A 223,898-nucleotide genomic window follows, 5' to 3' on the forward strand; every position below is an offset into this window, starting at 1 on the left:
GCGCGGACGCGAGCAGGCGAGCCAGCCCACGCGCTTGATCTTCGACGAAGGACATCATCTGTTCGATGCCGCCGATTCGATGTTCGCTGCGGCGCTGACCGGGCAGGAGACGATCGAGCTCAGACGCTGGATCATCGGCCCGGAAGGCAAATCGCGCGGTCGCCGCCGGGGCCTCGCCGCGCGCCTGGCCGATGTGGCGAGCTATGATGACGAAGGCGGCCGCGCGATCGAGGCCGCCCGCACCGCCGCCACCGCGCTTCCGTCCGATGGCTGGCTGCAACGCGTGGCGGAAGGCGATCCGTTCGGTCCGCTGGAACGGCTGCTCTGGGCGGTGCGCGGCTTCGTCTATGCCCGCGACGAAAGCAAATCGGCCGAAGCGGGCTATGGCCTGGAAACGGAGATCGCCGATCTTGACGGGCCGACGGTGGAGGCGATCAACGGCGCGATCGAGGCGCTGGAGATGCTGCAGCGCCCGCTGGTCGTACTCGGGCGGCGGCTGGAGGCGATTCTCGCCGATCCGCCCGACTGGATGGACGCGCAGGCCCGCGCGCGAATCGATGGCGCGATGGCGAGCATGAGCTGGCGCGTGGATCTGCTGGGCGGCTGGATCGCGCTGCTCTCCAACGCGGTCGGCGCGGCGGATCCCGACTTTGTCGACTGGATGGCGGTTGATCGGTTCGAGGGACGCGATTTCGACGTGGGCCTGCACCGCCACTGGCTCGATCCGATGCGGCCCGTGGCCGAGATCGTGCTGAAGCCCGCGCATGGCGTGATTGTCACCTCCGCCACGCTGCGCGGCGGCGGGGATTGGGACAATGCGCAGGCACGCTCTGGCGCTATTCATCTGGACAGGCCCGCCGATCAGTTCACCGCCGTCAGCCCGTTCGACTATGCGAATCAGGCCGAGCTGTTGATCGTCACCGACATTAAGCGCGGCGACACCGCGGCGCTGGCCAACGCCTATGGGCGATTGATCGAGGCGAGCGGGGGCGGGGCGCTAGGCCTGTTCACCGCCATCCGCCGCCTGCGCGCCGTGCATGCGCGAATCGCGGACAGGCTCGCGCGGTCCGGCCTGCCGCTCTACGCGCAGCATGTCGATCCGATCGACACCGGCACGCTGGTAGATATCTTCCGGGACGATCCGCGCGCCTCCCTCCTCGGCACCGATGCACTGCGCGACGGCGTCGACGTCCCAGGCCATTCGTTGCGGCTTGTTATCATGGAGGGCGTGCCCTGGCCCAAGCCCAATATCCTGCACCGGGCGCGCAAGCTGGCGGCGGGCGGCAGCGCCTATGACGACCGGATCATTCGTGCCCGGTTGGCGCAGGCCTTTGGCCGCCTGATTCGCCGGGCCGACGACCGCGGACGCTTCGTGATGCTCTCCGCGGCCATGCCCTCGCGCTTTCTCGACGCCTTCCCTGCGGGCACGCCGGTTCGCCGCGTGACGCTGGCCGAAGCGATTTCCAGCATAAGCGGCCTTTCGGAGCATCGCGAAAGCGGGCAAGAAGGGGCGGAGCTGGAAAAGCTGCTGGGCGAGGACCTGATCGACCGATGAAGAAACTGACGCTGATCCGCCACGCCAAGTCCGATTGGTCGGATGAAGGCCTGCGCGATGTGGACCGCGCGATCAACGAGCGCGGCTGGCGGGCGGCGCGGGTGATCGGCAACTGGATGGCCGAGCAGCGCTTGCTGTTCGATCTTGTGCTGGCGAGCCCTGCCGTGCGCGTCGCCGAGACGCTTGACGGGTTGGTCGAAGGATATGGACGCAAGCTTGAGCCGGAGATCGACAAGCGCATCTATCTGGCGTCCTCGGTCACGCTGATCGAGGTGCTTCGTGACCGCGGCGGCGCGGCGGAGCATGTCATGATGTGCGGCCACAATCCGGGCATGGAAGACCTCGTGCTGGATCTGGTGCCCGATAACGGCGCTGGCGGCCCGCGCGAGGATGTGGAAGAGAAGTTCCCCACCGCATCCGTTGCTGAGATCGCGCTCGATATCGACGATTGGGCCGACTTGGACAATCGCAAGGGGCGCCTGGAACGGTTCACACGGCCGCGCGATCTTGCCCCCGATCTGGGTCCGCAATATCTGCGCTGACTGTCCCGGTTCTGCACGGCCCGGTCGGGCGAGTTGAACCGAAGTCTTTCCAATGCATTAATTCTTCAGCGGCTGTTCAGCAGATAGCCTCTTTATTTGAAGCATGCGCATCTGGAGAGTCGAAATGTCCGTGTTCAAAGTTCGCAATGCCCTCTTGCTCGCTGCCACCAGTCTTGGACTGGGCGCTTGTACCGGTCTCTACGGTGACGGCCTTTATACCGGAGTCTCGGTAGGTACCGGCTATTATGACGGCTACGGCTACAATGATGGCTATTATGGGTATAATAATTACAGCCAGTTCGGTGATCCCTATTGGGGTTGGTATGGCGATTATTACTATCCAGGCTCAGGATATTACGTCTACGATCGCTATCGCCGGCCTTACCGCTGGAACGACTATCAGCGAAATTACTGGATTCAGCGGCGCAATAGCTGGCGCGGGGATTATCGGCGCGATGGCTATTGGGGTGATTTCGACAGGGATCAGCGGCGCCGTCATGACCGGGGCGATTATCGCCGCGGAGATCGTGACGGCGACGGGCGTCGTTGGCGCGGACGGGATGGCGATGGTGATCGGCGCGGCTGGCGCGGTCGTGATCGCGACGGCGATGGTGATCGTGACCGTCGTGGTCGTTATCGCAGGGACGATCGTGCGGGATATCAGGGCGGCGTGGCTGCCGGTGCCAATGTCAGCGTAGAAGAGGCGCGGGCCCAGGCTGTGGCCCAGGCACGCGCAGCACGCCAGGCGCGACGCGCCAACGCGGGGGCCGAGCAGCCCGGTCGCCGAGGAAACGCGGGCGCTGCGGAGGCACGTGCCGCCGCTGTGGCGAGGCGGGCGGAGGCCGTTCGCGAAAGGGGAGAGCGTATGCGCGAGCTTCGCGATCCGCGGCTGCAATCCAGGGTCCGGCCGGACTGAAACAGCCGATAGCCGATATTAACTGGCGTCGAGGGCGCTCTCGAGGCGCTGACGGATAGCTTCCAATTGTTCGACGACCCGGCCCATCTCGGCCGGGTCGTTTTCCGTTGCAGGGTTTTCCGTTGCAGCGGACGCCTCTTCCGAGCCGCGGGCAGCTTCGAGATGGCGGCGCGCGCCCTTGATCGTGAAGCCGCGTTCCTGCAACAGCGCGCGGATCTCGCGCACCAGCGCCGCATCTTCGGCGCGATAATGGCGGCGGCCGCCCGCGCGCTTGAGCGGCGTCAGCATCGGGAACTGCTCTTCCCAGTAACGCAGAATATGCGGTTTCACGCCGATTTCGTCGGCCATCTCTCCGATGGTACGAAACGCGTCTTCGGCTTTGTCGGTCACGTCAGTTGGCCGACGGATTAATCATTCGCGAGCACGCGGCTGCGCATCTGCTGGCTGGGCCGGAACGTCAGCACGCGGCGCGGAGCGATCGGCACTTCGACGCCGGTTTTGGGATTGCGCCCGATCCGCTCACCCTTGTCGCGCAGGACGAAAGTGCCGAAGCCGGAAATCTTGACGTTTTCACCGCCCAGAAGCGCATCGCCAATATGGCCGAGGATCGATTCGATCATCCCCGACGCATCGGCGCGGGAAAGACCGACCTGCCGGTTCAATATATCTGCAAGATCGGCGCGGGTCAGGGTGCCTTCGGATCGCATGGCGGCGTCTCCATCTGATTTTCTGTGCGATAACATAGCGCTTTGCAGCGAATCTGTAAAAGACTTAGAAGCGCACCACCGCCGCGCCCCAGGTGAAGCCGCCGCCCATCGCCTCGAGCACGATCAGATCGCCGCGCTGGATACGGCCGTCGCGCACCGCGACGTCGAGCGCGAGCGGCACTGATGCGGCAGATGTGTTGGCATGCTGGTCCACCGTGACGACGACCTTCTCGGCCGGCAATCCGAGCTTGCGGACCGTGGCATCGATGATCCGTGCATTGGCCTGATGCGGGACGACCCAGTCCACCCGATCAGCGCCGACACCGGCTGCTTCCAGTGTTTCGGTCATCACCTCGGCAAGATTTACGACCGCATGACGGAAGACCTCCCGGCCCTTCATGCGGAGCTTGCCGACCGTGCCGGTGGTCGACGGGCCGCCATCGACATAAAGCATCTCACCATGCTCACCATCGGCATGAAGCCGTGTGGCAAGCACGCCGCGTTCGCTTTCTTCAGCGGCGAGCACGACTGCACCTGCGCCGTCACCGAACAGCACGCAGGTACCGCGATCTTCCCAGTCGAGAATACGGCTGAACGTTTCCGAGCCGATCACCAGAGCCTTGCTGGCCGACCCGGCGCGAATCATGCTTTCAGCGACCGACAGGGCGTAAAGAAAGCCGGAGCAGACCGCCGCGACGTCGAACGCTGCGCAGCCGCGAATACCGAGCAATTTCTGTATTTTGGTAGCGCTGGCGGGGAAGGTATTATCGGGCGTCGCTGTCGCCAGCACGATCAGATCGATATCGTTCGCTTCGATCCCCGCGGCCTCCAGCGCCTTTCGAGCGGCGTCAGCACCGAGGGTGGCAGTGGTTTCGTCCGCCTCGGCGATATGGCGGAATTTGATGCCGGTCCGCTCGGTAATCCATTCGTCCGATGTATCGACGCGCTGCGCCAGCTCTGCATTCGAGACTCGCGTGCGCGGAAGCGCAGAGCCGGTGCCCGCTATCACGGCCCGCCGCTGGTTCATGCAACATCGCCCTTTTTCGGGATGGCGGCCGCGATATCGGAGAGGCTTTCGCCGATTCGGTCGATCAGCGAATCTTCGACCAGCCGCGCCGCGACGGCCACGGCGTTGGCAACGCCCTTGGCATCGGCACTGCCATGGCTCTTCACCACGATGCCGTTGAGGCCCAGGAAAACCGCGCCATTGTGATTGTTGGGATCGAGATGGTGGCGCAGCAATTCGGTCGCAGGACGCGAAATGAGAAAACCGATCTTGGACCGGACCGAGCTGGAAAAGGCGCTGCGGAGCAGATCGGTCACGAACCGTGCTGCGCCCTCGACCGCCTTCAGCGCGACATTTCCGGAAAATCCATCGCTCACCACGACATCGACTTCGCCGCGGCTGAGCTTGTCGGCTTCGGTGAAGCCCTGAAAATGGAGCGGAAGATGATCCGCGCGGCTGAGCGCTGCGGCGGCATCGCGCAGCTCCTCGGTGCCCTTCATGTCTTCGGTGCCGATATTGAGCAGTTTCACCCGCGGGCGATCATAGCCGTAAAGGATGCGGCTATAGGCCGCGCCCATGACCGCGAACTCGACCAGGTTGCGCGCATCCGCCTCGGTATTCGCGCCGAGGTCCAGCATCACCAGATCATTGTCTTCCAGCGTCGGCAGCAGAGCGGCCAAGGCAGGGCGATCGATGCCGGGAATGGTGCGCAGCGCGATCTTGCTCATCGCCATCAACGCGCCGGTGTTACCGGAGCTGACGGCGGCGCTCGCGGCGCCTGATTTCACCGCCTCGATCGCCTGCCCCATGGAAGTGGACTTGGCCTTGCGAATAGCCTGTGTCGGCTTTTCATCACTTCCGACGACGCCATCGACATGCTGAATTTCAGAGGCCGCGCGAAGACCGGGATGGTTTTCCAGCGCGGCTTCGATTCGCGTTTCGTCGCCGACCAGCAGGAAGCTGAAATCGGGATGCCGGTGACGTGCCAGAGCTGCGCCCGCGATCATCACGCGCACGCCCTCGTCACCGCCCATCGCATCGATTGCGATACGCGGCTTCATGGGCACATTACCGTCCTTTCGGAGTCGGGCGGATCAGAACGCCGGCGCGAGGATTTCGCGCCCGTTATAATGATTGCACTCGCCGCACATATGGTGGGGGCGCTTCAGCTCGCCGCAATTGGGGCATTCCTGGAATGCCATCGGCTTCAGCGAATCGTGCGAGCGACGCATGCCGCGCTTGGACGGGGTCGTCTTTCTCTTGGGTACGGCCATCTCGGCACCTGTTCTCTTTATACAATTTGATCTGTTGCCAACGCGATACGCCCGAAGCACCCGGCTGGCAAGCGGCCCGCCGGGCGGCGACTGGGTGTTCCGATCACGGAAGCGAAAGCGCGCACATAACGGGTGCTGCGGATTTTGCAAGGCCGCAGTGGCCCCGATACGCCATTGCTTCGAACCATAGCGCCGCAAAAACGGTGACGGGCCTTTAGGATGGCGCTAGGGCGCGCGCCAGAACGATCAAGCGATCCAGAGCGATCAGAGGAATGGACATGACCGATACCCCAAATGAAGACACCAGCATGCCGGCAGAGACCGCCAGCGGCGCAGACGTGCCACCGGATCATCTGGCGATCTCGCCGCGTTCCAAATTTCATGATGCGGAGAAGCTCTCCCGCGGCATCGGTATTCGCTTCAAGGGCGAGCAGCGCACCAATATCGAGGAATATTGCATCTCCGAAGGCTGGGTGCGCGTCCAGGCCGGCAAGTCGCTCGATCGGCGCGGGCAGCCGCTGACCATCAAGCTCTCCGGACCGGTAGAAGCCTGGTACGAAGATCTGGGTGACAATCCGCCGGTCGCCAAAAAGGAAGGCTGACCGTCCTCAGCTACCCAGCGAGCTGATCAGGTCTCCGATCGGATCGGCCCGCGGGGCGGGCGCGGCAGCAGGTGTCGGAGCCAGCGGCTTGGGTCGACGCGGCGCAGGGGCCGCCGCGGCGACCTGGAAAAGCGGGCGTTCGATCCGCTTCGGCTGTTTCGGGGCCTTGCCCTTGTAGATGAAACCGGCGAGCGGATAATGGGTGGTGCCGAGGCCGCCGATAGGCGTGTACCAGACGCGCACTTCGCTCCAGTCATTGGCCTGCGAAACATCGACGACGGCAACGTCATCCTCGATCTGGCCGCGTCTTCCGTTGATCGTCGACCAATTGCTGTGGCGAATGAGAACGGTGCGCGAATCGACGATTTTGCTAACGGCGGCGACGTGGCCGAGCGTCATGATGCCGTGGGGCCTGAACGCCATGACGGCGCCTACCTGCGGCACGCTGCCGCGCTCGTAGCGGCCAGCTGCCTGTCCCCACCATGTATGGGCATCGCCGTATATCTGGATGCCGGAAACCTGGCGGGCATAGGGCACGCACTGCAGCCCGTCATCATCTTCGGCAATTGCCGGCGCGGTGCAGCAGGCCAGAACGAGCATCAGCAGTAAGCGCGTTAGTTTAAGCATGGCCCCTCGGTCCCTCTTATGGAGCGAGGTTCTGCCGCTTCCGGGGAAACACCGTGCTAAGCCCTATGGTTAGGACTTGAGGTTGGCGAACCGTTAAGCGAGTTCGATGTGCGTTGCGGTCTCCCGAATTGCGGCAAATGGGGCCGGCTCGGTTCCGGTCATCCAGGTCTGGCCACCACGCGCGGCAAGGCGGTCATAAAGCGCTTCGCGGCGCGCCGGGTCGAGATGTGCGGCAACCTCGTCGAGCAACAGGATCGGCCGCATGCCGCGCGCTTCGGCCACCGCGTCCGCATGAGCCAACACGATGGCCAAGAGCATCGCCTTCTGCTCTCCGGTCGAACTGCGCTCGGCCGCAACGCCCTTGCCGGCATGGATGATCGTTAAATCGGTGCGGTGCGGACCGACGAGGCTGCGTCCGGCTGCGCGGTCGGCGGGGCGGCTCGCGCGCATGGCTGCGGCAAGCGCTTCCGGATCCGCATCACTGCTTTTGTCCAGCGAAAGAAGGGGGCGCGCAAACGGCCCTTCCGGCTCCCGCGTCAACCGTGCGGAAAGCTGAGAGATTAGCGCTCTGCGAGCTTGCATGATCGCGGCGCCATGTTCGGCCATCTGGGCTTCCAGCGCATCGAACCAGCTGGGATCGGCAGGGCGATCGGCATTCAGGAGCCGGTTGCGCTCGCGCATTGCGCGCTCATACCGCGTCGTCGCCGCAGCATGCTCGGGTACCAGCGCATAGGTCAGCCGGTCGAGAAAACGTCGCCGCCCGGAAGCGCCTTCGACAAACAGCCGGTCCATTGCGGGTGTCAGCCAGACCAGCGCCAGCCACTCCGACAGGCCGGAGGCGCTGGCGCCCGCACCATTGATCCGCACCTTTTTCCGGTCCGGCGATCCTGGTTCGGTCCCTACGCCCAGATCGGCTTGGTCCAATGCGGCGAAGACGGAAAAATTGCCCGGCCCACCCTCGCGCGCCATGGCGGAGAGCGGCGCGCGGCGGAGACCCCGCCCGGGCGAAAGCATCGATATCGCTTCCAGAACATTGGTTTTGCCTGCGCCATTGGGGCCGGTAAGCAAGACGAACCCGGCGCGCGCGGCGATCTCCAGCCGCGAATGATTGCGGAAATCGGTCAAGCTGAGACGCGTAATCGCCATGGCGATTGCTCCTGCGGGAGCGGCGAGGGCGACGCAAGCGTGCCGAAGATGAAGCGCAAAACCAATACTAGGTGAATTTTGCCTAAAGTTGGTTTTCGTTCATCTTGCGCTCATCTTCGATTTCGAACGGAATGGCGGTTTTCTGCCAAAAATGCGGTTTGGCACGGCTCCTGCAACGGTATTTGTGTGCCCCGGAATGGCCGGGGCTGACATCAAAAACACAGGAGATTATCCAATGACCGAACAGTTCCGCACCCGCATCATGGCGGTCACCGCAGCTTGCCTTTGCGCTGTCGTCACCATCAGCATGAGCGTCGCTCCCGCCATCAGCCCCGCCACCGGCCTGGTTGCCTGAGATGGATGCAATCACCCCAATCCCTCCGATTTCCGCGGCCGGCGAATTTTCGCAGCCGCGGAACACATTCCCAGGAAAGTTATCCCTCGTGCAGAAAACCCTTCGCCTCGATAAATCCAATGCCATGCTTTTCGGCGTGTGTTCCGGCCTCGCGCAATGGTCAGGCGTTGACGCCACATTGATCCGTATCGGCTTCGTGCTCGCCACTCTGTGCGGCTTCGGCCTTCCACTGCTCGCCTATATCGCCATCGCCTTGGTGGCTGACTGATTTTCTCCCGTTTTTGCCAAGGCGTAGAACCGCTTTTATAAGAGCCCAATAAGCGACCAGTAATCCAACTTGGCGGGGCAAATGGAAGATCGCGAAACGAGGCGGGCCCAATCGGCTGACAGCAGGTTCACGCGCAGGGAAGAGGTGCGCATCGCCGCCGAAATTCGTGAGGCTGGCGGCGGGAAAACCAAGATCGATGTGCTCGATTTATCGGTCACGGGTTTCCGGATGCATTCGCTGGCCTTCATCAATCCTGAATCGCGCGTTTATCTCACCATGCCCGGCATGGCACCGCTGGCGGCGCAGGTGGCATGGACGAAGGGCGATTATTATGGATGCCACTTCGATAACCCGCTCTACCCGGCGGTGTTCGATCATATCGTGAGCCGGTTCCCCTCCCTCGGCGAGGATTAAGCGTGTTTCGGCGCGGATGACGCTTCTCTATCGTGTATATCTTTGGCTGCGATTGGGGTGCGACACCTGCCGCTGTGGTTAGAGGCTACCCTTGGTGACGGAACCGCGTCTGGACCACTCCGTTTCTCGAACGAAAGGAATTTGCGATATGGCCAAGAATGATGACGAACTCGTCCCCGAAAAGCGCATGAAAGATATGTCGGTTGCCCCCGGGGAGCCCGACAAGGATGACGGTGAAGCCAAGAATGCGCCGCGTGATGAAGAGAATCTGGAAGAAGGGCTAGAGGACAGCATGGACGGATCGGACCCGGCAAGCAGCACGCAGCCCTAAACCCCCGTTTCAGCTAACCTTGCGAACAAACACGGTGCCGGCGCTGTAGCCGGCGCCGAATGAACAGATCAGGCCTGTATCTCCGACTTCAAGATCATCGGAATGTTCGTGGAACGCGATGATCGATCCTGCGCTGCTGGTGTTGGCATAGCGATCCAGCACAGTGGGGCTCTCATCGCCGCTGGCCTCATGCCCCAAAACCTTGTGCGCAATTAGCCTATTCATATTGGCGTTGGCTTGGTGCAGCCAGAGGCGCCGCATATCGGCACCTTCCAGACCGAGTTCGGCCATTTGATCCGCGATTATGGCACTTACCATCGGCACCACTTCCTTGAAAACCTTACGGCCCTCCTGGACGAACAACTTATCGTCTTCGTCCCGGGTTTCGGGAGCAGTACGGTTTAAAAAGCCGAAATTGTTGCGGATATTGTTCGAGAAGACGGTTTTCAGCCGCGTTCCAAGAATCTGCCAGTGCGGCGATGGGGCTATGTCCGCCGCCTCCACCAGTACTGCGGTGGCAACATCACCGAAAATGAAGTGACTGTCGCGGTCCTTCCAATTCAGGTGCCCGGACGTGATTTCGGGACTGACGACCAGGACGGAACGGGCGTGGCCGGCGCGAATATAATCCGCAGCTGTCTGGATGCCGAAGGTGGCCGAGGAGCAGGCGACATTCATGTCGAACCCGAAGCCATCGCCCATTCCCAGCGCGTCCTGAATCTCCACCGCCATCGCCGGATAGGGGCGTTGCAGGTTGGAGCAGGCGCACAGAACGGCGTCCACATCCTGCGGCGCGCGTCCCGCGCGCTCAAGCGCCTGCCGTGCCGCGTTCACTCCGATTTCGGCCAGGACCGACAGCTCCTCATTGCTGCGCTCGGGCCAACGCGGTGCCATGATCTGCGGGTCGAGAACGCTGTCCTTCTCCATAACGAAGCGCGCCTTTATGCCGCTCGCCTTTTCGATGAATTCGGTGGAACTCGCAACCTTGGGCTCCGCATCGCCCGCTGCGATCGCGTCGGCATGCGCGGCATTCCAGTTCTCGGCGTAGCTGTTGTAGCTTTCGACGAGTTCTTCGTTCGAAATGCTGTGAGGCGGCGTGAACAGCCCCGTTGCGGAAATAACCGGCTCCGCGGTCGACCGTTCGGACATCTCAAAACTCCTGCGCATGGTCCATTACCTTAGGGTCGCACCGCTTGCCGGGCAAGCGAGCGGATAATGCACGGCGAAGAGTCTCATTTTGTTCATGGTCAACACAGAAACGCGTCGATATGGTCTGCCCCCTTGGAGAGTCATGGTCCGCGCACGAGATGGCAGGTTCATAATTGACCTGACCTCAGGAGAGCGGGGGGAGAAATTGTTATGCGTAAACAGATCGGCGCCTTGGCTGGTATCATTACCGTCCTGACATCCTGTGGTGGAGGCGGTAGCGATTCCGGCGGCAACATTGCCACCGTCCCGCCCTCTGCCCCAGCCCCGGCCCCCCCGCCGCCGCCAACCTCGACGGCAGGCTGTTCGGTCACCGAGCGCCAGAACTGGGTCGCAGGCGAGATGGATACCTATTATCTGTTTCCTGACTTGCTCCCTGCAAACCGCAGTCCTGCCGGATATTCGACGGTTCAGGACTATATTGATTACCTGACCGCAACGGCACGTGCGCAAGGAAAAGATCGGTATTTCACTTACATAACCTCGATCGCGGAAGAGAACGCTTACTATCAGAGCGGCTCGAACGCCGGCATCGGGGTGCGTCTCGGCCTCACTTCCGACAACCGCCTTTTCGTAACGGAGGCGTTCGAAAGCGCTCCGGCCTACGCGGTTGGCATCGACCGCGGAACGGAAATTGTGGCAATTGGTACCAGCGAGTCCAACCTCCGCAATGTTGCCGATATCTATGCAGCGGAGGGGGGCAACGGGCTGAACAACGCGCTCGGGTCCGATGAAGCGGGCGTCAGCCGCTATTTCCGTATTCGGAAAGTAAATGGTTCCGAAGCCGTCGTAAAGGTGACGAAGGCGAGTTATAATCTGGATGCTGTTTCGCCGCGCTATGGCTCAAAGATTATCGAAGATGGCGGCCGTAAGGTAGGCTACGTCAATCTGCGAACATTCATCGACAATGCCGAAGCGCCTTTGCGCAACGCCTTTGCCAATTTTCGCAGCCAGGGCGTCACCGAAGTCGTGATCGATCTGCGCTACAATGGCGGAGGTCTCATCTCGATTGCGGACGCATTCGGCAATCTTCTGGGCGGTGGTCGCAGCGCGTCGGACGTTTTCCGGTACACCACGTTCCGTCCAAGCCTGGCGAGCAACAACGAGCAGACCAACTTCAAGCAGCAATCCCAATCGATTTCGCCGATGAAGATCGCGTTCATAGGTCGGGGAGGCACGGCATCGGCAAGCGAGCTTCTGATGAACGCCTTCATCCCCTATCTCGGCGCAAATGCAGCGCTGATCGGCACGAATACGTACGGCAAGCCGGTCGGCCAGATCGCACGGGATCGGCCGCAATGTGACGACCGTCTGCGTGTGGTTGCACTCCGGACGGAAAATGCAAATCGGCAGGGCGATTATTACAACGGGCTTGCCAATGTTATGAAAACGACATGTGTGGCAGCGGATGATATCAGCTTCCAGATGGGCGATCCGCGCGAAGCTTCTACCAAGCAGGCGCTAGATTTCTTGGCCGGAAGGGGAAGCTGCACTCCTATCAGCACGGCTTCCACAGCGCGCGCGGGCACAACCACGCTCGGACGTTCTCAGGAGGTCGCTTTGGGCCAGATGGAGCTGCTTCGGCCGCAAGTGCCCAGCACACCGCAACGCGAGACGCCCGGACTTTACTGACGGTATAAAAAGGCCGCGCAAAAGCGCGGCCTTTTGTTTTCTAATGTGAATTAGAAATCAGGGGCCGACAGGCGGGCTGTCATTGTTACCGTCGAAGGCGCGGTAAATTTCGCCACCGATGATCGCCGCGAACAGGGTCAGGCCAATTGTCGAGCCGGGCGCGCTCAAGGCAGAAGATTCGCTAGTTACAGCGCCAGAACGCTGAACTTGAGAAGCATCAGCGGCGAGGGCCCTAACGGCCACAACCAGCCACAATTAGCCGCCATGACGGCTCTACGCGTCACGATCTCATCAGATGTAGATGGATCCCCCGCGAGAATTCGGACATTTTGGGTAAGCTCCCTAGATAACTTGATTTTTGGTTCTTTTAGACTGGAAAAGGCCCCTGCCGGGCCCCCTATGATGTCAGTATTGTTCGGCTTCTGGATTTGTCTTCCAGCGCTCGATATCGGCCTCTCGCCAAGCCACGCGGCGTCCGCCGAGACACACTGCCTTGGGGAATTCGCCGCGCTCGATTCGACGGTAGATAGTGGCGCGATGGAGCGATGTTTCACGAACCACCTCGCTCATCTTGAGGAAGCGACCGGGGGCAGCGATGGCGTTCAAGCCGCCACCTGGTCGGCTGCGAACTTGTCGGTCTCGTTCCCCCAACAGTCCCAGCCGCATCGGCGAGTGCGGGCGAAGAGTTCTATTCGGCGGGCGGCAGTGGGTACGAGGCGCTCGCGGATCTCATATTGGCAGTCAGGCTTGCGGCTGTGTTCGCGGCGTTCGGCGTCGATGCCGGCGCCGTCGATCGCCTCGACGATCACGTTGCGAACGTTGCGCGCGGTGGCGGGCGAGCCGAGCGTTCCGATCAGGAAGGGCTCGGTTGCCGAGCGCAGGACATAGCCGGTGCCGAATACGGACTTTCCGTGGCGGGTGAGCTTGTGTCCGCTGCCGCCGGTAACATAGCGAAAGCCCCAGGCCTTCATCGTTTCCAACGCCTGCGGCCGCGATGGCCAGCAAGCCCGCATAAAGAGCAGGCAATCGCCCTGGCCCAGACGCGCGACGTCAAGCGCCTGCAGAGCCTCAAACGACATCGTGCTGTAGTGCGCGGCTGGCGACCTCGCCTTGCCTTTCGCGCTGCGCAGCCCAAACGACCAAGGCGGATCAGCAAGGATCATGGAGTAGCTGAGCGGAGTGATTTCGTCGAAACAGGCGAACGATACCATCAGCCGATCCCCAAGGCGGTTTTGTAAGTTTCGATCAGGAGCTCCATTTCCTTGCGCTCTTCCGGTTACAGCTTCCGGAGGCGCACGATCTGGCGCATAATCTTGACGTCGTAGCCTTGGTTCTTGGCCTCGGAGTAGACGTCGCGGATATCGTCGCTGATGCCCTTTTTCTCTTCTTCGAGGCGCTCGACGCGCTCGATAAAGAGACGCAGCTGCTGATCCGTGGTGGTGGCTTCAGCGTCCTCTTCCGACTTGGCGCCGCTATTGTGACCGAGGCCGCTCATGATGCGCCTCCGATCAATGCACGACCATGGCGGCGACGAGCAGTGCGGCCATGAAGATGAGGGAGATAACCAAGCCAATGCCGTATGACGGCTTGCGGCTTGCGGTCTGCGGGACCGCGGGGGCGGCAATTGCCGCAGCTGCAGCTTTCCGAATGATAGTGCGCCATGTCAGCCCAATCCGAAGGCGGTGAGGAGGGCGCGGCCGTGCATGATGAGGATTGCGGCGGAGCCGATTGCGATCGAGGCGCGGCGAACGGCGCGATCGAGGCGCGGGTGCGCCGCCCCCCAATCACTCTGGCGCGGGCGGCGGAGGACGAAGTGGTTTGCCGGTTCATGCCGCATGCTCGATCTCCGGCGTCCGGCCTTCGGCATCGTTCGCGGCCTCGATCGCTTCAGGGGGACCGCAGCTGGTGCACAACGCCGGGTCACCCTGGGCCCAGCTGCAGGCATGGCCATGTTCGTCGACGCAGGCATCGCGCGCGCTGCAGGCACATTCGCGGCAGAGCTGGGGTTCATCGACGAATTTGGCTCCTTAGCGCAGCTCGACCAGCGCGTTGTAGACGTTCGCGTCCATGGGGAAGGCGGCGGCAATGTTCCGGACCACGACGCCGAGGACATGCCCTTCGTCATTCTCCAGCTCGGCCAGATGCGAAACCATCATGTTGATGGCGGCGATCTTCCATTTCGGCCGCAACGCTTGCGCCACATCTTGCATCGAAAGACCCGACGCCTCGCGCCGTTTCCGCAAATAGGTGCCGGGGGACATGGTGGCCGTGACCGGATCTACCGCATCGGGAAGAGCAGTCCATTCGGGCGTCTGCGCTTCAAGCGTACTCATCATGTTCGTCGGTTGCTCCTTTTTCGGGCAAGGGAGTGGCGTTCCCGGAAGCGCGGTGCTTTCGGGCGGTGGGATTGATGGGGAGAAGTGCTTCGGTGGGCGGTGTTAACCGCCGACGGTCACCGCTTCGGCAGTCGCGCAATCATCATTGGCCGCCATGCGCGGCGGCACCCCCGGACCGCGGGCGGCTGTGGCCGTATGGATGTCGTTCGCCACCCGAGCGCGCGGTGTTGCCATGCGGAGTTGGACGTCCGGATCGAGACAGGCGCTGGGCGCGATGCCGTGCGCGATCTCGATCGACACGCCATAGCTGGCACCGCATTCCGGGTTCACGCATTGCACCGTCTGCTGAAGGCAGGTCGGTGCCAGCGACCGGCTGCTGCGCACGCGCAGCGGCCCTTCGCAATGGAGGCAGTTCAGACCGCCAGCCTGTTTCTTGGTCTTCTTCACTTCGCTTCTCCCTCGCCCGAGGTGACGTTCGGCCCGCGCGCAGACGCCGCAACGTATCGTTCTGCGCAGCGATCGATTCCTCGAGCTCGCGTTCCGCAATAATGATGTCCGCCTCGGTCGCTCCCGGGCGGGATGCGTGGATGCTGGCGGCGATCGCTTCGCCGCCTTCTTTGGCCGAAGCTGCGGCCGAGGCGGCCAGCGCATCCGTCGACCACAGCGCTTCGCGCGTATCGACCTGCAGCCGGGTGGCGTAACAATCGAACATCGGCGTGCCGTCTCCACCAGCGGCGAGAAATTCCACGTCAAGCTTGAGCGCGGCATCGAGATTGATGCGAACGCTCGTATCCGGATCGGACCAGTTCCGAACGGTGCGCTCAACTTGGCCAACGATCTCGGCTGCGCGGGCCCATCCGATCCGAGCTGCGATCCGAGTGAGCGCCAGTTCAAAGCTCAGGGGATCACGCAACTTAGTCATCGGGTGGCTTCTCCGGATTGCAAAAAGGCGCTTCGATCGCACGTGCTATTCCCGTCCCGGGGGAGAGAAGACGGGCGTCTTTGACCGAAGCGCTTCCCCCAGTGTCACCGTGCCCCAAGGAGCCAGAGGCGGCGGCGCGGGGGTGCCCGACGGGGAAAAGTGGTTCGCGTGGATAGATATCCGGGCGGAGATTGTGACGAGAGCTGCCGTAAAGCTTCTCAACCGTGAGGACGTAATCGACGGAAAGACGCTGCGCCTTGTTCACCATCTGCCATACGGCTGTAGCAGAACAACCGATCGCGGAAGCGAGAGCGCTGTTCGATCCGGCTTTGCTGACCGCATCCTTGAGCGATTGATGAGCAAGTGTCATAACCGTGGTGAATATCTGTAACTCTGGTGAGCTGAGAGTTAACCACCTTAATTCGATTTTCTTCTGTCACCTTGGTTGTATTCCTTCACCATGAGTTTGGCGGAGCGTCTCGACGAACGGATAAAAGCGGCCGAGATCAGCCAGTCCGAGCTTGCGCGTAGGGTTGGAGTGAGCCCGCAGACGATCGGAAAACTTTTAACGGGCAAGGCTTTAGGCTCTGTCCATCTACACCGAATTGCCCGCGAACTTGGCACGACCCCAGACTATCTCTTGGGTGAGACCGATGACGCCGTGGCCGGTGGTTCGCCGACGCCGCCGGCGCAGGTGCTTGCCGATCAGCTGCAGCTCGTCCCGATCGACGAGATCGATCTTAGCTACGGCATGGGCGGCACCTATCTCGACGACACTCATGTTGCGGCGGAGACGATCCATTTTCCGCTGAAGTGGCTGCGCACGTTCACGAAGGCCGATCCGAAACACCTGTTCTTCTCACGCGGGGACGGCGATTCCATGGTGCCGACGATCTTTCACGAGGACATTGTGCTGGTCGATCGCAGTCAGGCAAGCATCAACCGGCAAGATTCTATCTGGGCGATCGCGTTCGGCAACATCCTGATGCTGAAGCGCCTGCGCGCGATGCCGGACGGCAGCTACAAGATCATGAGCGACAATCCGGCAGTGAGTGACGAGACCGCGGTTGATGACGAGATGAGCGTGATCGGGCGCGTGGTGGCGACGATCAGGCGGAATTGAACGGACAATCGATGGCACTCCCAGTTAAGGCGCTGTTGATTGCTGCGAAGATTGCGCAGGACGAGCGGGCGCAGAAGGCGGCTGCAACGCTTTTCTCTGCTGGAAGCGCTGCCTTTCGCAAGCGTGTCACGAAAAAGGAGACGGTAGATCCGCTGGTTATCGCTCCCGACTCTTTAATGAAGAGCGGCACGATCCCACGCAAACGTAAATTTCGTGGAGGCCAGACGGGAGACCTGATCCGGGTTCGATACGAAGACGAAGATGGTCTCGTGGCAATCCGGACCATTGGAAACTGGACCAGCGACGGGCGCACGATGAGTGGTTACTGCCTCAACCGGAAAGGACCTTGTGAGCTTGCGGTCGCACGGATCGAGGCGTGGGAAGACGTACCGCTGAGGCGGTAACTTGAAAGATCAAGGGGGGGGGTAATATGAAGAAGTGGATTTTCGGAGCGGCGGTCTTGGCCGCAGTGCTATTCGGTGCGTGGTATTTCGCGTCGCCCAGCTACGCCATGATGCAGTTGAAGGACGCCGCCGAAGACGGTGATGCCGACGCTCTAAGGGATCGGATCGATTTCCCTGCGGTTCGCGAATCCATGAAGGCGCAGCTTTCGGCGGCGATGGCCAAGAAAATAGCGGAGGAGCCAAGCGACGGGTTTGGCGCGCTGGGCGGCGCGCTTGCCATGGGAATGGTCGGACCGATGATCGATGGCCTCGTCACGCCCGAGTTCATGGCCGCGATGATCGAGAAGGGCAAGGCAGAGCGGAAGGCGGGGCAAGCCGATCCTGCTGCGAGCACTACGAACGCGAAGCCGGTCGATTGGACGATCGAGCGCAACGGTTTCGATCGCTTCCGGGCGAGGCCGGAAGGAGACGAAAGCGGCGCGGCTCTAGTTTTCACGCGCGACGGTATTGGATGGAAGCTGGTGTCGCTGGATCTGCCGGCGGATGGGTTGTCCAGGGAGAAATAATTCTAAGGTTTCATTCTTCAGTCTATCGAAATAGCGGTTTTCATCTTCTCTCCGGTCGCGTCCATAGACATAAAGACCGTAATAATTACCAAAATTTCGCGGCGCGCAGATATCTTAAAATCTGTCGGGCTGGATCAAGGGATCGTCCGGATAAATTTGCCCGACCTGGATCGGTCGAGTCGCGCAAACCCGGAATCTTCGTTCCGGAAACTGTAAAATAGGACGCCCACCAGAGCGCCTTTTGCTCGTAGTCGGGAAGAGGTTTTGGATCCGCGAGAAAATCCGCAATGTCTTTGGCGCTCATCGCGCTGGGGCAGGCACCGAGGACTGTCGCCTGGTATTGTCCGATCATGAGGCTGGGCTTGCCGCTATAGGCCGCTTCGATGCCAATCGTCGAACCGCAGGTAATTACCGCCTCGGATGCATCCAGAAGGGAGTAACTGTCGACGGGTTGGGTGGGCTCGATGATATGAACATCAAATTTTTGCAGTTGATCGAAATCCCATCCTCGACGCCAGTGATCGCTTTTTATCGCCAAATGGGGATGCAGCCGCAGTGCCATAGGCCGCCTTAAAGAATGGCACTGGCGAGCGACCTCCAGAGCGACATCGAATTGCGAAGGAAATTCCCCGAACGAGGGATCGTCGCGTACCGCAAATATTTCATCCTCAGATGAAGTGAACATTGTGACCAGACCGTCGCGGGAGAGGTTTTCGGGTAGCAAACCGATCGTCTGATCGCCGATGAACGTAAATGCTGTCGAATTTTTGGTTCGTGCCCGATTGCCATCGAAGTAGCTCCGGCCCGCTTCAAAATCCGCTTCATGCTCGATGATATTACGACCGAATACATAAGGATCGAAAAAAGGGCCGTTGGCATGAATATAGCTGTTTTCAGCAGCCCCGGCTTCATAGCGAATCACTTCGCTATCGTGCTCTAGAATATCGCAGAATGGTCTCGTTTCGGCATGGCGGCCATTGAACAGATAAACACGCTCATAACGATGACGGAGACGATCTGCAGCTGCGGCCGCCTTGTGTGCGACGACCCAGCTATCGAGCAATGGCTTTCCATAATCGGCAGTATCGTCACGTGACGCGATCTTCGTATAGCTCGCCGCCGAACTTAATGCAGCCAAGCCGACCATCGAACCGAGAAACCGCGCTTTGCGAAGGTCGGCCATCGACGCTGGCAATCGCGGGATGTCAACCTGGTATCGGTTCATTTCCTTAGACAAATCCTGCCCATTGATAGCAGGACGAATGAAACGCGAATATTTTTGCGATACGCGTTCGTACAGCCTGTCTCTTGATGAATACATTGGCCCGTTCTCAGCAAGATTTGCAAATCCGTTGAGAGCGTCGACTGTCCATCCTTGAGCGGTCAAATCGCGGCCGATTTGAGCAAGCGTCGCGACGCTTAGGGGAAATGGATTCGTGAATATAAGGAGTGCGCGCATTGCAGATCGGATTGCGTGGTTTCTCGTCATGGAAGCAGAAGTCAGTTCTCGCAGGGACACGGTCATCAGGGCCAAAGGGAAAACACTAAAATTGTAAAGACGGTTCTGTCCAATCCAACGCGTTACGTGACAGAAAGGTGCGATTACGCGACAGCCGGATTGAAAGTTTTTTTCAGAACGGAAACCAGTTTTGGAGTTCGGCCCGACAGCGAACCGTCGAGAATTTTGTCGACGATCCGATCATGGAATGTATCGTAAACCAGGTGAAGGTGCTCGGGCCGCCAGTGGCTTGAAAGCCAAAGTCGCCCACTTGACTTTTGTGTGACACCCGTTGGCAGGCAATCGGCATTTAGCGCATCTCTAATCAATGGAGCGAGCTCGTCGCAATAGGCCTTGACGGTCCGGGCTGCGAGATCATGAATGCCATCGCCGCGCTCGAGAACGGCTCCGGATTGATGAATGATAGCCCCCCCATCCAAGGCGCTGGTCGTTTCATGCAAAGTCAAGCCGGTCATCTGCGGTTCGCAATTATAGCTCGGCCAGAAGTGCGTGATTACCCCGCGATAGCTTGGCGAAAGCCCACCATGCGTATTCCAGAATGTTAGATTGGGAAGGTCTAGAAGCGCATTCTCGATCTTGTGGCACCCGTAGGATAGAACGAGGCGCGGGCTGATTCTTTTCAGAAAATCGACGGTTTCGCGATTGTTAAGGTTATCTGGGGTGGTGTCGAGGCGGGAAACATCCGGTGCAATCGGCCTACCAAAAAAGCGTTCTTCCGCAATCTGTCGGTTCTTAAAATGTTTTACAAACAGATCGCGGGTTGCCTTCGGAATGTCCTGAGGCGCATCTGGCACGAATGCTTCACGGCCTTCTCGCACCCATCCGGTTAATATGCCTTCCTGATGTAATTTCTTGACGAAATAGTGATGGCGAGGATGATCGCCGGTAATAGCTACGAGACTCACCTATCAGTGCTCCGTTTTCGATCTAAATCAATCCTGAAAGACGATTTCTATTTGATTAAGGCTTGGCGACCCTGAAGCCCTAATTGATCAATGGTCAGTGCTTGGCCAGACGTTCGTCGAGCGGATCTCTTGACCCTCTACGATTCTTGCCAAGACCTCGGTTATCTCGTGTTACAAATCTTGCCAAGCTTTGAAAATTACACCTAGCCGATAATCGAGGCTCTTTAGGGAAACTCATCTAATCTAAGTGAGCGTTTGAAGTTTCAGTGCGCTGTGCAGGCCGCTGGCATCTAGCGTGTGCATTACCTCGGCGATCAGCCAGCGCTTGGCATCGATCTCCGGTTTGAAGCCGGACAGGGTGGCGGGGCGATCGGGGAAGATGTCGGGGCGGCCCAGGGCAAGGGTGATGCCGAACTCGGCGGCGGCGCGGTTCATGCGGCCTTGCTCGGCCTCGGCAGCGCGGCGGGCGTCGGCTTCGGTAGCGTAGGTTTTCTTCAGGCGCTTCGGCTTACGGCCTTCGACGGCGGTGCCGACCTTCACTGTCTTGCGCTTGCCGGCATCCTGATCGTGCCAGCCCGCCTCGACCCCACCATATTGGCCGCGCTCGGCACGCCTGTAGCTGTAGGCTTCGCCGCTGGCGCGGGTGATGAGGAGCCCGGCGATCGCCTTGCCGGCGGCAGTCCGGCCCCGGCCGATCGGCGCGAGGATGAGCTTGCCATCCTTTACCGTCGCAACGGCATCGTGGCGGCGGCCGAGTTCGCGGATCATGGCCATATCGCTTTGGCCGTCCTGCGCAAGGACGGGCACCGGAATGTTCGCGAGCGCAGGATCGCAATGCGGCTGCAGCCCCTGTTCGCGCGCCACCTTGGCGACGATCGCGCCAACGGTGGTATCGCGGTGCGAGCGTTCCTTCCGGACATTGAAGGAGGCGGCGAAATCGGCGGAGCGGGCACGGATCGTAACGATGTCCGGCGGGCCGCTCCACTCCGCCTCGTCCACCTTGAAGCGGCCCTTGGGCACCAGCCCGAGGGTTACGTCGGCACCGCCCTTCCAGCCCAGCGCCAGCGACAGGACGGCACCGGCCTTCGGGATCTCCATCTGCCCGTCATGATCGTGGATGGTGATGTCCAGCTGATCCGCTTCGCCGCCGCGCTTTTCGGTCAGCTGCAGGCCGATCAGGCGCGGGCCGATGCGGTCCATCAGCAGCTTGCCGAAATCGATGCCGAAGACGCTGATCCCGGTGGGCGCGCCAAGACCGAGATCGCGGCCTTCGAGCGACAGGCGATAGTCCGCGATGTTCGATCCCGCGTTCATGATCAGGAGACCCGGCGTAGTTCGACGGTAAAATCCGCACGGCGGGCGACGCCATTGTCCAGGAAGACGCTCTGTCCTTCGTCGATCGAGGCGATGATGAAATCGCCATGGACGCGGCCGAGGGCATCGACGAGCGGCCAAGCCTCCCCCTGATCGCCAAGATCGCGCAATGTGCGCATCGCCTCATGCCGGCCCGAGACGCCGGGTAGGATCACGCCGGAAAGGGTGATGTCATCCTTGCCCGGTCCGCAGAACTGGACGGCGGGCCGCGCGCCGAAGCGTGGGCTGTCCTCGTGTCGCCAATCGGTCTTGCGAGACAGCTGCTGATAGCCCGCACTGTCGGTGCCGAAGGCGAAGAGGCCGAGCGAGAGCAGCATCAATCGTCATCCCGATAAGAGCTGCGATCGTTCGCGGCCTGCTGGCGTGCGAGGCGGGCGAGGATCTTCTCGATCTCCTTCGCCAGATCCTCCACCGACTGGCCGGGCTGCTGATAGATGTTGAAGGTGGGCGAGACCGGCGCGGCGGCGGAGCGGGCAGCGGCACCGACGCCCGCACCGCCAGCGGACAGAGCAGGCGTGGCGGTGCCGACCGCGAGTGCGGCCGTCATGCCGGCAGCGAGATCGCGGATACGGCCGAGCGGCTTGCCTTCGCCGCGATCGAGACCGCGATCGAGGCCGGACATGACGTGGCCGCCCAGGGCCATGAACACGCGGCTCGGGCTGCGGATGCCGAGCTTGTCTGCGAACCAGTTCTTGATGTTCGCCGCGGTCTGCACGATCCGGTTCTTCAGCTGGCCGACTTTGCCCATGAACCCGTTGATCAGGCCGGTGATGAGATCGCCACCGGCTTGGATAAAGCGGGCGCGCAGGCCGAGGACGAAGGCGAGCGCGGTGAAAAACATCGTCTTGAACTGCACCCATTTCTGTTGGAGCCAAGCGATGCCTGTCCCAAAGGCAGCCTTGATCGCGTCCCAATTCGCATAGATTGCCCAACTAAGGAGGCCGATGACCGCGATGATCGCGAGAACCGGGGAGGCGATTGCGGAGATTACTGCGGATAGTACCCCGAATACGACACCGAACACGGGTGCGAGTACTCCGATGACGGTGATAAGCCCGCCGATGATCGCAATGACCGGGCCGATGACAGCGAGGATGCCGCCAGCGATGAGAATGAACTTCTGCGTTTCCGGCGACAGGTTGCTGAAGCGGTCGGCGAGGCCGCCGATCATCTCGAAGAACGTGGTCAGCGCAGGCGCTGCCTTTTCTCCCATCTCGATCGCAGCCGCCTTCATCCGGTTCATGTCCTGAACCCGCTTTGCCATGTCGGTATTGGACTGCTTTCCGAACGCGGTATCGACGGCGTTCGCGCCGTTGCGCATATCGTTGAGCGTGCTGCCGAAGACAGCGGCCTGCTTGGTAGTAAGGCCAGTCACGGCGTTCAGCGCCTCGGTCGACCCGAAGAGCTTCTGCATGGCCCCGTCATTACCGTTAAGCTGCTGGCGGATGCGACCGAGCGCCGGAACGAGGCCGCCGGACTGCTGGATCAGCCCTTTAAAGTCCTTCGCGCCGAGCGCGCCGAGCACCTTGCGGCTGTCCTCGGTATCGCGTGTCATGCCGGAGATGACCGCGCGCAGGTGCGTATGCGCTTGAGCCGCCGGCATGCCGGTCGTGGTTAGCGCCGCCACGCTGGCGAGATATTCGTCAAGGGGTACGTTCGCGGCCGAGATGGTACCTGCGACGGCGCCGAAGCCCTGCGAGAGCTGTGCGATATTGGTTTTGCCGTTCTTCACGGTCTTGAAGATCAGATCATAAATCCGTTCGGCTTCCTTGCCCTTCAGCCCGAAGGCGTTGATCGAGCTGGTGACCAGGTCCGCCGCTTCCTGCGTCGAGCCCAGGCCGGCCACGCCGAGGCGGGCCGATCGCTCGAGCACTTTCATGGCATCGGCTGCGGGGATGCCGGCGGAGCGAATATCGTAGAGCGCTTCCGGCAACCGTTCGAGTTCGACCGGAATGCGCTTGCCGATCCGCATGACGTCCGCGCCCATGCGGTCCATGCTCTCGCGCGTGGCGTCGACCAGCGTCGAGACGTTCGCCATCGCTGCGTCAAAGTCGTTCGACATGCCGATTGCCGCGCCGCCCATTCCCATGACCGGTGCGGTCACGCCGAGCGTGGCCCGCCCGCCGGCGCTGCGCATGCGGCTACCTCGCTCCTGCAGAGCCGCACCGCGCTTGCGAGCGTCGCGCAGCCGCTCCGCCTTGCGCTTTTGATCGTCCATCTCGCGCCCGGTCTTGCCAAGTTCGGCGCGCAGACGGCGCTCGTCTTCGGACAGATTGCGCGTGGAATAGCCCGCCGTGTCGAGGCCGCGGCGCAGCCCCTCCAGCTTCTGACGCTGCTGCTGGGTCTCGCTCTTCAGCCGCGCACCCTCGCGCGTGGCAGAGGCGAACTCCCGACGCATCTTGGCGGTGGGTTTTTCGACGGCTGCGATCTCACGCTTCAGCTGCGCGATCGTGCGGGTCTGTTCCTCAAATTTCCGCTCGGTCTGTTCGAGGCCGCGCTTCTGCGCGCGAAAGCCGGCGATGTCCTTCTGCGCGTTCTGCAATTCTTTCATGCGCTGACGCGTCGCATCCATCTGCGACCCCAGCTTCTGGCTGGCCTTGTCGATCGCCCGGATCGGTTTCGATGCCTTGTCCAGCCCCTGGAAAATGAGAGAGAGGCGAAGCGCCTTGTCCACTACTCGCCTCCGTGAACCAATTTGAAGCGCGCGAGGGCGCGCTCATGCCATTGCATCAGCTCGTCCACCTCGAGCGCGTCCATGACGGCGGGCGGCCAGTGGAAGACCAGCGCGATATCCGCCATCGCGTCTTCTATTGAACGAGGGAGTCGACCGACGCCCTCTTCGGCAGAAAAAAACCGGCCACCTCGGTCGCGAGCGTGAACAGATCCGCGGCGGACAGGTTCGCCACCTCCTCACGCGTGAGCGAAGGCGAGGTCACGCGCGGCAGCAGCTCGTGCAGGGCCGTCACCTCGAGCTTGCAGATGTCGACCATGGACAGGCCGCGCAATTCGCCGCTCTTCGGCTTGCGCAACTGCACGATGCCGATTTTCTGTTTGCCGCGGACGATCACTTCATCGAGATCGACGGTCACCATGCCGGTGGGCTGGGCCTGTTCCTTGTCCATTCGTTTTCCCTCTTCGGTTTACACTTGCCCTCGATCGGCGGGCGCATTGTTGGGCTTCGGTTTACGCGGATCAGCTGCCGATGATGGCGCGGATGCTGGCCATGCGATCGACGCCGCCGATGCGGTACACATTGTTCAGGACATCGATCGCGACCTCTTCGCGCCCGTCGATCGTCCACTTGAGGTAGGTGAGGGTGGACTTCACCTTCCACTCGGTATCGTCGCCAGCCTTGGCGCTGCCGGGATCGATCTCCATGTGGCGGCCGCGCACGACCAGCTCACCCGCGGTTGGGGCGAGGGCATCGTCCGCCTGATAGGCGCCGACGAAGCGCAACATCGCACCGTCGATCCGGTTCAGGCCGAACTGGCGCAGCACGCCCACGACCATGCCGCCATAGGTCGACTCCATCTCGAGCTTTTCCAGCCCCATGTCGACGTCCACCTCCGCCAGCATGCCGGCACCGCGATAGGATTCGGCCGCCATGGCGAGCTTGGGCAGCTGGATTTCCGACGCTTGGCCAAGATAGGACTGGCCATCGTTGAAGACGTTGAAGTTCTTGAGCTTGCGGGGCAGCATGTGCGGGCTCCTGAAGAGAGGAAAGGGTTGGCGGGCGGCCGCTTAGAGCGCGGCCACCTGATCGGCGAAGCTGGCGTAGAAGCGATCGGAGATGCGCTGGTTGAGCGTCATGTTCTCCGCAGGAGCGCAGGGCGTGTAATCGTAATCGATCACCACGCGACCCGCGGCGAGCGCATCGGCGCTGTTGAGCGCGGGATCGAGTGGCAGCGTCTCAGCACCGATGATCCGCCCTTCGCCCTTCAGGGGGCGGAACTCGGCATCGATCGTCTCGCGCACGTCGCGGATCGGTTGCGGGCTGAGCGGCTTGTCGACGGCCCAGGCGAGCCCTTGCGCGATGGTGTCCTGCAGCACCTGGCTGGTGCGCACCGCGCTTTCGAAAGCAAACTGCGCCTCGTCCGAACAGGTGCGGTTGCCCCAATAGCGATAGCCGTTCATCCGCACGAGCGTGGTGACGGGTGCGGCGTTCAGCACGCCCGCATCGGTCGAGGCGTCCTGCAGATCGAAGAAGACCGGCGCGCTCATGCCCGTCACGCCGGAGACCGGCACATTGGACAGCGTCTTGTGCCAGCCCGTATCCTCGTCGATCTTCGCGCGCAGGCCCATGGCCGCTGCGACGGCATGGCCTGAAAAGCCCGACCAGTCCGGATGGATCAGCATCAGTTCGCGTTCGGAGAATTCGCCGCGATAGGTGACGGCTTCGGCGATCGAGGCGGCTCCGTTGCAGGACGCGTAGACGAACCCGCGCAGCTTCTTGGCGACGATCAGTAGCTCGGCCACCCCGTCGCGGCTATCGAGGCCCGGGATGCCGAGGATGCGCGGGCGCACGCCGAGATGGCTTTCCGCGGCGAGCAGTGCGTGGACACCGGAATAGGCGGCAGCATCGCCGACCAGGTTGGCTTCGGTGCCTGTCACATCGGCACCTTGTTCCACGCGTACGACGACGCAGACGGGCGAGACCTGATCCGCGATCGCGCCGAGCGAGAGGGGCAGCGTTCCTTGTTCCCCTGCCTTGCCGAGCGCAGTGCGGATATCGGTGATCAGCACCGGCTTATCGAGCGGGAACATGGCGGCGTCGGCATCGGGCGCGGTGGCGACCAGGCCGATGACGGCGCTGGCCACGCCGAGCAGCGGGCGAATGCCGATGAGCGGCTCGTTGACCTTGATGCCGTGAAAGAGTGTGTCCATCGGTGCGATGCTCCAGTCAGTTCGGCCGCGCAGCGCGCAGCGGGAGGGTCAGGCGGGTGAAGCTGTTCGGGCCAGGCGTATCGGTACGATAGCCCTCGAGCGCGATCGTGGCCGTGCCCTGCGGCCCGGCATCTATGCCGATGAGGGTGAGCCGCAGGCGCGGCTCGTGACGGCGCAAGGCGACGGCGGTAGCCGCGTAGATCTCTATCCGGGTGCGATCGTTCAGCGGACGATCGATCAGTTCGGGCAGGAGCGAGCCGTAATCGCGGCGCATGATGCGGGTGCCCAAAGGCGTCGACAGGATATCGCCTATCGATTGCGCAAGATGCGCGTCGCCATCGAGGCGCTGTCCGGTGCGGGCATCGATGCCGATCATGCGGGCGGGCCGCTCTTGTCCGTTCCACCGCGCACGAGACCGTGGCGGTGGTCTGCCAGGCTGATATCGCCCTTGGCGACGATGTCTCCGCTGGCCGTCACGGCTCCGTCAATGGTGACGTCCCCGAGGACGGTAACGCCGCCCTGGCGCGCGTCGAGCGTTACGCCACCGCCAGCGACGATCGCGACGCTGCCTCCTTCCGGCAGGGTGACGTCGAGTTTATGCGCCTCCGAATCGTAGGCGATCACCGCACCGTCCGGATATTCGATCAATTCCCGCAGGCTGTTACCCGCCGGCGGAAAGGCGTCTTGCGGGATGCTGCCCAGAGCAACGGCCGCGGCGATATCGCCGCCGGGGCAGAGCAGAACGACCTGTTCGCCGAGGCTTGGGGGCGACCAGCTGCGCGTTGCGCCCGAACGTGCGGTAACCAGCTCCGGCGAGTATTCGACGTCACTGTCCGCCGCGAGCGGCAGTTCAAGCCGGAAGCAATAAGGATCGAGCCGGGGCGAGGCCGCGCTCTCGAACCATTCGACGATCCCGATCATCGGATCGAAGCGATCGACCACCGCCCGCACGCTGGCGAGCGTGCCCTTGCGCCGCTGCATTTCGATCGCCGCGGCGATGGCGCTGCGCTTCTCGGCCTCGGTCCAGTCCGCGTCCCACAGGTCGATCGACAGGCCCCAGGCGAGCCAGGGCAGCAGGAAGGTTGGACAGGCCATCGGATCCCAGAGATCGCGGAGCGGCGTCTCGATATCGCCGATGCGCATGGTGGCGGCCTCGATCGCGCGTTCGGCGGCGGTGGCGGAGGGCGGCAGCAGGCTCGTCATTCGGCGCGGCCCGCGATCTGAATGTCGATGGTATCGACGAAGCCGGTCCCGGTCTCGTCGAATACCAGATCCGCGGTGGGCGAGACGATCTCGACCCGCTGAACGCCGCCGACGAACAGCGCGGCGGTGATGGCGGACAGCGGGATATCGCGGCCGAGGCGGCGGGTGGTGGCCAAATAGTCGTCGAGCGCAGCGCGCGCAGTGGACAGGATCAGGTTGCGGTCCGGGCCGGCGTAGATCCACAGCCGCGCCGCGATATCGAAATGCGTCACCATCGCGCCGGCGACGGTGACCCTGTCGGTGAGCGGTCGCACGTTATCGCCGTTGACCAGGGCCTCCACCTCTTCGATCAGCGCCTGATTTGGGGTGCCGTCGTCATCGCGTCCCAGCACGGTGATCAGCACCTCGCCGGGCGCGGGGCTGGTAGCGGTGGCATGCTGCACCGCGCCGCTAGCGACCGAGCGGGCGTGGAAGACATAGGCCGAGGCGGGCCCGGCGACCGACTAGCTGTCCGGCGCCAGCAGCACCCGCTCCCGCAGATTATCGTCGCTCTCGAGCTGTTGCCCGATCCCTTTTTCGTCATCGGCTTCGACGATCGTGAGGCGCTGGACGCCGAAGAGCGCGGCGAGGTTGTCCAGATCCGCGCCCGCGGCATAGGCGATCATGACGGCGAGCGCGGCATCGTTGCCCTTCTGCCGGTTCACCATCTCCCGGTAAGCGGCGACTTCCAGCACCTTGTAGGCGGGATCGCTTTCGACCAGCGCGGAGAAGTCGGGAAAGCGTGCGCGCAGGTCCGCCAGCATTTCGGTCAGGATCGTCTCGTAATCGATCTCCCGAACGACCTCCGGCTTCGGCAGTCGCGAAAGATCGATTGCCGTCGAGGAGATGATGGAGCCGGTCATGGTGCACGGCTATCGTCTGCGCACGTCGAACTGTGCGAGACTGCGTTGTTGTAGGAGGTGGTGCTACAACAGCGCGGAGAAAAAAGCGGCGGCTTTGCGCCCTAACTTCAGTCATTGAGGGCTTTGCGATCGGCGCCCGAAAGCGGACGGTCGTTCATGTTTCGACGCTGAACGTTTCACGCGCCTCAGCCGCCAATCGTCTCCTACTCGTCCGCGTTCAGGCTTTCGGGGTGGTCCGCGCCATCACGTTTATGCGCTGGCCTTCTGTTTCCCGTGCCGCCCTTCGGCGAACTCCTCAACAATCTTGGCGCAGAAGGCGGGCAGATCGTCCGGATCGCGGCTGGTGACGAGGCCCTGATCGGTCACGACTTCCTCATCGACCCAACTTGCGCCAGCGTTGCGCAGATCGGTCTGGATCGAATGGAAGGAGGTGACCTTGCGGCCTTCCAGCACATCCGCCTCGGCCAGTGTCCACGGCGCGTGGCAAATCGCCGCGACCGGCTTGCCCGCTACGAAGAAATCGCGGACGAAGGCGACGATCTTCTGGTCCGCCCGGAGCTTGTCTGCGCCAACCGACCCGCCGGGGATCATCAGTGCGTCGAAGTCGGACGCGGATACATCGCCAACGGCTTTGTCGATCGAATAATCGCCGCCCGGATCGAGATCGTTATTGACGGTCCGCGCGGTGCCAGTCTCTGTGGAGATCACGGTCAATGTTGCTCCGGCATCCTTCAGCGCATCGCGCGGTTGGACAAATTCGGGCTCTTCTGTGCCGCGCGGTGCGATGAGGATGGCGACGGTTTTGCCTTCGAGTTTCATGAGCTTGTTCCCTTGCTTCTTCGCAATAGGAACGGTCGTTCCGGTTGTTCGATCCGTTGATCGAAACCAGCAGGGAATTCGCTTTCGCGTTCTACCTTTGGCCATGACGGCCATGGAGAACGATAATGGGTTACTCTCGATATGATCCTGCCAAGCAGAATCGGTCAGCCTGGAACGCCGGAAAGACCGTCGGCACGAAGCGTCCGCTCAACCAGAAGCAGATCTGGGCGATCCGCTTCCATCTCGACCGGGAGGGACGATTGCGTGACCGTGCTCTGTTCGATCTGGCGATCGACAGCAAACTGCGCGGATGCGATCTCGTTAAGCTCAAGATCGGTGAGGTCGTAGCCGGTTGCGAAATTCGGTCCCGTGCGATCGTCATGCAGCAGAAGACTGGCAGGCCAGTCCAATTCGAGATCACGGCCGACGTTCGCGCGAGCCTACATGCGTGGCTCGAAAGTCGCGGCGGAACAGTCAGCGATTTCGTCTTTCCGAGCCGGGTCGATCATATGAAGCCGATGAGCACACGCCAGTATGCGAGACTGGTGGACGAATGGGTGACTGCCATCGGTTTGAGCAAGGCAGAATACGGAACACACTCAATGCGCAGGACGAAAGCGGCGATGATCTACCGGGCGACCGGCAATATCCGTGCGATCCAGATCCTGCTCGGCCACACCAAGATCGAGAACACGGTCCGCTATCTCGGGGTAGATGTCGAGGACGCGCTCCTTCTCGCCGAACGAACAGAAATTTGACAACAACGTAGCGGTCGATGCGGGACCCGTTCGACCGCTACTGGGTGGGTTTGCGACTGTCGGGTTCTGGGTTTGAGAAGCTGATGTAAGTCGCTTGCGGAGCCAAGCGGGCGAGGGCAGGAAACGACCCCATTGCGGACCTTGCCGGAGCGAGGCAATCTGGGGTCATGAGCAGAGCTAAGCGAAACGAGCGGCTGATGAATATTGTGAAACTTAAGCTCTCACCGGGGAAGCCGAAAATGTTCCTTCGCTTCTTCCAACGGAAGGCGTCATTCTTCGCGATCCTCGCAGGATTGACGACTGCTAGGCTGCTTCCGCAAGGCTGGTCATGGTGGTTGGAATTTGGGCTGGCGCTTCCCGTTACACTCGGGGTCTACCTGCTCCTACACAAGGACGGTATCACTACGAACCGGCCACCGAAACGCTCAAAGAACTCGCTCTCGCGTTAGAGCTTGTACTTAGGAGAGCTACCGCAGCGGACCAACCGCTGTCGACCGCAATGCCGACAAAACGGCGTGACTGCGAACGACCCCATAGCGGACGTTGCTCACTCTGCTATATCTTCTTGCTGTCACGGCGAAGGCAAAGCTATCATGCCTAAAAAACGCGTAGATTTTGAACGGCTTGGCATTGGCTATGTGCCCTGTTCTTTCGCCGGGTGGGTCTACCTGTTTGCGTTCGCAATAACAACGCTAGCCCTACTGTTTTTAGCGTCTGCAGTTTGGGCCTATGCAGGCTGGCAGGGTACTGAAGTCATACAGGCGGCAATTATGATAGTTTGTATTTTGGCTACGGTTCGCGTCGCACACAAAAGAAGCGAGTAGGCTACTGCTCGGACGGCGGCTACCCACACAATGTCGGACGTCCATGCCTTGCGGCACACCATCCGAATGCGGCCGGTCGGCTTTACAATTTCTCGCGCTAAAAGCGGATCTTCAGCTAACGACCGCCATTGCGGACATTGGTTCCTCGTTGCAATGAGGCTTGATGGTCTACGAACCCTTCCGTTTCCCTGCGAAAGGATGCTTCCCACTGGCAATCCTTGTCTTCGTTTTTCTCATAGCACTGCTCCTCGATACTTGCGTTTCGAAGGAGGTTGTAGCGCGGGCTACTTCTCCAGACGGAAAAGTCGTGGCGAGACTATACGAGATCAATGGCGGAGCTACGACGGACTTTCGATACTCCGTTCAACTCAGCAGAAAATGGCCACGCTGGGACCATGAAGCGGCAAGCCTCTACGGCGCCGTAAGGAGTAATTGCGCGTATGGCTTGAACATGCGCTGGCGCGATGATCGGACGCTCGAACTGGAATACCTAGAAGCCAAGAAAATGACCTTTGATCGTTCGCTATCGGTTGCTGGTAAGGAAATTTCGATAGTTCTACGAGCTGGCGTGAATGATGAGCGTGCAGCATGTGGCGGAATGCTCTACAATCTGCAGGGCGGTTAGCTGGTGCGAGCCGAACTTCCGCTTTCCACTCCAAACTCTGACATCTCGGGGCCGCCCAGGATGCCCATGAAGCTGACGTTGCTGAAGCCTGACGGCTATGCCCGCTTTCGACAGCCGTGGCCGGTTAGGCTAATGACCGAGATTGGGGCGCATTGCGGACCGGCGAGAACTGGGCCGGTTGCTGACCGTCTGGTCCTAACGCAACGAGGGCTAATGCGGACGTTCGGCTTCTGCGCCCAATTGCGGTCGTTCCCGGTCGGCGCTGAACTACCTGAAAGCTGACATTCCGCTCGCCCGTAAGGCTAAGAAAGGAAAGGCAGAAAATAGGTGGGAAGCGGTCTTAGCGGATTAGTTTTTCTGACGTGGACATATGGGGCGGCCGTTGGCGGATAGACCGCCCGATGTCACCGGTTGCAGATGTAAGAGACGTAATCCGCGCTGGTTGTCTGTCTCATTCTCGAAGAACGAGGACTCAACTTCGTGGATTGAGCCCCCGCAATAGCTTAAAAGAACGTCGCTTGGGCCGAGCAAGGAGAGCACTGGCAGCTGACCGCCAGCGCCTCTGAACACCAACTCACGGTTGCTTCCAATTACGTAATAAACCGAGTGTTGGACAGAGGTTAGCGCTGCGGTTCGGTAGTCATCCTCTACAACAAACTTACCGGAAATATTGGGCAGAGATGCGGTTTCGATCACCCCGCCATCTCGCTGGCAGGACGCCATTAGCAGCGCTCCAGCGATCAGGCCTGACACCTGCAACAGCAAGCTAGTCTTTTTGAGCATTGCGAGAGAGTCGCAGATTGCCTGAACGTCCGCAATGGGGTCGCTAGCCGAAGGGCCGCTTTCCGCCCTCTGATGGCCTATACCGGACTGTCAGCAATCGGCCCAAAGGCGGACTACTCTATGGTGCCGCGAAGGTAGGCGATCACTTGGTCGGCGATGGCTTCTTCGTCCTGTTGCGAGAACCCGAGCACGCGCCGCTGCGAATATCGAACGGTCGGCGAATTCGAGAAGGACGTCACCCGATCGGGCAAGCCCTCCTGGTGCACGCGCATGATGCTGGCCATGCGGCCGCGGAATTCGGCGCCGGCCATGTCGGGCGTCCAGCGCTTCTTGAGATAGCCGGCGGTGCGCGCCTTCAGGAACATCTTGCGATCCCGGATCTTACGCTTGCGCTGGCCGAGCCGGTCGCGGCGGGCGTCGACCTTGCGCGGGGCGAAGGCGTTGCCGTCCGGATCGACCTGGGCCGCGATACGGTCCGCGTTCTGCTTTCGCATCAGGATAGCGAGGCGACGGGTGAGCTTCTTGCGCTCAGCGGGTTGCAGCGCGCCGATCAGGCCGCCGAGCCATGTGCGCAATTGTTCGAGGTCTTCGGCCATCAGGGGGCCGGGTAAAGCTGTTCGCCGCCGGCAATGATTTGCTGGATGGCGGCTTCGGCATCGTCGAGCCCGGCCAAAACTGGCTCGGGCGGATGGGTGAACACGAACGCGCCCTGGGCATCGCGGCGAACGGCCACCGCCTCTTCAATATCGATCGTGATTTCGACGTCGGCTTTCTTCGGATCGAGAATCACCGCCTCGAACCCGAACGCCTCGTTACCCTGATCGTGATTTTGCAGCCGCGAAGGCTGGTGGACGCGCAGCCAGGTGAGCACCGTGGCCATGAGCAGATCCACGTCGCCCGCAAAATCGGTGAGGATCACGGCGAGCTTGTAGCGATATTCGAAATCCTCCTCTGCCCCGTGCCGCGCGGCGATGCGGCCCTTGTCCACGAAGACGTGGAGGCGATCCGGGTTGCGGCGGCATTCGACGGGAAAGGCCGCCTCAATCGCAGCGCGCAGGGAATCGCTCTTGTTCATCGTGTGGACGGCTCCGGATCGGGAGGCGTGGACGGCTGCGCCTTAGTACAGGCGAAGGGCAGCACCGCGCCGTTGCGCAACGCCCAGCGACAGATGCGGCCGCCGGCGGCGTTCAGTCGCTCGCCCCAGCTTTCGACGGCCACATCATATTCGGCCGCAGCCTTCGCGCTGGTGACGATGGCGACCGGCGCGATCGGCTTGGCTTCGGTTACCGCTTCAAGGTCCGCAGGGGGCGGGAAGATCGGCTGCAGGCGTTCCCTGGGCGCGCAGCCGCTCACAGCCAAGGCGCACGCGCACAGGATCGGGAACGGTGTCCGGTTCTTCGGCAATGGCATCGATCAATTCCTCTTCGTCCTGGTTAATCCGCAGCGCATCGGCCACGCGCTCCTCTGCGGCCAAGCCGGTGGCCGCCGCGTCGGCCTGCAGCGCCTTCACATTGGCGATGGCGCGGGCGGCGTCGGCCTTTACCGTTCCGTCCTCGCGGCCCTTGCAATAAGCGGTGGGAAGGCAGAGCGCGGCGATCGCGATCAGCGCCGAGCGTGCGCCGGAGAGTTTCGCTCCGATAGCGGCGATGCCGTTCACGCCATCAGACCTGGCAGATAAACCGTGCGCGCGCGCCCGAAGCTGCGACGCTTCACCGCGCTCAATTCCTGATTGCGAAAGGGCTGGCGGAAGCTGACGTGGATCCACCCGGTCGGCCCGAATTCGTAGATTAGCTGATCATAATTCAGGCGAGCCTGCATCCAGCGGGCGACTTCGATGTTCGGCAAGCCGGGAATGGTGAAGTCCGCCGCTTCCCCCTTGCTGTGCTGCGAATCGCCGCTGCCACCAATGGCGTGGTTGAGTTCCGGGGAACGATAACCGGAGGAGATGACCACCGGACGTCCGAAATGGGCGCGGACCGGCTCGAGCACCCGTTCGCACAGGATGCGAAGCGCCTTTCGTTCGGCAGGCCCCGGAGTGTTGTCGATACCGCGGCGCGAGGCAATCTGCGACGCGGTCATCTCGGCGAGAGTGAAATGGTCGGTGAGCTTCATGACGTGATTCCTTCAGTCGTGCGGCGGCGCGTGATGATGGCTGCGCCAGCGACCCTTGTGTTCGCGCAGGATGCCGAGAAGGCGCAGGGCGGCATATGTGATGAGGCCGTAATGGCCGATCGCGAAAATCCAGGCATTGGTTTCCAGGTAGATGGGGCCGAACAGGCGTCCGAGGCCGAAGCTGCCAAGAGCAAGAGCGAAGCACCAGAATTTCAAGATGTGCCAGCGACCCAATGGGATCATGGCCGGCAGCACGAACTGCAGGTAGGCCCAGGCGATCAGCATGTAGGTGACGCCGATCGCCCGGCTCTGGATCGGCTCGATGAATTCAATCATCGTCCTTTTCCTTTCCCGGTCCGAGGCCGAGCCGCGCGAGCAAGCCATCCTTGAGTTCGGCGGGAAGACCGCGCATCTGTTCCTGCAGGGCGTGGCCGAACTCGATCAGACCCATGGCAAAATGGCGTGACAAGCCGCCGGCAAGCGCCATCAGAAGTTGCAGGGACCAGTTCGGCACGAGCTTGGTCCAGAGGATCGCGGTAAGGATCGAGACCCCGAGGCAGCAGCCAAGCGTGAGCCAATAGGCCAGGCGTCGATCGGGGGGCGTGAGCGCCATCACGAGGAAGGCGCAGGCGATCGACAGGAACAGGCCGCCGGTAAGGTCCGGCAGTGGGGCCACGATGCCCAGTGCAGCCAGGATGAGGGCGGCGAGCGCGTTGGTTTCGGTCGGCAACATCACGCCTCAATCCCAGAGTTGCACGAGTTCGATTGTCGGCGCTTCGGCGGGCAGCGTGTCCGGGAGCTCGACGATGGTGCCTTCGGCCAGCAGGGGCCCTGCTGCCGCCAGTTCGCGGTTCAGCGCATAGGCTTGCTCGGTCACTGCGCCGGTGCGGCCGAGTTCACGCCAGCAGATCAGATCGAGCGTGTCGCCCTGCTGTGCCTGAACCTGCATCAAATCAGTTCCACTGCGGTGCGGGTGACGCCGAGCAGATCGCGGATCGCGTGCGTGGCGTTGCGGCGGTGCTCGTCGGCGGACAGGACGCGATCCTCGGCACGGTCCTTGCCGTCGGCGGTGGCGGAAATATCGTGGTGCGTTTCGGCGAGGTCGGCCGCGGCGAACGAGAGTACGGCCCGGCGATAGAGCAGGACGGTGATCGGCTCGCCGTCCACTTTCTCGGCATCGACATCGGCCAGCGTTGCGATGCCGATCGCGCGGAAGGCCAGCGACCAGCTACGCAGATCCTTGCGGGCCGCGATGATGCCCGCGCGCAGAGCGTCGCGAAGGCGGACCTCGCTGACATGGCCGTCGAGGCGGAGGGCATCGCGCGCAGCGGCGATCGAGAGATCGGGCCAAAAGCCATCGCCAGCGACAAAGTCGTTGCCCGGATCGGTTGCGGGGGAGGAAACAAATCCAGCCATGATGTCTGTTCCTCCTTAAAGTTTACGGGGGGTGGGGAAGGCGTCGGTCAGGGCGGCTAGATCGGGCTGCCGCCTGCCTGTCGCTTCCGCCCCCCGAGCGCCACGGGGCGAGATGGGGCCGCCAGCTGTGCCGGCGGCGCTATTCCTGTTCGGCCTCGGCGAGCTTTTTCTGCTCGCGCTCGAGGCGTTCGATTTCCTTTTTCACGCCGGCCTTGTCGTTCAGCTCCAGCGCGCGGCGCTGATGCTTCAGCGCGGCTTCGTTCGCGGCGCGGGCGCCGCCGGCGGGGCCTTCGGTCGATCCTTCTTGCTGCGCCGCGGCAGCGCGGGCGGAGATGGCGAAGCCGATGGCCTTGTGCAGCTTGGCGCGCACTTCGTCGGGCATGTCCTCGTCTTCGGTCAAAGCCTCGACCTGCAGCAGCACATCCAGATCGATCGCCTCGCCGCGGCCGTGGGCGGCCAGCGCGGTCTCGGCAAAGGCTTCGGCGACGAAACAACCGAGGGTGCGTTCGAAACGCGAGGGCATGGGCAGATCGTAGCGCAGCGCATATTCTGCGCGCGGGATGGCGCGGGCATGATCGCCGATGTCGATCGCCCAGATCATGGTGGTGATCAGGATATCGTCGGCGACGCCCTTGCCGCGTTCGAAATTGCCGTCCGGCCCCTTCGCGGCTTCGATCACGCCCTCGACCCAGGGATCGTAGGCGGCGATCAGATCGGCCTTCAGCTCCAGCTTGGCTTCCAGCGACTGGATGTTCTTCAGGCGGCGCAGATCGACGCCGAGCGCGGCGCGCTGATGTTCGTATTCGGTGGCCTGCGGATCGGCGCGCTGGCGCTGAATCGCGGCGGGCACGGGTTCCCGGCCCGCCGCTTTCGCGGCGACCTTGCGCTGGAAATGGCGGCGGGCGGGGCTCGTCATCGGACCTTAGGCCTGCTGAGCGGCTTCGATGTTTTCGACCAACGCGCCGTAATCGTGATCCTCGATCACGTAGGCATCGTTGTCGGACTCGTAATTGACGACGCGGTCCCACTCCGGCTCATCCTTGATCAGGCGGCGATGCTTGCCCTCCTGCGCGTAGATCGAGAGGTTGTCGTAGCGGGTGATGAACACCTTGCCCGCCGGGAAGAACGGCACGCGCACCGCGGGCAGGCCGCCGAGGCGCTTGGACGACATGATGACGTCCCGCGCGAGCTGGTTTTCCGGATCATGATTGGTGTTCATGAGCGGGAAGTACTTGTCGTGCAGCAGATCGCGGCTGACGATGGCAACCAGCTCGGTATCTTCGACCGCCCAGGGAGCGAGGAGGCTGTTGGTGGCATCGTAGACCAGCGCATCCAGGCTGGCGTAATCGCCGCCGTCGCCATAGGTCACCTTGCCGCTGGCGGCGGCAGCTTCGGCCATGACCCGTTCGGGCGCCTCAAGCCGCATCTTCTCCAGCCAACCGATGTTGACGTCCTGCAGTAGCGGGTTCGCCGCCTTGTCGGTGCTCTTGGCGGCGCTGGTGCCGTTGAAGCCGATGCGCAGATGATCGAGCGCGGCGGCGCGCACGATATGATCGCGGATGCGCGTCTGGAAGTCCGGGAACTTCGCCCACATGTCGATCTTGCCGTAAGACAAATAGGTGTCGAAGTTGGTTTGATGCAGCTCGTAGCTGTGGACGTCGAGGCCGGAGGGATCGGTCGGCTCGCGCCGTTCGCCATTGCGGGTGTCGCTGCGGCTTGCGATCGGCGAGGAGACGCCGAGGCCCAGCTTCTCGCCCTTCATCTCCGGCACGGTGAAAAGGTTGATCTTGCTGAGGAATTCGGACGATTCCTGCTTCTTGTCGATCAGCCGCTGCTGGACCGAGGGTTCGACGGCGAACTTCTTGGTGGCGTCGCTGACGCCGTTGAGCTCGGCGATCTGGGACACATAGGCGTCAAAGGCCTGCCGGGTCGAGTTGCGCATGGGAAATTTACTCCGGATGGTTCGGGGACAAGCGCTGCGATCAGCAGTCGGTCTTGGCGAAATTGGCGGTCGATCCACTGGCGAGCGGGCGGGCGGGAGCGCCGTCCGGCGTGCCTTCGATCGAGGCTTCGAGCTTGGCGAAGCGCGCGTCGGCGGCGTCCATGCGGTCGGTCAGTGCCTTGCTCTGGGCTTCCATGCCGCCGGCGAACTTTTCCATGCCTGCAGCGAAGACCTGCGCGAAATTGTCGTTCGCGGGGATCGGCGTGCTGGCGGGCGGCGGCGCGGGCGGGGGCGGGGTATTGTCGCCTTCGCTGTGGTGCGCAGCGCTGAAACCCGGAATGGTTTTGAAGAAGCTGCGCAGGTCCGCGAAGAAGCCCTCCTTCTCCGGCGAGCTGCCATCGACTTCGAACTGCAGCGCATCGATCTCGCGCGCGGCGGAGAAGAAATTGCCCTTTCCACCTTGCGATCGGCGAAGGGACTGGTCTTGCCCGCTTCGACCTGGCCGGCGGCGAAGGTCATGATTTCGGTGCCGAGCGAGGCCGGGCTGTCGGTGACGGCAAGGCCCTGAAGGTACGCCTTGCCGGTGCTGGCGAAGTTGGGGTTCAGCTCGATCGAGCTGTAGAGCTTCTGGCCCTTGGCCTGGACGGCGACGAGGTTGTCCAGCGCGTCTACCTGGGCGAACAGGCCGAGCTTCTTTTCCGTCTTGCCGCCGAGTTGCAGCTCCACCTCTCGTGTTTCGAGGGCAACGACATCGCCATAGGCGTTGAACGGCGGCTCAGCCGAGAAGCCGCGGATATGCTCCATGTTGACGCGGGCGGAGTAGGTCTTCGGATCGTAGCTGTCCGCCATCTCCTGCAGCGCGCCGGCATCCAGCGTGCGGCCGTCGCAGGTGGCACCCTCGACGGCGATGCAGAAGAATTTCGATCTTTTGGCCATGGGTGCGCTCCGGTCCTTCGAAGGGGCGGCGCGAACCGGTGGGGGAAGCCCGATCCGTGCCATAAGTCATCGGCAGGGAAAGGGCCCGATCGGGGGCGGATGCTCAAGCGGGGGCTGTTGTAGGGGGCGGGATTACAACAGGCGAAACCCTTTTTGTGTAGAACATTCAGAGTGTATCGGCGCCTTTTCTTCACTATACTCGAAACTCAAATCCTCGGTTAATCCTGACCGAACCAGCTCTCCGTTCGGGCTGGGTAGAGTAGGGCTCTTAAAATGCGAGTTGTTGTTGGCCAGTTCTAGATATTCTAGTCGATAGGTTGGAACTTTGTCGGTGGGTCTCCGCCGCAGCCCCTTTAAACAGTGCCATTCGGCGGAAGGTTGAAATGAAGAAATTAGATTGGCCGCAAGTTTTTGCCTGCGCTGTCGCCGGGATCGTCGGTGGGCTGATTTTCACACTAGTGATGGCAAAGTCTGCCGTGTGGGCGGGCATTATTGGAATTTCGGCTGGCGAATGGCTTCAGGCTGGAGCGGCAGTTATCGGTGTATTTCTCACAGTCCAAGGGACGCTGTGGCTTGAGAAGCAAAACCGGAAGCGAGAGCGCAAAGAAGAGCAGCGTCTCATGCGCGAGGCGCTCGGTATGTTAAAAGCAGTATTACCAAGCGCTTCACAGCCCGTCGATGCAGAGTGGGATTTATCCAAGCGCATTTTGATGACACAGGTTCACTATGAAATTGTCCGAGTGGGAATGGAGTCGCTCGCCTACGCACGGCAAAATTATCAGGTCCGCAGCTATAATCTTTGGAACTCGCTAAGCTCTATTGACCTACATCATGCCATTCGACGTGAACGATTGATTAGAGAGGAAAACATCGTCAGGAGAAATGGCATCTCCGAGAACGTACTGGCGATCAGCCGAGAGCAGATCGAGGAATATGCAAGCGAACTAATCCAGCCAGTGAACGCAGCTATAAAAGCCTTGTCGGAAGAGCGAGCCTAATCCCTAAAAAAACCGAAGTATGATCATTCCAATTCCTACAGATCTAAATAACGAGTTCGGTTGTGTAGCGAGAGCACTTAATCCCGCGCAGGCGCTGACGATCGAATAGCGAATCTTGGCTATCCCGCCGCCTGAACGACCAGATAGGCCGGAGAGGGTTCGATTGCTGACACAGGCGCTCGCAATCTCTGTTGTAGAGCCGTGGTACACAACATCTAGACTCCCTGAGAGTTATCGTTGCCAGCTAGCCTCCCGGCGCCATGCTGCTCGCGCCGATCGAACGTCCCGAATATGCCGATGTGCGCCGCGAGGCGCGCAGCCTCTATTGGCGCGGGTGGGGCATCACGCACATCGTCGAGGAGCTAAACCGGATCGGCGAAGGACTGCCGGGCTGGAAGCCGCTGAAGCGCGCCACCGTCGAGAGCTGGAAGCAGCGCGGCAAATGGGAGGAGGCCCCGTCGCTGCGCGCGGCTGAGGAGGCGGTGGCCGTCCGCTTCCAGATGCTGATCGCCAAGGACAAGAAGACCGGCGGCGACTTCAAGGAGATCGACCTGCTCGGCCGCCAAATCGAGCGGTTCGAGCGGTGCCGCAAATATCGCGACAGCGGAAACGAGGCGGACCTCAACCCGAACATCGCCGCGCGCAACGCCAAGCCGAAGAAGAAGCCGCGCGTCAACCAGCTGACCGCCGAGCATGTCGAGCAGCTGCGCGCGGCGTTCAAAACGGAATGCTTCGCCTTCCAGCTGAAATGGTGGGAGGAGCGCAACCACCGCACCCGCTTCATTCTGAAGAGCCGCCAGATCGGCGCGACATGGTATTTCGCGCGCGAGGCGCTGATCGATGCGCTGGAGACCGGGCGCAACCAGATCTTTCTTTCGGCCTCACGCCGGCAGGCGGAGATCTTCCGCACCTACATCATCGAGTTCGTGTTCCGCGTCACCGGCGTGCAGCTGCGCGGCGAGCATCTGTTGATCGACCGCGGCGATGACGCGGACGGCAAGCCGCTGGAGCGGCCCACCATATTCTTCCTTGGCGCGAACTATCGCACCGCGCAGGGCGAGCACGGCAATTTCTGTTATGACGAATGCTTCTGGGCGCAGGATTTCGAGCGCACCGACGAGGTGGCGAGCGGCATGGCGAGCCAGAAGCGCTACCGGGAGACCTATTTCTCCACGCCGTCCACCATCGCGCACCAGGCGCACCGCAAGTGGAACGGCGATGCCTTCAACGAGGGCCGCGACAAGCGCGACTGGACCAAGATCGAGACCTATCACGCCGCTCTAAAGGACGGCGCGCTGGGCGGGGACGGGATCTGGCGCCAGATCGTGACGATCGAGGATGCGGCGGCGGGCGGGTGCGACCTGTTCGACATCGAGGAGCTGCGCCGCCGCAAGCCGCCGGACGTGTTCGCCAACCTGTATCTTTGCGAATTCGTGGACGACAGCCAGTCGGCCTTTCCGCTAAAGGACATGCAACGCTGCCGCGTCGATCCGTCCGACAAATGGGCCGATTTCGACGGCTATGCGCTGCGGCCGTTCGGCGAGGGCGAGGTGGCGATCGGTTACGATCCGCAGGAAAGCGCCCAGGGCGACGATGCGGCGCTGGTGGTCATGGCGTTGCCGGGATCCGCGAAGAAGCCGTTTCGCGTGCTGGAGAAGCTGCGCCTGCGCGGCGACTTCGAGGTGCAGGCCGCAGCGATCTTCAAGGCGATGGCGCGCTACAATGTCGTCGACATCGGCATCGACACGACCGGTGCGGGCGCCGCGGTCTATCAGCTGGTGGTGAAGCGTTTCCCGCTGGCGCGCGCGATCGCCTATTCGGCCGAGCGCAAGAGCCTGATGGTGCTGAAGGCGAAGAACGTGATTCGCGCCGGGCGGCTGCAATATGATGCCGGCGACAAGGACATCACGGCCAGCTTCATGTCGATCCGCCCCGAGCTGACCGCCAAGGGCCGGCAGCTGACCTATGTCGCGAGCCGCGCGGACGATACCGGCCATGCCGACGTCGCCTGGGCGATCATGCACGTGCTGTTCAACGAACCGCTCGACGGCGAAGCCGCCGCCAGCCAGTCCACCATGGAGATCTTCTGATGACGAACGCCGTCACCCTGTTCGATGCTGCGGGGCGCGCACTGGAGCGGCCCGCGATAGCCACCGCCGACGAGGGTGGTGCCGGGGGCATGACCGCCTTCAGCTTCGGCGATCCGGAGCCCGTGCTCGATCGCGGATCGTTGCTCGGCTTCGTCGAGAGCTGGCACAACGGGAAGTGGTACGAGCCGCCGGTATCGATGAACGGCCTGGTGCGCGCGTTCGACATGCCGGGGCCGCATGCGAGCTGCATCCGGCTGAAGGTGAACCTGCTGGCGGCGTCCTTCGTCCCTTCGCGCTGGCTGGGGCGCGCGGCGTTCCGAAAGTGGGCGCTGGACTTCCTTTCGATCGGCAACGGCTATCTGGAGCGGCGCGACAATATCGCGCAGCGGCCGATGGCCGTGGATCATGTGCTGGGCCGCTATGCGCGGCGCGGAACCGAGGACGGGCGCTATTTCTTCGTGCCGGGCTGGCAGATCGAGCATGAATTCCGCCCCGGCACGGTGTTCCATCTGGCGCAGGAGCACCCGAGCCAAGAGATTTACGGCATCCCGGAATTCTTCGGCGCGCTGCAGGCCGGGCTGCTGGGGGAGGCGGCCACGCTGTTCCGCCGCCGATACTATCTGAACGGGAGCCATGCCGGCTTCATCTTCTATTCCAGCGGAGCGGCGATGAACGATACCGATGCCAATGCGATGCGCGCGGCACTGCGCCAGAGCAAGGGACCGGGCAATTTCCGCAACCTGTTCATCCACGCGCCGGCGGGCAAGAAGGACGACGTGCAGATCATCCCGATCGGCGAGGTGACGGCGAAAGACGAATTTCTGAACGTGAAGCGAGTGAGCCGCGACGAGATGCTGGCCGCTCATCGCACGCCGCCGCAGCTGATCGCCATCGTGCCGGAGAACAATGGCGGCTTCGGCGATGTATCGAAGGCGCGCGACATCTTCTTCGAGAACGAGATCGTGCCGCTGATGGGCCGGTTCGAGGAGCAGAACGACTGGCTGGGGGTGGAAGCGGTGCGGTTCGCGGAATGCGAACCAACGAGCGCGGCATAACACCCTCGTTTAGGCCCGGCCGCACCAAAAATTATAGGTTTCGGCTTATCGAATGGGCATGAGCGCAAAAACACAAGCAAATCGGCGCGAGAAAGCCCGCGCAGCCAAAGCCGCCGAGATCGCCCATCGCGGCGGTCGCTGCCTCGATTGCGGCAAAACCCCGCAGGAAACAGGCAGACCCCTAGAATTCGACCACCGCCCTGGGACGGTCAAGGTTGGCGAGGTTGCTCGCATGGTTTCGGAGGGACGGTCCGTGCCCAAAATCGAAGCGGAGATGGCGAAATGCGATCTGCGATGTCAGCCCGATCATGCGGATGTCGGAAAGCAGCGCATTATCGATGGCGCCCCTCCAGTTCTCCGGGTCTAGTTTAGCGGTTGACGATCAGAAGCTCTCCCGCCCTTCGCGCATTGCTGCCGCTGGCTAGCGTGTACGTCGTTTCAAGTTCGCACAGCTCGAAGCCTCGAAAGATGCGACGGACCTCCGGGCGGTCGTTGAGCGAGATCATCACTTTGCCTTTCAGACCGGCGGCGACTTCCGCCAGCTGCTCGAACTGCGTGCGATCGAAGAGAGGCGTGCCGGCATCGTCGGCGCCGTAATCGTCCTCGCTCCCGAAATAGGGTGGATCGCAATAGAACAGCATGCCGGGTCGATCCCAGCGGCGCATGAAGTCCGCCCAAGGCAGGCGTTCGATGATGACCGGCGTAAGGCGTTCGTGGATTGCCTCGAGCACCGGGCCGAGCTTCGAGACGTCGAAGCGGGCTGGGCCGTTCCGAACTACTCCGAAGTTGCGGCCCGCCACCTTGCCCCCGAAGGCCGCGCGCTGAAGATCGAGGAAGCGAGCGGCGCGTTCGAGATCCGTCAGTGTGGTGGGATCGGTGCGCTGCAGCTCCTCGAAGCGGGTGCGCGTGGCGAGCTGAAAGCGCAGCATGTCGATGAACGCGACGTAGTGGCGCTGGCAGATGCGGAAGAAGTTGGCGACGTCCTGCGACCAGTCGTTGATGACCTCGGTGCGCGGGCGGCTCAAGCGGCGCAGGAAGATGCCGCCCATGCCGACGAAGGGCTCGGCATAGCCCGTGTGCGGTGTCTGCTCGATAATGGCGGTGATGCGGCGGGCGAGGTTGCGTTTGCCGCCGATATAGCCGGCGGCCGGGCGAACGGGGGCGACCGTTTCGAAAGCGGATGAGGTCGGACTCGACATGTTGGATTTGTTCCTGCTGTGTTCCGCCCGCTCGTGCGTGAGTGGCGGGATGATTCGGCCATGGCCTGGCCGGTCTGACGGAGTCCGATCCGTCGGCTCGAGGCGTTGGCGCGCCTCGGCCCCCGCCTGGGCGCTTCGCCGGCGGGTTGCTTGCCTCACCGATGGCAGGGGGCGGCCAGCTCGGCCAGCGGGCGCTGTTGTAGGAATGGTGCACACAACAGATGGGATATCGGCCGGTGCGATCACTGTTGGGGCTCGAGCGGCACGGCTTGGACCTGGAGATTGGGTGCGGGTGCGGCCATCGGGTGCGGATCGCGCGAGGCGAGGTGCTTGCCCTTTTCATGCACAAGAGCTGGCCGGTTCACATGGACATGGTGGCGCAGCGATTCAGGTGCTCGCGATGTGGGGCGCGGGCCAGCTGGGCAGGGACGGTGCCGGAGAGGTGAGCAGAGGTGGTGCCTTGCCGATCGGATGCCAGTGCCATGCCGAGCTTCGCGCTCATCCCCGCTCCTCGCCTGCAGGCTTTATGTACCAGTTTTGATGCAAACATCAGGTGGGGCGTTCAACGGTCCATTCCGCGGCGCGGTCGCATCGCCGGTCCATTAGAAAGCCGAGATACGATTTGATGCACCTAGACCACTCTTGCGAGCGCTGCACCCATCGTTGTCGGAGGTTCTGGCGGCTCGAGATCGCGCGGCGTCAATTCGCCTAGGTCGAGAGGATCTAGTGCAGCCTCGAAGAGCGTGACGAGACGATCATCCAGATGTGCCGCCGCAGCGAAAAATCCGGTGCCCCGGCAGCTGGTGATCTTACAAACTAGATGGCGGTTGATGAGCGTGAAATTGTCGCCGCGCCGCAACTGCAACGCTGGAAGATCGACATCGAAAAAATTGCCGCAGCAGGTGCACTTTGCGCGGGCCACTGTCTCGCTATCGATCATTGCGCCGATCGTGCGAAACGATGCTGGCCATATCCGCCGTCCACCCATCGTATCGATATAGAACAAAGGTGGAATGTTGGAAAGGCAGACGAGCGCTGAAATTTGCACGCGCGAGACGTTGCCGACTGGCACGAAGCCTGCCCCCTGGCCATCGCCAGGCCCCGGAGCGGCGTATGCCGCTCCGTCCTCCGGTGCGTGGATTCGCCGGGATGGTTGGGGTTTGAAGTTATCCACAGGGTTCAGGATTAGCCACGCGTGCCGAAGGCACTCCTTTTATGTCTATCTCGAAGAGATGGTCAGCGTTCTCTCCGTGTCGAAGATTCGCGCTCAATCGAAGAGCTGAGACGAGCGAGCGCCTGTTCCAGCGGGTTTTTACCCGACAGCCGGGCAGGGCGCGGGGCGGTGTAGACGAGGGTCTTCAGCCAGCCGTACCAGCTAGCATGGGCTTCGCGCTCCATGGTGCCGTCCGTATAAGCCCTGACGATGGGCGCGGCTTCGGCTGGCACTAGCAGCTCATAGGCGTTGGGGATTTGTTCCACCTGCGGGCCATCCCGTGATCCGGTCGGCCGCGTCCGCCGAATCCATCGTATGAAGCCGGCTTCGCGCAGTAGCGTTAGGGCTCGATGCGTAGCTGAATAGGAATAGCCAAGAGCGCCAGCGATCGTCGCCACGGCCGGCTCAAGCTTTCCGCTGCTATACCGAACGGCCTCGAGCAAAAGATATTCCAGCACGTCGAGGCCGATCGCTCCCCCCAGGATGCCATTGCGGGCTCTCGGGCTGACTGCCTGCCGTTCAGCGCGCGTTTTCACCTCCATTTCGCGCGCGCAGCGCAGAAGCTTTCGGCACCACCGCCTAGCGCGGCGCGTGTCGCCGTCCGCTATCGGCTTCCACACCGTATGTTCGCGCTCGCCTTCGTTGTAGCTCTCGCGCCATATCCGGAACGGTTCGCCCGTGTTGGGATCGAGCTCCGAGAGCGCTTGTGCTGCGTGAAGCCCAGCGCTGATCCGATCGAGAGGCCGGTCACGCCGCACCCCCGATCGCGCGGATCAGTCGGGCGTCAGCGCGCCCGGCGGCGGAAGGCCGTCCATCAGCAGATCGGACCACATCTGGGCGAGTATTCGCCGCCGTTGCATGTAGCTGGCGCGATTGTAGGCGCCCTCGGTTCCGCCGCGAACATGCGCGAGCATGAGATCGATAATCTCGTGATCGCCGTCGCGCCCGTCCTCGCTCGCCAGTTCGTTCATTATGGTCGAGAAGGTAGCGCGCCAGCCGTGAGGAACCATTTTGCCGCGCAAACCTGCGGAGCGATAATGTTCGCTGAGCTTGTTCGCATCGATCGGTTGCCGCCACGCCTGAATGCTGGGGAATAGCCACTGCGGGCTGGGGCTGGCGGCCTTCGCGGCTTTCACGGTCTCGACGGCCTGACGCGAGAGCGGCACGCGAAACTCGAACCGCGCATCGTTCTTCTGCGCGAGGCGCTGTTTCATTTTCGCCGCGGGAATGCGCCAGAGCGGGGCTTCGCCGTTCAGCTGCTCGAACTCCGATCGTTCGGCCTGCCGGACGACGCCGGGACGCACTGCCGTCAACGCCGTAAGCCAAGAGGCGAGAAGCGTTGCCCACCAGGCATCCTCGACCCGTTCGATCTTGCGAATGGTCTGCCGCGCTTTCTCGATGGACAGTTCGGCCGGCCGGTTCCTCGTCGTGGAAATGATAAGCGCGCCACGGACCGCTTTGGCCGGGTTCTGTTCCGCGCGTTGTGTTGCGATCGCCAGGGCAAAAATGTCGCTGCAGAATTGCAGAACGCGGTTGGCCATTGTCGGGGCATTTCTGCTCTGGATGGCCGTGATGCAGTTCAGCACCATCACCGGCGTAATGTCGCGCAGGGCCCGCGATCCGAAGGCTTTGCGCGCGTTCTCGGTCTGCTCCGTCATTTTTTTCGCGTAACCGGCGGTCCACCCGGGGGCCTTGCGATTCAGCCACTCGTCGGCCGCCGCGTTGAAGGTGTCCCGAACTGCTGTCGCTGCCTTCGCGCGGCGCTCTTTCTTCGCCTCGCCGGGATCGATTTCCTGGCCAAGCAATTCCCGCGCATCGTCTCGCGCCGCACGTGCCTGCTTTAGCGACATCGCCGGATAGCGGCCGAGCACCAGCTTCTTCTCCTTGCCGCGGAAATAGTATTTCCAACGCCAAGACTTCAAACCGGTCGGCGTGACGAGCAGAAACAGCCCGCCCGAGTCCGAATGTTTTTTCGGCTTTAACTCGGCTTTCGCCGAGCGGCACTGGATTTCGGTCAGCACTGCTCGGCCGCAAGGCCCCTATCGGGGCCCCCATCAGGATTGCGCTGATATGAGAAGCGATGCGACTGCATGCGACAACAAGCGGCGGGAAAGGCGCAGAAATGCAGGCCTTTTGCGACTCTATGCGACATTCTGCGACTGTGTGATGGATCCCCCGCGAGGACTCGAACCTCGATTGACGGAGTCAGAGTCCGCTCTCTTACCATTAGAGGACAGGGGAATAGGGTGGGCCGAATAGAATCGAGCCGGGGGCGAGTCAAGCCTCGTGAGCGTCGAAATCGACATCGTTCTGGGCGGCGGCTTGTTTGTCCGCCCGATTCGGCATAGACTTGGTGCCAGGTTCCGGCGGCATCTGCCGTTCGGCGAGAAAAAAGTAGATACGGCATGGGCGAAGCTATGACGCCCGCGCCGCAAACCGGTCGCGTGGAAAAAAAGGGTCGCAGGGCCAAGCGCGGCGGTGCGGACGCAGGGAAAACCAAAGGCGGTGCAAGACGCGCCGCATCGACATCGCGTTGGCCGGCCCGGCGGGCCTATGCCGCGCTGGATCTGGGCACGAACAATTGTAGGCTGCTGATCGCCAAGCCATCCGCGGATGGCTTCGTGGTGATCGACGCTTTTTCGCGCGTGGTACGCCTCGGCGAGGGGCTGGCCTCCTCCGGCGTGCTGAGCGACGCGGCGATCGAGCGGGCATTGAGCGCGCTGAGCGTGTGCTCCGAAAAACTGCGCCGCCGCAATGTCACACTCGCGCGGTCGGTGGCCACTGAAGCCTGCAGACGTGCCTCCAACGGCCAGAACTTCATCGATCGGGTTCAGGAAGAAACCGGCATCCGGCTCGATATCATCACCGCGCAGGAAGAGGCGCGTCTCGCGGTGCTCGGCTGCCATGTGCTGCTCGAGCCCGGCGAAGGCCCGGCGCTCATTTTCGACATCGGCGGCGGCTCGACTGAACTCGTGTTAGTATCGACCGAAAGCCCGGTGCCGGAAATCATGGATTGGAAAAGCGCGCCCTGGGGTGTCGTCTCGCTTTATGAAAGTGAGATGCCGAACGAGCCGACCCGCGAAGGGCGCCTTGCCGCTTATGAACGGATGAAAGCGCGCGTGAGGGAGAGTTTTGCCGATTTTGCGGCTCGGCTCCCGAAGGGAGGCAATCACCGTCTGCTCGGCACCTCCGGTACGGTGACGACGCTCGCCAGCCTGCATCTCGAGCTGCCGAGCTATGACCGCAACAAGATCGACGGTCTTATCGTCCCGTCCGAATCGCTACAGCAAATTTGTACGCGCCTTTCCGGCATGTCTCCCGAAGAGCGCGCGAAGCTGGCCTGCATCGGCCGTGAGCGCGCCGATCTTGTGGTGGCCGGCTGTGCGATCCTGGAGACTATATTGGAAATCTGGCCCACTGCACGGCTTGGGGTGGCGGATAGGGGCATTCGCGAGGGCATCCTGCGCACATTGATGGCCGGCGAGACGAACCGTCCGTCATGACCAAGGAACGTGTCCGTACCGCCCGCAAGCGCAGCGCCCAATCAACCCGCTGGCTGCAACGCCAGCTCGACGATCCCTATGTGAAGCGCGCAAAGGCCGAGGGCTATCGCAGCCGGGCGGCCTACAAGCTGATCGAGCTGGACGAAAAGTTCGGCCTGCTGAAGGGCGCGCGCCGCGTGGTCGATCTGGGTATCGCGCCGGGCGGCTGGGCACAGGTGATCCGCAAGCATCATCCCAAGGCAGCGATCGTCGGCATCGATCTGTTACCGGTCGATCCGATTGAAGGCGTCACGCTGTTCGAAATGGATTTCATGGATGACGCCGCGCCGGGCCTGCTGATCGACGCCCTGGGCGGTTCGCCCGATCTCGTCATCAGCGACATGGCGGCCAACACCACCGGCCACAAGCAGACCGATCACCTGCGTACGATGGGCCTGGTGGAAGCGGCGGCGGAGTTCGCGATCGAAAATCTGGAGCCGGGCGGCTCGTTTCTATCCAAATCCTTTGCCGGGGGATCGGATCAGACGCTGTTGACCGAGCTGAAGCGGAATTTCATGTCCGTCAAACACGCAAAGCCGCCCGCCAGCCGCAAAGGCTCCGTCGAATGGTATGTTGTCGCGAAAGGCCGAAAGGGCTGAGGCCTTGAACGGCTCGCATCAGGAGGGGTTGGTGATTGCCTCATTCAGCGCATCATAGCCCACAGCGCCTTCCAGCACGTGATCGCCGGTCACCCAGGTCGGCGTACCGTTGAACCCGACGCTCTGGGCGAGCTGGAAGTTCTTCTGCAGTTCCTGCGTCACCGCGTCTGATCCCGCGACCTTTTGCGCCCGCGCCATATCAAGTGCGGCTGCCTGCGCCGCTGCGGCGATGTTCTGATCCGTTGGCTTGCCGGCGGCGAACATCGCGTCGTGGAACGCGCGATATTTGCCCTGTTCGGCAGCTGCCAGCGCCATGCGCGCCGCTTTCTGGCTGCCTTCTCCGAGGATCGGAAACTCCCGGAAGACAACCTTCACGTCGTTATTCTCTGCGATAATTCGGTTGAGGTCCGGCAGGCTGGCCCGGCAGAAACCGCAGGCATAATCGAAGAATTCGACGAGCACCTGGTTGCCGTTCGGATTGCCGGCGACAGCGCCGGGGAAGGGGGTTTCAATGGCTGAGCGGCTCCCGGCGAGGCGTCCCTGCGTATCGCGCTTCTGCAGCACATCGACCGCCTCTGGAATGATTTCCGGATGGGTCAGGATGTATTCGCGCACGATGGCTTCCATCGCCCGGCGCTCGTTCTGGCTGATATTGGCGGTTCGCACGGCGCTGTCCGCCGCAGCCACTGGATCGGAGCTGTCGCTGGCAGAAGCTGACCGCGCATCGGCGGAAAATGTCAGATAAAGCGCCGCTGCCAAGGCCAGAAGGCAGCCGCCCAGCATGACGTAGAGCAGAGGATTACGCGTTGCGGGCTTGGCACTGTTGATCATGCGGACATATCCTATCAGGCGCGGACGGGCTGTCCAGCGCGGCTCAGCGGCGACGCTTCTTGTCGTCTTCCAACTGGGCCTCGGCGATCAGGCGGATGTCCTGCGCGCGAAGCCAGTCCGGCGTGTAATCCGGAAGACCATTCATCGCCCGGTCCGAATGGCGCAGCGCCAGATCGGGTGAGCCGGTCATTAGATCACGCTCCGCGCTGGCGAGAGCAGCCCGCGCTTCGTCACCGCGCTGTTCGTACACCACGCCCAGCTGGTACCAGGCGAAGGGATTGCGATTGTCCCGTACCACGGCGGATTTCAGGACATCCTCCGCTTCGGCGAGGTTCTTTCGATCCTCGGTCGCTACCAGCGCATGACCGAGCAGCGCGGCAATCAGCGGATTGTTGTCCGATCCCGCCACCGCCTTGCGCAGCGGGCCGAGGGCTTCTGCCGGTTTGCCCGATTCGAGCAGGATCTGGCCGTAAAGCTCGTGAAAATAAGGATCGTCCGGATCGCTCGCGATCAGCTGCCGTGCTTCGGTTTCGGCCTTTTGGGGATAGGCGGCTTTATGCCAGGCGTAAGCACGCGCATAATGGGCGGGAACGCTCTGATCGCTTTCCGGATAGTCGCGCTGGGTCTCCTCGGGCCGTGCCATATAGCCTTCGAGCTTGGCCTTCACGCGCTGGAAATCGCGCTCCCATTTCGGATTGAGCGGCGTTTCCCAGGCCGGGTCCTTTTCGTAAATATCCTTCAGAAACTGGATACGATTGCCAGACAGCGGGTGGCTGCGAACGAATTCGGAATCGTCATCCTGCGGCACGCCGATACGGAATTCGTAGCTCTGCAGCTTTTTGAAAAAGTCGATCGATCCGCGCCCGCTGATACCGGCTTTGGACAGATATTCCGCGCCGCTCGAGTCGGCGACGGTTTCCTGAACGCGGGTATAAGCGAGAAACTTGCCCATTGCCGCCCGCTGTCCGGCCATCATGATGCCCATTCCTGCATCGCCCGCTCCGGCAAGCGTGGCTAGCGCGCCGAGCAGGAGTGAGCCGATGGAGATGCCGGTTGCGGTGCTGGCACCGTCGCCGATGCGCATCGCATGGCCGCCGACGACGTGACCCAGCTCATGCGCGATGACGCCTTGAACTTCATTCGCGGTATCGGCTTCGGCAATCAGGCCGGCGTTGATATACACCGTCTGTCCGCCCGCGGTGAACGCATTGATGGATTGGTCGCCGACCAGCAGAATCTCGACATTGGCGGGCTTCAGGCCTGCTCCGCGAATAATCGGTTCGCTGATTTCCCTGAAAAACGCCTCGGTTTCGGCGTCGCGCAGCACGCTTTGCGCCGCCGCGGGGCGGATCGCGATAACCAGGGACAGGAGTAACGCGAGCGCGATGCGAGCCATGACGGAAGTCCTGGCGGTCAGGCCCTGAATGCCAAATGAAGCGCGCGGCGAACCGGTCATGAACCGGATCATCGCCGCGCGCTTCTTATAGGTCAACCGATCAGCCGAAGGTTCGCTGCCACCAGCCGCGCCGTGGCGGGCCGTCATCCGCTTTGCTCTCCGTCTCGGATGAGGGCGCGTCAGTGGCCTCAACTCCAGTTTCGGCATTCGGCTTTTCGCTGCCAGCGTCGTCGGCTTCGGCCGGGGCCTTTTCCTTATGCTCGACGGCTTCGATGGCCGGTTCGGGCGCATCGGTAGCTTCGGCCTTTTTGGCACGCGAGCGACGCTTCGGCTTCGCAGCTTCGGCTTCCTCGGCAGGCGCGTCGTCCGTCTTCTCGCTATCCGCCTTTTTGGCGCGCGAGCGACGCTTGGGCTTCGGCTTTTCCTCGGACTTCCCATCTTTGGTAGCATCCGACTTTTCGGAGCTCCCGTCCTTTTCGGACGCACCGCCTTCGCTCTTGGCTTCCTCGGTCGCTTTGGCCTTGGTGGAGCGGCGACGTGTGCGCTTCTTGGGCGCCTCGTCGTCGGACTTCACATCCTGCGCAACCGCCTCGTCGGACTTATCGTCCTTGGCCTCGCTAGCGTCGCTACTGTCATCGCCCTGCTCGGCAGCCTTGCGACGGCGTCCACGGCGGGCCTTGGGCTTGGCCTCCTCTTCTGCGCCAGCGGCTTCGGCGGCGTTTTCAGAGGCAGCGGCTTCGGGCTCATCCTTCGCGGAGGAACCGTCGTCGGCCTGGCCTTCAGCACCCTGCTCGCCATTTTCGTCCTCGCGCTTGCGACCGCGGCCGCCACGGCGTCCACGACGGCGCCGCTTGCGCTTGGGCTTGCCGTCCTCGTCCTCCTCGGACCGCTCCTCGCGATCGCGATTGCGCTGTTGACGGCGGGGACGCTCTTCGGCCTCCTCCTCGTCGTCATCACGCTCGTCGATCACGTCTTCGGCGATGTCTTCCTCGTCGATAATCGGTTCGAAGGCGACCTGCTTTTCGGGTTTGCCGCCCGAGCTGCTGACGGTCATCTTCGCGCCTTCAGCCTCGCTGTTGGGCAGGATCTCGATCGAGACGCCATAGCGCTCCTCGATCTCGGCGAGCTCGGCGCGCTTGGCGTTGAGCACGTAGATCGTGGCTTCCTGGCTGGCACGCAGCGTGATTTCGCGGCCCTTGCCCTTGGCGGCTTCTTCTTCGATGTGGCGCAGCGCGGTGAGGCCGGCGGACGATGCGGTACGCACCAGCCCGGTTCCTTCGCAATGCGGACATTCGCGGGTCGAAGCCTCTAGCACGCCGGTGCGCAGGCGCTGGCGGCTCATTTCCATCAGGCCGAAGCTGGAAATCCGGCCGACCTGGATGCGGGCACGGTCGTTCTTGAGCGATTCCTTAAGGCACCGCTCCACTTTCCGGCTGTTGCTATGCTTCTCCATGTCGATGAAGTCGATCACGACGAGACCGGCCATGTCGCGCAGGCGCAGCTGGCGTGCGATTTCCTTCGCCGCTTCCATGTTGGTGGACAGCGCGGTCTGCTCGATCCCGTGCTCCTTGGTGGAGCGCCCGGAGTTGATGTCGATCGACACCAACGCCTCGGTCGGGTTGATGACGATATAGCCGCCCGATTTCAGCTGCACGACCGGATTGTACATCGCGGACAGCTGGTCTTCCACGCCGTGGCGCTGGAACAGCGGCACCGGATCGGCATATTGCTTCACCTTGCGCGCATGGCTCGGCATCAGCAGTTTCATGAAGGACTTGGCCGACTTGTAGCCATCCTCGCCCTCGACCATCACTTCGTCGATCTCACGGCTGTAGATGTCGCGGATCGCACGCTTGATGAGTGCGCTGTCGGAATGGATGAGCGCGGGCGCGGAGCCCCTCAGCGTACGCTCGCGGATTTCGTCCCACAGGCGGGCGAGATAATCGAAGTCTCGCTTGATCTCCGGCTTGGTGCGCGAAAGACCCGCGGTGCGCACGATGCAGCCCATGCTGCGCGGCAGGTTTAGCTCATCGACGATAGACTTCAGACGCTTGCGGTCCGAAGCGGACGAGATTTTGCGGCTGATGCCGCCACCGTGGGAGGTGTTGGGCATCAGGACGCAGTAACGCCCGGCAAGCGACAGATAAGTGGTAAGGGCCGCACCCTTGTTGCCGCGTTCCTCCTTTACGACCTGGACAAGCAGCACCTGACGGCGATGGATGACATCCTGGATTTTGTAGCGACGGCGTAGTTCCTGGCGCTTTGCACGCGCGGCGTCGCTAGCCTTGGCAGCTGACGAACGACCACCGCCCTTGCGGCCGCGCCCACGACCCCTGCCGCGCCCGCGACCATTGCCTTTATCGCCATGGTCGTCGTCGCCATCGTCAGAAGCATCTTCGCCATCGAGATCGGGCAATTCCCCTTCATCGACGTCGATCGTGTCGACCGAAGTGTCCTTGTCGACCTCAACCAGCTCCGGCTCATCCAGGCCGTTTTCATCGTCGCCCGAATGCTCGTCGGCTTCGGCGTCCAGATCCTCGGCCTCGCGCGCTGCGGCTTCTTCCTCGGCGGCCTCGGCCTCCTCGGCGAGAAGGCGGTCACGATCCTCCTTCGGGATCTGGTAGTAATCGGGGTGGATCTCGGAAAAGGCCAGGAAGCCGTGGCGATTGCCGCCATAGTCGATAAACGCCGCTTGCAGCGACGGTTCGACCCGGGTGACCTTGGCTAGATAGATATTTCCCTTGAGCTGTTCGTGCTCTGCGGATTCGAAATCAAATTCCTCGATCCGGTTTCCTTTGACGACGGCGACACGGGTCTCTTCCCGGTGGCGCGCGTCGATCAGCATACGCGTCGTCATGTAATGTTCTCCGGGCAGGGCGGGCGCGGTCTGCAACGGGCGCGGCTCTGCCGATAGGCTTGAGGCCGGAGGGGCGGGGCAGAGGCTCCGTCGTCCGGCGCGTTTGTGTAAGAAATGCTTCTGCCGCAGCGGCATTTCCTGCGCGCGTGGCGCAGGCGAAATCCGATCGGGGGGCATAGCCCGCCTGCCATGCGCCGCGCGTCCCTTGGGAGGCGGCGTATGTCCGAATTTGATGCCTCATGCAGCGTCAACCTGATTGGTCGCGGCGGAAAAAGTGCCGCTTGATGCCGGTGGCCGGGAAAATGTCCAGGAGACCGGGTCGCGACGATGGCTAGCATCGCCTTGTGGATATCGCAACTTATTTGGATGCGAGAGCGACCGTTAAGCGCTTGTGAGGCGTTGGAATAAGCTGTGCGAATCCATTAACCTTTACGATTAAGCCTGATCGCTAACCGCGTTCGCCAACTCCGCCGAAGCACCTTGTCCCTTATCCCGTTCCCGTCGCGTGGGACAGAGGCAGTCAAGCCAGCGGGGTCAGCAGGGTGCATCGGAGAAAATTGTGGACGCTACGGCGGCAAAGCCGTCATAGGGGGGCTATGGCCGCGCTGTTCCTCTCGCTGCTGTTTGCCGTCTGGCCCGCTCATGCAAGCCGGGTAACCGACATCCGCGCCGAAGAAGGCTCGCTGGTCGTCCAGTTTGACGATCAGGTGGAAAGCGCCTCCATCTTCGGGCTGGAGGGGCCTGACCGGCTCGCGATCGACATTGAGGGCGCCAGTGCGGACGATCTCGGGGCCCGCGACCTTGCTTTCGGTCACCTGCGCGGCGGACAATTCGATGCCGACACCGCGCGTATCGTGCTGGATCTCGACCGGCCGGTGACCGTGTCGGACCTGCGTTTCGCGGCGGATGGGCGCAGCCTGACCATCGAACTGGCCAAGGCGAACGCGGCGGAGTTTGCGCGGCTGCTCGGCCTTGGTCGGCAATCCATTCTGGCGCCCGCCATGGCGCGCCGGGCGCCTGAGCACCGCGGCTACAGTGTCTCGATGAAACTGGCCCGTCCGCGTTCCAGCGGCAACCTGCCGAAGATCTACGGCCGCGACGATCCGCGCCTGCCGCTGGTGGTGATCGATGCGGGGCATGGCGGCCATGATCCGGGCGCGATCAGCCCCTTTGGCGGCCAGCGCGAAAAAGACGTTACGCTGGCCATCGCAAAGCGGGTGCGCGACGAGCTGGTCAAAAGCGGTCAGGCACGCGTGGCGCTGACGCGGGACGACGACAGCTTCATCGTGCTGCAGAATCGCTATGCCATTGCCCGCAAACTTGGGGCGGACCTGTTCATATCGATCCACGCGGACAGCGCGGAGAACGAGGAGGCCACGGGAGCCACCGTTTATACCCTGTCCGAAGTGGCGTCCGATCGGGAGGCACAGAAGCTGGCAGCGCGCGAGAACAAGGCGGATATCATCAACGGGATCAATCTGGGCGTTGCCGGTGACGATCTTTCTTCGATCCTGATCGACTTGACGCAGCGCGAGACCATGAACGTGTCGAGCGATTTTGCTCAGTTGCTGGCGCGTGAGGCCAAGCAGAATATGAAAGTGAAGCAGCATGCGCACCGCTTTGCCAGCTTCGTCGTGCTGAAAGCGCCGGACACGCCCTCCGTGCTGTTCGAAACCGGCTATCTTACCAATGCGGACGATGTCGCTTTCCTCGCCTCCGCCGAGGGCCAGAGGAAAGTGGCTAGCGGAATTTCATCGGCGGTTCAGGTGCATTTCGCCAAGAAGCTCGCCATGCGCTGAGCCGCTGGGGGCGGACGGTCCGGGTTGCTGATTTCCCCAGAAGTGCGCGCAAGACGCCGCGGCCTGCAATTTGCCGCACAGGGCTAGCACATATGGGGAAAGCTGGTAGACGAACCGCCTGATGGAAGAGGCCGACACACCCAATTTCGCCTATCGCCTGCGCCGTGACGCGGGCGGCATGCTGTCCAGGATCTGGCAGAACCGCTGGCTGCGTTACCTGATCTATCTCGGCCTGCTCGGCATTTTGGGCCTCGTCGCGCTGTGGTTCTTCTTTGCGCGTGGGCTGCCTGACGCCAATGCGCTGCTGGAATATGAGCCGCCGCTGCCCACCATCGTCCGCGATGTGAACGGGGAGCCGTTCCACAGCTACGCCCGCGAAAGGCGGGTGCAGCTGCAATATGCCGATTTCCCGCCGCTCCTCGTGCGCGCCTATCTGGCGGCGGAAGACCGCACTTTTTTCGAACATGGCGGGCTCGATTATCCGGGCATCGCGTCGGCGATGCTGGATAATGTCACCTCGTCTGGCCGCGCGCGCGGTGCTTCCACTATCACGCAGCAGGTCGCCAAGAACATCCTGCTGACCAACGAATACAGCTATACCCGCAAGCTGAAGGAGGCGATCCTCGCCTTCCGGATGGAAGATGTCCTTACCAAGCAGCAGATTCTGGAGCTGTACCTTAACGAGATTTACCTTGGGCGGAACGCCTATGGCGTGCAGGCGGCAGCGCAGGCCTATTTCGGCAAGGATGTGGACCAGCTGGCGCTGAACGAGATCGCCTATCTTGCCATCCTGCCCAAAGGGCCGAGCAACTATCGGCCTGAAAATAACGAACAGCGCGCGATCGAGCGGCGCAATTGGGCGCTGGGCGAGATGCGCAGCAATGGCTGGATCACGGACGCGCAGTACGCCCAAGCCGTTGCCATGCCGCTGGGCACCATTGCGCGGCAGGGTAACCAGTTCGCATCCGAAGGCGGTTATTTCGTGGAGGAAGTGCGCCGCCGCCTGATCGACCGGTTCGGCGAAACCGCCGAGAATGGCCCCTACAGCGTCTATGCCGGTGGCCTGTGGGTGCGCAGTTCGTTCAATCCGCAATATCAGGAGTGGACAACCGAGGCGCTGCGCGATGGACTGCAGCGTTACGACGCGGGCAAGCCGTGGAAGAACAATATCGGCACGATCGATCTTGCCGAGGGCAACTGGGCCTCGCAGCTCTCATCGTCCGGCAAGAGCACAGATTACAAGGATTGGCGCATCGGCGTCTATCTTGGCAGTGATGAGATCGGTTTCAGCGACGGCAGCCGGGCGACGCTAACCGGGGTGCCCGCAGCGATGGAACCGGGCATGCTGACTGCCGCCGCGCCGAACGGAAGCAGCTGGGCCGTGCGCAAGATTCCCGAAGTGGGCGGCGGCATGGTGGTAGAGGAACCCACATCGGGCCGTATCTTTGCCATGCAGGGCGGCTTCGACAATCGCCTGTCGAGCTTCAACCGTGCGACGCAGGCGATGCGCCAGCCCGGTTCCACCATCAAACCGTTCGTTTACGCCTCTGCCATCGATCAGGGGATGACACCGGCGACCATGATCGTCGATGGCACGTTCTGCGTCTATCAGGGCGCGGCGCTGGGCCAGAAATGCTTCCGCAACTTCGGCAATGCGGGCGGATCGGGCGCGCACACCATGCGCTGGGGCCTGGAGCAATCGCGCAACCTGATGACGGTTCGCGCGGCCAACGATACCGGCATGCCCAATGTGGTGAAGACCATCAAGACAATGGGGATCGGCGATTATAAGCCCTATCTTTCTTTTGCCCTGGGCGCAGGCGACACCACGGTTGAGAAGATGGTGAACGCCTTTTCGATGCTCGTGAACCACGGCCGCAAGCTGGATCCTACCGTGATCGACTTCGCGCAGGATCGCAGCGGCAAGGTGATCTGGCCGAAGAACTGGAAAGCGTGCAAGGGCTGCAACGCCGATGACTGGAACGGTCAGCCGATGCCGCGCTTCACTCCGGACGGCAAACAGCTGATGGATCCGGTTACCGCCTATCAAGTGGTCCATATGCTCGAAGGCGTAGTCCAGCGCGGCACTGCTACCGTGCTGCGCGATCTGAACCGCCCGCTGTTTGGCAAGACCGGCACCACGACAGGCCCCACCAATGTCTGGTTCATCGGCGGATCGCCGGACCTTGTCGCAGGCGTCTATATGGGTTTCGATCAGCCGCGTAGCCTTGGCGGCTATGCGCAGGGCGGGCGGCTTGCCGCGCCGATCTTCAAGCAGTTCGCACAGAAGGCGTTCGAAGATATGCCCGCGCGGCCCTTCACGGCGCCGGATGGCGTGCGCATGGTGCGGATCGATCGCCGCTCGGGCCGCCGCGTCTATGGCGCATGGCCCGAAGGCGGGCCGATGGATGCGGTGATCTGGGAGGCGTTCAAGCCGGAGACGGAGCCCAAGCGCACTATCCGTACCGAAGAAATCGCCCAGCGAACCGAGCGCCAGAAGCGCCGGCAGGCCTCCGGATCGAAGACTCGCGCCGCACCTGTCCAGGGTGTCAGTGGCACGCAGCGTGATAATGACTTCATGGCGGCCGAGGGCGGCATTTACTAAGGCGTGCAGCTACTGGGCGTCGGCGCGCGCCCGGTGGGAAATTCCCGTGCCGGGGAGCCGATGACTGTGCCTGAGCATTGAGGGCTCATGTCGCTCGGCTCCAAGATCAAGGAAAACATCGTCCTGTTCGGCGCGCTGGCGGCCAATATCGGTATCGCCATCGCCAAGTTCGTTGCCGCCAGCATCACCGGCTCTTCGTCGATGCTGTCCGAGGGCTTCCATTCGATCGTCGACAGCGTGAACGAGGTATTGCTGCTTTACGGCGAACACCGCTCCGATGCGCCGCCGGACCATGAGCATCCCTTTGGCTATGGCCGTGAGCTTTATTTCTGGGCCTTTGTTGTTGCTATTCTGATTTTCTCCGTCGGCGCGGGGCTTTCGATTTATGAAGGCTATAGTCACTGGACCAACCCTGAAACGCTCACGGACCCGACGGTCAATTACATCGTGCTGGGTGTCGCCTTCCTGATGGAAGGAACCAGCTGGTCAATCGCCGTGCGCGAATTCTCCCAGGCTAAGGGCGATCAGGGTTGGTGGGCGGCGATCAAGCAGTCCAAAGACCCGTCGGTATTCATCGTTCTGTTCGAAGATTCCGCAGCGCTGAGCGGCTTGGCGGTCGCCGCACTCGGTGTGTGGGCGAGCCATTATTTCAACATGCCGAAGCTCGACGGTGCAGCCTCCATCGTGATCGGTTTGATCCTGGGCATCGTGGCGGTGCTTCTGGCGCGCGAAGCCAAGGGTTTGCTGATCGGCGAACGGGCCGATCCGGAGATGATTGAGAATATCCGCGCCATGGTCGGCCGGCAGGATTGGGTCAGCGAGGTGAACCATGTGCGCACCATTCACACCGCGCCTAAACAGGTGTTTGTCGCGATCAGCGCGGATTTCGACGACGAGGTTACCATGGGCGACGGCGAACAGCTGATCGAGGAACTGGAAGATGCCCTGCGGGAGGAAATGCCCGAACTCACCTCGATTTATATCCGGCCCGAAAAGGCGGAAAACGCCGCCATCAAACCGAAGGGCGGCGAAGAGGGCTAACGCCATCGCCGTGAAGGGCATGTCCTGACCCGCGGCGATCCTTATGCAGGTCGTTACGGAACCGATCCGGCGTCGCGGTGTTTCCGAAAGTCACGCCCCGTTTGCCTAGGCAATCCGAAAGCGACGGGCTTTTCAGGATGACCCTGTATGAATGACGGCCTCTCGACTTCCCGCCATGAAAAACGCGCGCCCGAAGACATGACGATGGAAGAGAAGGGGGGCGAGGAAGGGCAGGTCTCTCACGCGCCGGAAGAGGGCGCGGCGGTATCGGATTACTTCGCCTTCACCGAAATCTTCAAGCGTGTGCTCTCCACCGCCGATCACGAACTGGAAGCGAGCAACCTCTATCTGTTCTGGAGCGCGCTGGGCGCGGGCGGAGCGCTCGGCCTCACCTTTCTGGCTCGCGTCATCTTTACCGAAAGTGCGGGCGAGATGGAGCCGGGGATCGTCGGTAACATCCTGTATCCCATCGGCTTTCTTATCATTGTACTCGGCCGCTATCAGCTGTTTACCGAGAATACGCTGACGCCGGTGGTGCTGGTGCTGACGCGGCTCGCCAGTCTTGCCAATCTGCTGCGGTTGTGGGTGGTGGTCTTCGTTGGAAACATGGTGGGCGCGATTCTGGTCGCTGCGGCAATTGCCTATTCCAACGTGCTGACGCCCGAGCGAACGCTGAAAGCCATGGAGATGAGCCATCACGCGGTCGAGACGCCGTGGCTGGAAATCTTCTACCGCGGCATCATCGCAGGCTCGATCGTGGCCGCGATGGTCTGGCTGGTCCATGCGGTGCGCGATTCGATCGGCCGGGCGATGGTGATCTATGTGTTGATGTATTTCATCGGTGTGGGATCGTTCTTCCACGTCATCACCTCCTCGATCGAGGCGTTCTACGCGGCGTTTTCCGATCCTGAGGTGAGCTTCTGGGCGCTGTGGCCCAACTTCGTGGCGCCCGTCCTTCTGGGCAATACGATCGGCGGCATCGTGTTCGTCGCGGTGCTGAACTATGCGCAATTTGCTGAGCACAAGGACGGCAAGATGCTGGAACGCTATGGCGACAAGCTGGGCGTGCGGGCCTGGCTGTTCGGCAACGGAAAAGTCCACGATTGATGGGAATGCCGAGCTAAATTCGGAGGCAGCGCTTGAAAGGAAGCTGCCCCATCGCCATTAGCGTCCGATGCAGTATGATATAGTATTACATCGCAGCTGGTGGATGGGATGAGCCGCGAGCTGCTCCTACTTCTTCTGAGCGCAGTTCTTGTCATCGTGGCGATCGTTGCGGCGCTGTCCGCCTTCCGTCCGTCGGCCGGCTGGCGCTGGGCGGAAGGCAAGCGCGCAGGCCAGCTTTCCGCAGGAATATTCCTGGGCGTTGGTTTGCTCCATATGCTGCCCGATGCGGTGCAAGGTTTCGTGCAGGCAGGGAATGGTTTTGCAGCGCCCTTCCTGATCGCTGGCAGCGTGATGATCCTGCTCGCCTGGCTCGAAGGGCACGGGGGAAATCGAGGGGCAGGTGTGCCGCCGCTGCTGGTGGTGGGCGTGCTGACTGCCCACAGCTTGCTCGCCGGAGCATCGCTCGGCGCGATGGCTGGCCGCTCCGCCATGCTCATCCTGTTCGTCACGCTGATCGCGCACAAAGGCGCGGCGTCCTTTGCCTTGGCGAAATTGCTGACCGACAGCGATCTTGAGCGGCGAAGCGCCGTGGTGCTTCAGGCCATCTTCGTCCTGGCCCTACCGATCGGTGCGATTGCCGGGGCGGAGGCGCTGACGCTCGATCAGGAATGGCCGCTCGTCATCCCCACGATCCTGGCGCTGGGCGGGGGCACCTTCCTGCATTTCGGCACCGTCCACTGGCACTTTTCGGGCGAGCGCCACGCGGAGTCGACCGGATGGCCTACCGCGCTCGGCTTCGCCCTGATGGCCGCGGTCGCGCTTCTGGCCCACGGCTGAGCCGAACCTTATTTCTCCAGCGGCAGTCCCAGCGCGTGCGCCATGAGCGCGTAGATCGCGTTCTGCTCGATCGTACCGCTGACCAGATAGGCATCTGGCCCGCTCGCTTTCAGCGCCACATCCTCGCCAGAATGAGTCTCCGCGCTCGTTGGGACGAGCGACTGCTGAAGATAGTCTTTTTCGGTGGTGTTCACGGCGGCGGGATCGGGCCGCTCGGCCGTGGTCACTGCGCCCGGCCCGTTCGCATAGCCCAGCGTGGTGTAGGCTTTTCCGTCCTTGGTTCCCGGCGCACCGTCCTCGCCGGCGTTGACGGTGCCCAGGATCGGGTTTCCGCGCACCGGATAGCCCGCCATCGTGAAGACATGGCTGTGGTCCGCCGTGACGAGAACCATCGTATCCTTCGGATCGGTCAGCTCCAGCGCGGTCGCCACCGCCTCATCCATCGCCGCGAAATCGCTGAGCGCACGGTAGGCGTTGCCGGCGTGGTGCGCATGGTCGATACGCCCGCCCTCCACCAGCAGCACGAAGCCGTTGGGATTGCCCTTCAGCCGCTCGATCGCCGCCGCGGTCATCTGCGCAATGGACGGCTCCTTGCCCGGATCCTCGACGCGGTCTGCCTCGAACTGCATATGGCTGGGCTCGAACAGCGCCAGCACGGGCTTGCCGTCCGCAGGGAGCGCCGCGAATTGCGCGCCGTTCCAGATGTAATGGCCTTGCGTTTTGGCCATCCAGGCGGCGGCAAGGTCCTGCCCGTCCTTCCGCGCGCCGGTCTTGCCGGGATATTCGGGATCGGCCTGACCCACCTTCAGAAAGTTCGCGCGCCCGCCGCCCATCATGACATCGAAGCCGCCGCCATGGTTCCAGTCGACCAGTTGCTGCGCGATGTCTTTACAGCCCGCCGCCTTCGCCTCGTCCGGCAGCACGGCGTCGTTCTCCCAGTCGCGATTGGCGACATGCGCATAGGTGGCGCCCGGCGTTGCGTGGGTAATCCGTGCGGTCGAGATGATCCCCGTCGCGCGGCCTGCATCGGCGGCCTGCTCGAACAGGCTCTCGACAGGCGCGCCGAGCGAGGCGGCGCAATCATCGGTCACGACGGATGGTGCCATGCCGAGCGTGCCGCTGCGCGTCTTCGTGCCGCTGAAAATTGCCGTGGCGGTGGCCGCACTGTCGGGCACCTGAAAGTCGGTGGAGTAGGTCTTGACGATGGCGCTATAGGGCAGGGTGTCTAGTGCCGCGACATGGCTTTCGCCATCCTCGCCGCGCTGTTCGCCCTCGAAGATGCGGCCGGCGGTAATGGTGCCCACACCCATGCCGTCACCGATGAAGATGATCAGGTTCTTGGCAGGCCCCTCGATCCGCTGCCTTGCAACCTGCCGCTGGATATAGGCTGCAGCCTCTGCGCGATATTGCGCGGCGGTCTTGGCGCGTGCGGCGGCGGGTTCCTGCGGCACTTCGCCGGACAGCACGCTCTCCGCCTGCGGAAGGCTTGCATCGGTCGGCGGCGGCGCTGCCGTGCTGCCGCCCATCTGGGCGTTGGCGGCGCAGCCTGCAAAGAGAAGCGGAAGAAGGGTAAGGGCAGCGCGCATCGATCATGACTCCGAAAGACGGGATTGCCGGCGCTTTCCCACAGGCCCGTTACAGCTGCAAGACGGCACGCGCGTCGCCGCGATCAGCGGGGATAGAGCCCGGCGAACATTTATCAGGCAGGCTAATCCCGGCCATCGCGCGTTGATCGACACAGCCCGGCTATCTCGCCGGCAGGAGACCGATCCGATGTTCACCCAGCTCAATCCGCCGCTGCCTGTTACGGTGATCGATCGCGGGAAGGGCTTGGCCCTCGCGGTCATCGATTACGGGCCGGAGCACAACATCATCTGGGTCACGGCAATCGACAGCACCGGTGAAATCTGGTGCGCACCGAACCCGAAGGTGCGCATGCAGAATAACTGGACCATGGGCCGGATGCAGACCGGTGGTGAACCCGGTGGGGAAGGGGCAAGCGCCGAAAACCGCTGAGACGCCATCGGCAAGGACGGCGGCGCTAGCATTGATTAATCGATCCGGTAATCGATTGGCGTCATCGTCCCGTTATTGCTGGTCGGCGCGCTGCACGCCGTAAGGCCGATTATCAGATCCATTTCGGCGCGAAAGCTGATGCAATCGCCGGCTTTGGACAGCGGCGGTTCCACGCTGAAGCGGCCTGTTTCTCCGTTCACGGGCACGTTCATGAAGATGTTGAACGCACAAGGAATGGCATCTGCGCCGATACCGAACGGCTCCAGCGCCGCGGCCAGATTGCCGAAACAGCCGCGATGCGGATCATCATCGCCGTATAGAATACGAAAGGTATCCTTCGAACAGGGCGTCAGCAAGAAGTCGTGCCGCCCGACATCGTCTCGTTCGATATGCAGCATGATGTTGCTGCGGTTCGAATAGAGCTTGTGGTCCGTCGTCAGGTAAATCGTGTCCTGATAGTCGAAGGTCCGCCCGTTCGAAATCAGCTCACGCGGGTCCGCCTTGTTGTAGGCGACCATATCGCTCACCTGCTCGCCCTCCGGATCGCAGACGGTCAGCCGCTGGCCACGCTTCAGTTCGAAGGCGGTGCCGCTACGGCGGGGAATACGGGTCATCTCGGTCATGCAAATTCCCCTGTCGGTTCCGGGCGGCGGTAGGGCGCGGACCAGCCGGCGGGCACCGCACGTCCGCTATATTGGCGCGCTTCGGACGTCTCGCCATGGCGCGCAAGCATCGGGTTTTCCGAGCCTTGCAGCGACCGGTCGCGCGCCAGAATCGCACCGCGCAGCTTTTCGTAGCGGCCCGTCTCGCGCAGCCGCTCGAACTGACCATGCAGGTTGAAGATCAGCGTAGGATAGCGGAAGCGCCGCGCCTTGCGGCTCGCGCCGGGGTGCAGGCCGACGACGAAGAAGGCCGATCCGCCGAAACTGAGCGAAAAATGCGGATTGTCCGGATCGGTGCTGATGTCTTTGTCCTGCCGCTGACCGAGCCAGACGTCCTTGTCCGTCATCGATTGGATGCGCGCCCACATATGCTGCTCGAACGTCTTCTCGTTCATCACCCGCGGCGCGCCGTAAATTACGGCGAAGGAGCGGAAAAGCTTCGGCTCGGCCTGATCATGGCCAGCGAACGCCATCAGCCGCCGGTGCACCTCCAGATCGTTCCAGCTCGATGCGATCGAGCGGGCGGTCACGATCTCCAGTTGCCGCTTGCCGAGCGCCGATTTGGCGCCGACGCACGGGAAGCGCGTGTCCGAGATAAAGTTTCGCAAGGCGTCGGGCGGGGTAGGGTGGGTCAATCGCTGCGCTTTTCGGGAGAGCCGCCCGCGCTGCCGATCGGCGCGCAAGCGGTTAAGAAAGGGGGATTTAGCAGGCCAACGCCGCCACCATGCTGCCGTTCCTCGCAATCGGCCTAACCTTTACTTCATCGCGCGATCGACTAATTCCACTAGACACATCCAAAAGCGGAGTTTCTTCATGCGCGCAGAAGCGCAAGCCTTGGTCGACCGTATCGACGCCGCCCTCGCCCTCGTCCGGCGCTCGCTCGATTGGGAGCGCGCGCTCCGCCGCCTGGACGAGCTGAATGCCCGCGTCGAGGACCCGACCTTGTGGGACGATCCCAAGCAAGCCGAAAGCGTGATGCGCGAGCGTCAGCGGCTAGACAAGAACATTGGCGCGGCCAAGGACATCGAGGCGGAGAAGGCCGATACGGTCGAGCTGATCGAGATGGCCGACAGCGAAGGCGACAGCGAGATGGCGGACGAGGCGCTGGCTTCGCTCGCCGCGCTCGCCGAACGCGCGGACCGCGACAAGGTGGAGGCGTTGCTTGGCGGCGAAGCGGACGGCAACGACACCTATCTGGAGATCCACGCCGGCGCCGGCGGCACCGAGAGCAACGACTGGGCCGAGATGCTTCTGCGCATGTACCAGCGCTGGGCCGAGGGGCGCGGCTACAAGGTGGAGATGGTCGAGTATCAGGGTGGCGACAGTGCAGGCATCAAGTCCGCCACGCTGCTGATCAAGGGCGAGAACGCCTATGGCTATGCCAAGACGGAGAGCGGCGTGCACCGCCTGGTGCGCATCAGCCCCTATGACAGCTCCGCGCGCCGCCACACCAGCTTCTCCAGCGTCTGGGTCTACCCCGTGATCGACGACGACATCTCGATCGAGATCAACGAGAGCGACCTCAAGATCGACACCTACCGCGCATCCGGCGCAGGTGGGCAGCACGTCAACACCACCGACAGCGCCGTGCGCATCACCCACGTGCCCAGCGGCATCATCGTCGCCAGCCAGAACGACCGCAGCCAGCACAAGAACCGCGCCGAGGCGATGGGCATGCTGAAGGCCCGCCTGTACGAGGCCGAACTGCGCGAGCGCGAGGAGCGCGCCATGGCTGAGCATGCGTCGAAGTCCGACATCGGCTGGGGCAGCCAGATCCGCAGCTACGTCCTGCAGCCATACCAGATGGTGAAGGACCTGCGCACCGGCACCACCAGCACCGCGCCCGGCGACGTGCTGGACGGCGCGCTCGATCCCTTCATGGCTGCCGCGCTCGCCCAGCGCGTGACCGGAGAGGCGGTTGAGGTCGAGGACGTCGACTGATGGAGGCGCGCCGCCCCGCGCCCTTGCTGATGCTGCTCGCGCTCGCGGCCTGCCAGAACGGCAGCGCCGGCGCGCCGGGCGACGCGGCGTTCCCGGAGGCGAACCGGCCTGTCGCAAGTGTCGTCGCCACCCAGTTCAGCAACGAGCCCGCGCGCGAGGCCGCGAACGAGGCGCAGGTGGTGATGGACTGGGCGGGCGTGCGGCCCGGCATGACGGTGGCGGACATCGGCGCGGGCGAGGGCTACTACACCGTGCGCCTGGGCGAGCGGGTGGGCGGCAAGGGCCGCGTTCTGGCGCAGGACATCGACCAGGCGGTGCTGACCCGGCTGGGCGAGCGCGTGGCGCGCGACCGGCTGGACAACGTCTCCATCAAGCTGGGCGCGCCGGACGATCCGCGCCTGCCGGAGGCCAGTTTCGACCGCGTGTTCATGGTCCACATGTACCATGAGATCGCGCAGCCCTACGCCTTCCTGTGGCGCCTGCGGCCCGCGCTGAAGCCGGACGGCGAGGTGATCGTGGTCGATGCGGACCGGCCCACCAACCGCCACGGCACCCCGCCCGCGCTGCTGACCTGCGAGCTGGAGGCCGTGGGCTACACCCGCACCGGGTTCGAGCTGCGGCCGGACATCGGCGCCTATATCGCCCGCTTCCGCCCCAGCGGGGAGCGGCCCGATCCGGGCGCGATCCAGCCATGCCCGGCGCCGGAGCCCGCCGCGGGCTGAGCTGCGCGCGGCGGGATGAACGGCCCGCCGGATACAAGCACGCCCCCGCCCGTTGACCCGGCATCCCACCAACCAAGGAGCGATGCCATGAGCGACCACCCCAAGCAGGACGATGCCTCCAACAGCCCGCCCCCGCGCGAGCCGGACGGCAAGCTGAGCCCGGACGAACGCCGCGGATCGGACAGCAGCCACCCGCAGAAGCAGCGCAACGAGCCCGTGATGCCCGCAGACCGCAACGACTGACCCCGCGCGGCCGGAGACACCCGGCCCGCACCCCCGGCGCGGGGGCGAGCGGCCCCGAAGCAAAGGGCAGCTTCACACAGCTTCACACTGTCCAGAGCCGAAAACCGCCGCCCCCAAAGCGCTCCCGCCCACAGACTCACCCCGCGAACCCCGCGCCCGGACGAAGGCGAGGCGGTATAATCGCCAGCGAATGCAACAACATGAGCCATGCCCGCCTTATCGCATAGCGGCGGGGCTGTAGGACAGCATCATATCGTCCAGACGCCGTTACTCTATACGCCATTGACCTATGCGCCAGTGAAGCATATCATTCCCAAATGACCACCTTGCAGACTGTCGTGGAGCTTCCCGAATTTCTGCGACGCGCCAAGGCGATCATGGACGACACAGAGCGCATCGCGCTGGTCAATTTCGTCGCGGCGCAGCCAGACAGCGGCATTTCGCTAGGTGGCGGCCTGCGCAAGATGCGGTTTGCGCGGCCCGGTGGCGGCAAGAGTGGCGGATATCGGATCGTCTATGTGTTCGGCGGGCGAGGGACGCCGATCTTCCTCCTCACCGTGTTCGCCAAGAACGAAAAGGACAATCTCGGTCGCAAGGAGCAGGCCGAGCTCGTGGAACTGAGCAAGGCCCTGCTGGCCCGTTATGGAGACGATGGATGAGTGCGTTCGAGAGCATCAAACAAGGGCTGATCGAGGCGATCGATTATACCGAGGGCAGCGCTGCGGAAGCGCGCGTCCACCATGTGGAGGTACCGGTCGTGGACGTTGCCGCGATCCGTGCCGAGACCGGTTTGTCCCAAGCCGAATTCGCTCGCAGCATCGGCGTTGCCAAAGGCACGCTCCTCAACTGGGAACATGGCCGGCGCCAGCCGACCGGCCCCGCGCAAGTGCTGTTGGCGATGATCGCCAAGCGCCCGAGCTTGGTGGGCGAGATGTTGCGGTAATTGAGACTTTCGCTCAGTATTTTCAGTGCGACGGCCAAATATCGACTGTTATCAATCCTCCGCGAAGAAATCTTGAGTATGCTGCCGAATTATTTCGATTACGAAGAGAGTCCACAGGTATTCCACTACACCTCAGTTTTAGGTGCATTAGGTATTATTGAATCCCACTCTATCTGGCTGACTGAATATAGCTCTCTTAACGACACTCAAGAGTTTCTGTATGGCAAGGAACTATACTTTGACGCGCTCAAGAAGTTTACCGATCGAGAAGTTCCAAAAACGGTTGAGTATATAGCTGCGTTGGCTTTTGACGATCTTCAAAAGCGAACCAATATGCTAATTAGCAGCTTTAGCCTAATTCCAGACGACCTTAGTCAGTGGAGAAGCTACGCGGATAATGCCCGCGGTTGCGTCATAAGTATAGACTCGGAGTATTTGTCTGAAGATGCAGGTGTTGCAATTAGGAAAGTCGTTTATGATAAAGCCGTAATGCAATCTCTGACTTTTGCTAGCATCGACGTTCTGATTGAACAATATCAGGAAAATCCTACTAACATAGATACTCTTTACGATTACGCGCGACGTGCGGCGGTTGATCTTTTTTCATACAAGCACCCTGCATTTGCGTCTGAGCAAGAAGTTCGTATTTCGCGATTGGTTTTGGAAGACATAGAGTCGGAACACCTTTTTAAGGATGTAGGCGGGAGTTCACGAAATGGGCATGTTCCGTCACTCGATATTCAAAGTCGCAACGGGCCATTCGGGGACGCACGTTTTATCGCATTACCACTACAGAAGCCGAACGAGCTATCTGCAATAAAGGCAGTTGGATTGGGCTCGGCAATTGACCTCGCGGACAAGCAAAAGATTCTCGAAGCCATTGAGAAATTAGATCGTAGTATTCCGACCTGGCAATCGCGCATACCTTACAGAACGTGAAAACTACATCAAAAGGCGGGCAGAATATGAGCGAACCGGAGAGTGATGAGGCTCAGTCTCCTGTAGTATGCAAGAATTGTTTTAAGGACCCTGGTTTACGTTTGATGTTTCCGGAAGATCGCGCAGCAGAGGGGATTTGTCCCAATTGCGGTAAGTATACTAAAAACCTTCTGGGAGAAGACGGCTTAAAAAGGCTTGCATATCAATTCTTTGTGCGCGGAAGTCATGTGTACACTGATTATGGCGGTGCTCCCCGCATTCAATTTAACGCACATCAACGGGGCTCGGTGACGTTCAGAGGAGGGCTACAAGAGGATGCCCAGCTGATAGAGCACATCCTTCATATAGGATTTTTCGAGTACGGCCCCCGTCTTTGGATGATCGGCGAAATAGAGCCCTTAAAAGAGCTCCAAGACAAGAAAACGCGCCGGAAGCAAGTTAAACGTATCATCGAGGAGTTTCCGGAGGCGATCATAACCGATAGAGAGCAATTCTTTCGCGTTCGTAAAAGCCCTAGGCAACCGGGAAGTTCTTTTGAGTACGATGCACCTCCAGCAGCGCTTCGCGGCAAAGGCCGCTTAGAGAGTCGCAATACCTCAGTCTTTTACGCTTCTCAAGATCTAGAAATCTGCGTTCACGAAGCCCGATTTGCGGCTGGTGATGAGTTATACTGCGCGACACTCCAGCCGAGCCGAGATCTTCGAATGCTGGATCTAGCCGCAATACTTAACGAAGACGTATCTGAGTTCGAGAGCTTAGACTTGGCTGTGAACATGGTGTTCCTTGCAGGAAGCCATTCTTACGCTATTTCGAGAGCTATTGCGCGGGAGGCTCGTCAGGCAGGTTTTGACGGAATTATCTATCCGTCCTTTTATAGTTTGCTTCGAACGGGTGGAAGTCCTGTCGAAACTGCTTTCGGCCTCTCGTTGAGACGGTTTGGTGACAAGGAATACGAGCGAGCGAAAATTATAAGAAATTTCGCCCTCTTTGACTACCCGGTTCGCGATGGACTCGTAAAAGTAATCGGAATAAATCGGCTCGAAATAACAACGGCCCGATACGGAATAGTGATCGGGCCGGTATGATAGGGCTTTGTTTCCGTATCACGCCTGTACGTTCGAGCAATAAACGCCTCCTGCGGGATCGACACATTGCCATACTCCCGCATCTTCGCTTTGCCCTTTTTTCTGCTTTTCCAACAGCTTCTTCTCCCGGCTGATGTCGCCGCCATAGCATTTGGCGGTCACGTCCTTGCGCATGGCGCTGATCGTCTCGCGGGCGACCACCTTGGCGCCGATCGCGGCCTCATGCAGCCTTGATCGAGGACAGTGGCAGATCGGTCATTTCGAGGCGGCTCAAGTCCAGCTTGCCCGATGCGCCGTCGATATCCAGGCCGACGACATGGCCCTCCGCGTCGAAATCTACGTTAAGCCCATCGGCGATCTCTCTGCTCTCGGCAGAGGCCATGTCGCGCAGTTCGATATAGAGGCTGTCCGTCTCCGGATAATAATGCAGTTTCATGCGCTTTGGTCCTCGCGAAAGCCCCGGTCCAGAAAGGCGTTGTGGATGGTTTCGCCATCTTCCAGCTTTACCACGCGCAGGATGCGCTGCCGTTCTCCGTCTCGCGAGGTTAACACGGCGCTTCGACAAGCTCAGCGCGAACGGGCGAGGAGTGTGAAATTATCCCGAAGCCTTAACCGGATCAAAGTACCACTTTGATCCGATCCATCACTCCTCCCCCATCCGCAGTGCCGCAATAAACGCTTCCTGCGGAATCGACACATTGCCGTATTCGCGCATTTTCGCCTTGCCCTTTTTCTGCTTTTCCAGCAGCTTTTTCTTCCGGCTGATGTCGCCGCCATAGCATTTGGCGGTGACGTCCTTGCGCATGGCGCTGATCGTCTCGCGGGCGATCACCTTGGCGCCGATCGCGGCCTGGATCGGGATTTTGAACAGGTGGCGGGGGATCAGGTCCTTCAGGCGCTCGCACAGCTGGCGGCCGCGGATTTCGGCCTGCTGGCGGTGGACGACCATGCCGAGTGCGTCGACCGGCTCGTTGTTCACCAGGATGTTCATTTTCACGAGATCGCCTTCGCGGAGGCCAATCTGCTCGTAATCGAAGCTGGCATAGCCGCGCGATATCGACTTCAGACGGTCGTAGAAATCGAACACCACCTCGTTCAGCGGCAGCTCGTACACCACCTGCGCGCGGCCGCCGACATAGGTCAGCTCCGTCTGGATGCCGCGCCGGTCCTGACACAGCTTCAGGATGGAGCCGAGATAGTCGTCCGGCGTGTAAATGGTCGCCTTGATCCAGGGCTCCTCCATATGATCGATATGGACCGGATCGGGATAATCGGCCGGGTTGTGGAGGAACTGCACGCTGCCGTCGGTCATCGTCATGCGGTAGACGACGGACGGGGCGGTGGTGATGAGATCGAGATCATATTCGCGAGTGAGGCGTTCCTGGATGATCTCCAGATGCAGGAGGCCGAGGAAGCCGCAGCGGAAGCCGAAGCCGAGCGCGGCGCTCGTTTCCATCTCGAAGGTGAAGCTGGCGTCGTTGAGGCGCAGGCGGCCGATGCTTTCGCGCAGTTTCTCGAAGTCCGCGGCGTCCACCGGGAAGAGGCCGCAGAACACCACCGACTGCACTTCCTTGAAGCCCGGCAGCGCCTTGTCCGCGCCGCCCTTCACGGTGGTGATGGTGTCGCCCACCGCGGTGTCGGCTACTTCCTTGATCTGCGCAGTGATGAAGCCGATTTCGCCGGGGCCGAGTTCGGGCAGCTGGGTGATCTTGGGCTTCATGCAGCCCACGCGGTCCACCAGGTGCTGCGAACCCTGCTGCATGAAGCGGATGTTCATGCCCTTCTTCAGCACGCCGTCCATCACGCGCACCAGGATGACGACGCCCAGATAGGGATCGTACCAGCTATCGACGAGCATGGCTTTGAGCGGCGCGTCGCGGTCTCCCGTCGGGGCGGGGATGCGCTGGACGACGGCTTCGAGCACGTCCTCGATCCCGATGCCGGACTTGGCGCTGGTGAGCACCGCATCGTCCGCGGGGATGCCGACGATATCCTCGATCTCGGTGCGGACCTTGTCGGGCTCGGCCGCGGGCAGGTCGATCTTGTTGATGACGGGCACGATCTCATGGTCATGCTCGATCGACTGGTATACATTGGCCAGCGTCTGCGCCTCCACGCCCTGCGCGGCGTCGACGACGAGCAGCGCGCCCTCGCACGCGGCGAGCGAACGGCTGACCTCATAGGCGAAATCGACATGGCCGGGCGTGTCCATCAGGTTCAGCTGATAGGTCTCGCCATCGGCGGCGGTGTAATCCAGCCGCACGGTCTGCGCCTTGATGGTGATGCCGCGCTCACGCTCGATATCCATATTGTCGAGCACCTGGCTCGACATCTCGCGCTCGGTCAGCCCGCCGGTCAGCTGGATGAGGCGATCGGCCAGGGTGGACTTGCCATGGTCGATATGCGCGATGATGGAGAAATTACGGATTTTGGAGAGGTCTGTCATGTCGAGCGCGCAAATAGCCTGCGCGGGCGCGGCTGTCATCCGGCATGTGGCGGTGCCATTGGCGCGGGCCGGAACATGGCCGGCCCGCGCGCTGTCTTCGGAAGATGCGCTTCCGGAATGTTTTGTCGATGCTGCCTTACATCGGGGGGGTTAGACCGTCCTTACCGACAGCGACGAACTGCGCCGCGGCTGCACTGGCGGGCTTTTTGATGAAAAGCTTCTGGCCCGCCTTAAGGATGGACCGGTCCGCAGGCTCGAAGCGCACGATCGGTGTACCTTCGGGAACGGCGACCTCGGCGGTGCCGCCTTCGTAGGCGATGGTCAGCGCCTTTCCGGCATTGCCTCCGCTGGTGGCGTCCGTCACCGTGCCGTTGGTCATGGCGCTCTGCTGCTGAACGGTGCCGTTGGTCATGGCGCTCTGCTGCCGGACCGTACCATTCGTCATCGCGCTGGATCCGCCGCTACCACCGCCGTTGGCCGCCATCACGCCGGGGGTATCCCATTCATAATGGCCTTCGCCGCTACCGCGCATGGATTCGGGGAATATCACCACCTCCACGGCGCGCAGCGCGTCCTTCGGCCCCGTCGTCGCGGTGCCGATGAAGTCGCCGTCCTTTACGTCGGCGAGCGTTGCCGGAACCACCCAGGCGTAAGCGGTGTCGTTGCCGGTCGGCACGTCCACGCTCTGGCCATCATAGGTTTGCACGGTGAGCGATGCATCGGTCATCGCGGTCAGCGCGCCGCGCACATGGTCGGCGGCGACGGCGGGTGCCTGCGCTGCACCGGCATCGGCGGCGGCTTCGGTGGACGGCTGTGCTTCGGGCTGTTCGCCGCCGCCGCTGCAGGCGGCAAGCGCGGCCATACCGACGCCGGAGAGGGCGAGTTTGATCAATCGCATGGGGAAGACCTTTCTTCAGGCCCAGACCGATCCAGCGGAAGGCCGGAAGTTTATCGGCGGGCGAGCCCGCATAACGCGGCGATACAAGGCGGAGTTCCGCTCCTGTCCGCTGGCTCGAGGCCGCGCGCAGCCAATGCGGGGGGCGCGCCGATCAGAGCGGTGGGGGCGCTACGCTGAGGTCGCTTGCGCGCTGCAGCACCAGATGGGTTTGATAATAATATTTCTCGGTCGGCCGGCCATTGGCTACGAACACGATGCGCACGCGCCGCGCGGTGCCGCGAACGGCGATGCGTTTGCCGTCCAGAAACTCGGCCGGATCCGCGCCGAAGCGTTCGCGCAAATGCGCCTGCATGGCGGGGGTGAGAACCACGCTCAGATTGCGCGGATCGCGATAATCGGGTTGCGAATTGAGATAGAGCCGTCCGGCATCGGCGATCCCGCTGCCGCGCACTGTCATCTCGAACAGGCCGCTGACGCCTTGCGGAGCCACTTCGGCTGCGTTCATCACCGCCTGCTCAGGCGTTAGGCGCACCAGCGGCGCGGACGAACGGCTGACCCCGTTGGCGGTTGGCGCGCAGGCGGCAAGCCCGAGCAGCGCCGCGCCAGCTATCCCTGGGTTGAGCACCGGCATACGCAGTGGGCCCCGGCGGCGGGCGGTCGCAGATCGGGGCGGGCGGCACGGAGCGATTGCGTTCATCGACCGATGTCTTCGCCGTGCGCAATTCCGATTGCAAGCTTCGAAAATCGGCATAGACATTTCTCCCGGCTGTATGCCGGACGTGGTGGGTGGGCCTTCGCGTTCCAGGGAGAGGTCCAACCTTACATGATATTCGGACGCGTAAAACCGCTCGATGCGATCCTCGCAACGGCGGAAAAGAAGTCGCTCACGCGCACACTCGGGCCGTGGCAGCTGACGCTGCTCGGCGTCGGGGCAATCATCGGCACCGGAATTTTCGTGCTGACGTCGGAGGCCGCACAGAAGGCGGGCCCCGGCATGATGTGGAGTTTCGTCATAGCCGGCCTCGTGTGCGCCGTCGCCGCCCTCTGTTATTCCGAGCTGGCTTCGATGGTGCCGGTGGCCGGTTCCGCTTATACTTATACCTACGCCGTGATGGGCGAGCTTTTGGCCTGGATGGTCGGCTTCGCGCTCATTCTGGAATATGCGGTATCCGCCAGCGCAGTTTCGGTCGGCTGGTCGGGCTATTTCGTCGGCTTGCTGGCGAATGCCGGGATAAACCTGCCACCCGCGCTAACCCAGGGTTTTTACGCGCCGGGCGGGTTCATCAACCTGCCGGCCATGCTGATTGCGCTGGTCATCACCGGCCTCTTGATGATCGGGACGACCGAGAGCGCGCGGGTGAACGCGGTGCTGGTGACCGTGAAGGTCACCGCGCTCGTCATCTTCATCGTCATCACGCTTCCCATGCTGAACGGGCAGAATTTCCAGCCCTTCATGCCCAATGGCTGGACCGGGCCGGGCCTCGGCTCCGGTCTTGGCGCGCTGGGCGCGGCGGCCTCCATCTTCTTCGCCTATGTCGGCTTCGACGCGGTTTCGACCGCGGCGGAGGAAACGGTAAATCCGCAGCGCAATGTGCCGATCGGCCTGATCGGTGCGCTCGGCATCTGCACGGTGTTCTACCTGCTGGTGTCCGCCGGTGCGATCGGCACCGTGGGCGCGCAGCCCATCATGGGGCCGGACGGCGGGCTCTTGCAGCCGGGAAGCACGCCCTTCGCCGAACGCTGCCAGAGCCTGCTCGCCATGGGCCGCGAGCCGCTGGTCTGCTCCAAGGAGGCGCTGGCCTTCGTGCTGCGCGAGGCGGGGCATCCCTGGCTGGGCAATGCCATCGGCATCGCCGCGTTCCTGGGCCTGCCTTCGGTGATCCTGATCATGCTGTTCGGCCAGACGCGTATCTTCTTCGTGATGTCGCGCGACGGCCTGCTGCCCACGGGCCTTGCGAAAATCCATCCCAAGTGGAACACGCCGCACGTCATCACCATGATCACCGGCGTTGCGGTGGCAGCGTTCGCCGCGTTCCTGCCGGTGGGCAAGCTGGCCGATATCTCCAACTCGGGCACGCTGTTCGCCTTCTTCATGGTGGCGCTGTCGGTGCTGATCCTGCGCCGCACCCAGCCGGACCGGGAGCGGCCGTTCAAGACGCCGTTCATCTGGATCGTCGCGCCGCTCGCCATCATCGGCACCGTCGGGCTCTATGTCAGCCTGCCGGTGGAGGCGATGCTGGTGCTGCCGATCTGGGGCGGCATCGGGCTGGTGATCTATTTCCTCTACGGATATCGCAAGAGCAACGTCGCGCGCGGCATCGTGGACGTGCCGGAGCTGGACAGCGACGCGCCGCCGGAACCGGTGCCGCCGCATAATTGATTGCGGGCGGGAAGAGATTGGAGGGGCAGGGGATATTCTCCTGCCCCTTTTTGTTGCCCGTCTCCGAACCAGCTCGCGCGGAGCTTGTTGAAGCACCGGTCTTCTTTTCGGCCCAGCGCCCAACCGTTAGACAGTACGCCCCTTCGACAGGCTCAGGGCGAACGGATGTTTTCAAGTAGGGCCCAACCCCCTTGCCCTCGCGCGTCACGTCGCTAGCCTCGTCCGCGAAGGAGAGTGCCGCCATGCGCCATATCGCGATCGTCGGATCGGGCCCTGCGGGCTATTACACCGCGGAGGCCGCGCAGAAGGCATTCGGGGAGGATGTGCGGATCGATATTCTCGATCGGCTGCCGACGCCCTTCGGCCTCATCCGCTTCGGCGTGGCGCCCGATCACCAGTCGATCAAGAAGGTCGCGCGCCGTTATGAGAAGGTGGCGCTGAGCGACAATGTGCGCTTCGTCGGCCATGTCACGGTGGGCGAGGACATTGCGATATCCGAGCTGATGGAGCTGTATGACGCGGTGGTACTGGCCACCGGCGCGCCGCACGATCGCACGCTCGATCTGCCGGGCAGCGATCTGGCCGGGGTATACGGCAGCGCATCCTTCGTCGGCTGGTATAACGGTCATCCCGATTTCGCCGATATCGATCCGCCGCTGGACGGGCGCGACGTGGTGGTGATCGGCAATGGCAATGTGGCGCTGGACGTGGCGCGCATCCTGTCCAAGACCACGCAAGAGTTCGCGGGCAGCGATATCGCCCGACATGCGCTGGATGCGCTGGAGACGGCGGCCACGCGGACGATCACCATCCTGGGCCGCCGCGGGCCGCACCAGATCGCCATGACGCCCAAGGAACTGGGCGAGCTGGGGGAGCTGGAAAACGCCGCGCCGAGCGTCGATCCGTCGGATTTGCCGCCCGAGGCGCAGGATGAGGGGCTGGAGCCGGGCCAGCGCAAGTCGGTCGCCCTCCTGCGCGACTTCGCCGCGTGCGCGGATGGCGCGGGTAAGGGCAAGACGATTATGTTCGATTTCTTCGCATCACCGGTCGAACTTCTCGGAGAGGAGCGGGTCGAAGGAGTGCGGGTGGAGCGGACCGAGCTGGACGGCGAACATCGCCCGCGCGGCACGGGCGAGACCTACGATCTCCCCGCGCAGCTCGTCGTCACCTGCATCGGCTATCGCAGCCCGCGCATCGAAGGTGTGCCCTATGATGAAGGCGCGGGGCGTTTCGCGAACGAGGACGGCCGCATTCTTCCAGGGCTCTATTGCGTCGGCTGGGCGCGGCGCGGGCCGACGGGGACGATCGGCACCAATCGCCCCGACGGCTATGAACTGGTCGATCGCATCGCGCAGGATATCGGCGCGGGCGCGGGCAAGGCCGGCCGTGCCGGGCTGGACGCGCTGCTGGAAGAGCGCGGGGTCGAGATTGTGACCTTTGCCGACTGGCAGAAGATCGACGAGGCGGAGATGGCGCGCGCCATGAAGGGCGCGCCGCGCGAAAAATTCGTTCGGGTGGAAGACATGATCGCCGCGCATCGGGGCGAATGAGGCACCAAAAACTTGCCGCCGCCGTCCTTGCGGCTGGCTAACGCTTCGAAACCGTTATCGGCCTGTTGAAGGGAGCAGGGTTCGATTTCATAGGGAGAGTGCGCAAGATGGCGGTCCTCTGAATGGCGGACGCCCGAACTTCGGAAGACGCGGTCTTTCTGCTCGCACTGACGATATGGCTGATTTCTTCACGGGCAACCGGCTGGCTGAACAAAAAAACCTGAAGATGGGTGCAGCCAAGGTCTTCCAGCATCTTTTGCTGCTCGGCGGTTTCCACACCCTCGGCGACAACGGCCATGGACAATTGGCGAGCCAGGCCGACTACGGCCGTGACGATCGCCTTGGCCGCCTGCGACCCCTCGATCTCGGAAACGAACGATTTGTCGATCTTGACCGTATCGAAGGTAAATCGCTGGAAGTAGCTGAGCGAGGAATAGCCGATGCCGAAATCGTCGATCGAGATGCGGATGCCGATGTCGCGCAGTTGCTGGAGCTGCGCAAAGGCTTCATGAGCATTCTGGATGACCAGGTTTTCGGTGACTTCCAGCTGAAGCCGTCCGGCGGGCAGGCCGGTCTCCTCAAGGACGGTCAGGATCGTCTCGACCAAGTGGCCCGAATAGAATTGGCGCGGAGACAGGTTAACCGCCACCTTGATGGAGGCCGGCCAGCTGCACGCGTCGCGGCATGCCTTGCGCAGTACCTGCTCGCCCAATTGTTCGATCAGACCGCAATCTTCGGCGAGCGCGATAAACAGATCGGGCGAAACCGGCCCACGATCGATCTGGGTCCAGCGCGCCAGCGCTTCGAAACCGATGATATCACCGGACCTGGCTTCGATGATGGGCTGATAGGCCACGTCGATCTCATCGGTATCGACGGCCGCGCGCAAATGGGTCTCCAGCGTGCGTCGGTCCCGCTCGGCTGCATCCATCTGATCGTCGAAGAAGCATGGCTGGCGCTTTGCTTCCTGCTTGGCGCGGTACATGGCAAGATCGGAATTCTGGCGCAGCGTCTCGATGGTGTCGCCGTCCTTGGGGTGGAGAACGACGCCGATCGACGCCCCGATATGCGCGGTAATACCGCCTACCGAAATGGGCGCGAAGATGCTCTCTATGAGATTGCCGGAAATGCGCAGTGCGCGCGAACGTAGGTTGTCGCCCGTTAGAAGGCAGACGAACTCGTCGCCGCCGATCCGGGCAATTTCCGAATGTTCGTCGGCGATGATGCTCAGCCGCTGGCCGATCAGCTTCAGCACTTCGTCGCCCATGACATGGCCGAACTGATCGTTGACCGACTTGAACCGATCCAGATCGATATTGAGCAGTGCAAACGGCTCCGCATCGTTGATTAGCTGATCGACGCGCTCCAGGAAGCTTGCGCGGTTCAACAGGCCTGTCAGGATATCATAGCGCGATAGCCGCCAGCGGTCCGCCTCTGAACGGCGGATTTCGGTGACATCCTCCGACAGCCCCAGGAGATACTGGCCCGGCCGGTCGGGGCCGTCGATCAGCACGCGGGTCGTGCGAATATTGACCCGTTCGCCATTGTCCCGTTCGAACTCGGTTTCCGTTTGCCTGGGCATGCCGCCGGAAATGGCGTCGCGATCGTTTTGCTTATATCGGTCGCCTTGTTCGGGAAACAGTTCCTCGTCGTCCTTGCCGATCATGTGCATCGCAGGGCGGCCTATCATGTCTGCTGCTTTCTTATTGAGCAGGAGATAGCGCTGCGTTTCGGAGTCCTTCACATAGAGCATCGAGGGCAGGTTCGCGACGACCGCCTTGAGGAACGTGCGACTGCTGTCTCGTTCGGCGCGGAGTTTCTTTCGCGCAGAGATATCGCGGACGACCGAGGCGAAGCCACCATGCGCCTCATCCCCCCAAGGTGCGAGCGCAAGTTCGATAGGGAATGTGGCACCGTCTTGCCGAACACCCGTAAGCTCTTGGGAGGGTGCCGGCGCGCGTGCAGGTTCCTCGTCGGAGCCCGTCTCACAGGGCGGGCTGTAATCCTGATCGAGGCCATCGGGGATGAATTCTGTAACGTCGCGGCCGATCGCGGTTTTTGCGGAATGGCCGAACATGTGCGCAGCGGCCTCGTTCCAGTAAACGATCTTTCCGGCGTGGTTGGCTGCAAAGACTGCGTCAGTCGTGGAAGCCACGACCTGCGCAGCGATATGCGCCTGAGACCGGGCGCGCCGGGCCTCGATCAGTTCGCTGACTACTTGGGCGAGCTCTTCCAGAAACACGATATTCGCGTCCGGAAAGTGGCTGCGCGGCGCGCCATCGAGCGCGCAGAGGCTGCCGATGCAATGGCCGGACCGCAAATAGAGTGGCGCGCCGGCATAGAAGCGGATATGCGGATCGCCGGTGACGAGCGGGTTGGTGCGAAACGTCTCGTCCTCAAGCGTGTCCAGTATGACGAGCGGCGCGCGCCGTTCCACCACCTGATCGCAGAAGGCGACGTCGCGGGGGGTCTCGCGGAAATCGATGCCCTGCCGGGATTTGAACCATTGGCGATCCCGGTCGATCAGGCTCACCGCTGCGCTGGATACGCCCAGCACGGCGGCCACCATCCGGGTGATGGCATCGAATTCGCGTTCGTCCCCGCTGTCCAGAATCGCTAGGTCCGCCAGCGCGGCAAGACGTTCGCTTTCGGTTAGCGCGAAATTGTGATTCCCCATCTGCACAGCGCCGCGATAGGGGAATAACCTTAAACTTTTATGTTCTTACAGGAACATGACGAAGGCGGCCGCGCCTGGAAATCAGATCGCGGCGAATTTCTCGATGTCGCGGATGCGGCCGGAAACGACCAGCTCATCGTCCGGAAAGATGATCGTGTCGGGCACCGCATGGATGAAGTCCTCACCCGCCCGCTTCACGCCGACCACCGTTACGTCGAACTTCTTGCGGCACTCGCTCATCATCAGCGGCAGGCCGACGACGGTTTCGGGCGCTTTCAGCCGGGCGATGGCGAACTCGGCATCGAAAGCGATGAAATCGAGCAGGCGTTCGTTCACGAGATGGGCAACGCGCTCCCCCATTTTGCGTTCTGGAAAGACGACATGATGTGCGCCCGTGCGCTCCAGCAGGCGGCCGTGGCGATCGGTATTGGCCTTTGCCCAGACATTGTTCAGGCCCATATCGACCAGCGCCAGCACAACAAGCAGGCTGGCCTCTACATTCGTGCCGATGGCCACGATGGCGGTGTCGAAGTCGGCGACGCCCAATTGTTTCAGTGTATCGATCTCGGTCGCGTCAGCTTCGACCACCTGTGTCAGCGCATCCTTGTGCTCGCGCACGGAATCACCGTCCACGTCCACGCCGAGGACTTCATGGCCCATGCGCTCCAGCGTGGTGGCGACGGCGCTGCCGAACCGGCCAAGGCCTACGACTAGGACGGGTTTTCTCTTATCAGCCGACAATGGGATTCTCCTCGGGATAGCGATAGCGCCGCTCGCTGCCGCCAAGGGCAAGGGCGGTGGCCGCGGTGATTGTGCCCACTCGCCCGACGAACATCAGCATCACCAGCACAAAAAGCGCCGACGGCGGCAACTGGGCAGTGATGCCGGTGGACAGACCGACGGTGGAAAAGGCGGAAATCGCCTCGAAAAGGATATCTTCGAACGCCAGCGGCGTGACCGAACTGATGAACATCGTCGCGCACAGTACCAGCAGCAGCGCGATCGAGGCGACGGTGAGAGCCTGCCGCTCGATCGCGTGACCGAAACGGCGGCCGAACATGCCCGCATCGCGCCGCGACAATATCTCTGCCAGAACGATGGCGAGCAGCACCATGAAGGTGGTGATCTTGATCCCGCCCGCCGTGCCCGCGCTGCCGCCGCCGATGAACATCAGCACATTGTTCACCACCAGCGTCTCCTCACGCATCGCGCCGAGATCGAGGCTGTTGAAGCCCGCCGTGCGGGGCATGACCGAATGGAACGCGGCGTTCAGCAGTTTCTCGCCCCAGTCCATCGGCCCCAGCGTGCCGGGATTGCTCCATTCCATGCCCAGGATCGCTGCAAAGCCGCCGATCAGAAGCAGGAGCGTTCCGGCCAGGGTCATTTTGGAATGCAGCGTCCATTGCCGCCAGCGCCAGCCATGTTCGCGCCAGTCCTCCATCACCGGGAAGCCCAGCGCGGAAAAGATCACCGACAGACCGATCGGGACCAGGATAAGCCAGTCGCCCTGAAAGCTCATTAGGCTGTCCGAAAAAGTGGAAAAGCCCGCATTGTTGAAGGCGCTGACGGACTGGAACAGGCCGTGCCAGGCCGCCTGGCCCCAAGACATGTTCCAGTGCATGGCGAACCGGAGCGTCAGCATGATCGCCACGGTCAGTTCGACGGTGATCGTGATGCCTAGGATCATGCGGATCACCGACGGCGCGGAGATCAGGTTCAGGCGGCTGCGTTCCACATGCGTCGCCATCCGATCGCGCAGACCGAAGCCGCGCCCTGCGATCAGGCCGAACAGCGTCGCGGCCGTCATGATGCCGAGCCCGCCGATCTGGAACATCGCCATGATCGCCACCTGCCCGAAGCCGGACCAGTAGGTCGGCGTGTCCTCCACGATCAAACCGGTCACCGCCACAGCCGAAGTGGCGGTGAACAGCGCGGTCATCAGCGGCGCGCGCGTCCCGTCTGCGGTGGCGATGGGCAGGCTGAGCAGCACCGTCCCGGTCGCGATCGCGCCGAGAAACAGCAGGGGGATCAGCCGGATCGGATTGCGCAGTGCGTTCATGCGAATCTCGCCATGTACGAATGCGGCGGGGCCGACAAGCGGCAGAAATTGGGTGAGAGAGGCGGCGGCGCCGCGGCGGTGAAACCGCGAGGATCACTGGCCATATCAGCCCACGACGCGCGTATGAATCAAGTGGATTAATCGATATTGCGAATTACTCTCATTGACAACAAACGGGCCAGCTCTATGGACGTTCGCCATCGGATCGATGACTGCCGCGTCCTGCGGCATGCTTTGTTGGAGGATATCCATGCTGCGTATCACGACCTCGCCGGTGGCGATGGCCGTCGCCCTGTTCGCGCCCTTTGCGGCGTCCGCCGAAACTCCTGAAGCGCCTGCGCCAGCCGCGCTGCAGACCGAACAGGAGGCTTTGGTGAATTCTGTCGATTCCATCATTACGGTGGAAGGCCGCATCGATCCGAGTGCGATTGCGGGCTCGGCGACGCTGGTCGATACACAGGAACTGCGCCTGTTCGACTATTCCGATCCCAACCGCGTGCTGCGGCAGGTGCCGGGCGTGAATTTGCAGGAAGAGGACGGCTTCGGGCTGTTTCCCAATATCGGCCTTCGCGGCACACCTGTGGAACGCTCCGGCAATATCACGTTGATGGAAGACGGCGTGCTGATCGCGCCCGCGCCCTATGCCGCGCCCGCCGCTTATTACTTCCCCGCCATCGGACGGATGGAAGCGGTCGAGGTCATCAAGGGCGCGGCGTCCGTACGCTATGGTCCTCGCACTATCGGCGGTGCGATCAACCTGCGCTCCACCTCGATCCCCGAAGACGGCATTACCGCGCGCGCCATGGGGCAATATGGATCGCGCGATTACTATGCCGGACATCTCTATGCCGGGATCGACACCGACTATGTCGGCGCGCTCGTCGAGACCTATCAGTTGGGCAGCGACGGATTCAAGACCATCGACTTCTTCCCCGATGCCGACACCGGCTTCCAGCGCCAGGATTATCGCGGCAAGGTGGCGCTGCATACGGCCCCGGGTCCGCCAGTCGATGGCCGGCTGGAATTCACCTATGGCTATAGCGAGCTGGACGCGAACGAGACCTATCTGGGGCTGTCGGACCATGACTTTGCCGCCGATCCCTATCGCCGCTACGCCGCCAGCCAGCGGGACAACTTTCTGGGCAAGCAGAACCAATATCGCCTCACCGGCACGCTGGCGTTCGTGGACGATACGCTGCTGACCGTCACCGCTTACAAAAATGATTTCGAGCGCAACTGGTCCAAGCTGCAGGATATCGATTTCAACGGCGATGGCCGCTTCGACTCCATCAATGCGGTGTTCGACGATCCCGCCGGAAATCCGGGCGCGCTCGCCATCCTGCGCGGTGCGGACAGCGCGCCGGGCGCGGTGCGGGTGCGCAACAACAACCGCACCTACGACAGCAAGGGCGTGCAGGTCTCCTTCTCGCGACCCTTCCAGACCGGCAAGCTGCGCCATGTGCTCGATTTCTCAGTCCGCTATCATGAGGACGAGGAAGACCGCCTGCAAAACGACGAGTTCTACACCCAGACCGACGGCACGCTGAACTTTGTGACCCAGACCGCCCCGGGCGTGCAGGCCAATCGCGAGGCGAAGGCGAACGCGCTGGCTTTCTACATCGAGGACCGGATCGAGATCGGCGCGCTGACGCTGACGCCGGGCATCCGTTATGAGGGGATCGACCTCACCCGCCTCGATTATGCGGGCAGCGATCCCGCCCGTGCGGCCGGTCCGACGCGCGTGCGCACCAGCAATGTCGATGAATGGTTGCCCGCGCTGGGCGCCACTTACGAAATCGGCGATTTGCTGCTGCTGGCGGGCATCTCGCGCGGTTTTTCCCCGCCGGGGCCGGGCAGCACCGATGCCCGTTCGGAGAAAAGCTGGAATTACGAAGCGGGCTTCCGCTATGCGAACCCGGCTTTCCGTACCGAGGTGATCGGCTTCTGGAACGACTATTCCAACCTTCTGGGTAGCTGTACCGTCTCGGTGGGGTGCCAGGTGGGCGACATCGGCGATCAGTTCAACGGCGGCGCGGTAACGACGCGCGGCGTCGAGTTCACCGCCGCGGCCGCGCCCGCGATCACCGAGCGCCTGTCCGCACCGATTTCGGTGACCTACACCTTCACCGACGCCCGCTTCGATCGCAGCTTCGACAGCGAATTCTTCGGATCGGTTCAGGATGGGGACGATCTGCCCTACATCGCGCGCCACCGCGCCTATGTGGAGGCGGGGCTGCGGTACGATCGCTCGTCACTGACGCTGGGCGCGAGCTATGTGTCGCCGATGCGGACCGAGGCGGGCAGCGGGCCGATCCCGCAGCAGGAACGGATCGACGATCACTTCCTGCTCGATCTGGCGGGCCGTTTCGCCTTTACCGACACGATCTCGCTGTTTGGACGGGTCGATAATCTGCTCGACAACCAGTATCCGGTTGCGCGGCGGCCTTATGGGCTTCGGCCCGGAAGTCCGCGCCGCTTCGTGATCGGCGCGTCGCTCGATCTGTGATGTGACCGGGGCTGGTGGCTTATTCCGCGGCCCCGTTCGCACCGCTGCCGCCGGGCATGCCGGCAAAGGTGACGACGCTTTCCGCGCCACTGTCCGACAGCGCGGACACGCCGAAGAAGTTGTTGTCGATGATGACGCCCTTCAGCACCGTTTCGGTCTGCCCGGCGGGCAGGTCGATCGCTTCGGCCCAGGCCATCTCGTTCGCGGGGCGCCAGTGGACGCGATATCCCGCGGCACCTTTCACGGGCGTCCAATTGACCGTCGTATCCGCGCTCACCGCGCCTTCGATCTCTACCTTGGCGGGGGCGGCAGGCGCGCTCGCCAGCTCGCGGATCACGTCCACATTCAACGCGGTGACGCGCGCGAGATAGTCAAAGTCCATCTTGTCGATAGTGTCGCCATATTCCCGGCCATTTTCGGTGCGCAAATCCTGATGCTGATAGTCGTAATGTTCGGCCACTTCGGAAAAGCGCACGGCGGGATAGCCGCGCTTCAGGAAAGGAATGTGGTCCCCGCCGCGGCGAAAGCGGTCCGGACGGCGGATCGCGAGCACTTCGAGGCGGCCCGGCGCAGCGGTGGAAATGCGGTCGATCGCCTTGGCCAGCGACCGGGAGGGGCTGTCGTCCTCTCCGCCGATCGCGCGCTGCACGGCGATGCCCTGTTCGTCCGCGGCGGCGCGGATGCCCTCGGAGAACACACGCACCTTATCCGCCACATGCTGTCCCCCGATGCCGGTGCTATTGCCCACGACATCATTGTTGAGGACGGCGGAGACGGTCCAATCGCGCTCTTCGGCGGTCTTCGCCAGGATCTCAGCGCCGTAGAGGCCCTGTTCTTCGCCGGACAGCGCGGCGTAGACGATGGTGCCGTCGAACTTCTCCTTCGAAAGAAGGCGCGCGGCCTCCAGCACCAAAGCGACGCCCGAGGCATCGTCATTGGCGCCGGGCGCGTCGTCCGTGATGTTCATCACATCGCTGACGCGGCTGTCGATATGTCCCTGCACGATGACGACGCGGTTCGGATCGCCCGTGCCACGCTGAATGCCGAGCACGTCTTCCACGCGCACGCCATCCGGCGCGCGATCGCCGGTCACGCTTTCACCGATGGTTTCCACCGTGATACAGCCGCCGCAATCCTTCGAGATGGTGCGCAGCCGCTGCGCCGCCCAAGCGCGCGCGGCGCCGATGCCGCGCTTCGGGTCGGTGGCAGAGGACAGCGTGTGGCGGGTGCCGAAATCGACGAGAGTCTGCACGCTCCGGCGCAGCTCCTGCGGATCCGGCGCGGTGGATTCTACCGAGGCAGAGGATTGGGCCGAGGCGGCTCCAGCAAGGATGGTGGTTGAGAGGAAAAGGGCGGGCGCAAGGAGGGCTTTGTTCATGGCGCCCGGCCTAGCGCAGATCGCCTGCGCCGCCAAATGCGCTATTCGCTCTCTTCGCTCCAATCGGTCGGCAGCTGCGCGGACCATGCGGCCAGTTCGTTGAAGGCGAGCGGAGCGTGGAAATGGAGGCCCGCAAAACCCTGCCGCCACCAGCGCACATCGGCGCGCTTGCGCCCGATGCCGTCGATCGCGATACGCAGCGGTGCAGACGCCCGCAGTCGCTTGTCGATGCCGATCTTGGCACCGGCCAACGAAATGTCGTGCAGCCGCACCTGAAAAACCTCTCCATCCACTTCGATCGCGGCGGGAAAGTTCATGCGCAGCCGCTGTGCGCGACGCTCGCGTTCGCCATGTGGCAGCGCGATCACGCTGGCGATGTCGATGGGCGCTTCGAATTGAAAGCCGCAGAAGCCGTCCCGCTCCCACCTTTTATGCATGCGCAGCGTGCGACCACCGAGAAATTCGATGTCGATCACATCGATGCCGTCCATCGGCCCAAAGGTTTGCAGCTTCATGCCAGCGCTGGAAATATCGCGCATGATGCAGAAGCAGTCATGATCTTCCAGCAGCAGCTTGGCCGTGCGAAACACCACCCGGTGCCGTTCATTCGAACGCCGCTCTTCGGTCTCCGAATGTTCGGCGCCTTCCTCGACCAATATGCCGCGTATGGCCTGCGTCATCCGCCTTTACTCTGCAAAAATCCCATTCCCTTGGCATCCATTTACCAAGCGCCCGGTTAATTCTTCGTTGCAGCGTTCGCCCTGTTTGCGCGCCGCTAGATCATCACGCCAGCGCAGCGTCGCCGACAAAGGGGTTGCTCTGACGCTCGCGGCCAAACTGGCTGGGGCGTCCATGGCCGGGGATGAAGGTGGTGTCGTCGCCCAGCGGCCAGAGCTTGCCGGTAATCGCGTCGATCAGATCCTGATGGTTGCCCATCGGGAAGTCGGTGCGGCCGATCGACCCTTCAAAAATCACGTCGCCGACGATGGCGAGCTTGGATTCGGGGTGGTGAAAGACGACATGGCCGGGCGTGTGGCCGGGGCAATGGTAGACGTCCAGCGTCAGATCGCCGACGGTGACCTTGTCGCCGTCGACCAGCCAGCGGTCGGGCTCAAACGGGGCGCTGTCCAAGCCGAAACGCGGGCCGTCATCGTCCAGCCGGCTGATCCAGAACCGGTCCGCTTCATGCGGCCCCTCGATCGGCAGGCCCAGTTCCTTGGCAAGCTTGCCCGCCTCGCCGCAATGATCGGCATGGCCGTGGGTGATGAGAATTTTCTCCAACTCCACACCGGCCTGCTTCACCGCTGCCTTCAGCTTGTCGAGGTCGCCGCCCGGATCGACCAGCGCGGCCTTGTTGGTGGCGGTGCACCAGATCAGCGAACAGTTCTGCTGCAGCGGCGTGACCGGGATCATCGCGGCCTTGAGCGGGGGCGTGGGGGCGGGGTTCGAAGTGACGTTGGCCATGGCCCTAGATGTGGCCGGAGCCCGCGCGCGATGCAAGGGCACGTCAGTGCACGGGATCGAATGCGATTGTGCATTCGCAGCGCTATAGCTTGCGGCCCACCCATAGCACGCGGCCGACAACGTCGACCGTATCGAGCGGGCGTTCGCCCAGGCTCGGCACCGCCTTGTTGTCCGAGGAGATCAGCACGCCGCCCCCCGGCACGCGGGAGAGGCGCTTCACCATCAGGTCTCCGTCCACGCGGATGACGTGGATGCCGTCGCGCCAGGCACGCGGCGTGCGGTCCACCAGGATCTCGTCGCCGTCCATCAGCGTGGGCTCCATGCTGTCGCCGCGCACCCTGATCATGGAGGCGTCTTCGGCGCGCACGCCCAGCCCGCGCAGCATTTTGGGATCGAAGCTTACCGCGCCCTTGGGGCTTTCATGATCGACCGCCGCGCCCGGGCCCGCCGAGGCACCGATATCGAGCCGGTCGACGGCAAGAAACGCGGGCGCCGTAGCAGGCGGTCCGCCGAGCCGCGCGGCATCCACGCCGAAAAACTCGGCGATCGTTCGGCGGTCGTCCTCGGCCAGCCGCCGGGGACTGCCGCGCTTGATGAACTGCTGGATATAAGCCGGATTTTTGCCAATCAGGCGCGAGAGGCCAGCATAATCGCCGCCCTTTTCCTCGATCAGCCGCGCCAGCGCGCGGCGTTGTTCGCTGCCGTCCATGCCCCACAATATAACGATAGGAAAAATCCTAGACAAGTAGGATTTCGAAAGGAACAAGCTGGAACATATAAAGAACATCGATTCTAGCAAAGGAGGATTGCGCGATGCATATCGGACGGCTGGTGGAGCGCTTTTTGCGGGAAATGGATATGCCGCCGACCAAATTCGGCCGTCTGGCGGTGCGCGATCCGCGGTTCGTGCAGGATCTGCGCAATGGCCGCGAAGTGCGGGAGCGCACCGCAGCGCGCGTAGTCGCTTTCATCGAGGCCGAGCGGGAGAAGCATAGTGCGGCATGAAGCGCTTCTCAGCCGCGGCGCAGGGCGGTTCGTTCGCCAGCTGCTCGATCTGGCAGGGCCGGGCTGGACGATCGTGCGAGCGGGCGAGCGCCCTTGGGCCAGCGCCACCTTCGATGGCCTGCGCCTGCGTATCACCATGCGGCCCGGTGGGGGTGGCGGGCACGACAATGCGGAGCTGTGCGCGCGGATCGAGCAGGCCGATTTTGGCGTGATCCGTTATCTGGTGGCGGAGATTGCCGCGCGAACGGAGCGGGATGCGATTTTGGTGGAAGCCTTGCTGATCGCTCAGGCCTAAGCGCTGCGGCGGTTCATCCGCTCAAGCGTTTCCAGCGCAGCGCGCAGGGCCTCGTCCATCTCGTCCTGCGGTTCGTTTGCCTTGGGCACGGCCTGGACCGGACGCGGCGCGAGCGGCGGCAAACTGTCCTCTCCCTGCTGGACGGTCGGTTCCGCCGGCGCAGGTTCCGGCACGGCTCGTTCTTCGGTCACTTCCGGTTCGGCAGGAGGCGCTGCGGCCGTTTCGGTCTCGGCCGGCTGCTTGCGCTCTTCCTGCTCCGGTTCGATGGCTGGCTCTTCGGCGACCGGCGTTTTCTCCGATGCGCGCTCTGCACGGGTGCGTAGCCGCGCTTCCAGCCGGTCGATCAGGTCGTCCAGATCGAGATCGGCATACGGTACACCGCTGTCGGACATGGCCTTGTCCTCGGCAGCGGCAGGGCTGCTTTGCTCATCGCGCGCATCGGCCATGAAGGCAGCGCCGAGCGGGCGGCCGCCTTCGGGCAGGCGCGGGGCGGCGGGGACGGGGCGGGGAAGGTCTTCCTGTACCGGCGCAGCGCTTGCCGCGACCTGTGCCGGCTGCTCCCAGGCCGGGACCGCCCGTTCGTCTGCATCGAAATGCTCGCCAAGATCGGTGTTCGCCCGGATCGGAGGGCGCGGCGGTGCGTCGGGGTGCCGGTCCGCCCGCTTGAGCTTGGGAAGATCGTCAAACTCGCGAATTGCCGGAACACCGCTTTCGCGTCCGGCCAGCGCATCCAATTTGGACTTCAGGCGGGCAAACCAGCCTTGCGAATTTCCGCCTGCCGGGGTGTCGATGGTCGAGCGGCGAATCCCGGTAAACCGGGGGAAACGCCGGAAAGATATGCTGGCCATGGACTTGGGTTCCTTCGTTCCGCGATGCGCGGGCGCGCCGTTGCCGATCAGGGCGAGCACGATGCCGGCAACGACGACCGCGGCCACAAAGGCAATGCCGATGCGCGCGGTGGTCCCCAGCGGCGGGGCGGTTTGCGGGATAATCTCGGAAAGACCGCTCGATGCGGTAAAGTTCTCGATCACTGCAATGGGGATCAGTACGGTGACGGCAGCGGCGGCGCAGCCCGCGGCAAGCGCCGCAGGGATCGTCCAGTGATGTCGTTTGAGTGTCATACCGCCCCCGAATCGCGCGCTTTCCTCAGGCTGCGCAGCCTATGTCCGGTCGCTTTAACAGCGAATGGTAAACGGGATCGTAACGATGAACATTGGCCGCCCAGTCGCGCTCGGCCCTTACAAAAGCCTGCGCGGTGTCGCGCCGCGCTTCCCAGCTTTCCCTATCGCGGAGGAGCTTCGCAACCGCGCCGGCCAGCGCGTTTGGATCATCCGCTGCAAACAGGGTGCCGGTGCGTCCATGGTCGATGAGTTCGCGGTGCCCGCCAACATCGGACGCGGCGACGAGACGGCGCTGCGCCATGGCCTCCAGCGGCTTCAGCGGGGTGACGAGCTCGGTCAGGCGCATGCGCTTGCGCGGATAGACCAGCACGTCGATCAGGCTGTAATAGCGCTCCACTTCCTCATGCGGCACGCGGCCGACGAAGCGGATCGCCCTGGACGCGTTCGATCCCAGCGCCCGGGCGCGCAGCACCTGTTCGCACGGGCCGCCGCCCACCAGCAGCAGCTGCGTGCCAGGCACCCGCTCTCGCAGAGGGCCTAGCGCGTCGATCAGCGTATCGATGCCTTCATAATCGTAAAAACTGCCGATAAATCCGATCACCGGCCCGTCGTCCAGCAGCAGGCGGCTCGCCAGTGCGGCATCGCGGCGCGGCGGCGTGCCGAACAGGTCGAGATCGACACCATTGGGGGAAACGGTGATTTTTTGCGGATCGATACCGCGCGCGATCAGATCGCTGCGCAGGCCCTCGCAGATGACCGCGACCGCATCGGCGTGGCGCACGACGCGCGTCTCCAGCGCCTTGATAAGGCGGTACCGCGCATTGCCCTCGGTGCCCGTGCCATTGCCGACGGCGGCGTCTTCCCAAAAAGCGCGGAGTTCGTAGACGAACGGCAGCCCAAGGCGCTGTGCCGCGCGCTGTACGGCCAGACCGTCGAGGACGGGTGAATGCGCGTGGATGATATCGAATGGCCATCGGCGATGCAGTTGCACGATGCGGTCCGCCAGCATCGCAACCTCGCGAAATTCGCGCATGGGCGAGGGCAGGGAAGTATGGCCGGGTGTGCGGTAAAAGCGCAGGCCTTCATGAATTTCAGCCTCTTCGCCCGCACCGCCGCCATTGGCCCCATGTCGCAGGCCGGTGAGCCCGGCCACCTGCCATCCGGCCCGCTCTTGCGCCTTCATGATCGCACGGGTGCGGAAAGTGTAGCCGCTGTGGAGCGGCAGGCTGTGATCGAGGACGTGAAGAATGCGCGCCATAGAGCCCGCTGATGGCGCAAAAGCCTTAACGGGCCGTCAACCCAAAGCGGCTAGGCGCTGAAGGCATAGTCCAGGGAGCCTGCGCGCACCGCCGCCGATGATCGACCATTTCTCCATTCTGCTGAGCCACGGCTTGCTGCTGCTCGCCTTCTGGCGGCTGCTGCATCGGCCGGACCTCGATGATGAGTCGGCAGCGCAGGAGACGGCGGAGGGCGCCGCTCCGCCCAGTCGCTGGCACTGACGGGCGGTGCGCGATCTCTATCTTCTGGGCTTCCTCGGGCTGTTCCTGCTGTTCGGGCTGCGCAAGCCGTTCCTGTTCACTCTGATCTACGCCTATATCGATATCGTCGCGCCGCAGCGGCTCAGCTATTTTCTTTTGAACTCGATTCCGGTCTCGCTGATCGTCTTTGCCTTCGCGCTGTTCGGTTTTCTGATGGACGGCGGAAAGAAGGACGCGCGCTTTTCCGTCCGGCAGATGTGCATGCTCGTGCTGCTGGCTTATTCGGGATACACCACACTCACCGCCGATGTGCCGCAGGCCGCGCTCGAAAAATGGGACTGGGTGTGGAAGGCGATGGTGTTCGCGATCTTCCTGCCGCTCACCTTGCGCACCCGTCTCAGGATCGAGGCGCTGGCGCTCACCATGACGCTGTCGCTGGCCGCGCTGGTGGTGAACGGGGGTATCAAGACGGTGCTGTCCGGCGGCGGCTACGGCGCGCTCGTCATCCTGGTGGAAGACAATAGCGGCCTCTATGAAGGATCGATCATCAGCTGTGTGTCCATAGCGGTGATCCCGCTGGTCTGGTGGATTGCGCAGCACGGCACGATCTTTCCGTCCGACGACAAGCGCTGGCGGCTGGCGATGCGCCTGTTTGCCATCGCGCTGACCTTTGCCTGCATCCTGATCCCCATCGGCACGCAGGCGCGCACGGGCCTGGTTTGCCTGGGCGTGCTGTACATCCTCTCGCTGCGCTTCTCGCGCTACAAGTTCCTGTATCTCGGCGGTGCTGCCCTGCTCGGGCTGGCGGCTATTCCCTTCTTGCCGTCCAGTTTCAGCGAGCGGATGGAGACCATCCAGAATTACGATCAGGACGAATCCGCTTCCACGCGTCTCGCCGTGTGGGCGTGGACGCTTGAATATGTGAAGGCGCACCCCGGCGGCGGCGGCTTCGATGCCTATCGCCAGAACAAGCTGCGTTACGAATTGCCGATGATGGACGCCAACGGCTTCGACACTGGCAATGTCGAGGTGAAGGAGGTGGTGGACGAAGGCCGCGCCTATCATTCCAGCTATTTCGAGATGTTGGGCGAACAGGGTTGGTTCGGCTTGGCGCTCTGGCTGATCATCCATGTCGGCGGGGTCTGGCGCATGGAGATGGTGCGGCGGCGATACCGGCATAGCGAGAAAGAGGGCGAGCGCTGGATCGCCCCGCTCGCCCAAGCGCTGCAGAACGGGCAGATGGTCTATCTGACCGGATCGCTGTTCGTCGGCATCGCCTATCAGCCCTTCATCTACATGCTCATCGCCATGCAGATCGGCCTCGACACCTATCTGGCGCGCCGCCGCAGGGAACAGGGGTTCCGGCCGATGATGGCACCCGCCGCCCGGCCGAAGGCCGCCCCCGCGCCCGCCTGAAGTAAACTTAGGCTAAGTTGGACAAGGCCGAGCCTCGTTCCTATCTCCGCGCCCGAACCGGCCCGCGAGGGCCAAGAAGGAGCGTTTGTAGATGACGGCGAAGATCGATGTGAAGTCACCCAAACCGATCGCGGACAAGGCCGACTTGTCCAAAGCGTGGAACCAGGTGACCGATTATTTCGAATCGACGCTGCAATGGTTCCAGCTCCATTGGGTTGAGGTGCTGATCGGCTTGGCCGTGGCCGTGCTGCTCTATGTCATCCTGTCCGCGATCAAGCGCTTCGGCGCGCGCTATGTGCGCAGCAATGACGATCTGACCGGCTATCGCGTGATCCTGGGCCGCACGATTTCGAAGACCACGCGTACCTTCCGCTTCATGATCGCCGCCGAACTGGTGGTGAATTATGCCAATGCGCCTGCCTGGCTGGAGAAGACGGTAGGCTTCATCTTCACCATCGCGGTGGTGCTGCAGATCGCGATCTGGGTGCGCGAGTTGATCATCGGCTTCATCGAACGGCGCAGCCATACCAATGACGATACGCATGAGACGCTCGACAGCGCGATGAAGCTGATCCACATCTTCGTCACCTTCATCATTTTTGCCATCGCGCTGGTCGTGATCCTGGGTAATCTGGGCGTGGACGTCACCGGTCTGATCGCGGGTCTGGGCGTCGGCGGCATCGCCATCGGTCTGGCCGCGCAGGGCATCTTTTCCGATCTGTTCGCGGCCATCGCGATCATCTTCGACAAGCCCTTTTCCAAGGGCGATACCATCGCGTTCGACAATGTGACCGGCGCGGTGGAGGAAATCGGCCTCAAGACCACGCGTATCCGCGCCTTTACCGGCGAAGAGATGATTATCTCCAACGCCAATCTGCTCGACAAGAAGATCGACAATGTCACCCGCCGCCCACACCGGCGCGCGAAATTCGGGATTACGCTGATCTACCAGACCCCGCCGGATCAGGCGCGCGCGGTGCCCGATCTGCTGCAGGAAATCGTCGAGGCCGAGGGCGGCACTTTCGTGCGCGCAGGCTTCGTCGGCTTCGGCGACAGCTCGATCGATTACGAGGTGGAGTTCGACGGCGCGGCCGATTACGCCGCCTTCTACGACATGCGCCACCGCATCGGCATGACGATCTACAAGCGTTTCGGAGAGCAAGGGCTGGAGTTCGCCTATCCCACGCAGACCACCTTCACCGCTGCGCCCGACGGCGAAATGATCATGCCCTATCCGAAGGTTCAGCCGGTGCAGCAGATCGAAGGATCGAGCGGGGCCTGAGCGCTGGCCCCGCCTCCGGCTGGCGGCTCTCTCGGCTTGGCTCACCCCCGCGCTCGCTTGCCGTAACGGCACCCCGTTTTGCTTGAGAAACGGGCGGAAACGCGCCATGGTTCGCCATACCCGTTGAAGGAGAGAGCATGACCCAGGCGATGGCAGCCGACAAGATGAAGGAACTGATCGGCCAGGAACTGGGCGTATCGCCCTGGATCACGGTCGATCAGGACATGATCGATAAGTTCGCAGAGGCGACGGGCGATCATCAGTTCATCCATGTCGATCCCGAGCGCGCTAAGATGACGCCCTTTGGCGGCACCATTGCCCATGGCTTCCTGACGCTTTCGCTGTTCCCGCGGCTCGTCGCCGAAACCGACATGCCGCGGCCCGAGGGCGTGAAAATGGGCATCAACTACGGCGGCAACAAAGTTCGTTTCCTCACCCCTGTGCGCTCCGGATCGAAGGTGCGCGGGCGCTTCAAGCTCGTCGATCTGGAAGAAAAGCGCCCCGGCCAGTGGCAGCAGGTGCTCGATTTCACGGTAGAGATCGAAGGGCAGGACAAGCCCGCGCTCATCGCCGAATGGATCAGCCAGTTTTTCGTTTGAACGCTCCCCTCCCGCTTGTGGGAGGGTCCAGGGGTAGGTCTGCCTAAGACGCTTCCCCCACATTCCCACCCTAACCCTTCCCGCCGGCGGGAAGGGGAACCTAAAAAAAGGATCATTTCATGCGTGACGCCGTCATCGTTTCCACCGCCCGCACCGCCATCGGGCGCGCCTATAAGGGCGGGTTCAACGACACCAAGGGGCCGACGCTCGGTTCCTACTCGCTGGCCCCCGCGATCGAGCGTGCCGGGATCGAAGCCGGAGAGCTGCAGGATGTGGTCTGGGGCAGCGCGCTGCAGCAGGGCACGCAGGCCGGCAACCTTGCCCGCCAGGTCGCGCTGCGCGCCGGCTGCCCGATCGGCGTGTCCGGCATGACGATCGATCGCCAGTGCTCCTCGGGCCTCATGTCGATCGCCACCGCCGCCAAGCAGATCATCACCGATCGCATGGATGTGGTCGCCGCCGGTGGTCAGGAGAGCATCTCGCTCGTCCAGACCAAGGAAATGCGCGTGATGCCCGATCCGGAGCTGATCGCGATGCACGGCGCCGTCTATATGCCCATGCTGCAAACCGCCGAGACGGTGGCCCAGCGCTACGGCATCAGCCGCGAAGCGCAGGACGAGTATGCCTATAACAGCCAGATGCGCACCGCGAAGGCGCAGGAGCAGGGCCTGTTCGACGACGAGATCGTGCCCGTCACCACCACCCATAAGGTGCAGGACAAGGAAACGGGCGAGGTTTCCGATGTCGAGATCACTATCGACAAGGACGAAGGCAACCGTCCGCAGACCACGCTCGAAGGCCTGAACGGCCTGAAGCCGGTGATGGGCGAAGGCACCACCATCACCGCGGGCAACGCGTCGCAGCTGTCCGACGGTTCCTCCGCCAGCATCCTGATGGAAGCCAAGGTTGCCGAAAAGAAGGGCCTCACCCCGCTCGGCCGCTATGTCGGCATGGCGGTTGCGGGCACCGAGCCCGACGAAATGGGTATCGGCCCGGTCTTCGCGATCCCCAAGCTGCTCGAGCGGTTCGACCTCAAGGTAGACGATATCGGCCTTTGGGAACTGAACGAGGCGTTCGCGGTGCAGGTGCTCTACTGCCGCGACAAGCTGGGCATCGACAATGACCTCTTGAACGTCAACGGCGGCTCGATCTCGATCGGCCACCCTTACGGCATGACGGGCGCCCGCTGCACCGGCCACGCGTTGATCGAAGGCAAGCGCCGCGGCGCGAAATATGTCGTCGTCACCATGTGCGTCGGCGGCGGCATGGGCGCGGCAGGACTGTTCGAGGTTCTCTGAGCCTGAGGGTTCGATGTAACGCGAAAGGGCGGCCGGAGACGATCCGGCCGCTTTTTTTATGAATGCCATAATCGCCTTGCTAGGCATTTTTCGCTTAGTGAAAGTGGGCAATATTGTTTTGCTGGAGCGCTTTCTTGGTATCGCCGTTCAATTACTATGAAATTGTCGCCAATAATGGTCTTAGCGTGCACGCTGAGCGTTTTCACCGTCTCGTGTGACGAGTCAGATATTATCCGCAGCGATACTCCGATCGCTTACGATTATACGCTTGAATTACCGCCAGAGTACGTCCGGCAAGATGTAAGTGGTATCGACAGCAAGGTGGAAGAGTTCCGCTCCACAGATGCGATAATCAGCACTGACTTTGGATATTACAGCGGACCGCCTGAATGTAGCCCGTCGCATGAAGCCTGCAAAATCACCCGCGAGATAATCGCCGGAAAGAATGGAGTGATTGGCCTCTACCGCCATGGACCCAGTGAACGCCGTGGAGAACCGAAACCCTTCAGAGTTTTTGTCCATGTGGCAGTAGACCAACGTCATGGAGTCGCGCTGAACCTTTTTGCTCGATGCGACACGAAGATTAGCTGCGACCGAGCCCTCGGCTACTTTCGAAAAGTGCAATTCTTTCGTATCAAACCCCCACCTGCCGCGCTGACACCGCCGCAGCCACCACCACCGCGCCCTCCATCTGCCGGGATTTAGTAAGTCGGTAATTAGGACTAAAGCCCAGGTCCGCGCTTCAGGATTCTTCGGCGATGATTTTCATGTTTGCCTACCCGAACCGCGTGCGCAGCACCTTGCGGTCGATCTTGCCGATGGCGGTTTTGGGGACGGCTTCGATGCGCAGGATGCGGCGGGGTTTCTTGTAGCCGGCGAGGCGTTCGCCCACGAAGGCGATCAGCTCTTCATCCGAAACCTCATCGCTGAGCACCACGGTGGCGGTCACCGCTTCCACCCATTTGTCGTCGGGCAGGCCGATCACCGCGCATTCGCTCACGGCGGGGTGCGCCATCAGGGCGTCCTCCACCTCGCGCGGATAGACATTATAGCCGCCGGTCACGATCATGTCGGACGTACGGTCCCGCAAATAGAGGAAGCCGTCGGCGTCGAACTGGCCGATGTCGCGGGTGCGCAGCCAGCCGTCGCTCGTGAACATCTCCGCGTTCAGATCCGGCGCGTCGTAATAGCCCGCCATCATCGACGGGCCGCGCACCGCGATCTCGCCCGGTTCGCCCTCGGCCACGTCGTTCCCTTGCTCGTCGATCAGGCGGATGGCCATATCGATCGCGGGCTGGCCGCAGGCGGACAGGCGATCGCCTTCATGATCTTCCGGGCGCAGCACGGCAAGGCAGAGCGGGCATTCGGTCTGCCCGTAATATTGCCAGAACTTGTCGCGGCCCCAGGCGGCCATCGCCGCCTCGATCACCGGGCGCGGCATGGGGGAGGCACCGTAGATCAGCTGGCGCAGGTCCGGATAATCGTCCTGAAACGCATCCTGCTGCAGCAGCATCTGCAGCATCGTCGGCACCAGATTGATCGCGGTGGCCCGGTGGCGCTTCAGATCGGCGAGATAGGTGGCGGGATCGAAGCCGGGCAAGATCACCGAAGTGCCGCCGCGCAGCCAATAAGGGATCACGAACACGCCGCTCGCGTGGATCAGCGAGGCTGCGTGCATCATCACATCGCCCGGCCGGATATCGATCAGGTTCAGCATCAGGTTGCGGCAGATGGCGGCATAACTCGCCTGCGTGTGCTGCGCGGCCTTCAGCGTGCCGGTGGTGCCCGAGGTGAAGAGGGTAAGGATGATGTCGTTCGGCTGCACGGGCACGTCGGGCTCGGTCTCGGCCACGTCCATCGCCAGCAGATCGTCAACCGAGAGCAGCGTCAGCCCCGCCCGCCGCGCCGCCAGTGCCTTGGCCCGCGCGGCATGTTCGGTGCCGTGGACCAGCATATCGCAGCTGGTATTCTCCAGCATCCGCGCATGCTCGTCCTCGGACAGGCGCCCGTTCAGCGGCACGCGGTTGATGCCGCCCTTCACGCAGGCGAAATCGAGCGGGATCGAATGCAGCCCGTTGTCGAGCAGGATCGCGACGCGCGCATGATGGCCCGCGCCCTTGGCGGCCAGCGCATGGGCCAAGCGGTTCGATCGCCGGTCGGCCTCGGCGACGCTCACATCCTGCCCGCCGAAGTGGAAGGCGGTGCGGTGGGCATGCTGGCGCGCGCCGCGGCGGATCAGATCGCGCGCGGTGGGGGCGGTCATTCCTCATCCTCCCGCTCGAAACTGCCATGGCGGCCCGCGCCCTCGGCGAAGCGTTTTGCGCCCGCGATCGCCTCGGCCGCGACGATGGGGAAGCCGCCCGCACCTTCCGCCGCGAGCGCGTCGGGCAGCGGCAGATCCCATTGCGCCAAAGCGGAAGCGCGGTCGGCGCGCAGACAGCCCTGCGGGAAGGCGGCGATCTGGCGCGCCAGCTCCTGCGCCTCGGACAGCGCCTTGCCCTGCAGCGTCATGCGGTTCACCAGTCCCATATCCAGCGCTTCGGCAGCGGTGACAGGACGTCCGGTCAGAATCAGATCCATCGCGCGGCTTTGCCCGACGATGCGCGGCAGACGCACCGTGCCGCCGTCAATCAACGGCACGCCCCAGCGGCGGCAGAACACGCCGAGCACCGATTCCTCGGCGGCCACGCGCAGGTCGCACATCAGCGCCAGCTCCAGCCCGCCTGCGACCGCATAGCCTTCGATCGCGGCGATCACGGGCTTGGAAAAGACCATGCGCGTCGGCCCCATCGGCCCGGCGGCGTGGCCGGTCTCTTCCACATGATTGCCGCGCTCTTTGTCGCCCACCGTGGCAAGGTCCGCACCCGCGCAGAAGTGGCCGCCCGCCCCGGTGAGCACCGCGACGTCCAGATCATCGTCCGCCTCGAACGCTTCGAACGCCTCGCGCAGCGCGCGGGCGGTGGGGCCGTCGACGGCGTTGCGCTTGTCCGGCCGATCGACGGTGATGGTGACGATCGGCCCGTCGATGTCGCTGCGGACGGCGGCGGGCTCGGCTCCGGTCACTGCATCACCTTGCCGCGCACCATCACCCAGTCGACATTCTGCAGCGCGCGGGCGTCCTCCAGCGGATTGCCGTCCACGGCGATGATGTCCGCCGAATAACCCGGTGCGATCCGGCCGATCTGGCTTTCCATGTCGAGCAGGCGGGCGGCGACGGTGGTGGCGCTGGCCAGCGCCTCACGCGGGGTCATGCCCGCATCCACCATCATTTCGAACTCCTCGGCATTGCGGCCATGCGCGAACACGCCCGCGTCGGTGCCAAACGCGATCGGCACGCCGAGCCGCTTGGCCCCCGACATCGCCTTGCCGACCTGATCGAGCGTCATGCGGATCTTCTGTTCCACCACCGGCGTGTAGACGCCCTGGCCCAGCCCTTCGGAAATGCCGCGAAAGGCGAGGAGGGTGGGGACCATATAGGTGCCCTTTTCCTTCATGACGGTGAGCGCGGCTTCATCGGCGAAGGTGCCGTGCTCCACCGAATCGATCCCTGCGCGCGCCGCCGCCTCGATGCCCCGCGCGCCATGGGCGTGGGCGGCGACCTTGAGGCCGAGCGAATGCGCGGTATCGACGATGGAGCGCATCTCCTCCTGCGAGAAATGCGCGCCCAGCCCGCGGCCTTGCTGGCTCAGCACGCCGCCGGTCGCGGTGATCTTGATGACATCGGAGCCGTTCTGGCTGGCGAGCCGCACCTTTTCGGCGCACTCCACCGCGCCGGTGCAGGTGAAGCCGGGATCGAGCAGCAGGTTCACCTCCGGCGTGAAGCCGCTGACATCGCCATGCCCGCCGACGATCGACAGCGCCGGACCGGAGGCGAGGATGCGGGGCCCCTCGATCAGCCCTTCCGCCGTGCCGCGGCGTAGCACGAACGCGCTCTCTTCGGACGATCCGACGTCGCGCACGGTGGTGAAGCCCGCGCGCACCGTCTTGGCAGCGTTCTTCACGCCCACGACCACGCCCCATTCGGCAGGCTCCACCGCTTCCTTCCAGAAATCGCCGCCCGGATCGCCGGTCAGGTGGACATGCGTGTCGATGAGGCCGGGCAGCACCGTCTTATCGCTGAGGTCGATAACGTCCGCGCCGGTGGCGGTGCGATCGATGCCGCGGGTGATCGAGACGATCCTGCCTTCTTCCACCACGATGGTCGCCGGGCCCATCGGATCGGACGCCGCATCGGTGATCAGGTTGCCGGCAAGGATGGTCTCGGCGGCGGCGGGGGCGGAAAGGCCGAGCAGCGGCAGGGCCAGCAATAGGGCTTTCATGGGGTCTCTCTCCTGTTTGGTGCCAAGCGAATCGCGTCCGCGGGGCTTGTCTCAAGGCGTAGCGCAACCGAGCGGCCTTCGCATACCCGGCGAATGGCGCGGAGCGAGGCGCGGGCAAATGGACTTGCCAGCGGCTTCGTGATGGAGGCAGAGGCGGCGGCTATGCAGAGCGCAAACACCGCAGCCGATCGCCTGATGGCACGCCGCCCCTTCCTGTTGGCGGCGCTGGCCGGGCTTCTCGCCGCCTGGGGCTTCGCGCCCTCCTTCACCTTCCTCGTGATCCCCGTGATCGGTTTTGCCTTGCTGATCCGGTTGCTGATGCTGGCCGAGGGCAAACGGCGGGTTTTCCTGATCGGATGGTTGTTCGGCCTCACGCAGTTCGTGCTGGGCCTCAACTGGATCGCCACCGCCTTCACCTATCAGGCGGAGATGCCGGCGTGGCTGGGCTGGATCGCGGTGGTTCTGCTTTCGATTTACCTCGCGGTTTACCCGGCGCTCGCGGCGCTCGGCGCCTGGTGGATCGGGCGCGGACGGCCGGTCGCGCTGGTGCTGGCCTTTGCCGGGTTGTGGACACTCACCGAATGGCTGCGCGGCTGGCTGTTCACCGGCTTTCCGTGGAATCCGGTTTCCAGCCTGACGGTCGATTACGGCCTGCTGCCGCACGGCGCACGGTTTGTCGGGACCTATGGTTTTTCCGGACTGCTGCTGATTGTACCGGGTGCGCTGGCGCTGATCGGCATGGTGGGCCTGCGTGATCGGCGGTTTCTGGCGCTTGGCGTGGTCAGCCTGATCATGCTGATCGCCGCCTTCCTGCCAAAGAACCTGTTCAGCGATCCGCTGCCGGAGGATGCGCCGCATATCGCCATCGTACAGCCCAATATCGGGCAGGACATCGCCAACGATCCGCGCCGATATGAAGAGTTCTTCCAGCGGCTCGCGCGCCTGTCTCAGCCTGCGCCCGGCGAGGCGCCGTTCGACATGGTTTTCTGGCCGGAAGGCGCGATCCCCGATTATCTCGAAAGCGGTTATCCGCGCCGCTATTATATGGACACGACCTACGGCGCCTCCGCCGAGCTGGCGCGCGCGCGGATCGCGACGATCGTGCCCGGCGGGCGGCTGATCACCGGCGCGCAGGATCTGGAGATCGGCTCCTCCGGCCTCAGCGGTGCTAGAAATGTTGTCACCGTGATCGGCACTTCCGGCGCGATCGAGGGCAGCTACGCCAAGGCGCATCTGGTGCCTTATGGCGAATATCTGCCAATGCGCTCGCTTCTGCAGCCGCTTGGCCTGTCACGGCTGGTGGCGGGTTCGATCGATTTCGATCCGGGGCCGGGGCCGCGCTCGATCAGCCTGTCGGGCGATCCCAAAATGGGCGTGCAAATCTGCTATGAGATCGTTTTTTCTGGCCATGTGGTGGACGCGGGCGATCGGCCCGCCTTCCTGTTCAACCCGTCCAATGACGGCTGGTTCGGCACCTGGGGCCCGCCGCAGCATCTGAAGCAGGCACGGCTGCGCGCGATCGAGGAAGGGCTGCCGCTGGTGCGCTCGACCACCACCGGGATCAGCGCACTGGTGGATGCGGACGGGCGAGTGCTGGCTTCGCTGGCGACAGGAAAAGAGGCGCGGATTGATGCGCTTCTGCCTCCGCCGCTTGCTCCCACTTGGTTCGCGCGCTTCGGCAACTGGCTTGCCATCCTGTGCGGCGTACTGCTCGTCGCGCTCGGCATTGCAAGCGCGCGGGCACGTCGCTAAGGCGCATATAAAGCTTTCTTTATATACCTGTTTTCTCGAAAGGGACGTCTTCCCATGCGCAGCGATTATATCTTTACGTCCGAAAGCGTTAGCGAAGGGCATCCCGACAAGGTGGCGGATCAGGTGTCCGATGCCATCGTCGATCTGATGCTGTCCAACGATCCCGAATCGCGCGTGGCCTGCGAAACGCTCACCACCACCAACCGCGTTGTGTTGGCCGGCGAAATCCGCTGCAAGCCGCTTTATGACGCCAAGGATCATGCTGCGACGGGCGGCTGGGCACCCGGTGCCGTGGCCAAGATCGAAGAGGCGGTGCGCGGCACGGTGAAGGACATCGGCTACGAACAGGACGGTTTCCACTGGGAAACGCTGGAGCTGGAAAACTATCTCCACGGCCAGTCGAGCGAGATCGCGCAGGGCGTCGATGCCAAGGACAACAAGGATGAAGGCGCGGGCGATCAGGGCATCATGTTCGGCTTCGCCTGTGACGAGACGCCGGATCTGATGCCGGCGACGCTAGATTATTCGCACAAGATTTTGGCGCGCATGGCGGACGACCGTAAGTCTGGGACGGCGGACTTTCTGGAACCCGACAGCAAGAGCCAGGTGACGCTGCGCTATGTGGACGGCAAGCCGGTCGGCGCCGAGGCGCTGGTCGTCTCCACCCAGCACGCGCCGGGCTATTATTTCCATGATGGCGAGGGCGATGCCGACAAATATGGCAAGCTCAATGACTATGTCCGTTCGGTGTTCGCGGATGTGCTGCCGGACGGGTTCGTCAGCGATGAGACGGTGATCCACGTCAACCCCACCGGTCGCTTCGAGATCGGGGGGCCGGACGGCGATGCCGGGCTTACCGGCCGCAAGATCATCGTGGACACCTATGGCGGCGCGGCTCCCCATGGCGGCGGCGCGTTCAGCGGCAAGGACCCGACCAAGGTCGATCGGTCGGCGGCTTATATTACGCGGTATTTGGCCAAAAATGTGGTGGCGGCGGGGCTTGCCAAGCGCTGCACGATCCAGCTGAGCTATGCCATCGGCGTGGCCGAGCCGCTGTCCGTCTATGTCGACATGCACAATACGGGAGAGGTCGATCCGGCGAAGCTGGAAACGCTGCTGCCGCAGCTCGTACGCCTCACCCCGCGCGGCATCCGCACGCATCTGGGCCTCAACAAGCCGATCTATCGCCCCAGCGCCGCCTATGGCCATTTCGGGCGCGACGTGAAGGGTGATCTGTTCCCCTGGGAAAAGACCGACCTCGCCGAGAAGCTCAAGGCCGAGTTCTAAGCCGCCAGTCATGACGGCTTACAAGGAAGGCGATCCGACCACGCTCAACCGGCTCTATGGCCGCTCCAAGGGCAAACCCCTGCGTGAGCGGCAGCAGCGGCTGATCGACGAGCTGCTGCCGCAGATATCCGTGCCGGATGAAGGCGCGGTAACGTCTCGCGCGCTGACCGGCATGGACCGGCCGCTGCATTTCGAGATCGGTTTCGGTTCGGGCGAGCATATGATCGAGCGGGCCGATATGCTGCCCGACCATGTGTTCGTGGGCGCGGAGCCCTTCGTGAACGGCGTCGCCAGCGCGCTGGTGCAGATCGAGGAACGCGGCCTGCCCAATGTGCGCCTGCATAATGGCGATGCGCTGGAAGTGCTTTCCCGCGTGCCCGACGGCGCGCTCAGCTTCGTCTATCTGCTGCATCCGGATCCTTGGCCGAAAGCCAGGCATGCGAAGCGGCGGATGATGAACAAGGGGCCGGTCGACATGATCGCGGCCAAGCTGAAGCCGAATGGCGAGTTTCGCTTCGGAACCGATCACCCCGTCTATCTGCGCCACGCGCTGTCGGTGATGAAAGACCGCAGCGATTTCGAATGGTTGTGCCAAAGCCCCAAGGACTTTCTGACGCGCCCGGGCGGATGGCCGGAAACCAGATACGAAGCGAAGGCCCGGCGGCAGGGGCACGAGGTCTGGTATTTCCGCTATCGCCGGCGCGAGGACCACGCCTGAGGCGGCGCGCGGACAGAGAAGCGCAGCTTCTCGCGCGCAACATATTTCGTCGCTAGGCGGCCCGATCGATTGCGGATAATTTCACCGGCATCATCCCTTCCGGTGAAAGCACCGCGATGCCCGATTTCAGCAGCTTCGATCTCGCCGCCCTGCTTCCCTTCATCGCGGTGGGCTTCGTTGCCCAGTCGATCGACGGCGCGCTGGGCATGGCCTTCGGCGTCATCACCAACACGATGCTCGTCGCCGTGCTGGGCCTGCCGCCCGCGCAAGCTTCGGCGAAAGTGCATGTGGTGGAGGTCTTTACCACCGCCGTCTCGGGCATCAGCCATTTCCTCAGCGGGAATGTGGAATGGCCGCTGTTCTTCCGCCTGCTCGTGCCCGGTCTGATCGGCGGTGTCACCGGCGCCTATCTGCTCACCAGTATCGATGCCTCGGTGGTGAAGCCGTTCGTGCTGGGCTATCTCGCGCTGATGGGCATCTGGCTGTTGGTGCGCGGGTTGCTTTATCCGCCCAAGCTCAAAAGCGCGACGGTGATCGCGCCGCTCGGCCTCGTCGGCGGTTTCTTGGATGCCGCGGGCGGGGGCGGATGGGGGCCGGTCGTCACCTCCAATCTGCTCGTCCAGGGGGCCGAGCCGCGCAAGGTGGTGGGCACGGTGAACAGCGTGGAATTCTTCCTGACGCTGACCGTTTCGGCCACCTTCATCTATCATCTGGGGTTTCAGAGTTTCGCGGGCGCCACCCTGGGCCTGCTGATCGGCGGCGTCATCGCCGCACCTTTCGGAGCGATCATGGCAAAGCGCTTCAGCCCCAAGATCATGCTGGTGCTGGTGGGCATCGTGCTGACCGCGACCAGCGCCTACTCGCTGCTGCGCGCACTATCCTGAGCCCGCGCGCCTAGCCAAAGGACTGTTGCGGGCCGGTGTCCGGCGCTATCGTGAGCGGCGGATATCGAAAGGCTATTGCTCATGAAAATCTACGGCTCCTCCTTCTCCCCCTATGCGCGCAAAATCCTGGCATTTTGCGGGGAAGCGGGGATCGATTACGAGTTGCAGGCCGTGGGGCTGGGCTCGGACGATCCCGAATTTCTCGCCGCCTCGCCGCTGCGCAAGATCCCGGCGATGGAGGATGACGGCTTCACGCTCGCCGATTCCAGCGCGATCTGCCATTATCTGGAAGCCAAGCACGATGTGGGCCTGATCCCGCACGATCCCGCGCTGCTCGGCCGTACTGTGTGGTGGGACGAGGTGGCGGACACGGAAATCTTCGCCAGCCTGCAACCGCTGTTCTTCAACCGCATCGTCGCCCCGCTCTTCCTGCGGCAGGAGGCGGATGAGGCCGCCGCTGCCCGCGCGGAAGAGGAGGCGGTGCCGACCATGCTCGCCTGGCTGGAGACGCAGATGCCCGAAGAGGGCGACTGGCTGGTGGGCGAGCGGCTGACCCTGGCCGATCTCGCGGTGGCAAGCCCGCTGGTGAATTACGCCCATTGCGGCGGCTCGCTGGCCGATTATCCGCGGGTGGAGGCGTTCGCCGCGCGCATGCACGCGCGCAAGAGCTTTGCCGGCAACATCGCCTGGGAAAGGGGCGCGTTGGAGAAAATCCGGGGCGGATGACGGCGGCGTAACCTGCTTCGGGTGGCTGGCATCACATGAAGTAATGGCGGGGTTTCCAAGCCCAGCCGAAGCAGCCGAATGAACAGCCCGGAGAAGATGGCGTATGCCAGGAACGTTTGAGCGCTTCTGTCGCCACCGATAGCGCACGCGGTCATTATATCGGCACAGGCTGCAGCGAATGCGAGAATTCCGCAGCTGTTGATCGTGCGCGGTGATCGCCGCCGTCTTCCGCCGAGGAGTAATATCGATGCTTTCCAACGACCACGCCGTCGCCCGATCGGGCACGTTCACCTTGGGCGATCGCACCGTTCACCGCATGGGCTATGGCGCGATGCAGCTTGCCGGGCCCAATGTGTTCGGGCCGCCGAAGGACCGCGCGGCCGCCGAAGCGGTGCTGCGTGAGGCCATGGCGCTCGGTATCGACCATATCGATACGAGCGATTTTTACGGGCCGCACATTACCAACCGCATCATCCGCGATGCGCTCGCCCCCTATCCGGACCGGTTGACGATCGTCACCAAGCTGGGCGCAAAGCGTGACGAGGAGGGCGCGTGGCTGCCCTGGAACGATCCCGAAGCGCTGGAAAAGGGGCTGCGCGACAATCTGGAACATCTCGGGCTCGATGCGATGGACGTCGTGAACGTGCGCATCATGGGTTCAGGCGAAGGCGGCGTCGAGCCCACGGGCGAAAGCGTTGCGCGCTTCGTGGAGCCCGTGGCCCGGTTGCAGGAACGCGGGCTCGTGCGGCATATCGGCATCAGCACGGTTACGCGCGCGCAGGTGGAGGAGGCCCGCAGCATCTGTCCCATCGTCTGCGTGCAGAATGCCTATAATCTCGCCCACCGCGACGATGACGCCCTGATCGACTGGCTGGCCGAAGACGGCATCGCCTATGTCCCCTATTTCCCGCTGGGCGGCTTCAGCCCGCTGCAATCGCAGACTCTGGAGGAAGTGGCGCGCGATTGCGATGCCTCGCCGATGCAAATGGCGCTCGCCTGGTTGCTGCAGCGCGCACCCAATATTGTGCTGATCCCGGGCACGAGCTCGGTCGAGCATCTGCGCCAGAATGTGGCCGCGGCAAATCTGGACCTGCCCGCCGAAGCGATCGCCAAACTTAACGGGATTGGCGCTTAATACCAGTAAGGTGCCACGGAATAATAATCGTAGACGCGTTGCTGATAGGCCATGTCGAGCGCCAGCTCGCGGCTTTCGTCGGTGAAGGTGGGGGCGTCGCGCAGTTCCTGCTTGCTGAGGCCCAGGCGATAACCGGCCAGGTTCACGTCATAGGCGAACTTTTCCCAGGGGATCGAGTGCAGCTCACCGCCCAGGCCCAGAAATCCGCCGATAGAGACGACGATATCGGTCACTTTTCCGTCCGCCTTCTCGATCACCAGCGAATGGACATGGCCCATATGATCGCCGTCCTCGGTGTAGACGGCAGTGCCCTCCACACGGTCGCTGGTGATGGCGTGGTGCCGCTGCGGCGGCTGCTGGATATCGTCTGGGGTGCGACGGGTCTGCGGGGCGGTTTCGGCGTCGGTCATGGCGCTCTCCTTCGGCAAGAGGGCCGGGATAGTCCGGTCGATAGGAAAACGCGCAGAGGAGCACGCGGTTGCAGCCTTTTCCCCCTATCGGGAAAGGGGAAACTAACCCGAATGGTACAAAGGCGTTGACATCGTCACGCTCTTTCGGTACATAAGAAGAACATCGAGATGAAGCGATTCGGGGCAGCGGCCTCCGTCCACCGGGCGGGGGCTTTTTTCATGCGCTCCGTCGGGGTTGGGAGGCACTGGATGAGCGAAGAATTGAGGATTGCGCCCATTGCGGGGCATCGGTTGCAGGCGCGCAGATCGCGAGAAGGCATCTGGACCCAAGAGAAGCGCCAACGCTTCTGCGATCATCTGGCAAACAGCTGCAACGTCGTGGACGCGCTGAAGGCCGTCGGAATGGGTTCGTCCGGCGCTTACCGGTTGCGCGATCGCGATCCGGAGTTCGCAGAACAGTGGCTGTCGGCCCTTCGCGTTGGATATGATCGGCTGGAGGGGGCCCTGCTGAGGCGCGCTCTCCACCTTACCGGTGAAGCCGCTCAGGATTTTCCCGAAGACGGCGCGCCCTTTGCGGAGATGACCCTCGCCCAGGCGATGGACCTGCTCAACAAGCACCGCGGAACCGTTACCGGCGGCGCCTTTCGCGCGCAGGCTCAGGCTACGCAGATGCCGAGTAGCGAGGAGGTCGACCGGCTTATCATAGACAAGATCGCGATCGTGCGCCGCCAGATGAGGACGCGCAAATGAGCGTGGGCCGCCGCAGCGGACGAGCACCGGCCAACGCCCGGAAGAGCAGGCGCAGCCATAGTCCGGATGTGGTGATCCGTGCACTTGCCCGGCTCTCGCTGAAGCAGTTGGCGGCTGTGCTGCGTCGTCTACCGCTCAACCATCGCCGCGAGCTTGTGGGGCGGTGGAAGGGCTTCGAACATGACGGCCAACGCGCGCCCTGCGGCAACTGGCGCGTCTGGCTGATCCGCGCTGGCCGCGGCTTCGGCAAGACGCGGGCGGGCGCGGAATGGGTGAGCGAATATGCACGGCAAAATCCGGACGCGCAGATCGCGCTGGTCGGCGCGAATATCGAGGACGCTCGGCGGGTGATGGTGGAGGGGCGCAGCGGCGTGCTCGCCGTGGCGCGCTCCCATGAAAAACCGCGCTGGAAGAAGGGGGCGGGCACGGTGCATTTCGATAGCGGCGCGGTCGCCACCGTCTTCTCCGCCGAAACGCCCGAGGCGCTGCGCGGACCCGAACACCACGCCGCCTGGTGCGACGAGCTGGCCAAATGGCGGCACGCCAAGCCCGTGTGGGACAATCTGATCCTGGGGCTACGGCTCGGCGAGCGCCCGCAGGCGGTGGTCACGACCACACCGCGCAGCGTGCCGATCCTGCGCACGATCATGGCGATGGACGGCTTCGTCGAGACCCGCGGGGCCACGCGCGACAATCCGCATCTCTCGGCCCGCGTGGTGGCCGATCTGGAGGCGCAATATGGTGCGAGCAATCTGGGGCGGCAGGAGCTGTCGGGCGACCTGATCGACGATGTCGAGGGCGCGCTGTGGAGCCGCGCGCTGCTGGAGGCACGCCGCTGCGCTCCTCCGGAGCAGACGGCCCGCGTCGTCGTCGGCGTCGATCCGCCTGCCGGGGCGGGCGAGGGCGATGCCTGCGGGATCATCGTCGCCGCGCTGCTGCCGGGCGGGCGGGCCGTGGTGATAGCCGATGCCAGCGTGGAGGGTGAGGGGCCGGCGGGCTGGGCCCGCGCCGTCGCCTCGGCTGCGCGCGAATGGGGCGCGGACCGGGTGATCGCGGAGGCCAATCAGGGCGGTGCGATGGTGGAAAGCGTGCTGCGCGCCGCCGACGCCGCGCTGCCGGTGCGTCTGGTCCACGCCAGCCGCGGCAAGGCGGCGCGCGCGGAGCCTGTTGCCGCGCTCTATGAGGCGGACAAGGTGCACCATGCCGGGCACTTTCCCGCGCTGGAGGACCAGCTCTGCGGCCTGATCGCGGGCGGCGGCTATGAAGGCCCCGGCCGCTCCCCGGACCGCGCCGACGCGCTCGTCTGGGCGATCACCGCGCTGCTGCTGAACCGCCGCGGCGAAGTGCAGGTACGCGGGCTCTAGATCCTCCCCGAGCTCGCTCGGGGAGGGGGACCGCCCGCGAAGCGGGGGGTGGAGGGGTATTGGCGCCTCGATCTGACCGTGTTCGACAAATGAATATTGCTCTGCCGACCCCTCCACCATGCTTTGCATGGTCCCCCTCCCCACGATGTGGGGAGGATTTGAAAGGACATACTCATGACCATCCTCGATACGCTGCGTCTCGCCTTCAAAGGCGCGGGCGCGGGTGAGCGGCCGCGTCTGGCGCGCTGGTTCAACTCCCCCTGGGGCGCGGCCTTCACCGATGACGCGCCCTTTTCCTATGATGCCGCCGTGCGCGCCGGTTACGAACGCAACCCCGTCGCCCAGCGCGCGGTGCGGCTGGTGGCCGAAGGCGTGGGCGCCGCGCCGGTCGAGAGCGATACGCCCGGCCTCGCCGCGCTGGCCAATGCATCGAGCGCGGGCCAGCGCCTGTTCGAGACGGTGGCCGCGCAGCTGCTCCTGCATGGCAACGCTTTCGTGCAGATCCTGCGCGGGCCCGGAGGCGAGGCGGCGGAGCTGTTCGCGCTGCGGCCGGACCGTGTCACCATCGTCCCCGATGCGCGCGGCTGGCCCGCCGCCTTTCATTATCGCGCGGGCGATGCGGTGGAGGCGATCGACGCGGTCGGCACCGACGGGCGGCCGCAGATCGTCCACATCAAGGGCTATCATCCGCTCGATGATCATTACGGCCTGGGCTGTCTCGGCGCGGCGGCGGAGGCGATCGGCCTGCACAATGCCGCCACCCGCTGGAACCGCGCGCTGCTGGACAATGGCGCGCGGCCCAGCGGTGCGCTGGTCTACGATCCGGGCGACGGCTCCACCCTCTCGCCCGAACAGTTCGCCCGCCTGAAGGCCGAACTGGAGGGCGCCTATCAGGGCCCCGGCAATAGCGGGCGGCCGATGCTGCTGGAAGGCGGCCTCAGCTGGCAATCCATGGCGATGAGCCCGGCGGACATGGACTTCGCCGGGCTGAAAGAAGCCGCCGCGCGCGACATCGCGCTCGCCTTCGGGGTGCCGCCGATGCTGCTCGGGCTGCCGGGCGACAACAGCTATGCGAACTACCGCGAGGCGAACAAGGCGCTGTGGCGGCTCACCTTGCTGCCGCTGGCGAGCACGATCTGCGAGGCGCTGGCCGAGGGCCTTGCCGACTGGTTTCCGGCGGCGGCGCTGACCGTCGCAGTCGACCGCGTGCCCGCTCTGTCCGAGGACCGCGAACGGCTGTGGACCAGCGTGACGGCGGCGGATTTCCTCAGCCGCGAGGAAAAGCGAGAAATGCTGGGGCTGACGGCGGAGGAGGCGGTATGATCACGAACGACATGCTCGCCGGCCTCGCGCTCGAGGCGCGGCGCGAGGGGATCGACGCGGTGACACTGCGCGCGATAGTGGAAGAGGCAAGCGATGCCGGTGCCGCCCGCGCGCTCGAACGGCTCGGCCTCGCGGACCCGCAGGCGCATGGCGACGTGCGCGAGCTGCGCCAGCTGCTCGACGCCTGGCGCGAGGCCAAGCGCGGCGCGCTGAAGGCCGGGCTCGACTGGCTGGTGAAGGCGTTGATCGCGCTGATGCTGATCGGCATCGCCGTGCGCATCGGCGTGGGGGAGATGGTGCGATGAGCTTTTCCTACTATGCCGCATCCGTTCGCCCTGAGCTTGTCGAAGGGCCGTACTATTTTGCCCGACAGAAGGACGGGGCTTCGACAGGCTCAGCCCGAACGGAGGAGGGCGTTTCCGGGGCCCTCCGCATCGCCGGATATGCTGCGATCTTCGGCATCGAGGATCGCGGCGGCGACATCATCGAACCGGGTGCCTTTGCCGCCACCCTCGCCGCGCAGCCACCGGACGGGCTCCCGCTGCTCTGGCAGCACGATCCGCTGCGCCGCATCGGCACCGTCACCTATGCCGCCGAGGACCGCAAGGGCCTGCGCGTTATCGCGCAGCTCACGCCCGAAGGCACCGCGCTCGCCAGCCGCGACTGGGGCGGCGGCCTCAGCTTCGGTTACCGCGTCCGGATGAGCGAAGGCACCCGCCCCCGCCGCCTGCTCGCGCTCGATCTCGTCGAAGTCAGCCTAGTCCGCCTGCCGATGCAGGCGCTGGCGCGAGTGCATCAAATTTTCGGAGAAAGTTCATGAGCGGAACTCTGCCCACATTTGTTCAAGTTGAAGTTCAACCTAGAAATCGCGGTGCTGGCCACGTTGTTGAGGCGATCCAAAAGGACGGGGCGATCGAGCAGGCAATTTTTTTGGGCCCCCGCTCGAAACAGCGAGCGGAGGCCTATCGCGCAAGCGTATATTTCCAGATCTAAACGAAAACTTCCATGTCAACGTCATCGACACAGGTCTGTGGTTGGGTGTGTTCGTCAGAAGAATGCCAAGGCCCTTCGATCAACTCCACCGCAGAAATTTGAGCAATAAACATGCAGCGCCATTGCCCGCCTTCCGGGAGGCCTGAAGAACTGCCCCCGGCATATTGGAAGGTGAGGACTTTCTCCTCTCCGTTTTTTCTTCCCAATGTATGGGCGCATACCTCCCTTCGATGACCTTGGTAATCACAAGAGAACGGTTTTCTGGCTTCCATACTATCACGTATCATCTGGTACACGCTCGACATTATCATCCTCCTAAGAACATCGATTCATCACCACGATCTATATTAAATACGGAAATCAAAGCATTCAACAGATTTGAGTTCTGCTCTGCAAAGGTGCCGCCTCCGGGCGGCTTTTTTGTGTCCAAAATCCATCCCAAGAAAAGGAAATCCCATGGATATCATGACCACCAATGCCGCGCCGCAGTCTGCGGTGACGCCTGCCGCCGATCCGCTGGAGGCTTCGTTCGACGCGGTGTTGCGCGTCGATGAGCATGAAGCAAAGATTGCGGGCCTGCGCACCGATGTCGATCAGTTGAAAAGCGATGTCGGCGGGCTGCGATCGCGCATGGACAAGGTGGCCGCCGCTGCCGCGCGTCCGGTGCTTGCCTCCACCGTCGCGGGTGAGGGCGGCGATGCGCCGGTGTCCGCCGCGCCCGAAGTGAAGAGTTTTATCGAGGGCTATTTGCGGCGCGGGCGGGAGACGGAGGTGAAGTCGCTTTCCTCCGCTTCGGGCCCGGAGGGCGGCTATGCCGTGCCGCGCCAGATCGATGCGCTGATCGGGCGGACCTTGCTCGATATCTCGCCGATCCGCGCCATCGCCACCGTGGTGCAGACCGGCACCGCAGGCTATCGCAAGCTGGTGACCACGGGCGGCACGCCGTCGGGCTGGGTGAGCGAGACGGCGGGGCGGCCCGCCACGGCCACGCCGGACTTTGCCGAAATCGCCCCGCCGACCGGCGAGCTCTACGCCAACCCCGCCGCTAGCCAGGCGATGCTCGACGATGCCGCGTTCGACGTGCAGGCCTGGCTGGCGGACGAGATCGCCCGCGAGTTCGCCCGGGCTGAGGGTGCGGCGTTCGTAAACGGCAGCGGGGTGAACCAACCGCGCGGCTTCCTGTCCGTCAGCATGACCGACGAGCCGGATGACGTGCGCGCCTTCGGGCAGATGCAATATGTCCCCAGCGGTTCGTCCGGCAGCTTCGGCGGTACCAATCCGGAAGATGCGCTGGTCGATCTGGTCCACGCGCTGCGGCCCGCCTATCGGCAAGGCGCGGCGTTCGTGATGAACTCGGCCACGCTGGCGCGCATCCGCAAGTTCAAGACGGCGGACGGCGCGTTCCTGTGGCAGCCCTCGCTCGCCGCGGGGCGGCCGGACACGCTGCTCGGCTATCCGCTGGTGGAGGCGGAGGACATGCCGGACATCGCCGCCGACGCGCCCGCCATCGCCTTCGGCAATTTCCGCGAAGGCTATCTGATCGCCGAGCGCAGCGCGACGAGCATCCTGCGCGATCCCTTCACCAACAAGCCGTTCGTGCACTTCTACGCGACGAAGCGCGTGGGCGGCCAGGTGATGAATGCCGAGGCGATCAAGGTCTTGCGGTTCAGCGCTTCGTAAACGCCATATCCTCCCCTCGCTCCGGCGAGGGGAGGGGGACCGTTTGCCGAAGGCAAATGGTGGAGGGGCCGTAGCGCTCCGATTCGATCGAACTTAGCGGTGCCGGGCGGTCCGGCCGGCCCCTCCACACCTCGACTGCGTCGAGCGGTCCCCCTCCCCGAGCCAAGCTCGGGGAGGATTTTTTATGTTTCACCTACCTGAAAGGAGCCAAGCTGATGGGCCTCGTCACCAGCACACCGCCCGATCTCGGCCCCGCCGCGCTCGCCGCGCTCAAGCAATATCTGCGCATCGCCATCGATGGTGAGGATGAGGCGCTGACCGAGCAACTGCGCAGTGCCTATGAGCAGTGCGAATGCTTTCTCGGCACCACGCTGATCCTGCGCGATTATGCCGAGTTGCTCACCGCCGGTTCCGGCTGGCAGGCGCTGACGCATCGGCCGGTGGTGTCGATAGAGGCGGTCGACGGCCTGCTCGCGGAAGGATCGGATATCGCGCTGCCGGTCGATGCCTATGCGATCGACATCGCCGCCGACGGCGGCGGGCGTATCCGGATCGAGAGGCCGGGCGCTGCCGGGAGGGTGCGCGTCCATTACAGCGCGGGAATTGCCGGCCATTGGGAGGGCGTGCCCGAAACGCTGCGCCAGGGCATCGTGCGGTTGGCGGGGTTCGGCTATTCGGAGCGCTCGGCGCAAGCAGCCGTCCCCGCTGCCGTCACGGCCTTGTGGCGGCCCTGGCGCCGGGTGGTGTTGGCATGAAGGCGGGGCGCATGAGCGGGCTTGCTGGAAGCGGGCGGGCGGCACAGGCGCTGCTGCGGCGCGGTGCGGCGATGGCTGCGTGGCGAGCCGAGCGACGCGCAGCGCTGCTGGCGCAGATCTATGGCGATGCGCTGCCCGATGCGCAGGTGTCGCGCGATGCGCGCGGCTTGACCGTAAAGGCGCGCGGGTTGCTCGCACGGATGATGCGCGATGCACGGCTGCACTGGCCCGGCGGGTGGCTGCGATGAGTGCCGCGACCATAGTGCGCGAGGCTGCCCTGGCTGCGCTGCGTGACGATCCGTTTCTGAGTACCCGGCTGAACGGCGTCTACGACAGCGTGCCTTCCGGCGCGCAGCCGCCCTTCACCTATCTGCCCGATATCCTGTCGGTCGATTGGGGCACCAAGACCGCGCGGGGCCGCGAGCTGCGGCTCGGCGTCATGGTCGAAGCTCCCGAGGCGACGGTGCTGCCGGACTTGGCGGACGCCGCCGAAGCCGCGATCCTCGCGCTGCCGCCGGACCTACCCGGCTGGCGCATCGCCAGCTGCGTCTATTGGCGCAGCCTTGCGAGCGACGAGGGCAAGCGGCGCCGCCGCCTGATCGAATTTCGGGTGCGGATGCTGGAGCACTGACGATCCTCCCCAAGCGCGCTTGGGGAGGACTGCTTTATTGAAAAAGGAGAACCAATATGCCGGCCGAAAAGGGCAGTACCTTTCTACTCAAGATCGGCGACGGAGCGGCGAGCCCCGCTTACGCCACCATCGCGGGTCTGCGCACCACGCAGCTGTCGATCAATGGCGAGGCGGTGAACGTCACCAGCAAGGATAGCGGCGGGTGGCGTGAGCTGCTGTCGGGCGCGGGCGTGCGCTCGGTCAGCGTCTCGGGCGCGGGCATCTTCACCGGCTCCGATGCCGAAACACGGCTGCGCGGCCATGCGCTAACCGGGAAGATCGACGACTATGAACTGAGCTTCGAGAGCGGCGAACGGATGCGCGGGCGGTTCCTGGTCAGCCGGCTCGATTATGCTGGCGATTATAATGGCGAGCGCAATTATACGCTGAGCCTGGAAAGCTCCGGCGCGGTGGCGAGCCTGTGAGCGCGGCGGCAAACCCCGCGCGGGGCGAAGCTTCGGTGCGTATCGGCGGCGAAGCGTTACGGCTGCGCCCGAGCTTTGCCGCGCTGGTGGCGGCCGAAGAGGAGCTTGGCCCCTTGTTTGCGCTGGTGGAACGCGCCGCGGCGGGGGAGCTTCGGCTTGGCGAACTGGCGGCGCTGTTCTGGCACTGCCTGGCGGATGGGCCGGGGGGCCTCACCCGCGAACGCTTCGGCGAGGCGCTGGCGGAGGCGGGCCTTGCCGCGCTGACCCCGGCGCTCCGCGTGCTGCTGAAGCAGATCTTGCAGGGGCGGTGAGGGGGTGACCTTCGCCGACAGTGCCCTGCGCCTGTCCGCTCTCGCCGCCCATTGGCTTCACTGGCGGCCCGATGACTTCTGGGCCGCGACGCCGGCGGAACTGGCCGCCATCCTTTTGCCGCCCGGCGGAACGTATGCGCCGCCCGATCTCGACGATCTGATGGAAAGATTTCCCGATGGATGAAGAACTGGAAACGCTGGTGATCGGCGTGCGCGCCGACACGCAAGGTTTTGCGCGCGATGTGCAGGCGATGCGCGCGCAGCTCGACGGGCCGATGGCGGACGGGATGGAGCGGGCGGGGCGCGCCTTGGAACGCGGACTGAGCGCCGCCATCCGGCGTGGTCGGTTCGGTTTTGAGGAGCTGAAGGCCGTGGCGCTTTCCGTGCTGGACGAGATTGCCAGTGCCGCCATCCGCGCAGGCATCGGATCGCTGCTGGGGGGTTCGGGCGGGGGAGGCGCTGGCGCGGCGCTCGGCGGTATTGTCGGTCAACTGCTCGGCGCGCCGGGCCGTGCGACCGGCGGACCGGTGTCGCCCGGCCGGGCTTACCGCGTGGGCGAGCGCGGGCCGGAATGGTTCGTGCCGACAACCAGCGGGCGGGTCGAGGCGACAGGTGCCGCCGCGCCCGCGCCGGTGGTGAACCTCACCGTCCACATCGCCGATCGTGCGGGCAGCGCCCCGCAAGCGCTGCAACGTTCCAGCCGCCAGGTGGCGCAGGCAGTGAAGCGCGCGCTCGAGGCTTAGAAACGCCATTTTCGGGAGAAATCCTCATGCCCCACTGGCTGGCCCGCCCGGACCATGCTGCCGCGGTAGAGCAGGGCCATATGGCCCGCTTCGACGCGCGCTTCTGGACCGTCAACTTTCCACGCCCGATGATGGCGTCCACCGTCACCACCGGCCCCGGCGCACTGCGCGTCGATGCCGTATTCTACAATAGCGACGATCTTGCCGGGCTGATCTGGGAGAGCGAGGACCGCTGGGACCATCCTCTGCTCGCTTATGAAACGGTGCGCGATTATTCGCGGCTGACGCTGCGCTTCCACTGGCGCTCCACCGGCCTGATGCCGCTCGATGCGGTCAACGGGCCGACACTGACGATCGAGGGTCGCGACGCGGCGGGAAAACAGCGCAGCTGGTATGTGCGCCTGTGGAACTATGCCGTGGGCACGCCGCAGGACGCGGCTATCACGCTGCCGTTCCAGACGCTGGCGGGCGGTTTCCTGCTGCCGGGCGAGGCCGATCCGGTGCATCCCAAGGACATCGACCGGATGTTCATCTCGCTGGTGCCGCCCGGCTATACGGGCGAGGCGGGACGGCTTGCCCAGCCTGCCGAGGCTTGGGTGGAGATCAGCGATATCACCTGCGACGGTGAGCGCGCGGTGATCGGCATCGCCGATGCCATGCTGCCCGAGCATGCGCTGCGCATGGCGACGGGTTATGACGATGCGTACAATCAGAGCCCCGAACGGCTGCTGCGCCAGATCCGCGCGCTCGGCTATCGCGGGATCATCAACCATTATGTCGGAATGAGCCATTATTTCCGGCTCGAGAGCAGCGGGCCGGGGCTCTATGTCTCGCTGGCCGGCGGCACGCTCAATGCCCCGTGCAGCGCCTGGCACCGCGACTTCGCGGCCCGCGCGCTGGCGATGGGGTTCGAGACGATCCTGTCATTGAGCTTCGAACTGTTCGACGCGCATTGCTGGAACGACTGGAAGCAGCGTGCGGAAAATGGCGATCCGGCGCTGACCGGCTGGAACCCGCCGTCCACTTTGCTCTCGCCCGCGCATGGCGGCGCAATGGGCTATCTTCGCGCCGTGGGCCGCGCCTTTGCCGCGATCCAGCGCGATGCGGGGCAGGCCGTGCGCTTTCAGATCGGCGAGCCCTGGTGGTGGATCATGCCGGACAGGCGCATCTGCCTCTACGACGCGGCGGCGTGGAACGCTTTCGGTAGCGACATCGTCTCGATCCCGTCGATCGACGGCGCGAAGACGGCGGCCCAGCAGGCGATGCTCGACCGCGCGGGAGAAATGCTGGCCGCTGCCACCGCCGCGCTGGCCGATGCGGTGCGGGATGAGGCGGGCAGCGCAGGGGCCACGCTCTATCTGCTGGTCTATCTGCCCACCGTGCTGGACGCTGCCGCCCCGGATGCGCGGCGGGCCAATGTACCCGTCGGCTGGGCCGCGCCCGCCTTCGATGTGCTGCAGCTGGAGGATTATGACTGGACGGTCGCCGCCAATCACGCGGGCACTGAAAGCGGCGTCGCCGCGATGACCGCGCGGCTCGGCTATCCGCTGGCCGAGCAAGAGTTTTTCGTGGGCTTCGTGCTGAAACCGGAAGAAGAGGCGCAATGGCAGGCCATCGCCCGCGCGATCGATCTGGCCGAGGCGCGCACGCCGGCCCGCAATTATGTCTGGGCGCTGCCGCAGGTGGCGCGCGACGGCTTCACCTATTTTCAGTTGGAGGAGGATGCCATGCGCGGCTTCGACGATGTGCGCTTTCCGATCGCGATCGGGCGGCACGCCACTGTCACGTCCGAATTTTCGACCGGTATCGTCACTACGCTCTCCGGGCGCGAACGCCGGACGAGCGACTGGGCCGATGCGCGGCTGGCCTTCGATGCCGGGCCGGGGGTGCGCAGCGATGCCGATGCGGCGGAGCTAATTTCCTTTTTCCGCGCACGGCGCGGCGCGGCGATCGGCTTTCGTTTCACCGATCCCAGCGATCACAGCTCGGCCGGAATGACGGACGCGCCCGGCCCGTTCGATCAGCGCATCGGCACCGGCGATGGGCTGGCGACCGACTTTCCGTTGGTGAAGATTTATGGCGCAGGGGAGGCGGAGCAGCAGCGGCGGATCACGCGCCCCGTCGCGGGCACGCTGCGCGCCGGCATCGGCGGCGTGGAAACACAGGGCTTCACGTTGCAGCCGCTCGGGTTTTTGCGCTTCGACACACCGCCGCCGGATGGGGCCGCAGTCACCGCTGGCTTCCGCTTCGACGTCCCCGTGCGCTTCGCCGAAGACCGCCTCGAGATCGCCGCCGCCACCCAGGGTGCTGCCGATCTCGCCAGCGTGCCGCTGATTGAGGTGAAGGAGTAAGGCCATGCCCCACTGGTTGGACGAACCATGCGCCACCACGGCTTATGTCTGGACGATGATCCGGCGGGACGGGGTGGCGCTTGGGTTCACGTCTCACGACCGCGATCTGGTGATCGACGGGCTGCTGCACCGGGCGGGACCCGGCATGGTGCCGAGCGCGATCGTTGAGACCGCGAAACTGGAAGGCGATGGGCTCGATATCGATGGCGGGCTCAGCAGCGCTGCGATCAGCGAGGCCGATCTGGACGCGGGGCGCTGGGACGGGGCCACGCTCGAAATCCAGCTGGTCGATTGGACCGACACCGCGAACCGGCGCTCGCTTGCCAAGGGTGAGCTGGGCGAACTCAGCCGCAGCGGCGGGGCGTTTCGTGCGGAGCTGCGCGGCCCCGCCGCCGCGCTGGACCGGCCGGTGGCACCGCGCACATCGCCCGGCTGCCGCGCGGATTTCTGCGGGCGGGAATGCGGGCTCGATGCCATGCGGTTCACTCGCGACTTCGTGGTGAGAGGCATCGAGGGTGAAAAGCTGACGCTTGGAGGGCTTGTCGATGGCGGGCTCTACCGTTTCGGGCGGCTGCGTTTCCTGTCGGGGGCGGCCTGCGGTATGATCCACGACATCGCGGACGGCGCGGGCGCTGACATCTGGCTCACCGAACCGCCTCGGTTGGTATTGGGGGAGGGCGTCCGCGCAATGCTCACCCAGGGCTGTGACCGTTCGATCGCGACTTGTGCGGGCCGTTTCGGCAATGCCGTCAATTTCCGCGGCGAGCCGCATCTGCCGGGCAATGATCTGCTCACCCGTTATCCGGGTGGGCGCTGATGAATCGGCAGGACATCTGCAACCGTGCCCTGGCATTGGTCGGCACGCGCTTCCGGATTGGCGGGCGCGACCGCGCGAGCGGGCTGGATTGCATCGGCCTTGCTGCGATGGCGCTGTACAGGGAGCTGCCGCTGCCATCGGGCTATCGTTTGCAGGGCGCGTCTGCGGATCGCTGGCACCGCTGGTTTGACCGGCACCAATTTGCCCATGTGCAGGGGGCGTTGGAGGCCGGCGATCTCGTGCTGGTGCGCGCGGGGCCGGTCCAGTTTCATCTGCTGGTCGCGGTACCGGACGGTTTTGTTCACGCCCATGCGGGCCTGCGCCAAGTGGTGTTTTTGCCCGGTACGCTTCTCTGGCCGATTGTTTCGGTCTGGCGCGCGCCGTTCATTTCCGGAGATTGACGCATGGCGACCATCGTCTTCAACGCTGTCGGCTTTGCGCTTGGCGGCCCGATCGGTGCTGCCATCGGCAGCCTTGCCGGACGCGCGCTGGATCAGACCATCTTCGGCGGGGCGAAAGGCAGGGAAGGGCCACGTCTGAAGGAGCTGGACGTGCAGACGTCGAGCTATGGCAGCGAAATCCCGGCCATGTTCGGCACCATGCGCGTGGCGGGCACGGTGATCTGGGCAACGCCGCTCAACGAACATGTCAGCAGCGATGGCGGCGGCAAAGGGCGGCCGAGCCAGACCAATTACAGCTATGGCGCGAGCCTTGCGGTCGCCCTGTCTTCTCGCCCGGCGGCGCAGGTCGGGAGGATATGGGCGGACGGCAATCTGCTGCGCGGCGCGGGCGGGGATTTCAAGGTGGAAACCGGCTTTCGCTTCCACACCGGCCATGGCGATCAAACAGCAGACCCATTGATTGCGCAAGCGGAAGGAACCGAGGCGCCGGCCTTTCGCGGAATTGCTTTTGCCGTGTTCGAGGATCTGCAGCTCGCCGATTATGGCAACCGCATCCCGTCGCTGAGCTTCGAGCTGATCGAGCGCGACGGATCGGTGCGCTTGGTGGAACTCGCGCGAGAGGCGAGTGCGGGCTACGTGGACGGAGATGCCGGCGATCAGGTGGGCGGCTTCGCGCTGGCTGGCAGTGCGCGGGATGCCGTCTCCTTTATTGCCGAGAGCGCGGCCCTTCGTCTCTCCCGCGATATGGCCGGATACCGGTTCGATGACGAACCTGTTTCCATCGGCAGTGCGGGAGACCCGGTCATCGCGATCGGGCGTGAAGCCGTCGACAGGCCGCAGCGCAGCCGCGCGCCGCTCGCTGATTTTCCGGCGGCGGTGGAGCTTCGCTATTATGATCCGGCGCGCGATTATCAGGCGGGCTTGCAACGAGCGCGGCGATCCGGGGGCGGGCAAGACGTGCGGCGGCTCGATTTTCCGGCGGCGATGGATGCTCATGCGGCCGCGAAGCTGGCGGAAACGCTTGCCCGGCGCTCTGGCGCGGAGCGTGAGCAACTGCGCATCGCCGTGCCTTATGGCGAGCAGGAGCCACGCGCCGGGCGTATGTTGGCGTTTGGCGGAGCAATCTGGGCTATCACCGAAGTCGAGCATCGCCGCGGTGCGATGATGCTCACCGCACGCGCGTTGGGAGCACGCACTCCGATCACTGCAACGGCGGTTCCCGGTCGTGCGATCCGCGAAGTGGACGAGGTGCACGGGCCGACAACGCTGCGATTGGTGGAGTTGCCCGATATCACGCGGCGTGGCGTAGACCGGCCGGTTGTCGCCGTCGCCGCCAATGGCGCGCAGGCGGGTTGGCGGCGCGCTGCGCTGTCGATCGGTTCGTCGATCGATGCGCTGCGACCAATCGGCCCGACTGCGCCCGCCGCCGTGATGGGCGTACTCGAAACCCCGCTTGCGCGCGGGAGTTTCGGCCTGGTTGATGTCAGGCAGGCCGTGATCATCCACTTGATCGGGGACGACCTTGCCCTCGGTGACGCTGACCGCGAGGCGCTTTTTACAGGCGCTAATCTCGCATCCATTGGAGGTGAAGTCGTCCAGTTCGAGCGTGCCGTCGCCCTGGGCGGCGGGCGTTACCGGATCGAGCGTCTCCATCGCGGCCTTTTCGGAAGTGCGGCGGATGAAGCGACAGCGGGTGCGGCTTTCCTGCTCCTGGAGATTGGCAGAATGCGGTTAGTGGACGAATGGGAGGTCGCTGCCGGATTGCCGCTCGTCGCCACCGCGGTTGGCGTGGGCGATACAACCCCGGCCGTCGAAAGGCTGACGTTGAATGGCCGCGCGACCTTACCACTCGCGCCCGTACATTTGACCGCAATATCGCAGGCCGACGGATCCTTGAACATCGGTTGGGTCCGTCGCTCGCGCATCGGTGCCGACTGGTCGCTCTTGGTGGAACCACCGCTTGGCGAGGATGTGGAGCACTATCGGATTGCGATCAGCGGGGCAGATGGCGTCTCTCTTGTCGATGATGAGTGCGCCGGGCCGGCTTATGCGATCGCGTCAGCTACCGTCGCGGCGTGGCGCGACCATGGGCGTTCGCCGATTAGGATCGCGGTGCGCCAGATCGGGCGCCACGGGCCTTCTACCGCTGCTGAATTCACCTGCCCTCTCTAAACGGAGATTATCATGACCGAACTGGCCAGTAGCCGTTTCGCCCTTCCTTTCCTGGCCTTGGCCCAAGCGCAGAAGGAGACGACGCATAACGAAGCGCTCGCGCTGATCGATATGCTGCTCCATCCGGTTTGCGAGGGAATCTCTGATGACCCTTCAATGCTTATGCCGCAACCGGGCCAGTGCTGGTGTGTCGGTGTGCAAGCTTCTGGGGCCTGGAGCGGGCATGCGAACCATTTGGCCGGCTGGACAGCGGGCGGGTGGCGGTTCGCGGCCCCGGTCGAGTCCATGCGCATTTTCGATCGCTCGTCCGGCGGATCGCTCGTTTACCGGGGCGGGGCGTGGTCGGCAGCGGATCATATCGTCTTGCCGTCGGGCGGATCGGTTATTGATGTCGAAGTGCGCGATTCGCTGGCGGCTCTTGTTACGGTCTTGGAACGAGCCGGGATTGTCGTTGCTACGGTTTCGTAATGATCGCGCCATGACCTGACATGATTTTTGCCCAGGAGGAGCGGAAAAAGTAGACATTTTCGCAACAGTGGGAACCAATGCCCGCTTGCGCCCGTTGCAGCGTCCGGATAGTAGATAACTACCGAATTTAGTTCCTAAATAGATAGAGGGGAATTTAATGCGTAAGCTAGCAATAGGTGTGGCGCTCGCCACCACCGCGCTCACGCCTGCCATGGCGCGTGACGGCGCGTGGTATGCCGGCGTTGAAGGCGGGCCCATGCTCGTCGAAGACACCGACTTCGACGTGAACGGTGTCAACGACGATCTGACGATCGATCATGATTACGGTTACAACTTCGACGGCATCGTCGGTTACGACTTTGGCGCGTTTCGTATCGAAGCCGAAGTTGGCTACCAGCGCGCCGATGCTGACGAGGTGATTACCGGCTCGCAAGGTATTGGCGGAAACCTCCTTGCCGGTTCGGTTAACGACGTCAACGGTTACACCGATGCGCTCAGCTTCATGCTGAACGGCATGCTTGACTTCGGTGACGACGACGGCATCCAGGGCTTCGTTGGCGGTGGTGCCGGTGTGGCTCGCGTGAAGCAGGTTGCAACGGTGGCGAATACGTTCGTGGACGATTCTGACACCGGTTTTGCTTGGCAGGCTATTGCGGGCGTTCGCGCTCCGCTGACCACCAACATCGACGTCGGCCTGAAGTACAAGTTCTTCAACGTTCCGAATGTGGACCTGGTGAGCAACCTTGGCGACACCTATGAGGGTCGTTATCGTTCGCACAGCATCCTTGGCAGCCTGATCTTCAACTTCGGCGCTCCTGAGCCCGTCGTTGCTCCGCCGCCGCCGCCGCCGCCGGCAGCAGCTCCGCCGCCGCCGCCGCCGCCGCCTGCAGCAGCTCCGCCGGCCTGCAACGAGGGTCCGTATCTGGTGTTCTTCGACTGGGATAAGTCGAACATCCGTCCGGACGCTGCTACCGTGCTCGATAACGCGGTTGCTCAGTATGCCAACTGTGGATCGGCGCGCGTCATGCTCGCTGGTTACACCGACACCTCGGGTACCGCACAGTACAACATCGGCCTGTCCGAGCGTCGTAACGCTTCGGTCCAGTCCTATCTGCAGTCGCGCGGCATCCCCGCTGCGCGTATCTCGAGCGAAGCATTCGGCGAAACGGACCTGCGCGTCCCGACCGCCGACGGCGTGCGCGAGCCGCAGAACCGTCGCGTTCGGATCACCTACGGCCCCGGCGCCGGTTACTGATCTCTCGCGATCCAATCGAAAATGGGAAAGGGCTGGTCGAAAGACCGGCCCTTTTCTTTTTGTATCCGTAGTTCCGGATTATTGGCTCGTTCGCCACTCATCTTGATCCGCTGTATTAGCGCGCCAGCCCGACCATAATGGCGGTGTTCCATGCTGAGCGATGCTCCGGTCATGCTCAGCGCCTTACACAGTGCTGACTATGGATTTCAGCGGTTCTCCCAGCGGTGTCTCTTCTGCAGCGCTGCCCAAATCGTACATTGCTCGTGCACGGTCCTGCGTAAATCAGTCAGAGCCGGCGGGTTTTCCTGAAAGCTGAACATCGAACGAGGTTTTCAGCCAAACGCCGTGAGTCAGTCCTGTTTCAGCGCTTTCGCTTCAGTCCGTGGCAATAGCTTAATCAGTGCAAACCGGCTTGTTCGCGCGTCCGCACATAGCGGCCTTATAGCAGGGAGGCGCTAGCCAGCTCCCCCAGCCGGATTTTCTCGCCGGAAACTTCAGTGTCCCTCGCTGGTTGAACCGACAACCATCACAGGGAGACAGCTTATGAAAATCATCGCCTTTGCAGCATCGTTCTCGGTCCTGGCATTGGCCGCGTGCGGCGAGCCTGCCTCGCAGGAGGAAACGAGCGAAGTCGCCACTGTTCCAGCAGGCGAGGCGACTTCCCCAGCCAGCGGCGAGACTGCCACCGCAATGTTGAAGACAGCCGACGGCAAGTCGGTGGGCGAAGCAAAAGTCATGCAGACCGCTTCCGGACTGGACCTTGTGCTCGACGTCAACGGAATGCCGCCTGGTAATCACGGTGTCCATATCCACACCACCGGACAATGCGATGCACCGGATTTCAAAAGCGCTGGAGGCCACTGGAATCCGACCAATAAGAGCCACGGCCTGAAAAGTGATAATGGCTCGCACATGGGCGATTTCGTCAACCTTGAGGTAGCCGCAGACGGGACGGGCCACCTAGAGCGTCCGATCGAGAACGCATCGTTGGAAAACGGCACTAATGCATTGCTAGACGCCGATGGCGCAGCGTTCATCGTCCACGAAGGTCAGGACGATCAGATGACCGATCCTTCGGGCGATAGCGGTGCCCGTCTTGCTTGCGGTGTGTTCACCAAGACCGGCTAATCCGCCGCGGTATCAAATGTCCTCGCCGGCCGCCCGGGCGCGCTCTTGTGCGCTCGCTTCCGCGGCCGGCAGCAGACGCGCCGCCATGATTGCGGCGATCAACGCGATCGGCGCTGTCAGCAGTAGCGACAACACCCCGGTCGAAAGACTGCTCGTCAACGCGGAAACACGTCCTGCAAGATAAGGACCTAAAGCAAGGCCGATCAGGGTCGTGCCAATGAAGAAGCTTGCCGTTGCGGTGCCGCGCATGCGCGGCAGAACCAGATCCTGCGTCGTGGCCGCCGCTGCCCCCAGCGCAGCACTTGCAAGCGCCTGAGCAGGAAACAGCATCGCGAAGAAGAGCGTTGCATTATCGGTGGTGAACGCAATGGCGATTGCCGGGATCGGAGCGATCGCGCCGAAAATTACCACCCATAGCCGTCCCGCCGCATGTTTTACGCGCAGCCGGTCGCCCACCCATCCGCCGGCGATAACGCCTAGAAAACCGGCCGATGCGCCAAGGCTGCCGACAATCCAGCCCACCTCGCTCTCAGAGACTGCAAAGGTGCGCAGCGCATAAGGGGATGCCCAGAAGCTGACCGAATAGCTGAGGAAGGCATTCAAGCCATAGGCCAGGACGGTGAGCAGGAAGGCCGGCGTGCCCAAGATAAGCGCGAATGTCGGCGGATCGCTACGCCGAAGAGCACTCGCCCAGCTATAAACCGCATAAGCACCGATCCCAACGGCGCTCCACTGCAGCACCGGTTCGCCCAGAGCGATCAGGCCGCAAACGATGCCTGTGACCAACAGGGCAACCGCGAGGTTGCGCAGGAGATTGCCCGAGCGCGCGGCGCCGATCAGCGTTAGGGGCGGGAGTATGGTGACGAGTTCGGCGAAAAAGTCCCGAAAGGGATGGGGACGGACCTTGCTTTCGATGCCCTCCGACTGTCCGCGAACGGGCTCACGCAAGGTGAAGACCCACAATGCGAGAAGAAGCCCCGGCAAGCCCACCGCCAGAAACGCCGCTTGCCAGCCCGCCAGTCCCAGCGGCGCCATCGCCTTGACGGGATAGGCCTCATTCCAGTTCTGAACCACCAGTCCACCCAGACCGAGCGACAGGCCGCCGCCAAGATAAAGGCCCGAGCTGTAAAGCGAAAGCGCAAGCCCGCGGCGCTTCTTCGGAAACCAGTCCGAAATCAGCGAATAGGCGCTGGGCGAGGCGGTCGCCTCGCCGATTCCGACTCCCACACGCGCGCCGGTCAGCATGGCGCCATTGCGGGCCAAACCGGACAATGCGGTCATGACCGACCAGAGGCTGAGGCCCAGCGTCATCAAGCGCACGCGGTGCCAGCTGTCCGCCAATCGGCCGAGGGGAATCCCGAACAGCGCGTAAAACACTCCAAAAGCAGTGCCGTAGAGGAAGCCGATGTCTCCATCGGTCAGGTTCAAGTCACGCTTCACATCTTCGGCAAGAATGCTCAGCACCTGCCGATCGATAAAGTTGAGAATATAAACGAGGATCAGGACGGAGAGCAGATACCAGGCATAAGCAGGCGTCTTGGCGTCGGGATCGATCGTCCCCTCTGCCGGTGCGGATGTTTGCATCGGGCCTCTCCTTGCCTCTTCCTGCCACCGCTGTAACAGAGCGTGGACCTTTGGCAATCATGAGGGTCACCGATGACCTTTCGCATTCTTTTCGTCTGTCTCGGCAATATCTGCCGCTCGCCTTTGGCGGAGGTTGCCCTGCAAGATGAAGCCGAGCGGCGCGGCCTTTCGATCGACGTCGACAGCGCGGGCACCGGAGACTGGCATATCGGTGATCCGCCGGACCCTCGCACGATCGAGGCCGCGCAGCGCCATGGCACTGATGCATCGTCTTTGCGGGCGCGGCAGGTGCGGGGAAGCGATTTTCGCGATTTCGACTGGATCGTCGCGATGGACCGCCAGAATCTGACTGATCTTCAAACGCTGGCGCCGAATGATGGGCAGGCCACGCTTCTACTTGCGCTTGATCTGGTTGATGGCCGCGAGGGGGAGAGCGTGCAGGACCCCTATCAATTTGGAAAGGCCGAGTTCGATGCGGCATGGCGCGACGCTGTGCTGATCGCAAACGCCATCGCCGACCGGGTGGAGGCTCAGTCGAGCAAGTAGCCGGCCACCGGCTCGTAATGCGATCCGTGTCGGCTGAGCCGGCTTTCGAACAGGGTAAATTCCCGCACCGTGAAGGCCGGCACCCTCAGGGCGGCCTGTGCCGCCAGAAAATCTCCGATCGGACCGCTGCTCGTGTTAAGCCGTGCAAGCGTAATGTGCGGCAGAAACTTGCGGTGCTCATCTTCATGTCCGCAGGCATTGCAGACACGGTCTATCTTGCGCTTGAGCGTCATCAACGGCTCGCTCGGTAGCACGCGCGCCCATACCGCCCTGGGCTTTCCCTTGCGCTCGAAATGTCCGACGCCTTCGATCGCGACGTCGAACGGCTCCATACGGATCCCGCCCAGGGCTTCGCCCAGCTCATTCGCCTCCGGCCGCGCTACGTCGCCCAGAAAGCGCAAGGTGATGTGAAGCTGGCCATCGTCCTGCCAGCGCGCATCCTCAATATGCTCCATCGCGTCGAGAAGCGCGTCGCGGACATTTTCAGGCGGGCGCAAACCGATGAACAGGCGGTGGGACATGGACGGCGCAGGATAGCGGGAGAAAGCCGCGGCGCAATGACTTGAAAATCACTCGCATAAAGGTGATATTCACCGGGCGTGTGGCAATGCTGTCACATACGAAAACCTTAGGAGTTTCCTTATTATGGCATGGCCCGATCCAAGAGCGACCGGCGCACGTACCTATCCCGGACAGGCCGGTACCGGCGAAGCCTTCGACGAAGGTCTGCGCGCCTATATGTTGAAGATTTACAATTACATGGCGAGCGGCGTTCTGCTGACCGGCGTGGTCGCGATGCTGTTTGCACGTTCGGGCATGGCCGAGCAGGTTCTGCTTGGCGGCGGCGCGCTGGCATGGATCATCATGCTCTCACCGCTCGCTATCGTGTTCGCGATGAGCTTCGGCCAGGGCAAGTTCTCTGCCGGAACGCTGCAAGCGATGTACTGGGGCTTTGCCGTGCTGATGGGCCTTTCGCTCAGCAGCATCTTCCTGATGTATACCGGCGCGTCGATTGCCACGACCTTCTTCGCCACGGCAGGCGCCTTCGCGGGTCTCAGCCTCTATGGCTATACCACGAAGAAGGATCTGAGCGGATGGGGCACATTCCTTATCATGGGTGTGGTCGGCTTGATCGTCGCCAGCATCGTGAATATCTTCCTGGGTTCGACGGTTCTCGATCTCGCGATCAGCGCGATTGGCGTGCTAATCTTCGCAGGCCTCACCGCCTACGATACCCAGAAGCTGAAGAGCCTTTACCAGGCGGTGCGCGGTACGGAATTCATGCAGAAGGTCGTGATCATGGGGGCGCTGAACCTCTATCTCGATTTCATCAACATGTTCTTGTTCCTCCTGCGCTTCATGGGTGCGGCGCGCGATTAAGCGCCAGCCCATTCAGCCTCGATAAACGGACGCCCGGCCAGCCATGCTGCCGGGCGTTTTGTTGTCTCCGTTCGTCACAAGGGGGTTTCCAAAGACTCCCCGCAATGTCACACGGATGGCCAGTGTTTCGAGAGGGTTAAATTTCATGTCGAAGACCGTCGCCCGGGCTGCGTTACTGGCCGGACTGACCACCTTGGCGGCTTGCGCGGCGCCTCCGCCGCCAGCGCCGCCTCCGCCGCCGATCATCGTTCCCTCCGCGGCTCCGCCACGGCCGATCCCGCCGCTCGGAGCGGCCACCGGCATGTATATCCCGCCCAAGGGCGTCGACGATGTGCGGATGACGCCCAATCGCGGCCTGGAAACGGATGAGGTTGTGTGGAACTTCCGATCCGCCTTCAATGTCGCGGCGCTGAACTGTTTGCAGCCGAAATATCTGCGCTTCGCGGACGATTATAAGAACTATCTGAATGCCCATGAGGCTTTGCTCAGCCAGGTCAACCGGCGGTTGGATACGGCCTTTCGTGCCCGTTATCCTGCGGGCGACTCCAATCGCATTCGCGATACGTCGATGACGGATCTCTACAATTATTTCTCGCTGCCGCCGGTTACCGGCAAGTTCTGCGATCTGATGCTGGAGCTCGCTCCGCAATCGTCGCAGGTTTCGTCTGATCAGCTGCCGGCATTCTCCGCTCAGGCACTCTCGCAGATCGATAACCTTTTCGTGGAATTCTACGACGATTATGCGGAGTATCAGCGCCGCCTTGCTGCCTGGGAAGAGCTCTACGGTAAGCTCGGCCGGGTAACGGTTATTCCTGACGCCCAATAATGGGGAACGAAAAAGGCCGGCGCGTTGCGTCGGCCTTTTTCGTTTCAGGGCGCGGCTGCGCGTTCGCCTGATTGTTCCCTTTGATTATTGCCCTCTAGGCGGCTGCTGCGCGGCCTCCTGAGCGCGGCCCTGGGCCTCTGCCTGCCGCGCCGCATCCTCCACCGCGCGCTCGATCTGGTCGCGCCGTCGATCGAGCTGGTCCAGGCGGCGCTGCGTCTCCTCATTCGGCTGAATACGCACGCCTTCCCGTCCAATCCTGACGGCATTGCCGTTGATGTTGCCTTCGACTGACAGATCGCCGTCCGGCCCGATGTCCAGGTTACCGGGCAGCTCGAAATCGGGGATGGTATCCCCTTCCTCTTCGATCGGTGCAGGCTCTGGCGCGACGCGCGGCGCTGCGCCGGGAATCGCCCCAATCATAAAATCCTTCCACATCCGCGCAGGCACGCCGCCGCCGCTGGCGCGGCCCAGGGAGCTGTTGTCGTCCTTGCCGATCCAGACGCCGACGACCAGATCGCCCGCAAAGCCCACGAACAGCGTATCGCGGCTGTCCTGGCTCGTGCCAGTCTTGCCGAATGCCGGGATTCCCAGTGCCGCGGCCCGGCCGGTGCCGCTGGCGATATTGGCGGCCAGCAGGTCGCGCATTTCCTCGCGGGTGCGCGAGCCGATGTCCTGCTTGCCGTCGAGCAGTTTGTCGAAAAATCCCTTTTCGCTGCGCGGTAAAGCGTGCGGTTCCACCGGGGCATAGTCCGCTGCGATGCCGGCAAAGGCGGCGGTGAGATCCACCAGACTGACGCCAGCGGTGCCGAGCGCCACGCTGGCATTGGCGGGCAACTCCTCTTCGATGCCGAGAGACCGCGCGGCGCGCGCGATCGCGTCCGAGCCCAGTTGCTTGTACAGCTTGACCGCAACGACATTGCTGGAGGCGGCGAACGCGTCGCGCAGCGTGATTTGCCCGCGGTAGCGACCGCCCGCATTTTCAGGCCGGTAGTCTCCGCTCGTGATCGGGCTGTCGTCCACGATGGTGTCGGGCGTCATTCCGCTCTGCAGCGCCGCGAGATACACGATAAGCTTGAAAGTGGACCCAGGCTGGCGGCGCGCCTGTACGGCGCGGTTGAACTTGGACGTCTCATAATCCTTGCCCCCCACCATGGCGACCACGTCCCCATTCGTCCGCATCGCCACGATCGCCACCTGCGCGCCTGCCGGTGTGGAACGGCGCGCGATCCGCTGCGCGAGGGCCTGCAGGCGCCGGTCGAGCGTCGTGCGGACATGCACCGTTTCATAGCCCGCATCCTCGGTCACCGCGCGCGCCTGACCGAGCGCCCAGTCCGCGAAATAGGAGCCTGCTGGGGCCGTCTGATCTGCACGGTGGTCGATCACCGCCGGTCTGACTGAACGCGCCGCATCGGGCGTAAGATAGCCGGCGTCCGCCATGGCGGAGAGCACCACCTTCTCGCGTGCAACGGCCCCCTTGTAATTGCGCGTGGGTGCCAGCGTGGACGGGGCCTTCACCAGCCCCGCCAGCATTGCCGCCTGCGTCAGCGTCAGCCGCTCCGGCTGGCGGTAGAAATAATGGAGCGAGGCGGCGCGCAGGCCGTAAACATTGTCGCCGAAATAGGCGTTGGAGAGGTAGCGCTCCAGAATCTCGTCCTTGGTTAGCCACGCCTCCAGCCACAGCGCGATCGGCACCTCCTTCAGCTTGCGCGCGACCGTGCGATCGAGCTTCAGATAGCTGAGCTTGGCGAGCTGCTGCGTAATCGTGCTGCCGCCCTGTTGCTCGTCCGAGCTAATATTGGTCCAGAGAGCGCGCGCAATGCCACGCGGATCGATGCCCCAATGGTCGTAGAAACGGCGGTCTTCAGTGGCGAGGAAAGCATCGACCAGATGGGGCGGGAGTTTGGCGATATCGACCGGCGCGGCCATGATCGGTCCTTTGCGCGCAATCGCTTGGCCATCGGAGGTTTCAAGGACAATCTGCGGCGGCACCAGCGGCTTGGCCGTACGCGAGACCGGCACGAACAGCAGCAGCCAGCAAAGCAGCAGTACAAACGCCGCGAACGCGGCATAGCCTGCCCATTTAAGGTAGCGCCAACGCCAATGGCGGCGCAGCCAGCCGCGCTTCGGCTGCTCTTCCTCGAGCGGAGGCAGAGGCGCAGCCCCGGCACCGTAATCGTCCCAGTCGGTCGTGCCTGCGGGACCGGGCTGTGCGTACCCGCCGCCGCGGGGCAAGTCTCTGTAGCCTTCGCTCATCTCTACTGTGTTAGAGTAATAGGACAGATCGGGCGAGAATTATTTCGCATTGCGTCGCGCCGGTGGACGAGGGTGCCTTGCGCAGCGCTGAACCGGGCGCTCACTCCGCCGTTTGCGCCGCCTGCCATGCCTGGAACGCATCGATATCGTCCGACTGGCGCAGAATCCTGGCGTGCGGATCGAGCACGACATGCGCGTCGGGTGAGGGCAGTTCCACGCTGCCGCGATTGCCCTCCATATCGACCGTCAACGGCGTGCCGTCCGCCCAGATTTCGACCGGCATGGGGAAAGGCAGATCGTCCGGCGTCTGCCAAACAAGGTCCAGCGTCGTGCCGTTGCGGCTCGTGACCAGCTTGGGCAATTCCGCCCGGCGCAGATAGATATCGAAGAACCAACCGAGATCGCGGCCCGCCTCTTCGCTGGCGATCCGCTGAAATTCGGTGCTGGAGCCGAAGCGCGGTTCGAAATTGCCGGGCGCTGGATCGGGCCGACCGTAAACTTCGCGCCGCAGCGTTCGGAAAAAGGCTTCGTCGCCGATCAGTTCGCGCAGGCTGTGCGCGACCCAGCTGCCCTTCACATAGATATCGAGGCCCGGGCCATCCGCATCGTTATAGACCTGATCTTCGGTTCGCGGTTGGCCCGAGACGAGCGGGAAGCGATTCTTGATCTGCGCGCGTTGCTTGGCGAGCGCGGCCATATAAGGCATCTCGCCGCCGCGCCAACGCAGGTAAAGCGGCTGCATATAACTGCCGAGCCCTTCGTGTAGCCACATATCGTCCCAATTCTCATTGGTGAGCTGGTTGCCGAACCATTCGTGGCTGAATTCGTGGTGGAACAGCCAGTCATATCCCTCGGCGGACTTCTTATAGCCATTGCCATAGGCGTTGATCGTCTGGTGCTCCATGCCGAGATGCGGCGTCTCCACCACGCCCATCTTTTCATCGCCGAAGGGGTAGGGGCCGATGGTGCTTTCGAAGAAATCGAGCGTCGGCGCGAATTCGCTGAACAACTCCTCCGCCTGCGCCTGTTCGCCGGGCAGGAACCAATAGGTCATCGGAATGACGTTGCCGAACCGGCTTCGATAGTCTGCGCCGATGCTTTCATAGGGCGCGATGTTAAGCGCGATGGCATAATTGTTCGGATGCTGCGCGCGCCAGTTCCAGGTGACGGTGCCGTCGGCATTGTCCTGCTTGCCGATGAAGCGGCCGTTCGAAGGCGCGGCGAGACCTTGCGGCACGGTGATGTGGAGATCGACCGTATCGATCTCGATCTCGCTGCTGTCGAAGCAGGGCCAGAACAGATCGCAGCCTTCGCCCTGCACTGCGGTTGCGATCCAAGGCGCGCCGCCGGGCGTCTTCGACCAGACGAAGCCGCCATCCCACGGCGCGCGGACCGCAACATGCGGCGTGCCGGCATAGCGGATGCGCAGCTTCAGTTCTTCGCCTGCCCGATAGTTTCGGGGTAGGCGGATGGTGAGCTGGCCTTCCGGATTGTTCCATGCGGACGCGGGGCGGGGCTTGCCGTCCACATCGATCGCAGAGACCGGCAGATTGCGGTCGAGGTCGAACCGGATCGTGCGGATCGGTTTTTCCACCTTCAACGTCAGTGTCGCGTCGCCGGTAATGCTCTGCGTCTCCGGATCGATGCGCCAGCTCAGGTCCGCATGGGTGAAGTCGACGGATTGCTGCTCGGGCGTCAACGGCAGGCCGGTTTCGGCGGTGCGCTCCGTCAGCGGCGGCTGGCCGGGATCGACCGCGAGGGCGGGGGAGGCAAGCGCCGCAATCAGCGCCATCAACGGAAGCGGGAAACGGAGCATGGCGGTCCTTTGAAGTGGAAAGGGGTCCGTCAGCTTTTGCGCGCGAACTTCCCGTGCCGCAAGAAATGAACGATCTGACCCTGTACCGTGCGGTTCCACATCATGCCGCTGTGCGACACCGGCAGCACGATATGGTCGTCCTCGCCCTCCAAATGGGTCGAGGCGACGGACACCGCGCCGTCATGCGGGCCAGGCATTATGCGCTGCGAAATGAAGGGCAGGCCGTAAGGCCGGTCGCCAGCGATGATGCCGAGCGGATAGTCGGGCTGGCCCATCAGGGTCTCCACCCGCTCAGGTCTTCGCAGCGACAAAACTTCCTCGGCAGGACCGAAAAAGGCACCGCCGATGCGCGCGGCGGCGAGTAGGTCCACCCACTCGCTGCCATGATGCGGCGGCCCCAGCATCACGACCTTGCCCATCTCCGCAGGTCTTGCTCGCGCGATCAGCGCGCGTGCCACCAGCCCGCCCATGCTGTGCGTTACGAAATGGACCGGGCCTTTGCCAGCGCCGCGTAGCGCCGGGAGCAGGTCTTCGACGATCTGCTCAAAGGCGTGCGCGCGAGATCGATAGGGCGGTGAGGCTGTATCGAACCCTGCCTTTCGCAGCGAGCGCTCCACCGGCAGCATGGTGATAGGCCGCATGAAGAAGCCATGCAGCAGGATGACGGTGCCGGGATCTGTCATGATGATAGATGCAGAAAGGGCGGCGAACCGATCGGTTCGCCGCCCCCAGCTTTCTTATTCCGCTTCGCTCGGCTTCTTGGGCTTGGTCTTTTTCTTCTTCTTGCCTTTGCCCTTGGGCGGTGCCGGCGTGATTTCGAAGGTCGGTTGGTCTTCCTTCACACGGACGCTCACTTCGCCGCCATGTTCGAGCTTGCCGAACAGCAGTTCCTCGGCGAGCGGCTGCTTGATCTTCTCCTGAATGAGGCGGCCCATCGGGCGCGCGCCATAGAGGCGGTCATAACCGCGTTCGGTGAGCCAAGCCTTGGCATCCTCGTCCAAGCTGATGTGAACGCCCTGGTCTTCCAGCTGCATTTCCAGCTGCAGGATGAATTTTTCCACGACGCGGCCGACGACCTCCGTCGGCAGATAGGCGAACGGCACGATTGCATCGAGGCGGTTGCGGAACTCCGGCGAGAACAGGTTTTTTACCGCCTCTTCGCTGGCATCTTCCTTCGAAATGTTGGTGCCGAAGCCGATGCCTTCCTTGGCCATGTCGCTGGCGCCCGCGTTCGTCGTCATGATCAGGATGACGTTGCGGAAATCCACCGTCTTGCCGTGGTGATCGGTCAGGCGGCCGTTATCCATCACTTGGAGCAGGATGTTGAACAGGTCCGGATGGGCCTTCTCGATTTCGTCGAGCAGCAGCACCGAATGCGGGTTCTGATCGACCGCATCGGTCAGTAGGCCGCCCTGATCATAGCCGACATAGCCCGGAGGCGCACCGATCAGGCGGGAGACGCTGTGGCGCTCCATATATTCGCTCATGTCGAAGCGTTTTAGCGGAATGCCGAGGATCGAGGACAGTTGGCGCGCGACTTCCGTCTTGCCGACGCCGGTGGGGCCGGAGAACAGATAGTTGCCGATCGGCTTGTCCGGATCGCGCAGGCCTGCCCGGCTGAGCTTGATCGCGCTGGACAGAACTTCGATCGCCTTGTCCTGGCCGAACACGACGCGCTTCAGATCGCTCTCCAGATTGGCGAGCGAGGACTTGTCATCGCTCGACACCTGTTTGGGCGGGATGCGCGCCATCGTCGCGATCACCTTCTCGATCTCTGCAGGAGTGATCATCTTGCGGCGGCGGCTCTGCGGCAGCAGCATCTGCATTGCGCCGACTTCGTCAATCACGTCGATCGCTTTGTCGGGCAGCTTACGGTCATTGATGTAGCGCGCCGAAAGCTCCACCGCGCTGCGGATCGCATCGGGCGTATACTTTACATTGTGATGCTCTTCGAACGCGCTGCGAAGTCCTGCGAGGATCTTCACCGTGTCCTCGATCGTCGGCTCGTTCACGTCAATCTTCTGGAACCGGCGCAGCAGCGCGCGATCCTTTTCGAAATGGTTGCGGAACTCCTTGTAGGTTGTGGAGCCGACGCAGCGGATCGAGCCGTTGGAGAGCGCAGGCTTTAGCAGGTTCGAGGCATCCATGGCCCCGCCGCTGGTCGCGCCCGCACCGATCACGGTGTGAATCTCGTCGATGAACAGCACCGCATGCGGCAGCTTTTCCAGCTCCGAGACGACCGACTTCAGCCGCTCCTCGAAATCGCCGCGATAGCGGGTGCCGGCGAGCAGCGCGCCCATGTCGAGCGAGTAGATCGTCGCTTCCTTCAGCACGTCGGGCACATTGCCTTCGTGGATGCGGCGCGCGAGCCCTTCGGCGATGGCGGTCTTGCCCACGCCCGGTTCGCCCACATAGAGCGGATTGTTCTTGGAGCGGCGGCACAGGATCTGGATGGTGCGGTCCACCTCCAGCGACCGGCCGATCAGCGGATCGATCTTGCCAGCGGCGGCCTTGGCGTTGAGATCGACGGTGAATTGTTCGAGCGCGCCGTCTTTCTTGGACTTGCCGTCCTTGTCTTCGGCTTTTTCGCCCTGTTCGGCGGGCTCTTCGCTGGCCTCGACCGCACCGTTCTTGCCGACGCCGTGGCTGATGAAGCTGACCGCATCGAGGCGGCTCATATCCTGCTGCTGCAGGAAATAGACGGCATAGCTTTCGCGTTCGGAAAAGAGTGCCACCAAGACATTGGCACCGGTGACGAGGTCCTTGCCAGAGCTCTGCACATGCAGGATCGCGCGCTGGACCACGCGCTGAAATCCGCTGGTGGGGGAGGGGTCCACCTTCTTGCCCGTGACGCGCAAGCTGTCGAGCTCGGTATCGAGATAAGTGGTGACGGCCTCGCCCAGTTCACCCAGATCAACGCCGCAGCTCTGCATGACCTTGGCAGCATCGTTGTCCTCGATCAGCGCGAGGAGGAGATGCTCGAGCGTGGCATATTCGTGCCGCCGGTCCGAGGCGTTCATGAGCGCCTGGTGCAGGGTTTTTTCAAGTGATTCGGTGAAGCTAGGCATGCTGGTCTCCGGGAGCGGCCGGCGGGCCGCGATGGGTGCGAGCGGTCGGTTCACATGATGACCGGCTTTCGCAATGGTTCAAGGATAATGTCGGAAATGCGGGGCCGACTTTCAACGGGTGGCCCGTCGCGGACGGCTGAAGGACGGCTGGCGCGCTCGCCCGGAGCGTTCAACGTTTGAACAGCGCGTCGGCACTCGCGCGGTGATGGACCGCGGCCTTTTTCTTCGCCTCGCAGCGCGCGATCTCGCCGTGGAGGGCAGCAATGCGGGCATCGAGCTCGGTCACCGACAACGGGTCCAGGTCCTCACGCAGCAGCTGCGTCAGCGGCGCGGAGGGGCGTGGTTCGTCGGACTCGGTCATCAGGGGAAATGTTGACGCGGGGGCGGCATATGTCAATAACCTGGCCGGATATCGCAGCGGGGGGCTGCTGATGTGACAGAAGGGCAAGTGCGATGAGCCGAAGTGCCGACCTTCCCGGGACCATGACCTGCGTCGAGATCGGCGAGCCGGGCGGGCCGGATGCGCTGAAACCGGCCGAGCGAGCGGTGCCGCGCCCGCAGGAGGGTGAGGTGCTGATCCGCGTTGCCGCCGCCGGTGTCAACCGGCCCGACGTGCTCCAGCGCAAGGGGAATTACCCCCCGCCGCCCGGTGCTTCCGATCTGCCTGGCCTGGAAATCGCCGGAGAAATCGTCGCATTGGGTGAAGGCGTGGGCGAGGAAATGCTCGGCCAGCCGGTTTGTGCCCTGGTGTCCGGCGGCGGCTATGCCGAATATTGTACGGCCCCTGTCGGCCAGTGCCTGTCCGTGCCAGAAGGTGTGAGCATGGAAGAGGCCGCCGCGCTTCCCGAGACGCTGTTCACCGTGTGGCACAATGTGTTCGAACGGGGCTATGCGGCGCAGGGCGAGCGGCTGCTCGTCCATGGCGGTACCAGCGGCATCGGAACCATGGCGATCAAGCTTGCCAAGCTATTCGGCATCACCGTGTACGTCACCTGCGGATCGGACGAGAAATGCGAAGCCGCTGAGAAAGTGGGCGCGGACGCTGCGATCAATTACAAGTCGAGCGATTTCGTCGAAGAGATCAAACGGTTGACCGACGGCAATGGCGTGAATGTCGTTCTGGACATGGTGGGCGGGGATTATGTGCCGCGCAATATCCAGTGCCTTGCCGAAGACGGGCGGCACGTATCGATTGCGTTTCAGCGCGGTATGAGCGCGGAGATTTCGATCGTTCAGATCATGCAGCGACGTCTGGTCTTGACGGGTTCGACCCTGCGCGCGCGTGATACCGGCTTCAAGACGCTTCTGGCGGACGAGATCGCGAACAATGTCTGGCCGTTCGTGGAAGAGGGCAAGCTGCGCGCGGAAATCGACAAGGTCTTTCCGCTAAAAGAAGCGGCGGCGGCGCACGCGCACATGGAAGCGGGCGACCATATCGGAAAGATTATCCTCAAGACCTGACAAGTCTTGTGTGGCGCCCGCGTCAGTAAACAGAATGTCGGCGACAGGTGAAATGTCAAAAAACTTTCACCGCATCTCGCTTCCCCTGTCATAAACCCCGTGCATCGGACGGTTCCGGGAACCGAATGATCTGGGAAGGGGAGCGTCGATGAATGCTCTGGCCGACTTTTCCGCCGCGCTCGATGAAAAGCTCTATGACGAACGCCTGCGTCTGCAGCCGAAGGCGCGCGACATTCATCGGAAGAAATATCGTACCGTCTGGATTTCGGACGTTCATCTCGGCACGCGCGGCTGCAACGCGGAACTCCTCATCGATTTCCTCGACCATGTCGACAGTGAAACGATGTATCTGGTGGGCGACATCATCGACGGCTGGCGCCTCAAGAAGAAGTTCTACTGGCCCGCGGCGCATAATGACATCGTCTGGCGCATCCTGAAACGCGCCAAGCGCGGCACGCGGATCGTCTACGTGCCTGGCAATCATGACGAGATGTTCCGCCAGTTCACCGGCCTGAATTTCGGCGGGGTGGAGATCAAGCGCGCCGCCTTCCACGATACCGCGGACGGGCGGCGCCTTTTGATCCTGCACGGCGATGAGTTCGACACGATCATGCTGGCTCACCGCTGGCTCGCCTTCGTGGGGGACACCGCTTATGAGCTGATGATGCGGCTCAACCACGTCACCAATCTGGTGCGAAAGCGGCTGGGGATGCCTTATTGGTCGCTGTCCAAGGCGGCCAAGCACAAGGTTAAGAATGCGGTGGAGTTCATCTCCCGCTTCGAGGAGCTGGTCGCGCGAGCGGCGCAGAACCGCGGCGTTGACGGCGTGGTCGCCGGCCACATCCACACCGCCGAATACCGCCGGATCGACGGCATTGATTACTATAATGATGGCGACTGGGTGGAGGGGTGTACCGCGCTGGTGGAACATTTCGATGGTCGCATGGAAATCCTCCACTGGGCCGATGAAGTCGCCCGGCGTGAGCAGGAAGATGCGCTGGAGGCTGAGCCCATGCTGGAAGCCGCCGAGTGATCCCGGATCGCGGCCATCGCCGGAGCTTTCGCGGCCCGGCTAGGTTTTAAGGCGATGAAGATCGCCATCGTCACCGATGCCTGGCACCCGCAGGTCAACGGCGTGGTCCGCACGTTGACCAGCGTGAGCCGGCAATTGCGCGATATGGGTCATGATATCCTTGTGATCTCGCCCGATCAGTTCGCCAATTTCCCCTGTCCGACCTATCCGGAAATTCGCCTCGCGCTCGCCAGCAGCCGGACGGTTGGTCAAATGCTGGAGGCGTTCGCGCCCGATGCGATCCACCTTTCCACCGAAGGGCCGCTCTGCCTTGCCGCCAGACGTTGGTGCATTCGCGAAGGCCATGCCTTCACCACCGCCTTCCACACCATGTTTCCCGATTATGTCGCGCGGCGAACGGGCATGTCGCCGGAGTGGATCTGGCCACTCATGCGCCGTTTTCATGCGCGTTCCGCCCGCGTGATGGTGGCTACCGACAGCATCGCAGAGCAGCTTCGCGCACATGGCATCACGCATCTGGCGCACTGGGGCAGGGGCGTCGATCTAGATGACTTTTCACCCACCGCGCCGCGCCCTGCGCTGTTTGACGATCTGCCGCGCCCCATCCTGCTCTATGTCGGCCGCGTGGCGGTGGAGAAGAATGTCGAGGCTTTCCTCGCGGCTGATGTGCCGGGCAGCAAGGTGGTGGTGGGTGATGGACCCGCACGCGAGGAGCTGGAGGCGAAGTTCGGCGAGGCACATTTTCTCGGCCCCAAGTCGGGCGCGGAGCTGGCTGGTTGCTACGCCGGGGCGGATTGCTTCGTCTTTCCCTCGCGCACCGACACCTTCGGGCTTGTCATGATCGAGGCTCTGGCCTGCGGCACGCCCGTTGCCGCCTATCCGGTGCCAGGCCCGCTCGACGTGCTGGAACCGCAGGTCGGGGCAATGTCCGAGCGGCTGAAGGAGGCCATTGCCGCCGCTCTTCCGCTCGATCGCGCCGACTGCGCCGCTTATGGATCGCGTTTCACCTGGGAGGCGAGCGCACGCCAGTTTCTCTCCGCTCTGGAGCCTTCGGTGGACTCGTTTGGGGCCGATCGAGCGGCCTGAACGCGGGCGCTGTCACTGGGCGCTTGCCGCAAGCCCGGCTTTGCCCTACATTGTCACCATGCATGGCCATCCCGCGAGGGGTGGCCCTTATTGTTTGGAGACGATGCGATGGCCGAAAAAGCCACCCCCTTGATGCCCCACGCGACCGCCGCCTGGCTGGTCGACAACAGCTCGCTCGGCTTCGACCAGATCGCCGATTTCTGCGGCCTCCATATCCTGGAAGTCCAGGCGATGGCCGACGACATGACCAGCAGCAAATATACCGGCCGCGATCCGGTGCGCGCGGGCGAACTGACGCTGGAAGAGATCGAGCGCGGCCAGGCCGATGCCGATTACAAACTGAAGATCCAGAAGGGCCCCGAGCAGGTCCGCCGCACCAAGGGCCCGCGCTACACGCCGGTTTCCAAGCGTCAGGACAAGCCGGACGGCATTGCCTGGCTGCTGCGCAATCACCCCGAAATTTCGGACGCGCAGGTCTGCAAGCTGATCGGCACCACGCGCAACACGATCAACGCGATCCGTGAGCGCAGCCACTGGAACATCACGGAAATTCAGCCGAAGGATCCGGTGACGCTGGGTCTCTGCTCGCAGCGTGAGCTTGATGCGGTGGTCGCCAAGGCGGCGAAGAAGGCCGGTATCGAGGAGCAGGGCATCGACGAAGAGAAGCGCGGTGTGGACCGTGCGGCCCTGATCGAGGAACTGCGCGCCGAACGCGCCGAGGAAAAGCGCCTCGCCGAGGAAGCGCTGCGCGAAGGCGAAGATGGCGAAGCGGCCGAGGGCAGCGAAGCCCCTCGCACCGAAGAGCTGACCGCGGAAAATCTTTTCAAGCGCTGATCGGCGCGCTTCGCGCTAGCGAGAGCTGGCCGCGGCGTCGGAAAAACAACCAAGGCCCGTCGTTCCGGTTTGTGCCGGAGCGGCGGGCCTTTTCTTTTGGATATTCCGGCACTCCGGTAGGTCGAAGCGCCGAAACGGACCGTTGCTCCCAGACTTTTGCTCGCTTACATGACTGTCAACTAGGAGACAGGACATGAGCGACAGCATCTGGAACGGAGCGACCTATCGGCACCCTCATGACTGGGAGCAGGATTTCCCGCCGCTTACCATGCCGCAGATGTTCGCGCGTTCGGTGCGCGAGAATGGCGATGCACCGCTGGTCGATTTCATGGGCCGCAAGTTCAGCTATGATTATCTCGGCAGCCGGGCGATGCAGGTTGCCGCCGGTCTGATCGGGCTTGGCCTGAAGCCGGGCGACAGGGTCGGTCTGTTTCTGCCCAACGTGCCGCATTATATCGCGGGCTATTATGGTGCGATGATTGCGGGAATGACGGTGGTCAATTTCTCGCCGCTCTACAGCCCCGCCGAACTCGCCCATCAGGTTGAGGATTCGGGCACCAAGCTGCTGATCACGGTGGACGCCAAGGCGCTTCTGCCGACGGCATTGAAGGTGCTTAAGGACAGCTCGCTCGAGCGGCTGGTGGTCGGCTCCGTTGCCGAAGCGCTGCCGACGGCCAAGGGCATTGCCTATCGCCTGCTGAAACGCGCCGACATCGCGCAGATTCCGAAGGACAAGGCGGTAACGCGTTGGTCTGCTCTGGTGGACAATGATGGCCAGTTGGACCTGCCCGAAGCGCATCCGGATGAGGTGGCGCTGCTACAATATACAGGCGGCACCACCGGGACGCCCAAGGGCGCGATGCTGACGCATCAGAGCCTGACCGCCAATGCACGGCAGGTGCAGCTGATCGATCCCGGCCTCGATCCGGTCGATCGGATCATGGGCGTGCTGCCGCTGTTCCATGTGTTCGCCAACACCTGCGTGCTCAACCGCACCGTACTGCGCGGCGGTGAGATCGTCATGCTGCCGCGTTTTGATGCGGGCGATGCGCTGAAGGCTATCCAGCGCACGCGGCCTGTGTCGATGCCGGGTGTGCCGACCATGTATCAGGCGCTGTTGGACCATCCGGCGATCGAAAAGACCGACTTCACGTCGCTGAAATACTGCATTTCCGGCGGCGCGCCGCTGACCGAGACCGTCAAGAAGCGGTGGGAGGAGTTGACTGGCTCCACGCTGATCGAGGGCTATGGGCTGACCGAAAGCTCGGGCGTGGTCTCCAGCAATCCTTATGCGCGTGAGGGGAAGATCGGCACCATCGGCCAGCCGCTTCCCGGCACACGCATCAAGCTGCTCGACAAGGAAGACCCCTCGAAGCCTGCTCCCGATGGCGAGCCCGGCGAACTGGTTTTTGCCGGGCCGCAGGTAATGAAGGGTTACTGGAACCGCCCGGATGCGGACGCCAAAGTGTTTAGCGGCGAATATCTGCGCACCGGCGACGTTGCGACGATCGATGCAGACGGCTTTGTCGCCATTGTCGACCGGTTGAAGGACATGATTGCCGTGGGCGGCTTCAAGGTTTTCCCGAGCCATATCGAAGACGTGCTTTACACGCATGAGGCTGTGCGCGACGCGCTCGTCATCGGTGTTCCCGACGATTATCATGGCGAGCTGCCCAAGGCGTTCGTGACGCTGAACGACGGTGCGGACGTTGACGGCGAAACGCTTACCGCCTGGCTGAACCCCAAGGTCGGCAAGCATGAGCGGGTGCAGGCCGTAGTGGTGCGTGACGAATTGCCCAAGACCATGATCGGCAAACTGGACCGCAAGGCGCTCCGTACGGAAGAGGGCGTCTGAGGGCATCAATACGGATGAATCCGTGCGAAAGCCGCATGATCTTTGTTGTAAATCCGCCAGATGAACGCCCTGGCGGTTGAGGTGACCAGCAGGCTTTATTAGGTCGCCATCATGGATGACAGTAGTGATTGGTTTATCGGTTGGGATGCGCTTGGCGATGTCCTGATCTCAGCATTATTATTCTATCTGCTGATCGTGATTCTGGTGCGCGTAATGGGCAAACGCACGACCGCGCAGCTCAACAATTTTGATTGGATCATCAACATCACCGTGGGAAGTCTTGCCGCTTCGGGCATACTTCTTGACAGCGTCCCCGCCACGCATGCCGCCGGTGCGATCATTGTCATCGCCTTGCTGCAGTTCGCGCTGACTTGGCTCGCAGTTCGATCCGACTTCGTAACCAAGTTGATCAAGGCATCGCCGACCCTGCTGACGCACAAGGGAAATGTCCTTGAAAGTGCGATGCTTGGCGCGCGCATATCGCAGGCCGAGCTATACAGCGTTCTGAGGGCACACGGAATTACTGACGTGAAAGACGCGAACTGGGTGATCCTGGAGTCGGACGGCTCGATGACCGTGCTCCCCCGCAACGAAACCGATCTTCACGATGCAGGATCGATGGATAATGTCGACACGCCCGAAAATCTGCCCGAACCTGCCGAGCGGTCGCAGAACTGAGCGAAACCGTCCGGCGCTCCCGCCATTCAGGAGCGCTGGACGTATCTCGAAAAGCTCGCGCCGGTTCAGCTGGCGAACACGGTCTTCGCGTTCATGAATTCGTGCAGGCCGAAGGCGCTGAGTTCGCGGCCATAGCCGGAGCGCTTGATCCCGCCGAAGGGTGCTTCGGGCATGGATGCGAGCACCTGATTGAACGCGGTCATGCCTGATTCGATTTCGTTGGCGAAGCGCTGCTGTTCATCCTCGTCCTGCGTGAAGACGGCCGATCCCAGCCCATAAAGGGAGGCATTGGCGATGCGGATCGCGTCGTCCGCGTCGTCGGCTTTGAAGACCATTGCGACGGGGCCGAACAGTTCCTCTTCCATCAGCGGATTGTCGGTGGTCATGCCGGAGATGATGCCCGCATCCATGAACGCGCCGTCATCGTCCCCCGCTTCGCCGCCAAATTCGACGGTGGCGTCCGTCTGGCGAACCTTTTCGATCTGCTTGAGTACGGTGTCGCGCTGATCAAAGCTGGAGAGTGGCCCCATGTCGGTGTTTTCATCGAACGGATCGCCCCATGTCACAGCCTTCATGCCCGCGCGGAATTTGTCCATGAACGCGTCATAGACATCTGCTTGGACGATCATGCGCTTGCCGCAGATGCAGCTCTGGCCGGTGTTCTGGATGCGCGCCTTCACCGCCTTTTCCGCTGCATCGGCAATGTCGGCGGACGGCATGACTATGAACGGATCGGAGCCGCCCAGTTCCAGCACCATTTTCTTGAGGCACCTGCCCGCCGTCTCGGCAACCGCGGAGCCGGCACCTTCGCTGCCGGTCAGGGTGGCGGCGACGATCCGGTCATCTTCCACGATGGCCGCCACCGCATCGGATTTGATCACGAGGTTCTGGAAGAGGCCCTCCGGCGCACCCGCATCGCGGAGCACCTGGTCCATCAGTTCGGCGCAGCCCATGGTCACGCTGGCATGTTTCAGCAGGCCGACATTGCCGGCCATGATGGTCGGCGCGAGAAAGCGGACGGCCTGCCAGAGCGGGAAGTTCCAGGGCATGACGGCCAGCACCGGGCCCATCGGCAAATAGCGGGTATAGACCTTGCCGTCGGCACGCTCCCACGGCTGATCCTCCAGAAGCGCCGGGCCGTTTTCGGCGTAGAAGCGGAAGGCTGTAGCGCATTTCTCCGCCTCCGCCTTAGCCGAGGCGAAAGTCTTGCCCATTTCCAGCGTAATCTGACGGCCCAGTTCCTCGCTGCGGCTTTCGAATGCATCGGCGATGGAGGCGAGGAGATCGGTGCGCGTCTTGTAATCGCTCTGGCGCCAATCGGCATAGCGGTCCGCCGCCTTGGCGAGCTTGGTCTCGATCTCACTCTCGGTCAGTTCGGCATAGCTTTCCAGCTGTTCGCCGGTGGCGGGATTGCGGGTATCAATGGTCATGGGAGGGCTCCTGCGTGCTTTGCTATTCAAAGCGCCGGAGCCGAGCGATCGTTCCCGTTATTCGGCGGCAGTCTCCGGATCGCCGCCGCTATCGGCAGGCGCACTGCCGTCGGCAGAAGTCTCTTCGGGCGCTGCCGCGTCACCGGAGGGCAGGGGCAGGCCGTCTTCGACCTTCGCCCCTTCCGTCCGGATGTCGTCGATCGAGATCATGTCGTCGCTGATGGTGCCCTGCAGATCATCGACATTGTCCATCACCGTCTCGGTAACCTGCCTGTCCTGCGGGCTCTCATCGGCGGCTTTCTCTCCGCAGCCGGCGAGGATCAGCAGCGCGGCGAGCGGCCAGAGCGTCTTCATGTCTTGTCTCCACAAGCGCCGCCGACCGTCGCCAGAAACGCATCGAAATGGCGTTTCAGCGCCGCGTCGAAATCGGCCATCGTCGCGTCGATACCGAGGGCGGCCATGCTCGTCACCGGAAATTCGCTGATGCCGCAGGGCACGATGCCGCCAAAATTCGTCAGATCCGGATCGATATTGACGGCAAAGCCATGCGCGGTGACCCAGCGGCGTACACGCACCCCGATCGCGCCGATCTTGGCTTCGCGGCCCTGCTGATCATCGCACCAGATGCCGATCCGCCCTTCTGCGCGGCGCGCGGCGATGCCGAAATCGGACAGCGCGGCGATCATCCAGCCTTCCAGGGCATGCACATAACAGCGCACATCGCGGCCTCGCTCGCCAAGGTTGATCATCACATAGCCAACCCGCTGTCCGGGCCCATGATAGGTATAGCGCCCGCCGCGCCCGCTTTCGTAAACCGGGAAGCGGGCGGACAGCAGCTCGGCCGGATCGGCGCTGGTACCGGCGGTATAGAGCGGGGGATGTTCGAGCAGCCAGACGAGCTCGCGCTCCTCGCCTTCGCGGATCGCCGCCTGCCGCGCGTCCATGCGGGCCACGGCATCCGGATAGAGCACCCGTCCATCGGCGATTTCCCAATCCACCGAAGAACCGGCCACGAGCCCGGCCGCGTCATTTGCCATCGCATTTTCCATCGATGGCCCAGATGGACCGACGAACGACGAGCGACAAGCCTTGTCTCTCCGTGGACTGCGCTTTACCAATCGGCCTTCACAGGACCAGGGGGTTATACATGGCGCAGAAGCTGGATTTTTCGGACGCGTGGAGCGAGGCGCTCGCGCTGATTTCCGCGCATAAGGAGGCCGCGCTCGCCATCGCAGGGGTGTTCCTCTTCCTACCGCAGGTGGCCTTGGGCTATTTCGCAGGCCAGATGGATACTGCGGGTATCGAGACGTCGGATCAGATGATGACGATGTACGAAAACTGGTTCGCCGCAAATGGCCTCCTGCTGTTCATCGGCACGCTCGTGTCGCTGATCGGATCAATCGCGCTCTATGTCATCTTTCTGCGTGGCCAACAGACGATCGGCGAGGCACTCGCCACCGCGGTGAAGCTGTTTATTCCTTTCCTGTTGCTGGGCATCCTTACCGCAATCGCGGTGGGCATCGGCTTCATTCTGCTGATCATTCCGGGTATTTACCTGGCGATCAAATTCACGCTCGGCGGTACGGTGATCGCGGCGGAAGACGTGAAGAACCCGATCGAGGCAATGAAGCGCAGCTGGCAGCTGACCAAAGGCAACAGCCTGCGGATTTTCTTCTTCCTGCTCATCATCTTCATTGTCGGCATCATCGCGCTGGCGGCCATCGGCGCGGTGATCGGCATTCCGATCAGCCTGCTTTTGCCCGCAGAAGCCGCGCTTTTCGCCAACAATTTGGTAAGTTCGGTGACGAGCTCGATCTTCAGCGTGGTGCTGGCTGCGGTGTATGCCGCGATCTATCGCCAACTCGCCGGTCGATTCGATCAGCGCGAGCTGGAAGAAACGTTCTAACAGACCGCGCCGATAATCCTGTCGGCCTGGCGCCGCTCAGTCCCAGCGGGCAAGCGGCGGCAGGCTCATCAAAATGGCATCGATATTGCCGCCGGTCTTTAGGCCGAACAACGTACCGCGATCGTAGATCAAGTTGAATTCGGCGTAGCGCCCGCGCCAGGCGAGCTGCGTGGCGGTATCGGTCTCGGTGAAGTCCGCGTTCATCCGCCGCCGCACGATCGCAGGGTAGGCATCCAGAAAGGCCTCGCCCACATCGCGGGTGAAATGGAAGTTGCGCTCAAACTGCGCGTCGCTGTCGCATTCCAGATGATCGTAGAAGATGCCGCCCACGCCGCGATGCACGCCGCGATGGGGGATGTAGAAATAGTCGTCCGCCCATTTGGCATAGCGTTCGTAAACATCCGGGCCGTAAGGGCTGCAGGCCGCGCGCAGGCGGGCATGAAAGCTGTCGGTATCTTCCTGATAGGGGATCGGCGGATTGAGATCGGCGCCGCCGCCGAACCAGCGCTTGGTGGTGGTGAGGAAGCGTGTGTTCATGTGCACCGCGGGCACATGCGGGTTGGCCATGTGCGCGACCAGACTGATCCCGGTGGCAAGAAAACTGGGGTCTTTATCCGCGCCGTTGATCGATTTTGCGAATTCCGGATTGAAGCTGCCGCCGACGGTGGAAACATTGACGCCCACCTTTTCGAAAACCTTGCCCTTCATCACGCCGCGCACGCCGCCGCCGCCAGGCGCGCCGCCTTCATCTTCCCGGTTCCAGGCGAGATAATCGAAGCTCGCATTGGAGCCCGCTTCGCGCTCGATCGCCTCGAACTCGGCGCAGATCCGGCTGCGAAGATCCTCGAACCAGCTGCGGGCCTCGGTCTGCTGCGCATCGAGTTCCAGGCCGGTGGTGTCGGGTGTCAGGTCGGTCATGGGGCTCCTCTTTCAAATCGGCCCGTCCGGCGTAGCGCCTCGCCGAGCGCGATGCCAGCGGCGACGGCGACGTTGAGCGAACGAAAGCCCGCTTCCATCGGGATGCGCACGGCGGCGGTGCAGGCATCGCGTACATCGTCCGGCACGCCCGCGCTTTCCGAGCCCAGAATCAGCCGGTCATCGGGCTCGAACGGAAAATCGTAGAGCGAGGCGTTTGCCTTGCTGCTGAGCAGTACCAGCCTGCTGCCCAACTGGCGGGTGTGATAGGCTGACCAGTCGGCATGGCGCGTCCAGTCCGCAGCGGCTGCATAGTCCATGCCTGCCCGGCGCAGCGCACGGTCAGAAAAAGGGAAACCACATGGCTCGATCACGTCGCACGGCACGCCAAAACAGGCGGCCAGTCGCAGGATCGTGCCGACATTACCGGCAATGTCCGGCTGATAAAGTGCGATGCGCATGGGGCGTGTCCTTAATGCCACAAGCGGCAGAGGTGTAGTCCCGATCATCAGGCCTTACTGCCGCGAAACGGCAGATATTGCGGTTTGTTACGGCATCGAAGCGGTCTCAAAAAGCGGTTGGCAGGCGCTGGCTCGGCAGCTATCAGGCCCGCTGAATCGAAGCGCTGGATCGACGAACCGATCCGCCTCGGCCCCCAGGAAGCCCGTGTCTCCCCGGCCCAGGTCTCCTAGGCAGGTCAGATATGGCGCAGGGCAACTGCAAGGAATTTACATGGTTACGGTCAAAGAGGCTGATCCATTCCTGAAGGAAAGCGGCGAGGGGCTGCGGCGGCGTGAGTTCATCAATATCGCCGCGGTCGGCGTTGCCGGCGTCGGCGCGACCATCGCGGTGATTCCGCTGGTCAACCAGATGAACCCGAGCGCGGACGTGCTCGCTCTGTCCTCGACCGAGATCGACATCAGCGCGATCGAGCCTGGGCAGGCAATCAAGAGCACCTGGCGCAAGCAGCCGATCTTCGTGCGCAATCTGACGCCGCAGGAAATTCGCGAAGCCAATGAAGTGCCGGTGGATTCGCTGCGCGACCCGCAGACGTTGGCCGAGCGTACCGAGGAAGGCCATGAGAACTGGCTGATCACGCTGGCCGTCTGCACCCATCTGGGCTGCATTCCGCTCGGCGCGGGCGAGGGCGAGAACAAAGGTCCGTTCGGCGGCTATTTCTGCCCGTGCCACGGTTCGGCATACGATACGGCTGCGCGCATCCGGCAAGGGCCGGCACCGCGGAACCTCGAAGTCCCGCCGTACACCTTCACTTCCGACACCGTCGTTCAGATAGGCTGAGGACCGACCTATGAGCTTTCCCTGGGCCACTCATTACGAGCCGAAAAATCCGGCCATGCGCTGGATCGATGAGCGTCTGCCGCTGCCGCGTCTGGTCTACAACGCGGTCGGCGCAGGCTATCCCGTGCCGCGCAACCTGAACTATTTCTGGAACTTCGGCGTCCTCGCGGGCGTCGCACTGATGATCCAGATCCTTACCGGCGTCATTCTGGCGATGCACTATACCGCCAATATCGACACGGCGTTCAACAGCGTCGAGGCGATCATGCGCGACGTGAACTCGGGCTGGCTGATGCGCTATGCGCATGCCAACGGCGCAAGCTTCTTCTTCATCGTGGTCTATATCCACATCTTCCGCGGCCTCTTCTACGGAAGCTACAAGGCCCCGCGCGAGATGATCTGGTTGCTCGGCCTCGTGATCTTCCTGCTCATGATGGCCACCGCCTTCATGGGTTATGTTCTCCCCTGGGGCCAGATGAGCTTCTGGGGCGCGCAGGTGATCACCGGTTTCTTCTCGGCCATTCCCGTGGTCGGTGAGCCAATCCGCCAGTGGCTGCTGGGCGGCTTCGTGCCGGACCAGGCCGCGCTGAACCGCTTCTTCTCGCTGCACTATCTGCTGCCGTTCGTGATTGCAGGCACCATCATCCTGCACATCTGGGCGCTGCACATTCCCGGCTCGAACAACCCGACCGGCGTCAGCGTGAAGGGCCCTCAGGATACCGTACCGTTCCATCCCTACTACACGGCAAAAGATGGTTTCGGGCTGGGCGTGTTCCTGATCCTGTTCTCGATCATGGTGTTCTTCCTGCCCAATGCGCTGGGACATCCTGACAACTATATCATGGCGAACCCGCTCTCCACGCCGGCGCACATCGTCCCGGAATGGTATTTCTGGCCGTTCTACGCGATCCTGCGCGCCTTCACCGTGGACCTCAGCTTCTTCGGCCTGTTTACGATCGTCGAAGCCAAGCTGCTGGGCGTCATCGCGATGTTCGCCTCGATCCTGATCCTGTTCTTCCTGCCCTGGCTCGACAACAGCCCCGTGCGTTCGGGCAATTATCGTCCGAAGTTCAAGATTGCTTTTTGGGTTCTGGTGCTGGACGTGCTGGTGCTCGGCTTCTGCGGTCAGATGCCGGCGGAAGAGCCGTGGGTGATGCTGAGCCAGCTCGCCGCCGCTTATTATTTCGCGCACTTCCTGCTCGTGCTGCCGCTGATCTCTCACTTCGAGAAGCCGCTGCCGCTGCCGGGGTCGATCACCGAAGCGGTGCTGCAGAAGCACAACATCAAGGGCGAGCGCGAAGCGCTTCCGGGCATGGGCAGCGACACCCAGCCGCAGCCGGCCGAATAAGAGGATAGAAGACTTCCGATGAAACTCCTTCTCAATCTTATCGGCGCCTTTTTTGTCGCCATGCTGGTCTGGTCGTTCGGCGCGGGGCTATACAGCTTCATCACGGAGCCGCCCAAGGAAGACGTGGTCCATGAGTTCCACCGCGAACCGCTGGACATTTCCTATCCGAGCGAAGGACCTTTCGGCACGTTCGACAAGGCGCAGTTGCAGCGTGGCCTCAAGGTCTTCCGCGAAGTTTGCGCCGCCTGCCATAGCCTCAACCAGGTGACCTTCCGCAGCCTGACCGATCTCGGCTATTCCGAGGATCAGGTGAAGACGATCGCCGCCGAATGGCCCATCGAGACGCCGTCGATCAATCCCGACACCGGTGAGGCTGCCACGCGTCCGCCGCTGCCGATCGACCATTTCCCGGCGCCTTATCCGAACGACGTCGCTGCGCGAGCCGCCAACAACAATGCCGTTCCGCCGGATCTCTCGCTTATCACCAAGGCACGTGAGGGCGGGGCCGAATATGTGGATTCGCTCCTGCGCGGCTATCGTCCGGTGCCGGCCGATCTGCCGGAAGTGAACCGCCCGACCACCGGGCTGCATTACAACCCTTGGTTTGCAAACCTGAACATTGCCATGCCACCGCCGCTGACCAGCGACGGACAGGTAACCTACGACGATGGTACCGCGTCGACCGTGGAACAGATGTCGAAGGACGTCAGCGCATTCCTGATCTGGACGGCGGAGCCCAAGCTTCCTGCGCGCAAGCAAACCGGCTGGGCAGTGATCCTGTTCCTGATCTTCGCGACGGCACTAGGATACATGGCCTATCGCAACATCTGGATCGACCAGAAGCATTGATTTCATGCGGCTTCGACCGCTTCGAGAAACCTAAAAAAGAAGGGGGCCGCCGAGCCCCCTTTTTCATGTCCGATGATGCGCGCCCGGGCTGGACAGTTTTCTCGTCTATCCGAGCGCTTTGGCCAACGTATCGTGCCATTGGTTCAGACGCCGCTCACGCGTGCTGGCGGTCATGCGCGGCTCGAAAACCGTAAGTTGACCGCGCATTTCATCAGCTGCCTCGCTGATATGATCACACATTTCTGCGCCGCACGCTGCCAGCATCGCCGCGCCTAGCGCCGTCGTTTCGATAAAATTCGGTCGCTCGACCGGTAGATCCAATATGTCGGCAAGGTCCTGCGCCATCCAGTCGTTAGCGGCCATGCCGCCATCGATCGACAGGCCGTTCCACGCGACGCCGTCTGCGGCGAAGGCGGCCTGCAAGTCGCTCGCTTGGTGCGCAATGGCCTCGAGAGCCGCGCGCGCAAGATGCGCGGCGCCGGTCGAAAAATCGAGCCCGTCCAGCATCCCGCGCACATCGGGACGCCAATGTGGTGCTCCCAATCCTGACAAGGCGGGCACCATCATGACGCCGCCATTGTCGGGTACGGAGGCTGCGAGCTGCGCCGTTTCCGCCGCACTACGCAATATTCCAAGGCCGTCGCGTAGCCATTTGATGAGGCTGCCGGCCACGAAGATCGATCCTTCCAGCGCGTATTCGCGCTCCCCGTCCTGCTGGAAAAGGACGGTCGAGAGTAGGCGGTTGGCAGAGCGCACGGGCTCGCTTCCGCTGTGGGTAAGGATGAACGCCCCTGTCCCGAAAGTGGCCTTGGTATCCCCCGGTGCAAGTCGTGCCTGCCCAATGCTCGCCGCCTGCTGATCGCCAGCCATGCCGCAGATCGGAATAGGCGCACCAAGAATCTTGGGATCGGTGCTCGCATAACAGCCATGGCTATCGACGATGGCAGGCAGGGATGCTCTGGGTACGCCGAAAAGCTCCAGCATTTCCGCGTCCCAGTCGTCGCCCCCCAGCGCCATCAGTGAAGTACGGCTGGCGTTCGAGGCGTCCGATATATGCAGGCCGCCAGTCAGCTTGAACGCGATCCAGGACTCGATCGTCCCGAAGCACAGATCGTCGCCCGCCTCTGCGACCGAAGATTCATTCTCCAGCAACCAGCGCATCTTGGTGGCGGAAAAATAGGGATCGAGCAGCAGGCCGGTACGCTCCTGAACCAGCGCTTCCAAACCCCTTTCGCGAAGCTGCGCGCATTGATCTGCGGTCCGCCGGTCCTGCCACACGATAGCGCGCCCCAGTGGTTCACCGGTATTGCGGTTCCATGCGACCACGGTTTCGCGCTGGTTGGTAATACCGATCGCGCGTATGCGCCGTGCACCGCCCGCACGTTCGATCACCGTGCGGCAGCAGGCGAGCGTCTTGTCCCAGATTTCACCAGCATCCTGCTCGACATGGCCGGGCGCCGGGAAGTGCTGGGTGATCTCCATCTGCGCGATGTCGCGGCACTCACCGGACCGCGTGAAAAGCATCGCCCGTGTCGAGGTTGTCCCCTCGTCGATCACCAGAATATGTTCGGCCATCGCCTTGCCCCTAGCCCGCCTGCCATGCGTTTATTGGTTCACCGTATCACGAGCGGCTGCAAAGGAAAGCGTGCCATGATAGGGGGATTCAATGTTCGATATTGCGATCATTGGCGGCGGTGTGAATGGTTGCGGGATTGCCCGCGATGCGGCGGGGCGGGGACTATCCGTGCTGCTGCTGGAGAAGGATGATCTCGCCAGCCATACCAGCTCTGCCGCGACCAAGCTGATCCACGGCGGTCTGCGCTATCTGGAGCAATATGAATTTCGCCTGGTGCGCAAGGCGCTGAAGGAGCGCGAGGTGCTACTGGCTGCAGCGCCCCACATCATCTGGCCGCTGCGCTTCGTGCTGCCGGTGGATGAGGGGATGCGCCCCGCCTGGATGCTGCGTGCCGGGCTGTTCCTCTATGATCATCTGGGCGGGCGGGAGCTTCTGCCGGGAACTGAGCGGCATGATCTGACGACATCTCCCATGGGCGCGCCCCTGGAGAAGCGGCTGACGCGTGGTTTCAGCTATTCGGATTGCTGGGTAGAGGACGCCAGGCTGGTCACGCTGAACGCGCTGGATGCGCGTGAGCGCGGCGCGCAGGTTCGCACCCGAACCGCCTGCACCGGGCTGGAGCGCCGCAATGATCGCTGGATGATCACTGCGGGGGAGGAGTGTTTCGAAGCGCGCGCTCTCGTCAACGCCGCCGGTCCCTGGGCGGACGCGGTGGCAGGGCTTTCGCGCCCGGAGGCCGGGCATGACCTGCGCCTCGTCAAGGGTAGCCATATCGTCGTGCGCCGCGCTTATGAGGGCGATCAGGCCTATATTTTCCAGAACGGCGATGGGCGCGTCATCTTTGCCATTCCTTATGAGCATGATTTCACGCTGATCGGCACCACAGACCGGCCGCATGACGATCCGTCTGTCGCGCCGGAAGCGAGCGAGGAGGAAATCGTCTATCTCCTCAATGCCGTGAACGAATATTTCGAACGCGATCTGGTTCGCGAGGATGTGGTCTGGACCTATAGCGGCGTGCGCCCGTTGGTGGATGATCATGAGGCCGATGCCTCGGACGTGACGCGCGATTATGTGCTGCGGCTGCAGGCGGAAGGCGGCGCGCCGATGCTGTCCGTGCTGGGCGGCAAGCTGACCACCTATCGCGTCCTCGCCGAAGACGCGCTGGAGCAGCTTAGCCCGCTTCTGGGCAACCATGCGCAACGATGGACGCATGATGCCACGCTTCCCGGCGGTGATTTTCCGGTGGACGGCTTTGCCCGACTGGCCGAGCGTTATGCGCGTCACTGGCCGTGGCTGGGCGATGTCACGGCCGCGCGTTACGCACGCGCTTATGGAACGCGCACCGAGCGTCTGATGGAGGGCGCTTATGGCGAAGACGATATGGGACGCAGCTTCGGCGCAGGACTTACCGAGCGGGAGGCGCGCTATCTGGTGCAGGAGGAGTTTGCCCGCACCGCCGAAGACATCCTCTGGCGCCGCTCCAAACTGGGCCTGCATATGACCGAGGCAGAGCGGACGGAATTTGCGCAGTGGATGGAAACAAGCCGGTTCGCGCCCAATTGACGAACCGCCCCGCGGCTGGCAAAAGCGCCGCCACCAAGCGGGTATAGCTTAGTGGTAAAGCCCTAGCCTTCCAAGCTAGTTATGCGGGTTCGATTCCCGCTACCCGCTCCACTTTCCTGAGCTAGCCGCAGAAAACCGCCATTCGGAGGCGGTTTTGCGGAATCCTTCGCCCAGAGCTTCTCACACGACTTCTCACTTGGGCGGGCGTTCCCGTCGCAGTCATCTGTACGCGTTCGGCGAACGGAAACGCTGAGCCATGCGTCAGCAAAGCTATCTCCTCCGCAAAGGCGCGCGCTATCATTTCCGCAGGCGAACGAGTCACTTGCCTGGAAAACGTCCTATAACCATGGCTCTGGGCACAGCCGATCCGGCCGAGGCGAAGCGCCTCAGCCGACAGCTGGCCGTCAAGTGGGACGAATTGACGATGTGGTTGGAAAGACAAATTGAGCGCGGCACGCTCACCTTGGACGAGCAGGACGCCCTGTTCCGAAAAGGGCTAGCAGATGAATTGGCGCGCGCTACCGCCCATCTTACCGCGCCGATGGGCACGACGATGCCACATCCCGAGCATCATAAAATCATGGCGGCCGCCTATCGCATCGTGGCCCGCGTCCCTCACGATTCCGATGCGATATCGGCGGGCGTTTTCGAGGCTGAGATCGACGAAAATTGGTCGGACGATGAAGTATCCCTGCTGAAAAACACCCTTCGCTGGCTCGTGACACCGATGAGCGTCAACCGAACGAGCGCAAAGGAAGCGGCGGCCCAAATTGGCGCGCCGCTTACTGAGGGGGTCATTACCGAAGCACGATCCCATATTTTGCGCGGATTTGCCGAAGCCCATGAGCGGACTGCGATGGCGGTCAATTCCGGATATGACATCGGGCGCCTTGGAGGCAGTGGTCTTCTCGGCGACGACTGGAAGGGCTTTGTGCCATCAGCAAAAGACCAAGCACCTCGCCCAGACCCTAAACCAGTAAGGGCGGTGCCTCCCGAGGAGGAGGGTAATCTATTCTTTGCCCGGACGACCGAGGTGCGTTTCAGCGAGCAGATCGCGGAACTGCTCGACAAGATGTTCGAGGATAACGGCTGGCAGCCCGACAACAACAAGACCCGGCATATGCTGGAGGCGTTCGCCTGGCTGACGGGTGACAAGATGATGTCCGACTACGAGCCGGCCGACATCGATGAGTATGTCAGGCGGATGGCGCGTATCCCGAAGGGGTTCAACTGGGGACGGCTGAACAAGTCCGGTGCGATGGCGGTTCCGTTTGACCCAGCGGAATTCCCGAAACCGAAGGCTGCCGATCGACGGTCTGACAGAACAATCAACAGCCATCTGTCGAAGTTGGAAGCTGCTGCAGCGATCCTGAAAAAGACCCATTGGCTGCCCAGACAGGGCTACGGTCAAGTCATGGTGTTCGAAGAGGCGCGCAAGCGGATCGTCCAGGATGACAATGATCCGCCTCGTCTTCCTCTGACCGAGGCAAACCTTGTCGCGCTCTATGGCCTTCCGCTGTGGCAGGGGGGCGGAGGATCCGGTGCCAGAGTGAAGCCGTCGCAAAGTCCGACCATCTATCAGGACGGTGCATACTGGGTCCCGCTGTTGGGGACGTATGCCGGGATGTCTCGCGAAGAGGCCTGCGGTCTCGAACTGATCGACATCGAGATCGAAGCAGAAACCCCTTACATCTTGGTTCAAGCGAACATGACGAAGAGCAAGGATGGAGAAACTCCGGCTGGCATAAAGCGGGCTTCACGCCGCCGTGCCCTCCCGATCCATCCTCAACTGCTGCGGCTCGGTTTTGCCGCTTACGTCTCAGCCATCGCGAAGGAAGGCTGGGACATGCTCTTTCCCGAACTCTACGGCGAGATCGACGAGAGTGGAGATTATGTCCGCTGGAAAAAGCCCGGCGGGCCGAAATTCTATGGCACGGCTTGGCGCTACATGATCGACGCAGCTCACGCGGTGGTGCCGCTACCCATGACATCTGCTGGCAAGCACGCCGATTTCCACTCGCAGCGAACCTTCCACTACAGCGCCATGGCAGGGGAAGGTGTCAGCGAAGCGCTGCTGGCGCGGCACGTGGGCCATAGTGCAAGGACTACAGGCGGTAGGAATTACAATCGGCGGGCGTTGGCTCTCGGCGAAGAGAAGGAGTTGGCGGAGAGGCTGACGGTGCTTGTGCGGGAGGTGCCAAACGTGACTGCCCACATTCCGAAGCCTGATAGGGTAAACCTGCTCCACCTCAGCAAGCGCTCGCGGGTCGGTTCTGCCCCTGGCCGTAACGCAGCTAATCGTTTCCTGGCGTAGGCGCCTTCACGCTGGCGAAATCGCGATCCCCCTGTTAGCCCATCGGCAAACGAGGGAATTCATGAACCAGCAGTCTTTGTCGTCCTTTATCTGGTCGATCGCCGACCTACTGCGCGGCGCATACAAGCGCGCCGACTTCGGCAAGGTCATTCTTCCGTTTACCGTTCTTCGCCGCCTCGACCTAGTGCTGGCGGACACACGTGAGGCCGTGCTGGCCGAGAAAGCGAAGTGGGAAGGCAAGGACATGGATCCCGACGCATTTATGCGCCGGGCGTCAGGGTTCGGCTTTTACAACTCTTCCAAGCTGGACCTTCAGGGCATCCTTGGCGACCCCTCCAATATCGCCAGCAACCTGCACAGCTACATCGATGCATTCAGCCCTGAAGTGCGCGACATTTTCGAGAAGTTCGAATTCCACGCTCAGCTTGATAAGTTGGAAGAGAAGGACCTGATCTTCCAGGTGCTTGAACGGTTTCTCGATCCTCGCGTCGATCTGCACCCGGACAATCTGACGTCCGCCCAGATGGGCGATGCCTTCGAGGAACTGATCCGCAAATTCGCCGAGGATTCGAATGAGACTGCGGGTGAGCATTTCACCCCGCGCGATGTCATCCGCCTGATGGTGGAGCTCGTGTTCATCGAGGACGACGCTGTCCTTGGCGGGAAGGAAGGCCTGATCCGTCGCATATACGATCCGACCGTTGGCACGGGCGGAATGCTGTCCGTCGCCGATGAATTCCTGCGCGATGGAAATTACGGCGTTCAGCTGGTGATGAGCGGACAGGAACTGAACGCAGAGTCCTACGCCATCTGCAAGGCGGACATGCTCATCAAGGGGCAGGACGTGAACAACATCGTTTACGGCAATACGCTGTCGGACGATGGGCACGAGGGCAAGACATTCGATTACATGCTCGCCAACCCGCCGTTCGGTGTGGACTGGAAGGGTATCCGCCGTGTTGTGGAGAAGGAGCACAAGGAACATGGCTATGCCGGCCGCTTCGGTCCCGGCACCCCGCGCGTGTCCGATGGATCGCTGCTGTTTCTGCTGCACATGCTGTCCAAGATGCAGCCCGAAGCCGATGGCGGCTGCCGCTTTGGTATCGTGCTCAACGGCTCGCCGCTTTTCACCGGCGGTGCCGGTGGCGGGGAGAGCGAAATCCGCCGCTATTTGCTGGAGCATGATTTGGTGGAGGCGATCGTCGCCCTGCCGACGGACATGTTCTTCAACACCGGCATCGCGACCTATGTCTGGATCGTGTCCAACCGAAAGCCGAAGGCGCGCAAGGGCAAGACGCAGCTGATCGACGGAAGCGCTTTTTTCCGCAAGATGCGCAAGTCGCTGGGATCGAAGCGGCGTGAAATCGGCGAGCAGGATCGTGAGACGCTGGTCAAGCTGTTCGGCGATGGCGAACCGATGGACATGGTCACGCTGCTGAATGTGGACGGCAAGGAGGTCGATCGCAGCATCATCGCCCCCGATGCGCCCCCGCCTGAGGCTCCCGAAGGCGGCAAGGCTAAGCGCGCGCCGGTATCGCTCGTGCTTCCGAACGAGGCTTTCGGATATCACCAGATTACGGTCGAGCGACCGCTACTGAACGAGTACGGTGAACCCGTTCTAGTCACGCGAGGCAAGAACAAGGGCGAACCGCAGCCCGACACGGCCCTGCGCGATACCGAGATTGTTCCGCTGGCAGATGACATCGCCAAATACTTCGAGCGTGAGGTTTTGCCTCACGTTGCCGACGCCTGGATCGACGAAAGCAAGACCAAGGTCGGCTACGAAATCCCGTTCAATCGGCATTTCTACGTCTTCGAACCACCGCGCCCGTTGTCCGAAATCGATGCAGAGCTTGCCGACGTGACGGCCGACATCCAAACCATGCTGCGGGAGATGGCAGCGTGAAGGGTGAGGAATTCGTCGCGGCGGTGACAGCGTTAGTCGAAGCGCATCCGGACATCCGGCAAAGCGGCGATCGTCATCCTGCCCATTGCAACCTCTATTCGACGGCGGCTGGACCTCCAATTGCTACCGAGCCTGAGCGCAAACGCGTCGCGAATATTTGGGTGCGTGCTGACAGCGTTCGGCGGCATCGGTTAGCGGAAATCGAAAGCGAGTTCTTCGAATACTGCACCTTCGATATCAGCAAGCCGAACCACAACCTGTTTCGAGAACCCGGCTTTAAGGACGCCGACCTGATCCGCTTTCAGGTCAGTTCGCTATGGCAAGCCGTGCAGGTCATCTCGGAAGTAGCAGGTGACGGGTCGTGAGCTTTCCTGCTTATCCAGAATACAGGGATAGCGGGCTCGAATGGTTGGGTAAGGTTCCGGCCGGGTGGGATATCAAGCCACTGAAGACCGTGGCGGCATACAACGTCGAGAAACTACCGGACACGACCGATCCTTCGCTTGAATTCCGATACATCGAGATCGCCGATGTCGATGCGGTCACCGGTATTGGCGCTTTGGATATTTACGATTTCGAGAACGCACCAAGCCGAGCCAGGCGGGTCGTTTCCCCTGGTGACGTTATTGTCTCGACCGTTCGAACTTATTTGCGCGCGATAGCCAAGGTGCCAGCTTCAGAAGAATTGACCATCGCTTCGACCGGGTTTTGCGCACTGCGGGCCAGCGAGGTTGATTGCGGGTATTTGGCCTATGCGGTTCGCAGCGATCATTTCATCGAGGATGTTATTAGCCGTTCCGTTGGGGTTAGCTATCCGGCTATTAACGCCGACGAACTCGTGACCATCAAGGTCCCGGTCCCTTCACAAGCAGAGCAGCACGCCATCACCGCGTTCCTGGACCGCGAGACGGCGAAGATCGATGCGGCGGTGGCGGCGCAGGAGCGGTTAATCACGCTGCTCGCAGAAAAGCGCGCTGCGACCATCTCCCACGCCGTCACTAAGGGTCTCGACCCCGACGCCCCCATGAAAGCCAGTGGCATCGAATGGCTCGGCCAGATACCGGCGCATTGGGAGATCAGCAGGGTCGCCAACATTTTCTCCGAGGTTGTCGAAGCCTCCGATGACACTCGCCCCGTCCTCAGCGTATCGATTCATGACGGCGTATCCGACGATGAGATCGAAGAGGATGATCGCCCACGCATGGTAGTGCGAAGCGAGGATCGCTCGAAATACAAGGCCGTGGAACCTGGGGATCTGGTCTACAACATGATGCGCGCCTGGCAGGGAGGCTTCGGTTCGGTGAGGGTCCGTGGGGCCGTCAGTCCCGCCTATGTAGTTGCCCGGCCGGCTGCTCCAAACTGGGCGGAATACGCGAATTTCGTGCTGCGCACACCGCAGGCGGTGACGGAACTGAAGCGCTATTCGCGCGGTGTCACTGATTTTCGGCTTCGTCTGTATTGGGATGAGTTCAAGAACATCGTCCTGCCAAAGCCTCCGGCAAACGAGATCACTGAAATACTTGATCACATCTCGTCGGTAACGGCGGATCTCGAAGAGCTCGAAATGCGCATGACCGAGGCGACTGAACTTTTGGGCGAACGGCGCGCTGCCCTGATTTCCGCCGCCGTCACCGGTAAGATCGACGTTCGCGGCGAGGTCACAGCGGACAACGTGGTATCACTAGACGAGTATCGCGCTGCGGTTGGCGCAGTCGCGATCGCCCAGCTGGGCAAGATGGGGCGGATGGCCGTGATGAAGGGCGGCTACCTCGCCGAAGCATATGCAGGCATGCGTGAACTACAGGGCCATTACGAGCGCAACGCGGCTGGACCCTATTGCTTGGGTGTCGTCCAGGGTATGGAACGCGGTGCCGCCGACCGACACGGAATCGCGGTGCGGGAGAGTGAGGGCAAAGCCTCTTATGATCTTCCGGCAGGTTTTGAGATCCCCACTGCTGAATTGCGTGACCGGTTCGGCATCGATCGCGCTAACCGGTTCCTCTCCCTGCTGACGGAATTGAGCGAATTTAGCCGCGAGGGCGTGGAGGCTATCGCCACGCTCTACGCTGCATGGAATGATCTCCTCGCGAGCGGGGGTGAGGTCTACGAGGTTGCCGTCCACCGAGAGGTTCTGGACAACTGGCACCCCGAGAAGCGTGAGAAATTTAATACCGATACGCTGACTCACTGGATGGACTGGATGCGTCGCAACGGTGTCGTGCCCGATGGCACCGCTCCACGCACCGACCATCAGGCAGGGCTCGAATTTTGAGGGTGAGAGAATGAATGAACTGGGGGCCATCGGGCGACTATCGCGAGTGCCATTGCGCGAAGTATGGGCACATGAAGCTTACGACTTCACGCGCTGGTTGCAGGACAACATCGATGTCCTAACCTCCGCTATCGGCATCGGGCTGGATAACGTTGAGCGCGAACAGTCTGCCGGGGCGTTCAACATTGACCTCGTGGCCGAGGACGAGGCGGGCGCGAAAGTCATCATCGAGAACCAGCTCGGTAAAAGCGACCACGATCATCTCGGCAAAGTGCTGACCTATCTCGCTGCGATGAATGCTCGTGCGGCTATATGGATCGTTGCAGACCCACGGCCCGAACACGTCGCAGCGGTCTCGTGGCTTAACGATAGTTCCAGCGCGGACTTCTACCTGCTCAAGGTGGAGGCTGTCCGCATCGGCGAAAGCGAGCCCGCACCGCTCCTGACCCGAATTGTCGGTCCATCCGCCGAGACCAAGGCCGTCGCCGCACAGAACCGCGAATTTGCCCAGCGCTATGACCTTCGCGAAAAGTGGTGGGCGAACCTCGTTGCTCGGCCTGACGCGCATCTGCACAAGCATTTGACACCGGGGCGCTACAGCTGGATCGGCTTGAGTTCCGGGGTGCGCGGACTGAACCTGAACTACGCGGTCCGCCAGCATGACAGTCAAGCCGAGTTCTATATCGATCGCGGTCAGGACTGCGACAAAGAAAACCGGCACATCTTCGACCAGCTGCACGACAAGAAGGGCACGATCGAGGAGGCCTTTGGTGGTTCCTTGACTTGGGAGGCGCTTGAAGGGAAGCGCGCCTGCCGGATCAGCTATGCCGTCGAAGGCGGCTACAAAAGCGACGAGGAGGAATGGGACGAGATCCAGGATAAGTTGGTTGCCGTCATGAACCGATTGGCGACTGCCATCAAACCACACCTGCCGAAACTGCAACTGGACGTGTCTTAATGGCTAAGCTGCACGAAGAAGCCACGATGGAAGGTGAAATCTGCGCCACCCTGCAGAAGAAGGGATGGCTGTATGATTACGGAGCCGACGTCGATTACGACCGCCAGCGCGCACTCTATCCGCCCGATTTGATAGCCTGGGTGCAGGAAACTCAGCCAGAAGCATTGGAGACGTTGGAGAAGCGTCACGGCGAGGAGGCAGCCAAGGCAAAGCTTCTGGATCGCGTGCGCAAAGTGCTGGACGAGAAGGGCACGCTTGCGACGTTGCGCTCGGGAATGGAGATGGTCGGCATTCGGCGCACCATTCGTCTGGCGCAATTCCGTCCTGCCAGCGGGCTAAATCCCGAGATCACCGACCGCTACGACGCGAACCGCCTGCGAGTGGTCCAGCAAGTCCGGTATCGTCTCGACAGCGAGCACTCCATCGATCTCGTCCTCTTCCTGAATGGCATTCCCACGGCGACCATCGAGCTGAAAACGGACTTCACGCAGAGCGTGGAGGATGCGGTCGAGCAGTATCGCAAGGACCGGGAGCCGCACCCCAAGGGCGGGCGGCTGGAGCCCTTACTGTCCTTCCCCGGCGGCGCTCTGGTGCATTTCGCGGTGTCCAGTAGTCTCGTGCGGATGACGACCAAGTTGGCAGGCAAAGCCACCCGATTTTTGCCTTTCGACCGGGGCAACAGAGGCGGTGCTGGCAACGAACCGTACCCGTACGGTGCAGCAACCTCATACCTTTGGGAAGATATTCTCGCGCGCGATAGCTGGCTCGATATTCTTGGGCGCTACATGGTTGCCAAGCGCGACAAGAAGGGCAATCTGTCGGCCCTGTTTTTCCCGCGCTACCACCAGCTCGATGCGACCCGGAGACTGGTAAAGCAGGTGCGCGATGATGGCGCGGGCGGTGCCTACCTGATCCAGCACTCGGCAGGCAGCGGTAAGACCGCCTCGATCGCTTGGACCGCGCATTTCCTCTCCGAACTGCACGATGCTGACGACAACAAGATGTTTTCGACGGTGATCGTCGTGTCTGATCGGCGCGTGATCGACGGCCAGCTCCAGGATGCGCTTTTCGATTTCGAGCGCACGGTTGGCGTGGTTGAGACCATCAAGAACAGCGGCGGAGCGAAAAGCGGCCAGCTGGCCGAGGCGCTGGCAGCCGGCAAGAAGATCATCGTCTGCACCATACAGACATTTCCCTACGCCCTTGAGACAGTGCGGGAGAAAGCTGCCACAGACGGCAAGACGTTCGCGGTCATCGCAGACGAGGCGCATAGCAGCCAAGCTGGCATGGCCGCCGCGACGTTGCGCCAGCTGTTGGCCAGCGATGCAGCGGCCAGCTTACAGGACGAAGGCGAGGTCGACATTGAGGATCTGCTGGCTGCGCAAATGAAGGCGCGGGCTGATGACCGTGGCATCACCTATATCGCTTTCACGGCGACGCCGAAGAACAAGACCCTTGAGCTGTTCGGCAGGTTGAAGGATCCGTCCGCTCCTCCTTCCGACGCGAATGGATACGAGGCATTCCACGTTTATTCGATGCGCCAAGCGATCGAAGAGGGTTTCATCCTCGACGTGCTGCGCAATTACACGCCCTATGCAACGGCGTTCAAGCTCGCCCAGAAGGGCAAGGATGGCTTGAAGGAGATCGACGACAAGGAAGTCGAACGCTCCGCTGCCACGAAGAAGATCATGCGATGGGTTCGCCTTCATCCGCACAACATTGCGCAGAAGGTCCAGATCACCGTCGAGCATTTCCGTGAAAACGTCGCCCCCCTGCTTGAAGGGCAGGCGAAGGCGATGGTGGTTCTCGGTAGCCGGAAGGAAGCCGTGCGCTGGAAGGTCGCGCTGGACAAATACCTCGCCGACAACGGTTACACGAAACTCAAGGCACTGGTCGCGTTCTCCGGAGAGGTGAATGATCTGGAGAGTTTTCCGGAACCGGTCACCGAGACGAGCGCAGATCTCAACCCGACGCTGCACGGCCGCGATATCCGTGACGCTTTCGACGACGAGAACGCGCGCCTGCTGTTGGTCGCGAACAAATTCCAGACCGGGTTCGACGAACCCAAGCTATGTGGGATGTATGTGGACCGTAAGTTGGCCGGTGTGCAGGCGGTCCAGACCCTGTCGCGGTTGAACCGTTCACATCCAGGCAAAGATACCACCTATGTCCTCGACTTCGTGAACAGCTCCGATGCGGTGCTGGAAGCGTTCCGAACCTATTACGAGACCGCTGAACTGGACGGCATGACTGATCCAGAGATGATCTTCACCCTGAAGGACAAGCTCGATGGAGGGGGCTGGTATGACACGCCTGAGGTGGAACGGGTCATCGAGGTCATTACCTCACCGGGCGCGTCGCAGGGGAAACTGTCGGCTGCTCTACAGCCTGTAGCGCAGAGATTGGTGAAGCGCTTCGCGGAGGGCCGGGAATCCTTGCAGTCCGCGAAGGAGGGCGAACAGGACCAGGCAGCGGCTGAAGCGAAAGACCGCATCGACGCCCTGACGCTCATGAAGGGCGACATGCAGCAATATATGCGGCTGTATTCGTATCTCAGCCAGATGATTGATTACGGCCATACAGGGGTGGAAAAGCGTTACTGGTTCTACCGCTATCTGTTGCCGCTTCTGGATTTCGAACGAGAGAACCCCGAGGTCGATCTGTCGCAAGTAACTCTCACCCACCATGCGGTGCGCGCGCTCAATCAGGCCGTGATGGATTTGGGAGAGGGGGAGGCGGAACCCTTGAAGCCGATCACTGCTGCTGGATCTGGCTCCGTCCAGGACAAGGACAAGGCAGCGCTTTCGCAGATCATCGCCAAGGTGAACGCGCTCTTCGAGGGCGATTTAACCGATGGGGATCAGCTGAGCTTTGTCCGCAGTGTGAAGGACAAGCTGATGGAATCAGAGACGCTGCGTGCGCAGGCGCGTGCCAATAGCGAGGCACAGTTCAAAGCGTCGCCCACGATCGATCCCGAAATGCTCGAAGCTGCGATCGCAGCGATGGAGGCTCACGAGTCAATGGGTGTTCAGGTGATCAATTCGGCCCGTGTAAGGGCGGGGCTGAAGAATTTGCTGCTGAACAATCTCGACCTTTACAGCGACCTTCGGGCAGAGGTCGCAGCAGAAGCCTGAAGGTGCCGCTGCCGGTGCAGCGGCACCTTCAGCCTTACGCCGCCAAGGGCGCAGGGATGAGGGTAGCTCGTATTTCGTCAGCATACCGACGCAGCAGCGGCGCGCAGATCGCTTGTGGTCGTTGACGTAAGAACGCTTCGCACAGGGCGAGATGCATACCCAGAATAGTGGTCGGCACCTGCCCTTCCAGCCTTAGCAAGGCAGTCAGAGCAAGTGAGGTGAAAAGCACATCCCGCTCGCAGTGTTCTTGAAGCGTGCTCCAGCGAATTTCCTTCTCCCGGACTCCCGGATCGGCTTTGCCAATCATGAGCCCAACAGGCAGGCCCAATCGGAGGAGCAGTTCGCTCAAGTGATGCCAAGTCTTGCCGCCCGCCTTCATGGCCAGCCCAATATCGATGTGTCGAAGGTCGCGCCAACGAGGCCCTTCCGGTGGCTGCAGCTGCCGCGGCAATTCAAGGTCGGCGCTCATCGCTGCGAGCATCATGATCTGGCAATCGTGGGCTATGCTCCCGTGCCCGACGAGAACATGATCCGAATACCGCCGCATCGTCTGGAACGCCTGCGAGAGGATATCGGATTCGGTGAGCCCTTCAGTTGCGAGCCAGGTCTGCAAAGGTTCGGTCGATAGCCTGCCGAGCGCGTCGAATTCGATCGCCCAAAGCGATACGGCGATGAGCTTCCGGCATCCAATCCGTGCATGATCGTTCTTTCTGTCGATAGAGTCGTAAGCCTCCCTCAGATACGGATCCCAGATGCTTTCTGTGTCGAGGATCAAGTATTTCTGATTGCGGCGGCGTGTAGTTGGCATTTCCATTATTCTTTTCCTCTCAGCCATGATTGGCGGCTATTGCGTTATTCAAAAGGGGAGCGGCCTTGCCCGCTCCAAGACCCGCCACGCCTCCCAGGCGGCGTAGAGATGGGCGCGTTCGTCGCGATCACGGACGATTCCAAGCGCTGTCACCCACACCGCCTGCGCCCGATCGGCGGCTTTGCGCGTGGCTTGTGCGAGGTGTGGCGGCCGGTCGCTGACCATCAAGCCGTGGTCCCTGCCGAGCCCCGCCAGCGTCTTCTCGCGCGCGCGGATAACGTGACGCCGGAGCGAGGGCAGCTCCGCGGTTCCTGGCAGTTCTTCGTAGGAGCGGCGCCGATGACGCAGATACTTCGTTCGATGTTTGTCCGAGGAGGGCCGGCAGCCGATCGCGTAGGTGTGGCGGTGCAGCAGGCAGCGCACATGCGCAGCAGGCGCTCGCCAGTCACCATCCGGCTCGAAGGTCACACGGGTCGATGCGAACCGTGCCTCGGTGTCGCCGATTCGCTCGACCGAGAAGGTGGCAAGGCAGACGATCGGTCCGACCGGGCCATCGACTTTGTGGATGCTCGGCATACGCACCGTCGAGATGGCTAGGACGTGGTTTGGGTGTTCCAGCATTGGTGTCTCCCACAATGCGCTGCGGGCGGCATCTCCGGAGAGACACCGCCCGCGAACGACTGGCTTTTCAGGATGGGGTTGTGGGTTACGCGGCCACGGTGGCAGGGCCGCGTTCGAAGATCACAACCTGCGGATCCCATCCGTCGCCATCGATGCGCGTATCTGCCAGGGCTGCATCGTAACGCGCCTGTGCTGCCGACATGGCCTTCGGAAGCTTCGCGGCCGATGGCACCCGTGTCTCCTGCACAAGCCAGCGGCTATCGAGGCGGAAGCAGCGCGCGCGATCGGTGGTAATCAACTGTAGGGGCTTTGCCGTGCTGCGTTGGACGATCTCCACCGGCAGCAGCTCTGCCCCATTCACTGTTCGCAGCACCAGGACGGTCAGGAACGGTTCGGTGGCTGCAATGCTGGAGTAGCAATGGATTAGCGTATCCTGCCTTTCGGCGATGGCTTTCAGGGCGATCGCGCACAGGATCGCATCATTGGGCTCGTCAATCGCGGCGAATGCCAGCCCGGTCATGATTGGCGCCTCCTTGGGGAAGCCGAGTTCATTGCGCAGCGCCATCATATGGCGCTTGCGAAGCTGCACGCCGCGATCATTCGTATTCGTCATTTCCGTAATCCTTCGTTTGAGGTTGCGGCCATATTTCGGCCGGAGCATTTTTCCGTTCCCGGTTCCTGCTCACCCCCTTCGATCTTTCCGAACCCGACGCCGATGGCTGCCCACCGTCGCCAGCGGTCGGTGTCAGTCCTTCCAGTGGCGGGTATGCCACGTCATGGTTTTCCGAGTGGGCCGAGCACCCGGTGCGATGCGCAACAGCAAGGCCAGCTCCGCGTGCACATCCGCCTGTGCGACTTCGGTCCACCAGACCTTCTGGTCTGGGTTCCAGCGATAGCCGAACCGCTTGAGTTCGTGCCGCGTCTCGTAGGGTGCGCGCTCGGCGAAGATACGGACGGTCGGCACCTGCGCGGTGCGCATTGCCTCAGCTAAGACGGTCTCGCCGGTAGGGAGCTCGCTTTGCAGCAAAGCCATTAGCGCTTCGACATCGGCCATTGCATCATGGGCGGTCGGCGCGAACTGGCCAAGCTGCATCAGCAAGTGCCCGAGCTTTCCGCCGTCGAACCGGTGACCCAACCAGTCGACGTCGCGGAAGGAGCAGATCCATGGCAGGTGTTCGATGCTAGGCAATAAGCGCCGGCAAAATCCAGAGTCGAAGCCAGCATTGTGAGCGAGCACTGCATCGGCCTGACAGATGAACTCGGTCAGCGCAGGTTGCTTGATCCGCTTGCCGCGAACGGTGAGATTGTCGATGCCCGTGAGTTTGGTGATCCTGGCAGGGATTTGTCGCCCAGGGTCAGCAAGGCCTGTGCCGTGATCGACGACCTGCAGGATGCGTCCGTCGCGGGATACACCGACTATCGCGACTGCGATCTGGATTACATTGTCCCGCGAGGGATCAAGGCCATCGGTTTCGCAATCGACGATTGCAAGCCGGGTCGCCACGGGTTCGTCGGTGGCATTCGGCCAGTCATCAATGCGTGGTATCCTGCGAAGAGTGCGCACGGGCGTGGCGCTGTCCGTGCGTGGCCATTCGATCGGTTTTGTATTCATATTCAATCCTCATCGTGATGATGAGGACAGCCGAAGGCGACTTTTCCCTCTCCTACTGTCCTCACGGACAGCAATGCTCGTCAGCTTTCGCACGGGGTCTTACGGTATCTTGGCGACTTTCGCCTTGCGAGAGCACGCCGCCCGAACAGTGAAGATGGGAGCGTTAACCTTTTTTTGCGATGAAATGAGCGATATCGAGGACGAACGGAGCCAAAACTGCTTGGCACCCCCCCGAAAGTGATTCCTATAAGCCCTGTTGCCTTATGAAAAAATCATAAGGTCCGACTTGTAGCCCGCAAGACCGGCTAAGAACACGCATGGTAGGGCCCATGCTGGGATCTTACCATGACCAAGAAACTAGCGCCACCTTTTGAAGCGGCGTGCGAAGAACTCGACAGCTACTTTCGCAAGACCCACCACATCATGACCACCAGACAGCTGAAGGCTGCCTGCGGCGGATATGGAAGCAACGAAACCTATCTAGAGTATATCAGACGCTGGACAGCGGAGCGTGTTGAAAGGACCGGCGTGCTTTCGACGGTTCTCTCACTACACAAACAGATCGAGAGTTTCACGAAAACAACAGATTTGTTGCTCGGCACGCTCTCCGATCAGCTTCGGATGTGTCCGATAGAATTTTCCACCGAAGACGAGGCAGGTGCGAGCTTCATCGAGAGCGCTGCCGACCGTGGGAATTCCTCTGTCAATTCGCCCACCGCGATTTCGAACGAGATTGCTGGTGCGCACGCTCCTGAGGAAGACTCTCCTGCAAGGATCGCGCGACTTGCCGGAAGTGCGGCGCAGGCAAGCGAAGCCCGCTTTCTCGACGAAAACGCAGTGGGCGCATCGGAAAAGCAGCATCGAGGCGAGCCGACAGATGGGGCCTCGCCGTCGGCCCGGCCGACCGCGATAGCACCAGAGACTGGAGATGCGTCCCTCTCTCGTGACGAGATGGGCAGCCGCCAAGCTGCCCTGCCACTCGGCACGAACCAGTCCGTAACGGACGAGAGGGAGACAATGCATGACCGGAGTGCGAACTGATGTGCGCTCTCCGGTCATCATGCGGCGGCCATTCGGCCGCCGCTGCCCCGGGCCGTATGGCAGGAGGGGCATATGCACGCCGGGCTTCGCTCCGGCGGCGAACGGGGGGTAATTCGCAGAATTACCCCAGAGTGAGTGTAGGGCTAATTACTAATCCTTCTGGCGACCTGTCTGGTGAACGCGTTCGCCATGGCTGAAAAACCCAACTATGCAATCATGCGGATTGGCAAGATTCACTCCCGTGTGGTGCTCGACGCTGTCGAGTGGCACAACACCCGCCAGATCCCTGCGCGCACGGTTGAGGGGGCTCCTATACCGGACGAGTGGAACAGCATGACGGGTCGCTATCGTGACCGCGCCGATAAGATCCTTAAGGAAACAGGTGCCACGCACGAGCAGGGAAAAGTCCTCGCTGTCGAGGTGCTCGTCACCGCGTCGCCAGAATGGTGGGCCACTGCCTCCAAGGACCAAATGCGGGATTGGTGGAAAGCACAGTACGAGTACGCCGAACACCTATTTGGACCTGGCTTGCTGGCGTTCACGCCGCATCTCGACGAATCGACGCCTCACGCGCAATTCGTCGGTCTCCCACTCTACCATTCGGTGGCCAAGAAGCCGGGTCCCAAGCCGAAAGATCCCGAAAAACTGCGGAAGCGGTTGGAGGAAGAAGAGAAGGGATCGAAGATCTGGCGTCTTTCGCACGATGCCGTCTTCGGCGGAGGTCCGGTCGGTTTGGCGAAGCGTCAAACGGAATATCACCAATTCGTGGCGCATCTCGGCCTGACCAGGGGCAAGGATACTGTAGGTCTGGGCATCAAGAACATTCCGCTAAAGCACTACGCCAAGCTGCTCACGCAAATGGAGCGCGACTTGGCGCGACAGGCTGCTGAGCTGGCGGAGAAAAGCGATACGCTCGAGCATTATGATGCAGAGCTTAAGCACGGTTTTGACCGTCTGACACAACAGCGTGCTGCGATCGAAATGGACGAACTCGACCTCTTCAAGCGCCACGAGGAGGCTCGTCTGGCGTCAGAGCAATTTGCGGAGCGCGAAGCCAGTCTAGAGAGACGCCTTCGCGCAATTAGCGATTCCGTCGGCGCATTACGCGAGAAGGAAGACGAGCTCGGACAGCGGGAGGCAAAGGCAAAACAAGAGCTCGCGGAGGTTGAAGAGAGGGCAAGGGCGCTAATTCAGAAGCGGGCCGAGCACGTAATCCAGCGGCGCGACCTCGCGGCACGCGAATTCGAAATCGGCGAACGCGAGCGCGCTTTGACTAAGCGCGATGCAGAGGTCGCAGAACGCGAGAAGAAGGCCAAGGGCGAAGTCGAGGAGCTTGGCCGACAAAAGCGAGAAATGGATCTCACGCTCGCACAGATCAGCATTGTCGTCGGCGTGTTTACAGGCCGGCTGAGAGCAACATGGGATGCTCTCCAGCAGCGTCCTAAAGTAATCCAAGGCGAGCTAACTGCGCGCGAAAGGGACGCATCCAAGGATCCGTGGCCTACCACATTGGCCACCGCCTTGCGGCACGCCGCTAGTATGGCCGAAAGGCGGCGTAGCCTGGCGGCAACACTGCGTTCGATGCTGGCAAAGGTAAGGATAAGAAAGGCCGCCGCTGCAGGAGTCGAGGCTCTTGCCAAAAAACGGGCTGGCGAAGCGAAAGCTTCGAATATTGCCGCACAAATGCGCTTGGCCACCGCCATGGATCGCGAAGCGAAGGCTGAGCGGCTTGAACGCGAAGCTGAAGCGAGAGCTAAGGCTGCTAGGGCCTTGGCGGATAGTGCGGAAGATCGACGTAAAGTGGCCGATTCCGTTCATAGCAGACGGGAGCAGGAACTGGCGCGGCTCGATGCGCAGATCGCTGAAAGGCAAAAGGCAGCATCCAGAGCGCAATCCCTGCGCGTTTCTGAGGAGGAAGCTCTAGCGAATGCGAATTCAGAGGTCTCGGTTCGCCGCGCCGAGCTTCATGCGCTGCAGCACGAGATTGCGCAGTTAGGGGCTCAAAAGGCCGGACTGGCGTCGGAAAAAACCGCACTTGAAGTCCAGGTCGCTTCACTCAAACGAGCGGATGAGGAATTGCAGCGCGAACGACGCGAAGTGAAGCGAGAGCGTGCCAACCTTGATGCTGCCAAGGCCGTATGGGACAGGTCGGTCACCACCTGGCAGAGGGCTATTGAGGATGGAGTAATGGTCGAGATAAAGGATTCGCAGATCATCTTGTCTCGCGATGTCGGTGACACCCAACTGCCGGTCGAGGAAATTCCGGTAGCGTCAATCGAACGTTCGCTGTTTCCTTTGCTGGCCCAAGTCCAGACGTTGAAGCGGATGGAGCACGAGATGGGCGATCTGCTTGATGATTTGGAGAACCGTCGGAAGCAGCTGGCCGAGGAGTATCCGGAACAAAAGAATACGCTGGAGAAGGCGCAGGCTGAGGATCGAAGCGCCGCGAACCGGATGTGGGCAGATCTCGCGAATCAGGGCCACCAACAGTAGGTAGTTATCGCCGAACGGGTTCGGTCAGGTCATCCTAGAGGGGACTCTTGACCTTCTCACACAGTGGGATACACAGCTTTTTGCCCAGACAGAAACCCACGGTTTTCTGCGGCTTTTTGGGTATAGTAGGTGTGGAGCGGAATCCCGCTACCCGCTCCATTTTTATCATGTCGCCGCCTTGCCCCTGCCGTGCTAGGCGTGCCGACATGTTCTTTCCCGACGATATCTGGCTCGACGTTCTCCTCCGTGGAACGATACTGACGATCATTGCGCTGTTGTTCGTTGTGTTCACGATTCGCATCGTGGGTCTGCGCAGCCTTTCCAAGATGACCAATTTCGACTTCGTATCGACAGTCGCGACCGGTTCGCTGCTGGCGAGCGCGGCGACGGTGAGCGAATGGCCTGCTTTCGTGCAGTGCCTCGTCGCCATCGTGCTCTTGTTCGCAGGGCAGTTTGTGCTCGCGAAAATGCGCAAGAGCACGGACGATATCGAGAATGTGCTCAGCAACAAGCCGCGCCTGTTGATGCGCGACGGAGTGATGAACGAAGAGGCGCTGAAGGCGGCGCGCGTTACCAAGAGCGATGTGATCGCCAAGCTGCGTGAGAGCAATGCGCTCGATTTTGATAAGGTTCGCGCGGTGATCCTCGAGTCGACCGGCGACATCTCGGTCCTGCACGGCGATCATTTCGACGATCGCCTGCTGGAAAATGTACGCGGCTTTGACGACTGACGAAGTCCGTCGGCGTTACAATTTGCGACAGTTTTGCCCGTCGTCGGCAAACTTGCGCGACATATCTTCTCTATTCCGGCCACTGTGACGAGACCCCTGCAAGGGTCTGTCCGTTCAACGGATGGAATTGGAGTAGAGTATGATGAAGAAATCGATCCTTTTGGGCGGCGCGGCGCTTCTGGCGACGGCGAGTGCCGCTTTCGCTCAGGGCGGCCCGCGCGATCAGGCGCCTGCCAACCGTGCCGAGGTTGCCGCCAAAGTGGATGCGCGCTTCGCCAGGATGGACGCCAATAGCGACGGTGTTGTCGATCAGGCCGATCGCGCTGCCCGGATGCAGCAACGGTTTGCGGCGCTCGATACGGACAATAATGGCGAACTCACCCAGGCTGAGCTGAAGGCCGGGCGCGATGCGATGCGCGCGAAACGGCAGGAGCGCCGTGCCGAGCGGCGCGCGAATCGCCCGGAGCCGACCGCCGAGCAGAAGCAGAAATGGGCCGAGCGCCGTGCAGCGCGCGGTGAGCGCAAGGGCGAGCGAGGCGCGAAGCGGTTCGCGGCGATGGACAAGGACGGCAATGGCGCGCTCAGTCTCGCCGAGTTCACGGATCGTCCGGCGCGCGGCAATCGCGCGGAAGCAACGGGCAAGCGCGGCGGCGGGCATCATCGCGGCGCGATGCGCATGATGAAAAGGGCTGACGCAAATCGGGACGGTGCGCTTTCTTTGCAAGAAATGCGTAACGCGGCTCTTGCACGTTTCGACAAGGTCGATACGGACGGCGACGGAACCATCTCCGCCGCCGAGCGCGAGGCGGCTCGCGATGCGCGCAAGGCGCGCCGGGCCCAGCGTCAGGCCGGCTGAACCGGAACGGTGTCCGCTCATCCTCCCCCCGAGCGTGGCATCGTGGAAGGCGTAGTCCAACTCTTCGGAGAAAGACTGCGCCTTCCGAACCGACCGGCTTCGCAGGCATTATGCGGCAGTTGATATGAACGGCAGGCGCCATCTTTTGCTCGTCGATGACGAAGCATCGATTCGCGATCCCCTGGCGCGCTATCTGGAGCGTCAGGGTTTCCGCGTGACCGAAGCCGCCGATGCCGCCGCCGCGCGGCAGGCGCTTGGAGCCTATGGCATCGATCTTGTCCTCCTCGACATCATGATGCCCGGCGAAGACGGCCTCAGCCTGACGCGCCATATCCGGGAGCAGGGCGAAATTCCGGTGATCCTGCTCACCGCCCGGTCCGAGGAGACCGATCGGATCGTGGGGCTGGAAATGGGCGCGGACGATTATGTGGTGAAACCGTTCAGCCCGCGCGAACTGGTGGCGCGGATCAAAACGATCCTGCGACGCGCGGCGCAGGGGCCGCGGGCGGAACAAGGCGGCTCCACCGATTATCGCTTCGCCGGTTGGACGCTGAAACCGGCCGAGCAGGAGCTTTATTCCGAGGATGGCACATTGGTGCCGATTTCCAGCGGCGAATATCGTCTGCTGGAGGCGCTGGTGCAGCGGCCCCGGCAGGTACTGAGCCGCGATCAGCTTCTTGATCTCACCCAGGGGCGCGAGGCAGGACCTTTCGACCGCGCAATCGACAATCAGATCAGCCGGCTGCGCAAGAAGATCGAAGCCGATCCGCGCAATCCCGCGCTCATCAAGACGGTATGGGGCGGGGGATATCGGTTGGCCGCGGACGTACGCACATCGTGAGGCTTTTGCGGCGACTGTGGCCACGCACGCTGGTTGGGCAGATTCTGATGGCGGCGGCGCTGGCATTGGGTTTCGCTCAGCTCGTCAACTTCACGCTGTTGCTGCGGGCGAGCGATCAGCAGGCGATGACGCAGGCGAGTGCCTTTGCGGGCGGACGCCTGATTTTTGCCGCGGATCGCGCGGAGCGGCTGGCCGCGCACGGCGGTCGCCCGGCCGCCCGCCGCCGCGGCAGACGGGTTATGCCCATGCTCAGCGAAGTTCCGCCGCAATCGGACGGAGTCCCTCAGCCCGATCTGGCGCTGCGCGTGATGGAGGCCGCGCAAGCGAACGGCACCTCTTTCCGTGCGGTTCGGGTGGAGCGGGTCGATCGGGACCATGTGCCACGGGAACTGCGCCGCCGTCCGGGGCGGCGGGGTTCGCTACGTGAGCGGATGCGCGACGAAGCACCGCGCGCCACCGAGTCGCTGATCGTAACCGCGCAGCTTCCCTCCGGTCAGTGGATCAGCACCTCCGCGCCGCTGCCGGTGCGCGGTGCTCCGGCGATCGGCTGGCTGATCCTGCAAACGCTGATCCTGTATCTGGCGGTGCTGGTGCCGCTTGCATTCATTGCGCTGCGTGTGACGCGCCCGCTGCGCGCGCTCACCCGGCGGGCCAATGCCTTTACCGCCAGCGGCACCGATGATCCGCTTCGCGAGGAGGGGCCGGAGGATTTGCGCCGCCTGATCGTGGCGATGAATGCGATGGAGGCGCGGGTGAGCGCGCTGCTTGGCGAAAAGGACGTCATGCTGGGCGCGATCGGGCATGATTTGAAAACACCGCTCGCCGCACTGCGGGTGCGAATCGAATCGGTTGAAGACGATGCCGAACGTGGGCGCATGGCCGAATCGATCGACGAGATGGTCGGTATTCTCGACGATATCCTGATGCTCGCGCGGCTTGGCCGGTCGGGAGAGGAGATGCGGCGTACCGATCTTGCGGCGCTGGCCGAGACCGTTGTGGAAGAGTTCGTCGATCGCGGCGGCGCAGTGACGCTGGCAGAGTCTGCGGTGCCGGTTGCGACCCCGCTGCGCCCGGTGCTCGTGCGCCGTGCGCTGCGCAACCTGATCGGCAATGCGCTGAAATATGGTGGCGCTGCGCGGGTAACGGTGCTGCGAGAGAGCGTGGATACGCTGGTGCGGATCGAGGATGACGGGCCGGGGATCGATCCGGCGCGGATCGAGGCGATGTTCGAACCGTTCGCCCGTGCCGAGGCCTCGCGCAACCGCGCGACCGGTGGCAGCGGCCTCGGCCTTACCATCGCCCGCGCGATCGCCCGCGCACATGGCGGCACGGTGACGCTGACGAACCGGGTAGGCGGAGGACTGACGGCGGAGTTGAGACTGCCCGGCTGATCGAAAAGGTCCCAGCCCGCGGGCGGACGAGACCCGACAGAACTCCGCTACGACCCTCCTCGCCTAGAAATTTCATCGCATTTCGGTCGCGAAACCGCATATTGGCATCATGCCGAGCCCAAGCGACACCGACAGCCTTCCCCCCGCCACTCCCGCAGCGACCGTCGTCATATTTCGCACCGATCCGGACGGCGGGCCGCCGCTGCTGTGCATGGTCGAGCGTTCGGCCAAAATGGCGTTCGCACCGGGGGCCGCGGTGTTTCCCGGCGGCCGCGTCGATCCCGACGACTATGATCTGGCCGATCGGTTGGCACCGGAGCTGGAACGTGAGGAAGGGGCCGCGCGCATTGCCGCCATTCGCGAAACGCTGGAAGAGACCGGGCTTTCGATCGGCATCGTCGCTGGGGGTTCGCATCCGGGCAGCCGGGAACGCGCCGAGGTGCGCGCCGCGCTGAACGATGGCGTGCTGTTTTCTGAACTGCTGGAGGAGCGCGGCTGGTCGCTCGATCTGGCGCGCTTCACCTATTGGGCGCGCTGGCGACCGCCGGGGACCATCGAAAAACGTGTGTTCGATACGCGCTTCTATATCGCCGATGCGGGTGACGCTGTGCTGCGCGGAGAGGCCGACCGCACGGAGAATACATCGCTATTCTGGGCAAGCGCCCAGGAAGTTCTGCGCCGCGCCGATGCGGGAGAGATCAGCGTGATCTTTCCTACGCGCCGCAATCTTGAACGGCTCTCGCTCTTTTCCGATTTCGAAGCTGCGCGCGTGCATGCCGATAGCGTGCCCGTGCGCATGGTGCTGACCTATGTCGAGGAGCGCGCGGACGGAGAATATATCTGTCTGCCGGACGGCCATGGCTATCCGGTGCTGGAAGAACCGATGTCCCGCGCGCTCAGGGGATAAAAAAGAGCGGTAAGCTCAATCTTCCGCTGCGATCGTGACCTTCAGGCCGTCGAGCGCGTCGGTGATGGGGATCTGGCAGGACAGCCGCGAATATTCGTTGCGATGATCCGAGCTTTCCAGAAGGTCGTCTTCGTCCATGTCCATTTCGGGCAGCTTGTCCATATAGGACGGATCGACATGCACATGACAGGTGGCGCAGGAACAGCAGCCGCCGCACAGCGCCAGCAGTTCGTCGAAGCCGTTGTCCCGGATCGTCTCCATCAGCGTGAAGCCGTCTTCCGCCTCGACCGCTTTTTCTTCCCCGTCGCGTCCTGTCACCCTGATCGTCGGCATGTTGGCTCCTGTTTCGTCTTTATTTGCGGCCGGACATAGGGAGATCGAACGGGGTTGGAAAGGGCGATTGCCTTAGCCCCACGTGCCATCTATGGGCGCGGGCAGGCCATGGGTTTCCGCGGGCGACCGCGGGACGAAGAGGGAAGTCGGTGAGGGTGTGGTCCCGAATCCGGCGCTGCCCCCGCAACTGTGACCGGCGAGCGCGCGCTTCGATTTGCCACTGGAGACATCCGGGAAGGTGGAGCGCGATGCGGTGACCCGGGAGCCAGGAGACCTGCCCATAGCCGCTGTCTTTTCGGCCGGGCGGGGTGCACCGGAAGAAACGAGGGCTCTCCTTCGCGCGACGGCATGGTTTTGGTCGTCGACGTGAAAGGACAATATAGTGCGACTATCGATCTCTCTCCTGCTGGCAGGCATCTGCCTGCCGGCCTCTCTCCATGCGCAGGATCTGGGCAATCTGCCGCAAGATACGCAGGACCCCACCATTGTGGTCACCGCGTCAGGCCTGGAACAGCCAGCGGATGATACCGGCCAGGCCGTCACGGTTATCACCCGCGACGAAATTCAGGACTTCCGCTCGCTCGACGAGGCGCTGGCCCGCACGCCGGGAATCACCGTGGCGCGCAACGGCGGCATCGGCCAGACCGCAGGTGTCTTCATCCGCGGCGCCGAGAGCTATCAGACGCTGGTGTTGCTCGACGGGGTGAAGATCAACGATCCCTCCGCGCCGCAGGGCGGGGTGGATTTCGGCCAGCTGCTGGCCGGCAATATCGCGCGTATCGAAGTGCTGCGCGGGCCGAGCGGCATCGTCTGGGGTAGCCAGGCGATCGGCGGCGTCGTCAACATCGTCTCCGACCAGCCGACGGACGGCTTCGAGGCGCGTGGCCGCGCCGAATATGGTTATCGCGATAGCGCGCAAGGCTTTGCCAATATCGCCGGCACCAGCGGCATTCTGGAAGGTAGCGCGGGCGCGGGCTATCTGCGCACCGACGGCATTTCGGCTTTCGATGAAAATCTCGGCGGGACGGAGCGTGACGGCTATCGCAACTTCACCGCGAACGGGAAGCTGCGGGTGAACCTGTCCGAGGCGTTCAGCCTCGATGCGCGCGGCTATTATATCGACGCGAAGACCGAATTTGACGGCTTTCCGCCGCCCAATTTCACGCTGGCCGACACCGGTGATTTTTCGAAAAACAAGCTGTTCGTCGGTTATACCGGCGCGAACCTCGCCCTTCTGAACGGACGGTTCAAAAACCGTTTCGCCTATACCTACACCGATGTGAGCCGCGATAATTTTGAGCGGTCCGGCGGGGCGGACGTGCCCAGCTTCCTAAGCCAGGGCAAGCTTGACCGGTTCGAATATCGCGGAGAACTGTCTCCGGTCAGCGCCGTGACGCTGCTGTTCGGTGCGGAGACGGAGCTGTCGCGGTTGGACACCATCTCGCCCGCCTTCGAGACGCAGCCCAACCGCTATTCCCAGCGTCAGAATGCGGTTTATGGCGAGGCGATCGTGCGGCCTTTCACGGGTCTCACCGTCACCGGCGGCCTGCGTTACGACGATCAGGAAAAGGGCGAGAGCGAGACCACCTTCGGCGCGAACGCCGCCTACAGCCCCAATGGCGGTGCCACTGTGCTGCGCGCCACCTATGCAGAGGGCTTCCGGGCGCCTTCGCTGTTCGAAAAGTTCAGCGCCTATGGCACAGCGTCGCTCGCCGCCGAGCGGGCGCACAGCTACGATTTCGGGATCGAGCAGAACTTCCTGCGCAATGCGGCGCAGGCGCGCGTCACCTATTTCAACCGCGATACCGAAAACCAAATCGCGTTCGACAACGCCACCTTCACCTATCTCAACATCGCCGCCACCCATGCGGAGGGCGTGGAAGCGGCGCTGCGGCTGCGGCCGACCGACCGGCTGGATGTGACCGGTCAGTATAGCTGGATTGATACCACCAACCGCTCGCCCGGTGCCAATTTCGGCAATGATCTTGCCCGGCGGCCCGAACAGACGGTGAGCGTTTCCGCCGATTGGCAGAGCCCCTGGGGCATCGGCCTGGGCGCGGGCGTGCTGGTGGTCGGCGACAGCTTCGACAATGCGGCCAACACCGTCAGGCTGGACGGCTACGCCATCGCCGATGTGCGCGCATCCTATGGCATCACCGAGGGGATCGAGCTCTACGGGCGCATCGAGAACCTGTTCGATGCGCAATATGAAACGGTCGCCAATTACGGCACGCCGGGCCGCGCGGCCTATGCGGGCGTCAGGGCGCGGTTCTGATGCAGACGAGGGCAGCGCTTCTGCTGGTTTGCGGGCTCAGCGCCTGCGCACCGGCAGCGGCGCCGCCCGCCAGCGCTCCGCACGATCCGCAGCGGATCGTCTCGCTCAATCCCTGCACCGACGCGATCCTGACAAAGCTGGTGGAGCCGGGCCGGATCGCGGCGATCAGCGCCTATTCGCAGGACCCGCAGGCAAGCTCCATGGATGTCGGTGAAGCCCGCCGGTTCGACAGCGTCGGCGGCACGGCAGAAGAAGTGATTGCTCTGAAACCCGATCTGGTGGTGACGGGCGCACATCTATCTCCCGCCACGCGCAACGCGCTCGACCGGCAGGGGATTGCGGTGCAGGTCTTCGGCGTGCCTGCCACAATCGCGGAGAGCCGCCAGCAGATTGCGGACATGGCGCAGGCGCTGGATGCCCCGGAACGCGGGCGCGCTCTGCTTGCCCGGATCGATGCGGCGCTGGCGGCTGCGCAGTCGGACGCGAAAACGCCGGCACTGGTTTGGCTCGGCGACGGGCTGGTGCCGGGGCAGGGCACGCTGGTGGGCGACGTGATGGACCATAGCGGCTTTCGTAACGCGAGTGCGGATTATGGCCTTGCCAGCTGGGACGTGCTGCCCAGCGAATATGTGGTCGCACATCCGCCGCGCGTGGTGTTCATGGACCGGCGCGGTAGCTCCGCCGCCTCCGGATCGCGCGAGGACGGCGCACGCCGCCGCCGCATCGATGCACTGCAAGCGAGCGGGCAGCGGGTGCAGATCGAGGACTTCCCGCAGAACCTGCTCTATTGCGGTGGCCCGACGCTGATTCCGTTGGCGAGGCGCTTTGCGCAGGCGCGGCAGGCGCTGCGCTGATGGCTATGAACCGCTCCGCAAAGCTCGCGCTGCTTACTGCGCTCACCATCCTCCTGTTCGGCGCCTCTTTGATGGCCGGAAAGGTCTGGGTGCCGCTGTCCGCATGGTTCAGCGCAGATCCGCGCTGGTGGATCATCCTGGAACTGCGCCTGCCGCGCGCGATCCTGGGCCTTGCCATTGGCGGCATGCTGGGGCTCTCTGGCGCGGTGCTGCAGGGTTATATGCGCAATCCGTTGGCCGATCCCGGCGTGCTCGGCATCAGCTCCGGCGCTGCCTTCGGCGCGGTGGCGGCGATTTTTTTTGGCGTGGGAGGCAGCCTTCCGGCCCTGTTCGGCAGCGCGATGGCGGGGGCGGGCGCAGCGATCCTGCTGCTCGGCCTGTTCGTCGGTCGATCGGCGAGCGCGGTTTCGCTGATTCTAGCGGGCACCATCCTCGCCAGCCTGGGCGGCGCGCTCACCGCTTTCCTCATCTCCATCTCGCCCAATCCCTTCGCGACCAGCGAGATCGTGACCTGGATCATGGGCGCACTCACGGACCGCGGTTATGCGGAGGCCGCCTGGGCGCTGCCCTGCATCGCGCTCTCCGCGGCGCTGCTTCTTACCACCGGCCGCGCGCTGGATGCGCTGGCGCTGGGGGAGGAAAGTGCGAAATCGCTGGGCGTCCATATGGGCCGGCTGCAAGTGCTGATCGTCTGCGCGGTCGGCCTCGGTGTGGGGGCCGGCGTTGCGGTGACCGGCGTGGTCGGCTTCGTCGGGCTGATCGTGCCGCATCTGCTGCGCCCCTGGTTCGGTGAGCGCCCGTCCGCTCTGTTGCTGCCCAGCACGCTGGGCGGCGCGGCGCTGCTGCTGGCGGCGGACAGTCTGGTGCGGCTGGCCCCCGGCGCGAACGAGGTGAAGCTGGGCGTTGCCATGGCAATGATTGGCGCGCCCTTCTTCTTCTGGCTCCTCTTGCGGCACAAGGGGCGCATTCTGTGGAATTGAAGGCGGAGGATATTCTGCTTCGCCTGGGCGGAGCGAGCGTGCTGGGCGGCGTATCGGCCAGATTTGCGTGCGGCCGCATCACCGTGCTGCTCGGCCCCAATGGCGCTGGCAAGTCCAGCCTGCTTAAATGCATGACCGGTCTGGTCGCGCCGGAAAGCGGCAGGGCACATCTGAATGGCGCGCCGCTCGCCTCCACGCCGGGGCGGGAACGGGCAAGGCACCTGGCCTATCTTGCGCAGGATCCGATGGTGCACTGGAACCTTGCCGTGCGCGAGCTAGTGGCGCTTGGCCGCCTGCCGCATCGCGGACCGTTCGGCGGCCCGTCACCGGCTGATCTGGCTGCGGTGGACAAGGCCATGGCCGATACCGAGACGACCGTTTTCGCGGACCGGCCCGTGCACAGCCTGTCCGGCGGGGAGCGTGCGCGGGTGTTGCTGGCGCGGTTGCTGGCGGGAGAGCCGCAATGGCTGCTTGCCGATGAGCCGCTCGCCAGCCTTGATCCTGCGCATCAGCTCGACATGCTGAAATTGTTTCGCCGCGCCGCCAATGCGGGGGCCGGGGTTGTGCTGGTGCTGCACGATCTGAATCAGGCCGCCCGGATTGCGGACGACGTGCTGGTGCTGAAGACGGGACGGGTGGTGGCAAACGGCCCTTCTGCCACCACGCTCGATGCCGCGCTCCTCAGCGATGTGTATGAAACGCGGATCGAGGAGACGACCGGCCCGGATGGTCGGCGGCTGTTCTTCACCGCCTGAGCGCTGCGGATCAACTCTGCGGGGCCAGAAGGACCACAGCCTCCGCGCTGTCCGGTACCACCGGCTGCGTCGTGGGATTGCGCGGATAGGCATTCCCGTCGAACCGCATCCAAGCTTCGGCGGGCGCGGCGCCGCCCCCGCCGATGGTCACTCCGAGATCGTGCCAGCCATTCGTCATGCTGCCGAGTTGCCGCACCGGCAGGCGGGAAACGGACATCCGCGTCACCTCACGGTAGCGGCCATCCTCCGGGGTCAGGATCAGCAATGAGCAGCCGCCGGAGCCGCAATTTCCCGGTGCCGACAGATAGATGATCGCCTCGAACGTGCCGTCGCCGTTCAGATCGCTGAAGGTGCTGCGGAAAGCGTCGGCCCTCGCCTTCGGCGCCGTTCGGGCAAGATAGGCGGCCACCGTTTCGGTTTCGGCAACGCTGTTGCCTTGTGTCGTCGCGCAGGATGCGATGAGGGCGGCAGGCAGAAGCGCCGCCGCCATTCGGATGGTTCGTAAACTGATCATCGGACTGCCATAGCACGGCTTGCCCATCACCAAAATCATCGGCCTTGGCCCGCACCGGGTTCCTGCCTATGTCCCGTGCCAACAGATATTCGGAGTATTTTCATGTCCACGCATCATCTCAGCGACGCGCGCTATGCGCCGGTGATCATCATCGGATCGGGCCCGGCGGGCTATACCGCCGCCGTTTACGCCGCGCGCGCGAATCTTTCGCCGATGATCATCTCGGGCGTCGATCTCGGCGGCCAGCTGATGACCACCACCGATGTCGACAACTGGCCAGGCGACGATGCCGGCGTGCTGGGCCCCGATCTGATGGAGCGCATGAAGAAGCACGCTGAGCGCTTCGGCACCGCGCTCGTCACCGATCATATCGACGAGGTGGACTTTTCGCAGCGTCCGTTCCGGCTGAAGGGCGGGGCGGGGCATTACCTTGCCGACGCGGTGATCATCGCGACGGGGGCGAGCGCGCAATATCTTGGCCTGCCATCGGAAGAAGCGTTCATGGGCAAGGGCGTGTCCGCCTGCGCCACCTGCGACGGCTTCTTCTACAAGAACAAGCCCGTGGCGGTCATCGGCGGCGGCAACACCGCGGTGGAGGAGGCGCTCTATCTCTCCAATATCGCCAGCCACGTCACCCTGGTCCACCGCCGCGACAAGCTTCGCAGCGAGAAAATCCTTCAGGACCGGCTGTTCGAGCGGGAGGCCGAGGGCAAGGTCACGATCCTGTGGGATCATGTGCTGGACGAGGTGCTGGGCGACCCGATGGGCGTCAACGGCATGCGGGTGAAGTCCGTAAAGGACGATTCGACCCGCGATATCGAACTGCACGGCGTATTCATCGCCATTGGCCACAAGCCCAATACGGGACTGTTCGATGGTCATCTCGAAATGAATGGCGGTTATATTCGCGTCGAAAGCGGCCTGAACGGCAATGCCACGCAAACCAGCGTTCCAGGTGTTTTTGCGTGCGGCGATGTGATGGATCACGTCTATCGCCAAGCAGTTACGTCCGCCGGCACCGGGTGCATGGCCGCACTCGATGCCGAGAAATTCCTTGAAATCGAGGGCGTTTCCGACCGCATAAATGTTGCAGTCTGATGGCTTAGTCGCGCTTGCGGAACGCTTTATCCGCGTCTATGGCGAAAATCGATCGGGAACCGCAGCCCTATCGACCCATTGATGCGCTGAGCGCGGAGCCGTAACAACGGCCCGTCTACACGCTAAGGAGTGAAAGTTATGAAGAAGTTCGTTATTCTGCCCGTCATCGGTGCCGCCGCCCTCGCCGCTTGCTCGCCGAGCGCCGACGAAACCGCAACCGACACCATGACCACCGACACCATGGAAACCACTGACATGGCCACCACGGACATGATGACCGGTGACATGATGACCGGCGAAATGGCCACGGGCGACATGATGACCGGTGACACCATGGCGACCCCGGCTGCCGAGGCAACCACCGAAGCCATGTAAGACTTTTCGCAAAGCCCAGCGCTTTGCGACAGTTTTCAGCCGCGTCGGAGCGTATCGCTCCGGCGCGGCTTTCTTTTGGGTTTCAGCGACGTGGGAACTGGCCGGGGTAGGCTCGTAAGTAAGCCGGATTAGATGATGCAGCGTTTCGAAGACCAACGCAGGCAGTCGAATCAGATACCGGCATACCATTCGTAGCGGGCGACATCTTCCCAATAGCCGCCCTTGCCGCCGTAGATGCCATCAAGGCTCTCTACCGCTTCGATGCCTTGCACGAATTTCGCCTGTTTATAGCCTAGCTGCCGCTCGATTCGCATGCGGACCGGCGCGCCATGGCCAATGGGCAGCCGTTCGCCGTTCATCTGCCACGCCAGAATCGTCTGCGGATGGAAGGCGTCGACCAGATCGATCGATTCATAATAGGGCCGGTCACCGAAATTGTCGGCGCAGCGGAAGACGATGTAGCGCGCCTTGTCGCTCAAGCCCGCCATTTTCAGGATCGGACCCAGCTGCGGGCCTTGCCATTGGCCAATCGCGCTCCATCCCTCCACACAGTCGTGCCGGGTAATTTGCGAGCGCTGCGGGAGCGACCGGATGCGCTCCATGCTGAGTTCCAGCGGCCGCGCGACCAGCCCGGTAACGGGAATGCGCCAGTCCGCGAAGTTCGTGGCCATATGCTTCAGATACGCCGCCGAATCAGGGAAGGTGTTCCCGTTCGTGCGGAAAAGGGGGCTGCGCTCGCCCGGACGATATTCCTTCGCCAAAGCCTCGCGCGGCGACACGGCGCGCTGGAAGCGGCGATTGAGCCCGCCGACCTGATCCAGCATGTCGGCAGCGACGGGGCTCTGAACGATCGCATCGCAGCCTGACAGCAGCAGACCCCCGGTGCCTGCGGCGGCGCCGGTCAGGAAGCGGCGGCGTGGCAGGATGAGCTTGTCGGTCATGCCCGTTCCTCCGTCTCGCCGCGATCCGGCAGCCGATAGCGTCCGGTGATGATCGAGCGCAGTTCGTTCAGCGGGCCGGCCAGGATCACCATCGCGATATGCACGAAGAAGAATGCGACGAGCGCCCAGCAAGTGATGAAATGGATGGAGCGCGCGCTCTGCCGCCCACCGAACAGATCCAGCAGAAAGCCCCAGCCCGCGTCCATCTGGGGCGACATGGTGAGGCCCGTCAGGACCATCAGCGGCAATGCGATGAAAATCACGCCGATATAGCTGAATTTTTGCAGGATATTGTAGGTGCCCGGTTCTCCGGTATCGAATCGCAGCTTCGCATGCGCGCGGATGTCGCGCCAGATATGGGAGGGCCGCCACTCGCGTTTTCGAATGTGCAGATCGCGCGCGATATGGCGGTTGGCTAGCGACCAGAGCATGTAGAACAACAGGCCGAAGCCCAAAATCCAGGCAAATGCGAGGTGCCAGCGTCGCCCCTCCGCCAAGCTGTAGCCCGACGGGATGGTGATCCATCCTGCAAACGCCCAGGCCTGCCGCTGGCCCTGATCGTTCGTCCAGACGCCCAGCACGCCGGTCGTGTTTACGCTCGCCTCGCCGATCCGCAGATAGCCTTCGCCGTTCCGCTGGCCGATCTCCAGCCAGGCGGGATCGGGATTGGCACCATATTGGCCCCAATAGAGCCGCGGATGCGCGTTGAAGATCATCAGGCCGCTCATGAACATCACGATCAGTGTGACGAAGTTCACCCAGTGCCAGACGCGTGTCGACAGCCGGTGACGCTTGATCACCGTTCCGGGCCGCAGGCTTTCGGCTTCTTTGTCCATCTGCTTCACCTAATTCCCTTCGATCCGGCGCGCCGGAAAGTTTCAGCCCAGCGCAATCTGCAACGCCGCGCCGCCACCCCATAAAGCGATTAGCAGCACTGACTCCCAGCCGATACTGGCTGGACCGCGCCGTTCGCGGCGCAGCAGACCCATCAGAAGAATAGCGGTCATGACCGCCACCAGCGCCATCCAGAACACCGTGCGATCGCTGATCGCGTTATAGATGCTGCCGTCTCGATAGGCCAAATCGCTCGCGGCGATGAACAGTGCATCGAACATGTTGCCGCCGATAATGCCGCCAACCGCCAGTTGAAGCGCGCCGCGGCGGACCGCCGCTACCGTGGTCACGAGTTCGGGCAGCGAGGTGACGATCGCGGTACCGAGCGCGCCGACCACGCCGCCGCTGATGCCGAGCCGCCCCGAAAGCGCGATTCCCGTCTCCCCGACCAACCAGCCGGCAATGCCGACGATCAGGACCAGCCCCAGGAACATCGTAACCAGCAGGAAAAGCGGCCGCATATCCTCACACTCGTCATCCGCTTCGCTGCGCGTCTCGTCGGTCTGGCGCGGCGTCCACATCGGTTGTTCGTGGATGCGATGGGCGTTGTGCAGGCCGACGAGGTAAACCACCAACAGCACCGGCGTCATCGGGTGAACACCGAAGAAAGCGACCGGCGGGGCCATCGCGGCCATGATCGGCAGCACGATCAAGATGATCAGCAGCGTTGCTTGTCCCAGATTGACCGGGCTGGCCGCGGCATGTTCCAGATTGACCTTGCGGTAGAAGATGTCGGCCAGCGCCAGAAACATGGTCTGCGCCGCAATGCCGCCAAGCGCGTTGGAAACGCTGAGGTCCGCCGCGCCGCTCGCCGCCGTGCTGGCCGACGTAACGATGCCGGCGATGCTCGTGCCCGCGCCCAGCAGGACCGATCCAATCAGCGCCTCGCCCAAGCCGGTGCGATCCGCGATCACATCGGCCAGTCCAGCCATCCGGGTGCCCAGAAGCGCAATGACCATGGCCGTGGCAAAAAAGATGCCCGCAATCGCGGCGGTCGAAAAGCTGGCGATGTCCGGCAGAAGAGGTCTCCGGGAAGCTGGCTTGGGTCAGATGAACGCGAATCGTCCTTGCTCGAACATGGTGCTTACACGTTCTTTCTGTCCGGTCTTGGTCAGACTGAGGGATCAGACCCGGAGAAACATGTGTCCCTCAGCCAGCCCAGCGCTTCCTCACGATCCGAAAAGAGCTGCATATCGTCGCGAAGCCCCTCCTTCTGGACAATTCGGCGAAACTGCATTTTGCTCGTTCCCTCGCCTACCATGATGGCCACCCTGCGCGAAGGCATGTGGGTCTTCAGGCTATATTCGACGAAGGCTTGGATGATCTCCTGTGGCTGAATACGAAGCTTGCTGACGTCCATCAGCCTCGCATGATCGGCATAGGGCGGGCCCAGGGATTCCACCGCGTCGTTTTTCGCCTTCTGCAATCCCCACGCTTCCTCGGTGCTCAATTCCGCGCCGATGTTTAGCAATATAATTCGAGCAGGCTGCTCCACCTCAACCGCGTACAATTCACCTCTCCATCCATTCGGAATCCCCCCAGACCCGGCGGCTTATGATTTGCCGGGCTCTAAACTGAAAAATTCTAACTTTTTGTCAAACAGGGCGAAGGCTGCCGCCAAGCACCTCTCCGACTAGCTGCGGCCGCAAATGCACTGCGATGCTGGCACGGCTTGTCAGCCCGCTACGGACGCCGCATGGGCGGGCCATGGCCGCGCTTCCTCTCACCCGCCGCTCCATCTTCGCGCAAGCCTGGCCGATCATGGTTGGCCAGGCGTCGGTGCCGCTGGTCGGCATCGTGGATGCCACGGTGATCGGGCGGACCGGAGACGCCGCAGCGCTGGCCGGGGTGGCGCTGGGCGCAACGATCGTAAACCTGCTGTTCTGGAGCTTCGGCTTCCTGCGCATGGGCACCACCGGGTTGGTGGCGCAGGCCGACGGGCGGGCGGACGATTGGGAGGTGCGCGCGTTGCTCCTGCGCTCGCTCGCATTGGGGGCGGGTTTCGGCTTTTTGCTGCTGGCGCTGCAATGGCCGCTGTCGAAGCTCGCCTTCGCTCTGCTTTCGGGCGGAGAGGCTGTGACGGGCGAGGCGGGGGCTTATGTGGCCGCGCGCTTCTGGGGCGCACCCGCCGCACTATCTGTTTTCGCCATCAACGGCTGGCTGCTGGGGCTGGGCCGGACGCGCACGGCTTTGGCGCTGCAAATTTTGCTGAACGCCGTCAATATCGGTCTGGATGTCGCCCTCGTCTGGGGACTTGGCCTAAGCGCGGCGGGCGTCGGTGCCGGAACGGCGGGGGCCGAATGGACCGCCGCGCTGGCGGGCCTGATCCTCTGCCTGCGCTTTTCCGGGCTGGATCTGCGCGCCATGCTCGCGCCTGCATCCCGCAAGGCCGTGTTCGCTTGGGACGCGATGAGGCGGCTGATGGCGGTGAACGGGGACATCATGATCCGCACCATCGCGCTGCTGTTTCTGTTCGCCTGGTTCGCCAATGCCGGGGCGCGGCTCGGCACCGCGCCGCTCGCCGCGAACCATGTGCTGCTCCAGTTCGTGAGCGTGGCCGCTTTCATCCTCGATGCCTTTGCGTTCACCGCGGAAAGCCGCATCGGCAATGCGGTGGGCCTGGGCTCGCGCGCGCAATTTATTCGCGCAATCCGGCTGACCGGCGAGTTTTCGGCACTCGGCGGCGCATTGCTGGCGCTGGCGTTCTGGACGGCGGGGCCGGGCGCGATCGCTCTCATCACGACGGACCCGGCGGTGCGGAACATCGCAGAAGCCTTCCTACCGTTCGTCGTCGCCATTCCACTCATCGGTATGCCCAGCTGGTTGCTCGATGGCATCTTCATCGGAGCAACGCGGGGCCGGGCGTTGCGCAACGCGGCGCTGCTATCGACCGGGCTCTATCTCGCGCTTGATCTAATCCTGCGCGGGGACCATGCGCTGGGCGGCAATGGCGGCAATGGCGGCAATGGCGGCAATGGCGGCGTATGGACGGCGTTTCTGATGAGCTATGTGTTCCGCGCGGGGGCGCTCGCGCTGTATTTTCCCGGACTGCTGCGTTCCCTGAAAGGTGAAAGCGCGCTTGATAGGCGCGGCGCGGCGGACTAGCGCGAACCGCGTCTAGACAAGGAGTTCTCCCGCCATGGCCAGCAAGCCCCAGAAAGTCGTCCTCGCATATTCCGGGGGGCTCGATACCAGCGTCATCCTGAAATGGCTGCAGGTGGAGCGAGGCTGCGAGGTGGTGACCTTCACCGCCGATCTGGGGCAGGGCGAAGAACTGGGGCCGGCCCGCGACAAGGCCGTGAAGATGGGCGTGCCGGACGATCACATCTTCATCGAGGATCTGCGCGAAGAGTTCGTGAAGGACTATGTCTTCCCGATGATGCGCGCCAATGCGCGGTACGAGGGCGACTATCTGCTCGGCACCTCGATCGCGCGGCCGCTGATTTCCAAGCGCCTGATCGAGATTGCGCGTGAAACCGGCGCGGACGCCATCGCGCACGGCGCGACGGGCAAGGGCAACGATCAGGTCCGCTTCGAACTTAGCGCTTATGCGCTGAACCCGGACATCAAGATCATCGCCCCCTGGCGCGAATGGGATCTGACGAGCCGCACGCGCCTCATCGAATGGGCCGAAGAGCATCAGATCGACGTGCCCAAGGACAAGCGCGGCGAAGCGCCGTTCTCTACCGACGCAAACCTTCTCCACACCTCGTCCGAGGGGCTGGTGCTGGAAGATCCGTGGGAAGAGACGCCCGATTACGTCTATTCGCGCACCGTCAATCCGTGGGACGCGCCCGATACCCCGCGCGATATCGTGATCGGCTTCGAAAAGGGCGACGGCGTGTCGCTGGACGGCGAGGCGATGTCGCCCGCCACGCTGCTGACCGCGCTCAACATGCTGGGCCGCGAGCATGGCATCGGCCGGCTCGATCTGGTCGAGAACCGTTTCGTCGGCATGAAGAGCCGCGGCATGTACGAAACGCCGGGCGGCACCATCTACGCCGCCGCCCACCGTGCGATCGAGCAGCTGACGCTGGACCGGGGCGCTGCGCATCTGAAGGACGAGATGATGCCGCGCTACGCCGAGCTCATCTACAACGGCTTCTGGTTCAGCCCGGAGCGCGAGATGCTGCAGGCCGCGATCGACCACAGCCAGCAGAAGGTAACCGGCGAGGTTCGCCTGAAGCTTTATAAGGGCGGGGTGCACATCACCGGCCGCCGCGCGGACGTGAATTTCGATCTCTATTCCAAGGACGTGGTCACGTTCGAGGATGATGCCGGCAAATATGATCAGCGCGATGCGGAAGGCTTCATCAAGCTGAACGCGCTGCGCCTGCGCCTGCTCGGCCGCCGCCCGAAATAAGCATGCTGGCCGCCTCGCTCGCACTGGTGGCAGGGCTCGTCCTGCTGGTCGGCGGCGGCGAGTTTCTTGTACGCGGCGCGGTGGCGCTGGCGGAGCGCGCAGGGCTCAGCCAGTTGCTCATCGGCCTGACGATCGTAGCCTTCGGCACCTCGGCGCCCGAACTGGTCGCCAGTATCGAGGCGGTGCGCTCCGGCGCGCCGGCGATCGCCTGGGGCAACATCATCGGATCGAATCTTGCCAACAGCTTGCTCATTCTTGGGTTGGCCGCGGTGATCTTTCCGCTGGCGGTGGAGCGAAAGCCGTTGTGGCGTGATGCCGGGTTGGCGCTGGCGGTCACCGCCTCGCTGTATCTGGGGGCGCTTGCGAACATGATCGGGACGGTGGCCGGCATCGCCGCGCTTATGCTCCTCGCCGCCTATATCGTGTTCGCCTATTTCAGCGAGCGCGCCAGCGGTGCCGCCCAAAAGGAAGCCCGCGCCGCCGCGTCGGACGGAGAGGAAAACGCCAAGGCCACGCCGCTTTGGCGATCGGTGCTGTATCTGATCGGCGGGCTTGCCAGCATCGGTCTTGGCGGCGAATGGCTGATCTCCGGTGCGGTGGATATCGCCACCTATTTCGGCCTGTCGCAGACCACCATCGGCCTTACCATCGTGGCGATCGGCACCTCGCTGCCAGAAGCGGTGACCACGATCATCGCTGCGATGAAAAAGGCCAGCGCGGTGGCGCTGGGCAATATCCTGGGATCGAACCTGTTCAACCTGCTCCTTATTGGCGGCGTCACCGCCCTGGCTGCCCCCAATTCCATGCCCGCGGAACTGATTTCCTTCGGTCTGCCCTATCTGCTGGCGATCACCGCCATCATGCTGTTCTTCGCCGTGACGCATTACCGCGTCGGACGGCGTGAGGGCGGGGTGCTGCTGGCGCTATTTGTGGTGCAGCTCGTCTTCAGCGTCCATTCCGCCTGAACTATCAAGGCTTCGACTCCGGCCCAAAACGGCGATAAGCTTGGGCCATGGACGAACCCAAGCCGAAGACCCTGCCACCGCTCGTCATCGCACTGACCGCCGCGGGGGTCATTCCGTTCGCGGCGGGCGCGCTGTACCTGATCGTGCCGATCGGCCCGGAGGGGTATTACCCGCTCGTCCGCACTGCCTTTGCCTGGTGGGCGGTGATTATCCTCAGCTTCATGGCGGGCACCTTCTGGGGCCTTGCGATAGCGCGCCGCGCCGATCCGCTGCTTCTCATCGGCAGCAATATCGCGGCGATTGCGGCGTGGCTCGCACTTCTGTTTCTTCCTGCGAACGTGATTCCGCTGGCCATCTCGGTGCTGTTCGCGCTGCTTCTGCTTTTAGACTGGCGCGCTTATTCGCAGGGCACCGTGCCGCTTTCCTACCTGCGGCTGCGTATGGCGATTACAAGCGCGGTGGTAATCTGCCTCGGCGTGCTGGTGGCCGCCAACTGAGGGACAATCGATGAGCGAGCATCTGCTGAGAGATGCGGTGCCGCGCCGGGCGCCGCATCCCGGCACCGCGCGGCGGCTAGCCGCCGAAGCACTGGGCAGCTTCTTTCTGTTCGGCACGGTCATCGGATCGGGCATCATGGGCGAAACGCTGGCGGGCGGGAATGTAGCCATCGCGCTTCTGGGTAATACGCTGGCGACGGGCGCGATCCTCTTCGTCCTTATCACCATGCTGGCCCCCATCTCCGGCGCGCATTTCAACCCTGCGGTGACGCTTACCGCGCTGATCCGGCGAGAGATCGGGGCAGGCGAGGCGGGAATGTATGCGCTGGTCCAGCTGGCGGGCGGCATCCTGGGCGTCTGGGCGGCACATCTGATGTTCGAACTGCCGGTATTCCAGTTCTCCACACATGTGCGCTCAGGCGCGGCGCAGGCGTTCAGCGAGGGGATTGCCACCTTCGGGCTGATCGTCACCATCCTCGGCACGGTGCGCTATCGCCCCGCCTGGATTGCGCCCGCCGTCGGGGCCTATATCAGCGCGGGCTACTGGTTTACGAGCTCCACCAGCTTCGCCAATCCCGCGATTACCGTGGCGCGCGCGCTCAGCGACACTTTTGCCGGCATTGCCCTGCCCGATGTGCCGCTGTTCCTTGCCGGACAGATTGTCGGCACCTTGGTGGCGGTTGTGCTCTGCCAGTGGCTGTTCGTTACGGAGCCTGACGAAGGTTAAGCCGTCTTCACCGTCCGCTTACCTTCTTCGGTTAAGCGAGCGGGCATGAGCGATCGCGCATCATCGGTCCGCCCGGCATCCGCCGTGGGTATCGGCGTCGGCCTGTCCGGACTGGCGGGCCTCGCAATCTGGGTGATGATCGCACGCAATTTCGGTGCGCTGGCAGATATTCTGGGCTTTCCAGGCCTCCCGGAGCGGGCGAGCGGGCCAAATGCGGCGCTGCTCGGCATCATCGCTTGCGGCGCCCCCATGATCCTCTGGTCGCTTCTGATCGAAAAGGTGCATCGGCGGCCGAGCACGGGGATCGACTGGTCGCTGAAGCGCCCGCTGGCGGATGTGGTCGACATCTCGATCGTCAAGATCACGGGCTTCTGGGCAACTTGGGGGCTGATAGCCGCGGTCTATGCGGTGGGCCGATTCTGGTGGGAAACGCGCTTTGCCGATTATCCCTTTTCCATGCATCTGTTCGAGATGGCGCTGGTGCCGCTGATCGTGCTGTCCGTCCCCTATGTGGTCTGGCTGGGCCGGCACCTGATCGAGCCGAAGGACGGCGCCTGGCATTTCGGTGCCTGGATCGCGGGGCGTGGCGGCTGGGACCGCGAAATGATCCACCACCACCTGCGCGCCTGGGCAGTGAAGGGATTTTTTCTGGCGTTCATGCTGGCCATCGTGCCGCCGGGCTTCAGCACCGTTGTGAATTTCGATCTTTCCGAAATCGCGCGAAATCCCGTCTGGATCGCCAGCGCTCTGATCACCACCATGTTTCTGGTCGACGTTCAGCTCGCCACCGTTGGCTATCTGCTGACCATGCGCCCTCTCGACAGCCATATCCGCACCGCCAACCCCTATCTCGCCGGCTGGGTGGCCGCGCTGATCTGCTATCCGCCCTTTACCCTGATGAACGGCGGCGGTCCGCTGGATTATCAGGTGGGTACGGCCAGCTGGTCGAGCTGGTTCGCGGGCTACCCGGCGCTGCTAGCCATCTGGGGCGCGGTGCTGGTGGTTCTGACCGGCGTCTACGCCTACGCCACCGTGGCCTTCGGCCTGCGTTTTTCCAACCTCACGCATCGCGGGATTTTGACGCACGGGCCCTATAAATGGACGCGGCACCCGGCCTATCTCGCCAAAAACGCCTATTGGTGGGCGGCAACCTTGCCGTTCATTGTGACCAGCGGCAGCCTGGCCGATGCCTTACGCAATAGCGCGCTGATGGCGCTGGTGAGCGCGGTCTATTACTGGCGCGCCCGGACCGAGGAGAAGCATCTCCTAGCCGATCCTGTCTATCAAACCTATTATGACTGGTCGGAAGAAAACGCCGTCTGGCGGCGCTTTTTGCGCAAATTCAGCGGCGGCCGACTGGGACAGCGCACGCGGCCTACGCCGGAGATCGTGCCAGCGGAATAGCGGCGCGATCTTAAAAACTTTCCTCGTCGTAGACATGGCTGACATCGCCGTTCCAGCGGCCATGATAATGATCCAGCATGCGCTCGGCATGGGTCTTACCGCTGGCAACCACTTCGTGGAGCGGATCGAGAAAGCCGGTTTCATTGTCGCCGCTGCTGTTCAGGCGGGCGCGGGCAGTGAGGCCCTGCGCGGCGATGGCAAGCACCTCGCGCGCCAGATCGCGCAGCGTGCCGCCGCCGGGGATCGGCGCTTTCAGGGCGTGCTTCGGCACGGCGTCGCGCAATTCCTGCCGCTCATCGATCGTCCAGTCCTTGACGAGATTCCAAGCCGCATCGAGCGCGTTCTGATCGTAGAGCAGGCCGACCCACAAAGCGGGCAGGGCGCAAATGCGGTTCCACGGGCCGCCGTCGGCGCCGCGCATTTCGAGGAAGCTTTTCAGGCGCACTTCGGGGAAGGCGGTGGACAGATGGTCCACCCAGTCGCTCTCAGTCGGCCGCTCCCCCGGCAGCACGGATAGCTTGCCGTCGAGGAAATCCCGAAAACTGAGCCCCGCTGCGTCGATATAACGGCCCTCGCGAAACACGAAGTACATCGGCACGTCGAGCATATATTCGACATAGCGATCATAGCCGAAGCCGTCTTCAAATACGAAAGGCAGCATGCCGGTGCGGTGCGGATCGGTGTCCGACCAGATGTGGCTGCGATAGCTGAGATAGCCATTGGGCTTGCCCTCGGTAAACGGCGAGTTGGCGAACAAGGCGGTGGCGAGCGGCTGGAGGGCTAGGCCGGTGCGGAATTTCTGCACCATGTCCGCTTCCGAAGCGTAATCGAGGTTCACCTGGATGGTGCAAGTGCGCAGCATCATATCGAGGCCCAGCGTGCCGACGCGCGGCATATGGTCCATCATGATCTTGTAGCGGCCCTTGGGCATGATGGGCAGATCGCTGCGCGCCTTGTCCGGCCACATGCCGAGGCCCAGGAAACCCTTGCCGGTTTCCGCGCCGATCTTCTTCACCTGCGTGAGATGCCGTCCCGCCTCCGCGCAAGTCTGGTGTAGATTGTCGAGCGGCGCACCCGAAAGTTCCAGCTGTCCGGCGGGCTCTAGGCTGACGGTGCCGTCCTCACCGCTCATGGCGATGACGTTCATATTGCCGCTGGGGCCCAGCTCCTCGACCGGGGACCAGCCGAACTGCTCGAGCGACAGAAGAAGATCGCGGATGCCGCCTTCTTCGTCGTAACTAGGGGCGGCGTGGCTATCGCGGCAGAAGACGAATTTCTCGTGCTCGGTGCCAATGCGCCAGCGCTCCTTCGGCTTCTCCCCCGCAATCATGGGCGCCAGAAGGTCGTCGCGGCTCTCGATGACCGGATCGTTGCTCGTCGAATTGGACCGCGTGCTCATGCGGGCTGCTGTAGGAAGCCGGGGGCATGATGGGAAGGGGTTGGGTGGCAAAAGGGAACGCAGTTGCGGCGAGCGGCAAGTGCGAAGCTACGGCTCGCTCGCGTTCAGCCCCAGTCGCCGCGGCCCGCCATCCACAGGCTCACCGCCGCCACCGCTGCGGTGTCGGCGCGCAAGATGCGCGGGCCGAGCGAGACGGGGACCGCTTGCGGGCAGGCACGGATCGCTGCGTTTTCATCATCGGTAAACCCGCCTTCGGGCCCGATCAGGATCGCGGCGGGGCCGTCATGCGCGCGCAGGGCCGATCGGAACGAGCCGCCGCCGCGCTCATCGCAGAAGAACAGGTACCGGTCTTCCGGCCAGTCGGCGAGCAATATGGAAAGCGGCGTCAGCTCGCCGAGTTCGGGCAGCGCGTTGCGTTCGCATTGTTCGGCGGCCTCGATCATATGCGCGCGAACGCGGTCGTCCTTCACCTTGTCAACTACTGCACGCGCCGTCGCCACTGGCTGGAACCGGCGCACGCCGAGCTCGCTGGCCTTTTCCGCCACCCAGTCGAAGCGCTGGCGCTTGATCGGTGCGGCGCACAGCCACAGATCCGGCACGTCTTCGCGCGGGCGCAGGCGCTCGTCCGCCCGCACGATGAGATCGCGCTTGCCGGCCTGCGTCACGGTTGCGGCATAATCGCCGGTGCGATCGTCGAACAGGGTGAGCGGGGCGCCTTCGCTCAGCCGCATGACCTTGAGAAGATAATGCGCCGCGGGGCCGTCCAGCGCCACCTCGGTGCCTTCACTCAGTTCCTGCTCGACGAAAAGTCTCGGGGCGGAGCGCGGAGGCCAGGCGGGCGTTGCGGGCATGAATTTCCCTCTTTCAATCCGTTTGCCGCCGAGCTTGCCGACGACGGCGCGGCGCAGCGATGTCTGTTTTCTCTCAGCGATTCATGACAACTGAACAGGGCTTCGACAACCTCGACCCGAACGGTGTAGGGGGCAGGGATGACTCAGAATGATCGATCCGGCGCGGAAGCCGGGCGCGGACATGGCGGCGTACCGGACAGCGAACATCGCGGGCTCATCGGCCCCCTCCCACCCGCCGCGCGTCCGTTCGCACTTCTGGCGCGGTTTGACCGGCCGATCGGATGGTGGCTGCTGTTCTGGCCCTGTGCCTTCGGGCTCGCCTTGGCAGGCGGCGCGCTGGCGCGCTGGGATCTTTTGCTGTGGTTGCTGCTCGGTGCCATCGCGATGCGCGGCGCGGGATGCGTCTATAATGACATTATCGACCGAGATCTGGACCGGCAGGTTGCGCGCACCGCGTCGCGCCCGCTCGCGAGCGGAGCGGTTTCGCGCAAGGCGGCATGGATCTGGCTGGGCCTGCTATGCCTGATCGGGCTGATCACATGGCTACAGCTGAACTGGACCGCGCGCCTCGTGGCGCTCGGCAGCCTCGCATTGGTCGCGGCCTATCCCTTCATGAAGCGCATTACGTGGTGGCCGCAGGCATGGCTGGGCCTCGTGTTTTCATGGGGCGCGCTGGTCGGCTGGAGCGCCTTTACCGGCACAGTGCCGCTGGGCGCGATCCTGCTCTATGCTGGATGCGTCTTCTGGGTGATCGGTTATGACACCATCTACGCGCTACAGGACCGTGAGGACGACGCGCTCGTCGGCATTCGCTCCAGCGCGTTGCGACTGGGCAAAAACGTACGCGTTGGCGTCGCCAGCTGTTATCTGGCAACGATTGCGCTGTGGCTCATGGCTTTGGGGCAGCGTTTCCCGGACCCGTTCGCCTATCTGGCACTGTTGCCCGTCGCCGCGCACCTTGCGTGGCAAGCGGCAACGCTCCGCCCCGAAGATGGAGCGGACGCCCTGGCCAAATTTCGGTCGAACAGGTTCGCGGGGCTATTGATGGCCCTGGCCTGCTTCGTGGTGGGAACCGCCTGAACCCGTCAGACGGCGGCGCAATCAGGGAAGCGCTTTTTCCAGGAATACCACATCGTCCTGCTCTGCCACGCGCATCATGGCGCCGCATCCGCTCGGTACGATCGGGCTGGGGGATTTCATGTCGTCAACCAAGCCACCCTTCAGGGCATCTGCTTCGGCGTCGGTGAAAATGTAAAAGTCGGTCTGATCTAGTTGTTGCATGCCAATGATATAGCATGCCTCCCCCAAAATTGCAAATCGCTGCAATAATCTTACTCTGCCGCGAGCAATTCCTCAGCAGCGTTGAGGTCCACCGAGACCAGCCTGCTCACACCATGTTCCATCATGGTGACGCCGAATAGCCGGTCCATCCGGCTCATCGTCACCGCATTATGCGTGACGATCAAATAGCGCGTTTCGGTTTCTTTCGTCATTCTTTCCAAAAGCCCGCAAAAGCGTTCGATATTGGCATCGTCCAGCGGTGCATCGACTTCGTCCAGTACGCAGATGGGCGCGGGGTTGGTGAGGAACAGGCCGAAGATCAGGGCGACCGCAGTCAGCGCCTGTTCGCCCCCTGAAAGCAGCGTCAACGCGGCCAGCTTCTTGCCCGGCGGCTGGGCCATGATTTCCAGCCCCGCTTCCAGCGGATCGTCGCTTTCGATCAGCTCCAGATGCGCCGCGCCGCCTTCGAACAGCGTGGTGAACAGCCGCTGGAAATGGCCGTTCACCGCCTCGAAGGCGGCGAGCAGGCGCTGGCGGCCTTCGCGGTTGAGGCTGCCGATCGATCCGCGCAGTCGCGCGATCGCCTGGGCCAGCTCGTCCGCCTCGGCGCGGCTGGTGCCGATCTCTGCGGTCAGCTCCTCCAGTTCGCTGTCGGCGACCAGATTGACCGGCCCGATCCGCTCGCGTGAAGCCTGCAGCTTTTCCAGCTGGGCCGGAATTTCCGAGGCATCGCGGTCTTCGGACGGATCGAAATCATGCACCTGCGGCAGTGCTTGCGGCGCACATTGGAAGCGTTCGGAGGCAATGCGAACCATTTCGGCGCGGCGCAATTCCTGATTGTCCGCCCGCGCCGCCGCACCCGCACGCTCTTCGCGGGCACCGGACAGCGCCTCCTCCGCCTCGGCCAGCTCGGCCTCCAGCGCGCGCAGCTTTTCATCGGACTGGGTGAACTCGCTCTCATGGCTCGCCAGCGCCTGCGTTGCCGCAGACGCCTCGCGTTCGAGACCTGCAATCTCCTCGTCCAACTGATCGGGTCTGTCGGCGATCGTATCGAGCTGCCGGGCGGTGTCTTTCCGGCGCTTTGCGAGCGCGGACTGGCGCTCCACGGCATCGCTCTTGCGGCTCTCATGCGATCGGATGTCGGCCTGTGTCCCGGCGCGGCGTTCACGCGTAGCGGCGATCGACTGGTCCAGCGCAGAGAGGCCTGCCTGCCGCGTGCGCAAAAGATCGCGCAGCGTGTCGCCCGACCGTTCGAGTTCTCCTGTCCGCTCGCGCAGCGCTGCGTCATCGGGCAGTTGCGCGAGCGCGCTTTGCGCATCGGCCAATTGCTGCTCGGCCTCGCCGCGCCGTTCCGTATTGGCGAAAAGGCGCGCCTCCAGATCGGCGCTGAGGCCCTCGCTGCGTTCGATGCGGCCTTCCGCCCGGTCGCGCTCCCGTTTTGCTTCCCGTTCCGCTTCCTCGGCAGCGCGCACGCGCTGGCGGGCACCGGCAATCACTTCGTCGATCTGCCCGCGCTGTTCGGCGATCTGCGTCTCGAGCCTTTCCAGCTCGGTGATCTCGGCCTGCTGGCTTTCGATCAGGGTACTCAGTTCGCGCAGCCGGTTGCGCCGCACCAATTGCTCGGCAAGGTCGCCCGCTGCGGGGACGGTGGCGATAAAGCCGTCCCAACGCCGCACGAGACCGGCGCGCGTCACCAGCCGCTGGCCGAGGGCGAGCGGCTGGCCATGGTCTTCTTCCACAACCCATATTTGCGACAGGCGTGCGCCCAGCGCGGCGGGGGCCTCGACATGATCGGACAGTCGCTCGGCACCTTCCGGCCCGGCATCCTCGTGGCACGGCGCGCCGCCCCAGTACCGCGCCGCGCCTGCCTCCAGCGCGGCATGGAGATCATCCCCCAGCGCCGCTGCCAGCGCGGTTTCGAAGCCCGGTTCGGCGCGCACCGCATCGACCGCACGTTTGCCGCGGCCCTTTTGGGACGCGAGCGCCTGTTCGATCGCCTTGCCTTCTCCGCGAAGGCCTGCCAGGCGGGACCGCGCGGCGGATAGGGTCTGCGCCAGTTCATCCGCGGCGAGGCGTGCAGTCTCACGCTCTTCGCGTGCGGCGTCCCACTGCGAATCTGCGTCCGCGGCCGCCTTCTTATGCGAGGCAATCTGGGTCTCGGCTTCGGCCAGCGCCTGCTTCAGCGCCGCGATGTCCGGCAGTTCGGCCAAAGCGGTCTGCGTGCGCTCGCGATCCGCATCCACTTCCGCCAGCCGCCGTTCCGCTGCCGCGCGCGCGGCGTTCGCGACCTGCCGATCCGCATCGATCCGGGCCAGCTCGGCACGCGCCTTGGCGAGCGCCAGCTCGTTCTCGCGCGCGGCGCGGTCGGCGGCGTCGAGTTCGCGCTCCAGTGCGGGGCGCTCTTCCTCGAGCCGGGTAAGCTCGGTGCCCACCTCCGCCACGTTGACACGCAGCGCCTCCAGCCGCTCCACCGCATCGCGGCCGCGCCGATCCTCTTCGGTCAAATCCTCCTCGATCTGCTCGCTCTGGCGGCGCAGGTCTTCGATCCGCGCGCCCAACTGGGCGCGCTCGGCACGCAGGGAGGCGAGGCGCGAATCGATCCGAGCCGCTTCTTCGCGCGCACGGCCCTGCCGTTCGCGGGCGCTCTCCAGCGCCTTGGCCGCGCGGTGGCGATCGATCTGCAGCCGCTCGCGCCGCTGCGCCGCCTGCTTCGCCTTCGCTTCAGCAGCGTCCGCTTCGGCACGCGCTGCTTCCGCCGCGCGGCGGGCATCGCGCCAGCGGACATGGATCAGCATGGCCTCGGCTTGCAAAATTTCCGCCGAAAGGGCCTTGTAGCGCATCGCCGCCTTGGCCTGCCGCCGCAGCGTTCCGGCGCGCGTGTCCATATCGCCCAGCATGGTATCGACGCGCTGCAGATTGGTTTCGGCCCCGCGCAATTTTTGCTCGGCATCCTTGCGGCGCGCGTGAAGGCCGGCGATTCCGGCTGCTTCTTCCAGCATCATGCGCCGCTCGGCAGGCTTCGCAGCGATCACCGCGGCGATGCGTCCTTGGCTGACGAGCGCGGGGCTGTGCGCTCCGGTGGCGGCATCGGCAAATAGCAGCGCCACGTCCTTTGCACGTACATCGCGGCCATTGGCGCGATAGGCGGAGCCTGCGCCCCGCTCGATGCGGCGTACCACCTCGATCTCGCCTCCGTCTGCGGAGATCGGTCCGGCGGTATCTTCGCCGATTTCGGCGAGCAGCGAAACCTCGGCGAACTGGCGCTGCGGGCGGGTGGCGGTGCCCGCGAAGATCACGTCTTCCATTCCGCCGCCGCGCATGGATTTCGGGCTGTTTTCGCCCATCACCCAGCGAATCGCTTCGAGCAGGTTCGATTTGCCGCAGCCATTGGGGCCGACGACGCCGGTCAGCCCCGGCTCTATGCGCAGTTCGGCGGGTTCGACGAAGCTCTTGAAACCGGCGAGGCGAAGCTTCTTCAGGCGCATGGAGCTATGCCCCCGCAGACCGTATCGAAGATCCTCCGCGCCAAGCGGCGTTACCGCCTCAGCGGGCGCCGGCGGCCATCAGCGCTTCGCTAACGCCCTGATAGCTGTTGGCGTCGATCTTCTTGCCATTCAGGATGAAAGTCGGCGTGCCGCCAACCTGGAATTCGCTGCTGCCCTTCTCCGCACTGTCGGACAGCGCCTTGATCCGCGCCGGGTCCTGCAGGCAGGCGATCGCCTGCGGTTCGGAAAGGCCGCGCGCCTTCACGAAATCGAGATAACCCAGGCCCTTGGCGATGATGGTGGCGACCTTGCCCGGATCGTTCTCGACCGCCTGCAGCTGCTGCTGCGGCAGATCGCCCGTTTTATCGAGGAAGGTCTGCTGGTTCGCCATCATCTGGTCCAGCATCGGGAAAAAGGCCGACGGCTCCACGCAGGTTCCAAGCAGGCTGGGCGCCAGATCCAGCGCACCGTGCACCGGATAATCGCGGAATTCGTAGCTGACCTTGCCGGTGGAGATGAAGTTCTTCTTCAGCGGCTCCATGCCCTCGCTGTCGAATTTTGCGCAGGTGGGGCAGGTGCGCGAACCATATTCGACCAGCTTGATCGGCGCATTCGGGTTGCCCATCAGGAAGCCGCCATCGTTCGTCTTGGCGACCGTCTCGGTCCAGCTGCTGCCGCTCGGCGCCGCTACCGCGGCCACCGGATCACCGCTGGTCGAGCCGCTATCCCCGCTTCCGCCGGAACAAGCCGCGAGCGCGAGGGTGAGCGTGGCGAGGGCGATGGTCGGCTTGATCATGTCGGTTCCTGTATCAGGTTATGGTCTGTCGTTATTTTCGCCGCATTACTGCGCGCCGAGCGCGGCGTCGAGGCGCGGCTTCATTTCGGCCCATTTGTCGGTCTGGATCTTCTCGCCGTTCAGGAAGAAGGTCGGCGTCCCGGTCACCCCGTCGCTCACGCCCTTCTCCGTGGTGGCGACGAGCTGCTCGATCGCGCTCTGATCGGAGAGGCAGGCCTTGGCCTTCTCTTCTGTCAGCCCGCGCGATGCGAAGAAATCGACCACGCCCATGGCTTTGCCGAGATTGTAGAAGCGCTCATTGAGCGGCGCGTTCATTGCATCCTGCAACGCCTGCGGGTTGCTCTGCGAGAGCTGGATGGCAGGCTGCATCAGCGCTTCCTGCTCTCCGAAGACGGCCTCGGTCAGCGGATAATAGCGATCCGGCCCCTCGCACTGCGTCAGCAGCGTGATCGGAATGTCGAACGGGCTCAGGATGAAGTTGCGCAGCTCGAACCGCACCTTCCCGCTGTCGACATAATCCTTTTTCATCGGCGCGAAGGCGGACTGTTCGAACGCGGCGCAGTGACTGCAGGTGACCGCGCCATATTCGACGAGCGTCACCGGCGCGTCGGGATCGCCCATCGCATAGCCGCCCTCGGGCGTTTTCACGACCACATCGCTCCACTCCTGCCCGGCAGCGCGGGTGGGCTTGGCGGAGGGCATGGCGCTATCGCCGGTCGCCGCGGCGGCGGGCGTAGCCGCATTTGCTTCGCTCTCGGGCGCGTCCTGATTGCCGCAGCCGGCGAGGATGATCGCCAGCGCGAAGGGGGCGGTGGCCAGAGCGTTCTTGATCGTCATGCAGCGTTCGTCCTTGTTCTCAGGATGCGGGCAATAGCGGCTTCAGCGCCTGCCAGCTATAGACCCCGTCGAGCAGCTTGCCGTTCAGAATGAAGCTCGGCGTGCCCTTCACGCCCTGTTTCTGGGCGTCCTCCGTCATCGCCGCGACGGTTTTTTGCGCTGCTTCGTCGGACAGGCAGCTGTTGAGCTGCGCCGCTGTGTAACCGTTCGACAGCATCAGCTTATAGAGCCCGGTGTCCTTGGCGATCTTGCCCATGCGTTCGCCATAGCTGCCTTCGAACCAGCTCTTGCGGGTTTCGGGGGTGGAGGTCTGCGCGGCGGACAGCCAGACCGGCTGGTTGCGCATGATCAGCTCATGATTGGCGAAAAAGCGCGATGTCGGGCCGCAGCGCGCCAGCAGCGCGGCGGTCAGGTCCACTGGATCGCGGATCAGGTTGCGCAGCTCGAAACTCGCCAGGCCGCGGCGGACGTAGTTCGCCTTGATGACGGGCGCGCCCTCCGCCTCGAACATCGCGCAATGCGGGCAAGTATAGCTGGCATATTCGATGATCTTGGTGCGCGCCTTGGGGCTGCCGAGCAGATGTCCGCCGATCGGCGTGATCGTGACCGGAGTGGCGGTTTTCTGGGATGCGGCCTTCTGGGGCTGCGGGGCGGCAGCGGCCAGCAAGGGTGCGGCAACGGCAAGGGAGGTGAGGGCAAACAGGCTACGCAGTCTCATGTCTATTCCTTGTCGGCCATCTGCCGTGCCAGCGATTCGAGCACGGCGGCCAGTTCGGGATCGGCAATATCGCGCAGCCCCTCGCCGAGTTCCATCGGCACGGGCTTCAGCGTGGGCGGGCCGGCGTCCCGTTTCGCCGGCTTGTCCTTGGGCGGCTCTATGACGCCGTGGATGAACTTCAGCTTGTCGACAGCGCCATAACCGAAAAACCGGTTCACTCGCTCGATAATCTCCGGCGCGACATGCTGCATCAGCGTGGCATGGGCGCCCGACACGGTGAGTTCCAGTGTGCCGCCGGACCGCTTGCCGGAAGGGAAGCGGATCGCCTGCGGGGCGCTGACTTCGGCATAGCGGTCGCCCACAATCTCCGGCCAGCGGGTGACGACCGAGCTTTGCACGAAACCGTATCGGCGGAAGGCGGCGCGGCCAATTTCGGGCATGAGATCGCTGATCGCCTTCGCCTCTCCGCCGCGCGGCCGCGTATAGCTGCGCGGACCGCCCTTTTTCTTCGCGGCAGCCTTTTTCGGCTTGTCGGTGTTCGCGCCCTGTTCAACCATGGCCGTCCCCATGCCATATCGGCGCGATGCCCGTCACCCGGAAAGATACCGCGCTCGCCGAGCGCCTGCTGGCCCATTATGATCGCCACCGCCGCACGCTGCCCTGGCGCGCGCTGCCGGGGGAGGCGGCGAACCCTTATGCCGTCTGGCTGTCGGAAGTAATGCTGCAGCAAACCACGGTGGCCGCCGTCGCGCCGCGTTTTGCCCGCTTTCTGGAACGTTGGCCCACGCTGGAGGCGCTGGCCGCTGCGGACGAAGCCGATGTGATGGCCGAATGGGCGGGCCTCGGCTATTATGCGCGGGCGCGAAACCTGATTGCCTGCGCGCGCGAAGTGACCGAGCGACATGGCGGCGTTCTGCCCGGCGAGGAAGCGGCGCTGCGCAAGCTGCCGGGGATCGGCGATTATACCGCCGCTGCCATCGCCGCGATCGCTTTCGGCCAGCGCGCCGTGGTGGTGGATGCCAATGTCGAGCGGGTGGTGGCCCGCCTGTTCGCGATCGATGAGCCGCTTCCGGGGGCGAAGAAGGCGATTCGCGCAGCCACCGATTCGATCACGCCGGACGCGCGGGCGGGGGATTTCGCGCAAGGCTTGATGGACCTCGGCTCCTCGATCTGCACCGTCCGCGCGCCGCAATGCCTGATCTGTCCGCTGCGGAAGGATTGCGAGGCCCATGCCGCCGGAAATCCGGAACGCTATCCGGTAAAGGCGGCGAAAAAGGCGAAGCCCGAACGGCGCGGTACGGTTTATTGGATCGAGCGAGACGGCAAGGTCGCGCTGGTGACGCGCCCGCCCAAGGGCATGCTCGGCGGCATGCGCGCGCTGCCGGACGATGGCTGGCGCGCGGGAGCGGACGGTGACGGCGTTCCTCCGGTCGAGGCCGAATGGCGCATCGCCCGCGGCGTCGTTCGGCACGGCTTCACGCATTTCACGGTCATTCTCGATTTGGCGCTTTGCTGCGACGCGCCAGCCGATATGCTGGAGGCCGATTGGTGGCCGGTGACGGAGCTGGCCGATGCGGGACTGCCGACGCTGTTCGCCAAGGCCGCCCGCGCATTCGGGGAGATGAGAGACGATGCGGCATGATAGGTTGAACGCGGTGGATCGGCGCGGATTTCTGGGGCTCGGCACGCTTCTGGGCCTCGGTGCGCTGGCCGCGCCGTCGCCGCTGATGGCGATGCTGCGCGAGGCCGCGGACTGGCCCACCGTCTCGAAGAACATTCATTCTTATGTCGACACCCGCAAAGTGGCTGGGATGATGGCAACGATCGGCTGGGGCACGGACGCGCCGGTGAACCTTACCGCCGGGCATCTCTCGCTCGATCCTTCGCCCGAAGTGAATGCGGACACGCTCTGGCGGCTCTATTCGATGACGAAGCCGATCACCGGCATGGCCGCGATGATGCTGATCGGCGACGGGAAAATGCGGCTCGACCAGCCGGTGGCCGATTTTATTCCAGAGTTTGCAGACATGCGCGTGCTGACCGATCCGGCGAACAGCCTCGATTCGGTGCCCGCGAAAAACCCGGTCACGATCCGCAATCTTCTTACGCATACGGCGGGGCTCGGTTATTCGATCGTGACGAAGGGGCCGCTGCTGCAGGCTTATCTCGACAATGGCATCTTGCCGGGTGTGGTCAGTCGCCAGCCGATCCCCGGGTTCGAGGGCGGGGCCGAAGTGCCGTCGCTGGACGAGTTCGCACGCCGCGTGGGCGGCCTGCCGCTGATCGCGGAACCGGGCACGAAGTGGAGCTATTCCATCGGCCTCGACGTGATGGGCCGCGTGATCGAAGTGGCCAGCGGCATGGATTTCGGCAGGTTCCTGCAGACGCGGATCTTCGATCCTCTGGATATGACCAGCACCTTCTTTCAGGTGCCGGAGAGCGAGGCGCATCGCCTTGCCACCAATTATGCTGTCATCGGCGGGCTGCTGATCCCGATCGATCCCGGCAAGAACAGCATCTTCCTCGATAAGCCCGCTTTCCCCTTCGGCGGCGCAGGACTCGTCGGTTCGGCGCGCGATTATGATCGCTTCCTCGCCATGTTGATGGGCGGCGGCACGCTGGACGGCACCGAGGTGATGAGCCGCGCGATGGTCGACCTCGGCACATCCAATCTGCTGCCGGACGGCGTCGATCTGACCGGCACCTGGGTGGCGGGTCAGGGCTTCGGCGCGGGTGGCCGGGTCGGCCTGGGGCCGCGCGCGGGCACCTATGGCTGGGCGGGGGCGGCGGGCACCGTCGGCGGGATCGACCGCCAGCGCGGACTGCGCGCCTCCGGCTACACCCAATATATGCCGAGCGAGGTCTATCCCTTTCAGGGTGCCTTCTACGAATGGGTCTATGCCGATGCCGCGGCCATGGCTCAGGCCAAGGCCGCCGCCTGATGGCTTTCGATCCGGGTTTCTGTGCGCCGGGGCTGGACCGGGCGGACCGGCTGCGTAGCGATCCCGATGGCTTGCGGGCCGCGATGATGCGCCCGTCCGCGCGGCTTTTGCGGATGAACGGCCTCGATCCGGTGATAGGCGATCATGGCGGGCTCGATTGGGGCAGCATCGCCGAGGCGGACCCGGAATGCGATCTCATCCTGCTCGGCCTGGACGGGGAGACGTCGTGCTTTGCCGCAGTGCCGCAGCACATTGGCCCCGGCCAACCGGTGCGGCAGCTTTGGCAAGGCCTTGCCAGCTTTCCGGAGCGCGACGCGGCGATTTATGCTGCCGCCCGTAGCCTGGTCGATTGGCATGCACGCCATCGCTTCTGCGCGCGCTGCGGCGGGGAAACGCGCGCCGAGAAGGGCGGCTGGGCGCGGCGCTGCACCGCCTGCGGCGCGGAGCATTTCCCGCGCACCGACCCCGTCGTCATCATGCTCGCCGAACATGACGGGCGCGTGCTGTTGGGCCGCCAGCCGCAATTCCCCGCGCGCCGCCTGTCCGCGCTGGCCGGTTTCGTCGAGCCGGGAGAAACCATCGAAGGTGCCGTGGCGCGCGAACTGCACGAGGAGGCGGGCATTCATGTGCGCGATATCCGCTATGTGAAGAGCCAGCCCTGGCCCTTTCCCAGCTCGCTGATGATCGGCTGCTTCGCGGTGGCCGAGGACGATGTTCTCACCATCGACGAGACCGAACTGGAGGAGGCCGTCTGGATCGATGAAGACCGCGTGCGCGCGGCGCTGAACGAGGCGCCGGATGCGCCCTTCATCGCGCCGCCGCGGCTTGCAGTCGCGCATCATCTGCTCGCACGCTGGCTGGAGGAGCGGGGCTGATACGAAACAAATCAGGGTCAACGAAATCGTAACCCGTCCTTGCGCATAGAGAACAAAGTGCAAGTACCAGAGGACGCTTCATGGCCCACATTATCATCGCCGACGACGACGAAATCGTCACCGAGATCGTGAGCGAGGCATTCCGTTCCTACGGGCATTCGATCGGTGTGGTCGGCAACGGTGAAGAGGCGCTCATCGCGATCAGCGCCAAATCGCCCGATCTCGTCATCCTCGACTGCAATATGCCCAAAATGGGCGGCCTCAATACTTTGCACGCGATTCGCACGCACCCCAAATTCTACCGCGTGCCGATCATGATGCTGACCGGCAACACCAGCAGCAAGGATCAGGATATCGCCCGCTATACCGGGGCCGATGCCTATATCACCAAGCCGTTCGACCCCGATTTTCTGGTGTTCGAGGCTGAGGATCTGATCTCGAAATACCGTCAGGCTGCCTGAGCCCACACCCTCTCGTTTTCAGACGAGCCCCAATTTGGTCAGCTCGCCGATCATGTGCGCGGGCATTTCGGCCATCGCGTCCTCGTCTCCGTCCAGATCCGGCGGCGCGTCATTCTCCTCCAGATAACGCCAGCCCTGATGCGCCCTTTTCGCGCGGCTGCGCACGGGGATCAGCTTCGGGGACAGTAGAATGTGCGTGCGCCCGTCCGGCGCTTCCTTGAAACCCAAGATCTCGCTGCGCGCCATGATGCGGTGCGCGATGATCCAGTAGAGCGAACCGCCGACCATCTCCTCATGTCGCTTGGGGCGATAGCGGGTGCTGTGAAACAACCCGCCCTCCGCCGCGGCGCGTGCTTCCAGCCGTTCGCGCAGCTCGGCAAAGCTGTCGATGCGAAAGGCAATTTTGGTCATGTTGAGCGGCATGGCAGGCGATGTGGCGACTGCTTAAGCGGCGCGCAATATGAGAGGGGACGGTTTCGTGCCGGAGGGCGGAGCTATCTAACTTCCCAGGCCCCAAAGCGCTGCCAGCCCGAGGAAACTGAAGAACCCCATCGTGTCCGTCATGGTCGTTACAAACACGGAGCTGGACACCGCAGGGTCGATGTCCAGCCGGTGCAGCACCACCGGAACCACCACGCCCGACAGCCCGGCCACCATATTGTTGATCACCATCGCAAGCGCGATGACGATCGACAGATCCGGATTGCGGAAGATGATGAGCGTGCCGATGCCGATGAGGATGCCCAGCGCCGTTCCGTTTGCAAGCGCAATGCGGAACTCCCGGCCCACCATGCGCAGCGTGTTGGACTGGGTCAGCTGATTGGTGGCGAGCGCACGTACCACCACCGCCAGCGTCTGTGTGCCGGCATTGCCGCCCATGCCCGAGACGATCGGCATTAAAACGGCTAGCAGCGCGAACGCCGCGATCACGCCCTGAAACGCACCGACGACCGAGGATGCGATAATCGCCGTGCCGAGGTTCACCACAAGCCAGACCAGGCGCGAGCGGACGGTAAGCCGGATCGGCTCGTTGATGTCGCCTTCGCCCGCACCGGACAGCAGGAAGATATCCTCACCGGCCTCCTGGCTGACGATGTGGACGATATCGTCGGCCGTGATCACGCCGATCAGTCGCCCGCCCTCGTCTACCACCGCGGCGGAGATTAGTGCATATTTCTGGAAGCGCTGGGCGACCTCTTCCTGGTCCATCTGCGCCGGGATCAGCGTCTGATCCCGTTTCATCACATCGCCCAGCGGGATGTCCCGAGGTGCGCGCAGAATCCAGCTGAGATGGCAGGTGCCGATCGGCCGATGCTGCGGATCGACGACGAAGATTTCCCAGAATTCGGTCGTCAGATCGGCCCCGCCGTCGCGCAGATAATCGATCAGCTGGCCGACATTCATATGTTCGGGCACCGCGACCAGATCGCGCTGCATGATGCGGCCTGCGGATTCTTCCGGAAAGGACAGCGCGCTTTCGATGGCGGCGCGGTCTTCGGGGTCGAGCTCGTCGAGCACGGCCTGCTGGTCGTCCGCGTCCAGCTCCTCGATGATCGCGACGGCGTCATCGGTTTCCAGCTGGCCGGCAAGACCCGCAACGCGCGAGGGCGGCAGCGCCTCGATAATGTCGTCGCGGACATAGTCGTTGACCTCGGCCAGCACCTCGGCGCTGACGAGATCGCCGATGGCGAGCGCCAGCGCGGCGCGTTCGTCATTCGGCACGATCTCGAACAGATCGGCGATGTCGGCATTATGGAGCTGCTCGACGAGCGCATAGGTCGTCTCGCGCTCACCATCATCCAGCGATTCGAGCACACTGGAGACGAAGCTGGGCGTCAGCCGATTGTCCTCGTCATGCGTCTCGACATTTTCTTCGGCTTCGCGCTCATCGGGAAGCATGTCAGCGGTATCAGCCATGGCGCTCCCCTCTGTTCGCGGTGTCCGGTATGGGCTTGCAGCCTAAACACGCACCGATGCTGCATTGCAATGGCGGCGAATAGTCGCGCGGCATGGGCGCGCTGGCGGGAACGGGTGGCGCTCTGGCGCGCTAGTGCCTAGATCGCACGCGAAACAAACCGAAGGAAGATTGCGAAATGGCAGACGAAACCCTCACGCTTGAACTCGACGGTGGCCCGGTGGTCATCAAGCTGCGCCCCGATCTCGCGCCCAAGCATGTCGAGCGTATCACCGATCTGGCCAAGGAAGGCTTTTACGACGGCGTGGTTTTCCACCGCGTGATCCCGGGTTTCATGGCGCAGGGCGGCGATCCCACCGGCACCGGCACCAGCGGTTCGGACAAGCCGAACCTGCCCGCCGAGTTCAGCAAGGAACCGCATGTGCGCGGCACCTGCTCGATGGCCCGCACGATGGACCCGAACAGCGCCAACAGCCAGTTCTTCATCTGCTTCGACGATGCCCGCTTCCTGGACGGTCAGTACACCGTTTGGGGCGAGGTGGAGAGCGGCATGGAACATGTCGACGCGCTCCCGAAGGGTGAGCCGCCAGCCAATCCGGGTGCGATCAAGAGCGCCAAGGTGGGGTAACGCCACACGCCAGGGACATTGAGAGGGCCGGGGCGAAAGCTTCCGGCCCCTTTTTTGTTCAGCTTTGCCATGATCCGAGGTTGGGCTCGTCGCATAAGGCTCATGGAGATAGCCAGAACCGCTATGCCTCATTATCAGAGGAGCGGGGGGAAGTTGTATGAGCGCCGACTGCGCAATCGTCACCGAGCGACTGACCAAGAATTTCGGCAAGCATCGCGCCGTCGTTGATCTGTCGCTGGAAGTGCCGGCACGCTGCGTGTTCGGCTTTCTGGGGCCGAATGGGGCGGGAAAGTCGACCACCATGCGGCTGATGCTGGGGCTTCTGAAGCCCAGTTCCGGAACCGTACGTCTGTTCGGCCAGGACGTTTCGCGCGAGCGCGTAACGGCGTTGCGCGGCGTCGGCTCGGTGATCGAGAACCCGGCGCTCTACGAACACCGGAGCGGGCGCGAGAATTTGGCCATCACGGCTGGTCTGCTGGGGCTTCCGGCCACCGAAATCGACCGTGCCCTCGATATAGTCGACCTATCCGCTGCGGCCGGGCGCAAGGTGCGGGGCTATTCGCTCGGCATGAAGCAGAGGCTTGCGCTGGCCCGCGCGATGCTCGGTAATCCGCGTTTGCTGCTGCTCGACGAGCCTACCAACGGACTGGACCCGGAAGGAATTGTGGTGATGCGCTCACTCATTCGGGAGCTTCCCGAGCGCACCGGCTGTACGGTTTTCCTGTCGAGCCATTTGCTGGGTGAAGTCGAGCAGACCGCCTCCGTGGTCGGCCTGATGAAGGCGGGGCGGCTTGTGCTGGAGGGAACGACCAGTGCATTGCTCGCCGAGGGAGGCGTGATCCGCATCGGACTGGACGATGCCGACCGTGCGTGTGCGTTGCTGAAGAAAGCAGGCTTCGACGTCATCGATTCAGGCCGGTCGCTGGACGGAACCGATTGGGTCGATCTGCATGCTGGAGATGGACCGGCGCAGCATGAGGCGACTGCCCGATGCAATCGCCTGCTGGTCGAAGCCGGCATGGCTGTCCATGCGATCGGGTTGAGGGCGCGCACCTTGGAACAATTATATCATGATGCCTCTTCGGTGTCGGAGCAGCAGCCATGATCGCGCTCTTGACCGCAGAAATCCGCAAGTTGCGCGGTTCGCTGGCACTGTCTTTCATGCTTTTGTCACCTGCGCTGCCAGGATTGCTAAGTTTTATCGCGCCGTTCAATATGGGCAGGCCGCTGATATGGGCTGAAGTGATCGGGCTGATGACGCTGCCGATATGGGTGTCCTTCCTGTTGCCGATGGCAGTGGCTGGGCTTGCGGGCTTGTTCGGACAGATCGAATACCGCACCCGCGCATGGGATCATATCCTGGCGCTGCCGATCGCCCGTTGGAAGCTGTATCTGGCCAAGGCGGTCATGATGACCGCCATCGTGACGGTGATGACCGCGCTCGCATTTCTCTTCGCGATCGCTGGAGCGGGATTGGCGGGGCTGTTGACCGGTCTTATCCCCGAAGGACCGTTGCCTTGGGACAGACTCGCGCTGCTGGTGATCCGAATTGCCGGAAGCGCCCTGTTCTTCGTGGCCATCCTCACCTGGATCGCATTGCGCTTTTCCGCCTTTCTCGTGCCGGTCGCAGTCGGCATCGGCGGAGCGATGATGAGCGTGGTGCTCTTGATCGTCCAAACCGACAAAGCGAACTGGTTTCCCTGGGTTCTGCCTACGCTTTTGGGCCGGCTTCCGGATCAAGACTGGTATGTCTGGCTGGGGCTGGTGGGTGGTCTCGTGGTGTTCGCCGCGATGATCCTCGATCTGTCGCGGCACGAGATGCGCTAGATTTCCGCGCGGACCAGCCAGTCGTGGAAGACGCGCACGGCGCGGCGTTCCAGGGCACGGGGGCGGCAGACGAACCAGTAGCTGTAGGGGCTCTTCACCTCGATATCGAACAGGCGGGTGAGGCGTTCGTCGCGCGCGTCGGAAAAATGGCTGCCGTGCATGATGGCAACGCCCAGGCCCTGCGCGGCGGCTTCCAGCATCAGCGGGCCGGAATCCATATGATCGACCGATGCGGGCTTCAGGTTCGGCAGGCCGACCTCGCGGCGCCAGGCGTCGAATGTGCCGGGCATCTCGCTATGAACGAACACCGTTTGTCCGGTGAGGTCGTTAGGCTCCTGGAGGTTTTCGCGCTCGGCAAATTCGCGGCTGGTGATGGCGTACACGCTGTTGGTGTCCAGTCGGCGGCTGTAGAGCTTCTCATCCACCTGCGAGGCGATGATGATTGCCGCGTCCACCGAATCGCCCAGAAGGTTCTCCGCATGGGTGGATGTGATGACGTCGAGATGCAGTTTCGGATAAAGCCGGCGCAATTCGCCCAGATTGGGTATAAGGCGCTGCGATCCGAACAGCGGCAACACGCCCAGCCGCAGGCGGAATTCGGCGTCGCGGTCGCTCACCGCATCCACGGCGTCGGCGATCATGTCGAGCGCGGGCGAAACCGCCTCGATCAGGCGGTGCGCGTCGTCATTGGGTGTCATCGCCTGCGCCTTGCGATCGAATAGCGGCTTGCCGATGAAATCTTCTAGTGCCTTGATCCGGCGGCTCAGAGCCGGCGCGGAGATGGCCAGTTCGCTGGCCGCAGCCTTGGCGCTGCCAAGCTTTACCGTCCGGACGAAGGCCTCAAGGGCGCGAAGGGGTGGGAGACGTCGCATATTACTCCAAGACGCACGTTTCTGTTGCGGCGCAGCAATAAGATTTCATGCTCAAAACCGCAGAACTCTGCGCTTCGCTAAACTTCAGTTGCGCATTTTGCAAGCTAGATAATTCCTTTCGCACTTGCACAATAAACCGGATCGGTGCACTTAGGACGGGCCTTTCAGGCATCCTCTCCTAAGACTTTTCCAGGGCCGGTGTTCGCACCGGCCTTTTTTTTTGCCTGTTTTCCGGGACGGGCAAAGGACTGCATGCGGTTCGCCAGGTCGTGGAAATCATTTCGCTGCCGTCCCCTCGAAACTTCCGACCGCGCGCCCCATTATACTCTCCGACAACTTTGTATGAGAGGGAGCCGCATGGCTGACGAAGAGCCGCAGGATCCGCGCGTTGCGGGCCGCAAATTGCAGGTCGCCAATGCCAAGAAGGAAGACAGCGGACGCGGCCTTGCGCGGATGTCCCGTCAGGTGATGGCCTCGCTCGGCCTGGTTCAGGGCGATGTGGTGGAGATCGAAGGCAAACGCTCCACGCCCGCGCGCGCGATCGAGCCCTATCCCGAGGATGAAGGGTTGGAGATCATCCGGATCGATGGTCTTCTGCGTGTCAATGCAGGCGTCGGTGCCGGCGAGCATGTAACGGTGAAGAAGGCCGAATCGCAAGCTGCCACCCGCGTCGTTCTGGCTCCTGCGCAGCGCGATTTGCGGCTGCAGGGCAGCTCTCAGGCGCTCAAGCGCACCTTCATAGGCCGTCCGATGATTGCGGGCGATGTCGTCGCCACCGCCGGCCAGCGGCGCGTGGAGCCAAGCGAGATGCCGCCGCAGCTGCGTCAAATGATGAATGCGCCGGCTTTCTCGCTTACCGAAATCCGCCTCAAGGTCGTCTCCACCACGCCCAAAGGCCTCGTCCATATTGACGAGAATACCGAGATCGAACTGCGCAGCGAATATACCGAGCCCAAGGAAGGGCGCCGCGCCGACGTAACCTATGACGATCTGGGCGGCATGACCGATACGATCGATCAGCTACGTGAGATGGTGGAGCTGCCGTTGCGCTATCCCGAGCTGTTCACCCGGCTCGGCGTCGATCCGCCGCGTGGTGTGTTGCTGCATGGTCCGCCGGGGACCGGCAAGACGCGGCTGGCCCGCGCCGTCGCCAACGAATCCGATGCGAATTTCTTCCTGATCAACGGGCCGGAGATCATGGGTTCGGCCTATGGCGAATCGGAAAAGCGGCTTCGTGAAGTGTTCGAGCAGGCCACGCAATCGGCCCCCTCGATCCTGTTCATCGATGAGATCGACTCGATTGCCCCCAAACGCGACCGCGTGCAGGGCGAAGCGGAGAAGCGGCTGGTCGCGCAGCTGCTGACGCTGATGGATGGGCTGGAGCCACGAACCAATCTGGTGATCATTGCGGCGACAAACCGTCCGGAAGCGGTCGATGAAGCCTTGCGTCGGCCCGGACGGTTTGACCGCGAGATCGTGGTTGGCGTCCCGGACGAGGCCGGACGCCGCGAGATCATGGCGATCCACACCCGCGGCATGCCGCTCGGCAGTCGCGTCGATCTGGATGAACTGGCCCGCACCACCTACGGTTTCGTCGGCGCGGATTTGTCCTCGCTGGCGCGCGAGGCGGCGATCGAGGCGGTGCGCCGCATCATGCCGAAGATCGATCTGGAAGAAGGCACGATCCCACCGGACGTGCTGTCGTCTCTGGAAGTCACGCGCGAGGATTTCGTGGAGGCGCTCAAGCGCATCCAACCATCCGCGATGCGCGAGGTGATGGTGCAGGTCCCGCAAGTGCGCTGGGAAGATGTCGGCGGGCTGGACGAAGCGCAGCGGCAGCTACGCGAAGGCATCGAACTGCCTTTGCGCAATCCGGACGCGTTTCTGCGGCTCGGTATCCGGCCGGCCAAGGGTTTTCTGCTGTACGGCCCCCCGGGTACGGGCAAGACCTTGCTGGCCAAGGCGGCGGCACGCGAGAGCCAAGCCAATTTCATCGCCACCAAAAGTTCGGACCTTCTGTCGAAATGGTATGGCGAGAGCGAGCAGCAGATCGCGAAGCTCTTCGCCCGTGCAAGGCAGGTGGCACCGACGGTGATCTTCATCGACGAAATCGATTCGCTGGTGCCTGCGCGCGGCAGCGGATCGGGCGGCGAACCGCAGGTGACCGAGCGCGTGGTGAACACCATCCTTTCCGAGATGGACGGGCTGGAGGAACTACAGTCGGTTGTCGTCATCGGCGCGACCAATCGCCCGACGCTGGTCGATCCTGCATTGCTGCGCCCGGGCCGGTTCGATGAGCTCGTCTATGTGTCCGTTCCGAACAGGGACGGCCGGCGGCGTATCCTTGCGATCCACACCGCGAAGATGCCGCTGGCGTCCGATGTCGATCTGGATGAGGTTGCATCGCGTACCGAGCGGTTCACCGGGGCGGATCTGGAAGATCTGGTCAGGCGTGCCGGCCTGTTCGCGCTGCGCGAGGGCGGAAACGATGTAAGTGAAGTGGACATGAGCCACTTCAGTCAGGCCATGAACGCCAGCCGTGCCTCGGTAACGCAGGAGATGGAGGAGGAATATCGCTCCATCGAAGCGAAGCTGAAACAGAACGCCATGCGGGCACAGTCGATCGGGTTCATCACGCCCGGAATGCTGGAAAGCCACGGAGAGAAATAAAGAGCGTGTCCGTTTCGATGGACGCGCTCACCCCCGTTCGTACCGAGCCTGTCGAAGGACCGTTTTTCTCTCCGGCGATGCCGAGAAGAAGGACGGTGCTTCGACAAGTTCAGCCCGAACGGCAATCGACCGCTATGCGATGTGGCGCATCATCCCGCCGTCTCTCGCTTCAGCTTGAAGATCGTCCAGACGAACACCGCCGCCGCCAGCGCCGCAGCCAGGCCGAACAGCGCCCAGGCGTTCTGGTTGTAGATGTAAACGCCAACGCTGGGGCCCAAGACGAACGCGGCGCCGTTGATGGAAGCAACCATTCCCGCCACCGCGCCCTGATCCTCCGGCTCCACGGCGAGCGAGGCACCGGCGGTGAAGCCGGGGCGGAACAACGCGAAGCCGAGTGAGGCAACGCCGAATCCGGCGGCTATCGTGTAGAGGCTTTCGCTCGCCCCCAACATCAGCGAACCCGCCGCGATGAATGCCATGCCGAACAGGATGCAATTGCGCGCGCCGATGTGGAGAATTGGGATAAGACCCCATTGCGCGATCAAGGTAGCCGCCGCACCCACCGTCAGCACCAACGCGGTTGGCTCATAGGCGAGTTCGGGCGTTGTACGCAGACCCAGCCGGTCCAGTACCAGAAAACCCGCGACGAAACTCAACACCGCCTGCGCATGGCCACCGGCCAGGCCGATACCGAGCCAGCCGCGGATGCGCGGATCGAGCCAGCGCAGGGTTTCGCGTTCCACGGTGCCGTCCGGATCGGCTATGGCCGCGCTGGGCTGCGCGCTGGCATAGGGCTCGCTGCTGGCGAAGCTGCGCGCGGCAAAGCGGGGATCGTCAGCCGGAAAGCGAAAGCGAAGGGCCAGCAGTACCAGAACGCCGATCAGCGCGAAGATCAGCATCGGCCCTGCATCATCGACGAACGGCAGAATGAAGAAGGGTGCCAGGAACGGGCCGACAATGGTGCCGAGGCCGAAGCTGCTGGCGACGAGCGAGAGCGCCTTCACGCGCTGTTCCTTCTCCGTGCGTGCGGCGACATAGGCTTGCACGGCTGGCGGGGCGGCGGACCCGAAGCCGCCATAGATACTGCGGAACAGCGCGAAGATGATCAGTGTCAGCCCTCCACTGATCAATCCATGCAGGCCCACGAAGAGAACGATCCCGCACAGCGTCATGGATATCGAAAAGGCCGCAACGCCCAGAATCATCAACCTTTTGCGGCCGCGCCGATCCGACTGGCGGGCCCAGCGGGGCGCGGTGATAACCCAGAGCAGCGCAGACCAGGTGAAGGCTGCGGAAATCCAGTAATCTGCGACGCCAAGCTGCGTGCCGATGGCCGGCAGAACGCTTTGCATGGCGGTATTGCCGGCGGCGCTGATCAGCATCACCATGAACAGGATCGCCATGCGTCCAGTCGGTATGGCCGCCGGGATCGCCGCCGGATTTCCGGACGGACTGGGCGCGGGCTGCGCGGGGCCGTTTTCTACCGCCATCAGTCCTCGGTCCGGCCGATCGTGCCGCTTACCGTCTTATCCATCGTGCTGACCACGAAATAGGCGAACACCCAATATAACCGGGTGAAAAGACCGGTGCGCTTATCGTTCACATCCGGCGTGATTTCCAGCGACCGGGCCTGCATCCGGTCCATTCGCTCACGGATATGCTGCGCGGCCTCCGCGCTTTCGATGCGGACCATGATTTCCAGATTCACATAGAGGCTGCGCGCATCCATGTTGGAGCTACCGGCATAAACGACATCGTCGATCACGATGCACTTCATGTGCAGGCGGCAACGTTCATATTCGTACACATGGGCGCGGCGTTTCAGCAGATAGCTGTGCGTCAGCCGGTGCGCGGCAAGGGTGATCTTGTGATCGGTGCGGCCAGCCAGGATCAGGCGGGCCTGCCCGCGCCGCGCAAGATGGCCGATACGCCTCAAGATGCTGCGCCCAGGTGAAAAATAGGCTTCCACCATGTCCAGCCGCTCGCCGCTCTCCAGGTCGTTCTTGAGCGAGCGGACCCACGGGCTGAGCCGCCCCGGTCCGCCGATCGTCCAGGCAAGCGGGCCCCTGTCGCCATGCCAGTTGCGCACCAGGCGGCGGATGTCGCGAAGCCGCACCTTCTTTTGCTTCGCGATCTCGACCAGCTTGTCGTAATAATCGGCGAGCTGCCCGGCGTCCGGGCCGGACACGAGCACGCCCATATCCTCCCAGCTGTTCTCCGGCGGATCGGCCTTGCCAAAATAATCGGCGGCCATGTTGAAGCCGCTGACGATCGCCTGATTGCTATCGATGACCAGAATTTTCTGGTGGTTGCGAATGAGCGATTTGGTGGACCAAGCGGCGGAAAATTTGTGCCAGGTGCCGCCTTCCTCCAGAAATTCGTTGAAGAATTTGTCGGGCGTTTCATCGCTGCCGATCGCATCGATCACCAATTGCACTTCCACGCCCCTGCGGCAGGCGCGGCAGAGCGCTTTCATGAAAGCCTCGCCGATCTCGTCCTCGCCAACCATATAGTAGAAGGCACGGATGCGCTCCTCGGCCATGTCGATGAGGCCGATGACCGCGGCTAGCCGATCCTCCGCGGCGTGGAAAAAGCGCACTTCATTGTCCTCCACCGCAAATGTGGGGACGTCGAGTTCGCGCGGATCGCCATAATGCTCGGCGATTTCGTAATCGCCGACGCAGTGAATTTCGCAATCGTCGCGGTACTCCTTATCAGCCACAATCAGGCTGCGAGTTCGGCGGCGGTCAAAGCATAAAGTGGCTCTGCCCCGGCGGTGGCGGAGGCTTCCAGACCGGTGGCCTCTGGCACCATCGCGGCGAGATAATAGTCCGCCGCGGCAATCTTGCCCTTCAGGAACGGATCGTCGCCGCCGGCCAGCTCATCCTGCGCGGCGGCGCGCTGCTTGGCCATCAGCCAACCGCTCACGAGCGTCGCGTACATGGTGAGGAAGGGCACGCTGCCGCCCAGCTTGTCGTCGATGCTCGCTTCGTCCTGCATCCAGTGGAGCACGCGGCCCGTGGCGGCGGCAAGATCGGCAAGCGGACCTTCCGCCTCGCCCGCGATGCGCTCCACCAGCCCGCGCGCGACGGCGCCGCCGTCCATCGACAGCTTGCGCCCGACAAGGTCCGCCGCCTGGATGCCGTTGGTGCCTTCGTAGATCGGGGCGATGCGCGCGTCGCGATAATGTTGCGCCGCGCCGGTTTCCTCGACGAACCCCATGCCGCCATGCACCTGAATGCCGAGGCTTGCGATCTCGATCCCAAGATCGGTGGCATAGGCCTTGGACAGCGGAGTGAGCAGATCGGCAAGGCCGCGCGCGTCCGTATCGCCCAGGGTCGCACGGTCGACCTGACCGCTGGCGTAATAGAGCAGCGCACGGATCGCCTGCGTGCCCGCCTTCATGCGCAGCAGCATGCGCCGCACATCGGGATGGTCCAGAATGGCGATCGGATCGCGGCTTTCCCCGCCGGCGCGCGCGGACTGGACGCGCTCCGCTGCGAAGGCGAGGGCCTGCTGCGTGGCGCGCTCACCGATTTGCACGCCCTGCAGGCCGACATTGAGCCGCGCATTGTTCATCATCGTGAACATCGCGCGCATGCCGCCATGCTCCGGCCCGATCAGATGGCCGATGCTGTCGCCATCCTCGCCATAAGCGAGAACGCAGGTGGGCGAAGCGTTGATGCCGAGCTTATGTTCGATCGAGACGGTGCGGACGTGGTTGTCCTCGCCCAGCGATCCGTCCGCATTGACGCGGGTTTTGGGCACCAGGAACAGCGAAATGCCGCGCGTTCCCGCCGGCGCATCGGGCGTGCGGGCGAGGACGAGATGGACGATATTTTCGGCCATGTCGTGATCGCCGAAAGTGATGTAGATTTTCTGGCCCTTGATGTTCCAGCCGCCGTCTTCGCGCGGGGTCGCCGTGGCGGTAAGCGCGCCGACATCGGACCCGGCCTGCGGCTCGGTGAGGTTCATCGTGCCGGTCCACTCGCCGGTGGCAAGCTTGGGCAGATAGAGTTCCTTCTGCTCCTCGCTGCCATGATGGACAATCGCCTCGACCGCGCCGACCGAGAGGATCGGGCAGAGCGTCAGCGCCATATTGGCCGCGCCCAGGCTTTCCAGCGCCACGGTGGCGAGCGAGAAGGGCAGTCCCTGGCCGCCATAGTCGGCAGGCGCGGCAATGCCCGCCCAGCCATTCTGCACATAGGCGTCCCAAGCGGCCTTGTAGCCGTCCGGCATCACCACATGGCCGTCCTGCATTTTCGCGCCCACGGTGTCGCCGATGCGGTTGAGCGGCGCGAACTCGTTCTCGGCGAAGTCGCCTACGCCTTCGACGATCGCCTGCACCATGTCCGGTGTAGCGTCGGCGAAGCGATTATGCCCGGCAAGCTCGTCGATGCCGGTGATATGGCGCAGCACGAACAGCTGCTCGCGGGTGGGGGCGGTGAACATGAAGGCTCTCCGAAAAAAGGGTTTGTATGCTTATAGGCATGTGGCCCGCGCTGCTGGAAGAGCAGGGCTTCATTTTCGCAAAAAAGAAAAACATCGCGGTGATGAAGGCGGGTCCCTATCACCCAGGTCATGCCCCGAAGGAAAGCGTTGGGCTCCAGCCTTGCGGGAGCGATGAGATGATCGACCAAGCCGATGATGCCGGTATCGAACGCGCCGCTGCTTTGCTCGGGTCCGGGCAGGCTGTCGCGCTCCCGACGGAGACGGTTTACGGGCTTGCCGCCGATGCCGCGCGCGACGACGCCGTAGCGGAAATCTATCGCATCAAAGGGCGGCCGAGCTTCAATCCGCTGATCGTGCATGTGCGCGATCGGGCACATGCGGAAACTCTAGCGCTGTTTGACGAGCGCGCGCGTGGGCTGGCCGAACGGTTTTGGCCGGGGCCGCTTACCTTGGTTCTGCCGCGGCGCGACGGCGCTCCATTGGCCGAAGCGGCGACCGCGGGGCTTCCCACCGTGGCACTGCGCTGCCCGGCGCATGCCGTGTTTCAGGCGGTGCTCGCGACCAGCCGTCTCGCATTGGCAGCGCCGTCCGCGAATCGCAGCGGCGCAATCAGTCCTTCCGAAGCCGCCCATGTCGCCGCGTCGTTGGGAGAGCGGGTGCCGCTGATCCTGGACGGCGGGCCGACGCGGCAGGGCCTCGAATCGACCATCGTGAAGCTGGAGCCGGAGGGCTGGCGTCTGCTACGTCCCGGTCCGCTGCCGCTGGAGGAGCTGATCGAAGCTCTCGGCAGCCCGCCCACAGCGGAAGCGGGGCAGGGGATCGAAGCACCGGGACAGATGGCGAGCCATTACGCCCCGTCGAAGCCGCTGCGGCTCGACGCCAAGAGCGGTGAAAAAGGCGAGTGGCTGATCGGTTTCGGTGAAGTGACGGGTGACGATACTCTATCGGTCGACGGAGACCTCGCCGAAGCCGCGGCCCACCTATATGCCGCACTGCACCGCGCGGATGCCAGCGACCGCGCGGCGATCGCGGTGGCACCGGTGCCAGATGGGGGGATCGGCGTAGCGATCAACGATCGGTTGAAGCGGGCCGCCGTGCGATAAGATGGCGCAATGCGAGGCGGTTTCAGACCGGCTCGTTCATCAGATACTCCATCTCGCGCTCGACCTTGTACAGGTCCGCGCAGGCATCATCGCCCGGATCGCGATCGCATTTGCGTTGCAGCTTGTCCCGTTCGCGCGAAAGTTTGCCCAGCCGTTCTTCGCGTCGGCGCAGATCGCGGCCACGCTTCTCGTCCCGCTCGGACTGGCTGACGGTGACCGCGTCGATGCCCGAACCCACCGCATTCACGCCGGTTTTGGCGATCTTGACGGGCAGCGTCACCACATCGGCCACGGTGCTGAGACATCCGCCGAGCATCGGGACGGCAAGCAGCAGGGGTAAGGCACGGAGCAAGGACATGAGGTTCACCCTAAGCTGCGCCGAGTAACGATATGGTGAACGATCAGTTCAGGAGATCGACCGCGAAGGCGCGGACTTCCTTCGCCAGTTCGGGCCGTTCGAGCGCCAGAGCGAGATTGGCCTTGAGATAGCCGACCTTCGAGCCGCAATCGAACCGTTCGCCGTCGAAGATATGCGCGTGGAAGGGTTGCTGGCCGATCATCTTGGCCATCGCGTCGGTAAGCTGGATCTCGCCCCCGGCGCCTGCTTCCTGCGTTTCCAGCACGCGCATCACCTCGGGCTGTAGGATATAGCGGCCGGATACGATGAGGTTGGAAGGCGCATCCTCCACCGCGGGTTTTTCGACGAGACCCTTCACTTCGGTCAGGCTGCCGTCGCTGTCGCCCGGATCGACCACGCCGTAGCTCGACACCGCGTCGCGCGGGACTTCGAGCACGCTGATCATGTTGCCGCCGACCTTTTCATAGGCATCCACCATCTGCTTCATGCAGCCGGGCGAACCGTGCATCATCTCGTCGGGCAGGAAGATGGCAAAGGGCTCATCGCCCACGATGTCGCGCGCACACCAGATCGCATGGCCCAGACCCAGCGGCTCCTGCTGACGAACATATACGCACGCGCCGGGGCCAAGGCGCGTGCCGTCCAGCAAATCCATGTCCTTGCCGCGCTCACCCATGGTCGTTTGCAGCTCATAGGCGATGTCGAAATGATCCTCGATCGCGCTTTTGCCGCGGCCCGTAACGAAGATCATCTGCTCGATCCCCGCTTCGCGCGCCTCGTCCACAGCATACTGGATCAGCGGCTTGTCGATCACCGGCAGCATTTCCTTGGGCACCGCTTTCGTCGCGGGGAGGAAGCGCGTGCCAAGGCCCGCGACAGGAAAAACGGCCTTGCGGATCGGTTTCATGAAATTGTCCCTGTCATTGCACAACGAGCCCCTGCCTTCGCAGGAGCTCGCTTTGTTTTCAACTGATCTGGGTTGTCGACTAATCTGGATTGGTCAGGCCGTCTCGCGCAACCTGTCCGCAAAGCCCTTCTTCAGCTTCTGAAGCTTGGGCGGAATCACCGCCATGCAGTAGGGATTGCCTTGCCCTTCGCCGTCCCAATAATCCTGATGATAATCCTCGGCAGGATACCAGGTGGTCGCTTCCTCGATAGTGGTGACGATTTCGCCCGAATGGTCCTTGGCCGCCCGGTCGATCGCGGCTTCGGCTTCCGCTTGCTGGTCATCGTCCAGCGGGAACATGGCGCTGCGATATTGGGTGCCGACATCATTGCCCTGGCGGTTGAGCTGCGTCGGGTCGTGCGTCGCAAAAAAGATATCCGCCAGATCGCCATAAGATATGACAGAGGGATCATAGGTGACCCGGATCGCCTCGGCATGACCGGTCGTGCCGGAGCAGACTTCGCGATACGTCGGATTGTCGACATGGCCGCCGATATAGCCGCTTTCGACTGCGCTAACGCCTCCAAGCTGCTTGAACACCGCTTCGGTGCACCAGAAGCAGCCGCCGGCAAATATGGCCTGTTCGCTCATGGGAGAGTTCCTTCCTGAAAATCACTTGTCCAGAAGATGGTGGCGGCAAGGGCCGTGGGCAAGGCCGCGGGTTTTGACGCGTCATGCCTAATGTCTGGAGAGACTATTTCAGGGAGGGGAGCGGCTGCGTCAGGATCGGTGGAACCTTCGCTCCATTGCGCGTGGCGGCGGTGGGCAGGCGGGCGATCTCCTCGTCAATCGCTTTGGCGCGTTCCTTCCAGCGCGCATGCGTGCCATCGCTGATCAGCCCCTCGCCATGTTCGCGGCCAAAACGTTCCCAGAAGCGGATCGCGCTGGCGGGATCGTAACCGGCATTGGCGAGCAGCCAGACCGACAGCCGGTCCGCCTCCTCCTCGGTCTGCCGGATCCGGCGCGGGTTCTTGCCGAACATCCGCCCGATGCCACGCTTGATGTCGACAGCGTTCAGCCGTTCGCGATGGCGCAGGACATTGTGGGCAAATTCGTGCGCGACGACGGCGGCGAGCTGACCCTCGCCATCGGGCGCACCCAGCGCATATTGCATAAGCGGCAGGTTCACGCTGACCATCCGCCCATCCGCGCCCGCGTCATAACCTTTCTCGATCAACAGCTGAAAGCGCGTGGCACAGGCGGGGGCTGGGGTCAGCGTGATCGAAAGGGGACGGCCGTGACGCAGAAGATCGAGCGTAACGGGGTGGCCTGCCGAAGTGGCGGCGGCAAAAGCGTCCGCGATGCGCTGGATGCGCGTATAGGGATCGTCCGTCAGCCCCTCGGTCATCGCTTCGATGCGCTGCGTCTGCGTGCCGTATTGGAGGGCGACCAGCGCGTCGCCCGGCACAATAGCAGCGGTCTCTCCAGGGCTGCCTGGCACCACCGCTTCGACTTCGACCGGGCTTTCGAACGCGAACACGCCGGCAATCGCATCGCGATCCCCATATTGCGCGATGTCGTGCAATTGCAGACCGGTCGCGCCGTCCAGCCGCTCGCACAGCGGTGCGTTGGCGGTGGCGAGGCGGTAGCCGATGGTGGCGAGTTGTCCGTCCATCGCCTGCAGTTCGTGATAGGGCGAGGCATATTGCGACGCGGCAGCAGGCGTCGGTCCGAGCGTAGAAATCGCGATAAGCAGAGGGACGAGGGCACGCATGAGCCGCCTTCTAGCGCGGCATCGCTGAATGTGCAGCAACCTCCGCAAAGCAGTCCGTGGGCGCCCATCGATCTGGGCCATCGCCGCGTGCAGCGGAAGGCGAGCCATAAGAAATAATAAGGATCAGCCGGGCGCTGTTGAAGCGGCCCTTTCGTGAAAAGGAACCTGTCGTTACTACTGCGCGCTGCTGACAGGCCAGACCGCGCCACCGTCCAGTAGAAAGGCTTCAGCGATGACACCGGAACGCAAGGCGCTA

229 protein-coding genes, 2 tRNA genes, 4 pseudogenes and 1 riboswitch (2 of these 236 cut by a window edge) are annotated in these 223,898 nt (G+C 63.0%); of the genes and pseudogenes, 121 read left to right on the plus strand and 114 right to left on the minus strand.

Translation table 11 applies throughout. The annotated features are described in order from the left end of the window. From I6A82_RS04175 to I6A82_RS04185, 3 genes are all read left to right on the plus strand, one after another. A protein-coding gene (locus tag I6A82_RS04175; RefSeq protein ID WP_198093856.1) for an ATP-dependent DNA helicase crosses the window boundary here: on the plus strand, positions 1-1,555 show its 3' portion. Its footprint begins 1,214 nt before the window's first position; only the last 1,555 of its 2,769 coding nucleotides appear in the window; its start codon lies off the left edge, out of view; it ends in the stop codon at positions 1,553-1,555. Continuing rightward, on the plus strand, positions 1,552-2,097 hold the full coding sequence (locus I6A82_RS04180; RefSeq protein WP_198093857.1) for a SixA phosphatase family protein: 546 nt from the start codon (positions 1,552-1,554) through the stop codon (positions 2,095-2,097). Before I6A82_RS04175 ends, I6A82_RS04180 begins: the two co-directional genes overlap by 4 nt. A 124-nt stretch (positions 2,098-2,221) precedes the next feature. Next, positions 2,222-3,013, plus strand: coding sequence for a peptidase (locus I6A82_RS04185; RefSeq protein ID WP_198093858.1), 792 nt, complete (start codon positions 2,222-2,224; stop codon positions 3,011-3,013). Between the two features lie 18 nt (positions 3,014-3,031). On the opposite strand, the gene I6A82_RS04190 is transcribed toward I6A82_RS04185, so the two are convergent. From I6A82_RS04190 to rpmF, 5 genes are all read right to left on the minus strand, one after another. Beyond that, positions 3,032-3,361: a MerR family transcriptional regulator gene (locus tag I6A82_RS04190; protein WP_198093859.1), complete on the minus strand. Its 330-nt coding sequence runs from the start codon at positions 3,359-3,361 to the stop codon at positions 3,032-3,034. A 59-nt stretch (positions 3,362-3,420) separates the two neighbouring features. Then, a complete protein-coding gene (locus I6A82_RS04195) occupies positions 3,421-3,720 on the minus strand; it encodes an integration host factor subunit alpha (protein ID WP_187335166.1) in 300 nt (99 codons plus the stop codon). Between the two features lie 64 nt (positions 3,721-3,784). Further along, positions 3,785-4,747, minus strand: coding sequence for a beta-ketoacyl-ACP synthase III (locus I6A82_RS04200; RefSeq protein ID WP_198093860.1), 963 nt, complete (start codon positions 4,745-4,747; stop codon positions 3,785-3,787). Beyond that, positions 4,744-5,787, minus strand: a complete 1,044-nt coding sequence (gene plsX / locus I6A82_RS04205) for a phosphate acyltransferase PlsX (RefSeq protein ID WP_198093861.1) — start codon at positions 5,785-5,787, stop codon at positions 4,744-4,746. The genes I6A82_RS04200 and plsX overlap by 4 nt, the downstream gene beginning before the upstream one ends. 33 nt (positions 5,788-5,820) lie before the next feature. Continuing rightward, a complete protein-coding gene (rpmF, locus tag I6A82_RS04210; RefSeq protein ID WP_187335169.1) occupies positions 5,821-6,000 on the minus strand; it encodes a 50S ribosomal protein L32 in 180 nt (59 codons plus the stop codon). A 278-nt stretch (positions 6,001-6,278) separates the two neighbouring features. Here rpmF and I6A82_RS04215 point away from each other — a divergent pair, with 278 nt between their 5' ends. Next, positions 6,279-6,602 carry a DUF3297 family protein gene (locus I6A82_RS04215; RefSeq protein ID WP_232343270.1) on the plus strand — a complete coding sequence of 108 codons (324 nt, stop codon included), beginning with the start codon at positions 6,279-6,281 and terminating at the stop codon, positions 6,600-6,602. A gap of 6 nt (positions 6,603-6,608) precedes the next feature. On the opposite strand, the gene I6A82_RS04220 is transcribed toward I6A82_RS04215, so the two are convergent. Beyond that, positions 6,609-7,229, minus strand: a complete 621-nt coding sequence (locus I6A82_RS04220; RefSeq protein WP_198093862.1) for a CHAP domain-containing protein — start codon at positions 7,227-7,229, stop codon at positions 6,609-6,611. A 93-nt stretch (positions 7,230-7,322) separates the two neighbouring features. Next, complete coding sequence (recF, locus tag I6A82_RS04225) at positions 7,323-8,375, minus strand: DNA replication/repair protein RecF (protein ID WP_198093863.1); 1,053 nt, start codon at positions 8,373-8,375, stop codon at positions 7,323-7,325. A gap of 443 nt (positions 8,376-8,818) precedes the next feature. On the opposite strand from recF, the gene I6A82_RS14525 reads away from it, so the two are divergent. The 3 genes from I6A82_RS14525 (at position 8,819) to I6A82_RS04240 (ending at position 9,743) form a co-directional block, all read left to right on the plus strand. After that, the gene (locus I6A82_RS14525) at positions 8,819-8,998 is read left to right on the plus strand and encodes a PspC domain-containing protein (protein WP_332310929.1); all 180 of its coding nucleotides are present in this window, start codon (positions 8,819-8,821) and stop codon (positions 8,996-8,998) included. A gap of 81 nt (positions 8,999-9,079) precedes the next feature. After that, the gene (locus I6A82_RS04235) at positions 9,080-9,412 is read left to right on the plus strand and encodes a PilZ domain-containing protein (protein WP_198093865.1); all 333 of its coding nucleotides are present in this window, start codon (positions 9,080-9,082) and stop codon (positions 9,410-9,412) included. A 148-nt stretch (positions 9,413-9,560) separates the two neighbouring features. Continuing rightward, the gene (locus tag I6A82_RS04240) at positions 9,561-9,743 is read left to right on the plus strand and encodes a hypothetical protein (RefSeq protein ID WP_187337198.1); all 183 of its coding nucleotides are present in this window, start codon (positions 9,561-9,563) and stop codon (positions 9,741-9,743) included. Positions 9,744-9,752: 9 nt separating this feature from the next. Here I6A82_RS04240 and I6A82_RS04245 read toward each other — a convergent pair whose 3' ends face one another. After that, positions 9,753-10,892, minus strand: a complete 1,140-nt coding sequence (locus tag I6A82_RS04245) for a beta-ketoacyl-ACP synthase III (RefSeq protein ID WP_198093866.1) — start codon at positions 10,890-10,892, stop codon at positions 9,753-9,755. Between the two features lie 210 nt (positions 10,893-11,102). Between I6A82_RS04245 and I6A82_RS04250 the strand changes: the two genes are divergently transcribed. Then, positions 11,103-12,581: a S41 family peptidase gene (locus tag I6A82_RS04250; RefSeq protein WP_198093867.1), complete on the plus strand. Its 1,479-nt coding sequence runs from the start codon at positions 11,103-11,105 to the stop codon at positions 12,579-12,581. Between the two features lie 405 nt (positions 12,582-12,986). Here I6A82_RS04250 and I6A82_RS04255 read toward each other — a convergent pair whose 3' ends face one another. The 6 genes and pseudogenes from I6A82_RS04255 to I6A82_RS14680 form a co-directional block, all read right to left on the minus strand. Continuing rightward, positions 12,987-13,187, minus strand: coding sequence for a helix-turn-helix transcriptional regulator (locus I6A82_RS04255; protein ID WP_232343272.1), 201 nt, complete (start codon positions 13,185-13,187; stop codon positions 12,987-12,989). Then, positions 13,184-13,792 carry an MT-A70 family methyltransferase gene (locus tag I6A82_RS04260; RefSeq protein WP_198093869.1) on the minus strand — a complete coding sequence of 203 codons (609 nt, stop codon included), beginning with the start codon at positions 13,790-13,792 and terminating at the stop codon, positions 13,184-13,186. Before I6A82_RS04260 ends, I6A82_RS04255 begins: the two co-directional genes overlap by 4 nt. Beyond that, a pseudogene (locus tag I6A82_RS04265) lies at positions 13,792-14,076 on the minus strand (DUF2312 domain-containing protein). Before I6A82_RS04265 ends, I6A82_RS04260 begins: the two are co-directional and overlap by 1 nt. A 168-nt stretch (positions 14,077-14,244) precedes the next feature. Beyond that, positions 14,245-14,418: a hypothetical protein gene (locus I6A82_RS04270; protein ID WP_198093870.1), complete on the minus strand. Its 174-nt coding sequence runs from the start codon at positions 14,416-14,418 to the stop codon at positions 14,245-14,247. Between the two features lie 190 nt (positions 14,419-14,608). Continuing rightward, the gene (locus I6A82_RS04275) at positions 14,609-14,917 is read right to left on the minus strand and encodes a helix-turn-helix domain-containing protein (RefSeq protein ID WP_198093871.1); all 309 of its coding nucleotides are present in this window, start codon (positions 14,915-14,917) and stop codon (positions 14,609-14,611) included. A 102-nt stretch (positions 14,918-15,019) separates the two neighbouring features. Continuing rightward, on the minus strand, positions 15,020-15,364 hold the full coding sequence (locus I6A82_RS14680) for an ogr/Delta-like zinc finger family protein (protein WP_198093872.1): 345 nt from the start codon (positions 15,362-15,364) through the stop codon (positions 15,020-15,022). Positions 15,365-15,500: 136 nt separating this feature from the next. Between I6A82_RS14680 and I6A82_RS04285 the strand changes: the two genes are divergently transcribed. Then, on the plus strand, positions 15,501-15,923 hold the full coding sequence (locus I6A82_RS04285; protein ID WP_198095656.1) for a hypothetical protein: 423 nt from the start codon (positions 15,501-15,503) through the stop codon (positions 15,921-15,923). Here I6A82_RS04285 and I6A82_RS14720 read toward each other — a convergent pair. Next, on the minus strand, positions 15,832-16,209 hold the full coding sequence (locus I6A82_RS14720) for a YdaS family helix-turn-helix protein (RefSeq protein WP_198093873.1): 378 nt from the start codon (positions 16,207-16,209) through the stop codon (positions 15,832-15,834). The two genes, I6A82_RS04285 and I6A82_RS14720, sit on opposite strands and share 92 nt — an antisense overlap. 90 nt (positions 16,210-16,299) lie before the next feature. On the opposite strand from I6A82_RS14720, the pseudogene I6A82_RS14725 reads away from it, so the two are divergent. From I6A82_RS14725 to I6A82_RS04305, 4 genes and pseudogenes are all read left to right on the plus strand, one after another. Then, a pseudogene (locus tag I6A82_RS14725) lies at positions 16,300-16,470 on the plus strand (helix-turn-helix transcriptional regulator); the annotation flags it as partial. Positions 16,471-16,479: 9 nt separating this feature from the next. After that, a complete protein-coding gene (locus I6A82_RS04295) occupies positions 16,480-16,962 on the plus strand; it encodes a S24 family peptidase (protein ID WP_232343276.1) in 483 nt (160 codons plus the stop codon). 11 nt (positions 16,963-16,973) lie between these two features. After that, positions 16,974-17,366, plus strand: coding sequence for a hypothetical protein (locus I6A82_RS04300; protein ID WP_198093875.1), 393 nt, complete (start codon positions 16,974-16,976; stop codon positions 17,364-17,366). 26 nt (positions 17,367-17,392) lie between these two features. Then, entirely contained in the window at positions 17,393-17,932 is a 540-nt protein-coding gene (locus I6A82_RS04305) for a DUF2939 domain-containing protein (RefSeq protein ID WP_198093876.1), read from the plus strand. An 85-nt stretch (positions 17,933-18,017) separates the two neighbouring features. Here I6A82_RS04305 and I6A82_RS04310 read toward each other — a convergent pair whose 3' ends face one another. The 14 genes and pseudogenes from I6A82_RS04310 to I6A82_RS04370 all read right to left on the minus strand — a co-directional run bounded on the left by I6A82_RS04310 (position 18,018) and on the right by I6A82_RS04370 (position 29,538). Continuing rightward, complete coding sequence (locus I6A82_RS04310) at positions 18,018-19,391, minus strand: hypothetical protein (RefSeq protein WP_198093877.1); 1,374 nt, start codon at positions 19,389-19,391, stop codon at positions 18,018-18,020. A gap of 143 nt (positions 19,392-19,534) precedes the next feature. Then, a complete protein-coding gene (locus I6A82_RS04315) occupies positions 19,535-20,356 on the minus strand; it encodes a formyl transferase (RefSeq protein WP_198093878.1) in 822 nt (273 codons plus the stop codon). Positions 20,357-20,599: 243 nt separating this feature from the next. Next, positions 20,600-21,670: a contractile injection system protein, VgrG/Pvc8 family gene (locus tag I6A82_RS04320; RefSeq protein ID WP_198093879.1), complete on the minus strand. Its 1,071-nt coding sequence runs from the start codon at positions 21,668-21,670 to the stop codon at positions 20,600-20,602. A gap of 2 nt (positions 21,671-21,672) precedes the next feature. Continuing rightward, positions 21,673-22,047, minus strand: a complete 375-nt coding sequence (locus I6A82_RS04325) for a phage tail protein (protein WP_198093880.1) — start codon at positions 22,045-22,047, stop codon at positions 21,673-21,675. After that, entirely contained in the window at positions 22,047-24,404 is a 2,358-nt protein-coding gene (locus tag I6A82_RS04330) for a phage tail tape measure protein (protein WP_198093881.1), read from the minus strand. The genes I6A82_RS04325 and I6A82_RS04330 overlap by 1 nt, the downstream gene beginning before the upstream one ends. Continuing rightward, entirely contained in the window at positions 24,404-24,529 is a 126-nt protein-coding gene (locus I6A82_RS04335) for a GpE family phage tail protein (protein ID WP_198093882.1), read from the minus strand. Before I6A82_RS04335 ends, I6A82_RS04330 begins: the two co-directional genes overlap by 1 nt. An 8-nt stretch (positions 24,530-24,537) precedes the next feature. Further along, entirely contained in the window at positions 24,538-24,852 is a 315-nt protein-coding gene (locus I6A82_RS04340; RefSeq protein WP_232343278.1) for a phage tail assembly protein, read from the minus strand. A gap of 70 nt (positions 24,853-24,922) precedes the next feature. Further along, a complete protein-coding gene (locus I6A82_RS04345; protein ID WP_198093883.1) occupies positions 24,923-25,429 on the minus strand; it encodes a phage major tail tube protein in 507 nt (168 codons plus the stop codon). 42 nt (positions 25,430-25,471) lie between these two features. Continuing rightward, positions 25,472-26,614: a phage tail sheath subtilisin-like domain-containing protein gene (locus tag I6A82_RS04350; protein ID WP_198093884.1), complete on the minus strand. Its 1,143-nt coding sequence runs from the start codon at positions 26,612-26,614 to the stop codon at positions 25,472-25,474. Positions 26,615-26,630: 16 nt separating this feature from the next. After that, the gene (locus I6A82_RS04355) at positions 26,631-26,990 is read right to left on the minus strand and encodes a GPW/gp25 family protein (RefSeq protein ID WP_198093885.1); all 360 of its coding nucleotides are present in this window, start codon (positions 26,988-26,990) and stop codon (positions 26,631-26,633) included. After that, a complete protein-coding gene (locus tag I6A82_RS04360) occupies positions 26,987-27,817 on the minus strand; it encodes a phage tail protein I (RefSeq protein ID WP_232343280.1) in 831 nt (276 codons plus the stop codon). The genes I6A82_RS04355 and I6A82_RS04360 overlap by 4 nt, the downstream gene beginning before the upstream one ends. Then, positions 27,814-28,305 (minus strand): annotated as a pseudogene (locus I6A82_RS14535) (baseplate J/gp47 family protein); the annotation flags it as partial. The pseudogene I6A82_RS14535 and the gene I6A82_RS04360, both read right to left, overlap by 4 nt. A 15-nt stretch (positions 28,306-28,320) precedes the next feature. Further along, positions 28,321-28,719 carry a hypothetical protein gene (locus I6A82_RS14540; protein ID WP_232343281.1) on the minus strand — a complete coding sequence of 133 codons (399 nt, stop codon included), beginning with the start codon at positions 28,717-28,719 and terminating at the stop codon, positions 28,321-28,323. A 249-nt stretch (positions 28,720-28,968) separates the two neighbouring features. Beyond that, positions 28,969-29,538, minus strand: a complete 570-nt coding sequence (locus I6A82_RS04370; protein ID WP_198093886.1) for a type 1 glutamine amidotransferase domain-containing protein — start codon at positions 29,536-29,538, stop codon at positions 28,969-28,971. Between the two features lie 125 nt (positions 29,539-29,663). Between I6A82_RS04370 and I6A82_RS04375 the strand changes: the two genes are divergently transcribed. Together I6A82_RS04375 and I6A82_RS04380 are read left to right on the plus strand one after the other, a co-directional pair. Then, positions 29,664-30,296, plus strand: coding sequence for a tyrosine-type recombinase/integrase (locus I6A82_RS04375; protein ID WP_198093887.1), 633 nt, complete (start codon positions 29,664-29,666; stop codon positions 30,294-30,296). Positions 30,297-31,283: 987 nt separating this feature from the next. Continuing rightward, the gene (locus I6A82_RS04380) at positions 31,284-31,745 is read left to right on the plus strand and encodes a hypothetical protein (protein WP_198093888.1); all 462 of its coding nucleotides are present in this window, start codon (positions 31,284-31,286) and stop codon (positions 31,743-31,745) included. An 896-nt stretch (positions 31,746-32,641) separates the two neighbouring features. Here I6A82_RS04380 and I6A82_RS04385 read toward each other — a convergent pair. The 13 genes from I6A82_RS04385 to I6A82_RS04445 all read right to left on the minus strand — a co-directional run bounded on the left by I6A82_RS04385 (position 32,642) and on the right by I6A82_RS04445 (position 38,934). Next, positions 32,642-33,124 (minus strand): phage virion morphogenesis protein, encoded by a 483-nt coding sequence (locus I6A82_RS04385; protein WP_198093889.1) that lies wholly within the window; start codon positions 33,122-33,124, stop codon positions 32,642-32,644. Then, positions 33,124-33,603: a phage tail protein gene (locus I6A82_RS04390; protein WP_198093890.1), complete on the minus strand. Its 480-nt coding sequence runs from the start codon at positions 33,601-33,603 to the stop codon at positions 33,124-33,126. The genes I6A82_RS04385 and I6A82_RS04390 overlap by 1 nt, the downstream gene beginning before the upstream one ends. Continuing rightward, the gene (locus I6A82_RS04395) at positions 33,600-33,881 is read right to left on the minus strand and encodes a hypothetical protein (protein ID WP_198093891.1); all 282 of its coding nucleotides are present in this window, start codon (positions 33,879-33,881) and stop codon (positions 33,600-33,602) included. The genes I6A82_RS04390 and I6A82_RS04395 overlap by 4 nt, the downstream gene beginning before the upstream one ends. Then, on the minus strand, positions 33,820-34,185 hold the full coding sequence (locus I6A82_RS04400; protein ID WP_198093892.1) for a hypothetical protein: 366 nt from the start codon (positions 34,183-34,185) through the stop codon (positions 33,820-33,822). The genes I6A82_RS04395 and I6A82_RS04400 overlap by 62 nt, the downstream gene beginning before the upstream one ends. Continuing rightward, a complete protein-coding gene (locus tag I6A82_RS04405; protein WP_198093893.1) occupies positions 34,182-34,640 on the minus strand; it encodes a D-Ala-D-Ala carboxypeptidase family metallohydrolase in 459 nt (152 codons plus the stop codon). The genes I6A82_RS04400 and I6A82_RS04405 overlap by 4 nt, the downstream gene beginning before the upstream one ends. Positions 34,641-34,652: 12 nt before the next feature. Then, positions 34,653-34,976: a hypothetical protein gene (locus I6A82_RS04410; RefSeq protein WP_198093894.1), complete on the minus strand. Its 324-nt coding sequence runs from the start codon at positions 34,974-34,976 to the stop codon at positions 34,653-34,655. Further along, positions 34,969-35,376 (minus strand): hypothetical protein, encoded by a 408-nt coding sequence (locus tag I6A82_RS04415; RefSeq protein WP_198093895.1) that lies wholly within the window; start codon positions 35,374-35,376, stop codon positions 34,969-34,971. The genes I6A82_RS04410 and I6A82_RS04415 overlap by 8 nt, the downstream gene beginning before the upstream one ends. Before the next feature lie 3 nt (positions 35,377-35,379). Continuing rightward, positions 35,380-35,589, minus strand: a complete 210-nt coding sequence (locus I6A82_RS04420) for a tail protein X (RefSeq protein WP_198093896.1) — start codon at positions 35,587-35,589, stop codon at positions 35,380-35,382. Further along, positions 35,589-36,056, minus strand: coding sequence for a head completion/stabilization protein (locus tag I6A82_RS04425; RefSeq protein ID WP_198093897.1), 468 nt, complete (start codon positions 36,054-36,056; stop codon positions 35,589-35,591). The genes I6A82_RS04420 and I6A82_RS04425 overlap by 1 nt, the downstream gene beginning before the upstream one ends. Before the next feature lie 139 nt (positions 36,057-36,195). Further along, positions 36,196-36,972 carry a phage terminase small subunit gene (gene gpM / locus I6A82_RS04430; RefSeq protein ID WP_198093898.1) on the minus strand — a complete coding sequence of 259 codons (777 nt, stop codon included), beginning with the start codon at positions 36,970-36,972 and terminating at the stop codon, positions 36,196-36,198. A gap of 6 nt (positions 36,973-36,978) precedes the next feature. Next, positions 36,979-37,998: a phage major capsid protein, P2 family gene (locus I6A82_RS04435; RefSeq protein ID WP_198093899.1), complete on the minus strand. Its 1,020-nt coding sequence runs from the start codon at positions 37,996-37,998 to the stop codon at positions 36,979-36,981. Positions 37,999-38,038: 40 nt separating this feature from the next. Then, the gene (locus tag I6A82_RS04440; protein ID WP_198093900.1) at positions 38,039-38,194 is read right to left on the minus strand and encodes a hypothetical protein; all 156 of its coding nucleotides are present in this window, start codon (positions 38,192-38,194) and stop codon (positions 38,039-38,041) included. Next, a complete protein-coding gene (locus I6A82_RS04445; protein ID WP_198093901.1) occupies positions 38,170-38,934 on the minus strand; it encodes a GPO family capsid scaffolding protein in 765 nt (254 codons plus the stop codon). Before I6A82_RS04445 ends, I6A82_RS04440 begins: the two co-directional genes overlap by 25 nt. 383 nt (positions 38,935-39,317) lie before the next feature. Between I6A82_RS04445 and I6A82_RS04450 the strand changes: the two genes are divergently transcribed. The 4 genes from I6A82_RS04450 (at position 39,318) to I6A82_RS04465 (ending at position 43,444) form a co-directional block, all read left to right on the plus strand. Then, positions 39,318-39,932, plus strand: a complete 615-nt coding sequence (locus tag I6A82_RS04450) for a hypothetical protein (RefSeq protein WP_198093902.1) — start codon at positions 39,318-39,320, stop codon at positions 39,930-39,932. Positions 39,933-40,192: 260 nt separating this feature from the next. Continuing rightward, on the plus strand, positions 40,193-42,022 hold the full coding sequence (locus tag I6A82_RS04455; protein ID WP_198093903.1) for a terminase large subunit domain-containing protein: 1,830 nt from the start codon (positions 40,193-40,195) through the stop codon (positions 42,020-42,022). Next, on the plus strand, positions 42,022-43,077 hold the full coding sequence (locus I6A82_RS04460; protein ID WP_232343283.1) for a phage portal protein: 1,056 nt from the start codon (positions 42,022-42,024) through the stop codon (positions 43,075-43,077). The genes I6A82_RS04455 and I6A82_RS04460 overlap by 1 nt, the downstream gene beginning before the upstream one ends. A 58-nt stretch (positions 43,078-43,135) precedes the next feature. Continuing rightward, positions 43,136-43,444, plus strand: coding sequence for a hypothetical protein (locus I6A82_RS04465; RefSeq protein WP_198093904.1), 309 nt, complete (start codon positions 43,136-43,138; stop codon positions 43,442-43,444). Between the two features lies 1 nt (position 43,445). Here the strand turns inward: I6A82_RS04465 and I6A82_RS04470 are convergent, their stop codons facing one another. The 6 genes from I6A82_RS04470 to I6A82_RS04495 form a co-directional block, all read right to left on the minus strand. Further along, a complete protein-coding gene (locus I6A82_RS04470) occupies positions 43,446-44,276 on the minus strand; it encodes a DNA adenine methylase (RefSeq protein ID WP_198093905.1) in 831 nt (276 codons plus the stop codon). 361 nt (positions 44,277-44,637) lie between these two features. Continuing rightward, positions 44,638-44,778 (minus strand): hypothetical protein, encoded by a 141-nt coding sequence (locus tag I6A82_RS04475; protein WP_198093906.1) that lies wholly within the window; start codon positions 44,776-44,778, stop codon positions 44,638-44,640. 129 nt (positions 44,779-44,907) lie between these two features. Beyond that, positions 44,908-45,348, minus strand: coding sequence for a hypothetical protein (locus I6A82_RS04480; RefSeq protein ID WP_198093907.1), 441 nt, complete (start codon positions 45,346-45,348; stop codon positions 44,908-44,910). A gap of 164 nt (positions 45,349-45,512) precedes the next feature. After that, positions 45,513-46,031, minus strand: coding sequence for a hypothetical protein (locus tag I6A82_RS04485; RefSeq protein WP_198093908.1), 519 nt, complete (start codon positions 46,029-46,031; stop codon positions 45,513-45,515). Positions 46,032-46,262: 231 nt separating this feature from the next. After that, positions 46,263-47,510, minus strand: a complete 1,248-nt coding sequence (locus I6A82_RS04490) for a tyrosine-type recombinase/integrase (RefSeq protein WP_198093909.1) — start codon at positions 47,508-47,510, stop codon at positions 46,263-46,265. Between the two features lie 146 nt (positions 47,511-47,656). Then, positions 47,657-47,730 (minus strand) — tRNA-Gln (locus I6A82_RS04495). Positions 47,731-47,894: 164 nt separating this feature from the next. Here I6A82_RS04495 and I6A82_RS04500 point away from each other — a divergent pair. Together I6A82_RS04500 and I6A82_RS04505 are read left to right on the plus strand one after the other, a co-directional pair. Further along, positions 47,895-48,992 (plus strand): Ppx/GppA phosphatase family protein, encoded by a 1,098-nt coding sequence (locus tag I6A82_RS04500; RefSeq protein ID WP_187335177.1) that lies wholly within the window; start codon positions 47,895-47,897, stop codon positions 48,990-48,992. Beyond that, a complete protein-coding gene (locus I6A82_RS04505; protein WP_198093910.1) occupies positions 48,989-49,630 on the plus strand; it encodes an RlmE family RNA methyltransferase in 642 nt (213 codons plus the stop codon). The genes I6A82_RS04500 and I6A82_RS04505 overlap by 4 nt, the downstream gene beginning before the upstream one ends. Positions 49,631-49,648: 18 nt before the next feature. Here the strand turns inward: I6A82_RS04505 and I6A82_RS04510 are convergent, their stop codons facing one another. From I6A82_RS04510 to I6A82_RS04520, 3 genes are all read right to left on the minus strand, one after another. Further along, positions 49,649-50,461 (minus strand): DsbA family protein, encoded by an 813-nt coding sequence (locus I6A82_RS04510; RefSeq protein WP_232343285.1) that lies wholly within the window; start codon positions 50,459-50,461, stop codon positions 49,649-49,651. Positions 50,462-50,504: 43 nt separating this feature from the next. Further along, positions 50,505-51,857, minus strand: coding sequence for a M48 family metalloprotease (locus I6A82_RS04515; protein ID WP_198095484.1), 1,353 nt, complete (start codon positions 51,855-51,857; stop codon positions 50,505-50,507). A 100-nt stretch (positions 51,858-51,957) separates the two neighbouring features. Further along, complete coding sequence (locus I6A82_RS04520) at positions 51,958-54,714, minus strand: Rne/Rng family ribonuclease (protein ID WP_198093911.1); 2,757 nt, start codon at positions 54,712-54,714, stop codon at positions 51,958-51,960. A gap of 596 nt (positions 54,715-55,310) precedes the next feature. On the opposite strand from I6A82_RS04520, the gene I6A82_RS04525 reads away from it, so the two are divergent. The 5 genes from I6A82_RS04525 to I6A82_RS04545 all read left to right on the plus strand — a co-directional run bounded on the left by I6A82_RS04525 (position 55,311) and on the right by I6A82_RS04545 (position 62,103). Then, the gene (locus I6A82_RS04525) at positions 55,311-56,513 is read left to right on the plus strand and encodes an N-acetylmuramoyl-L-alanine amidase (RefSeq protein ID WP_232343286.1); all 1,203 of its coding nucleotides are present in this window, start codon (positions 55,311-55,313) and stop codon (positions 56,511-56,513) included. 121 nt (positions 56,514-56,634) lie between these two features. Next, a complete protein-coding gene (locus I6A82_RS04530; protein ID WP_187335182.1) occupies positions 56,635-59,118 on the plus strand; it encodes a penicillin-binding protein 1A in 2,484 nt (827 codons plus the stop codon). An 87-nt stretch (positions 59,119-59,205) separates the two neighbouring features. Beyond that, positions 59,206-60,159 carry a cation diffusion facilitator family transporter gene (locus I6A82_RS04535; RefSeq protein WP_198093913.1) on the plus strand — a complete coding sequence of 318 codons (954 nt, stop codon included), beginning with the start codon at positions 59,206-59,208 and terminating at the stop codon, positions 60,157-60,159. Positions 60,160-60,306: 147 nt separating this feature from the next. Continuing rightward, positions 60,307-61,266, plus strand: a complete 960-nt coding sequence (locus I6A82_RS04540) for a formate/nitrite transporter family protein (protein WP_198093914.1) — start codon at positions 60,307-60,309, stop codon at positions 61,264-61,266. Between the two features lie 108 nt (positions 61,267-61,374). Then, the gene (locus I6A82_RS04545; protein ID WP_198093915.1) at positions 61,375-62,103 is read left to right on the plus strand and encodes a ZIP family metal transporter; all 729 of its coding nucleotides are present in this window, start codon (positions 61,375-61,377) and stop codon (positions 62,101-62,103) included. A gap of 8 nt (positions 62,104-62,111) precedes the next feature. On the opposite strand, the gene I6A82_RS04550 is transcribed toward I6A82_RS04545, so the two are convergent. Further along, complete coding sequence (locus I6A82_RS04550) at positions 62,112-63,689, minus strand: alkaline phosphatase (RefSeq protein ID WP_198093916.1); 1,578 nt, start codon at positions 63,687-63,689, stop codon at positions 62,112-62,114. A gap of 187 nt (positions 63,690-63,876) precedes the next feature. Here I6A82_RS04550 and I6A82_RS04555 point away from each other — a divergent pair, with 187 nt between their 5' ends. Next, positions 63,877-64,119 carry a hypothetical protein gene (locus I6A82_RS04555; RefSeq protein WP_198093917.1) on the plus strand — a complete coding sequence of 81 codons (243 nt, stop codon included), beginning with the start codon at positions 63,877-63,879 and terminating at the stop codon, positions 64,117-64,119. 35 nt (positions 64,120-64,154) lie between these two features. Here I6A82_RS04555 and I6A82_RS04560 read toward each other — a convergent pair whose 3' ends face one another. Then, positions 64,155-64,742 (minus strand): DUF1989 domain-containing protein, encoded by a 588-nt coding sequence (locus I6A82_RS04560; RefSeq protein WP_232343288.1) that lies wholly within the window; start codon positions 64,740-64,742, stop codon positions 64,155-64,157. Continuing rightward, complete coding sequence (gene gntA / locus I6A82_RS04565; RefSeq protein ID WP_198093918.1) at positions 64,739-65,416, minus strand: guanitoxin biosynthesis heme-dependent pre-guanitoxin N-hydroxylase GntA; 678 nt, start codon at positions 65,414-65,416, stop codon at positions 64,739-64,741. Before gntA ends, I6A82_RS04560 begins: the two co-directional genes overlap by 4 nt. A 178-nt stretch (positions 65,417-65,594) precedes the next feature. Here gntA and prfB point away from each other — a divergent pair, with 178 nt between their 5' ends. The 7 genes from prfB (at position 65,595) to I6A82_RS04600 (ending at position 70,654) form a co-directional block, all read left to right on the plus strand. Beyond that, the gene (gene prfB / locus I6A82_RS04570) at positions 65,595-66,722 is read left to right on the plus strand and encodes a peptide chain release factor 2 (RefSeq protein WP_198093919.1); all 1,128 of its coding nucleotides are present in this window, start codon (positions 65,595-65,597) and stop codon (positions 66,720-66,722) included. Continuing rightward, positions 66,722-67,444, plus strand: coding sequence for a methyltransferase domain-containing protein (locus I6A82_RS04575; RefSeq protein WP_198093920.1), 723 nt, complete (start codon positions 66,722-66,724; stop codon positions 67,442-67,444). The genes prfB and I6A82_RS04575 overlap by 1 nt, the downstream gene beginning before the upstream one ends. A gap of 87 nt (positions 67,445-67,531) precedes the next feature. After that, on the plus strand, positions 67,532-67,687 hold the full coding sequence (locus I6A82_RS04580; RefSeq protein WP_198093921.1) for a hypothetical protein: 156 nt from the start codon (positions 67,532-67,534) through the stop codon (positions 67,685-67,687). A 317-nt stretch (positions 67,688-68,004) separates the two neighbouring features. Then, positions 68,005-68,346: a type II toxin-antitoxin system RelE/ParE family toxin gene (locus I6A82_RS04585; protein WP_198093922.1), complete on the plus strand. Its 342-nt coding sequence runs from the start codon at positions 68,005-68,007 to the stop codon at positions 68,344-68,346. Further along, complete coding sequence (gene nadS / locus I6A82_RS04590; RefSeq protein ID WP_198093923.1) at positions 68,343-68,630, plus strand: NadS family protein; 288 nt, start codon at positions 68,343-68,345, stop codon at positions 68,628-68,630. Before I6A82_RS04585 ends, nadS begins: the two co-directional genes overlap by 4 nt. Positions 68,631-68,708: 78 nt before the next feature. Then, positions 68,709-69,569 (plus strand): DUF2971 domain-containing protein, encoded by an 861-nt coding sequence (locus I6A82_RS04595; protein WP_198093924.1) that lies wholly within the window; start codon positions 68,709-68,711, stop codon positions 69,567-69,569. Positions 69,570-69,595: 26 nt separating this feature from the next. After that, positions 69,596-70,654, plus strand: a complete 1,059-nt coding sequence (locus I6A82_RS04600) for an RES family NAD+ phosphorylase (protein WP_198093925.1) — start codon at positions 69,596-69,598, stop codon at positions 70,652-70,654. A 35-nt stretch (positions 70,655-70,689) separates the two neighbouring features. Here I6A82_RS04600 and I6A82_RS04605 read toward each other — a convergent pair. From I6A82_RS04605 to I6A82_RS04625, 5 genes and pseudogenes are all read right to left on the minus strand, one after another. Then, positions 70,690-70,876 (minus strand): annotated as a pseudogene (locus I6A82_RS04605) (elongation factor 4); the annotation flags it as partial. Then, positions 70,875-71,090, minus strand: a complete 216-nt coding sequence (locus I6A82_RS04610) for a DUF2283 domain-containing protein (protein ID WP_198093926.1) — start codon at positions 71,088-71,090, stop codon at positions 70,875-70,877. The pseudogene I6A82_RS04605 and the gene I6A82_RS04610, both read right to left, overlap by 2 nt. A gap of 207 nt (positions 71,091-71,297) precedes the next feature. After that, complete coding sequence (lepA, locus tag I6A82_RS04615) at positions 71,298-73,100, minus strand: translation elongation factor 4 (protein WP_198095486.1); 1,803 nt, start codon at positions 73,098-73,100, stop codon at positions 71,298-71,300. A gap of 136 nt (positions 73,101-73,236) precedes the next feature. Further along, positions 73,237-73,998, minus strand: a complete 762-nt coding sequence (locus tag I6A82_RS04620) for a hypothetical protein (RefSeq protein WP_198093927.1) — start codon at positions 73,996-73,998, stop codon at positions 73,237-73,239. Between the two features lie 151 nt (positions 73,999-74,149). Then, complete coding sequence (locus I6A82_RS04625) at positions 74,150-74,503, minus strand: hypothetical protein (RefSeq protein ID WP_232343290.1); 354 nt, start codon at positions 74,501-74,503, stop codon at positions 74,150-74,152. A gap of 318 nt (positions 74,504-74,821) precedes the next feature. Between I6A82_RS04625 and I6A82_RS04630 the strand changes: the two genes are divergently transcribed. Both I6A82_RS04630 and I6A82_RS04635 read left to right on the plus strand, forming a co-directional pair. Next, on the plus strand, positions 74,822-76,378 hold the full coding sequence (locus tag I6A82_RS04630) for an amino acid permease (RefSeq protein ID WP_198093929.1): 1,557 nt from the start codon (positions 74,822-74,824) through the stop codon (positions 76,376-76,378). Positions 76,379-76,620: 242 nt separating this feature from the next. After that, complete coding sequence (locus tag I6A82_RS04635) at positions 76,621-77,928, plus strand: FAD-dependent oxidoreductase (protein ID WP_198093930.1); 1,308 nt, start codon at positions 76,621-76,623, stop codon at positions 77,926-77,928. A gap of 37 nt (positions 77,929-77,965) precedes the next feature. On the opposite strand, the gene I6A82_RS04640 is transcribed toward I6A82_RS04635, so the two are convergent. From I6A82_RS04640 to I6A82_RS04650, 3 genes are all read right to left on the minus strand, one after another. After that, complete coding sequence (locus tag I6A82_RS04640) at positions 77,966-80,605, minus strand: sensor domain-containing phosphodiesterase (protein ID WP_198093931.1); 2,640 nt, start codon at positions 80,603-80,605, stop codon at positions 77,966-77,968. Positions 80,606-80,686: 81 nt separating this feature from the next. Next, the gene (locus I6A82_RS04645; protein ID WP_198093932.1) at positions 80,687-81,346 is read right to left on the minus strand and encodes a potassium channel family protein; all 660 of its coding nucleotides are present in this window, start codon (positions 81,344-81,346) and stop codon (positions 80,687-80,689) included. After that, positions 81,336-82,664, minus strand: coding sequence for a TrkH family potassium uptake protein (locus I6A82_RS04650; RefSeq protein ID WP_198093933.1), 1,329 nt, complete (start codon positions 82,662-82,664; stop codon positions 81,336-81,338). The genes I6A82_RS04645 and I6A82_RS04650 overlap by 11 nt, the downstream gene beginning before the upstream one ends. Before the next feature lie 250 nt (positions 82,665-82,914). Here I6A82_RS04650 and I6A82_RS04655 point away from each other — a divergent pair, with 250 nt between their 5' ends. Beyond that, positions 82,915-85,170 (plus strand): TonB-dependent receptor family protein, encoded by a 2,256-nt coding sequence (locus I6A82_RS04655; RefSeq protein WP_198093934.1) that lies wholly within the window; start codon positions 82,915-82,917, stop codon positions 85,168-85,170. A gap of 19 nt (positions 85,171-85,189) precedes the next feature. Here the strand turns inward: I6A82_RS04655 and I6A82_RS04660 are convergent, their stop codons facing one another. The 4 genes from I6A82_RS04660 to I6A82_RS04675 form a co-directional block, all read right to left on the minus strand. Further along, positions 85,190-86,548 carry a M28 family metallopeptidase gene (locus I6A82_RS04660; protein ID WP_198093935.1) on the minus strand — a complete coding sequence of 453 codons (1,359 nt, stop codon included), beginning with the start codon at positions 86,546-86,548 and terminating at the stop codon, positions 85,190-85,192. 41 nt (positions 86,549-86,589) lie between these two features. Continuing rightward, positions 86,590-87,228, minus strand: a complete 639-nt coding sequence (locus I6A82_RS04665; protein WP_198093936.1) for a PilZ domain-containing protein — start codon at positions 87,226-87,228, stop codon at positions 86,590-86,592. 103 nt (positions 87,229-87,331) lie between these two features. Further along, the gene (locus I6A82_RS04670; protein WP_198093937.1) at positions 87,332-88,012 is read right to left on the minus strand and encodes an MBL fold metallo-hydrolase; all 681 of its coding nucleotides are present in this window, start codon (positions 88,010-88,012) and stop codon (positions 87,332-87,334) included. Between the two features lie 82 nt (positions 88,013-88,094). Next, complete coding sequence (locus tag I6A82_RS04675) at positions 88,095-88,721, minus strand: S24 family peptidase (RefSeq protein WP_198093938.1); 627 nt, start codon at positions 88,719-88,721, stop codon at positions 88,095-88,097. 104 nt (positions 88,722-88,825) lie between these two features. On the opposite strand from I6A82_RS04675, the gene I6A82_RS04680 reads away from it, so the two are divergent. Together I6A82_RS04680 and I6A82_RS04685 are read left to right on the plus strand one after the other, a co-directional pair. Continuing rightward, on the plus strand, positions 88,826-89,017 hold the full coding sequence (locus I6A82_RS04680) for a hypothetical protein (RefSeq protein WP_198093939.1): 192 nt from the start codon (positions 88,826-88,828) through the stop codon (positions 89,015-89,017). Continuing rightward, positions 89,007-89,312, plus strand: coding sequence for a hypothetical protein (locus I6A82_RS04685; RefSeq protein WP_198093940.1), 306 nt, complete (start codon positions 89,007-89,009; stop codon positions 89,310-89,312). The genes I6A82_RS04680 and I6A82_RS04685 overlap by 11 nt, the downstream gene beginning before the upstream one ends. On the opposite strand, the gene I6A82_RS04690 is transcribed toward I6A82_RS04685, so the two are convergent. Continuing rightward, on the minus strand, positions 89,309-90,433 hold the full coding sequence (locus tag I6A82_RS04690) for a hypothetical protein (protein WP_198093941.1): 1,125 nt from the start codon (positions 90,431-90,433) through the stop codon (positions 89,309-89,311). The two genes, I6A82_RS04685 and I6A82_RS04690, sit on opposite strands and share 4 nt — an antisense overlap. A 25-nt stretch (positions 90,434-90,458) precedes the next feature. Then, positions 90,459-91,691: a TIGR04063 family PEP-CTERM/XrtA system glycosyltransferase gene (locus I6A82_RS04695; protein ID WP_198093942.1), complete on the minus strand. Its 1,233-nt coding sequence runs from the start codon at positions 91,689-91,691 to the stop codon at positions 90,459-90,461. A gap of 97 nt (positions 91,692-91,788) precedes the next feature. On the opposite strand from I6A82_RS04695, the gene I6A82_RS04700 reads away from it, so the two are divergent. The 5 genes from I6A82_RS04700 (at position 91,789) to I6A82_RS04720 (ending at position 96,506) form a co-directional block, all read left to right on the plus strand. Further along, positions 91,789-91,932, plus strand: coding sequence for a hypothetical protein (locus I6A82_RS04700; RefSeq protein WP_198093943.1), 144 nt, complete (start codon positions 91,789-91,791; stop codon positions 91,930-91,932). A gap of 6 nt (positions 91,933-91,938) precedes the next feature. After that, a complete protein-coding gene (locus tag I6A82_RS04705; RefSeq protein ID WP_198093944.1) occupies positions 91,939-93,327 on the plus strand; it encodes a putative O-glycosylation ligase, exosortase A system-associated in 1,389 nt (462 codons plus the stop codon). Between the two features lie 91 nt (positions 93,328-93,418). Further along, the gene (locus tag I6A82_RS04710) at positions 93,419-94,609 is read left to right on the plus strand and encodes a mechanosensitive ion channel family protein (protein ID WP_198093945.1); all 1,191 of its coding nucleotides are present in this window, start codon (positions 93,419-93,421) and stop codon (positions 94,607-94,609) included. A gap of 137 nt (positions 94,610-94,746) precedes the next feature. Next, complete coding sequence (locus tag I6A82_RS04715) at positions 94,747-95,208, plus strand: MaoC family dehydratase (RefSeq protein WP_232343291.1); 462 nt, start codon at positions 94,747-94,749, stop codon at positions 95,206-95,208. A gap of 119 nt (positions 95,209-95,327) precedes the next feature. Beyond that, the gene (locus I6A82_RS04720) at positions 95,328-96,506 is read left to right on the plus strand and encodes an acetyl-CoA C-acyltransferase (RefSeq protein ID WP_198093946.1); all 1,179 of its coding nucleotides are present in this window, start codon (positions 95,328-95,330) and stop codon (positions 96,504-96,506) included. A 775-nt stretch (positions 96,507-97,281) separates the two neighbouring features. Here the strand turns inward: I6A82_RS04720 and I6A82_RS04725 are convergent. From I6A82_RS04725 to I6A82_RS04735, 3 genes are read right to left on the minus strand one after another with little or no spacing between them, the layout of a single operon-like run. Then, positions 97,282-98,769, minus strand: coding sequence for a class I adenylate-forming enzyme family protein (locus tag I6A82_RS04725; protein WP_198093947.1), 1,488 nt, complete (start codon positions 98,767-98,769; stop codon positions 97,282-97,284). Beyond that, positions 98,766-99,569, minus strand: a complete 804-nt coding sequence (locus I6A82_RS04730) for a crotonase/enoyl-CoA hydratase family protein (protein WP_198093948.1) — start codon at positions 99,567-99,569, stop codon at positions 98,766-98,768. The genes I6A82_RS04725 and I6A82_RS04730 overlap by 4 nt, the downstream gene beginning before the upstream one ends. After that, positions 99,566-100,825 (minus strand): metal-dependent hydrolase family protein, encoded by a 1,260-nt coding sequence (locus I6A82_RS04735; protein ID WP_198093949.1) that lies wholly within the window; start codon positions 100,823-100,825, stop codon positions 99,566-99,568. Before I6A82_RS04735 ends, I6A82_RS04730 begins: the two co-directional genes overlap by 4 nt. 162 nt (positions 100,826-100,987) lie before the next feature. On the opposite strand from I6A82_RS04735, the gene lnt reads away from it, so the two are divergent. The 6 genes from lnt to I6A82_RS04765 all read left to right on the plus strand — a co-directional run bounded on the left by lnt (position 100,988) and on the right by I6A82_RS04765 (position 107,327). Next, the gene (gene lnt, locus I6A82_RS04740; protein ID WP_198093950.1) at positions 100,988-102,577 is read left to right on the plus strand and encodes an apolipoprotein N-acyltransferase; all 1,590 of its coding nucleotides are present in this window, start codon (positions 100,988-100,990) and stop codon (positions 102,575-102,577) included. A gap of 54 nt (positions 102,578-102,631) precedes the next feature. Next, entirely contained in the window at positions 102,632-103,864 is a 1,233-nt protein-coding gene (gene metK / locus I6A82_RS04745) for a methionine adenosyltransferase (RefSeq protein ID WP_198093951.1), read from the plus strand. Positions 103,865-103,874: 10 nt separating this feature from the next. Beyond that, complete coding sequence (gene trmB / locus I6A82_RS04750; RefSeq protein ID WP_198093952.1) at positions 103,875-104,582, plus strand: tRNA (guanosine(46)-N7)-methyltransferase TrmB; 708 nt, start codon at positions 103,875-103,877, stop codon at positions 104,580-104,582. A 116-nt stretch (positions 104,583-104,698) separates the two neighbouring features. Further along, positions 104,699-105,466, plus strand: coding sequence for a sulfite exporter TauE/SafE family protein (locus I6A82_RS04755; RefSeq protein ID WP_198093953.1), 768 nt, complete (start codon positions 104,699-104,701; stop codon positions 105,464-105,466). A gap of 81 nt (positions 105,467-105,547) precedes the next feature. Continuing rightward, a complete protein-coding gene (locus I6A82_RS04760; protein WP_198093954.1) occupies positions 105,548-106,192 on the plus strand; it encodes a glutathione S-transferase family protein in 645 nt (214 codons plus the stop codon). Between the two features lie 247 nt (positions 106,193-106,439). Next, the gene (locus tag I6A82_RS04765; RefSeq protein WP_198093955.1) at positions 106,440-107,327 is read left to right on the plus strand and encodes an oxidoreductase; all 888 of its coding nucleotides are present in this window, start codon (positions 106,440-106,442) and stop codon (positions 107,325-107,327) included. Here I6A82_RS04765 and I6A82_RS04770 read toward each other — a convergent pair. Further along, a complete protein-coding gene (locus I6A82_RS04770) occupies positions 107,324-107,737 on the minus strand; it encodes a PRC-barrel domain-containing protein (RefSeq protein WP_198093956.1) in 414 nt (137 codons plus the stop codon). The two genes, I6A82_RS04765 and I6A82_RS04770, sit on opposite strands and share 4 nt — an antisense overlap. 249 nt (positions 107,738-107,986) lie before the next feature. Here I6A82_RS04770 and I6A82_RS04775 point away from each other — a divergent pair, with 249 nt between their 5' ends. From I6A82_RS04775 to I6A82_RS04795, 5 genes are all read left to right on the plus strand, one after another. Further along, on the plus strand, positions 107,987-108,487 hold the full coding sequence (locus tag I6A82_RS04775) for a hypothetical protein (RefSeq protein ID WP_198093957.1): 501 nt from the start codon (positions 107,987-107,989) through the stop codon (positions 108,485-108,487). Continuing rightward, positions 108,484-109,851 carry a DNA-packaging protein gene (locus I6A82_RS04780; protein WP_198093958.1) on the plus strand — a complete coding sequence of 456 codons (1,368 nt, stop codon included), beginning with the start codon at positions 108,484-108,486 and terminating at the stop codon, positions 109,849-109,851. Before I6A82_RS04775 ends, I6A82_RS04780 begins: the two co-directional genes overlap by 4 nt. Positions 109,852-110,025: 174 nt before the next feature. Next, entirely contained in the window at positions 110,026-111,174 is a 1,149-nt protein-coding gene (locus I6A82_RS04785) for a phage portal protein (RefSeq protein WP_198093959.1), read from the plus strand. Then, a complete protein-coding gene (locus tag I6A82_RS04790; RefSeq protein ID WP_198093960.1) occupies positions 111,171-111,479 on the plus strand; it encodes a DUF6127 family protein in 309 nt (102 codons plus the stop codon). Before I6A82_RS04785 ends, I6A82_RS04790 begins: the two co-directional genes overlap by 4 nt. Then, positions 111,476-111,994 (plus strand): HK97 family phage prohead protease, encoded by a 519-nt coding sequence (locus I6A82_RS04795; RefSeq protein ID WP_198093961.1) that lies wholly within the window; start codon positions 111,476-111,478, stop codon positions 111,992-111,994. Before I6A82_RS04790 ends, I6A82_RS04795 begins: the two co-directional genes overlap by 4 nt. Before the next feature lie 169 nt (positions 111,995-112,163). On the opposite strand, the gene I6A82_RS04800 is transcribed toward I6A82_RS04795, so the two are convergent. Next, positions 112,164-112,472, minus strand: coding sequence for a hypothetical protein (locus tag I6A82_RS04800; RefSeq protein ID WP_198093962.1), 309 nt, complete (start codon positions 112,470-112,472; stop codon positions 112,164-112,166). A gap of 151 nt (positions 112,473-112,623) precedes the next feature. Between I6A82_RS04800 and I6A82_RS04805 the strand changes: the two genes are divergently transcribed. From I6A82_RS04805 to I6A82_RS04875, 15 genes are all read left to right on the plus strand, one after another. After that, positions 112,624-113,847 (plus strand): phage major capsid protein, encoded by a 1,224-nt coding sequence (locus tag I6A82_RS04805; RefSeq protein WP_198093963.1) that lies wholly within the window; start codon positions 112,624-112,626, stop codon positions 113,845-113,847. 215 nt (positions 113,848-114,062) lie between these two features. After that, the gene (locus I6A82_RS04810) at positions 114,063-114,602 is read left to right on the plus strand and encodes a head-tail connector protein (RefSeq protein WP_198093964.1); all 540 of its coding nucleotides are present in this window, start codon (positions 114,063-114,065) and stop codon (positions 114,600-114,602) included. A gap of 11 nt (positions 114,603-114,613) precedes the next feature. Then, the gene (locus I6A82_RS04815) at positions 114,614-114,850 is read left to right on the plus strand and encodes a hypothetical protein (protein ID WP_198093965.1); all 237 of its coding nucleotides are present in this window, start codon (positions 114,614-114,616) and stop codon (positions 114,848-114,850) included. Continuing rightward, on the plus strand, positions 114,847-115,233 hold the full coding sequence (gp17, locus tag I6A82_RS04820; protein WP_198093966.1) for a tail completion protein gp17: 387 nt from the start codon (positions 114,847-114,849) through the stop codon (positions 115,231-115,233). Before I6A82_RS04815 ends, gp17 begins: the two co-directional genes overlap by 4 nt. A gap of 56 nt (positions 115,234-115,289) precedes the next feature. After that, the gene (locus tag I6A82_RS04825; protein WP_198093967.1) at positions 115,290-115,697 is read left to right on the plus strand and encodes a phage major tail protein, TP901-1 family; all 408 of its coding nucleotides are present in this window, start codon (positions 115,290-115,292) and stop codon (positions 115,695-115,697) included. Next, positions 115,694-116,008, plus strand: a complete 315-nt coding sequence (locus I6A82_RS04830) for a gene transfer agent family protein (protein ID WP_198093968.1) — start codon at positions 115,694-115,696, stop codon at positions 116,006-116,008. The genes I6A82_RS04825 and I6A82_RS04830 overlap by 4 nt, the downstream gene beginning before the upstream one ends. A gap of 4 nt (positions 116,009-116,012) precedes the next feature. Further along, positions 116,013-116,192, plus strand: a complete 180-nt coding sequence (locus I6A82_RS04835; protein WP_198093969.1) for a phage tail assembly chaperone — start codon at positions 116,013-116,015, stop codon at positions 116,190-116,192. Continuing rightward, the gene (locus tag I6A82_RS04840) at positions 116,185-116,751 is read left to right on the plus strand and encodes a tail tape measure protein (protein WP_198093970.1); all 567 of its coding nucleotides are present in this window, start codon (positions 116,185-116,187) and stop codon (positions 116,749-116,751) included. The genes I6A82_RS04835 and I6A82_RS04840 overlap by 8 nt, the downstream gene beginning before the upstream one ends. A 26-nt stretch (positions 116,752-116,777) precedes the next feature. Further along, positions 116,778-119,102, plus strand: coding sequence for a DUF2460 domain-containing protein (locus tag I6A82_RS04845; RefSeq protein WP_198093971.1), 2,325 nt, complete (start codon positions 116,778-116,780; stop codon positions 119,100-119,102). Between the two features lie 4 nt (positions 119,103-119,106). After that, complete coding sequence (locus I6A82_RS04850) at positions 119,107-119,919, plus strand: DUF2163 domain-containing protein (RefSeq protein ID WP_198093972.1); 813 nt, start codon at positions 119,107-119,109, stop codon at positions 119,917-119,919. Continuing rightward, positions 119,919-120,320, plus strand: a complete 402-nt coding sequence (locus I6A82_RS04855) for a peptidoglycan endopeptidase (RefSeq protein WP_198093973.1) — start codon at positions 119,919-119,921, stop codon at positions 120,318-120,320. The genes I6A82_RS04850 and I6A82_RS04855 overlap by 1 nt, the downstream gene beginning before the upstream one ends. A 3-nt stretch (positions 120,321-120,323) precedes the next feature. Then, entirely contained in the window at positions 120,324-122,492 is a 2,169-nt protein-coding gene (locus I6A82_RS04860) for a phage tail protein (RefSeq protein WP_198093974.1), read from the plus strand. Positions 122,493-122,504: 12 nt separating this feature from the next. Then, the gene (locus I6A82_RS04865) at positions 122,505-122,960 is read left to right on the plus strand and encodes a DUF2793 domain-containing protein (RefSeq protein WP_198093975.1); all 456 of its coding nucleotides are present in this window, start codon (positions 122,505-122,507) and stop codon (positions 122,958-122,960) included. 157 nt (positions 122,961-123,117) lie between these two features. Next, entirely contained in the window at positions 123,118-124,215 is a 1,098-nt protein-coding gene (locus I6A82_RS04870; protein WP_198093976.1) for an OmpA family protein, read from the plus strand. A 543-nt stretch (positions 124,216-124,758) separates the two neighbouring features. Beyond that, positions 124,759-125,343 carry a superoxide dismutase family protein gene (locus I6A82_RS04875; protein WP_198093977.1) on the plus strand — a complete coding sequence of 195 codons (585 nt, stop codon included), beginning with the start codon at positions 124,759-124,761 and terminating at the stop codon, positions 125,341-125,343. A gap of 12 nt (positions 125,344-125,355) precedes the next feature. On the opposite strand, the gene I6A82_RS04880 is transcribed toward I6A82_RS04875, so the two are convergent. Then, positions 125,356-126,927, minus strand: coding sequence for an MFS transporter (locus I6A82_RS04880; RefSeq protein WP_187335298.1), 1,572 nt, complete (start codon positions 126,925-126,927; stop codon positions 125,356-125,358). 72 nt (positions 126,928-126,999) lie between these two features. Here I6A82_RS04880 and I6A82_RS04885 point away from each other — a divergent pair, with 72 nt between their 5' ends. Beyond that, complete coding sequence (locus I6A82_RS04885; RefSeq protein WP_198093978.1) at positions 127,000-127,473, plus strand: low molecular weight protein-tyrosine-phosphatase; 474 nt, start codon at positions 127,000-127,002, stop codon at positions 127,471-127,473. Here I6A82_RS04885 and thpR read toward each other — a convergent pair. Beyond that, the gene (gene thpR / locus I6A82_RS04890; RefSeq protein WP_198093979.1) at positions 127,458-127,994 is read right to left on the minus strand and encodes an RNA 2',3'-cyclic phosphodiesterase; all 537 of its coding nucleotides are present in this window, start codon (positions 127,992-127,994) and stop codon (positions 127,458-127,460) included. The genes I6A82_RS04885 and thpR overlap by 16 nt on opposite strands. A gap of 124 nt (positions 127,995-128,118) precedes the next feature. On the opposite strand from thpR, the gene I6A82_RS04895 reads away from it, so the two are divergent. Beyond that, a complete protein-coding gene (locus I6A82_RS04895; RefSeq protein ID WP_187335301.1) occupies positions 128,119-128,853 on the plus strand; it encodes a Bax inhibitor-1/YccA family protein in 735 nt (244 codons plus the stop codon). Between the two features lie 43 nt (positions 128,854-128,896). Further along, the gene (locus I6A82_RS04900) at positions 128,897-129,679 is read left to right on the plus strand and encodes a hypothetical protein (RefSeq protein ID WP_198093980.1); all 783 of its coding nucleotides are present in this window, start codon (positions 128,897-128,899) and stop codon (positions 129,677-129,679) included. 84 nt (positions 129,680-129,763) lie between these two features. On the opposite strand, the gene I6A82_RS04905 is transcribed toward I6A82_RS04900, so the two are convergent. The 5 genes from I6A82_RS04905 to I6A82_RS04925 all read right to left on the minus strand — a co-directional run bounded on the left by I6A82_RS04905 (position 129,764) and on the right by I6A82_RS04925 (position 137,177). Beyond that, the gene (locus I6A82_RS04905; RefSeq protein ID WP_198093981.1) at positions 129,764-131,932 is read right to left on the minus strand and encodes a transglycosylase domain-containing protein; all 2,169 of its coding nucleotides are present in this window, start codon (positions 131,930-131,932) and stop codon (positions 129,764-129,766) included. Between the two features lie 100 nt (positions 131,933-132,032). Then, the gene (locus I6A82_RS04910; protein ID WP_232343293.1) at positions 132,033-133,748 is read right to left on the minus strand and encodes a M1 family metallopeptidase; all 1,716 of its coding nucleotides are present in this window, start codon (positions 133,746-133,748) and stop codon (positions 132,033-132,035) included. 29 nt (positions 133,749-133,777) lie between these two features. Further along, a complete protein-coding gene (locus I6A82_RS04915; protein ID WP_198093982.1) occupies positions 133,778-134,431 on the minus strand; it encodes an alpha/beta fold hydrolase in 654 nt (217 codons plus the stop codon). Between the two features lie 54 nt (positions 134,432-134,485). After that, positions 134,486-136,816, minus strand: a complete 2,331-nt coding sequence (gene clpA / locus I6A82_RS04920) for an ATP-dependent Clp protease ATP-binding subunit ClpA (protein WP_198093983.1) — start codon at positions 136,814-136,816, stop codon at positions 134,486-134,488. 169 nt (positions 136,817-136,985) lie between these two features. Beyond that, entirely contained in the window at positions 136,986-137,177 is a 192-nt protein-coding gene (locus I6A82_RS04925) for a DUF1192 domain-containing protein (protein ID WP_198093984.1), read from the minus strand. Between the two features lie 92 nt (positions 137,178-137,269). Here I6A82_RS04925 and I6A82_RS04930 point away from each other — a divergent pair, with 92 nt between their 5' ends. The 6 genes from I6A82_RS04930 to I6A82_RS04955 all read left to right on the plus strand — a co-directional run bounded on the left by I6A82_RS04930 (position 137,270) and on the right by I6A82_RS04955 (position 143,763). Then, a complete protein-coding gene (locus I6A82_RS04930) occupies positions 137,270-138,277 on the plus strand; it encodes an NAD(P)H-quinone oxidoreductase (protein ID WP_198093985.1) in 1,008 nt (335 codons plus the stop codon). Between the two features lie 148 nt (positions 138,278-138,425). Continuing rightward, the gene (locus I6A82_RS04935; protein ID WP_198093986.1) at positions 138,426-139,310 is read left to right on the plus strand and encodes a UDP-2,3-diacylglucosamine diphosphatase; all 885 of its coding nucleotides are present in this window, start codon (positions 138,426-138,428) and stop codon (positions 139,308-139,310) included. 54 nt (positions 139,311-139,364) lie between these two features. Beyond that, complete coding sequence (locus I6A82_RS04940; RefSeq protein ID WP_198093987.1) at positions 139,365-140,396, plus strand: glycosyltransferase family 4 protein; 1,032 nt, start codon at positions 139,365-139,367, stop codon at positions 140,394-140,396. Positions 140,397-140,504: 108 nt separating this feature from the next. Next, complete coding sequence (locus I6A82_RS04945) at positions 140,505-141,230, plus strand: DUF1013 domain-containing protein (protein WP_198093988.1); 726 nt, start codon at positions 140,505-140,507, stop codon at positions 141,228-141,230. 193 nt (positions 141,231-141,423) lie between these two features. Then, the gene (locus I6A82_RS04950; RefSeq protein WP_198093989.1) at positions 141,424-143,085 is read left to right on the plus strand and encodes a long-chain-fatty-acid--CoA ligase; all 1,662 of its coding nucleotides are present in this window, start codon (positions 141,424-141,426) and stop codon (positions 143,083-143,085) included. Between the two features lie 111 nt (positions 143,086-143,196). Next, positions 143,197-143,763, plus strand: a complete 567-nt coding sequence (locus tag I6A82_RS04955) for a DUF421 domain-containing protein (protein WP_198093990.1) — start codon at positions 143,197-143,199, stop codon at positions 143,761-143,763. 65 nt (positions 143,764-143,828) lie between these two features. Here I6A82_RS04955 and I6A82_RS04960 read toward each other — a convergent pair whose 3' ends face one another. Genes I6A82_RS04960 through lipB form a run of 3 tightly spaced genes read right to left on the minus strand, consistent with a single transcriptional unit; the run spans position 143,829 to position 146,230 of the window. Then, a complete protein-coding gene (locus I6A82_RS04960) occupies positions 143,829-145,193 on the minus strand; it encodes an NAD-dependent succinate-semialdehyde dehydrogenase (protein ID WP_198093991.1) in 1,365 nt (454 codons plus the stop codon). 57 nt (positions 145,194-145,250) lie between these two features. Next, positions 145,251-145,547 carry a hypothetical protein gene (locus tag I6A82_RS04965; protein WP_198093992.1) on the minus strand — a complete coding sequence of 99 codons (297 nt, stop codon included), beginning with the start codon at positions 145,545-145,547 and terminating at the stop codon, positions 145,251-145,253. Continuing rightward, positions 145,544-146,230: a lipoyl(octanoyl) transferase LipB gene (gene lipB / locus I6A82_RS04970; protein ID WP_198093993.1), complete on the minus strand. Its 687-nt coding sequence runs from the start codon at positions 146,228-146,230 to the stop codon at positions 145,544-145,546. Before lipB ends, I6A82_RS04965 begins: the two co-directional genes overlap by 4 nt. Before the next feature lie 110 nt (positions 146,231-146,340). Between lipB and I6A82_RS04975 the strand changes: the two genes are divergently transcribed. Continuing rightward, the gene (locus I6A82_RS04975; RefSeq protein WP_198093994.1) at positions 146,341-147,099 is read left to right on the plus strand and encodes a glycerophosphoryl diester phosphodiesterase membrane domain-containing protein; all 759 of its coding nucleotides are present in this window, start codon (positions 146,341-146,343) and stop codon (positions 147,097-147,099) included. 36 nt (positions 147,100-147,135) lie between these two features. Here the strand turns inward: I6A82_RS04975 and hemF are convergent, their stop codons facing one another. Both hemF and I6A82_RS04985 read right to left on the minus strand, forming a co-directional pair. Beyond that, on the minus strand, positions 147,136-148,017 hold the full coding sequence (gene hemF / locus I6A82_RS04980) for an oxygen-dependent coproporphyrinogen oxidase (protein ID WP_198093995.1): 882 nt from the start codon (positions 148,015-148,017) through the stop codon (positions 147,136-147,138). Further along, the gene (locus tag I6A82_RS04985) at positions 148,014-148,475 is read right to left on the minus strand and encodes a tRNA (cytidine(34)-2'-O)-methyltransferase (RefSeq protein WP_198093996.1); all 462 of its coding nucleotides are present in this window, start codon (positions 148,473-148,475) and stop codon (positions 148,014-148,016) included. Before I6A82_RS04985 ends, hemF begins: the two co-directional genes overlap by 4 nt. A gap of 271 nt (positions 148,476-148,746) precedes the next feature. Between I6A82_RS04985 and petA the strand changes: the two genes are divergently transcribed. From petA to I6A82_RS05000, 3 genes are read left to right on the plus strand one after another with little or no spacing between them, the layout of a single operon-like run. Then, the gene (gene petA / locus I6A82_RS04990) at positions 148,747-149,313 is read left to right on the plus strand and encodes a ubiquinol-cytochrome c reductase iron-sulfur subunit (protein ID WP_187335320.1); all 567 of its coding nucleotides are present in this window, start codon (positions 148,747-148,749) and stop codon (positions 149,311-149,313) included. Positions 149,314-149,323: 10 nt separating this feature from the next. Next, positions 149,324-150,661, plus strand: coding sequence for a cytochrome b (locus I6A82_RS04995; RefSeq protein ID WP_198093997.1), 1,338 nt, complete (start codon positions 149,324-149,326; stop codon positions 150,659-150,661). 18 nt (positions 150,662-150,679) lie between these two features. Next, positions 150,680-151,510: a cytochrome c1 gene (locus I6A82_RS05000; RefSeq protein ID WP_198093998.1), complete on the plus strand. Its 831-nt coding sequence runs from the start codon at positions 150,680-150,682 to the stop codon at positions 151,508-151,510. Between the two features lie 105 nt (positions 151,511-151,615). On the opposite strand, the gene I6A82_RS05005 is transcribed toward I6A82_RS05000, so the two are convergent. After that, on the minus strand, positions 151,616-153,085 hold the full coding sequence (locus tag I6A82_RS05005) for an FGGY family carbohydrate kinase (RefSeq protein WP_198093999.1): 1,470 nt from the start codon (positions 153,083-153,085) through the stop codon (positions 151,616-151,618). Positions 153,086-153,176: 91 nt separating this feature from the next. On the opposite strand from I6A82_RS05005, the gene glpD reads away from it, so the two are divergent. The 8 genes from glpD to I6A82_RS05045 all read left to right on the plus strand — a co-directional run bounded on the left by glpD (position 153,177) and on the right by I6A82_RS05045 (position 165,236). Next, entirely contained in the window at positions 153,177-154,652 is a 1,476-nt protein-coding gene (gene glpD / locus I6A82_RS05010) for a glycerol-3-phosphate dehydrogenase (RefSeq protein WP_198094000.1), read from the plus strand. A gap of 37 nt (positions 154,653-154,689) precedes the next feature. Further along, positions 154,690-154,763, plus strand: a tRNA-Gly gene (locus I6A82_RS05015). A gap of 145 nt (positions 154,764-154,908) precedes the next feature. Next, positions 154,909-156,966 (plus strand): DUF6538 domain-containing protein, encoded by a 2,058-nt coding sequence (locus I6A82_RS05020; RefSeq protein WP_198094001.1) that lies wholly within the window; start codon positions 154,909-154,911, stop codon positions 156,964-156,966. 61 nt (positions 156,967-157,027) lie between these two features. After that, complete coding sequence (locus I6A82_RS05025) at positions 157,028-158,872, plus strand: type I restriction-modification system subunit M (RefSeq protein WP_198094002.1); 1,845 nt, start codon at positions 157,028-157,030, stop codon at positions 158,870-158,872. After that, complete coding sequence (locus I6A82_RS05030; protein ID WP_198094003.1) at positions 158,869-159,237, plus strand: hypothetical protein; 369 nt, start codon at positions 158,869-158,871, stop codon at positions 159,235-159,237. The genes I6A82_RS05025 and I6A82_RS05030 overlap by 4 nt, the downstream gene beginning before the upstream one ends. After that, the gene (locus I6A82_RS05035) at positions 159,234-161,144 is read left to right on the plus strand and encodes a restriction endonuclease subunit S (protein WP_198094004.1); all 1,911 of its coding nucleotides are present in this window, start codon (positions 159,234-159,236) and stop codon (positions 161,142-161,144) included. The genes I6A82_RS05030 and I6A82_RS05035 overlap by 4 nt, the downstream gene beginning before the upstream one ends. 10 nt (positions 161,145-161,154) lie before the next feature. Continuing rightward, the gene (locus I6A82_RS05040; protein ID WP_198094005.1) at positions 161,155-162,102 is read left to right on the plus strand and encodes a DUF4268 domain-containing protein; all 948 of its coding nucleotides are present in this window, start codon (positions 161,155-161,157) and stop codon (positions 162,100-162,102) included. Continuing rightward, a complete protein-coding gene (locus I6A82_RS05045) occupies positions 162,102-165,236 on the plus strand; it encodes a type I restriction endonuclease subunit R (protein WP_198094006.1) in 3,135 nt (1,044 codons plus the stop codon). Before I6A82_RS05040 ends, I6A82_RS05045 begins: the two co-directional genes overlap by 1 nt. 34 nt (positions 165,237-165,270) lie before the next feature. On the opposite strand, the gene I6A82_RS05050 is transcribed toward I6A82_RS05045, so the two are convergent. The 4 genes from I6A82_RS05050 to I6A82_RS05065 all read right to left on the minus strand — a co-directional run bounded on the left by I6A82_RS05050 (position 165,271) and on the right by I6A82_RS05065 (position 168,277). Next, positions 165,271-166,071, minus strand: a complete 801-nt coding sequence (locus tag I6A82_RS05050; protein ID WP_198094007.1) for a hypothetical protein — start codon at positions 166,069-166,071, stop codon at positions 165,271-165,273. Positions 166,072-166,092: 21 nt separating this feature from the next. Continuing rightward, on the minus strand, positions 166,093-166,665 hold the full coding sequence (locus I6A82_RS05055; protein ID WP_198094008.1) for a hypothetical protein: 573 nt from the start codon (positions 166,663-166,665) through the stop codon (positions 166,093-166,095). Positions 166,666-166,750: 85 nt separating this feature from the next. Beyond that, positions 166,751-167,254, minus strand: a complete 504-nt coding sequence (locus tag I6A82_RS05060) for a hypothetical protein (protein ID WP_198094009.1) — start codon at positions 167,252-167,254, stop codon at positions 166,751-166,753. A 156-nt stretch (positions 167,255-167,410) separates the two neighbouring features. Beyond that, the gene (locus I6A82_RS05065; RefSeq protein ID WP_198094010.1) at positions 167,411-168,277 is read right to left on the minus strand and encodes a 3'-5' exonuclease; all 867 of its coding nucleotides are present in this window, start codon (positions 168,275-168,277) and stop codon (positions 167,411-167,413) included. Positions 168,278-168,622: 345 nt separating this feature from the next. Between I6A82_RS05065 and I6A82_RS05070 the strand changes: the two genes are divergently transcribed. From I6A82_RS05070 to I6A82_RS05100, 7 genes are all read left to right on the plus strand, one after another. Further along, complete coding sequence (locus I6A82_RS05070) at positions 168,623-169,318, plus strand: hypothetical protein (protein WP_198094011.1); 696 nt, start codon at positions 168,623-168,625, stop codon at positions 169,316-169,318. 189 nt (positions 169,319-169,507) lie between these two features. After that, complete coding sequence (locus I6A82_RS05075; RefSeq protein ID WP_198094012.1) at positions 169,508-171,811, plus strand: plasmid recombination protein; 2,304 nt, start codon at positions 169,508-169,510, stop codon at positions 171,809-171,811. Between the two features lie 206 nt (positions 171,812-172,017). Further along, the gene (locus I6A82_RS05080) at positions 172,018-172,542 is read left to right on the plus strand and encodes a DUF421 domain-containing protein (protein WP_198094013.1); all 525 of its coding nucleotides are present in this window, start codon (positions 172,018-172,020) and stop codon (positions 172,540-172,542) included. A 139-nt stretch (positions 172,543-172,681) separates the two neighbouring features. Continuing rightward, positions 172,682-173,398: a hypothetical protein gene (locus I6A82_RS05085; protein ID WP_232343295.1), complete on the plus strand. Its 717-nt coding sequence runs from the start codon at positions 172,682-172,684 to the stop codon at positions 173,396-173,398. A 124-nt stretch (positions 173,399-173,522) separates the two neighbouring features. Next, positions 173,523-174,239 (plus strand): response regulator, encoded by a 717-nt coding sequence (locus tag I6A82_RS05090; RefSeq protein ID WP_198094014.1) that lies wholly within the window; start codon positions 173,523-173,525, stop codon positions 174,237-174,239. 47 nt (positions 174,240-174,286) lie between these two features. Further along, complete coding sequence (locus I6A82_RS05095; protein ID WP_198094015.1) at positions 174,287-175,630, plus strand: sensor histidine kinase; 1,344 nt, start codon at positions 174,287-174,289, stop codon at positions 175,628-175,630. Between the two features lie 109 nt (positions 175,631-175,739). Continuing rightward, on the plus strand, positions 175,740-176,537 hold the full coding sequence (locus tag I6A82_RS05100) for an NUDIX hydrolase (protein WP_198094016.1): 798 nt from the start codon (positions 175,740-175,742) through the stop codon (positions 176,535-176,537). Between the two features lie 15 nt (positions 176,538-176,552). On the opposite strand, the gene I6A82_RS05105 is transcribed toward I6A82_RS05100, so the two are convergent. Next, entirely contained in the window at positions 176,553-176,870 is a 318-nt protein-coding gene (locus I6A82_RS05105; RefSeq protein WP_187335382.1) for a 2Fe-2S iron-sulfur cluster-binding protein, read from the minus strand. A gap of 93 nt (positions 176,871-176,963) precedes the next feature. After that, positions 176,964-177,166: riboswitch (cobalamin riboswitch) on the plus strand. 86 nt (positions 177,167-177,252) lie between these two features. Here I6A82_RS05105 and I6A82_RS05110 point away from each other — a divergent pair. The 4 genes from I6A82_RS05110 to I6A82_RS05125 are packed head-to-tail and all read left to right on the plus strand — an operon-like array spanning position 177,253 to position 181,734. Next, complete coding sequence (locus I6A82_RS05110) at positions 177,253-179,145, plus strand: TonB-dependent receptor plug domain-containing protein (RefSeq protein WP_332310930.1); 1,893 nt, start codon at positions 177,253-177,255, stop codon at positions 179,143-179,145. Then, positions 179,145-179,999, plus strand: coding sequence for an ABC transporter substrate-binding protein (locus tag I6A82_RS05115; RefSeq protein ID WP_198094017.1), 855 nt, complete (start codon positions 179,145-179,147; stop codon positions 179,997-179,999). Before I6A82_RS05110 ends, I6A82_RS05115 begins: the two co-directional genes overlap by 1 nt. Positions 180,000-180,004: 5 nt before the next feature. Continuing rightward, the gene (locus I6A82_RS05120) at positions 180,005-180,979 is read left to right on the plus strand and encodes a FecCD family ABC transporter permease (RefSeq protein WP_198095491.1); all 975 of its coding nucleotides are present in this window, start codon (positions 180,005-180,007) and stop codon (positions 180,977-180,979) included. Beyond that, the gene (locus I6A82_RS05125; RefSeq protein ID WP_198094018.1) at positions 180,970-181,734 is read left to right on the plus strand and encodes an ABC transporter ATP-binding protein; all 765 of its coding nucleotides are present in this window, start codon (positions 180,970-180,972) and stop codon (positions 181,732-181,734) included. The genes I6A82_RS05120 and I6A82_RS05125 overlap by 10 nt, the downstream gene beginning before the upstream one ends. A gap of 10 nt (positions 181,735-181,744) precedes the next feature. Here I6A82_RS05125 and I6A82_RS05130 read toward each other — a convergent pair whose 3' ends face one another. Beyond that, positions 181,745-182,248: a hypothetical protein gene (locus I6A82_RS05130; protein WP_198094019.1), complete on the minus strand. Its 504-nt coding sequence runs from the start codon at positions 182,246-182,248 to the stop codon at positions 181,745-181,747. 102 nt (positions 182,249-182,350) lie between these two features. Between I6A82_RS05130 and trxB the strand changes: the two genes are divergently transcribed. Next, positions 182,351-183,346 carry a thioredoxin-disulfide reductase gene (gene trxB, locus I6A82_RS05135; RefSeq protein ID WP_198094020.1) on the plus strand — a complete coding sequence of 332 codons (996 nt, stop codon included), beginning with the start codon at positions 182,351-182,353 and terminating at the stop codon, positions 183,344-183,346. 138 nt (positions 183,347-183,484) lie between these two features. Continuing rightward, positions 183,485-183,721, plus strand: a complete 237-nt coding sequence (locus I6A82_RS05140) for a hypothetical protein (RefSeq protein ID WP_187335386.1) — start codon at positions 183,485-183,487, stop codon at positions 183,719-183,721. A gap of 170 nt (positions 183,722-183,891) precedes the next feature. Here I6A82_RS05140 and I6A82_RS05145 read toward each other — a convergent pair whose 3' ends face one another. The 4 genes from I6A82_RS05145 to I6A82_RS05160 all read right to left on the minus strand — a co-directional run bounded on the left by I6A82_RS05145 (position 183,892) and on the right by I6A82_RS05160 (position 187,066). Beyond that, on the minus strand, positions 183,892-184,662 hold the full coding sequence (locus I6A82_RS05145; RefSeq protein WP_198094021.1) for a molybdopterin-dependent oxidoreductase: 771 nt from the start codon (positions 184,660-184,662) through the stop codon (positions 183,892-183,894). Next, entirely contained in the window at positions 184,659-185,498 is an 840-nt protein-coding gene (locus I6A82_RS05150) for a cytochrome b/b6 domain-containing protein (RefSeq protein ID WP_198094022.1), read from the minus strand. The genes I6A82_RS05145 and I6A82_RS05150 overlap by 4 nt, the downstream gene beginning before the upstream one ends. A 42-nt stretch (positions 185,499-185,540) precedes the next feature. Next, entirely contained in the window at positions 185,541-186,575 is a 1,035-nt protein-coding gene (locus I6A82_RS05155) for a sodium:calcium antiporter (RefSeq protein ID WP_198095492.1), read from the minus strand. A 92-nt stretch (positions 186,576-186,667) separates the two neighbouring features. Continuing rightward, entirely contained in the window at positions 186,668-187,066 is a 399-nt protein-coding gene (locus I6A82_RS05160) for a hypothetical protein (protein ID WP_198094023.1), read from the minus strand. A 197-nt stretch (positions 187,067-187,263) separates the two neighbouring features. On the opposite strand from I6A82_RS05160, the gene I6A82_RS05165 reads away from it, so the two are divergent. From I6A82_RS05165 to I6A82_RS05190, 6 genes are read left to right on the plus strand one after another with little or no spacing between them, the layout of a single operon-like run. Further along, positions 187,264-188,661: an MATE family efflux transporter gene (locus tag I6A82_RS05165; protein ID WP_232343299.1), complete on the plus strand. Its 1,398-nt coding sequence runs from the start codon at positions 187,264-187,266 to the stop codon at positions 188,659-188,661. A gap of 34 nt (positions 188,662-188,695) precedes the next feature. After that, positions 188,696-189,919 (plus strand): argininosuccinate synthase, encoded by a 1,224-nt coding sequence (locus I6A82_RS05170; RefSeq protein ID WP_198094024.1) that lies wholly within the window; start codon positions 188,696-188,698, stop codon positions 189,917-189,919. Positions 189,920-189,921: 2 nt separating this feature from the next. After that, positions 189,922-190,884, plus strand: a complete 963-nt coding sequence (locus I6A82_RS05175) for a calcium/sodium antiporter (RefSeq protein ID WP_198094025.1) — start codon at positions 189,922-189,924, stop codon at positions 190,882-190,884. Positions 190,885-190,931: 47 nt separating this feature from the next. After that, complete coding sequence (locus I6A82_RS05180) at positions 190,932-191,381, plus strand: DUF3429 domain-containing protein (protein ID WP_187335392.1); 450 nt, start codon at positions 190,932-190,934, stop codon at positions 191,379-191,381. A 10-nt stretch (positions 191,382-191,391) separates the two neighbouring features. Further along, positions 191,392-192,108, plus strand: coding sequence for an aquaporin (locus I6A82_RS05185; protein ID WP_198094026.1), 717 nt, complete (start codon positions 191,392-191,394; stop codon positions 192,106-192,108). Positions 192,109-192,153: 45 nt separating this feature from the next. Continuing rightward, positions 192,154-193,512, plus strand: coding sequence for a methyltransferase family protein (locus I6A82_RS05190; RefSeq protein ID WP_198094027.1), 1,359 nt, complete (start codon positions 192,154-192,156; stop codon positions 193,510-193,512). 10 nt (positions 193,513-193,522) lie between these two features. Here the strand turns inward: I6A82_RS05190 and I6A82_RS05195 are convergent, their stop codons facing one another. Continuing rightward, the gene (locus tag I6A82_RS05195; RefSeq protein ID WP_198094028.1) at positions 193,523-194,911 is read right to left on the minus strand and encodes a glutamate--cysteine ligase; all 1,389 of its coding nucleotides are present in this window, start codon (positions 194,909-194,911) and stop codon (positions 193,523-193,525) included. Between the two features lie 104 nt (positions 194,912-195,015). Further along, positions 195,016-195,762, minus strand: coding sequence for a 16S rRNA (uracil(1498)-N(3))-methyltransferase (locus I6A82_RS05200; protein ID WP_198094029.1), 747 nt, complete (start codon positions 195,760-195,762; stop codon positions 195,016-195,018). Positions 195,763-195,900: 138 nt separating this feature from the next. On the opposite strand from I6A82_RS05200, the gene ubiA reads away from it, so the two are divergent. After that, positions 195,901-196,842 carry a 4-hydroxybenzoate octaprenyltransferase gene (gene ubiA / locus I6A82_RS05205; protein ID WP_198094030.1) on the plus strand — a complete coding sequence of 314 codons (942 nt, stop codon included), beginning with the start codon at positions 195,901-195,903 and terminating at the stop codon, positions 196,840-196,842. Between the two features lie 21 nt (positions 196,843-196,863). Here ubiA and I6A82_RS05210 read toward each other — a convergent pair whose 3' ends face one another. The 6 genes from I6A82_RS05210 to I6A82_RS05235 are packed head-to-tail and all read right to left on the minus strand — an operon-like array spanning position 196,864 to position 203,436. Then, positions 196,864-197,043, minus strand: coding sequence for a hypothetical protein (locus tag I6A82_RS05210; protein ID WP_198094031.1), 180 nt, complete (start codon positions 197,041-197,043; stop codon positions 196,864-196,866). A 50-nt stretch (positions 197,044-197,093) separates the two neighbouring features. Beyond that, entirely contained in the window at positions 197,094-200,528 is a 3,435-nt protein-coding gene (gene smc, locus I6A82_RS05215; protein ID WP_198094032.1) for a chromosome segregation protein SMC, read from the minus strand. Positions 200,529-200,586: 58 nt separating this feature from the next. Next, positions 200,587-201,324 carry a thioredoxin domain-containing protein gene (locus I6A82_RS05220; RefSeq protein WP_198094033.1) on the minus strand — a complete coding sequence of 246 codons (738 nt, stop codon included), beginning with the start codon at positions 201,322-201,324 and terminating at the stop codon, positions 200,587-200,589. Positions 201,325-201,369: 45 nt separating this feature from the next. Then, positions 201,370-202,161 (minus strand): thioredoxin domain-containing protein, encoded by a 792-nt coding sequence (locus tag I6A82_RS05225; protein WP_198094034.1) that lies wholly within the window; start codon positions 202,159-202,161, stop codon positions 201,370-201,372. A 19-nt stretch (positions 202,162-202,180) separates the two neighbouring features. Continuing rightward, positions 202,181-202,879 carry a DsbA family protein gene (locus tag I6A82_RS05230; protein ID WP_198094035.1) on the minus strand — a complete coding sequence of 233 codons (699 nt, stop codon included), beginning with the start codon at positions 202,877-202,879 and terminating at the stop codon, positions 202,181-202,183. Between the two features lie 2 nt (positions 202,880-202,881). Continuing rightward, positions 202,882-203,436 (minus strand): DUF721 domain-containing protein, encoded by a 555-nt coding sequence (locus tag I6A82_RS05235; protein ID WP_198094036.1) that lies wholly within the window; start codon positions 203,434-203,436, stop codon positions 202,882-202,884. A gap of 26 nt (positions 203,437-203,462) precedes the next feature. Between I6A82_RS05235 and mutY the strand changes: the two genes are divergently transcribed. The 4 genes from mutY to I6A82_RS05255 all read left to right on the plus strand — a co-directional run bounded on the left by mutY (position 203,463) and on the right by I6A82_RS05255 (position 207,157). Further along, on the plus strand, positions 203,463-204,521 hold the full coding sequence (mutY, locus tag I6A82_RS05240; RefSeq protein WP_198094037.1) for an A/G-specific adenine glycosylase: 1,059 nt from the start codon (positions 203,463-203,465) through the stop codon (positions 204,519-204,521). Then, positions 204,511-205,821, plus strand: coding sequence for a serine hydrolase domain-containing protein (locus tag I6A82_RS05245; RefSeq protein WP_198094038.1), 1,311 nt, complete (start codon positions 204,511-204,513; stop codon positions 205,819-205,821). Before mutY ends, I6A82_RS05245 begins: the two co-directional genes overlap by 11 nt. Beyond that, the gene (nudC, locus tag I6A82_RS05250; RefSeq protein WP_198094039.1) at positions 205,821-206,696 is read left to right on the plus strand and encodes an NAD(+) diphosphatase; all 876 of its coding nucleotides are present in this window, start codon (positions 205,821-205,823) and stop codon (positions 206,694-206,696) included. Before I6A82_RS05245 ends, nudC begins: the two co-directional genes overlap by 1 nt. A gap of 80 nt (positions 206,697-206,776) precedes the next feature. Further along, positions 206,777-207,157 (plus strand): response regulator, encoded by a 381-nt coding sequence (locus I6A82_RS05255; protein ID WP_187335406.1) that lies wholly within the window; start codon positions 206,777-206,779, stop codon positions 207,155-207,157. A gap of 18 nt (positions 207,158-207,175) precedes the next feature. Here the strand turns inward: I6A82_RS05255 and I6A82_RS05260 are convergent, their stop codons facing one another. Further along, positions 207,176-207,580: a DUF1489 family protein gene (locus tag I6A82_RS05260; protein ID WP_198094040.1), complete on the minus strand. Its 405-nt coding sequence runs from the start codon at positions 207,578-207,580 to the stop codon at positions 207,176-207,178. Between the two features lie 75 nt (positions 207,581-207,655). Continuing rightward, positions 207,656-209,074 carry a magnesium transporter gene (mgtE, locus tag I6A82_RS05265; protein ID WP_187335408.1) on the minus strand — a complete coding sequence of 473 codons (1,419 nt, stop codon included), beginning with the start codon at positions 209,072-209,074 and terminating at the stop codon, positions 207,656-207,658. A gap of 176 nt (positions 209,075-209,250) precedes the next feature. Here mgtE and I6A82_RS05270 point away from each other — a divergent pair, with 176 nt between their 5' ends. The 3 genes from I6A82_RS05270 (at position 209,251) to I6A82_RS05280 (ending at position 211,527) form a co-directional block, all read left to right on the plus strand. Continuing rightward, positions 209,251-209,700: a peptidylprolyl isomerase gene (locus tag I6A82_RS05270; protein ID WP_187335409.1), complete on the plus strand. Its 450-nt coding sequence runs from the start codon at positions 209,251-209,253 to the stop codon at positions 209,698-209,700. A gap of 157 nt (positions 209,701-209,857) precedes the next feature. Continuing rightward, on the plus strand, positions 209,858-210,805 hold the full coding sequence (locus tag I6A82_RS05275; protein ID WP_198094041.1) for an ATP-binding cassette domain-containing protein: 948 nt from the start codon (positions 209,858-209,860) through the stop codon (positions 210,803-210,805). After that, positions 210,802-211,527, plus strand: coding sequence for an ABC transporter permease (locus tag I6A82_RS05280; RefSeq protein ID WP_198094042.1), 726 nt, complete (start codon positions 210,802-210,804; stop codon positions 211,525-211,527). Before I6A82_RS05275 ends, I6A82_RS05280 begins: the two co-directional genes overlap by 4 nt. On the opposite strand, the gene I6A82_RS05285 is transcribed toward I6A82_RS05280, so the two are convergent. After that, positions 211,524-212,399 (minus strand): LysR substrate-binding domain-containing protein, encoded by an 876-nt coding sequence (locus tag I6A82_RS05285; protein ID WP_198094043.1) that lies wholly within the window; start codon positions 212,397-212,399, stop codon positions 211,524-211,526. The two genes, I6A82_RS05280 and I6A82_RS05285, sit on opposite strands and share 4 nt — an antisense overlap. A 357-nt stretch (positions 212,400-212,756) precedes the next feature. Between I6A82_RS05285 and I6A82_RS05290 the strand changes: the two genes are divergently transcribed. Then, positions 212,757-215,069 (plus strand): CDC48 family AAA ATPase, encoded by a 2,313-nt coding sequence (locus I6A82_RS05290; protein WP_198094044.1) that lies wholly within the window; start codon positions 212,757-212,759, stop codon positions 215,067-215,069. 149 nt (positions 215,070-215,218) lie between these two features. Here I6A82_RS05290 and I6A82_RS05295 read toward each other — a convergent pair whose 3' ends face one another. The 3 genes from I6A82_RS05295 to I6A82_RS05305 are packed head-to-tail and all read right to left on the minus strand — an operon-like array spanning position 215,219 to position 219,521. Next, the gene (locus I6A82_RS05295; RefSeq protein WP_198094045.1) at positions 215,219-216,559 is read right to left on the minus strand and encodes an MFS transporter; all 1,341 of its coding nucleotides are present in this window, start codon (positions 216,557-216,559) and stop codon (positions 215,219-215,221) included. Further along, a complete protein-coding gene (locus I6A82_RS05300) occupies positions 216,559-217,791 on the minus strand; it encodes a phospholipase D-like domain-containing protein (RefSeq protein WP_198094046.1) in 1,233 nt (410 codons plus the stop codon). Before I6A82_RS05300 ends, I6A82_RS05295 begins: the two co-directional genes overlap by 1 nt. 2 nt (positions 217,792-217,793) lie before the next feature. Then, positions 217,794-219,521, minus strand: coding sequence for an acyl-CoA dehydrogenase (locus tag I6A82_RS05305; protein WP_198094047.1), 1,728 nt, complete (start codon positions 219,519-219,521; stop codon positions 217,794-217,796). A 176-nt stretch (positions 219,522-219,697) separates the two neighbouring features. On the opposite strand from I6A82_RS05305, the gene I6A82_RS05310 reads away from it, so the two are divergent. Next, positions 219,698-220,624: an L-threonylcarbamoyladenylate synthase gene (locus I6A82_RS05310; protein ID WP_198095494.1), complete on the plus strand. Its 927-nt coding sequence runs from the start codon at positions 219,698-219,700 to the stop codon at positions 220,622-220,624. A 22-nt stretch (positions 220,625-220,646) separates the two neighbouring features. On the opposite strand, the gene I6A82_RS05315 is transcribed toward I6A82_RS05310, so the two are convergent. The 4 genes from I6A82_RS05315 to I6A82_RS05330 all read right to left on the minus strand — a co-directional run bounded on the left by I6A82_RS05315 (position 220,647) and on the right by I6A82_RS05330 (position 223,642). Continuing rightward, on the minus strand, positions 220,647-220,982 hold the full coding sequence (locus I6A82_RS05315; RefSeq protein WP_232343301.1) for a hypothetical protein: 336 nt from the start codon (positions 220,980-220,982) through the stop codon (positions 220,647-220,649). A 43-nt stretch (positions 220,983-221,025) separates the two neighbouring features. Further along, on the minus strand, positions 221,026-221,889 hold the full coding sequence (galU, locus tag I6A82_RS05320) for a UTP--glucose-1-phosphate uridylyltransferase GalU (protein WP_198094048.1): 864 nt from the start codon (positions 221,887-221,889) through the stop codon (positions 221,026-221,028). Positions 221,890-221,982: 93 nt separating this feature from the next. After that, complete coding sequence (msrA, locus tag I6A82_RS05325) at positions 221,983-222,519, minus strand: peptide-methionine (S)-S-oxide reductase MsrA (RefSeq protein ID WP_198094049.1); 537 nt, start codon at positions 222,517-222,519, stop codon at positions 221,983-221,985. A gap of 103 nt (positions 222,520-222,622) precedes the next feature. After that, positions 222,623-223,642 (minus strand): M48 family metallopeptidase, encoded by a 1,020-nt coding sequence (locus tag I6A82_RS05330; protein ID WP_198094050.1) that lies wholly within the window; start codon positions 223,640-223,642, stop codon positions 222,623-222,625. Between the two features lie 232 nt (positions 223,643-223,874). Between I6A82_RS05330 and I6A82_RS05335 the strand changes: the two genes are divergently transcribed. Continuing rightward, positions 223,875-223,898, plus strand: partial view of a hypothetical protein gene (locus tag I6A82_RS05335; protein ID WP_187335419.1) — the 5' end (the start) only. It continues 468 nt past the right edge of the window; only the first 24 of its 492 coding nucleotides appear in the window; it begins with the start codon at positions 223,875-223,877; its stop codon lies beyond the right edge, outside the window.

The sequence above is a fragment of the Novosphingopyxis sp. YJ-S2-01 genome, assembly GCF_016093175.1.
Taxonomy (GTDB): Bacteria; Pseudomonadota; Alphaproteobacteria; order Sphingomonadales; family Sphingomonadaceae; genus Novosphingopyxis; species Novosphingopyxis iocasae.

Coding starts and splice junctions, on each gene's coding strand:
- I6A82_RS05055 (WP_198094008.1), bottom strand. CDS start 166,665: ATGCTGGAACACCCAAACCACGTCCTAGCCATCTCGACGGTGCGTATG.
- I6A82_RS05260 (WP_198094040.1), bottom strand. CDS start 207,580: ATGCCGCTCAACATGACCAAAATTGCCTTTCGCATCGACAGCTTTGCC.
- I6A82_RS04475 (WP_198093906.1), bottom strand. CDS start 44,778: ATGAGCGCGAAGCTCGGCATGGCACTGGCATCCGATCGGCAAGGCACC.
- I6A82_RS05175 (WP_198094025.1), top strand. CDS start 189,922: ATGCTGGCCGCCTCGCTCGCACTGGTGGCAGGGCTCGTCCTGCTGGTC.
- I6A82_RS04445 (WP_198093901.1), bottom strand. CDS start 38,934: ATGGCCAAAAGATCGAAATTCTTCTGCATCGCCGTCGAGGGTGCCACC.
- I6A82_RS04840 (WP_198093970.1), top strand. CDS start 116,185: ATGGATGAAGAACTGGAAACGCTGGTGATCGGCGTGCGCGCCGACACG.
- I6A82_RS04250 (WP_198093867.1), top strand. CDS start 11,103: ATGCGTAAACAGATCGGCGCCTTGGCTGGTATCATTACCGTCCTGACA.
- I6A82_RS05190 (WP_198094027.1), top strand. CDS start 192,154: ATGAGCGATCGCGCATCATCGGTCCGCCCGGCATCCGCCGTGGGTATC.
- I6A82_RS05025 (WP_198094002.1), top strand. CDS start 157,028: ATGAACCAGCAGTCTTTGTCGTCCTTTATCTGGTCGATCGCCGACCTA.
- I6A82_RS04505 (WP_198093910.1), top strand. CDS start 48,989: ATGACCAAGGAACGTGTCCGTACCGCCCGCAAGCGCAGCGCCCAATCA.
- I6A82_RS04340 (WP_232343278.1), bottom strand. CDS start 24,852: ATGGACAAGGAACAGGCCCAGCCCACCGGCATGGTGACCGTCGATCTC.
- I6A82_RS04585 (WP_198093922.1), top strand. CDS start 68,005: ATGACCACCTTGCAGACTGTCGTGGAGCTTCCCGAATTTCTGCGACGC.
- I6A82_RS04675 (WP_198093938.1), bottom strand. CDS start 88,721: ATGGACGGCAGCGAACAACGCCGCGCGCTGGCGCGGCTGATCGAGGAA.
- I6A82_RS04665 (WP_198093936.1), bottom strand. CDS start 87,228: ATGACGCAGGCCATACGCGGCATATTGGTCGAGGAAGGCGCCGAACAT.
- I6A82_RS04790 (WP_198093960.1), top strand. CDS start 111,171: ATGATCACGAACGACATGCTCGCCGGCCTCGCGCTCGAGGCGCGGCGC.
- I6A82_RS04195 (WP_187335166.1), bottom strand. CDS start 3,720: ATGCGATCCGAAGGCACCCTGACCCGCGCCGATCTTGCAGATATATTG.
- hemF (WP_198093995.1), bottom strand. CDS start 148,017: ATGACCGACCTGACACCCGACACCACCGGCCTGGAACTCGATGCGCAG.
- I6A82_RS04815 (WP_198093965.1), top strand. CDS start 114,614: ATGAGCGGGCTTGCTGGAAGCGGGCGGGCGGCACAGGCGCTGCTGCGG.
- I6A82_RS04440 (WP_198093900.1), bottom strand. CDS start 38,194: ATGGAAGCCCAGAGCAAGGCACTGACCGACCGCATGGACGCCGCCGAC.
- I6A82_RS05285 (WP_198094043.1), bottom strand. CDS start 212,399: ATGCGACGTCTCCCACCCCTTCGCGCCCTTGAGGCCTTCGTCCGGACG.
- I6A82_RS04595 (WP_198093924.1), top strand. CDS start 68,709: ATGCTGCCGAATTATTTCGATTACGAAGAGAGTCCACAGGTATTCCAC.
- I6A82_RS04735 (WP_198093949.1), bottom strand. CDS start 100,825: ATGAAAGCCCTATTGCTGGCCCTGCCGCTGCTCGGCCTTTCCGCCCCC.
- I6A82_RS04300 (WP_198093875.1), top strand. CDS start 16,974: ATGGCACTCCCAGTTAAGGCGCTGTTGATTGCTGCGAAGATTGCGCAG.
- I6A82_RS05105 (WP_187335382.1), bottom strand. CDS start 176,870: ATGCCGACGATCAGGGTGACAGGACGCGACGGGGAAGAAAAAGCGGTC.
- I6A82_RS04455 (WP_198093903.1), top strand. CDS start 40,193: ATGCTGCTCGCGCCGATCGAACGTCCCGAATATGCCGATGTGCGCCGC.
- I6A82_RS04935 (WP_198093986.1), top strand. CDS start 138,426: ATGAATGCTCTGGCCGACTTTTCCGCCGCGCTCGATGAAAAGCTCTAT.
- I6A82_RS05210 (WP_198094031.1), bottom strand. CDS start 197,043: ATGCAACAACTAGATCAGACCGACTTTTACATTTTCACCGACGCCGAA.
- I6A82_RS04375 (WP_198093887.1), top strand. CDS start 29,664: ATGGGTTACTCTCGATATGATCCTGCCAAGCAGAATCGGTCAGCCTGG.
- I6A82_RS05280 (WP_198094042.1), top strand. CDS start 210,802: ATGATCGCGCTCTTGACCGCAGAAATCCGCAAGTTGCGCGGTTCGCTG.
- I6A82_RS04975 (WP_198093994.1), top strand. CDS start 146,341: ATGGCGCAGAAGCTGGATTTTTCGGACGCGTGGAGCGAGGCGCTCGCG.
- I6A82_RS04865 (WP_198093975.1), top strand. CDS start 122,505: ATGACCGAACTGGCCAGTAGCCGTTTCGCCCTTCCTTTCCTGGCCTTG.
- I6A82_RS04765 (WP_198093955.1), top strand. CDS start 106,440: ATGCTTTCCAACGACCACGCCGTCGCCCGATCGGGCACGTTCACCTTG.
- I6A82_RS04940 (WP_198093987.1), top strand. CDS start 139,365: ATGAAGATCGCCATCGTCACCGATGCCTGGCACCCGCAGGTCAACGGC.
- I6A82_RS04560 (WP_232343288.1), bottom strand. CDS start 64,742: ATGACCGAGATGACCCGTATTCCCCGCCGTAGCGGCACCGCCTTCGAA.
- I6A82_RS14540 (WP_232343281.1), bottom strand. CDS start 28,719: ATGACCGGCTCCATCATCTCCTCGACGGCAATCGATCTTTCGCGACTG.
- I6A82_RS04720 (WP_198093946.1), top strand. CDS start 95,328: ATGCGTGACGCCGTCATCGTTTCCACCGCCCGCACCGCCATCGGGCGC.
- I6A82_RS04755 (WP_198093953.1), top strand. CDS start 104,699: ATGCCCGATTTCAGCAGCTTCGATCTCGCCGCCCTGCTTCCCTTCATC.
- I6A82_RS04335 (WP_198093882.1), bottom strand. CDS start 24,529: ATGGCGGATATCGCGCTGGTCTTCCACTGGCCGCCCGCCGTCATGGAC.
- I6A82_RS04690 (WP_198093941.1), bottom strand. CDS start 90,433: ATGACACTCAAACGACATCACTGGACGATCCCTGCGGCGCTTGCCGCG.
- I6A82_RS04785 (WP_198093959.1), top strand. CDS start 110,026: ATGACCATCCTCGATACGCTGCGTCTCGCCTTCAAAGGCGCGGGCGCG.
- I6A82_RS04640 (WP_198093931.1), bottom strand. CDS start 80,605: ATGGGGAATCACAATTTCGCGCTAACCGAAAGCGAACGTCTTGCCGCG.
- I6A82_RS04635 (WP_198093930.1), top strand. CDS start 76,621: ATGCGCCATATCGCGATCGTCGGATCGGGCCCTGCGGGCTATTACACC.
- I6A82_RS04185 (WP_198093858.1), top strand. CDS start 2,222: ATGTCCGTGTTCAAAGTTCGCAATGCCCTCTTGCTCGCTGCCACCAGT.
- trxB (WP_198094020.1), top strand. CDS start 182,351: ATGTCCACGCATCATCTCAGCGACGCGCGCTATGCGCCGGTGATCATC.
- I6A82_RS04630 (WP_198093929.1), top strand. CDS start 74,822: ATGATATTCGGACGCGTAAAACCGCTCGATGCGATCCTCGCAACGGCG.
- I6A82_RS04465 (WP_198093904.1), top strand. CDS start 43,136: ATGAGCGCAAAAACACAAGCAAATCGGCGCGAGAAAGCCCGCGCAGCC.
- I6A82_RS04325 (WP_198093880.1), bottom strand. CDS start 22,047: ATGCTGCTCTCGCTCGGCCTCTTCGCCTTCGGCACCGACAGTGCGGGC.
- I6A82_RS05235 (WP_198094036.1), bottom strand. CDS start 203,436: ATGGTTGAACAGGGCGCGAACACCGACAAGCCGAAAAAGGCTGCCGCG.
- petA (WP_187335320.1), top strand. CDS start 148,747: ATGGTTACGGTCAAAGAGGCTGATCCATTCCTGAAGGAAAGCGGCGAG.
- I6A82_RS04215 (WP_232343270.1), top strand. CDS start 6,279: ATGACCGATACCCCAAATGAAGACACCAGCATGCCGGCAGAGACCGCC.
- I6A82_RS04510 (WP_232343285.1), bottom strand. CDS start 50,461: ATGATCAACAGTGCCAAGCCCGCAACGCGTAATCCTCTGCTCTACGTC.
- thpR (WP_198093979.1), bottom strand. CDS start 127,994: ATGTCCCACCGCCTGTTCATCGGTTTGCGCCCGCCTGAAAATGTCCGC.
- I6A82_RS05095 (WP_198094015.1), top strand. CDS start 174,287: ATGGCGGCGGCGCTGGCATTGGGTTTCGCTCAGCTCGTCAACTTCACG.
- I6A82_RS04345 (WP_198093883.1), bottom strand. CDS start 25,429: ATGCTGCCCCGCAAGCTCAAGAACTTCAACGTCTTCAACGATGGCCAG.
- I6A82_RS05270 (WP_187335409.1), top strand. CDS start 209,251: ATGGCAGACGAAACCCTCACGCTTGAACTCGACGGTGGCCCGGTGGTC.
- I6A82_RS05185 (WP_198094026.1), top strand. CDS start 191,392: ATGAGCGAGCATCTGCTGAGAGATGCGGTGCCGCGCCGGGCGCCGCAT.
- I6A82_RS04305 (WP_198093876.1), top strand. CDS start 17,393: ATGAAGAAGTGGATTTTCGGAGCGGCGGTCTTGGCCGCAGTGCTATTC.
- lnt (WP_198093950.1), top strand. CDS start 100,988: ATGCAGAGCGCAAACACCGCAGCCGATCGCCTGATGGCACGCCGCCCC.
- rpmF (WP_187335169.1), bottom strand. CDS start 6,000: ATGGCCGTACCCAAGAGAAAGACGACCCCGTCCAAGCGCGGCATGCGT.
- I6A82_RS04355 (WP_198093885.1), bottom strand. CDS start 26,990: ATGATCGGCATCGATGCCCGCACCGGACAGCGCCTCGATGGCGACGCG.
- I6A82_RS05305 (WP_198094047.1), bottom strand. CDS start 219,521: ATGTTCACCGCCCCCACCCGCGAGCAGCTGTTCGTGCTGCGCCATATC.
- I6A82_RS04180 (WP_198093857.1), top strand. CDS start 1,552: ATGAAGAAACTGACGCTGATCCGCCACGCCAAGTCCGATTGGTCGGAT.
- I6A82_RS04870 (WP_198093976.1), top strand. CDS start 123,118: ATGCGTAAGCTAGCAATAGGTGTGGCGCTCGCCACCACCGCGCTCACG.
- I6A82_RS05245 (WP_198094038.1), top strand. CDS start 204,511: ATGCGGCATGATAGGTTGAACGCGGTGGATCGGCGCGGATTTCTGGGG.
- I6A82_RS05040 (WP_198094005.1), top strand. CDS start 161,155: ATGAATGAACTGGGGGCCATCGGGCGACTATCGCGAGTGCCATTGCGC.
- I6A82_RS04845 (WP_198093971.1), top strand. CDS start 116,778: ATGCCCCACTGGCTGGCCCGCCCGGACCATGCTGCCGCGGTAGAGCAG.
- I6A82_RS04420 (WP_198093896.1), bottom strand. CDS start 35,589: ATGCAGGTTCAGGCACAGCAGGGCGACACGCTCGATCTGATCTGCTGG.
- I6A82_RS04385 (WP_198093889.1), bottom strand. CDS start 33,124: ATGGCCGAAGACCTCGAACAATTGCGCACATGGCTCGGCGGCCTGATC.
- I6A82_RS05075 (WP_198094012.1), top strand. CDS start 169,508: ATGGCTGAAAAACCCAACTATGCAATCATGCGGATTGGCAAGATTCAC.
- I6A82_RS04435 (WP_198093899.1), bottom strand. CDS start 37,998: ATGCGCAACTCGACCCGGCAGGCCTTTGACGCCTATGTGTCCCAGATC.
- I6A82_RS05000 (WP_198093998.1), top strand. CDS start 150,680: ATGAAACTCCTTCTCAATCTTATCGGCGCCTTTTTTGTCGCCATGCTG.
- I6A82_RS04550 (WP_198093916.1), bottom strand. CDS start 63,689: ATGCGCGCTGCCCTTACCCTTCTTCCGCTTCTCTTTGCAGGCTGCGCC.
- I6A82_RS05275 (WP_198094041.1), top strand. CDS start 209,858: ATGAGCGCCGACTGCGCAATCGTCACCGAGCGACTGACCAAGAATTTC.
- I6A82_RS04850 (WP_198093972.1), top strand. CDS start 119,107: ATGCCCCACTGGTTGGACGAACCATGCGCCACCACGGCTTATGTCTGG.
- nadS (WP_198093923.1), top strand. CDS start 68,343: ATGAGTGCGTTCGAGAGCATCAAACAAGGGCTGATCGAGGCGATCGAT.
- I6A82_RS04540 (WP_198093914.1), top strand. CDS start 60,307: ATGAATGACGGCCTCTCGACTTCCCGCCATGAAAAACGCGCGCCCGAA.
- I6A82_RS05140 (WP_187335386.1), top strand. CDS start 183,485: ATGAAGAAGTTCGTTATTCTGCCCGTCATCGGTGCCGCCGCCCTCGCC.
- I6A82_RS04655 (WP_198093934.1), top strand. CDS start 82,915: ATGCTGCGTATCACGACCTCGCCGGTGGCGATGGCCGTCGCCCTGTTC.
- I6A82_RS04680 (WP_198093939.1), top strand. CDS start 88,826: ATGCATATCGGACGGCTGGTGGAGCGCTTTTTGCGGGAAATGGATATG.
- I6A82_RS04575 (WP_198093920.1), top strand. CDS start 66,722: ATGGAGGCGCGCCGCCCCGCGCCCTTGCTGATGCTGCTCGCGCTCGCG.
- I6A82_RS04895 (WP_187335301.1), top strand. CDS start 128,119: ATGGCATGGCCCGATCCAAGAGCGACCGGCGCACGTACCTATCCCGGA.
- I6A82_RS04805 (WP_198093963.1), top strand. CDS start 112,624: ATGGATATCATGACCACCAATGCCGCGCCGCAGTCTGCGGTGACGCCT.
- mgtE (WP_187335408.1), bottom strand. CDS start 209,074: ATGGCTGATACCGCTGACATGCTTCCCGATGAGCGCGAAGCCGAAGAA.
- I6A82_RS05065 (WP_198094010.1), bottom strand. CDS start 168,277: ATGAATACAAAACCGATCGAATGGCCACGCACGGACAGCGCCACGCCC.
- I6A82_RS05230 (WP_198094035.1), bottom strand. CDS start 202,879: ATGAGACTGCGTAGCCTGTTTGCCCTCACCTCCCTTGCCGTTGCCGCA.
- I6A82_RS04695 (WP_198093942.1), bottom strand. CDS start 91,691: ATGGCGCGCATTCTTCACGTCCTCGATCACAGCCTGCCGCTCCACAGC.
- clpA (WP_198093983.1), bottom strand. CDS start 136,816: ATGCCTAGCTTCACCGAATCACTTGAAAAAACCCTGCACCAGGCGCTC.
- I6A82_RS04350 (WP_198093884.1), bottom strand. CDS start 26,614: ATGGACACACTCTTTCACGGCATCAAGGTCAACGAGCCGCTCATCGGC.
- I6A82_RS04875 (WP_198093977.1), top strand. CDS start 124,759: ATGAAAATCATCGCCTTTGCAGCATCGTTCTCGGTCCTGGCATTGGCC.
- lipB (WP_198093993.1), bottom strand. CDS start 146,230: ATGGCAAATGACGCGGCCGGGCTCGTGGCCGGTTCTTCGGTGGATTGG.
- I6A82_RS05115 (WP_198094017.1), top strand. CDS start 179,145: ATGCAGACGAGGGCAGCGCTTCTGCTGGTTTGCGGGCTCAGCGCCTGC.
- I6A82_RS04950 (WP_198093989.1), top strand. CDS start 141,424: ATGAGCGACAGCATCTGGAACGGAGCGACCTATCGGCACCCTCATGAC.
- I6A82_RS04960 (WP_198093991.1), bottom strand. CDS start 145,193: ATGACCATTGATACCCGCAATCCCGCCACCGGCGAACAGCTGGAAAGC.
- I6A82_RS04905 (WP_198093981.1), bottom strand. CDS start 131,932: ATGAGCGAAGGCTACAGAGACTTGCCCCGCGGCGGCGGGTACGCACAG.
- I6A82_RS04795 (WP_198093961.1), top strand. CDS start 111,476: ATGAGCTTTTCCTACTATGCCGCATCCGTTCGCCCTGAGCTTGTCGAA.
- I6A82_RS05020 (WP_198094001.1), top strand. CDS start 154,909: ATGCGTCAGCAAAGCTATCTCCTCCGCAAAGGCGCGCGCTATCATTTC.
- I6A82_RS04370 (WP_198093886.1), bottom strand. CDS start 29,538: ATGAAACTCGAAGGCAAAACCGTCGCCATCCTCATCGCACCGCGCGGC.
- msrA (WP_198094049.1), bottom strand. CDS start 222,519: ATGAGCGAACAGGCCATATTTGCCGGCGGCTGCTTCTGGTGCACCGAA.
- I6A82_RS04580 (WP_198093921.1), top strand. CDS start 67,532: ATGAGCGACCACCCCAAGCAGGACGATGCCTCCAACAGCCCGCCCCCG.
- I6A82_RS05200 (WP_198094029.1), bottom strand. CDS start 195,762: ATGCCCGCAACGCCCGCCTGGCCTCCGCGCTCCGCCCCGAGACTTTTC.
- I6A82_RS05330 (WP_198094050.1), bottom strand. CDS start 223,642: ATGCGTGCCCTCGTCCCTCTGCTTATCGCGATTTCTACGCTCGGACCG.
- I6A82_RS04885 (WP_198093978.1), top strand. CDS start 127,000: ATGACCTTTCGCATTCTTTTCGTCTGTCTCGGCAATATCTGCCGCTCG.
- I6A82_RS04260 (WP_198093869.1), bottom strand. CDS start 13,792: ATGGTATCGTTCGCCTGTTTCGACGAAATCACTCCGCTCAGCTACTCC.
- trmB (WP_198093952.1), top strand. CDS start 103,875: ATGACGGCTTACAAGGAAGGCGATCCGACCACGCTCAACCGGCTCTAT.
- I6A82_RS04965 (WP_198093992.1), bottom strand. CDS start 145,547: ATGAAGACGCTCTGGCCGCTCGCCGCGCTGCTGATCCTCGCCGGCTGC.
- I6A82_RS05170 (WP_198094024.1), top strand. CDS start 188,696: ATGGCCAGCAAGCCCCAGAAAGTCGTCCTCGCATATTCCGGGGGGCTC.
- I6A82_RS04760 (WP_198093954.1), top strand. CDS start 105,548: ATGAAAATCTACGGCTCCTCCTTCTCCCCCTATGCGCGCAAAATCCTG.
- I6A82_RS04275 (WP_198093871.1), bottom strand. CDS start 14,917: ATGATGAGTACGCTTGAAGCGCAGACGCCCGAATGGACTGCTCTTCCC.
- ubiA (WP_198094030.1), top strand. CDS start 195,901: ATGACTCAGAATGATCGATCCGGCGCGGAAGCCGGGCGCGGACATGGC.
- I6A82_RS05225 (WP_198094034.1), bottom strand. CDS start 202,161: ATGACGATCAAGAACGCTCTGGCCACCGCCCCCTTCGCGCTGGCGATC.
- I6A82_RS04985 (WP_198093996.1), bottom strand. CDS start 148,475: ATGCGCATCGCACTTTATCAGCCGGACATTGCCGGTAATGTCGGCACG.
- I6A82_RS04930 (WP_198093985.1), top strand. CDS start 137,270: ATGAGCCGAAGTGCCGACCTTCCCGGGACCATGACCTGCGTCGAGATC.
- I6A82_RS04520 (WP_198093911.1), bottom strand. CDS start 54,714: ATGACGACGCGTATGCTGATCGACGCGCGCCACCGGGAAGAGACCCGT.
- I6A82_RS05195 (WP_198094028.1), bottom strand. CDS start 194,911: ATGAGCACGCGGTCCAATTCGACGAGCAACGATCCGGTCATCGAGAGC.
- prfB (WP_198093919.1), top strand. CDS start 65,595: ATGCGCGCAGAAGCGCAAGCCTTGGTCGACCGTATCGACGCCGCCCTC.
- I6A82_RS04530 (WP_187335182.1), top strand. CDS start 56,635: ATGGAAGAGGCCGACACACCCAATTTCGCCTATCGCCTGCGCCGTGAC.
- I6A82_RS04320 (WP_198093879.1), bottom strand. CDS start 21,670: ATGAACGCGGGATCGAACATCGCGGACTATCGCCTGTCGCTCGAAGGC.
- I6A82_RS04525 (WP_232343286.1), top strand. CDS start 55,311: ATGGCCGCGCTGTTCCTCTCGCTGCTGTTTGCCGTCTGGCCCGCTCAT.
- I6A82_RS04860 (WP_198093974.1), top strand. CDS start 120,324: ATGGCGACCATCGTCTTCAACGCTGTCGGCTTTGCGCTTGGCGGCCCG.
- lepA (WP_198095486.1), bottom strand. CDS start 73,100: ATGACAGACCTCTCCAAAATCCGTAATTTCTCCATCATCGCGCATATC.
- I6A82_RS04405 (WP_198093893.1), bottom strand. CDS start 34,640: ATGAAGCTCACCGACCATTTCACTCTCGCCGAGATGACCGCGTCGCAG.
- I6A82_RS04910 (WP_232343293.1), bottom strand. CDS start 133,748: ATGCTCCGTTTCCCGCTTCCGTTGATGGCGCTGATTGCGGCGCTTGCC.
- I6A82_RS04715 (WP_232343291.1), top strand. CDS start 94,747: ATGACCCAGGCGATGGCAGCCGACAAGATGAAGGAACTGATCGGCCAG.
- I6A82_RS04775 (WP_198093957.1), top strand. CDS start 107,987: ATGAGCGAAGAATTGAGGATTGCGCCCATTGCGGGGCATCGGTTGCAG.
- plsX (WP_198093861.1), bottom strand. CDS start 5,787: ATGAAGCCGCGTATCGCAATCGATGCGATGGGCGGTGACGAGGGCGTG.
- I6A82_RS04955 (WP_198093990.1), top strand. CDS start 143,197: ATGGATGACAGTAGTGATTGGTTTATCGGTTGGGATGCGCTTGGCGAT.
- I6A82_RS04825 (WP_198093967.1), top strand. CDS start 115,290: ATGCCGGCCGAAAAGGGCAGTACCTTTCTACTCAAGATCGGCGACGGA.
- I6A82_RS04925 (WP_198093984.1), bottom strand. CDS start 137,177: ATGACCGAGTCCGACGAACCACGCCCCTCCGCGCCGCTGACGCAGCTG.
- I6A82_RS05130 (WP_198094019.1), bottom strand. CDS start 182,248: ATGATCAGTTTACGAACCATCCGAATGGCGGCGGCGCTTCTGCCTGCC.
- I6A82_RS04190 (WP_198093859.1), bottom strand. CDS start 3,361: ATGGCCGACGAAATCGGCGTGAAACCGCATATTCTGCGTTACTGGGAA.
- I6A82_RS05080 (WP_198094013.1), top strand. CDS start 172,018: ATGTTCTTTCCCGACGATATCTGGCTCGACGTTCTCCTCCGTGGAACG.
- mutY (WP_198094037.1), top strand. CDS start 203,463: ATGCCCGTCACCCGGAAAGATACCGCGCTCGCCGAGCGCCTGCTGGCC.
- I6A82_RS04245 (WP_198093866.1), bottom strand. CDS start 10,892: ATGTCCGAACGGTCGACCGCGGAGCCGGTTATTTCCGCAACGGGGCTG.
- nudC (WP_198094039.1), top strand. CDS start 205,821: ATGGCTTTCGATCCGGGTTTCTGTGCGCCGGGGCTGGACCGGGCGGAC.
- I6A82_RS04500 (WP_187335177.1), top strand. CDS start 47,895: ATGGGCGAAGCTATGACGCCCGCGCCGCAAACCGGTCGCGTGGAAAAA.
- I6A82_RS04650 (WP_198093933.1), bottom strand. CDS start 82,664: ATGAACGCACTGCGCAATCCGATCCGGCTGATCCCCCTGCTGTTTCTC.
- I6A82_RS05295 (WP_198094045.1), bottom strand. CDS start 216,559: ATGGCGGTAGAAAACGGCCCCGCGCAGCCCGCGCCCAGTCCGTCCGGA.
- I6A82_RS05315 (WP_232343301.1), bottom strand. CDS start 220,982: ATGTCCTTGCTCCGTGCCTTACCCCTGCTGCTTGCCGTCCCGATGCTC.
- I6A82_RS04620 (WP_198093927.1), bottom strand. CDS start 73,998: ATGCGATTGATCAAACTCGCCCTCTCCGGCGTCGGTATGGCCGCGCTT.
- I6A82_RS04880 (WP_187335298.1), bottom strand. CDS start 126,927: ATGCAAACATCCGCACCGGCAGAGGGGACGATCGATCCCGACGCCAAG.
- recF (WP_198093863.1), bottom strand. CDS start 8,375: ATGGCGATTACGCGTCTCAGCTTGACCGATTTCCGCAATCATTCGCGG.
- I6A82_RS05310 (WP_198095494.1), top strand. CDS start 219,698: ATGATCGACCAAGCCGATGATGCCGGTATCGAACGCGCCGCTGCTTTG.
- I6A82_RS05180 (WP_187335392.1), top strand. CDS start 190,932: ATGGACGAACCCAAGCCGAAGACCCTGCCACCGCTCGTCATCGCACTG.
- I6A82_RS04310 (WP_198093877.1), bottom strand. CDS start 19,391: ATGCGCGCACTCCTTATATTCACGAATCCATTTCCCCTAAGCGTCGCG.
- I6A82_RS04900 (WP_198093980.1), top strand. CDS start 128,897: ATGCTGCCGGGCGTTTTGTTGTCTCCGTTCGTCACAAGGGGGTTTCCA.
- I6A82_RS04810 (WP_198093964.1), top strand. CDS start 114,063: ATGGGCCTCGTCACCAGCACACCGCCCGATCTCGGCCCCGCCGCGCTC.
- I6A82_RS05090 (WP_198094014.1), top strand. CDS start 173,523: ATGAACGGCAGGCGCCATCTTTTGCTCGTCGATGACGAAGCATCGATT.
- I6A82_RS04915 (WP_198093982.1), bottom strand. CDS start 134,431: ATGACAGATCCCGGCACCGTCATCCTGCTGCATGGCTTCTTCATGCGG.
- I6A82_RS05120 (WP_198095491.1), top strand. CDS start 180,005: ATGAACCGCTCCGCAAAGCTCGCGCTGCTTACTGCGCTCACCATCCTC.
- I6A82_RS04610 (WP_198093926.1), bottom strand. CDS start 71,090: ATGAAACTGCATTATTATCCGGAGACGGACAGCCTCTATATCGAACTG.
- gpM (WP_198093898.1), bottom strand. CDS start 36,972: ATGACGAGCCCCGCCCGCCGCCATTTCCAGCGCAAGGTCGCCGCGAAA.
- smc (WP_198094032.1), bottom strand. CDS start 200,528: ATGCGCCTGAAGAAGCTTCGCCTCGCCGGTTTCAAGAGCTTCGTCGAA.
- I6A82_RS04725 (WP_198093947.1), bottom strand. CDS start 98,769: ATGACCGCCCCCACCGCGCGCGATCTGATCCGCCGCGGCGCGCGCCAG.
- I6A82_RS05005 (WP_198093999.1), bottom strand. CDS start 153,085: ATGGCCGAACATATTCTGGTGATCGACGAGGGGACAACCTCGACACGG.
- I6A82_RS05070 (WP_198094011.1), top strand. CDS start 168,623: ATGACCAAGAAACTAGCGCCACCTTTTGAAGCGGCGTGCGAAGAACTC.
- I6A82_RS04270 (WP_198093870.1), bottom strand. CDS start 14,418: ATGCGGCATGAACCGGCAAACCACTTCGTCCTCCGCCGCCCGCGCCAG.
- I6A82_RS14720 (WP_198093873.1), bottom strand. CDS start 16,209: ATGACACTTGCTCATCAATCGCTCAAGGATGCGGTCAGCAAAGCCGGA.
- I6A82_RS04515 (WP_198095484.1), bottom strand. CDS start 51,857: ATGGCTCGCATCGCGCTCGCGTTACTCCTGTCCCTGGTTATCGCGATC.
- I6A82_RS04240 (WP_187337198.1), top strand. CDS start 9,561: ATGGCCAAGAATGATGACGAACTCGTCCCCGAAAAGCGCATGAAAGAT.
- I6A82_RS05150 (WP_198094022.1), bottom strand. CDS start 185,498: ATGGACAAAGAAGCCGAAAGCCTGCGGCCCGGAACGGTGATCAAGCGT.
- gp17 (WP_198093966.1), top strand. CDS start 114,847: ATGAGTGCCGCGACCATAGTGCGCGAGGCTGCCCTGGCTGCGCTGCGT.
- I6A82_RS04945 (WP_198093988.1), top strand. CDS start 140,505: ATGGCCGAAAAAGCCACCCCCTTGATGCCCCACGCGACCGCCGCCTGG.
- I6A82_RS04220 (WP_198093862.1), bottom strand. CDS start 7,229: ATGCTTAAACTAACGCGCTTACTGCTGATGCTCGTTCTGGCCTGCTGC.
- I6A82_RS04855 (WP_198093973.1), top strand. CDS start 119,919: ATGAATCGGCAGGACATCTGCAACCGTGCCCTGGCATTGGTCGGCACG.
- I6A82_RS04800 (WP_198093962.1), bottom strand. CDS start 112,472: ATGTCGAGCGTGTACCAGATGATACGTGATAGTATGGAAGCCAGAAAA.
- I6A82_RS04625 (WP_232343290.1), bottom strand. CDS start 74,503: ATGAACGCAGCCGAAGTGGCTCCGCAAGGCGTCAGCGGCCTGTTCGAG.
- I6A82_RS04600 (WP_198093925.1), top strand. CDS start 69,596: ATGAGCGAACCGGAGAGTGATGAGGCTCAGTCTCCTGTAGTATGCAAG.
- I6A82_RS04770 (WP_198093956.1), bottom strand. CDS start 107,737: ATGACCGACGCCGAAACCGCCCCGCAGACCCGTCGCACCCCAGACGAT.
- I6A82_RS04450 (WP_198093902.1), top strand. CDS start 39,318: ATGAAGAAATTAGATTGGCCGCAAGTTTTTGCCTGCGCTGTCGCCGGG.
- I6A82_RS04780 (WP_198093958.1), top strand. CDS start 108,484: ATGAGCGTGGGCCGCCGCAGCGGACGAGCACCGGCCAACGCCCGGAAG.
- I6A82_RS05050 (WP_198094007.1), bottom strand. CDS start 166,071: ATGGCTGAGAGGAAAAGAATAATGGAAATGCCAACTACACGCCGCCGC.
- I6A82_RS04710 (WP_198093945.1), top strand. CDS start 93,419: ATGACGGCGAAGATCGATGTGAAGTCACCCAAACCGATCGCGGACAAG.
- I6A82_RS04460 (WP_232343283.1), top strand. CDS start 42,022: ATGACGAACGCCGTCACCCTGTTCGATGCTGCGGGGCGCGCACTGGAG.
- I6A82_RS04545 (WP_198093915.1), top strand. CDS start 61,375: ATGAGCCGCGAGCTGCTCCTACTTCTTCTGAGCGCAGTTCTTGTCATC.
- I6A82_RS04670 (WP_198093937.1), bottom strand. CDS start 88,012: ATGGCCAACGTCACTTCGAACCCCGCCCCCACGCCCCCGCTCAAGGCC.
- I6A82_RS05045 (WP_198094006.1), top strand. CDS start 162,102: ATGGCTAAGCTGCACGAAGAAGCCACGATGGAAGGTGAAATCTGCGCC.
- I6A82_RS04235 (WP_198093865.1), top strand. CDS start 9,080: ATGGAAGATCGCGAAACGAGGCGGGCCCAATCGGCTGACAGCAGGTTC.
- I6A82_RS04390 (WP_198093890.1), bottom strand. CDS start 33,603: ATGAACAAGAGCGATTCCCTGCGCGCTGCGATTGAGGCGGCCTTTCCC.
- I6A82_RS04535 (WP_198093913.1), top strand. CDS start 59,206: ATGTCGCTCGGCTCCAAGATCAAGGAAAACATCGTCCTGTTCGGCGCG.
- galU (WP_198094048.1), bottom strand. CDS start 221,889: ATGAAACCGATCCGCAAGGCCGTTTTTCCTGTCGCGGGCCTTGGCACG.
- I6A82_RS04660 (WP_198093935.1), bottom strand. CDS start 86,548: ATGAACAAAGCCCTCCTTGCGCCCGCCCTTTTCCTCTCAACCACCATC.
- I6A82_RS04410 (WP_198093894.1), bottom strand. CDS start 34,976: ATGATTGAATTCATCGAGCCGATCCAGAGCCGGGCGATCGGCGTCACC.
- I6A82_RS04380 (WP_198093888.1), top strand. CDS start 31,284: ATGGTCTACGAACCCTTCCGTTTCCCTGCGAAAGGATGCTTCCCACTG.
- I6A82_RS05085 (WP_232343295.1), top strand. CDS start 172,682: ATGATGAAGAAATCGATCCTTTTGGGCGGCGCGGCGCTTCTGGCGACG.
- glpD (WP_198094000.1), top strand. CDS start 153,177: ATGTTCGATATTGCGATCATTGGCGGCGGTGTGAATGGTTGCGGGATT.
- I6A82_RS04555 (WP_198093917.1), top strand. CDS start 63,877: ATGTTCACCCAGCTCAATCCGCCGCTGCCTGTTACGGTGATCGATCGC.
- I6A82_RS04700 (WP_198093943.1), top strand. CDS start 91,789: ATGATCGACCATTTCTCCATTCTGCTGAGCCACGGCTTGCTGCTGCTC.
- I6A82_RS05220 (WP_198094033.1), bottom strand. CDS start 201,324: ATGATCAAGCCGACCATCGCCCTCGCCACGCTCACCCTCGCGCTCGCG.
- I6A82_RS04360 (WP_232343280.1), bottom strand. CDS start 27,817: ATGACGAGCCTGCTGCCGCCCTCCGCCACCGCCGCCGAACGCGCGATC.
- I6A82_RS04485 (WP_198093908.1), bottom strand. CDS start 46,031: ATGGAGGTGAAAACGCGCGCTGAACGGCAGGCAGTCAGCCCGAGAGCC.
- I6A82_RS04200 (WP_198093860.1), bottom strand. CDS start 4,747: ATGAACCAGCGGCGGGCCGTGATAGCGGGCACCGGCTCTGCGCTTCCG.
- I6A82_RS04470 (WP_198093905.1), bottom strand. CDS start 44,276: ATGTCGAGTCCGACCTCATCCGCTTTCGAAACGGTCGCCCCCGTTCGC.
- I6A82_RS05255 (WP_187335406.1), top strand. CDS start 206,777: ATGGCCCACATTATCATCGCCGACGACGACGAAATCGTCACCGAGATC.
- I6A82_RS05100 (WP_198094016.1), top strand. CDS start 175,740: ATGCCGAGCCCAAGCGACACCGACAGCCTTCCCCCCGCCACTCCCGCA.
- I6A82_RS05165 (WP_232343299.1), top strand. CDS start 187,264: ATGGCCGCGCTTCCTCTCACCCGCCGCTCCATCTTCGCGCAAGCCTGG.
- I6A82_RS05290 (WP_198094044.1), top strand. CDS start 212,757: ATGGCTGACGAAGAGCCGCAGGATCCGCGCGTTGCGGGCCGCAAATTG.
- I6A82_RS05145 (WP_198094021.1), bottom strand. CDS start 184,662: ATGACCGACAAGCTCATCCTGCCACGCCGCCGCTTCCTGACCGGCGCC.
- metK (WP_198093951.1), top strand. CDS start 102,632: ATGCGCAGCGATTATATCTTTACGTCCGAAAGCGTTAGCGAAGGGCAT.
- I6A82_RS04995 (WP_198093997.1), top strand. CDS start 149,324: ATGAGCTTTCCCTGGGCCACTCATTACGAGCCGAAAAATCCGGCCATG.
- I6A82_RS04425 (WP_198093897.1), bottom strand. CDS start 36,056: ATGGCTGGATTTGTTTCCTCCCCCGCAACCGATCCGGGCAACGACTTT.